This is a genomic window from Ruminococcus sp. RTP21359st1_H3_RTP21359_211015 (genome assembly GCF_040909065.1).
Classification (GTDB): domain Bacteria; phylum Bacillota; class Clostridia; order Oscillospirales; family Ruminococcaceae; genus Hominimerdicola; species Hominimerdicola aceti.
On sequence record NZ_JBDGDD010000002.1, the window covers coordinates 1 to 188,660 of the forward strand.

Below are 188,660 nucleotides of genomic sequence, written 5' to 3' on the forward strand. Positions count from 1 at the left end.
TTTATTTTATCAGATTTTTGCCTATCTCTCTTTTCTTTTTTCTTAATTTTGTCCAATATCTATTGTAGCACTACACAATGGATATTTTATTAATAAAAAAGTGCTTGACAATCGTCGTGTTATGCTTTATAATATCAATATATGCAAAATGCGGTGACGGAATTATCCGAAACAGTGTCGGTAAAGAGAAAAGGCGGTGGGTGAAAGCCTTTGCGGCAAGTTCGGTGGCTAACCTGAGCGGTGCTGAAAACAGCAACGTATGCTCTGCGTTAAAGGGCTTCGAGTGGTCGGGCGTTGAGTTCGGCAATTTGGGTGGTAACACGGAACTGTCGGTTTCGTCCCATGTTTAGGGACGAGCCGTTTTTTTATTTTGCGAATAATTTCATTTGGAAGGATCTGAATTTATGGAATGGACAGGACTTAACGAACTGCGTGAATCTTATCTAAAATTTTTTGAGAGCAAGGGCTGCTTAAGACACAAGAGCTACCCTCTAGTACCTCAGAACGATAACAGCCTGCTGCTTATCGTTGCAGGTATGGCGCCTCTGAAGCCTTACTTCACAGGTCAGGAAACACCTCCTAGAACAAGAATGACAACTTGTCAGAAGTGTATCAGAACTGGCGATATTGAAAACGTTGGTAAGACGGCAAGACATGGCACATATTTTGAAATGCTTGGTAACTTCTCATTCGGTGATTACTTCAAGAAAGAAGCCATTGCATGGGCTTGGGAGTATGTTACACAGGTACTCAAACTGCCAAAGGACAGACTTTATATTTCTGTTTATGAGGACGATGACGAGGCTGAGAAGATATGGCATGAGGACGCCGGCGTTCCAATGGATCATATCGTAAGAATGGGCAAGGAAGACAACTTCTGGGAGGCAGGAACAGACGGCCCTTGCGGTCCATGTTCAGAGATCTATTTCGACAGAGGAGAGAAATATGGCTGTGGCAAGCCTGATTGTAAGGTCGGCTGCGACTGCGACAGATACATGGAGTTCTGGAACCTTGTGTTCACACAGTTTGAAAGACATGAGGACGGCACTTATACTCCACTTAAGCAGAAAAATATCGACACAGGTATGGGTCTTGAAAGACTTGCTTCTATCATGCAGGACGTTGACTCTATCTTTGACGTTGATACAGTAAAGGCTATCAGAGATCACGTTTGTAAGATAGCAGGCTGTGAGTATGGCAAGGAGTACAAAAAGGACGTTTCTATCAGAGTTATCACAGACCATATCCGTTCTGTAACATTCATGGCATCTGACGGAATTTTGCCGTCAAACGAGGGCAGAGGATACGTTATGAGACGTTTGCTCAGAAGAGCCGTTCGTCACGGAAAGCTTCTCGGCATAAACGGACTTTTCCTCAAAGACCTTGTAAAAACTGTTGTTGACTGCAACAAGTGTGAGTATAACGAGCTTGAAGAAAAGTATGACTATATCGTAAAAGTGCTTACAACTGAGGAGCAGAACTTTAATGCCACTATCGACAGAGGTATGAAGATACTTGACGATCTTATCGCACAGATGCAGAAAGACGGCAAGACGGAGCTTGACGGTGAGAGCTGCTTCAAGCTTTCCGACACATACGGTTTCCCTATCGACCTTACAAGAGAGATCCTTGAAGAAAAGGGCATGACCTGTGATGAGGAGGGCTTTGCTGAGTGTTATGCAAAGCAGAGAGAAACAGCCAAGAACGCTCATGCTGCAACAAAGTATATGGGTGCAGACGAAACTGTTTTCCATAAGATAGACAAGAATTTCCACACAGAGTTCATCGGCTATGACAAGCTCGAGGGCGACAGCGAGATATCATTCATCACAACTGATGATGAGCTTATCGAAAACGCAAAGGCTGGCGATGAAGTATATATCGTATCTTCACAGACGCCATTCTATGCAGAGAGCGGCGGACAGGTGGGCGATATCGGTACTATCGTTACAGAAAGCGGTAAGTGCAGAGTCGTTGACACACAGAAGGTCGTTGCAGGCAAGTTCGCTCATAAGGCGGTTGTTGAAGAGGGCGAGATAGCTGTAGGTCAGAAGGCTCACTTCACTGTTGACAGAAAGACACGTTACGCTGTTATGAGAAACCATAGTTGCGCACATCTGCTTCAGGCTGCACTGAGAAAAGTTCTCGGTGAACACGTTCATCAGGCAGGTCAGCTCGTTGACGCCCACAGACTTAGATTTGACTTCTCACACTTCAACGCAATGACAGCAGAGGAGAAGCTCAAGGTCGAAGCACTTGTAAACAAGTATATCCTTGAAGCTCTTGATATAAAAATGGAAGAAATGCCTATCGCAGAAGCTCAGAAGCTTGGCGCTATGGCTCTGTTCGGTGAGAAATACGGTGAAACTGTAAGGGTAGTAACAATGGGTGACGGTGACGAAACAGCTTCTATCGAGTTCTGTGGCGGTACACATCTTGACAATACTTCAAGAATAGGTCTGTTCAAGATAATCTCCGAAAGCTCTGTAGCTTCAGGCGTAAGACGTATCGAAGCCGTAACAGGCAGAGGCGTTCTGGAGCTTGTTGAGGAAAGAGCCGCAACTATCCAGCAGGCGGCTGAAAGCCTTAAGCTTGCAAACCCACTGGACATCGTAAAGAGATGCCACACTATCATGCAGGAAGTCAAGGATCTTGAAAAGGAAAGAGACGCTTTGCAGGCTGAGATAACAAATCTCAAAACAAAGTCACTGTTCGATAATCCGTATGAGGTCAACGGCGTTAAGGTGGTCACTGCAATGCTCACAAATACAAGACCTGATATGCTCAGAAAAATGGGCGACGAGCTTAAAGCAAGAGAAGCTGACGCAGTTGCAGTTGTTGCAGGCGTTGACGGTGAAAAGGCAAACCTTGTTGTAGTTTGCGGCAAGAATGCTGTTGCAAAGGGTGCTCACGCAGGCAAGATAGCCGGCAAGGTAGCCGCACTCACAGGCGGTAAGGGCGGCGGACGTCCTGACTCTGCTATGGCTGGTATAGGCGATAGATTTAAGATAGACGAGGCACTTGACAAGGTAAACGAAATAGTTGGCGAATTTGTAAAATAATATGGGCAAAGGCTGTGCAAAATGCTGTGCAGCCTACCCCTTTTTGAAAGGTGGAGAGATAAATGGAAGATTGTCTTTTTTGTAAAATTATTTCCGGGGAAATACCTTCAAAGAAAATATACGAGGACGAGCTGACATACGTTTTTGAGGACATTGCTCCTACAGCTCCGATTCATTATCTTGTTATCCCTAAGCAGCATATTTCAAAGCTTGATGAGATAACCCCTGAGAACAGTGCAGTTATCGCACATATCTATGAAGTTATCGCAAAGCTTGCCAAAGACCTCGACCTTAAGGACGGCTTCAGAGTTGTTTCCAACTGCGGCGAGCAGGCAGGACAGAGTGTTTTCCACATTCATTTTCATCTTCTTGCAGGCAGACCACTTGCTTGGCCAGCCGGTTAAAGAAATCAAACGGGCGGGTAAATTTCTTATCCGCCCTTAGTTTTAAGGGGGACGGCGGAAGTGGTGAGAAAAAGCTGTTATATCGGCTTTTCGTATTTTGCAGGGCTGTTTCTCTGTACCATTGGCTGGGGCAGGAACAACACAGTTTTTGCACTTGCGTCAGCGTGTGTAGCCATTACAGCCTTTGCGCTTTTTAAGAGATACCAAAAGCATATAGCTCTCTGCTTTGTTTCGTTCCTGATAGCGGTGGGAGTCAATACCGCTTATACTCACATTTTCTATGATAAACTGACAGCTTTAGACGGAAAGACCGTAACAGTTAAAGGCGAGATAACCGACATAAGCTATATAGGCTCTGACACCTGTCGATTAAGTGTCAATGGTACCGTTGGGGGAGTAAAAGGCAGGCTGACCTTTTATGCAGATGACCTTGACTATGATTACTATGACAATATCGTGGCGACAGTAAAGGTCAGCAGGATAAAAGACAGCATCAATTTCAAATCAGAGCAGTATGAGCGGCCTAAAGGCGTTTTTCTCCAAGGTTCGACCGCTGAAAGCATAGAAGTCACAGGCGGCGGAAACACCATTTTACGCAGTATAATGCACTATCGTGACAAGATGTTCATGTTGATAAACGATATCATAGGCGGGGATGAGGGCGGTTTTGCCGCTGCAATGCTCTGCGGAGATAAAACTGAGCTTTCAAAGCAAACGAAGCTCACGGTCTATCGTAGTGGCATAGGTCATATATTTTCCGTGTCGGGAACTCATGTGGTCATAATAAGTGCCATGATAGGCTGGCTCATGCAGAAACTAAGCAAGGATAAGCGTGTGATATTTGCCGTCCAAACTGTGGCAATGTGGGCGTTTGCAGTCTTTGCAGGATTTTCAGTATCCGTTGTGAGGGCGGCTGTTATGCTGACCTTGGTCACTGCCGCACCGCTCCTTTACCGCAGACCAGACCCAGCAAATACTCTCTGCCTTTGCGCTGTTATACTGCTTACCCTTTCGCCCTATGCGGCGGCGGACTGCTCATTCCTGCTGTCATTCACTGCAACATTTGTGATAGGCACGGTCTGCCCGAAAGCAGCGGCACTTGTAAAGGGCAAAGGCATTTTGTACAGCCTTGAACGGCAGGCAGTAAATGCGGTGACGATACTTTTTTGCACAATGCCAGTTCAGCTAATGTTTTTCAGCGAAATATCCCTTGTTGCACCACTATCAAATATCCTGCTGGTGCCTGTCTGTACCCTTGCTCTGGGTCTGACAGTAATAACTGCGGTAACAGGCGGTGCGGCAATAATAGCCTATCCTGTGCTGACGGTGGTAAAGTATCTTCTGAAAGTCGTTCTGTTTCTTGCTGAGCTGTTTTCAAAATTCAGCTTTGCCTATCTTCCTCGTGGAGTAAGACCACTTGGCATTGTAATGCTCGTTACCTGCCTAGTGCCTGTGGCGGTCATGTTCCTGAGAAAGTCAGTAAAGCTTGGGGCTTTTTGCACTGCTCTAATGCTTGTATGTTGGACAGCGGTGTATAATTTTTCTCTTGCTTTTGGAGGCTCGGTAAAGATAGTTGTAATGCCAAAAGGAAATGCAGTGCAGGCTGTGCTGTATGATAAAACAAAAGGTATGGTTTTCGATATCGGCAGTAAGGGCAAGCTCAACAGCGGTATGGAAAGCTTTTTGGAGCTTTACGGTATAAATGAACTAAAAGGTGCGTTTATAAGCGGCGAACAGTATTACACTATAACGAAATATAACGAGCAGATGACTATACGACCTGATAGATTTTATATAAATGGCGAGCCTGATAATGACAGCGAACTGCCGTTCATGACAGGCGCACAGCTTGATTGGAACGGTGTTAAGGTAGAAGCACTGGAGGACGGATATAAAATTACAGCCGAGGGCTGTGTGGTCACTATAGAAAAAGGTTCTGTCACCATAAACGGCAGAAACCTTGACACAACAGATGAAGAATACCCATTGATGATAGATATGAAAAATTCGCAGATAAGGAGGACGGACTATGGCTTTGCTTACGGCTTCGGCTCTTGGTAAAACGATAAGAGAGAATGATATCGACAGCCTTTATTATTTTTACGGACATGATACAGCGGCACTTGAAAGCTTTACAAAAAGGCTTGTGAACAAGCTTTGCCCTGCTGACGCTCAGGTCATGAACTTTCATAAGCTTGACGGCAAAAATCTTGATTTTCCAATGCTTACAGACGCTTGCGAAGCTCTGCCTTTTATGGCTGAACGTGTGGTGGTGACTATAAACGACCTTAATATAGACGCAGTGACTAAGGACGATCTGGACGACCTGAAAAAGATCCTGGGCTCTCTTGGCGAAACCACCACAGTGATAATCTATGCCACAGGAGTTGACCTTTTCAAGAACAAAAAGTATCTTACAGACAAAAACAAGCGCTTTGCAGATTTCTGCGAAAAGCACGGCACTGTCTGCAACTTTGAATACAAAAGGGCTTCCGACCTTGGAAAGTCTATATCCACCTATCTTGCAAAAAGCGGCTGTACCATAACAAAAAGCAACGCAGAGTATCTTGCAAATCTCTGCCTTTGTGATACAGCTTTTATCAGCAAGGAGCTTGAAAAGCTTTCGGCTTATGCAGAGGGCAGGGAGGTAACAAGAGAGGATATCGACTTGCTTTGTATCAGGCGTATCGAGTCGGACGGATATTCTCTTGCAATAAATATCCTCAGAGGCAATGCGGCAATGGTCTTCACACGTTTGCGTGAACTCGATGTGCAGAATTATGAACCATATGCTATAATAGGAATAATCGGCTTTTCCCTTGCGGATATCTATAGGGCGAAGCTTGCACGTTCCTCTGGCAGGAGCGTTGCAGACGTGGCTAAAGATTTTTCCTATGCGAAGAACAGAGAGTTTGCAGTAAAAAACGCCTATTCCGAGTGCGGAAATATCTCGGCGGAGCGTATAAGAAAAACGCTTGAGATACTTTCTGAAACCGACCTTATGCTCAAAACAAGGTCACGGGGAAAAGACGGAGATATGCTCACCCTCGAGCAGGGGCTTGCAAGGTCAATGGCGTTAAGGTGTTAGTAAATGGAAAAACTTAAAATATCAAGGGCAATAATCGTTGAGGGAAAATATGATAAGATAAAGCTTTCGTCCATAGTTGACGGCGTTATAATCGTCACTAACGGCTTTCGTATCTATAAAGACCCTGACAAGGCAGCGCTTATAAGATACTATGCTCAGCATGGCGGAATAGCAATTCTTACTGACTCTGACACAGCAGGCTTTCGCATAAGAGGGCATATAAAGGGTATCGTCCCCAAAGGCGATATCGTGAACGTGTATGTTCCTGAGATATTCGGCAAAGAAAAGCGCAAAACAGAGCCGTCAAAAGAGGGCTTGTTAGGGGTCGAGGGCGTTCCTGCGGATATTATCAGGGAAGCCTTTGAAAAAGCAGGCATTATAGGTGAAAAGGTCGCAGACAGAGAACTAATGACCAAGCTTGACTTTTATCAGCTAGGTCTAAGCGGCAGAACTAACAGCAGCAGGCTCAGACAGCTTGTGTGCGAAAAGCTGTCGCTGCCCCAAAAGCTCACTGCAAACGCACTGCTTGAAGTGGTGAACACAATGCTCGATAAAGAAAGCTTGCAAGCACTCATAGAGGAATTGACCTCAGAAAACAATAAAGACAAGGAGAATAGCGTTGGTTAGTCTTGAATTTTTATATTTCTTTCTTCCTGTTTTTATGGGAGTATACGCTGTGTCAGGGGTGCGTTTCAGAAAAGCCGTGTTCCTGCTTGGAACAGTTGCGCTGTGTCTGTGGGCGTCCACCTGGGGGATAATACCAATGGCGGTGTGTGATGTTGTATCATACTTTTGCGGCAGGCTTATCCACCGCTTTGCAGACAAAAAAGGACTTAAAAGGCTATGGCTCATATTATCGGTGGCAGTAAATATGGCAGTGCTTCTTGTATTCATAAGAAGCGGTCACAGCAGCTATGACGTGACGTCTATATTCACAGGCAAAGGCGCAATGCTAAAGCTTTTCCCTGTGTGGGGAGCGGGCGTTTTCACTCTCCATGGCATTTCCTACTGCATGGATATTTATAGGGAAGAAATAGAGCTTGAGAAGAATTTTCTTTTGGTATCTCAATATATATGCTTTTTCCCATGCTTTTACTGTGGACCGATACTCAGATTTTCGGATATAAGCGAACAGCTTAGAAAACCTGTCATAACCTCTGGAAAGCTTGCAGAGGGCATAAAGCTTATGCTTATAGGCTTTGCGGAGAAGCTTTTTCTGTCGGATCCTATGTACGAGATGTGGCAGCACATAAGGGGAGTAAGTGCAGACTCGCTCTCCGCAGCTTGTGCATGGCTTGGGATAATAGCTTTCTCCTTTGCGTTCTACTATGAGCTTAGAGCTTATTCGCATATTGCACAGGGTATTGGTTCAATGCTCGGCTTTGAACTTCCTGATAACTTTGATCTGCCGTTTATGTCAGCAGGCTTCAATGAGCTTATAAAACGATTTGCCTGCACCTTTTATAGTTGGGTGAGAGATTATTTCTACAGACCTATATGTAGAAGTAAAGACAGCGTTTGCCTTTGGGCATTGATACTGTCTGTGCTTGCAGGCTCGGTTTGGTATGGCTACGGCAGACACACAATGCTGTGGGCAGCGTTTATTTGTGTTATGCTTGGAATAGAATATCTCTTGAAAAATATTCTTGCGGCTGTGCCGACATGGGTAAGATGTGCGGTGATGAATGTTCTGTTTCTTATAGGTCTGCCGTTTCTTGCGATAGACAGCCTTCCTTCAGCCTGCGGATATGTTGCCGCAATGCTCGGCGGGGGAAGCTTTGCAGGAGATGTTCTTGCATCGTATGTGATAAAAACAAGAGTTGTGATGTATCTAATCTGCGGCTTTTTTGCAACAGGTATCGGCAGATATCTCAAACGCAGGATAATGCAGCTCAATACTAATATAGTTTACATAATCGAGCCAATGCTCACTATAGGATTTCTGCTTATCAGTACAGCGTTTCTTGTGGGCGGAGGTAATTCGTCTATGAATTTATTTGTGAGATAAAATGGGAGGAGTGAACATTAATGAAAAAGGCTGCTGATTATATCGCAGTAAGCGCATTTTTTGTAATAGTCATAATGTTTGCGGCATATACTCTCGTGATGGGCAGACATGGATCTGAAAGTGAAAAGGCAGACAGTTCAGATATAAGACATAACGTTCAGACCTATGTTAGCAGTAATTTTCCTCTAAGCTCAAATTGGAAGTCGCTCAGAACGACCATGTTTGTGATGACTGGTAAGAAAAATTTTGATAATATCTATATCCTTAAAAATCGTCTTGTAGAGATCACAGATTTTGATAAGGACAGGCTTGATAAAAATATCTCGCAGATAAATGAATTTTCAGAAAACACAGATACACCTGTATATGTTATGTTAGCTCCGACTGCCGCAGGTATCTATTCTGCTAAGCTGCCTGCTTATACTTCAAACACAGACCAGCGTGAAATGATAGATAATATCTATTATGACCTGGACAGCAGGATAGACACTATAGATACGTTTTTTCCTATGTATTCTGCAAGAAATAATTACGTTTACTATCGTACGGATAGAAAGTGGACTTCCTTCGGGGCGTATTTTGCCTATGCAGACGGCATAAAAGAGCTGGGTTTTGAGCCGGTCGTTCTTTCCAATTACGATCAAGAATATACCTCAAATTCTTATTATGGGGGACTTTACAGTGAACTTTGCTATAACAGCATAGGCGCAGACAGAGTGAACATCTTCCGCTCAAAGTATAAGACCACTGTGGATTCTGTGGAGCTTTACAGAGGAGATCAGGTGCTTACCTCAAAATCTGTTTATTTTAGATCTGCTCTGAAAACAGCAGATAAAACGGCTATCTTCCTGCAAGGTGACAACTTTACTAAGGCAACGGTCAAGACAACTGCAGAGGACGCACCAAAGCTTCTTATCATCAAAGGAAGCTATGCCAATACCCTTGTGCCGTTTCTTACCCCACACTACAGCGAGATAACCTTGGTAGACCCTGACAAGCTCAAAGAGGAGGGCAAGACCCTTTCTGACGTGGCTGATACGAGTGCATATGACCAGATATTATTTATGTATGACTGCGACCAGTTTGCAGATGAAACAAATTTTGACCTGCTTAAATAATATGGGCTATGTACTTGAAAAAATGGAACAGATGTGATATAATAAAGAAAATGCCGTACAAGGATTGTGCGGCATAATGTATGTCTGAATATTTGAGAGGGTGTTTGATGTGAGTAAGCAAAAAAACAGACTTGATCTTATTGATCTTAATGACTATCCAGTATCTTGGTGGCTGAAACTTCTTGATCTCGGTCATAAGATAGTTCAAAATCCTGCCGCCTACAGCGAGGCTTGCAAGGGCAAGATAATGGGTACTCTTTTCTATGAGCCGTCAACAAGAACGCAGATGTCTTTCCAGACCGCTATGCTCCGTCTTGGGGGAACGATAATAGGCTTTGATAATCCTGCCACTTCTTCCGTTGCAAAGGGTGAGAATATCAAGGATACCACAAAGATAGTTTCCGGCTATGCTGATATCATGGTAATGCGTCACCCTACCGCTGGATCGGTAAAGGCTGCGGCACTCACTGCTGATTGCCCTGTTATCAACGCAGGCGACGGTGGACACCTCCACCCAACACAGACACTTACAGACCTGCTTACACTTAGAGAAGAAAAGGGCAGACTGGATAACCTGACCATAGGCTTCTGCGGTGACCTTAAAAACGGCAGAACAGTCCATTCCCTTATTAAAGCAATGGTATGTTTTCCAAACAATAAGTTCATATTAGTTTCAACTTCTGAGCTTGCTTTGCCTGTGTATGTAAAGGATATCCTTGAAGCGGCAGGCATGGAGTACAAAGAAGTTACCGACCTTGAAGAGGTTATCGGTGAGCTTGACGTGCTATATATGACAAGAATACAGAAAGAGCGTTTTGCTTCTGAGGAGGAGTATCAGTCTCAGAGCGGAAATTACATACTCGATACAAGAAAGCTTTCAATGGGAAAGCCTGACCTTATCGTGCTTCACCCTCTGCCAAGAGTCGATGAGATAGCTATCGAGGTGGACGACGACCCGAGAGCAATGTATTTCAAGCAGGCAAAATACGGTATGTATATCAGAATGGCACTCATACTTACAGTTATAAACGGCGATGGTGCTTCGCAGCCGCTTATGAAGGGCAGAGTGCATAAGCACATTGATTGTTCAAATCCTAACTGTATCACTCACCATGAAAAGTATCTGCCACATTGGTTCAAAGGCGACGGCACAACGCTTGTTTGCGAATATTGTGACGAGAGAACATTGGTGGAATAAAATAAGAGCTTAATGGGGTAAACAAAGGCTGTGTGTCAGTCTTTGCTTGCCCTTTTTTATTGTGCAGATAGCGTATATTAATAGACTTGTGATATGCAAAATCGTTAAAAGTAACGAAATTCTTACAATATGGTAACAAACAGTCTTGAAATAATGTTGAGCGTGTGGTATAATTAAAATGGATAAATTTTTTACAGGAGCTTTGATCTAATGAATACACTTTCAGATGAGGAGTTTGAACAGATCTACGGACGAAAGCCTGTCAGAAGGGTGAAAAAGAAAAAAATATACTGGAACAGAATTATTATTGCATTGATAATACTTATCGGCATTGTGACTGGTCTGGTAAAGCTGACAGCCTTGGTAGTATCAAAGATCAAAGGAGACGATACGCAAAAAACAAACAAGGTATTGAATAATACATCTTCTGTCGTTGTGAAGGAGGACGCTTCTTCTGCTGAGGATAAAAAAGACGAGCCTGCGAAGTATTCAAATATGGACTTTACAGTGTGTGTTGACGCAGGTCACGGTGATTATGACGGCGGCACAACTGACGCCTCAGGAAAAAGATATGAAAAAGACGATAACTTAAAGGTCGCACTTGAGGTGCAGAAATATCTTGAAAAATACGGCGTCAATGTGGTGATGATAAGAGATGATGACTCTTTCCTTGAGCTTGACGAAAGATGTGCAAAGGCAAATAACGCCAAGGCTGATATGTATGTTTCACTTCACCGGAACAGCTATGACGGTGATATTTCGGGAGTTGAGGTTTGGGTGAACAATTCTGAGCCTGAATATGACACAAAGCTTGCACAGAATATACTTGATGATCTTGAAAAGGTAGGTATATCTGAAAATAGAGGAGTACAGTATGGCTACGTTGGCAATTCCGGTGTAAACTACTACATAAATGCCGACACTGTTATGCCAAGCTGTCTTGTGGAGCTTGGATTTATAACCGAGGATATCGACAATAAGCTTTTTGACGAACACCTTACCGAGTATGGACAAGCTATTGCTGATGGTATAGTTCAGACAGCTGTTGATGTTGGTCTTGTTGATGAAAGTGGCAAAAGACTTATGTCTGAGCAGCTTATCTCACCTGAGAAGCCTGTGAACAATAAGGATTCTTCATCTGCGGCTGACGCTATGACAACGCCGATGGAGACGGATTCTTCTGCTGACGTTTATAATACTCAGGAAAACGAGTGGTATTGATAACAAAAAAATAAAAGCGAACACAGTTCGTTCCTGCTAATGCAGAGAAACCGTGTTCGCCTTTTTGTTGTTAAAGCTCTTTTCTGATGAGTTTGAATTTCTCAAATTCTTTCGTCAGGTCTGCCAGAACGTTTTCAAGACCCTTTTCAGAGTATTCTTCGTGATATTCTGCCACGAAGTCTGTTACCTCCGTGACGCACTTTGTGCCGTACCATACTCTGACATAAAGCTCTTTTTCATCGCCGAGAATAGGGTCTATGCGGTAGCTGAAATTGGTGTAATTGCTGCCAGACCAGGTGTTTTTTTCTTCAAAATAGTGAAATGTGGGTATATCAAAATAACCATGGAGCATTGCGTATTTTCCTTTCAAAAATCATTCGTTTATGATATTATAGCATATCACTGTTCCTTTTTCAAGCATTTAGTCTGTTTCTTAATTAAATTAGCCTAAAAAACGTTTACAATTTTGTTAGGAATGTATATTGGAGAATTGTTCAAAATATGTTATAATTGATAATGGTATGACTATTTCAGCGGTATGCTGTCGCAGAAAGGATAAGATCTATGAGCATTACAATAAAAGATGTTGCCAAGGAAGCCGGTGTTTCAGTGGCGACAGTGTCAAGGGTTCTCAACGGAAGCTGTAACGTATCAGATGAGTCAACAAAAAAAGTCAATGAAACTATTGCAAGGCTCAACTATTCTCCGAATTTTCTGGGAAGAAATCTTAGAAAGTGCGAAACGAATGTTATTCTTGTAATTATGCCGACCTCTGAACATTCCCTTTATTCAAAGATAGTCATGGGTATGCAGGAATATGCAGGACAAGTTGGTTACGATATCATAACTGCAGTTTCCTATTCAACCTCGACCGCTGAAACAAGGCAGATGAATATGCTTTTTAACAGAACTGTTGACGGTGTTATCCTTCTTGGCACTCAGTATGACGCAGCTTCGCTTAATAAGCTCGCAGAGAATTATAACGTTGCTCTGTGCTGTGAGGGCGTGGAGGGCGCAAATGTGCTTACTGTCGCTGTTGACGATGAACAGGCTGCGTTTGACGCTGTCGCTGCTCTTATCAAAAAGGGTCATAAAAGGATAGGCTTTATCGGAACGAACTCTGCGGCTATCTCCTCCACTGCAAGAGAGAACGGCTATATAAGAGCATTAAAAGAATATGGCATAGAGATAAAGAATGAATATATCTATAAAGAGTCCTATGACTATGACTGCGGAGGCAGAGCGTTTGAATATTTCAATGCACTTGCTGAGAAGCCTACGGCGATTTTCGCTGTGTCAGACTTGCTTGCTATCTCTGCAATGCACAAGGCAATAGATATGGACATTGATGTGGGCAAAGATGTCGCCATAATGGGATTTGACAATATATCCATGTGTGAGTGGATAATCCCTACACTTTCAACGGTTGAACAGCCTTGCTCAAAAATGGGCGAGCTTGTTGTGGCAAAGCTTATTGAGAACATGAATAAGACTACTAAGGATAATCATTATTATACTGTTGACCATAGGATAATTCTAAGAGAGTCCACGGGCGACTAATTACTTTCGTAAAAATAGATAGGGGAGAAATAAGGCAGTTTTTCCGTAAAAACTGCCTATTTTCTGTAAGAAAGGATTTTTTAGGGCATGGAGAAATTTACAAAAATACTTGAAACGATAGATGGCTATGTCTGGGGCATACCGCTTATCGTACTCATTATGGCTGTGGGAATATTCCTCACCTTTAGGCTAAGGCTTCTTCAGATATTCCACCTGCCAAAGGCACTGAAATTTATGTTTCAGAACGAAAATGGTGGCAAAGGCGAGATATCGAGCTTTGCAGCACTTTGCACCGCACTTTCCGCAACCATAGGTACAGGAAATATCGTCGGTGTTGCAACAGCCATTGGTGTGCTTTCAGGCGGACCTGGAGCGCTCCTCTGGATGTGGATAGCTGCTCTCCTTGGTATGGCAACAAAATTTTCCGAGGGCTTTCTTGCTATCAAATACCGACGTATGGACGCTGACGGACACGTTTGCGGCGGACCATTCTATTACATAGAATATGGCATGGGTAAGAAGTGGAAGTGGCTTGCAAAGGTATTTGCGTTCTTTGGCGCTTGCGTTGGTCTTTTTGGTATCGGTACTTTCTCTCAGGTGAATGGTATCTCATCGGCAGTTCAGGCTTTCTTTGATCCTAAAAAGGAACATACAGTGAATATTTTTGGCGCTGACTATACATGGGCTGTTATAATCTCTGGACTTTTGATAACTATTTTTGCCGCACTTGTTATTATCGGAGGCATAAAGAGGATCTCAAGTGTTTCTCAGGTAGTTGTGCCTTTTATGGCGGTCGTTTATATAGTTGCTTGTCTTTCACTTATTGTTATAAACATTCAGAGGCTCCCTCACGCTGTTGCCCTTATTTTTGAACAGGCATTCAGCTTCAAGGCTATCGCAGGCGGATCTCTTCCTACAATGTTCATTGCTATACAAAAGGGTGTTGCCAGAGGAATTTTCTCAAATGAGTCAGGTCTTGGTTCGGCACCTATCGCAGCCGCAGCCGCTCAGACAAAAGAGCCGGTAAGACAAGGTCTTGTTTCTATGTGTGGTACATTTATCGACACTATCGTTGTATGTACTATGACAGGTCTTGCTATCGTAATGATGGGAAGCTATGAGGCTATCAACCCAGTAACAGGCAAGCCTTTTGAGGGCGTTGAGGTCACAAATCACGCTTTCCAGACCGGCTTCTCGTTCCTGCCGTCAATGATACCTGCATTTATTCTTATGGTCTGCCTTGTGTTCTTTGCTTTCACAACTATCCTTGGCTGGAACTATTACGGTGAAAGGTGTATGGAATATCTGTTTAACAGCAACATGAAGGTGGTCATGGTCTACAGATATCTCTATATCCTCGCTGTATTTATCGGACCATATATGACGGTTTCTGCCGTTTGGACGATCGCTGATATCTTCAATGGACTTATGGCACTGCCAAACCTTATAGCGTTGCTTGCTCTCAGCGGTGTTATCAGTAAGGATACAAGGCGTTATGTGGCGAAGTATTCCAGAGCAAAACGAATCAATAAGCTGGTAAGAGCGTAGATATCGTATTTTATATGAAGCGGAAACGGCTGAATGTTGTTTCCGCTTTTTTTATGCTGTAGGCTTAATCACCAAAAAAACGAATGATTATTTGTTGAAATCACCAAAAGTATTTAAAAGAATGTAACAGTGATTGTAACTTTGTTGACAACGATTACATTCGGTGATATAATATCATTTGTAAGAATCAAGGAAGCGTTTTCTAATGAAAACGATCTGTAACGGAGGTTATATATAATGAAAAATTTCAAGCGTGTTATTGCCGGTGCAATGGCTCTCTTGTCAGCAGTGAGCGTAGCTTCATGCGGCAGCTCATCAGGCGGCGATTCAAGCAGCTCTTATGTTGATAAGGTAAAGGTAGCAAGCACCGACGATATTGCTACTATCCCTGATGGTTCGGAAAAGGAGTTGGAGTGGCTTTCTTATTTTGACATAAACCCAACTAAGAAAGAGCCGGAAAAGAGAACCGACCTTACTCTTTTTGAGGAAAAGGGCGGTAAGATCAAGTATTCTCAGACATCATCAATGAACAAGTATGATAAGCTCGCAGCGAGACTTATGTCTAACGATCCACCGGATATGTTCTGGTATGAGCAGTCTATGACATTCCCTGCAAACTGTATCAAGGAAATGTTCCAGCCTATTGATGATATCGTTGATTTCGACAGCGCTATGTGGAGCGATGTCAAGGACGTTGCAGAGCAGTTCACTCTCAACGGCAAGCACTTTGTTGCACCTATCAACTTCCTGCCAGGTTCTGTTATCACATATGATAAGTCTATGATAGACGCTGCTGGTCTTGATGATCCATATGAGCTTTATCAGAACGGCGAGTGGGATTGGAACGCATGGTATGACATGATGTCAGAATATGTTGAGGGTGCGGCAGCTGACGAGGAGAGATACGGCGTAAACGGTTGGTTTGCTCCATTTATCTTCCAGTCAACAGGTAAGACTCTTATTACATATGACGCTGATAAGGACGAGTATGTTTCTAACCTGAATGACGCTGACTTTGTAAGAGCATCTGATATGCTTTATGATATCGCAAAGAATGGTATGTACTATTCTGATTGGGTAGGACAGGCAGGCGACGCATTCAAGAAGAATATCCTCTTCTATGCAATGGGTCCATGGGCTTCTACAGGCACACATTCACCTAAGGACGGCGACAATTGGGGCGTAGTTCCAATGCCAAAGGATCCTAACTCTGATACGCTTTATACAACTATCGACATGAATGCGTATATGTGGGTAAAGGGCTCAACAAAGAATGACGCTATGAAGTGCTGGATGGAGTGTGCAAAGATAGTTTATACTCAGGATACATATAAGGATATCGAGAAGGAGAAGTTCTTTGTAAACAATCCTAACTGGACAGAAGATATGTATAACGTAGCTTATGTTGACCTTGTTACAGACAAGTTCACTAAGATATTTGACCCTGGTTATGGTATCTCTACAACTCTGTCAGATAATGACGCTGCAACAAACGATACTAAGGAAGCTGTTATCCCTTATCTGTATACTTCAGTTATGAAGACAGACGAGAATGGCTCACAGTATACTTGGACACAGCTCAAAGAGCAGTATAAGGGCACTGTTGATTCAGAGCTTAAAACTCTCAACGAGCAGTATCACGCATATCTGGAAAAGAATAAGTAATATAACTTGCCATATAAAGACGGACGGAATTAATTTCGCCCGTCTTTTTTGTTGTAATATCAGAGAAAATGTGATATAATCAGAGAGTACATTAAGATTTAATTAAGAATTATGTTGAGCTTTTTTAAAGAACATGACTTATAATAATAATCGTAAAAGAAAGGATCGTGCCGATATGGAGATAAAGGAGCCTGTAATCCTTGTTGTAGATGATGATAAAGATATAGTGGGAGCTATCGCAAAGCTGCTTGAAATGGAGGGCTATAAGGTAATAAAAGCCTATGACGGTCTTGAGGCTTTGGAGAAGCTCACTGAGAACAGCATACAGCTTATACTCATTGACGTCATGATGCCTAAGCTGGACGGACTTTCTACAATGATGAAAATAAGGGCAACAGAGAATATCCCTATACTTGTGCTTTCCGCTAAATCTGAGGATACAGATAAGGTGCTTGGGCTTTCAATGGGCGCTGACGATTACATAACAAAGCCTTATAACCCTATGGAGCTTGTGGCAAGGGTAAGAAGCAACCTGAGAAGATATATGCAACTTGGCGCTATCGACACGGCAAACAAAACGGATATTATAGAAATAGGCGGTCTGGAGCTTGACACTAAGGCAAAAAGCTTAAAGGTTGACGGAGAACCTGTCAAGCTCACCGCCACGGAGCTTAAAATTCTTGAGCTTCTTATGAAAAACGCAGGCAGGATATTTTCTGCCGAGGAGATTTATTCTAAAGTGTGGAACGAGGACGCTTATGCCGTTGAAAATACGGTAATGGTACATATTCGTCACATCAGAGAGAAAATAGAAATAAACCCTAGAGAGCCGAAATACTTGAAGGTGGTGTGGGGAATTGGCTACAAAATCGAGAAAATTTGAGCAGGCAGAATGGTTTAAGATATTCTCAGCTAAAAAGATGAGAATTATAGCATTTGTGCTTGCCTGCGTTATTGCAGGCGGCTTTTGCTTGTCTTTGGTGCTTTATGCTAACAGCCATGCTGACAGCAGCAGTAAGTCTTATCTTAAATCAGAAAGCTATAAGCTGGCTTCCAATGAAATGTATGAGGAACTGTGCGTTACAGCTTCGGCTTATCTCAGATATGTTGATGAGGATCGGAATTACACCCAGTCTAGACACTTGCTCAATGACTATCTGAATTATCTTGATTACAACCGCTATAAATACAAAAAGACAGAAGACGGTATACGGCTTGTAGACAGTCAGTTTGATTACTATGTGGGGATTACTCAAAATGGCGAAACAAGATATCTGTCAAATATAAAAGATATAGAAAATTATGACAGCGAAACGGATAAGATAAAAGCTTTTAAATCGTCGCACAAAAACTATATACTCCGCCGTGATAACGAGGTCATGAGCGACAGAACTTCATCAGGACAGATAGTTGACTACTATTACAATACAGCGGAGTATCAGGATAACGTGACAGAAGAGTTTTATGCCGACAATCTTGTGCCCGTAGGAGGAAGTTATTATGATAACTACGGCAGATATTTTTACAATTACGGCAATTATGATCCAATAGCTTTCTATAATGTAGACTCAAGATATAATGTTATTAAAGGTCTTGATTTGAAAAACGGTCTGAAATATTCCGACAGGCTTGAAGATGAAGAAATTGGTGACGATTACGGAAACACATGGGCAAAATGTGAAAACCTCTATGACCTGCCTGATTACAAAGCGACAGACAATGACGATTCAGGTATAACGGTATTCTTTGCACCGAAAGCTGAAAAGCTTACGGCAATGGAAAAGGAATACACCGAGGCTTTGAATGATATGTATCGTGCAAAGCTTTTTGTGATCGTTTTTGGCGTTATTGAATTTATGCTTGTGTGCTATCTGCTCCTGATCTGTGCATATAATGCAGAGCCTGAGAGCGTTGAACGCTGGAAGCAAGGCAATTTTCTAAAAAAAGTGCCTACGGAAGTTTACCTTATCCTAATGGTATTGGCTATTACATTTGCTTTTGTATTTGGCGCCTGCTGGAATTATTATGTGAGCATCACAAAAAATATTTTTGACAATGCTTTGGCTAATTCCGTTTTCAGAAATATACTTGCTGTAGCGTTGTTTGCATTGGCATATTTTGCAGGCTTCGGCTCGCTTATGGAGTTTGTTGGCAAGATAAAGACAAGAAGCATATTCAAAGAAAGCCTTATTTGCAGATTATGTAAGTTCCTATGGCGTAAGTACAAGGAAACATCACTGTATCACTATTTTCATGGACTTCCGCTTGGAGTGAAACTATCCATAAGAACGATAGCCATAGGCGTTATACTGTTTTTGGAATCCGCTTATTATTCCAGTGCAGATGTTGAGCCGTTCTTACTTGTTGTGGCTTTGATACTGATGGTGTTAGATATCCGTGACTTCTCACAGCTTTCAAAGCTCAGCAAACAGATAGACAGCCTTGGAGAAGAAAAGCCTTATGAGGGCAAGATAAGAAAAACTTCGCCGGTGTATGCTGAATCTGAAAAACTCAACTCAGTTCAGGATAAGGTGAGAGAGTCTGTGGAGCAGCAGATACAGTCTGAGCGTTTGAAAATAGAGCTTGTGACAAACGTTTCCCATGACCTGAAAACACCGCTGACTTCCATTATCAGCTATATCGACCTGCTTAAGAAAATGGATCTTGACGATGAAGCTTCGAGCTATGTGAAGATACTTGATAAAAAGGCGCAGAAGCTCAAAGGCATTGTGTCTGACGTTTTCAGCATAGCAAAAGCCACAAGCGGCGTTGATGTGAACCTAACAAAGCTTGATTTTGTGATGCTGTTAAATCAGTGCATCGCAGACGCAGAGGACAAGATAGCTGACAGTGGCAAGATAGTAAAGATAAACATAAATGCCGACAGCGCAATGGTAATGGGCGACGGCGACAAGCTTTACAGAGTATTCCAAAACATTGTTGACAACGCTTTGAATTACTCTATGGACGGCACAAGGATATTCCTTGATGTGTACAAAAAAGCGGACAGAATAGTATTTGCCGAGAAGAACATTTCGGCAACGCCGATAAACTTCACAGAGGAAGAGATACTTGAAAGATTTGTGCGAGGGGATAAGTCACGAACAGACGGCGGAAGCGGTTTGGGATTATCCATATCAAAGAGCTTTACGGAAGCCTGCGGTGGTATCTTCAATATCGAAATAGACGGAGATATGTTCAAGGCGATAGTAGAAATGCCGATAATTCAGGAGGATATGGCAGAGAAAACCGATGACAAAACGGAATAGCGTAAATAATAAAACGGTGGAGAATGACAAACACTCTCCACCGTTTTTACTTATACTCAATTACTATGCGAGGGATAAAATATCTGCGTTATTTTATCCCCTTTACCTTATACCCTGCGTCCGTCACCGCCTTAGAAAGCACCTCGTCAGCCACGTCCTTGTCAAGTGTGATGTAAGCGCACTTGTCCTCAAGGGAAACATCTGCTGTAACGCCGTCTATCGCATTAAGCACCTTCGTTACTGTGCCTGTGCAGTGTGAACACATCATGCCGTCGATCTTCATTACCTTTTTCATTTTTTCGTCCTCCGTTTTAGTATTTATTTCAGCCTTTGCGGCTTTGTTTTCTCTGCCACTTTTAAAAAGATTGAGCCTTAACGCATTGGTCACAACGCAAACTGAGCTTAAACTCATTGCCGCTGCACCGAACATAGGATTGAGCTTCCAGCCAAGCAAGCCGTAGAATACTCCTGCCGCCAGCGGAATACCAAGCGAGTTGTAAATAAGCGCCCAGAAAAGGTTTTCCTTGATGTTCTTCATAACGCTCCTGCTGAGCTTGACAGCCGTAACTGCGTCATTCAGATCGCTTTTCATAAGCACGATATCAGCTGATTCGATAGCAATATCCTGTCCTGCACCGATAGCTATTCCAACATCTGCCGTTGTAAGGGCAGGTGCGTCGTTTATTCCGTCGCCTATCATGGCTACCTTTTTGCCCTGCTCCTGCAATTCTTTGATTATCGTAGCCTTGTCCTCAGGCATAAGCTGTGATCTTACCTGTGAAATGCCAAGCTTTTTCTGTATTGCTCTAGCTGTTTTCTCGTTGTCCCCTGTGAGCATTACAGTTTCAATTCCTGCCTTTTTGAAGCCCTCTATAGCCTCTGCACTTGTCTCTTTTATCTTGTCTGCAATGAACAGAATGCCTGCAAGTTTGTTGTCGATCGCTGCATAAAGTGGTATCTCACCATTGTCAGCGTGAGCATGAGCCGTTTCCTCAACCATCGATATGTCAACTCCGCTGTTGTCCATAAGCCGCTTGTTACCGATAAGAACGTTTCTGCCCTCAACAACAGCCGATATACCACCGCCTGCTGTTTCTGTGTAGCTTTCAGCAGGGAAGAGTTCAATGCCATTTGTCTTGCAGTGGCCTGTAACAGCCTTTGCAAGCGGGTGCGATGAACCGCTTTCTGCCGAGCCACAAAGCTTTTTAAGCTCTGAAACATCAAAATCACCAAACGCTTGCGCTGAAATAAGCTCAGGCTTGCCTTCTGTGCAAGTACCTGTTTTGTCAAGAACAACAGTGTCAATGCTGTGAGCAGTTTCAAGGCTTTCAGCGGATTTTATTAGGATACCGAACTGTGCCGCTTTACCCGTTCCTACCATTATTGCAGTGGGCGTTGCAAGTCCCAATGAGCATGGGCAGGATATAACAAGCACTGATATTGCCATGTTAAGAGCAAATGCGAAGCTATAGCCAAGCAGCAGCCAAACTATCAGTGAAATAAGAGCTATCGTTATAACTATAGGCACGAACACAGCGCTTATCTTGTCTGCAAGCCTTGCTACAGGCGCTTTTGAAGCAGAAGCGTCCTCAACGAGTGCGATTATCTGTGAAAGTGTTGAGTCTTTAGCTTGCTTCTCACACCTTACCTTAGCAAAACCGCCAGCCGATACGCTTGCACTCATAACTCTGTCACCCACTGCCTTGTCTACAGGTATGCTCTCGCCTGTGAGTGCAGATTGGTCAACAGTGCAGTTTCCATCAATAAGAACTCCGTCACATGGCACAGACCAGCCAGCTTTGAGCAGGAATACATCTCCCACCATTACGCTCTCCGCAGGAACTTCCACCTCCTCGCTGTCACGGATAACAACTGCCGTCTTAGGCGCAAGGCGCACAAGCTTGTTCACAGCATTAGCCGTCTTGTCTTTTGAGCGAGCCTCAAGATATTTTCCCACAGTGATAAGTGTGAGTATCATGCCGCATGACTCGTAATATAGATTCATCATATACTCATGTGCCGAGCCAAGGTCGCCCCTGCCCATAAAGTAAGCCATTCTGTAAGTGCCGTAAACACTGTATATGAATGAAGCCGCCGCACCAAGAGCTATAAGGCTGTCCATGTTAGGGGAGCGGTGGATAAGATTTTTGAAGCCGTTTGAAAAATAGTGAAAGTTTATTGCAATGATAGGCACTGTGAGCAAAAGCTGAGTGATTGCGTATATCATCATGTTTTTGTGCCCTGCAAAAATAGGAGGTATAGGTATGTTCGCCATGTGTCCCATGCAAATATAGAACAGCGGTATCAAAAATCCCACAGACCACCACAGACGTTTCTTCATCTTTTTACTTTCGTCCTGAGCCGCCGCAACAGGTGATGCAGTTTTGTTTTCTTTGTCGCCTATCTCGCTTGCTCCATATCCTGCACTTTCAACAGCATTTATGACCGCTTGAGCGTTAGTTACGCCCTCGTCAAGATCCACCGTCATTTTGTTTGCAAGCAAGTTCACATTTACGTCCATTACGCCATTGACCTTACTCACAGCCTTTTCCACATGAGCCTGACACGCCGCACAACTCATGCCAGTTACATTGAATTTTAACTTTTTCATAGATATTTGCCTTTCTATTTAAGCTTCTTCATAAGCTCTAATACTTCATCGACAACTTCAGTGTTGCCACTTTGTATCTCCTCTGTCATGCAGGTCTTCATGTGTTCCTGCAAAATAAGATAGCCGAAGCTTTGCATTGCACTTTCAACCGCTGCAACCTGAATGAGTATATCTCCGCAGTAGCGGTTATCGTCAAGCATTTTGATAATGCCGTTTATTTGTCCCGAAACTCTGCTTAGCCTATTCTTTAGCTGTTTTATTTCCTTATCATCACGAGGAGTGTGCTTGTGCCTGCAAGTATCACAGCAGCCGCATGACAGTTCTTTATCATTTCTGTTGTCCATGTTTTTTGCCTCCTTACTATATCAAATACCCTTATGGGGTATCTTTTACTGCATATATATTATATACCCCTTATGGGTATTTGTCAACCATTTTTTTATATTTTTTGCACGAAGCAAAAAAATATCCGCCCTCCCCAAAGGAAAGCGGATATCAATTATTCAGTTAGTAGCCGTAATACCCAGTGTCATAGCTGTAGTTGTAAGCATTTTCTTCCTGATACTGCTTGATAGCTTCGTCAATGTTTTTACAACTGCCGTAAACTATATATTGAATGAACGCAGAGTTTGCGGCAAAGTCCGGATTAAGCACGTCCATGCTATAGATGACTTCGTTTGTGAAATAGCCGTCAGCAGGTATTCTAAGCTGCTGGATATCATATTTCATATAGTCAAAAGCATTGAGGAGCAGATTTGCGATCTCACCATCAGTAAGGTCTGTGTTTATCTCAGGAAGGACTTTGTTCAGAAGCTTGTCAAGCTGAACAAGACTGAGCTTCTTGGATTCGGTTATGATCTCTGAGATAACACGTCTTTGACGCTCGGTACGCTCATAGTCGGAATTTCCTACATATCTAAGTCTTGCAAACGCAAGTGCCTGATTTCCGTTAAGATGAAGCTTTACCTTATCCTCATCACTCTTGCCCGCAAATATGTCGTCGCTTATATAGTCAGTGCCTTTCTTATTTTTAAGGTATTTGTTCTGTTCAGCCATCGGCTTCTTCATGCCCTCGGCTTCAGCCTTTGACACTTCCATGTCGATACCACCTACAGTCTCAACTATATCTATAAACGAGTAGAAATTCACTCTTGCGTATCTGTCTATCTGGATACCAAAATAATCCTCAATACACTGTTCAAGATACTCACAGCCACCGTGCCAGTAAGCGCTGTTGAGCCTGTTGCCCTCGTCAAACTGCGCCATGTAAATGTACATATCACGCATAAGGGAGGTCATTGTAATAGTCTTGTTCTTGGTGTTTATGGAAATTATCATCATAACATCAGTATTTCCACGGCTTTCCTCTTCTGTATCACGGATATCCTCGCCAATGAGCAGAATGTTCGTTACATCCTCGCTGGATATCTTGGAGGACTGCTTTTGTAGCTGAGCCTTGAGCTCGTCCTCTTTTTCCTTTGCGTCAAATGTATCCGCCTCACTTGTAAGCTCGCTGGAATTTATAGGCGCTCTGCCTGAATTTATCTTAGTGTCTTTAGTTCTGTCAAGCATTCCTGTGTAGTGGAAAAACAAACCTACGATAATGGCAATTATAATAATGAATACTACAAATATTATTCCAAGAGCAATACCCGTCTTTTTCTTCTTGCTCCAGCCTCTTTTCTTTTTTGGCGTCTTATCCTGCTTTGAATCAGACTCATGTGTCGGATCAGCTTTCTGCTGTTCCTTTGAGGGGATAGGTATGACCCCCGTAGGTCCGTTTGAGTTTGAAGCATCAAGTATCTTTCTATTTTCTATTGCATTGGATATTAGCGACTGTAAATCCTTATCTCCCTGAGTGTTGGAGGTGTTCTTGTTGTCGTTGTCCATAAAATAAACCTCGTTTCCGATTAAAGTCAGCAAGCCGGAAGTCTATAGCTCGTTTAAGCATAATACAATAATAGTATATACTATTTTACCTCAAATTACAACATAAATTTCGTACGAATTTGACTTTAAAATTACATCAATTTTTATAAAATCAAATAAAACCGCTTTAATTTATAACAATTTTACAAGAGATTATTGCAGCTATTTGATAATTTATAAAAAATTCAGAGAAAAATAGAAAAAACACTTGCCTTTTGTATAAAAATTTGTTATGATATTAATAAGAGCGAAAAGGTGAGTTGTGTCCACATGATCTCACCTGATTTTTTTGTGTTTTATTTTTGATATATGGAGGAGAAATGATATGCCTACAAAATATGTCTTTGTAACAGGCGGTGTAGTATCAGGTCTTGGAAAGGGCATAACCGCTGCGTCACTGGGAAGATTGTTAAAAGCAAGGGGCTACAGCGTTACCATTCAGAAATTTGACCCGTATATAAATGTCGATCCAGGCACAATGTCACCTTATCAGCATGGTGAGGTTTTCGTAACTGACGATGGTGCGGAAACTGACCTTGATCTTGGTCACTATGAGAGATTTATCGACGAAAATCTTTCTATCAATTCAAATGTCACCACAGGTAAGATATACTGGACAGTTCTTAATAAGGAGAGAAGAGGAGATTATCTTGGCGGCACAGTTCAGGTCGTTCCTCATATCACCAACGAGATAAAGGATCGTCTTTACAGAGTAGGCAAATCAACTGACACAGATATAGTTATCACAGAGATCGGCGGAACAGTTGGCGATATCGAGTCCACACCATTCCTCGAGGCTATCAGACAGGCTTCTATCGAGCTTGGAAGAGAAAATTCCGTATTTATACATGTGTGCCTGCTGCCTTATATCTCAGGCTCAAAGGAGCTTAAATCAAAGCCTACACAGCATTCCGTAAAGGAACTGCTTTCTATCGGTATCCAGCCTAATATCCTTGTTCTTCGTTCTGAAATGGAGATACCTGAGGATATGAAGCAGAAGATAGGTCTTTTCTGCAACGTAAGAGCAGAGGACGTTATACAGAATCTTACAGCGCCATCACTTTATGAAGTGCCTCTCTGGCTTGAAAAAGAGGGCCTTGCAGATGTTGTTTGTCATCATCTTAAGCTTGAGTGCAGACAGCCAGACCTTAAAGAGTGGCAGGAAATGATAGGCAGAGTTCATAGCTGTAACAAGAAAGTAACTATCGGTCTTGTTGGCAAGTATGTTGAGCTTGAGGACGCTTATCTTTCCGTAGCAGAAGCTCTCCGTCACGGCGGTTTTGAGAACAGCGCAGAAGTTGATATCAAGTGGATACAGTCTGAAAATCTCAATGAGAACACTGTAGCTGAAATGCTCCACGGCTGCGACGGCATAATCGTACCGGGCGGTTTTGGTGACAGAGGAATCGAGGGCATGATCGAAGCTATCAAATATGCAAGAGAACATAAGATACCAATGTTCGGTATCTGCCTCGGTATGCAGATGTCTGTTGTTGAGTTCGCAAGACACGTTGCAGGACTGGAAGGGGCAAATTCTTCCGAATTTGGTGACACTCCATATCCTGTTATAGATATCATGGATTCACAGAAGGATATCACAGAAAAGGGCGGCACGATGCGACTTGGCCTTTATCCATGCAAGCTTGCAGACAATTCAAGATGTGCTGAGATCTATTCAGCACCACAGAATCTTATCCGTGAGCGTCATCGTCACCGTTGGGAGTTTAATAATGAATACAGAAAGCTTCTTGAAGATAAGGGTCTTATGCTTGCAGGCCTTTCACCTGACGAAAAGCTTGTTGAGATAGTAGAGCTTCCAAAGAATGTACACCCATGGTTCGTTGGTGTTCAGTTCCACCCAGAGTTCAAGTCAAGACCAAACAGAGCGCACCCTCTGTTCAGAGATTTCATCAGAGCTTCTATCGAGTATTCTGAGTTTGGCGAGAAAATATAATAACATATAGTTTTTATCAAGGACAGATGATTTTTTCATCTGTTCTTTTTTTGTGCAAAAATGCAAAACGCACAGGGAAAATGGCGTAAATATGTATGATTTGAATAAAAGTCATTGACCTTTTATGTGATATATGATATAATCGTATTAAGTGAAGTAAAAGCTGACAGGTGGTGAGGATTTGTTAAAAGATCTTGAAAAACCAATAGAGTATCTAAAAGGCGTTGGGGAAAAGCGTGCCGAATGTTATGAGAAATTAGGCGTGAAAACGGTCTATGACCTGCTTTGTCATTATCCAAGAAGTTATATCGATTATACCTCCCCCGTGCCCATAGCCGACGCACCAACTAACGAGCCTTGCATAGTAAAGGGCAGAGTAGTTAAAAAGCTCCCTGAAGCCCGTATCAGAAAGGGTCTGTCAGTGTACAAAGTCATTTTTACCGATGACGTCACCGACCTTGTAATAGTTATCTATAACAGCGAGTATATGTATAAACAGCTTGAAGTGGATAAAGAGTATTACCTCTGCGGCAGGATAACAGGAAACCTTGTGCGAAAAGAGATAAATTCTCCTGTGATACTTTCTGCCGATACTGAAGATAAAGTCCAGCCTGTCTATCACCTCACAGAGGGTCTTAGTCAGCAAATGCTCAAAAAAACAGTAAGGCTCGCCCTGAATGTTTTTAATAAGAATATCTATGAGCCGCTGCCAAAAAGCATAATGCAAAGGTATAATTTCTGTTCTCTTGAATATGCTTTGGAGAATATACATTTTCCAAAAGATATGCACATCTGCGAGCTTGCGAAAAATCGCCTTGTCTTTGACGAGCTTCTTGTTTTGCAGCTTGGTATGCAGCTTATGAAAAGCCGAAGCCGTGAAAAAAGCGGCTTTGTGCTGAAACCGCAGGATATGGACAGCTTTTATAACGCTCTGCCTTTTATCCTTACAAACAGCCAGCAAACCGCCATAGAGGATTGTATCAGAGATATGCAGAAAGAACAGCCTATGAACAGACTCGTTCAGGGCGACGTTGGCTCGGGTAAGACTGCAGTTGCGGCAGGAGCGGCATATTTTGTGTATGAAAATGGCTGTCAGAGCGCACTTATGGCGCCTACTGAGATACTTGCAGAACAGCATTATGAAACCTTGAAAGGCTTCCTCGAACCGCTAGGCGTAAAGGTGGCACTGCTCACAGGCTCTATGACTGCAAAGCAGAAAAAGCTTGTGAAAGAGGGGCTTGAAAACGGTGAATACGCCGTTGCAGTGGGAACACATGCTCTTGTTCAGCAGACAACGAAGTTCAAAAAGCTTGCCCTTGTCATAACAGACGAGCAGCACCGCTTTGGCGTTGAACAGCGTGCGGCACTTGCTTCAAAGGGTGAAAATCCCCATAAGCTTGTTATGTCAGCCACGCCTATCCCTAGAACTCTTGCCCTTATGATATACGGCGACCTGGATATTTCTGTACTGAAAGAGCTTCCTAAGGGCAGACAGCCCGTTGAAACATATGCCGTTACAGGAAAGCTTCGCGAGCGTGCTTTTAACTATGTTAAAAAATATCTTGACGAGGGCAGACAGGGTTATATAGTCTGTCCAATGATAGAGGAAAGTGATATGGACTTGCAGGACGTTAAGACCTATGTTAAAAAGCTTTCTCAGGGTACGTTTAAAGATTACACTGTGGGACTTCTTCACGGCAGAATGAGCGGTGCTCAGAAAGAACAGGTCATGAACGACTTCAAGGAGCATAAAATAGACCTGCTCGTTTCCACAACAGTTGTGGAGGTAGGTGTTGACGTGCCTAATGCGGCAATAATGGTAATAGAAAATGCTGACAGATTTGGTCTTTCCCAGCTTCACCAGCTTCGTGGTCGTGTGGGAAGAGGTAAATATAGATCAAGTTGTATCCTCATTACAGACAACGTGAATGAGGATAGCGTGAAAAGACTTAAAATTTTGGGCAAGACTAACGACGGCTTTAAGATATCTGAGGAAGATCTTAAACTCAGAGGTCCCGGTGACTTTTTCGGAAGCAGACAGCATGGCCTTCCTGCATTGAAGATAGCGGATATGTCACAGGATATGGATATACTAAGAAAAGCACAGGAAGCCGCACAGCTTATCAGAAACGCAGACCCTAAACTTGAGCGTACAGAAAATATATATCTAAGAGAGCTTGTGGATAAACTCTTTGATAAAACTATGTCAGATAATTGAAAGACGTAAAGTTTGGAAACTTTATTGCGTAAGATGAGATGTAAAGCATAAAGACTTTATAAAGTAAAAGAATAAAACGGAGGTAGTTATGGAGGCAATAAAATTTTTAAAGTACATTCTGTCGAGAATTGGGATAATGGTCGTTCTTACGCTGTTTTCGGCCTTTGCTGGCATTGTGCTGATACCGGCTCTGGTTACGGTCTTTCCGTCAAGCACATCTGCTTTCAAAAGCTTTATGACAAATAGTAATGTAGACTCATTTATAGGCTTTGCGGTCATGCTTATATTTTTCCTAAGACTTTTTTATGACGACGGCAAACGCCATGCCGCATATGAAAATTGGAGCTGGGTCAATATTACAATAGTGTATCTTCTTATGCTTCTAGTGTATTTTATTCCTGCAATATTCAGGGATTCATTCAGTCAGGAGGGCAAGGGAGATATCTTCTATAAGGTGCTTTATTATCCGTGTATATGGCTGAATGAAGGCATGGGCATGAACTACCTTGTAAGCGTGATAATCGGCATAGGACTTCTTCTTGCAGCGTCCTATTGTTTCTATCTGATAGCCTATAAAGTGTATGTTCATAAGCATCCTGTCATTCTCAAAAGTATGAAATCTTTTAGTGCGGGCAAGACAGATAATAAAGTATAAATTGTATTATTTGAACATAAATAAGAGTATTTACTATCAGAAATCTGTATGAACTCGCTTTAAGTGTTAAATATTATTTAAAATGTTAGTTTAATTATTCTATTTGTACAAATTCGATAAATTTGTGAAGATTATTTTGTAAATAAATTAACGCTTAAAAAGCACTCAATCACTTGCGAAAAGATGAAAATAATGTTATAATTATAAAAATGCGTTTTGTGTATTTTTAAAGTTTTTTGTTATGAATGCACAAAATGTATAAATAAGTGGAGGTGTATCTACATATTATGAAGAAATTTTCCTATGTTGCTAAGGATACCTCGGGAAAAACCATAAAGGGTATCTATGAGGCTGAGGATGCACAGGAAGTACTGGACAAGATCCACGAACAAGGTCTTTTCTGTATAAGTTATACAGAAGCATTGGGCGGTGCAGGCAAACAATCTGTGCACAAGTTCAATACTAAGGAACTTGCTTTCTGCTGCCGTCAGCTTGCGGCAATGATGACATCGGGTCTTACCATTGTTAAAGCGCTCGACATTCTCTATAAGGAAGAGGAGAATAAGGGTGCAAAGGATGTTTGGAGAAGCGTTTATGACGATGTTCAGAAAGGTCAGAGCTTTACCGAGGCCCTCGATACAAGAAGAGGAAGCTTTCCGGACTTTTTCATCTCAATGGTAGACGCAGGTGAGACCTCAGGTACGCTTGATATGACAATGCAGCGTCTGAGCGATTACTATGCAAACTCAAACAAGTTGAACAATAAGGTAAAGAGTGCGATGACTTATCCTATCATACTTGGCGTTCTTTGTATCGTCATGGTAATCGGTATGTTTACGTTCATCATGCCTATATTTGCAGGTCTTATGCCAGAGGATCAGATGCCTGCACTTTCTAAGGCTCTCTTCTCATTCAGTGACTTTTTCAAGGCAAAATGGTATATCATTCTTATCGTGGTCGTTGCTTTGATATTCGGTTGGATATACGCCTTGAAAGTACCGTCAGTCAGACTTAAATTTGACTACATAAAGATAAAGATGCCTGCCGCCGGAAAGCTTATGGTAAAGATCTACGAGGGTCGTTTCGCAAGAACTCTTTCATCACTTTATTCAAGCGGTATCCCAATGGTAGAGTGTCTTGAACGTTCGTCAAGAATACTTGGAAATGCTTATGTCGATAAGATGTTCATTCAGGTAGTTGATGAAGTTAAGCAGGGCGCACCGCTTTCAGCGTCACTTGCAAAAACAGAGATATTTGAAGGAATGTTTACTTCCATCATCTATGTCGGTGAGGAATCAGGTGCTCTCGATGAGATCCTTGAGAAAACTGCTGACTACTATGAGGAAGAAGCAGACGCAGCCGTTACAAGACTTGTAGGACTTATGGAACCATTGCTCATCGTATTCATGGGTGTTGCGATCGGTCTTTGCCTTGCGGGTATCTTCCCACTGCTCTACGGTTCATTGTCAGGTCTGGAAAACTAAGGGTCTGCATTTTATGTTCGTTAATTTTAAATATCTCCTCTCCTTTAAAACGGAGAGGGAAGATATTTGTTTTGAAAAATAATTTAAGAGGTGAAGGAATAAATGCTATCATTTGATATTTCTGATAGACAAATCAACATTGTTAAAGGTGATAACTCCTCTAACAAGATAAGGATCGAAAGATCTTTGCAGGTAGACGTTCCTGAGGATATGATCCTTAACGGTGAGGTCATCAGCCTTTCAGGTCTGTCCGAGTTACTGCTCACTCAGATCAAGGCTGAGGATATGATGGATAAGGACGCTATCGTTACTTTTTCATCGAGCAACATCGTATTCAAGGAGCTTGTAGTTCCAAAGGCAAAGGGTAATGAGTTCCTGCTTATGGTACAGAACCATATGAGCCAGGAAATGGGTATCACAGATGAGTATTCTATCTCATATACAGTAGTAGGTGAAGCAGGCGAGGATAATCCTGGCGCAGTGAAGGTACTTGCAACAGCTTGCCCTAGTACGATAGTTGAAAGCTACAGAAAGCTTTATAACATTATGGGCATGAACCTCAGATCTGTTAACATCGGATGTAACTCTATCGCAAGAATCGTTCTTGCTGACAAGTCCAACATGGAGAAAATGCCATTGTTGGTTTGCCAGATCGATAAGAACTTCCTTGGTCTTACACTTTTTGAGAATGGACAGATGGCATTCGCCAGATACGTTCCTATCTCAGAAGATGATTATGATTCTGACGATTATATCACTGAAGCTCTTAACGAGAACATCTTCAGAATGGAGCAGTTCAATAAGGCAAGAGGCGGTTCAGGACTTGAAAATGTTATTCTCTATGGCTTTATCGAGGACTACATCAAACTCGTTGACGCTCTTGACGGTCTTGATATAAAGGCTTCCGTTCTCGGTGTGCCTGCTCAGATCACAGGTTTCGAGAACTTCGAGTTTACAGTATTCGCTAATGCTATCGGTGCTCTCTATAAGAGAAACAAGGCAACAGAGAAGATCAACCTCCTCGAAGTCGATCAGTCCACAGGTAAGGGCGGCAACAGCGGAATGGGTTCGCTGCTCATGACAGGCGGTATCTTCGCTGCGGCAGCCGCAGTGCTTATCGCAGGTGCAACACTTGTTATTAATCTCAGGAAGAGTTCTATCGAGAAAGATATAGACAAGACTAATGATAAGATAGCTGTTTGCAATGAGAAGATCGCTCAGAACCAGATACTTCACAATAAGATGAAGATCATGCAGGATTATTCAAACTATGTTACATCAGCAAATGCAGCTCTTGAAACACTTCCGGTCGTGTCAAGTGAGATGTTTGACGACATCAAGGAAGCTCTTGGTTCTTTCAAGTATGAAGGCTTTACATATAACCTTGAAGCTGGTACAGTAACACTTACTAAGGTTGAGCTTGATGATCAGTCAGATGTAAAAACAGCAATCGATGCCCTTGTAGGTACAGGACTCTTCCAGGAAGATGTAGGATACAACGGATATTCGATCGGTGAAGACGGCAGCTCAGGCGTAACGCTTGATTCGCTGACACTTTATCTTAAAGAAGAGGGCGAGGGTGAATAATTATGAAGTTGAATTATCGTGATAAAATGATTTTGATAGTGGTATTCGTACTGCTTATAATTGTTGCAGGTTTTATGCTTTTTATTAAGCCTGCCATTGATGAGTGTAGTCAGGCAAGCAGTGACCTGGAATCAGCAAAGGTACAGCTCAGCGAGCTTGAAGATCAGGTAGACAAGGATAAGAACCTTGCCGCTGAGATTCAGACACTTTACACAAGCACCTCACAGGTCGCAGCTAACTTCTATGATTATCAGGTAGCATACAAGGCTACTGATAAGGTTCGTGAGCTTTTTAATGTTGATGATGTAAAGATCAAAAACTCCAATATGACTATTTCATCATACGGCAGCACAGTTCTTTCGCCTTTTGCTTATGAGTCAACAGCAACAGCTACTGATTTTGACACTAAGGTAGATGAATACAATAATGGAAGCACAGCTGATTCATCAGCTGCAGACGCTAATGCAGATGCAAATGCAGCTGATACCAATGAAACAGCTGCACAGACAATAGGTTACTATAGCCTTAACATTCAGTTCAAAAGCTCACTTTCAGGTTTCAAGAATTTTGCTGACAACCTGACGACAAACAACGAAAAGAGCATGGTGATCGAGAATGTTAGCATTGAAAATGTCAACGAGAGCGAGATCTCAGGCTCTATGACACTGAATATGTACGTTCTGAAGAAGCTTGCTGATCCTTCTGCCAGCTAAAAGAAAACTATTTGGTAGGATAAGGAATATTTCTTATCCTGCCAATTAGTGCTATATAATGATTAAAAATTTTATATAAGTAATCAACCTGTGTAAAATGAAAAAAGTATAGCATAAGTGATAATAAAACTAAGAAAGGTGGTTAATATGAAGAATACTCCGAAGAGGAAACAAAGAAACAAACCCGGAGTCGTGCTTTTCACAGCGGTTGCTGTCATGCTCATGCTGTCAATACTTTTGACTGCAACTGTTTCTTTTGTTTCGGTAAACAGGACAAAAACAAATGATAACTATAAGAGCAAACAGGCTTATCTGACAGCTTCATCTACTCTTGAAAGCTTTATTAATCAGATACAGACTGATACTGCTCCAACCAATGACCCTACTGCAAAGGCTCAGCAGAAAAAGGCCATAGATAACCTTAAAAAGCTGGCAAGTGCTAATAGCGGAAAGGGTACAACTACTAATGTCAGCTATAATGGATCAAATGGTAAAAGCGATAATATCGGTACCACAAAGATAACTGTAGCACAGGAGGGTACAAGTGTTGCAAATATCGTTGTTACCTGTGAAACTACTTATCTGGGAAAAACTGAAAAGGTAGCAGCTCATATTTCCACGCAGTCAGTTACAAAGCCTGCCGAATATACAAATACTATCGAGCTTGTTGGTAACGGCGGTGCAGGTTACGATAACCTTAACGTTATCGGTGATATGGCTGGTATCAATAATACCACTGGTAAGGTTTATAGATTTACAAACAATACTAGTATCTATGGTTCTTATCTTATGTATGGTTCTTTGGAGGTTTCAACTCAGCCTCTTATCATGCTCAAGCCTAGTCTTGTAGATGAAAAGCAGGGTTCAACTGTTACAATTTCTGAAAACCTTGATGTTTCAAATGAATTCCACATCAACTCCACAATGGCAAGAGCAGACGGATATAACTATGTTAATATCGGTCAGAAGCTTTCCACTTCAAACCATATGGACGTTGGTTCTTCAGGTTTTGATGTCGATTTGTTCTGCTGTGAAGCTAACATCGGCGGAAATGACTATACACAGTATGGTAACTTCTACGTTTATAAGGGCGCAGGTGCTTATAATGGCGATGCAACATTTGGTGCAAATGGTCAGACGATCAATGGCTCTCTCTATGTCGAGGGTGATCTTAATGTCACAAAGTCACTTAAGGTAACAGGCTCAGTTTATGTTACCGGCACTATCACGGGTAAAGATAAGATTGTCTGCCAGGCTTCAAATATTCATGAAGGAGCTGTTCTTAGCAAAGCAGGTCGTGACGCAAAGCCACAGATACCTGTATCTGCTGATGCCTATGTATATTATCCGGAAGATTTCTTCATGAGCAATGATACTAATGTGACAACGATCTCTGACGAATATCAGGCTTTCTATGATGGCTCAAACACTAAAACTTTCAATACCTTTGCAAGCGATCCAAGCTATTGGAATAATGTTGACTACACGCTTACTGAGCTAATAGACCTTACAGGAACAGGAGCTAAGACTCCAGTTACAAGCCGCTACAAATTGAGAATAACATCAAGCTGTACATGGGCATCTGATCTTTCGTTCAATGATTATGGCAATGGTTCAAGGATCCTCGTTGATGTTTCTGATTCTTCGGGTGATATCGTTATAAGACTTCAGAATGGTCTTAATCTTGGAGCAGAATGGTCACCTGTAATAGTTGTTAGAAATCGTTCAACTATAATTGATACGACTACAGGTGACAGAAAATACAACTGCTATTTTGTTTCAGACTCAGGCAGTGCTATTACACTTAATGGTATCGACTCAGTAACAGGCAAGTCACAGCATTCAGGCTCTAGTGCTTGTAACTATAGCTTTAAGGGACTTAAGGTATTTGATTATGATACTTACGTTCGTATGTTTGATTCTTCTGTTCTCAATAATACAAAGGGTAACCCTGGCTTACCACAGAGCGGCTTTGTTCTCAACCCTACATCTGTAGATGTTGCAGGCTCTTACAGACCGAAAAACAGCAGCATCATCTTCCTGTTTGGTGAGAACACAACACTTAACGCTACAGATCAAAGCTTCTTCCAGGGCTCATTCTATTCACCACAGGCTATCGTTAATATCGCAACAAGCGGTCTTGGCGGACTTGTGGTAACAGACTCAGCAGGCGGAAAAATGACCGTTCAGTGCTGTGCGGTCGGCGTAGTTATCGCAAACAGCTTTGGTAACGCCAATACAGCGTTCTATGTATACACTAAGCCTTCAACTACTTCTGTAATGCAGAATGCGAAGGGCGGTAAGGACGATTCAGCGTTCGGATATACTCTTGACAGATATGATCACTATTAATTGAAAGGAGTATACTCATGAAAAAGAACAGCAAAAATAAAAAGGGTATGACTCTTGTAGAGGTCATCATAGCAATGGCACTTTTGTCAGGTATGTCAGCTATGCTTGTTACAGTTGCTGTAGCGGCAAAAAAACAGAATCTTGAAAACTACTACCGCAACAATGAAATGTATACTCAGGCAGTAAATGCCGAGCAGTATAATGATAACAAGACCGTCAATATGAACGAGTTGAAGGTAAACAAGTTCTCTTCAAGTGGCAAAACTACAAATGAGTTTGCCCTTGAGGCAGACTTTGGAAGCGGTATAAAGTTCAATACTACAGCCTATGGCTTTAAAGCAAAGCTTAATAATATTGATGAAGACGCAGGCTATCAGCTCAAATTTCTTCAGGGTAAGGACATAAACATTACGCCTAATCCTGAAAAGAGCGTTTACTGGGTAAAGTTTTATAACAATTCAGGGGCAGATATGAATTTCTATGCTCTTACGCCTGAGCTTACAGGCGGAAAGTTCTTTGATGTAAATAATAACTCATCAGGAAATTCACTTCTTATCCCTATCGGTGACGGTGGAAATCAGCAGTTTGGCGTTGTGCTTTCAGGCGTAACAGGAAGCGATTATTTCGGCTTCTCACAGTCATCTGATCTTTACAGCAGCACTCCAACAGCCGATGCAGCTGCATTTAAGATCACAGATGCGACCTTTGACCATTATCTTGAAAAAGATGCGTCAGGTAAAGCTACAGGTTATGTAGTTATCCATTATATGGGTGGCTCTGATTACAAAAACCAGGCTGAATATGACGATGCACAATCAACACCATAAGGAGGGAGGATCTTGAAAATGAATAAAAACCGCAAGGGTTTTACCCTTGTTGAGCTTATCGTTGTGGTAACGATTTTCGGCGTGATCCTCGGAGCTATCCTTAATATGATCAAACCTGCAAATAACGTTTATCATGACGCTGATGCAACAATGGAAAGCAATGTCATAGGTTCAGGTCTTATAGACTATCTTGATGATGAGCTTAGATATTCGACCAATGTTCTTGTGCTTAAAGATTATATTGGTGTGCCTGATGTTTCAACCTCTGGTACTATCGGTGCAAGCGGTGTGACCTATTCAAATTGTATCGTTATTGACAATAATAATCTTCGTGGCTATAGTCTGAAAAACTATTCAGGCAGCGACACGGATACAGCTGCAAAGAGAATGGGTGCAAAAGGCTGTATACTCAATGTAGGTAAGGTAAATACAGAGGGCTTAAACTTTAATAATTCTGCTGTTGCAAGAGGCGTTGATTTTTACGACAATTATAAGTTTGATATCGGTGCAAGTATCAGCAAAATTGAGGAAATGTATACTCTCGACGTTTCTCTTACAGCCTATCAGCCAACATATGAGAACGGAAGCTATACTTTTACGAAAACAAAGTATAAAAAGGACGCAGCAGTAAATCTCACAAATATTAACATAGATGAAGGCGATTCATACAATGTTAATGACTATAAAGATTTCTCTGTAGCTCCTGATTATGTCACATATCCTCGGGCAACTACTGCTCCTGCAGGTTGCACAGCTCAGCAGGAAAAGTATTACAGCTCTGACGCTTCAAACAAATATACTTATATTTTCTATGATAAGACAACAGTTTCAAGTTCAAAAACATACAGTGTAAAGTTTATCTACTCTGCAAGCGACCCTGAACCAACGCTTCGTGGTAAACAGATAGATACTAAGTCTGTCAAGGCGGGTACAGTTTATAAAGCTCCACCTTCTATGTCATCAAGAACAGGTTATGGCACGCCTTATTGGGTAGACAGCAAGAATAACGTTGCTGATTTTACAACAGGCGTAACAATAAATAAGGATATGGTATTCTCCTGTGTTTATCCGCCTGTTGCACCGAAAGCCCAATTTAATGTAACGTTTGAGAATATCAACGGTTCTACATTTACAACAACAAAAGTCTATGATGGCGACTTTGCAAATGACCCGGGAATTCCAACTGACATGGATACTATAAAACAGGATTTTGTTAAGTGGGTATACAAATCAGATAACTCAAAGGGTCTTACTGATGTTTCTATTACAGATAGCTCAGTTGTTTTCGTTCCAGTTGTACAGAACAAGCATAAGGTTGAGTTTAAATTAAATGGTTCTTTAATAAATGCCTCAACTATTTATGTTTCTGATGGACAGTATGCAACTTATCCAGGTGCTATCCCTGTTCCGTCAGATACAACAAAAATATTTGATAAGTGGGTTGTAGAGGGTAAGAGTGATGATATCAGTTCTACCCCTATAACATCTGACACTGTTTTTGTAGCACAATTCAAGGATAAACCAACATTGCCTAGTGGTTCATCGAGAATAAAGGTTCATATTCTCACCAAGCCTTCAAATGGTAATCATATTGTATGCAGTGGTAATCCTGTTGATTTCGAGGTGACAGGTCAGGTTATTCGTACTTCAACATATTGGGGCAGTTATATGAATGATCAGTTAAAGGTTGGTACGGATTTGGAAATACTTTTCTACAGTGATACTATTAATCTTCAGATAGGTTGGACCAGTGCTACTGTAAATTTAACCAATAATGGTGGAGAATATGAATACTGGTTTAAAGATGATAAGCTTTATACTAGTGATCCATCATAAATTTTAGTTTTCAGCGGCTGTATATTATTGTACAGCCTTGCTGAAAAAATCCCCTTAACAGAAAACTTCTATTAAGAGGATTTTTTGAGCAAAAAAATTCCGCAGTATCAAACTGCGGAATTTGTGCAATTATCTTATTATCAGCATTGCTTCGTTCATCATCTCGTTAAGACCAGTAAAGTCCATGTACCATGAACCGATCTGCTCTGAGTACAAAGCTGCAACAGCAATTCCTATGGAGAGATATGGACCAAATGCAAATACTGAATCACCGCTGCGGTGCTTCTGGATAAGTCCACCGATCGAGCCTGTTATCAGTCCGATAAGAAGCGCTACCAAAGCACCCTGCATTCCGAGAAACAACCCTGCTGCTGCCATGAGATATACATCTCCCATGCCCATTGCTTTCTCATGTGTGATAAGACAAATAATAAGCAAAGGCACGCTCACAATGAAAAATCCGATCAAGTGTGATTTAAGCGTAAGTCCCGTCTGATCTTTGCAGAAGATGTATTCCGCAACACCAAGCAAACCTATGAATATCACCACATATGTGTTGATAAGCTGAGTGTCCCAGTCCATGAAGAATACAACGATAAGAGCAGAGAATAACAGACAGACAAGTGCTGCACGAAGCGGATTGAAAATTCCATTAAAATGGTAGAATACCCATAAGTAGAGCAGTGCGTTCAGCGTTTCAACTATAGTGTATCTTGCCGATATCTTTGCACCGCAGCTTCGACACTTTCCACGAAGTATGCACCAGCTTACTATCGGTATTAGGTCACGCCGTTTGATCGGCTCACCGCAGGTCATACAGTGAGAATTTCGCTTGATAAGACTTTCATTTTTCGGCAATCGGTATATGCAGACGTTAAGAAAACTGCCTATGCATGCTCCGAAGATGAACACAAATACATAAATGATTATGTATGATAAGGTTAAATTATCCACAGTGATCCTCCTTTGGATTCATTAGTTAATATATTAATTTTATCATACTTTCATGAAGATTACAATAGATAATATGATTTTTTTGCGGTTTTTGCACCGCAGCAGACGTTTCCGCAGCGTCGGATCCCTAAATCAATGCGGAGGATTGGAGTAATATATATGAGAAACGGCCCTATCGGTCAGTATCTGGTACAGAAAGGTCTTATAACTGAAGAACAGCTTCAGGAAGTCCTTGCCAAACAGAAGGAGCAAAAGGGAAGACTTTTTGGTGATGTCATTATTGACATGAAGCTCGTTACCGATGTTCAGTTCTGTCAGGTTCTCGCCGAGCGACTGAATGTGTCTTATATCGACCTTGATAATACAGAGCTTATGCCTGATATAGTCAAGAAGATACCGGAGGCAACTGCAAGAAAGTATAACGTCATCGCAGTCAGCAAAATAGGCAAGCGTATGACCGTTGCAACTAATGACCCTATCAACTTCTATATTTTCGAGGATCTCCGTGTTATCACAGGCTGCAGCATAACACCTGTCCTTGCCACAAAGTCATCTATCAACCGTGCAATCGGTAAGATGTACTCAGAAGGTCAGGTTAACTCCGTTGTTGACGAAGCTACAAAGCAAAAAGAGGAAGAGCTTAACCTTGAAGAACTCAAGGATATCTCCGAGGAGAGAATCGAGAACGCTCCTATCGTTAAACTTGCTACCGCTATCGTCGAGAACGCCCAGCGTCAGGACGCAACGGATATACATATCGAGCCATTCAAGGATAAAACCGTTATCCGTATCCGTGTAAACGGCGACCTTATTGAGCTTATGACTCTTTCAGCCGCACTTCATACTTCGCTTGTTACCCGTTTCAAGATCTTGAGCGGCATGAATATCGCAGAAAAGCGTATCCCGCAGGACGGCCGTATGTCACAGGTCGTTGACGGCACAACTCTCGACCTCCGTGTATCTAACCTTCCAATGGTGTACGGTGAGAAAGTCGTTCTCCGTATCCTTGCAACAGGTGATATGTCACTGAGAAAAATTACCGACCTGGGTATGACAGATTATAACTATAAGAGATTTGAGGCGTGCCTGAAAGTGCCGCAGGGAGTTGTCCTTGTAACAGGCCCTACAGGTTCAGGTAAATCTACCACGCTTTACGCCGCACTTGGCGAAATATCTAAACCAAGCAACAACGTTATCACTGTCGAAGACCCAGTCGAGAAAAAGATCGATGGCGTAAACCAGTGCCAGATAAACGAAAAGGCAGGCATGACATTTGGTGCAGCACTTCGTTCTATCCTCCGTCAGGACCCTGACATCATAATGGTCGGAGAAATGCGTGATACCGAAACTGCTGAGATCGCTATCCGTGCCGCTATTACAGGACACCTTGTTCTGTCAACACTTCATACCAATGACGCCGCTTCTACTGTAACAAGACTTGTGGATATGGGCGTTGAGGCATACATGGTCGCAACCTCACTTATCGGTATCGTTGCTCAGCGTCTTACAAAGGTGCTTTGCCCTGAGTGCAAAAAGCCTAGAATGTCAACTGAGGAAGAAAATGAGCTTATGGGTCTTGACCATTCAGTACAGGTGTATGACCCATGTGGCTGTCCAAAGTGCAATAACACAGGATATAAGGGAAGAACCGCTATCCATGAGATCCTTCTCGCAACACCGTCTATGCAGGCTCTTATCACAAGGGGAGCAAAAGCTGACGAAATTCAGGAGCTTGCAAAGAAAGAGGGCTGTCACCTGCTTCGTGACAACGTTTCAGAGCTTGTTCAGCAAGGCAAGACCTCAATGGACGAACTTATCCGTGTAACATATGCTGTATAAAAAAGAAATATATGGAGGTAAATTCTAATGGCAATCGACATTAACAAAATTCTTGATGAAGCAAGAGCCCTTGGCTGTTCCGACCTGCACTTCACCGTAGGTATTCCGCCGATAGTTAGACAGGGCGGTAACCTGAGAAAGCTTTCCTCATATCCTGATATGACCGAGATCGAAATTCTCAAAATATGCGAGGATATGTGTACAGATAAGCAGCGTCAGTCTATCAAAGACCATATTGATACCGACTTTACATATGTATCTTCAAGAGGTTTCCGTCACCGTGTAAACGTGTATCGTCAGAGAGGAAACACGGCCATCGCTCTCCGTCTTTTGAGAAACGATATCCCGACCCTTACCGACCTTGACCTGCCACCTATCCTTGCAGAGTTCTCAATGAGACCTCGTGGACTTGTGCTTGTAACAGGCCCTACAGGTTCCGGTAAGTCAACAACTCTTGCCGCAATGATCGACCATGTAAATATCCATAAATCAGCTCATATCATCACTATTGAGGACCCTATCGAGTATATGCACGCTCATAAGAGATGTATGGTAAACCAGAGAGAGATCGGCCCTGACGTACCGAGCTTCTCACTTGCTCTCCGTGCTGCTCTCCGTGAGGACCCGGACATTATCCTCGTAGGAGAAATGCGTGACTTCGAGACTATCGAAGCTGCTGTTACCGCCGCTGAAACAGGACATCTTGTTATGAGTACACTTCATACAACGTCCGCACCGTCAACTATCGACCGTATCATCGACGTTTTCCCTGCTCACCAGCAGCATCAGATCAGAACTCAGCTTGCTTCCGTTCTTGTAGGTATCTGTACTCAGACACTTTGCCGTACATTTGATGGCACAAGCCGTGTAGCTTGCTGTGAGATTCTTAATGCAACAGACTCTATCAAAGCTATGATCCGTGACGATAAGGTGCATCTTATCGGTTCAGCTATGCAGACAGGTAAAGCAACAGGAATGCAGACCATGGATCAGGAGCTTGCAAAGCTCGTTCGTTCGAGAACGATCTCCATGGACGTTGCGCTTGAAAAGTGCGTAAACCCACAGGATCTCAAGAGATTTATCGCAGGCGGAGCTTAAACTACAATATTAATAATAAAGAGCGTTTTTACTTTCTTGGTAAAAACGCTCTTTTTGTATGTTTTTTTCAGCCCTTGACCTCGCTGTCATTGTGCCATACGTTGTTGTAAAGAAAAACAAGCACAGCCATTGCAATGATAATGAAATATCCAAGAAAGCTCCAGCCATCAGGAATATCTCCAAAAAGGAAATATCCCAAAATCGTGGTAAAAATCAACTGCGAGTAATCATAAACCGATATCTCCCTTGCAGGAGCGTGAGTGTAAGCCGCAGTTATAGCGAACTGTCCGCCTGCCGCACCTGCGCCAGCTCCCAATAAACAAAGTATTTGGAAAATCGTCATAGGGTGGAAATCTAATATTAGAAATGGCAGGGTGAACAAGCAGGAAAATCCCGAGAAGTATGCAACTATCACCGCACCATTTACTCCATGCTGTCCTAAGTATCTTACGCAAGCGTAAGCAAGTCCCGCTCCCATTCCTCCTAGAAAACCGATAAGGGCAGGGAAGAAGTCCACATTCTGAAAACTCGGCTTGATGATAAACAAGCTTCCTATAAATGCACAAATTACAGTGAAGCCCTGAAAGAAAGTCAACCGCTCTTTAAGGAAAATAAAAGAGAAAATGATAACGAAAAACGGTGACATTTTGTTTAGCATGGAAGCGTCAGACAGCACAAGATGATCTATGGCATAAAAGTTTCCAAGCATTCCTAGCGTGCCAGCAAGCGCCCTCACAAAAATGACCGCATTGTTTTTTTTGCCCTCAATGTGAAAGCGTATGTGATTTTTCTTTAGCACTCCAATAGCGAAAAACAACGCCACAAAGTTTCTGAAAAAGGTCTTTTGCACCGTCGGTAAGTCTCCCGAAAGCCGCACAAATGCGAACATGAATGCAAACGAAAAAGCCGACAGAATAATGTAAATAATAGCCTTGTATTTACTTTTCATCTCTGTCACCTCCGTTCATGTAAATGTGTTCACGCCTCAGCTCTTTTATAAGCTCGCCCACCTTCCACTTTTGATTATGCATTGTGACCATTGCTTTTAACTTCACCGTAGCTTCTTTTTCCCTGAGCTTTTTCAGTATAGGGTCAAGTGACCTGCCGTCAATGCCCGAAAAAATAAGACATTCGTCAGCAATATCCTCTCCCACTTTCTCAGACCTGACAAAGCCCTTGAAACCGCAAAGATATCCAACCTGCTGTCCCATTATCTCATTGTCAAAGAAAACAGCCTCCGCATTTTCGCTTTTAGCAATATCTTCAATGATATCACGCTTTTGCGAACTGATATTTATGCCGATTATCTTTTTCGGTATAGCACTTCTTATTCTTGACTTCATAAAATTACTCCTCAAATCGTACTATCTATATTATACCCCGATCTCATATTTTCTTCAAGAGCAAATATACAGAATTTTTACCCTCATTTGCCCCGATTTTATGTGTGAACGCAAAAAAATCGCCCCGATCTCTCGGAGCGATAGTTTTATTTAGTCATTAGAGTTCAATGATGACCTTGCCGCTGAAGTTAGGAGCAATTTCAACAGTCTTGTCTGTGTTAGCCACAGCGATCTTGAAGCTTGCCTTTGTGTCAGTGTATTCGCACTCGATCTTGTTACCGTGTCTTGTAGCTGTCAGCTCGAATACCTTGTTTGCCTCAGTGTCATAAATAGGGCAAACTGCACTCTTGCCGTCCTCAAGCTCGTAGATAGTGAATGTTGTGCCCTCAAGATAATCATACTCTATCTGTCTTTCAAAGTTGCCATATGCAATAATGCTGTTTGGCTTAGCAAGAGCAGGGATCTCAAAGTATGAGCATTTGTGCTTATACCACTTGCCGCCCTCAAGAACCTTGCCGGTGATAATATCTGTCCACTTGCCCTCTGGAACATAGTATTCAGCGATACCCTCGTCATTAAGGATAGGAGCAACAAGAATGTTGTCGCCGAACATATACTGTCTGTCAAGCGTCAGGCAAGTTGGGTCGTCAGCATAGTCGATGACCATTGCTCTCATTACAGGTACGCCGACCTCGTGTGTCTTGATAGCCTGAGCCCACAGATAAGGCATGAGCTTGCCCTTGAGCTTTGTGAAGAAGCGCAGAACGTCGCAGGATTCCTCATCAAAGAGCCATGGCACTCTGTATGACTGGTTACCATGTAGTCTTGAATGTGATGAGAACATACCGAACGCAGCCCATCTCTTGTAAATGTCAGGTGTAGCAGTAGCTTCAAAGCCTGCCATGTCATGTGAAGTGTAGCCGAAGCCTGAGATACAAAGTGACAGACAGCCTCTTACAACCTCAGCCATTGAGTTGTAGTTGCCTGAGCAATCTCCGCCCCAGTGAACAGGGAACTTCTGACCGCCTGCTGTAGCAGAACGAGCAAACAAGCAAGCCTTGTTCTCTCCAAAATATTCTTTCAGTACGTTGAATACGCACTCGTTGTAAAGATATGTGTAGAAGTTGTGCATCTTGATAGGGTCAGAGCCGTCATAGTAAACAACATCTCTTGTAGGTATTCTCTCACCAAAGTCTGTCTTGAATGTGTCAACACCCATTTCGCAGAGCTTTCTCAGATATCCTGCATACCACTTGCAAGCCTCAGGATTAGTGAAGTCAACAATAGCCATACCAGGCTGCCACTCGTCGCACTGGAATACAGAGCCGTCAGTTTTCTTGATGAAGTAACCGTTCTTCATACCTTCGTCAAAGAGCTTTGAACGCTGACCAACATATGGGTTGATCCATACGCAAGTTTTCAGACCCTTGTTCTCGTGAAGTCTCTTGAGCATTGCAGGTGGGTCAGGAAACTGTGACTTGTCCCACTCAAAGTTACACCACTCAAAGCCCTTCATCCAGAAGCAGTCAAAGTGGAATACCTGAAGAGGAATATCTCTCTCAGCCATGCCATCGATAAATGATGTGATAGTCTCCTCATCATATGTTGTTGTAAATGAAGTTGTAAGCCACAGACCAAATGAGAATGCAGGCGGCAGTGAAGGCTTGCCTGTAAGGTCAGTGTATCCCTTGAGTACGTCAGTGAGGTTAGCACCGCCGAATACATAGTATTCAAGGCTCTCACCTGGAACTGTCATGGATACCTTAGAAACAGTGTCAGAGCAAACCTCATATGAAACCTTGTCAGTGCTGTTTACAAATACACCGTAGCCCTTTGAAGAAAGATAGAATGGGATTGACTTGTAAGACTGATCGGAACAAGTGCCTCCGTCAGCGTTCCAAATCTCAACGTTCTGACCGTTCTTTGTGAATGTTGTGAATTTCTCGCCGAAACCGTAGAAATATTCGCCAACAGAAGTGTCAAACTGCTCTCTGATGTATGTTCTTGTAGGATCGGCAGGGTAGCTCCAGAATGTGTCGTCGAGCTGTGTCTGAAGTCTTGCCTGCTGCTTGTAAGCATTCTCGAAAATAACGCCTGTCGATCTCCAGCCACCGCTTGTGAGTTTCTTATCCTTATAATAGTATGTGAAGCTCCAGTTTTCCTTAGAAACAACGAGCTTTGTGTCGCCTGTAACAAGTACGGCTTCCTTGTCTGTAACAGTTACCTGTGGCTTGAAGCCCTTGTCCTCGAGAACAAAGTGCGGACCATTGTCAACATGACCCTTGTGGTGTGTGATGCTTACCTTTACGCAGTTCTCCTGAGTTGAAGTGTAGGCGATCTCAAGGTTTGCACTTCCGAGCATCATAGCTCTGTTGTATACAACGAAAGGTGTTGCCACAACGAGGAATCCGTTTTCAATCTCTTCGATCTCGAAAGCCTGATTTGCATAGTTTACTTCGTAGCCTCTCTGGTTGAGCCAGAAACCGTCAGCAAATTTCATGTAATAAACCCTCCTGTAAATTTAAAGTAGTTTTCAGAATATAAAAAAATGAAAATTTTATCGGGAAGTCCGTTTCTCCCCCTTTATGTATATTTTATAGCATATTTGCCTAAATTGCAATAGTAAAAAAGTGATATGTGCAAGTATTTTAATGGATTGAGCATATTTTAAAGTAAACATTTCATGAATTGATATTTACATTATATAAATTTATTAAGATATATGTAAACCTTTACACAATGCCCCAAAAAAAGCGGACGGCATAAAAGTCGTCCGCAGAAATATCATATTCTTTATCAACTTTGCAAACGGAACGTCGAGAGCGCCGCCCCCTACATATTGCCCCGACTACTCAATACTAAGAAATTCATCAGGTATGTAAGACAAGCATTGCTTCACGCTCTCACGAGTGAAGCCCTCTACATAATTCTTGGCAAACAGCTCGTCAGTGTATTCCGCATAAGGATAAACAGTGCAGTTGTACCAATCGCCATAGTATGAATCACCCTCAAAGTGCGATATTATCGGTATCGCCTTAACGTTCTCGAATGTCACCTCATTGGTGTCAGGGTCCTTCACAACATTGAGCTTGCCAATAAGTCCCACAAGCGACTTTGTGTCATACATAGTCGAAATAAAGTTGCCCAAACCGTAGTAAACAAACGCCTGTCCGCCCTCAGGCTTGTCAAGATATCCGCAAGTGCTGATAGTGTGCGCCTGCGTGCCTATTATCAGGTCAGCACCCCACTCCACAAGCTTAGGCGTTATCTCCGTCTGCTGTTCGTTAAGCTCGTTCTGTATCTCTGTGCCGTAATGACATGAAACCACAACAACGTCCGCCATTTTGTCAGCCTCTTCTATCTGAGCCTTTATCTTGTCCTCTTCATCAAGATATATCACCTGAGCACCCTCACCGCTGAGATAATTACCATTTGTGTGCTCCATATATCCCAGAAAAGCAAATTTTATGCCGTTGACTTCCATGGTCTTGATAGTGTCAGCGTCCTCCTGCGAACGATAAGCACCGTAATGCACAATGCCCTTTGTGTCCCAGTAATCAAGAGAGCTTATAAGCCCCTCTTCACCCTGGTCGAGAACATGATTGTTTGACATAGAAACCACATTGAAGCCCATGTCAACTATTTTGTCGCCCACAGCAGTTGGCGATGCGAACATAGGATAGCTTTGTGGTTCAACGCTGTCTGTAACAAGCGTTTCCTGATTGATTATAGCCACATCAGTGCCTTCTATGTACTTTGTAACGTGTTCATAAGCCTGCGTGAAATCATATTTTTCACCACCGCCAAGCTTTAGCGCTTCATTATAAATGTTGTCGTGTATAAGGTTGTCGCCCACGCAAACCAGCGAGCAGGTGTAGCTTGGCTGTTCCTTTTCTTCTTCATTCACCTCGACCGCTTTTTTGCTGGAGCTGTCCTCAGTTTTTTTGACTTCCGCTTTGCTCTCGGTTTCGGTCACGGTCAAAGCGTTTCCGTCAAGCTTGCTCGTGTCAAGCTTACCGCATGATACAGCACTCAGCGACAACATCGCCGAAAGAGCCACTACTGTGATCTTATTGTATAAAAGTCTGTACTTCATATAAATTCCTCTCATAACATCTTAAAAAAATATAAATTTACTTATAGTTTAATTTTAACACATTTTTAAATAATAATCAAGTCATATTTTCAAAATGTCGAATGCTTTATGTTGACCTATATATTATAATGTATTATAATAAAAATATAACAATTTGTACAAATATTTGTTTATGTGTACAAAAATTTTCCCCACAAGTATTAAATTGTATGCTATAATAAATACACAGATAGATTTGTCTATCAAAAAAAGGAGAAATGACCATGGAATATTACGCACACACCCGTGAGGACGGTGAAAGGCAAACTGTAAAAGCCCACCTTATAGGCGTAAGCAAATTGGCGGAGGACTTTTCAGTAGATCTTTTGAAACCCCTTGCGAAAAAAGCGAGCCTGTATCACGATATAGGTAAGTATGCTCTTAACTTTCAGAAACGGCTTGATGATGACAAAGTAAAATTCAGCCATGCTGCCTGCGGAGCTATAGAGTATAAAACACTTGCAGATAAAAACGATTGTTTCGCACCCCTTATGGAGTATTGCATCGCAGGACACCACACAGGACTTATGGACGGCGGCACAGTCGCAGACAACTCTGACAGCCCGACTCTTAGCGGCACTTTAAAAAGAGAAAATGAATACACAGGCGAAAATGACTACAGCGCATACACTACTGAGATAAACTTTGCCACACTTACTCAGGAAGAAAGAACACCGCCGTATAATGAACTGCGTTCTGCAAAAGACCCCACCGAGCTTATCGAGCGTTACGCCTTTTTCACCAAGTACGTGTTCTCTTGCCTGACAGACGCAGACTTTCTCGATACCGAAAGATTTTGCAATAAAAATGTTGAACGTGGCATGAGCGGTGATTTTGAAAAGGCACTTGATAAACTGAACAGAGAATTAAGCAATATGCCGTCAGATAACCCGTTAAGGCAAGCAAGAAGCCGTATCCAGCAACAAGCTTTTGATAATTCGGTCAATAAAAGTCATATTTCAATTCTTGATATGCCAACAGGTAGCGGAAAAACCTTATGTAGTTTGAAACTAGCCTTAGAGAGCGGAAAGAAGAGAATCATATACGTCATACCTTACACAAGTATAATAGAACAGACCGCTAATAAGTTTGAAAAAATGTTCGGCGACGTTCTCCCTGTCCTACAGCACCATTCAAACTATTCCTATGACGGCGACACAGAGGAAGAAAAGAAAACCGCAGAAAAGCTCAAAAAGACCTGCGAAAATTGGGATGCACCACTTATAATCACCACAAGCGTGCAATTTTTCCAATCCATATACCATTATAAAGGCTCAGCACTGCGAAAGCTCCACAATCTCCGTGACAGCGTGATAGTTTTTGATGAAATACACCTTATTCCAACAGAACTTCTTCGCCCCTGCCTTAAAGCTGTGGGCTATATAACAAAGTATCTTAACAGCGAAGCCCTTTTTCTCTCCGCCACAATGCCCGATTATTCTAAGCTTTTTGATAAGTTCCTGCCTGATGTGAACTATAATAAGCTTGTTACCGACCGAACCAATTTTAAGTATTTCAAGAAATGCGAATATAAAGACATGGGCAAAACCACTCTTGAAACCATTGCAGAAAATGCCTCTAGGTGTAAAAATGCCCTGATCGTTGTGAATACCAAGAAAACAGCGGCAGAGCTTTACAATCTTGTTCAAGGTGAAAAATATCACCTTTCCGCCAATATGACCCCAGCCCACAGAAGTCGTGTCATAGAAGTAGTAAGAAATAAGCTTGAAAATGGCGAGCATATCACAGTAGTTTCAACTTCACTTGTAGAAGCAGGCGTTGACCTTGACTTTAACACAGTTTTCCGCCAGCTTTCAGGATTAGACAGTATTTTGCAGGCAGGGGGCAGATGTAATCGTGAGGGTAAAGATGACAAGGGCTATGTGTACGTTTTTGACATTGACGAAACATACCGCAAGGGAAGCGACCTTGCCATGAGAATTAACAAGACTAAAGGTTTGCTGGAAAAGTACCAAGACATAACTTCCTATGATTGTATTAAAGAATACTACGACGGCATTTTCGACTTCAACCAAAGTCGTATAGCTGAAAACTCTATTGCAAAATATAACGAACAAAGCAACTCATTCGACCGCCAAGGCTTAATGTTACCAAACAGCATACCATTCCGAAGCTATGCAATGCAGTTTGAATACATCTCCGCCGACACTATCTCTATCGTTATCGACGATCCTAACGACCAGACTTGCCATGAACTTGTTGAAACCTTGCGTAAGGGTGATATGTCAGTAAGAAGAGCATTGCAGAAATATTCAGTGTCCGTCTATATGAACGTTTTCAAGGATCTCTATTCTCAGGGTGTTCTCAAAGATCACGGTACAGGCATATTCATTCTTGAAAATCAAAGCTATTATAATAATGAAACAGGTTTGAACACCCAAGCCGCAATGCATGATTATTTCATCTAAAACAAATGGCAGGCTGCCACCAAGACAGTCTGCCACTTGCTGCATTCCATATCGTATCGAATACGAATATTTTTCAACTCACATATGCGTAAAGCATAGACAAGTATATTATACAAACATTATTTTAAAAAGTCAACTTTTTTATACCACAAACCATTGAACGTGGAATTGTGAAATATGCCTAAAATCCGACACTTTTTTTATACATGAAAACTATTGACATTTTATTCATAATGGTGTATCATATATGTAGAGCAAAAACAATGTATCTAATACTAATATAAGTTTAAAAGGAGTGATGTAAAAATGAGCTATGGTTTTAAGATCATCGTGACAGGTGACTACGCTTGCTTCTCAAAACCTGAAATGAAAGTTGAGAGGGTGAGTTACAACGTACCCACACCAAGCGCACTGGAGGGACTTATCAAATCAGTATATTGGAAGCCTGCCGTGCGCTATCAGATAAACAAAATAGTGGTGTTCAACCCTATCGAGTTTACCAATATCCGACGAAACGAGGTCAAAGATAAGCTGCTGTTATCATCAGTGAAACAGCAAATGAAAGGCGGAGGCTCAGCGGAGATGTACACCTCGGAGATACGAAGTCAGCGTGCGGCAATGGTGTTGAAAAATGTGAAATACGGTATCGAGTTCACGTTTGAGCGCACCTATCTTAAATCAGACCACCCAGACGAATCTGATGAGAAGCATTATAACATAATGCTCAGACGTCTCAGAAACGGCCAGCATTTCAGACAGCCATGCCTTGGCTGCCGTGAATTTGCAATAAAGAGTATTGAACTTGTTGACGACTTTGACCTTACACAGATAGCACCGCAAAATATGGGAGATAAAGACCTTGGCTTTATGCTTTACGGCATGAAGTTTGAGGACGGAGGCAAGCCTGTCAATAATGATTGGAATGACCCTAAGTTTTCTGACAAGGCCGACGCAGTTTACTACCGTCCGCATATGATAGACGGCGTTATCGACGTTGCAAAATACAGGGAGGAGATTAAATGCTGATAAAAGCCTTGTGCGATTACAGTGCTTTGCAGGAGAATAAAACTCCTGCAGGCTATTGTAAGCAAGCCATACACTTTGAAATTCTTCTTACCCCCGAGGGCAAGATAGACGCAATAAACGATTTGAGAGTACCCCGAATTATCCCTCTGAAAAATAAAAAGACAAAAATAGTCTATGATCCAGTAATGGAACAGCTTCCTGTAAGAACGCAGAAACCGGGCATAGACAAAAACACGATCGAACACAGACCACTATACATATTTGGTCTGAACTATGATAAAGGAACTTTGACCCCTACAGACGCTACCAACAAAGCGGCAAAATCACACAAATGCTTTTGCGAATGGAATGAGAAGTTCTTTGAGAATATCGACTCGCCTATTTGCAAAGCCTATCTTAACTTTATCCGTACATGGGAACCTGAGCAGGAGACCCAAAACCCACACCTTCTTGCCCTAGGCAAGGAGTATTCAAGCTCCTACTATGAGTTTGGACTTGACGGATCACCTGAAACTAAGCTTCACAATGACAGCAAATTCAAAGCCGCCTATGAGGATTATCTCGCCCAGCTTAACGCCGACAGCAACAGTGATGATACCGAACTATCCACCTGTTCCATTTTTGGTGAGAAGCTCCCGCAAGCCCGTATCCATGATAAAATAAAGGGTATCAAAGGTGGAATGTCCTCAGGCTGTGTCCTCGTTGGCATGAAAGAATCTGCCTTTGAATCCTATGGCAAGAAGCAGTCATATAACAGCAATGTTTCTGAGAAAGCCATGAAAATGTATACCTCTGCGTTTAATTCTCTGCTTGCTGACAGAAGCCATTACAAGACTTTTGACGACATGACAATAGTCTATTTCGCAATGAAGAAGAACGATGCAGAAGAATGCAATATGTTCGCCGGTATGTTCAGCGGATTTGAGGACGAATTAAATAAAACCGTTGTGACCGAAGCCGACCGAAACATAAACACTGTCATGACCCAGCTTAAACAGGGCAGGACAGCCGATATGCCTTATGACCCTAACGTAGAATTTTACGTTGCAGGCTTTACCCCAAACAGTTCAAGAATATCCCAGAAGTTCATCTTCCACGATAAGTTCGGCAGGATATTTGACAATGTACTCAAACATCAGCAGGATATCGCATTCACTGAGGGTCAGCGCCAAGTAAGCATTGAACGTATCAAGCGTGAGCTTATCTCACCAAAATCGTCCAAAGAAAAAGTTCCGTCACCTCTCACCGCCGCACTTTTTGAAGCAATACTCAAAGGCACAAGATACCCTGACGAACTGCTTTCCACAGTAATAACAAGGGTCAAGACCGACAGCGACGAGGAGAACAACCATTTTATAAAACTCAATGATACAAGGGCAGGCTTGATAAAAGGCTGCATAAACCGTAAACAAAATAAGGAGGAGATCAAAATGTCATTAGACCTTGAAAACAAAAATCAGGCTTATCTCTGCGGAAGACTTTTCGCAGTGCTTGAAAAGATCCAGCAGGACGCTTCAGGCGGAGGACTTAACAGAACAATTAAGGATTCATACTTTGCTTCTGCGTGCTCAAAGCCGTCAACAGTTTTTCCAAAGCTGTATAAGCTTTCACAAAACCATATCAAGAAGCTTTCAAGCCCAATATTCTATAACAAACTCTGCGGAGAGATACTTGACGGACTTGACGGCAAATTCCCGTCTACACTCTCCCTGGACGATCAGGGCAGATTTATTGTAGGTTATGCACAGCAGTACAGAGATCTTTACACAAAAAAGTCAAAAGATAAGCCGGAAGAAAATTCTGAAGTTAAACCTGAAGCAAAATCAGAAGAATAAAGAAAGGACGAAATATTATGGAAAACGCAATCAAGAACAGATATGAATTTGTAATGCTTTTTGACGTTGAGAACGGCAACCCAAACGGCGACCCTGACGCAGGCAATATGCCTAGAACAGACCCCGAAACAAGCCTCGGTATCGTTACAGACGTGTGCCTTAAGAGAAAGATAAGAAATTTTGTGGAGCTTACCAAAGAGGGCGAAGCAGGCTACAATATCCTTATCAAGGCAGACAAAGCCCTCAATACAAAGTTCACCGAAGCTTATAATACCCTTGGCCTTGCCACAAAGCAGAAAGGCAAGAATCCTGATGACGTTAAGCAGGCTCGTGACTATATCTGTCAGAACTACTTTGACGTAAGAACTTTCGGTGCAGTAATGAGTACAGGCGATGACCCGTGCGGCATTGTAAGAGGTCCTGTACAGCTCAACTTTGCAAGAAGTATCGACCCTGTTTTTGCTCAGGATATCACAATCACAAGACAGGCAAGAACAACAGAAGACAGACAGCAGAGCGGTGAGACCGAAATGGGCAAAAAGAGCATAATCCCATATGCTCTCTATCGTGGCGAGGGCTATGTTTCCGCAATGCTCGCTCAGAAGATAACAGGCTTTAGTGAGGACGACCTTGAGCTTCTTTGGACATCAATTATCAATATGTTCGAGCATGACAGAAGTGCCGCAAGAGGAAAGCTCTGTATGCGTAAGCTTATCGTGTTCAAGCATGACACCGCCCTGGGCAATGCCCCTGCACATATCCTCTTTGACAAGGTGTCAGTTAAGCTCAAAGACGGCGTGACAACTCCAAGACATTACTCAGACTATGATATCTCCATAGATAAGGATATGCCTGAGGGCGTTACCCTAATTGAAAAGCTCTGATGAGCGAAGATGTAACTATCAATATTCGTGACATACAGCATTATATGTATTGTCCACGCAGGTTTGCTCTTTTAGAAGTTAATGACGACTGGGCTGAAAACGCCTTTGTCGTCAAAGCAAACCTCCTCCATGAGAACGTCCACAGCGGCGAGCGCAACTTTGAAAATAAGCGTAAGATCGTCCGAAGTGACGTGTCAGTGTATAATGACGACCCTAAGTACAATATTTTCGGGGTTGTAGATTGTATCGAGTTCGTCCGTGACAAATGCGGCGACTATATAGATATCCTGGACGGCACATTCCGTGTGGAAATTGTGGAGTATAAACCCACCAGACCCAAAGCAGGGGAGTTCAATCAGACCGACGCTATACAAGTCTATGCGCAGAAGCTTTGCGTGGATAACGTGTTTCATTGCAATATCCGATGTTTTCTTTACTATGCAGATGTGCGCAGACGATCAGAATTGCCCTTTGATACTCAGGGCGCAGAGTATGATAAAATGCTTTGCGACTATCTTGGAAAAATGCGTGAGATACTTGCAGCGGATATTATCCCAAAGCGTGTAAAAGGTCAGAAATGTTCAGGCTGTTCACTGTCGGATATGTGCTTTCCAAAAGTGAAGAAATATAGCGTGAAAAATACGATTTTCTCCATGAACGGAGGCGAAAACAATGCGTAAACTGCTCAATTCACTTTATATTCTCGAAGAAACTGCCTACCTCACACTTGACGGCGAAAACATAGTGTGCAGGGCAGAGGACAGCGAGAAGTTCCGTGTGCCTTTTACTAATATCGAGGATATCTATATTTTCAGCTATTCGGGCTGTTCACCTGCGCTTATGGGCAAGTGTGCAGAGTATGGCATAGCCGTTAATTTTATTTCTCCTCAAGGTAAATTTCTCGCAAGAGTTCAGGGCAAAACGAAGGGCAACGTCTATCTGCGAAAAGAGCAGTTTGAGCTTTTTTCTACCCCTCAGCTCGACCTTATCAGGAATACTGTCGCCGCAAAGCTTTCAAATACACGTTATCTTATCAGACGTTCGCTCCACGATAACCCAGATATAAACAGTGACGGAGCGCTTACAGATTGTATAAAATATCTTGAAAACGGCATAAAGACCGTCTATGAAACTGCCGATAAAGATATCATCATGGGTATAGAGGGAAGCTGTGCAAAGGCATATTTTGATATATTTGACCGACTGATACTCCACCAAAAAGAAGATTTTTACCTTGCCAACCGCACCAAACGCCCACCCCTCGACAGAGTAAACGCCATGCTCTCGTTTCTGTATACTATCGCAATTTCATCATATACATCAGCCCTTGAAAGCGTAGGACTTGATAGCTGCCTCGGCTTTTACCACGCCCTACGTTCAGGCAGAAGCAGCCTGTCCTGCGACCTTGTTGAGGAAGTTCGTTGCGTGGTGGAGCGACTTGTGCTTACCATGATAAACTTGAAAATGATAAAGCACGAAGACTTTGAAACTCAGGTCAGTGGCGCAGTATACCTCTCCAAAGAGGGCAAGAAAAAAGTCCTCACCGCATGGCAGGAGCGTAAGCGCACAAGCATAGTCCACCCATATCTGGGCGAAAAGATACAGCAAGGGCTACTCCCATATGTGCAAAGCTCGCTTCTCGCAAAATATATCCGTGGCGAGCTAGATGAGTACCCGAACTATTTGCTGAAATAGAGGTGATATAAATGATGACCTTAGTAAGCTATGATGTATCAACAACAGATAATAAGGGTAAAACAAGGCTGAGAAAAGTGTCGAAAGAGTGTCAAAATTATGGTCAGCGAGTGCAGAACAGCGTGTTTGAAATAGACGTAGACTATGGCACTTTTCTGAAAGTGAAAGATAAACTTCTGAAAATAATAGACCCAAAGCATGATAGTCTGCGGATATATTACTTAGGCAACAATTGGAAGCATAGAGTAGAACACTACGGCACCAAAGAGACCTATGACCCTGAAGGCGTCCTAATATTTTGACCAGCGTACCCCAAGTGATTCACAAATCCCTAGTAAGTTCGCATGAAAATGCCATGCTATTTGTGAACGCACAGTGAACAAAATCAAACCGATACCCATTAAATAAAAAAATAAGTCCGCATCACGTTGAGCAAGCACCAGATATACACAACATCAAGTGTCACGCTCCACGTGAGCGTGTGAGTTGAAATCTGGGCGGTCTTTGCCATCATGTCCATATAGCCGGTCACGCTCCACGTGAGCGTGTGAGTTGAAATGGTCATAATCGCCAAAAAATAATGCACCGTAAATGTCACGCTCCACGTGAGCGTGTGAGTTGAAATGAAAAAGCATGGCGAACCACTGAAAATGAACTGGTCACGCTCCACGTGAGCGTGTGAGTTGAAATTGAAAACTGGCCTGTCGCAGCACCTGTGGCAAGAGTCACGCTCCACGTGAGCGTGTGAGTTGAAATACTGCTCACGCTCAGATGAGAAAGTTTGAACAGGTCACGCTCCACGTGAGCGTGTGAGTTGAAATGTTTTCAAAACGTTTCTCCCAGTGCCTATCCACCGTCACGCTCCACGTGAGCGTGTGAGTTGAAATTGCCAACGCAACTATCAACCTCATGCCTGCCTTGGTCACGCTCCACGTGAGCGTGTGAGTTGAAATTTATGGGTCTGAGGCGGCTGTTCTTATCGTTATGTCACGCTCCACGTGAGCGTGTGAGTTGAAATACGCATAAGGGTCTGAACTGAGCCTACTACCACGTCACGCTCCACGTGAGCGTGTGAGTTGAAATTTTCGGAACAATGATATGTTTCAGGGCTTCGCCGGTCACGCTCCACGTGAGCGTGTGAGTTGAAATCAACATTTGCCGCAAGTGCCGTTGTTACAGCTGCGTCACGCTCCACGTGAGCGTGTGAGTTGAAATGTAGTTGTCAACGTAGACGTGACACTTGCCCTTTGTCACGCTCCACGTGAGCGTGTGAGTTGAAATATGATACCCCTATTACAAACTATCCTGACGACTGTCACGCTCCACGTGAGCGTGTGAGTTGAAATATAGGGAAAAACTGCCATTATCGACCCGTTAGCGTCACGCTCCACGTGAGCGTGTGAGTTGAAATCAGTTCCCAACGGTCATAAGCGCCCAGCTCGTCAGGTCACGCTCCACGTGAGCGTGTGAGTTGAAATTGAAAACTGGCCTGTCGCAGCACCTGTGGCAAGAGTCACGCTCCACGTGAGCGTGTGAGTTGAAATACTGCTCACGCTCAGATGAGAAAGTTTGAACAGGTCACGCTCCACGTGAGCGTGTGAGTTGAAATGTTTGTTGACCTAAAAATTGTCTAATCTGTACAGTCACGCTCCACGTGAGCGTGTGAGTTGAAATGAAAATGGTTCTGTTGTCAAGATTTGTAAATACGTCACGCTCCACGTGAGCGTGTGAATTGAAATACCTAAATCAATTAAACTGTTTGCATTTTCTGTGTCACGCTCCACGTGAGCGTGTGAGTTGAAATTATTGCATTTGTTAGCGTTTTTGAAATTGTTCTGTCACGCTCCACGTGAGCGTGTGAGTTGAAATTCCGTCAATTGCAACGTGGCAACCGCAAAAATGGTCACGCTCCACGTGAGCGTGTGAGTTGAAATTCTCAACGTTTTATCAATCCCTTTAAAACATGAAGTCACGCTCCACGTGAGCGTGTGAGTTGAAATGATGATATATCTTTTAATCATTATGAAATATCTAGTCACGCTCCACGTGAGCGTGTGAGTTGAAATGATAATCTTTTACCAAAATTTTATAAGGTTCGTTAAGTCACGCTCCACGTGAGCGTGTGAGTTGAAATTAAAGTAACCTTTTATTTCCTGCTCACATACTGCGTCACGCTCCACGTGAGCGTGTGAGTTGAAATTTATGGATAAAGATTTTCTAAGATATGCCATAGGGTCACGCTCCACGTGAGCGTGTGAGTTGAAATATTTACCGCCAAAGTGGTAAATACTCACTAAAATGTCACGCTCCACGTGAGCGTGTGAGTTGAAATGCTAGTAGCCTTATAACTCAAAATAAAAGCATACGTCACGCTCCACGTGAGCGTGTGAGTTGAAATTTCCCACGTTGAGGAAATTTCATATTTTTCCCCCGTCACGCTCCACGTGAGCGTGTGAGTTGAAATAAAAAGTTCATGTCTAGCCCATGCCGTTATCCAGTCACGCTCCACGTGAGCGTGTGAGTTGAAATCTTAGTCATGATAATTCTCCTTTCCCTGCCTTGGTCACGCTCCACGTGAGCTTGTGAGTTGAAATCTGAGCTACTACGTGGCGCAGACCATAGAGAAGCAGTCACGCTCCACGTTAGAATATGGTTAGTAATCTGTATGTCACGGATATTAAGATGTGTTGTATATATTGTCTTTTCTTAAGTGTTGAATTTTTTACTATCGCATTGTGATATATCGTAATGAAAATATAATATTTTATTCAAATTTCTGCTTATGTGTACAAAAATTTTCCCCACAAATAAGATAATTAGTGCTATAATAGTCTTTAAAATAAAATGTTTTCATCAAGGAGGATAAAATAATGAGTTTGAAAGAATATGTAGCTTTGTTACCTACATTGGATAAGGATACTATATATACGAGTATCCTTATTTTTGTAGTTGTAAGTATTTTTAAACTGCTTCAAAAAACAATAATTTTGGATATGAACAAATGTGATCGTCAAGCTGACAAGGCTATTAAAAAAATTGTTGATCTAATAAAATTGTTAGATAATCCGGTTTTAGATTACAGCAAATTTTATGAAGCATATTTATTCGTTGATATTAAAGAAAGAAAAGAGTTAAAGGCTTATATAGATAATCACGAAAAAGAGAAAATTGGTGATTTTTTATATAAAAAATTAGCTGATTATGATTGTTATATCAGTAAATTAGGCGAAGATGATTTAGTTGATCCTTTTAACTTTGTAAAAGTGAACCAAAAGCTAAAAATAAAGGAAAAGATTTTATATCCTTTATTTTATACTTTTATTGCTTTTATAGTAATAATTCTCATTTTGGTTGTTTATGCCATCTCGGCAAAGTATGGTCCACTTGAGTGGTTAAGGTTTCTAAATATACTATGTGCTTTTATTTGGACTATAGCAATCATAATATATTTGTTTAAATATGATAAATTCTTTTTATCGTCAGTATTTATATTATTAATTGGTATTTTTAATATTGCGATATTTCTAGTCTATGGCTACATTCCTTATTTTTGCGACGTTCTTTTGTTCATTAGTAATGTATCATTGGTGTTAATATGTGTAAAAACAAAATCTGCTTGTAATCTTAAAGATGTAACTAGAAAAATGAATTTTAAATTTTATACAATACCAAAGAATATAATAAAAGATTTTGTAACTGAGCAAAATGCGTCTTTAATAAATAAAAAAGAAGTTAGGACATTTGCGTATCTGTATGACGGAAATGTGTGTGCTGTTTTTCAGGCTGTAAAAAAGGAAGAAAATATAGTTTTGAAAAATGTAATTACAAATGAAATTTTTGAAGATATTAAGAAAGAAAACAACACTGCTATCTGTAAAATTATGAAATCATATTTTAAAAAGTGAATTAATTTCCCGTCAATCTCCCCAATTCCCCCACCCCAAATTTGTGCAAACAAATGATTTATAATTTAATTTGGCAACATTTCTGCAATTGTTGCATTTTTTGTGCAACAAAATATCCACTTTTCGTGTATAAGTAGAAGAGGTTTCACCACAAATCGGAAACCTTGCGGAGCGACAGTGTATGAGGAAACATTTTGTCAACGTGAGTTAGGTGAACACGATGAGAAGTTCTGATCGCACAGAAAAGCACTTCCTGCACTCCGTCTGAAGCTTGAAAATTGAATATTTATACCGACACACCTTAGCTATACCCCATGAGCATACTGCTAAATTTAATTGTTATAACCGCCTTTGTTGACATTATTCATATAAAATGGTATACTTAAAATAAAATTTATACATAATGAAAAGAGTAAATGTGATGAATAAACATACCACTATCGATAAGTCAACAGGCGAGAAAAAATGTAGCTGCTTTAAACGTTGCGGCGGCTGTCAGTTGGATAAGGTCTACGCCCAGCAAATAGAATGGAAGCAGGCAAAAGCCGATAGAATGTTGAGTCGCTTTTGCAGACCTCAGCAGATAATAACTATGGACGACCCCTATAATTATCGCAATAAAGTCCAAACTGTCTATAAGGTCAATAGCTCAAAGCGTATCGTCTCAGGAGTATATCAGTCCTCTATCCATAGCATGGTAATAACTGACGATTGCTTTTTGGAGGATATAAGAGCACAGCAAATAGTCGCTACCCTTAAAGAGCTTATGGTTGACTTCCGTATCCTTCCATATAACGAGGAAAGTGATCAGGGTCTTCTTAAGCATACCCTTATCCGTACCTCCCAAACAACAGGCGAGGTAATGCTCGTGCTAGTTACAGCTACCCCCATATTTCCTGCAAAGAAAAATTTCGTTAAAGCTATCACGGAAAAACACCCGTATATAACCACTATCGTCCAAAACGTTAATAAAGGCAGAGTTCCTCTTACCTTGGGCGACCGTGATATTATAATGTACGGCAAAGGCTATATCACCGACGAGATGTGCGGCTGTAAATTCAGAATTTCACCTCATTCTTTCTATCAGGTAAACTCCGAGCAGACCGAAAAGCTCTATTCTAAAGCAGTTTCCTGCGCAGAGCTTAAAAAAGGCGATAAAGTTATCGACGCATATTGCGGAACAGGTACTATCGGTCTTATCGCCGCAAAAAGCGGTGCAGACGTGGCAGGCGTTGAGCTTAATGCCGAAGCCGTAAAGGACGCAGTTTCAAATGCCAAGCTCAATAAGCTTGACAATATCAGGTTTTATAATGAGGACGCAGGTGAGTTCATGACAAAGCTTGCGCAGGCAGGGGAGAGCTGTGATACAGTTTTCCTTGACCCTCCAAGAGCAGGCACAACAGAAGAATTTGTTGAAGCCTTGGGCAAACTCAGACCTGAAAAGATAGTCTACGTTTCCTGTAAAATAGAAACTCTCGAGCGTGATTTGAAGCTTCTTGCAAAAATAGGCTATAAAGCACAGCTTATCCAGCCCGTTGATATGTTCCCGCATACCACAGGTATCGAAAATGTGGTGCTTTTAAAAAGAAAAATGATATCGCTCACACCAAACAGAACACCTGATAAAAAGGGGGATAAAAAAATTGAACGAAAAGGTAAAACTTCTCACAGATAATATCGAAAAAGTTATCGTCGGCAAGACCGACTCTGTGCTTAAAATAATCACAGCCATGCTTTGCGGCGGTCATGTTCTTATCGAGGACGTGCCTGGAGTAGGCAAAACTCAGCTTGTATCAGCCCTTGCAAGGTCAGTGGACGGCAAATATAACCGTATCCAGCTTACCCCTGACGTTATGCCGTCCGATATCGTTGGCTTTTCTATGATAGACCAGAAAACTCATGAGCTTGAGTATAAAGAGGGTGTGGCAATGTGCAATTTCCTCTTGGCAGACGAAATAAACAGAGCCTCCCCAAAATCTCAGTCAAGCTTGCTTGAAGTCATGGAAGAACATCAGATATCCATTGACGGTAAAACTCATGAACTTCCATTGCCCTTTATGGTGCTTGCCACACAAAACCCTGTGGAAACTTACGGCACTTATCATTTGCCTGAAGCCCAAATGGATAGATTTCTTATGAAGATATCAATGGGCTATCCCTCATATGATGATGAGCTTGATATCATGTCAAGAGCCGAAAGATCAGGCTTTGCAAAGAATATCCAGCCTGTCATGACCCTTGAAAACGTCCGTGAGCTTATGGGCTACGCTGAAAATGTGACCGCAGAGCTTTCTGTGAGAAAATATATCCTGAGCCTTGTTACCGCAACAAGAAATTCAGATTATGTAAAGCTTGGCGTTTCTCCCCGTGGAAGTATCGCACTTCTCAAAGCTTCAAAAGCCTATGCCTTTGTTCAGGGCAGAGGATTTGTCATGCCAGATGATGTCAAGGCTGTTATGCCTGACGTTCTTGCACATAGACTTATGCTTTCTCCTAAAGGCAAATCCGCCTTTGAAAATGAAAGGAAAGCTCTTGAAAATATCGCTCTTACAGTAAAATCACCTGACGCAATAGAGAAATAGAGGATATGACCCCATGAAAAATCTTTTAGGTTATCTTACCTGCGTGGCGGTGGCGATACTGCTTAGAGTTTATATAAACGGAAGCGGCGGTACGCTTGTGCTTTATCTTTTAGCTATAGCTTTTGTGATATCTCTTGCGGCACTTCTCATTACCAAGTGTAAACTTGTGGCAGCCATAAAGCTTTCCACAGAAATAAGTGCAAAGAACGAGGAGTTTGACGCTGACATAATGCTTTTAAATGCAATACGCATTATTCCCTCTTGCGTTGTTGAGGTAACGGCAGAGTGTTCAGATAATATCGGTGCTGTAAGCCCACTTGAATTTAAAACTATCGTGGCAGGCGGCAGACAGCAAAGCGTCAGCGTTAAGCTGAAAACACGCTATGCAGGTCTTGGCACAGTGAAAATAAAAAGCATACGTTTGCATGACTATCTTGGAATAATCACCCTGCACCTTGACAGTTCACGTTATGAAAAAGCCGTGGGAAAAATAAAGATAATGCCGAATATCCCTGACACTGGCTCTCAAACAGAGCTTCTTAAAGCAACTTCCGAGAACGCTTCATTTGACGATAACGAAAGCGAATCAGATGAAAATGCACTTGGTCTTACAGGCGTTCCGGGCTATGACCACAGACAGTATGAGATAGGCGACCCGCTGAAAAGAATAAACTGGAAGCTTTCATCAAAGCGTGACGAGCTTATGGTGCGCCTTGATGAAAAGGTCACGGCTTCAAGTCAGGCGTTTTTCCTTGATATACCAAGCGAAAATCATGACCCTATGTTTGCTATGAATATTGATAATATAGTCGAAGCGAGCCTTGCAATGCTTTCAATGCTTATCATGGAGGGTTTTGAGAGTGAGTATAATTATTATCTTGACGGCTGGAAAAGCATGAAAATAAAGCAGGCAGGTGATATAATAGAGCTTCAAAACGATCTTGCGGCAATAGCACCATATCCGCAGGAAAAGCGTTTTGCCTTTTCTCATGAGATAGGCAAGACAGCTCCTATCTGCTTCACAGCCTGCATGGCGACTTCTCAGGGGGAATTTTCTTCTCTCATGGAAGAATTTAACGGCTCTTTTGTAGTGACACGTCTTAGCGGTCTTGATAAGCAGACAGAAAATATGTGGCTTGTAGACGAAACTTTCGAGTTTCGTAAAATGACATAGGGGGTGTGGCTTTTGAATACTAAAACTGCTCAGATAAAAAACACCCTTGTGAATATTCTTTCAAAATATGCTTTGCCGCTGCTCCTTGGAGCAGTGGTCATGAACATAATCTTTAAGACCTATCTTGTAGACAATGTCAGACTTTATACTTTTGGATATGTGGTCTATGAATGTCTGCTGTTTGCTCTTTTTGAGTGGCTGAAGCCGAAAAAAGTCCTGCGAGGTCTTGTCTATACCGCCCTTATGGTGGCAGTGCTGTTTTTGGGCTTTCAGCTTCTTCGTGCTGGATTTGAACATTCTGGAAAATCATTTATCAATTGGTTTTATGTAAACAGGCAGGAGATAGGTCAGATAGATGAATATTTCTACTTTCTGTTTGTGGGACTAGGCTTCTTTATCATTTCGGTGCTTTACTATTTCACCATTGTGCGCTATAGAAGCTTTGGAACGATGCTCGTTGTGCTTTTTCCGTTTTTTATTTACGGAAAGCGTGCCGACTCAATGGATACTCTTGACATAACCATAATGCTCACTGTGTTCATTGCACTTATGGTGCACAGCAGACTTGTTTCAGACGAGAGCAAGCATGACCTTGTTATAAACGGCTCTTATGTGGCGGCATCGGCGGTTTTCGTTACCCTTGTGGGTGCGCTTGCAATGCTTATGCCGACTTCCTCAAAGACATCTTATCTTGAAAAAAACAGCAACTTCTTTGATGTGAATATCAAAAGCAGTGGCACATATGACAATCTTAGTGATGAGTCTTCCCCAAGATTTGGCGCAGACGCAACGGGCGAGATACTTTTCAACTTCACCACAACCTCTGATGAACAGGTCATTTACCTCCGCAGACAATCCTTTGACCTTTTCAGAAACGAGAAGTGGGTAACAGACGATAGCTTCTACGATTTTGATATTGACAAAAATGTTCATCTTTACGGTGACAACGAGGTGAACTCACCGAGCTATGTTTACAGCATAGCAAAGTCACTTGCAGATAAGGATTACACCAAGGATCTTGGCGTGGACAGGTCACAGTTTCCTGATGATCTGTTCAGTGAAAAGGCAGTCATGAATCAGTTCAGCGACAGCTTTGCCCCTAGCTATATCCCTGCTCCACTGATGATAACCCCAGGGGAGAACAACGTTTATATCAAAACAACTCACAGCGAGGTCTACAGACCATATGACACCGCAGGAAATAAGCTTGGCATTAGCTTTGAGTATATCCCTGAAACGGAGAGCGAAAGACAGGCTGCGGCAAATCTTGATATGACCGAAAATCAGTTCAAACTGCTGCTTTCTTATGGTTTGACAAACGGAGATGTCACATCAAAACAAGTGCGGAATATTTATAAGATATATGCGTTGTACACAGATGTTTCTGCATATGACGATAAAGGCGGAAAAATGGAGGCTCTTGCGAAAAACATAACGGAAAACTGCAAAAATGATTATGAGAAAGCTCAGGCGCTTGTGGATTATTTTGAGCAGAACGGCTATGTTTACGATAACGAGTATGAGCCTGACGATGAGTCTATCGCATATTTTCTTTTCACGAGCAAGCGTGGAAACTGCACGAACTATGCCACAAGCATGACGCTTATGGCGAGAATGCTGGGACTTCCAGCAAGGTATGTTGAGGGCTTTGCAGCATATGAAAAGAATGAACGTGGAGAGTTTGTGGTAAGAGATAGCCACGCTCACGCTTTTGTAGAGGTCTTTATCACAGGCATTGGCTGGATGACTTTTGACCCGACAGTTCCGGGCTATCAGCGTGACTACAGTGCAAATGGTACGAACTTTGATGTTTCAACTTTTGTAAGCTATTTCAGCAGGATCGCACTGTTTATCGGTGTAGCGTTTGTGCTTGTGGTTTTCGTATTCCTTAACAGAATTATCGAGGTATTTTTCAGACTGTCACTTAAATTCAGAGATAACGGAGAAAAGGTCATAAGGCTTTACAGGCGGGTGGTAAGGCTTTTGACCATAGCTTCTAATGACAAGCTATCTGGATACACGCCTGAAATGATAAGAGAATATCTTGTTAAGAGGCGTGGAGTTGAGCTTGGTGGTCTTATAGATCTTTTTGAAAAGACCTGCTTCGGTGGATATGTTCCTGATGAAGCCGAGTGGAAAATGGTCTATGCAGAGTACAAAGCACAATGGAAAAAGCTCACAAAGCGTGAGAAAACGACTTTGGAGCTTGATAAGAATATGTAATGAAATGGCTGTGCGGAAAAAATCACGCACGGCTATTTTTTTTGTATGAAAAAAGGCTGCCGTATAAAACAGCAGCCTGAGAGTGTAAAAAATCTCTGAAATAGTGGAACGTCAAGGACGCCCAATGTATCTGATATTTAATTAAAGTGAAGCAAGAAGATCGCTCATTGCGTAAAGTCCTGCCGGCTTTCCACAAAGGAAAACGCCTGCATTCACTGCACCCACAGCGAAAACCTGCTTTGAATGAGCCTCATGCTTGAGTGAGATAACTTCATCTCTGCCTGCAAAGATTATCTCATGCTCGCCAACAATAGTGCCGCCACGGACAGAGTGCATACCGATCTCTGTCTTTTCTCTCTTTGCTCTTACAGAATGACGATCGTAAACATAGTGATACTTGTTGTCAAGCTCCTCGTTTATTGCGTCGGCAAGCATGATAGCTGTGCCTGACGGAGCGTCTATCTTCTGGTTATGGTGCTTCTCGATTATCTCGATATCATACTGACCGCCAAGAACTTTTGCGGCAGTTTTTGCAAGATTTGCAAGAAGATTGATACCAAGGGTCATGTTGAATGTGAAGAAAACAGGTATCTGCTCGGAAGCCTTGTGTATCTTCGCTGTATCCTCTTCTGTATAGCCTGTGGTAGCTATTACAAGGGCAGTGCCGTTTGAAAGGCAATAGCTGAGAAGTCCGTCCAGTGCGGAAGGGTGTGAGAAGTCGATTATTACATCAGGCTTTTCAGGCAGGTCGGCAGGCTCTTTTACAACAGGGAAGTCTGCATAAGCCTCGCCGAACTTGTCGATACCTGCGCTTACTGTGCAGTCGTCACGCTCTGACATAACGTCATATATGAACCTGCCCATTTTTCCGCAGGCGCCACATATTGCGATCTTAGTCATTTATATCATTCCTTTTCTTTTTGATTTGTAGATAAACGTAAGTGATAATGTCAAAGACAGCGTTTGGGTTGTCGGGGACGCCAACCCTTACATTAGTACATTTTTATAACGGTAAACATAAAGGGCGAATTTCTCCGCCCTTTGTATATTTTACTTGATAAGTCCGAGAGCGTTCATTGACGCTTTCAGCTTTTCTATCTTATCATCGCTCATTCTTACAAGCGGCAGACGACACTCGCCGACCTCAAAGCCCATAAGATTAAGAGCTTCCTTGACAGGGATAGGGTTTACGTCGCTGAAAAGTGCCTTTGCAAAACCAAGGGTCTTGAATACCTTTTCTCTTGCTTCCTCATACTTTCCATCAAGGCAGAGCTGTGTGATCTCATGTGTTTCAAATGGCATACAGTTGGAAAGAACTGAGATAACACCCTTTCCGCCCAGAGCCATGATAGGAACGATCTGATCGTCGTTGCCTGAATAGATATCAAGGTCATCGCCGCAGAGAGCTGCTACCTGTGTTATCTGGCTGATGTTTCCGCTTGCTGCCTTGATAGCAACGATATTGTCTATCTTTGCAAGCTCACGGCAGGTCTCAGGAAGAATGTTCACACCTGTTCTTGACGGTACGTTGTAAAGAATGATAGGCAGTGTAACAGCCTTTGCGATAGCGGAGAAGTGTGCGATAAGTCCTGCCTGTGAAGTCTTATTATAATAAGGTGTAACACAAAGCAGAGCGTCAGCACCAAGCTCCTCAGCCTTCTTAGAAAGGTTTACGGCATACTCTGTATGGTTTGAGCCTGTGCCTGCGATAACAGGAATTCTGTGATTTGTCTTTTCAACAGCATAGCGGATACACTCGATATGCTCCTCATCTGTCATGGTAGCACTTTCGCCTGTTGTTCCGCAGATTATGATAGCGTCTGTGCCGTTGTCGATGTTGAAATCGATAAGCTCACCCAGCTTGTCAAAGTTGATAGAGCCGTCAGCGTTCATAGGTGTAACGATAGCAACGCCTGCGCCTGTGAAAATAGTCTTTTTCATAAACAGCACTCCTTTCGTGCGTATATATGTGTTATATTAGTCAAAATAGCCCTTTGCTGCAAGAAGCTCGGCCAGCAGAACTGCTCCGCCTGCCGCACCTCTCAGTGTATTGTGTGAAAGGCAAACGAACTTATAGTCATACTGTGAATCTTCTCTCAGTCTGCCTATAGAAACTGCCATGCCGCCCTCAAGGTTTCTGTCGAGCTTAGCCTGTGGACGATCGTCCTCTGTGAAGTAGTTAAGGAACTGCTTTGGAGCGCTTGGAAGCTGAAGCTCCTGTGGAACACCGCTGAAATCTTTCCAAGCCTGAAGAATCTCTTCCTTAGAAGGTTTATTCTCAAATGATACGAAAACTGCTGCTGTGTGACCGTCGGAAACAGGAACTCTCAGGCACTGTGTTGTGATAGCTGGAGCTGTTGCGTCAACGATAACGTCGCCCTCGATATGACCCCAGATCTTAAGAGGCTCTTTCTCAGACTTTTCTTCCTCGCCGCCGATATAAGGGATAACGTTGTCAAGGATCTCAGGGAAGCTTTCAAATGTCTTGCCTGCGCCTGAAATTGCCTGATATGTGCAGGCAAGAGCCTTTGTTACCTTATACTTATCCATAAGAGGTGCAAGAGCAGGAACGTAAGACTGGAGTGAGCAGTTAGACTTAACTGCGATAAATCCTCTCTTTGTGCCAAGTCTTTTTCTCTGTGAAGCGATTATCTCGATATGCTCAGGGTTTACCTCAGGAATGACCATTGGAACATCAGGAGTATGTCTGTGTGCGGAGTTGTTTGATACAACAGGGCATTCAGCCTTTGCATACTTTTCTTCAAGGGCTCTTATCTCGTCTTTCTTCATATCAACTGCGCAGAATACGAAATCTACCATTGAAGCGATCTTCTCAACGTCCTCCTCGGCGTTCAGAACTGTAAGCTCACCGATAGCTTCCGGCAGAGGCTCTGAAAGCTTCCACTTGCCTGCAACTGCGTCCTTGAGCTTTTTGCCTGCTGAACGTGGTGAAGCGGCAACGCATACTACATTGAACCATGGGTGTTTGTCAAGAAGCAGAGAAAATCTCTGACCTACCATTCCTGTTGCACCGATGATACCGACATTGTACTTTTTCATATTAAAACTCCTTTTCCTGTGCCATGGTAACAATTTTCTTTGGCGTTATACACTAAAATATGCCGCTGTTCAAATGTTATTTTGCACAAAACATAAAAAATAAACAAATAATAAAAAAACTGGTTGAAAACCAGTTCATCATACAATATAATAAGAATGTTGACATAAAAATTTATGCCGATAGCACTCCACCATTTGTAATGATGACAACTGATAGTCTATTAAACTAACAGTCAGCAAGAGTGTTCCCGATACTCCGCTTCGGCAGTTTTACCTTTCTCATTTACCATAGGCGTTGGGACGCTGTTGTGTGGGGTCACACGAAAAATGATACTCATTTCAACTGCACCTCTATCTGTTCTGTTTAATGATAACAAATATTTAGCGTTCTGTCAATACATATAGATAAAAATATTTTAATTTTCTGTAAATTAATAAGTTTATATGAAATTAAATGGCTTTAAAGAATGTTGACAGTTGTTGGAATAAGAACTTTGAGAATGGTGAGAGTGGGACGTAGAGGACGCCGTTGCCTACATTATTATAATTATTATATTTTAAGTAAATAGGAGATATTTAAAATGCTTGATATCAACAACATGAAAAGATCGGATTTTTATTATGACCTGCCGCAGGAGCTTATTGCACAGACCCCTGTCGAGCCTAGAAATGCTTCGAGAATGATGAAGATAAACAGGCAGACGGGAGAGGTGGTTCATGACCATTTCTATAATCTATGCAATTATCTCAAAAAAGGTGACTTGCTTGTGCTTAACGACTCAAAGGTGCTTCCTGCGAGGATATACGGCGAGCGTGAGGACACAGGCTCGTTCATTGAGTTTTTGCTTGTGGAGCAGAAAGAGAACATGGTCTGGGAAATCCTTTGCAGACCTGGCAAAAAAGCCAAGATCGGCACAAGATTTGTTTTCGGCGGCGGAAAGCTGAAAGCGGAGATAATTGATGTGTTGGAGGACGGAAACCGTATCGCACGATTTGAGTGCGAGGAGAATTTCTTTGCCACACTTGACGAGATAGGTCAGATGCCTTTGCCGCCTTACATTACTGAAAAGCTGAAGGACAAGGACAGATACCAGACGGTTTATGCTCATGAGCTTGGCTCGTCTGCTGCGCCGACTGCCGGTCTGCATTTCACTGAACAACAGCTTGAGGACTTAAAGGCAATGGGTGTGAACATTGCGTATGTTACTCTGCACGTTGGTCTTGGCACGTTCAGACCTGTTAAGGAGGACAAGGTCCTTGACCATAAGATGCACAGGGAACATTATGAGCTTAGCCGTGAAACTGCAGACATGATAAACGAAACGAAGAAAAATGGTGGACGTGTTATTGCGGTGGGTACTACTTCATGCAGGACGCTGGAGAGCGTGGCGGCATTCAATGACGGAAAGATAGTTCCATGTGACGGTTACACGGAGATATTTATTTATCCTGGCTTTGAGTTCAAGGTGCTTGACGGACTTGTTACTAATTTTCACCTGCCTGAAAGCACGCTTATAATGCTTGTTTCTGCATTTATGGGATACGAGAACACTATGAATGCTTATAAGATAGCGGTTGAAGAGAAGTACAGATTTTTTAGCTTTGGTGATTGTATGCTCATAATATCTGAGTGAGCGGTTAGAAATTAGGTTATTGTTAAATATAATCCTAGTTCAAGCTTTTATCTACGGAGGTTTTTTTCTATATGAATGACGTTAAGTCAGGGGAGAAGAAACGACTGTATTTATATGACAATCTGAAATTTCTGCTTATAGTGCTTGTGGTCTTGGGGCATTTGATAGACGACAGCACTGTCAAGCTTTTTGGTGACGGCGGCGGTGAAACAGGTGTACCGCAGGCAAAGGTTTTTAGCGGCGCATTTGTGTTTCTGTATGCTTTTCATATGCCGTTGTTTTTATTCATATCAGGACTGTTCAACAGGGGACATGATGACGGCAGGAAAGTGCTTGGAAAGACGCTTGGATTTGTTGTTATCGGAATGTTAATGAAATGCCTGAATTATTGGTCGCAGGTGAGATTTCAGACGGATTTTGACAAGGAAAACAGTGATGGCGAGATTTTCTTTGACCTTTTGGGCGGCGACGGTGTATACTGGTATATGTTCGCAATGGCGGCGTTTATGGGGCTTTGCTATCTGTTAAGAAACAGCAGACCTTGGGCGGTGCTTACGGCGGCTATGGTGACGGCACTTGCGGCAGGGTATGACCCTAGCGTGGGCGATGAATATGAGCTATCCAGGATAGTGGTGTTTTTCCCGTTTTACTACTGCGGATATGTGCTTGACCCTGAAAAGGTGGCTGATTTTGTGAAAAAGTGGTATGTAAGGGTGCTGTCCTTGGGAGTGATAGGCATTTGGACTTATTTCTGCTTTGGAAAAACAAAGCTTGTTTATCCGCTGAGAATGCTCCTTACGGGAAGAAACTCTTATTTTGCCATATCTGAAGCAACGGACATGGATTGCACTTTTTTGAGCAGGCTTCTTGTTATGGGTATCTCGGCACTGCTTTGTTTGGCGGTGCTTGGTATTGGGCTTGATGTGAAGATTCCACTGATAACAAAGTGCGGCTCCAGGACTTTGCAGGTGTACTTCTGGCACAGAACTATAGTTTATATGCTCACATACTATGGTTATCAGGCATATCTTGCAAAGGCTTTTCCTGAACGTTGGGAGCTTTATTTGGCACTTACAGCGATACCTATTGTATTGGTGCTTTGCATAAAAATATTTGGTGTGCCTCTGGATATGGTGCTTAAAGGAATAAGGGGCAGGAATGATATCATAAAGGAGAACGGAAATGGAAAATAACTTTTTTAAGAGCGTTATTGACGCAGACGATGCACCTGTGGTTATTTGCGACCTTGAGCATACGATAGTATATATGAATCCGACAGCGGTCAAAAGATATGAAAAGCGTGGAGGAGCGGCTCTTGTGGGCAGGTCCATAAAGGGCTGTCACAACGGGGATTCTAATGACAAGATAGAGCAGGTCATTGCATGGTTCAAAAAGGACAAGGGCAACAACAAGGTGTATACTTTCCGCAACGAAAAGGAAAATAAGGACGTTTATATGATAGCTCTCAGAAATGATGCGGGAGAGCTTATTGGATATTATGAAAAGCATGAGTACAGAAATATTGAAACTATGAAGCTGTATGATATGGAATAGGCTGAAAAAATAATTTATAAGGAGAATTTATGTTTACATTATTAAAACAAGAGGGTGCTGCACGCAGGGGGCAGTTTGAAACTGTTCATGGAACTATACAGACGCCTGTATTTATGAACGTGGGAACTTCTGCGGCGATAAAGGGTGGAGTTTCTTCCATTGATCTGAAAAACGAACTTAAAACGCAGGTGGAGCTTTGCAATACCTATCATTTGCACGTCAGACCGGGCGATGACATTATATACAAAATGGGCGGACTTCACAAGTTCATGAACTGGGACAAGCCTATTCTTACAGACAGCGGTGGATTTCAGGTATTTTCTTTGGCCAGGCTGCGTAAAATCAAAGAGGAGGGCGTGTACTTCAACTCTCATGTTGACGGACGAAGGATTTTTATGGGTCCTGAGGAGAGTATGCAGATACAATCGCACCTTGCGTCTACTATCGCAATGGCGTTTGACGAGTGTGTGGAAAACCCTGCTGAGCATAGCTATTCAAAGGCAAGCTGTGATAGAACGGTAAGGTGGCTTGAGAGATGTGTCGCTGAGCAGAAAAGGCTCAACGGACTTGAGGAGACTATAAACAAGCATCAGATGCTGTTCGGTATCAATCAGGGCTGTACTTATGAGGATCTGCGTATCGAGCATATGAAGCGCATAAGAGAAATGGAATACTGTTCGGGCTTTGCTATTGGCGGTCTGGCTGTGGGTGAGCCTACTGAGGTAATGTATAACATTATAGAAAAGGTCGAGCCTTTTATGCCAAAGGATAAGCCGAGATATCTTATGGGCGTTGGCACACCGACAAACATAATTGAAGCTGTTTACAGAGGCGTGGACTTCTTTGATTGTGTAATGCCAAGCAGAAATGCACGTCACGGAACGCTGTTCACATGGAACGGCATTATGCACATCACTAATAAAAGGTATGAAACTGACCCTAGACCTATTGACGAGCATTGCGATTGTCCTGCTTGCCGTAATCACAGCAGGGCATACATTCGTCATCTGTTCAAGTCTGAGGAGCAGTTGGGCGGCAGGCTGGCAGTAATGCACAATCTGTATTTCTACAACACGCTCACGGAGAAGATAAGAGAGGCTCTTGACGAGGGCAGATTTGAGCAGTTCAGAAATCAATACAGCTCGCTTCTTGCTTCAAAGTGTGAGGATTAACAAAATATAACGGTATGACGCTGTTTTCGGAAAATGCAAAGATGTTATTTTGTATTTTACGGGGATGGCGTTTTTTTGTTGAGTAGGGGCTATTTTATTTGATGAAAGCATGGGTTTGTTGCTTCGATGGGCGAACGCTGTTCGCCTCTACAGAAAAGGTGTGGTAGCAGGTGTAAAAAGTGTGGGTGCAGATAAAAATATAAGGAAAGTCAAGATTGAATGTAAAGCTGTTTTTATACATTATACAGGGGGATTATATGAGTATTTTTGAGCTTTTTCTTACTGCGTGTGGACTTTCTATGGACGCTTTTGCGGTATCGGTGACTAATGGGCTTTGTGTCAGAAAGGGGAGAGTCAGGGGAGCATTGATGTGCGGTATCATATTCGGGCTTTTTCAGGGGATAATGCCTGCGATCGGCTATGCGCTGGGCATGAATTTTGCGGAGTACATAGAGAGGTTCGACCACTGGATAGCTTTGATACTGCTTGGGTTCATAGGGTTGAACATGATATGCGGTTCGGGGGACGATGAGATTCAGACAGGGGGCAGGCTCACTTTCGGGGCGGTGCTTTTGCAGGGATTTGCCACCTCTGTGGACGCACTGGCTGTGGGCATAAGCTTTGCGGCACTTGGTGTGGGCATAGTCAGGTCGGCAGCTTTTATATGTGTTGTTACGGCGGCCTTATCGTTCTGTGGGTTTATGCTTGGTAACAAATTCAGCGGAAAACTCAAAAGCAAGGCAAGGATAGTTGGGGGAGTTATTTTAATATGTATAGGGCTTAAAATATTCGCTGAACAGACTATATTTGCTTAAAACAATTCTCTTATTCACACAAATATGTATCACATAGATATCTTTGTGAATTTTAATTTAACAATTACAGGTGTGTATGTTCATAAACAAGCCACAATATCAGTGTATAATAAATCTCGTGATTTTTAGACAAGTGTATAAATTTGCGATTGATGTACAAACTTATGATAAGTGTACAAAGTTATGATATGTGTATAAACTTGCGATAAGTGTAAAAATTAGTGCATGGTGACCGACAAGTTTATGGAAAGTCGGAGGGAGGAAAGGCTTTTTGTATAGCTGGTTTTATGAAAAAGCTATTTATTTTTGATTTGGACGGAACGCTTGTAAATTCTATTTATGATCTTGGTGACGCCATGAACGCGGTACTTGAGAGATATGGGTTTCCTGTGTTTGATTATGATACCTACAAGCATTTAGTGGGAAATGGTACTTTGAAGCTTGTTGAGCGGGCTTTGCCTGAGAAGCTGAGAAGCGAGGAGAACATCAAAAAGTATCATGCTGAGTTCTCTGAGGAATACAACAAGAGATGTGTGAACAAGACCAAGCCTTATGAGCATATCTGCGAGGTGCTTGACACGCTTCGCAATGAGGGCATTATGACGGCGGTGGCTTCAAACAAGCCGGACGGCTTTGTGAACTACATTGTAAAGAATATTTTCGGTGAGAAAGATTTTGACCTGATCGAGGGCAAAAAGGACGGTGTTCCGACAAAGCCTGCGCCTGAGATAATATACAATATTCTTGGCACGCTTGGGGTCAAGGCTGAGGAAGCTGTGCTTATCGGCGATTCTGATGTGGACGTTATGACGGCAAAAAATGCGGGTCTTGACTGCATTGGCTGTGAATGGGGCTTCAGGGGCAGAGAAGAACTTGAAAATGCAGGTGCGAAGTATATTGCGGAAGTTCCGCAGGACATAGTGAGCATTTGTCATGAGATAAACAGGATATAATTAAAACGGAGGATTTCATATATGAGTTTTGTAATGGCTGATTTTTACAAGAGGTTTGTTGACGAGGAGCTTGACAGCGAGGGCAGACTTAAAAGCTTTAAGCTTGACCTGCCTGAGAACTTCAACTTCTCATATGACGTTATAGACGAGCTGGCTAAGAACGTGCCTGATAAGGTGGCTATGCAGTGGGTCAACGAGGAGGGTGAGGAGCATATCTTCACTTACAAGGATCTTTCTGAAAAGAGCAGTCAGGTGGCTAACATGATGCTGGCACACGGAGTTAAGAAGGGCGATTTTGTTATGGCTGTTCTTAAACGTCATTATGAGTTCTGGTTCCTTGCTTACGGTCTTATGAAGATAGGCGCTATCCTTGTGCCTGCAACTTGTCAGCTCAAGAAAAAAGACTATGTTTACCGCTTTGACGCTGCGTCTATATCTTATATCGTGGCAACTGCGGAGGACGATGTTCCTAATCAGGTGGATTCAGCTCTTGAGCAGTACAGCGGCATGAAAGAGAAGTTTATCACTCACGGTGCTAAAGAGGGTTGGATAGATTTTCTCAGCGAAATGGACAAGTATCCAAAGACTTTTGAGAGGATCGAAACACACGTTACTGAGTCAATGCTTATGTATTTCAGCTCTGGTACGACTGGATATCCTAAAATGGTACTGCACAAGTATTCACTGGCTGCGGCACACATTATCACTGCTAAGCACTGGCATCATCTTGACGAGAACTCACTGCACCTTACTGTTTCTGAAACAGGCTGGGCTAAGTGTGCATGGGGCAAGATGTTTGGTCAGTTTATCTGCGGTGCAACAACTTTTGTATATGACTTCGACAGATTTATTCCTGCAAACGTTCTGAAAGTAATTCAGGATTACAAGCTGACTTCATTCTGCGCACCTCCGACAATGTACAGATTTTTCATTAAGGAGGGTCTTGAAAACTATGACCTTTCTTCACTGAAATATAGCTGTATCGCCGGTGAGGCTCTTAACCCTGAGGTATTCAACAAGTGGTATGAGTACACAGGTCTTAAGCTTATGGAGGGCTTTGGTCAGACAGAGGGCGCTGTGCTTGTGGGCAATCTTTACGGCATGGAGCCAAAGCCGGGCTCCATGGGTAAGCCTACACCGCTTTACAACATCGGTATAGTTGACAACGAGGGCAATCCTGTTAAGGTAGGCGAGACAGGTGAGATCGTTGTTTACGCTAAGAGGGGCGAAAACCCTGCGCTGTTCAAGGAGTATTACAGAAACCCTGAGGCAACGGACAATGCTTGGAGATTTGGTATGTATCACACAGGCGACACTGCTTACATGGACGATGACGGCTACTACTGGTATGTTGGAAGAACGGACGACCTTATCAAGGCTTCGGGCTATCGTATAGGACCTTTCGAGATAGAGAGTATCCTTATGGAACACCCTTCTGTACTGGAGTGCGCTATCACGGCGGCTGATGACGCTATCAGAGGCAAGGTAGTTAAGGCTACTATCGTGCTTGCAAAGGGCTACACTGCTTCTCCTGAGCTTGCTAAGGAGCTTCAGAACTATGTTAAGCAATCAACTGCGCCTTACAAGTATCCTAGAATAGTTGAGTTCGTGGACGAGCTGCCTAAGACTATCAGCGGTAAGATACGCCGTGTTGAGATAAGAGAGAATGACAGCAAGAAGAATAGCTGATTGATTTAGATATGATAAAAGCACAATGCTCTTGGTGGGTGTTGTGCTTTTTGTTTGTTGCTTCGACGGGCGAACAGTGTTCGCCCCTACGGAATTTTGCAGGATATTTTATTTTGCAATTTTCAACATTTTATATTTTTTTGTAAAAGTATTGACAAATATTTGGCTTTATGGTATTATATAATATTACCATGACATATGGGGAATTATAGAGAATCGGGAGAGGTGCTTTTTATGAAGAATGGTATGAAGAAAACGGCGGCTGTTGTTATGGCGGCAATGCTTATGGGCACAGGGGCTGTTGTACCTGCGGCGGAGGATATGGGGATATTCTCACAGACGGCTATCGTTGCGGAAGCGGCGAGTGTTGGCAAGGTAACGGGGCTTAAATCTAAGACGCTTTCAAACAGTGAGATACAGCTCAAATGGAGCAAGGTAAAGGGTGCGAGCGGTTACACTGTTTATATGCGAAAAAACGGCAAGTACAACAAGCTTGGGGATTGCAAGGGTACGAGCTACACAGTTAAGAAGCTGCCTAATGCAACGAGAGAAAATTTTAAAGTAAGAGCATACAAGACTGTAAAGGGCAAGAAAGTTTACGGAGAATATTCCGCAAACTGGAACACGGCGACCAATCCGCAGGCTTGCAAGGGGCTAAAGGTAAGCAGTGTTGGCACTGACAGCGTTAAGCTTTCTTGGACGAAGATAGGCTGTACAAATTACCGCATTTATCAGAACATAAAAGGCAAATGGAAAGAGATAGGCAAGACCACAGGGACAAGCTACACTGTGAAGAAACTTGCGCCTGCGACAAAGTATCAGTTCAAGATAAGGGCTTGCAAGCAGGACGACAAAAAGACGAATAATAATCACTATGGCAAGTATTCGGGGGTCGTGACGGCGACAACTAAGAAGAGTGACAAAATCACACAGGCTGATATTGATGCTATGAAGGCAGAACTTACAGCATATTCAAGAGAAAAAGCAACGTATATTAAGGAACATTATACGGAGTTTTGGAAGTATGGCATAGATTATAATACGTTAGAAGAATATTTTGTGATGCTTGAAAACAAACTTGTTCCTGATGAGTCAAGTTATGATGCCGTATATGCAATACCATACACGCAAAAAGGTTTGGCAGATACAATTGCATTGTATAAAAGAAAACTTGATTATCTGTATGAAACAAGAGGAGATGTTTATTATGTAGTTTACATTGAAGATTGTCCGAATGGACACCTTGTTAATTCAAATCCTTGTTGGGCAACGTATTTCCTTTATTAGAATATAAGGAAGAAGGTGTATCATATGAGAGATAGAACGTATCATGAGATGTATGATCTGTTGACACAATCTATGTCATTAAACCATAAAATGATTGACAAGATTGAAGAACTAAGAGCGGAAAACACAATCCTGTATAGACAAATTGAGGAGTGTAGAGACACGTTAAGAACGTTGATATCAAAAGATTTTGAAAGTTCAAATGATAATAAGAGACTTTTTTCATTCTGTTAGAAAGCAAAAACGCTATACAAAATCTGTGCTTGCTATGGAAAAGTCAAAGAGTTGAGAGGTGAATGTTTTGCAGGCGGTTTATGAATATCCTCCGAAGCTGTCAAGGGCGGAGAGGCAGGTCAAGGCGGCACATGATATTGAAGAACACAGGAAAATGCAGAGGAATATGTATAAGAATATCCTGCTTGGGATCGTTATCATCATAATTGGTGCGGTGTTTGCAAGTGCAGTCTTTGCAAAGGTTCTGCTTATACTGCTGGGGGCTTGCAATTGTTCTGTGGGCGGACTTATGTACTGGTATTACTCGCTTTCACGGGACGCTGATGTTTACACGAGGATATATGAGGATCACATTGAACACTCTCAACGCATGGGGCTTTCTAAAAGCTATCTGCACATATGCCTTTACTATGAGGAGGTAGAGAAGTCTTATCAGACGAATAAGGGCAGACTCGTTTGCGTGCTGAAAAATGTGGAGAAGTCAAGCTTTGTGGTAAAGGACAAAGAGGGCAGGGAGAAAGCTTTTGTGCCTGAGGACGGTATGATAGCTCTGAGCTTTCAGGACACTAAGGGCAAGCTTGTGCTTATCAATGACTTTTATGAGAAGATAGGTTATCCACACAAGGAATACAACAAGATAGAGGACGAGGAGGACGATTATTACTCCGAGGAGGATATGAAGTGGGACAGGCTGCACAAGCATGGGCTGTAGTTGTAAACTTTTTGTTAAGCCCTTGAAATGTGGGGCAGAATGTGATAACATATTATTGTATCAATACACTTAAAACACTATGACCGAGAGAGTAGTTTTGCTAAGGGTCTTCAGAGAGAAGCTGCGGCGTGTGTGCGTTTTCTGAAAGCGGCTTTATATCCTGACAAAATGAAGTTCACTTGCGAGTGGTCATGCCGAATGAGAGATAATCTTTAGTAAGCGTGAACGTCTGTCTGCGTTAAGGACGGAAGAGTGTTGGCTCTTTACTGATAGGTGGTATAAACAAGAATTTCAAAGTCTTGTCCTGTTTAGTCGGGGCAGGGCTTATTTTTATAGGAGGATAAGTAATGAAAGAACAGTTGAAAAGCATTGACGAGCGTGCGAAAGAAGAACTTTCACATATTGATGACGCCAAGCTGTTGGAAGATTTCAGAGTAAGATTTCTTGGCAAAAAGGGAGAGATAACTTCCATACTTAAGCAAATGGGCAAGCTTTCCGCAGAGGAAAGACCTGTTATCGGTCAGCTTGCAAACAAGGTAAGAGCTGATATCGAGAATGCTCTCAATAAGCGTAAGGAAGAGCTTAAGAGCAAAATGGAGCAGGTAAGGCTTACAGAAGAGGCTATAGACGTTACGCTTCCGGGCAAGAAAACAAGAATAGGCAGACCTCACCCTCTGAACGCTACTCTTGAAGAGGTAGAGGAAGTGTTCCTTGGCATGGGCTTTGATATTGTGGACGGCCCTGAGGTAGAAACAGACCATTATTGCTTCGAGGCACTGAATATGCCTAAATCTCACCCTGCAAGAGATACGCAGGATACATTCTACATCAATGAGAACGTTGTTCTTAGAACACAGACTTCTTCCGTTCAGATAAGAACTATGGAGAAGAGAAAGCCGCCTATAAGAATCATTTCACCGGGCAGAGTTTACCGTTCTGACACAGTGGACGCTACACATTCACCGCTGTTCCACCAGATAGAGGGTCTTGTTATTGACAAGGGCATCACTATGGCTGACCTTAAGGGTACGCTGGAGCTTCTTATGAAGCGTCTTTACGGCGAGGACACTCAGATAAGACTTCGTCCGCACCATTTCCCATACACAGAGCCTTCTGCTGAAGTTGACCTTATGTGCTTCAACTGCCATGGCAAGGGCTGTTCAATGTGCAAGCAGGAGGGCTGGGTAGAGCTTCTCGGCGCAGGTATGGTACACCCTAAGGTACTTGAGGGCTGTGGCATTGACCCTGAGGTTTACAGCGGATTTGCATTTGGTATCGGTCTTGAAAGAATAACAATGGGCAGATACAACATCAATGACATGCGTCTGCTTTATGAGAACGATATGAGATTTTTAGAGCAGTTCTGATGAATGAAGTTATGAGCCAGAGCAGGCTTTACAGAAAGCTTGTGCCGTCAAAGGCTAAGCTTGTAACGTCGGCGGCTATCAGCACACTTATGGCGCTGATAGTAGGCGTTGGCGGTGGGTTATCGGTCATGCTTGTAAAAGAACAGCAGAGTGCATGGGATATGCTCGTGCTATGTGGGTTTCTGATAATTTTTCTGGGTATCCTGCTTTTTATCGGAATAAGAGGATTTAAAAGGCAGGTAAAACAATACAGAGGGAACCTTGCAAGGCTGGAGCAATTTGACGCTCAGGATATGCTGGCTTTGGAAAGCGAGATAGAGGGAAGCGAGTTCAAATACAAGACCTTTTATCTACTTGACAGATATATGTATGTGCCTAAGGCTAAACTGCTTATAAAATATACGGATATTAGAGAGTTCAAGACCATAGTTCACAGCACAAATGGTGTCAATGACAGCATGAAAGCTGAGATAACTGATAATTTCGGGATAAAGTATACTGTGAACATAAAGCGGTGGAAGGATTTCTATATTTATAGACCACTGTTTTTAAAGGACTTGGATGAGAAGATACAAAACTGCGGTAAATGATAAGATTACGGAGGAATAATAAATGGATTTGTCAATGAAATGGCTTGCAGACTATGTAGACTGCGATATGCCGATAAAGGATTTTGTTTCCGCTCTGACGCTTTCAGGCTCAAAGGTAGAGTGTTTTGAGCAGGAGGGCGAAGATATTTCTAACGTTGTTGTGGGCAAGGTGGTTTCTATGGAGCGTCACCCTGATTCTGACCATATGTTCATCACTCAGGTAGACGTGGGAGAGGACGAGCCTGTTCAGATAGTTACTGGCGCTCAGAACGTTCATGAGGGCGATTTTGTGCCTGTTGCAAAGCACAAGTCATCTGTTCTCCATGAGGGCAAGCAGGTGAAGATAACAAAAGGCAAGCTGAGAGGCGTTGCGTCAAACGGTATGCTTTGCTCACTGGGCGAGCTTGGACTTTCTGTTCACGATTTCCCATATGCTATCGAGGACGGAATTTTCATTCTTGGTGATGACTGCGACAAGACAGTAGGCAAGGATATACATGAAGCTATTGGATATAATGACACAACTGTTGAGTTTGAGATAACTTCAAACAGACCTGACTGCCTTTCTGTTATCGGTCTTGCAAGAGAAACTGCGGCTACTTTCGGCACAGAGCTGAAAGTCAAGAAACCTGAGTTCAAGGGCATTGATGGAGATATCAACGATATGCTCAAGGTAAAGATACACAACACTGATCTTTGCAAGAGATACATGGCCGGTATCGTAAAGAATGTAAAGATAGGTCCGTCACCTCGTTGGATGAGAGAAAGACTCAGAGGCTGCGGCGTTAGACCTATCAACAACTTTGTTGATATCACAAACTATGTTATGCTTGAATACGGCAGACCAATGCACGCTTTTGACCTTAGATATGTTAAGGACGCATCTATCAACATCAGAAACGCTAAGGCAGGAGAAACTATCACAACTCTTGACGGCGAGGTAAGAGAGCTTTCAGAAGAGATGCTCGTTATTGCTGACGCTGAAAAACCTGTTGCAGTTGCAGGCGTTATGGGCGGCGAATACAGTGGTATCATGGACGATACAACTACTGTTGTATTTGAGTCTGCTTGCTTTGACGGTGCAAGCGTAAGAACTACAGCCAAGAAGCTTGGCATGAGAACTGACGCTTCTGCAAGATATGAAAAGGGTCTTGACCCACATGAGTGCTACGAGGCTCTTATGAGAGCTTTCCAGCTTGTTGAGGAGCTTGGTGCAGGAGAGGTCGTAAAGACTTATATTGATGAGAACTATGAGGACGAGACACCTAAGACGGTTGATTTCGACCCTGAGTGGATAAATAAGTTCCTTGGTACTGAGATACCTGAGAGCGACATGGTTGAATATCTCACAAGGCTTGGCTTTGAGATAAAGGACGGCAAGGTAGTTTCGCCATGGTACAGAGTGGACATTGCCTGCAAGGCTGACGTGGCAGAGGAAGTTGCTAGACTTTACGGCTACAACAAGATACCAAACACTATCGTTAGAGGTGTTGCTCAGGCTAAGCTCACCGAGGCGCAGAAGTTTGACAGACATATACAGAGATCTATGCTCGCTATGGGTCTTAACGAGATTTCTACATTCTCATTCATTTCGCCTAAGTATTTTGACAAGATAAATCTTCCTGCTGACTCAAAACTTAGAAAGACAGTTGTTATCACAAACCCTCTTGGCGAGGACACCAGCGTTATGAGAACGACTATCATTCCGTCTGTATGTGAAGTGCTTGCAAGAAACTACAGCTACCGCAACCCTGAGTGCTATATCTTCGAGAGAGGAAACGAGTATATACCTGTTGAGGGAGAGGTGCTTCCTAACGAGCCTGAAAGACTTGGTTTTGGTTTCTATGATACTGAGACGAAGGCTGATTTCTATGACATTAAGGGCGTTGTTGAGGGACTGCTTTCAAAGCTCGGCGCACAGAAAGTTGAATTTGAAAAGGCTACTGCTGAATGTAGCTTTGACGAGTTCTATGCTTTCCACCCGGGCAGAGTTGCTGTTGTTAAAGTAAATGGTGAGGAGATCGGCATTTTTGGCGAGCTTCACCCAAGAGTTCTTGAGAACTACGGCATTGACGCAAGAGCTTATGTGGGCAAGATAAATGTTCCTGAGCTTATGGCAAGCTGTGTTGCTCAGAAGACATATAAGCCACTGCCTAAGTATCCTGCTACAACAAGAGATCTGTCTATCGTTTGTGATGACGATATCCCTGCGGCTCTTCTTGAAAAGACTATAAGCAAGGCTGTTGGCTCGATACTTGAAAAGGTAACGCTTTTTGACGTTTACAAGGGCGAGCAGATCGAAAAGGGCAAGAAGTCTGTTTCATACTCCATTTCAATGCGTTCACATGACGGCACGCTTACTGACGAGCAGGCTGACAAGGCTATGAAGAAAGTTCTTGAAGCTCTCAAGGCTATCGGTGCTGAACTCAGAATGTAAAAAATATAGCGCTTGATTTGTGTAATGTGCATAAATTTTGCTTTTTGACTTGTTATTTTGAAACAAATGGAGTATAATAATATCAGGCGTATTGCTGATATTAATACATTGCAGAGGGGCTGAGCATAATGCACGAACAAACTATGGAATTTTCAGTACAGCACGACAAGGAGGCTGAGCTGAAAAAGACACTTACAATTATATATGACGCTCTGAAAGAGAAGGGTTATAATCCTATTAATCAGATCGTAGGTTATATTCTTTCTGAGGACCCGACCTACATAACGACATACAATAATGCCAGAAGTCTTATTCGTCATATTGACAGAGATGAACTTTTGCAGGCATTGGTGAAGTCCTATCTTGAGTCATAACTGATATTTAAAGGCGGTAGTTTTTACCGCCTTTTTTGTTTTACGTCAGAATTTTCCTGAAACGTATTTTTGTATAAAGCCGTTTTCTGAACATAATAGTATAAGATGATAAGAAAACGGAGGGCTTCATATGAAGATTAGAAATTGCATGGCACTTATTTGTGCGGTTGTAGCGCTTAGTGCTTGTGGCAGGACAGTGATAATGCGTGAGGAAAATTCATCAGAGGGAACAAGCTCGGCGGTCATCGAGCCTGTGGCTGTGGGAAAGAAAACCGCAAAGGAAAAGATAGATCTTTCGGGGCTTTCACATGACAAGGTCGGATATGGTCAAGGCGTTCTTGTGGACGAGAAGAACAGGACGACCGGTGCGCTTGATTTTAATGCACAATACGGCAAGCTTAACGCAAAGGCTATAAATAATGATGACAAGATATATCTGACCTTTGATCAGGGGTATGAGAACGGATACACCGAAAAGATCCTCGATGTGTTGAAGGAGAAAAAGGTCAAGGCGACGTTTTTTCTTTTGCAGGATTATGCAGAGAAAAATCCTGAGCTTGTGAAGCGTATGATAGACGAGGGGCATATTGTGGGAAATCATTCGGTACACCATTATTCTATGCCGACGCTTGGACAGGCTGAGTGCGAGTCGGAGATAAAGGATTTCCATAAGTATATGGAGGAAAACTATGATTATACCATGACAGTGTTCAGACCGCCTATGGGCGAGTTTTCGGAGTTCTCTCTTGGAGTGACGGCAAACTGCGGTTATAAGACTGAGCTTTGGAGCTTTGCTTACGCTGATTGGGACGTGAACAATCAGCCTGATGAGGGGCAGGCACTTGAAAAGCTTGTGAATGCGGCTCACCCGGGGGCTATTTATTTGCTTCACTCGGTATCCAAAACCAATACTGATATTCTCGGGGACTTTATTGACAGAGTAAGGGCTGGCGGATTTGAATTTGGCTGATAAGAGAATATGATGAAGAGAGGCCTTGTGCCTCTCTTTTTGTTATTTTAGGGGTATTTGTAGCTGATTTGTAATATGTTAGTCTATTGACAAATTGTTAAAAGTATGTTATATTTTAAATACGAACAGAAACATGAGTTTCTTTAAGGAGGAAATAAAATGGTAAAAAATAAGGTGCTTACACCTGTATTGGCAGGCGTTTTGGGTCTTAGCATAGTTGGCTCAGGTCTTGGCTATTATTTTGTAAATAAAGACAGTAATGATGGTAAAACTGAGGGCGGCAAGGCTAAGATTACTCAGGTGGCAGATAATATAAACAACACTCTTGGCACGGCTGAAAAGGCTATCAAGGGCGAACTTGATTTTGCTTACAACGCAACGGCTACTGTTTCATTCGGCGAGGGCTTCACAGAGAAGGCAGGTGTCAGCTTACAGCCTATTTCTGTGACAACTGTTACAAAGCAGAAGGGAAGCAACACTGCAGCAGATGTTTCGCTGACATATGGCGGAAATAATCTTGTGTCTGCTAATGCTGTATATTCCAGAGATAACAAGTCGGCTTATGTTCAGATACCTGAGCTTTCTGACGCTTATCTTATGGTTAACGTTGACAGCCTTAAAGACAAGGTAGGCAGTGAGCTTTCTTCACAGGGCATTGACCTTGATTCTCTCTTTGATTCTGCTGAGGGCGCTGATGTTGATTTTGATACTGACGCACTTGAAAAGGATCTGGAGGAATACAAGAAGGTTATGGAGGACTCTTTCCCTAAGCCTGTTGACGGTGAGAAAAAGACTGGTGACATTGACGGAAACGAGTACAGCTATACAACTAAGGAATACACTATCTCAGGCAATGATGTAAAGGCTGCTTTTAAGGCTGTTCTTGACAAGGCTAAGGACGACGCTACGCTTAAAGATATGTTCAGCAAGGCAGGCGTTGCTGACAAGCTTGGTATGTCATATGATGAGATAATCTCACAGTATCTTGATTCTATGGATTCACTTTTTGAAAGTGATAATCTTGACGAAACTGCAACATTTAGCGCTTACTACAGCGGTGACGATCTTGCGGGCTTTAGCCTTGAAAAAGACGGCGAGGGTGCAACTCTTTACACCATTCTTAAGGACGACGTTGTGGCTGTTGATTTTAGCCTTAACATGGGCAGTGAGGGCAGTGCATCATTCAAGGGTTCTGCAAATACTGTTGACGGTGTTACAAATGGCAAGTTCACAATGAAAATGGAAACTGCGGCTGATTCAGATATAGACGCTGACAAGACTTCTGCTGACGGTGGACTTTCCCTTGAGCCTACCATGGCAGTTTCACCGAGCATAAACTTTGACACAATGGAAGCTGAGGTGACTCTCAAAGACCTTAAAGAAGAGGGTGACGCATTTTCAGGTACTATTAGATTTGATGTGAATGGTACATCTGATTCTCAGGCTGTATCAGGCTGGGTAGAGCTTGCTTCTGCTTCAACTGCTGACAAGCTTGACCTTTCTGTTGAGTTTGGCATGAACGGCAAGCAGTTTGTTACAATGGCGGTTACAGGAAATAAGACAGAGGCTTCTGATATCACTGTTCCGTCAGGCGACAAGATCTATGACATGACAAATGACGATCAGATGAATACATACCTTGCAGGCTGTGACAGTGATGGATTTGTTGCTAATGTAAAGAAAGTTCTTGGTGACGAGGTCTACAATATGCTTGTAAATGCAGAGGGTGATCTTGAGTCAGATTATGATGACTATGGTGATTATGATGATTATGATGACTACGATCTCTCTGATATTGATATGTCAGATTATGATCTGAGTGCAAATGCATAAAATGCATAATAGATAAAAAATTAAGAGGATCGCATTGAGCGGTCCTCTTTTTTAGCTGATAACACGATAATTCTCGGCTGCTTCTTCTTTTTTTACATACTCGGTGACATTGAGAACTTCCACCTTGACAGGCTTCTGACCCATATTTATGGTGATAATGTCGCCAACCTTCACGTCATATGAAGCTCTTGCAATCTTATCGTTCACAAGCACCTTGCCTGCATCGCAAGCTTCGTTTGCAATGGTACGTCGTTTAATAAGTCTTGTGACTTTCAGGTATTTATCAAGCCGCATATTTTCCTCCTTTGTAGTAAAAAAGACCTAACCCGCAGGCTAGGTCTGAGTGGCATAAGCTTTAGATTACTTGTTTACAGCGTCCTTAAGAGCCTTGCCTGCCTTGAATGCAGGAACTTTCTTAGCTGCAACAGTGATCTGCTCCTTTGTACGAGGATTGATAGCTGTCTTTTCAGCTCTCTCTCTAACCTCGAATGTACCGAAACCTACCAGTGAGATCTTCTCGCCGTTAGCAAGTGTCTCTGATACAGAATCAATAACAGTTGTAAGTGCCTTCTCAGCGTCCTTCTTTGAATAATCGCCCTTTTCTGCGATAAGATTGATCAGTTCTGCCTTTGTCATTGTTTTTACCTCCAAATTATTTTTAACGAATAAAGTTATTCATTCATTTTGCTCTCGCCAATAAGCGTCAAGCTCATTTATGCTCAGGGCGGTCATATCCTGCCCGTTTTGCCTTACAGCATTTTCTGTTTTCTCAAACTTTTCGATATAATTATTATTTGTATCCGTCAGCACTTCTTCAGCGTCAAGGTCAAGCTTTCTTGCAAGTGAAGCACAAGTGAACATTATCTCACCAAGCTGTTTTGCAACTACAGCTTTATCACTGTCAGCACCGTTTTCAAGAGCCTTAACAGCATTTTCAAGTGCGCTGATATCATGAGCATTGTCATACTCGATACCTGCTCTTGCGGCACGTTTGCTTAACTTCTGAGCTCTCATAAGTGCAGGAAAGTTCTTTGGAACGCTTTTAAGGGTATCGGAATAAGTTTCCTGTCCCTTGGTTTCTTTCTTGATAGTGTCCCAATTTTTAAGCACTGTTTCAACGTTGTCAGCTTCTACGCTTCCGAAAACGTGTGGGTGTCTGATGATAAGCTTTTTACAGATATCAGTTATAACATCGTCAAGTCTGAAATTGTTGTTTTCGGTCTCGATAACTGTATGGAAAACCACCTGCAAAAGAACGTCGCCAAGTTCTTCTCTCATCATTTCAGGAGAGTCACAGTCAATTGCTTCCATGACCTCATAGACTTCTTCAAGAAAATCTTTCTTGATAGACTTATGGGTCTGGACTTTATCCCACGGGCAGCCGTTCTCGCTTCTGAGAATTACCACGATATCCGCAAGATCATTGATATCAAAGCTGTCTTTAGCAAGCAATTCCTTAATTTTATCGCTCATTACATCATTACCTTTCCAAAAGGGTGCTTATTAATAATAAACCATTTTGCTCAAAATTTCAAGGGTTTTGCGGATTTTTTTTTGAAAATATGCAATTTACAATATTTTTCGGCGTTTCGCACAATAAATATAAACAAAAAAAGTACATTGTGCTACCAATTTCTATAGAAAAAAGGGTCACAAATCTATGATTTATTTGCAAATGGGCTATTTTCGTAAGTGTTTCGTGTGACAAAATGGCTGTCACACTGCACATAATAGCGGCGTAGGTGGGCTTTACGAAAATTTCGCTCACTTTTGGTTTTAGATCCGTCATTTTGCAAACTGAGCGTACGGATAGGACGCATATGAAAACCTCTGATACAAGAGTAGAAATAGCTGCTCCTGATATATTTATTATGGGCTGTCTTATAAGTATAATGTTCAGAAATAGCTTGATAATTCCACCTGCCAACATAATTATTATGGCTTTGTGAGGTTTTCCCAGAGTTTGCAGGATAGCAAAGCAGGGAGTTGCTATGGCAAGGAATATTACTGCTATTCCTAGTATGGACATTGGCATTATGCAGACCTGTATCTCAGTTTCACGGCCTCCAAAAAGAAAACGCAGGATAGGTTCTGACAAAACTGCGATGCCCATGCCTGCGGGTATGGCTATGATACTGGTGACGATGAGCATTTTTGTAAGGCCTGACTGCATGGCTTTTTTATCGTTTTTGGCACAGCTTTCGGCAAGTGAGGGGAGTATGCTTTTGCCAAACATTGCGGTGATGGTCGGAACAAGACCGAAAACTGTCACTGCAAGACCAGTATAAGAGCCGTAAATGAAGTTCGGGAGCATATCGGTGGTGAGCTTGTCAGAGAGCAGGTTGTCAAATGTGTGTGGAGAACCTTTCATGGCGGCTTTGATACACGGATTGACAGTGAGCATATCTATCATGTTGGCAAAGGTCATTATTACTGAGATAAGTGCGATCGGAAGACAGCAGACGATAAGCTTTTTGGCTGTTGCTCCTGTGGGGTCTGTTATGGTATCTCTTTGAAGCATTTGCTTTGTTACGCTGTCGCCTTTGATCTTGCCTGATATGAGAATATACAGACAGGCGATCGCAGAGGCTATGGACGAACCTAGGATAGCTGCGGCAGCTATAAATGGAAGTGCAGCGGAGGCTGCCTGACGTGAGTTTTCATAGGCTGTGCCGAATATCATGCCTGTTTTATCATACATATCGGAGATATGATACATTAGTCCGTAGGCGAAACCAAGACCTAGGATAAGTTTGAAAAGGGTTTCTATCACTTCTGATACAGCGGTCGGTATCATATTCTGCAAGCCCTCACAGTAACCGCGTTCCACTGACATAATGGTACAGAAAATAATAGATGGGGCAACGCACATGAGAGCATATTTTGTACTTGGCTCGCCGACTACATTGCGTGACAGAAAATCTGAGGTGAGTATCATTACTGCAGCTGCGGCTGTGCTGATAATCGTGAAAAGAAAAAATGCAGTTCGCTTGGAATGACGCATATTTGAAAAGCGTTCAAGGGCATAGTTTTCAGCGGTAAGGCGAGCCATGGTGGAGGGGATACCTGAAACGACTATTGCGAAAACTGGTGTGAAAACTGAGAATGCTGAAGCGAAATATCCCATGCCTGTGCCGCCCAGAAGATTAGTAAGAGGTATCTTATAGAGAAGTCCCAGAATTTTTGTTATCAGAACCATTGCAAGCAATATTGCTGAGCCTTTTATAAAGCCTTGTCTTTTCATCTGTCAACCTGCTTTCTGACTTGTTTTTATATGATCTTATGCTGTTATGGTGGGTTTTATTACGGTTTGTCCATATGTCAGGTGGATATGCAGTTGTTTAAATTGCACAAAAATAGAGCTTAGGGTGCTAATACTAAAAAAAAGTTTGCGTAAACACTTTATTTTATAGGAAAAATGTGATATAATCATATTATGTATATTTAAGAAAAAGAGGTAAAAAAGATATGACTTATAAGTTTTCAGAAAAGGTTTCTCATTTGCAGGCTTCTGCTATCAGAGAGATACTTAAATTTACTTCTGACCCAGAGGTAATTTCATTTGCAGCAGGCAATCCTTCTCCTGAGGCATTCCCTGTGGACGAGCTTAATAGAATATCAGAAGAGATATTCAAGGAAAATCCTATCGGCGCACTCCAGTACAGCCTTACAGAGGGATACACTCCGCTGAGAGATCTCCTTAAGAAAGAGCTTGAAAAGAAGGGTGAATTTGACCCTGAGAGAGATGATCTTATCATCACAAGCGGTGCTCAGCAGGCTAACGAGCTTGCTTGTAAAGTTCTCTGCGACCCAGGCGACATTCTTTGCTGTGAAGCTCCAAGCTTTATAGGCTCACTTAATGCGTTTAAGTCTTACAATGTTGAGCTTAAGGGTATCACGCTTCATGAAGACGGAGTTGACCTGAAAGAGCTTGAAGAGGCTTTCGCTACAGGCAAGGTAAAGGTATTCTACATTATTTCTAACTTCCAGAATCCTACTGGTCTTACAACTTCTCTTGAAAAGAGAAAGGCTATCTACGAGCTTGCTAAGAAGTACAGCGTTATGATACTTGAAGATAACCCATACGGTGACCTGAGAATAAAGGGTGAGGCTATCCCGTCTATCAAGAGCATGGACAAGGACGGTCTTGTTATGTATTCAAGAACATTCTCGAAGATACTTGCTCCTGGTATCAGAGTTGGCTACATTTCCGCTCCAAAGGAGATAATCGGAAAGATAGTTGTCTGCAAGCAGGTGGCTGACGTACATACAAACATCTGGGCGCAGATGCTGGCTTACAACTTCATGAAGGACAATGATATTGAAGCACATCTTGCTTCGCTTAGAGTGATCTACAAGCATAAGCTCGAACTTATGATAGAGCAGATCGAGAAGAATTTCTCTTCACAGATCAAGTTCACAAGACCTGAGGGTGGTCTGTTTATTTGGTGTACTCTTCCGGAGGGCAGTGACATGACTGGTTTCTGCAAAAAGGCTGTTGCAGAATATAAGGTAGCCGTTGTTCCGGGCAATGCTTTCATGGTAAGCGAGTCTGACAAGACAGCTTCATTCAGATTGAACTTCTCAACTCCTACAGACAAACAGATAATCGACGGCTGTGAGAAGCTTGGCAAGCTTTCTAAGGAAATGTTCGGCGATTAAGATAAAATGAAAAAAGTTCCTTTTACGCCTTTTCAGCTTGTGCTTACGGTGGTAAATACGGCGGCTCTAGTGTTCTGCATGGGGTGTGATTGCTTTGTGCTGATAGTGGGCATGACGGCAGGCAGGACAAAGCCTTATGTGGTGGATCTTGTGCTGAGTCTTCTTGCTATGGCGGTGTTTATTCTGCTTGTGTTTTCAGCAGGCAGGATAAATATTTTCAGTGATAAAGCTGACCCCGATGGGGACACTGCACCTGCGGTATCGGCACTTAGGACGTATTTTTGTATCTTGTTTTTTGATATCTCAGGAGTGCTGGGTCTTATGCTTGCGTGAGCGTTGGGGGTTGAGTGGGCTAAAAAAGCTATTATAATTTTTGCTCCTGTCGTTTTTGTCCTTGCGGCGATTGTTTATTTTATTCTATCGGGCAGGATAGGTCTTGATGATTTTTCGGATAGTGACGGGGAAGAATGATATTACAAAGGGGAGGTCTGTCATGAAAAGTGCATTGAAAAAGGATACTGTCAGAGAGATAAGGCACTCGTTGGGCAGATTTCTCTCTATTTTTCTGATAGTTCTCCTTGGCTGTGGTTTTTTCTCTGGTATCAAGGCGACTATGCCTGATATGATAGACACGGCGGAGAAATATTTCAGTGATAACAGACTTATGGATATTAAGCTAATGTCGTCTATAGGCGTTAAGTCTGAGGACGTTGAGGCTGTGAAAAAAGCTGATGATGTTCAGGGCGTTATGGCGGGATATTCTAAGGACGTTTTCTACTATCATGAAAATCAAAACCTTGTGCTGAAATTTATGTCCTTCAACAATGTTGTTGATGAGAACAGCCCTAATAATCTTGATAAGCCTGTTTTACTAGAGGGCAGGCTTCCTGAAAAAAAAGGCGAGTGCGCAGTAGAGGTAAAAATGAGTTCACCTGACACCTTTAAGGTGGGCGGAGAGATAAAGATCAACGAGCCTGACTCGTCAAAAAATATAACTGATACTTTGGCAACTGACACATACAGGATAGTAGGTATTGTGGCTTCACCGCTTTATATCGGCTATGAGCGTGATGCGACCACAGTGGGCAACGGAACTGTGGTAAGCAACGTTTTTGTGCCTGAGAGCGAGTTTGTGTGCGATTATTACACAGAGCTTTATGTGAAATTCAAAGGCACTGACGAGCTTGACCCGTTTTCCGACGAGTACAAGCAGGCTGTGAAAGATAAGAGCGTTCAGGCGGTGGAGTTTTTTGAGGACAGTGTGAACGCAAGGTTTGAAAAACTAAGCAGTGACGCTCAGGACAGTATTGACGTCGCTCAGGAGAAAGTTGACATCTTGAAACAGGCGCTTGCCTGCGACGAAAATCAGCTTACGGAGCTTTTGACAACGGCGCAGAAGTCGGTTGAGGAAGCTCAGGAGGCTTATGATAAGGCTGAACAGAGTGGTTCTAGTACAAAGTATCTTGCAAGGTCACAGCTTTTAAAAGCACAACAGCTTGAAGAAGTGGCAGGAAAGCTTCTTCAAGACAAAAAGACAGGAAGTACGGCGGCTTTTGATGAATATAATGGTCAGCTTGCGGCGGCAGAAGATGAGATAGCCGGAGCGAAAAAAGAACTTGAAGCCGTTAAAACGCCTGCATTCTATCAGTATGACAGATTTGAGGCTAGCTCTGATTATAGTTCCTTTTATGGGGACGCTCAGAAGGTCGACTCTATTGCAAAGGTGTTTCCTGTGTTCTTTATTCTTGTGGCGGCGCTTGTATGCCTGACCACAATGACTAGAATGGTAGAGGAACAGAGAACGCAGATAGGTACATACAAGGCTTTAGGATACAGTGGGGCAAGAATAGCTGGAAAGTATCTTTTCTATGCAGCAACAGCGGCATCAGCAGGAAGCTGCATAGGCGTTATTGTCGGATTGCAGATCTTTCCGAAGATAATTTATAGTTGCTATAATATTTTATATAACATTCCTGATATTGACACTCCGTTCAAGCCTGTTTATATGGTGCTTTGCTTGGTGGTGTCGGTTATTTGCACTTGCTCGGCGGTGCTTTACGCTTGTATCAAAGAGCTTAAGTCACAGCCGTCACAGCTTATGCGTCCAAAGCCACCGCAGAATGGCAGGCGTGTTTTGCTGGAGCGTGTGGATTTTATATGGAATCGGCTTGACTTTCTTGCAAAGGTCACTGTGAGAAATTTGCTGAGATATAAAAAGCGTTTCTTTATGACAATTGTGGGAGTGGCAGGCTGTACGGCGCTGATAGTCACTGGTTTTGGTTTGAAATATTCTATAAAGACTATTGCCGAAAAGCAATTCAATGAGATATTTCTGTATGATGGTATTGCGGTACTTAATTCAGCTGATTTTGACGAGAAACAATTGGAGGACAAGATAAGCAGTATCGCACAGGTAGACAAATCTATGCTTATGCAGAGTACAGATGGCATTGCAGAAAATGAAAGTGAAAACCAGTCTGTTTCTATGATCGTGCCGAAAACTCCTGAAAATATGGGAGATTATATCGATCTTGTATCTGCTGAGAATGGATCAAATCTTGAAGTGAAAAGCGGTTCTGTTATCATAACACAAAAGCTTGCAAAGCTTCTTGACCTGAAAACGGGTGACACTATTACTATAAAGCTCAGTGGTCATGAGGAGAAAGAGTTCAAGATAGGCGGAGTAAGCAAGAACTATGCTTTGCATTATATTTACATCACTCCTGATGATTTTGAAAGTGTATACGGTGAGAAGCCTGTTTATAATCTTTCTTTTATTGACCTAAAGAAAGACACTGATGAAAACTCTTTCAAGGAACAGCTTATTTCAAATGACGAGTTTTATGGAATAAGCTTTAAAAATGATTCAAGCAGAGGTTTCCTTAATTCTGTGGACAGCCTTGACGCTATTGTTATTTTGCTCATCGTTTGCGCGGGAGGCTTGGCGTTTGTGGTGCTTTACAATTTGGCAAACATAAACATAACTGAGCGTGTTCGTGAGATAGCGACAATAAAAGTGCTTGGATTCTATGACGGTGAGACTTCAGCGTATATTTACAGAGAAAATCTGATATCGACGCTTGTGGGCATTATCGTAGGTCTTGCGGCAGGAAAGATACTGCACTATTTTGTTGTGATAACTTCTGAGGTCGACCTTGTGCTGTTCAACAGACAGCTTGTTTGGTGGGCGTATGTGCTTGGTGCATTGCTCACATTGGCATTTGCATTTATAGTTAATTTGGTTCTTCATTTCAAGCTTAAAAAGATAGATATGGTAGAATCTTTAAAATCAGTAGAATAGACGGAGGTATTATTATGGATATTTTTGAAGAAAACTGCGATACTGAAAATAACTGCACAGTAAGCTATTTTTGGAAAGGCCTTGCACTTTTTCTCCTTGGCGTTATAATTGGTCTGTTTGTTTCGCCTATCAAGAAAGGCGTTACTATCGGTTGTAATAACAAGATAGACAAGGGTGGCTGTAACGATCATTTTGACCCTGACGAGTATTATGATGATTATAACTTTGATGATGATGAAGATGATTTTGACCATGATGGCGTAAAATTTTAACGAAAGGCGTATATTGATATGAAACTTGGCATGGTAGGACTTCCTAACGTAGGAAAATCAACACTTTTTAATGCACTCACAAATGCGGGTGCAGAATCTGCGAACTATCCGTTTTGCACGATCGAACCGAATGTGGGCATTGTTTCGGTGCCTGATGAAAGACTTGACAAGCTGGCTGAGATGTATCACCCTGTAAAGTTTACTCCTGCAACACTTGAATTTGTTGACATTGCAGGTCTTGTAAAGGGTGCTTCAAAGGGCGAGGGACTTGGAAACAAATTTCTTTCAAACATAAGAGAGGTGGACGCTATCGTTCACGTTGTAAGATGTTTTGACGACCCTAACATCATTCATGTTGACGGCTCTATCAATCCTCGCAGAGACATTGAAACTATAGATTTGGAGCTTATTTTCTCTGACGTTGAGCTTATCGAGAGAAAGCTTGACAGAACTAAAAAGGCAATGAAAGGCGACAAATCTCTTACTTCCGCTGTAGAGTTCCTTGAAAAGCTCAAAGAGCATCTTGAAAGCGGCAAGCCTGCACGTTCTTATGACATGACAGAGGACGAGCTGGAGATACTTAAAGAAACACCGCTTCTTTCACTTAAGCCTGTTATCTATGCGGCTAACCTTTGCGAAGATGATTTCAGAAACAATATCGAAAGCAACGAGCATTACAAGGAAGTTTGCGAGATTGCAAAAGCCGAAGGCTCGGCTGTGTTCCCGATATGCGCGCAGATAGAGGCTGAGATATCTGACATGGACGATGAGGACAAGGAAATGTTCCTTGCAGACCTCGGTCTTGAAACTTCAGGTCTTAACAGAATAATCAAGGAGGGCTATTCGCTTCTTGGTCTTATTTCATACCTGACAGCAGGCGAACCTGAGGTAAGAGCTTGGACTATCAAAAAGGGCACTAAAGCTCCACAGGCGGCAGGAAAGATACACACTGACTTTGAAAAGGGCTTCATCAGAGCTGAAGTTGTTTCATTTGACGATCTTATGAGCTGTGGCTCTATGACGGCGGCTAAGGAAAAGGGTCTTGTTCGTCTTGAGGGTAAGGATTACGTTATGCAGGACGGCGATATCGTTCTGTTCAGATTTAACGTATAAAGCGTAAGCTACACAAAGGCAGGCTGAAATATGCTTGCCTTTTTATGTGCAATATGTATGTTTTTTTGTTATTATATTTGTTTAAAATCACAAAAGTAAATTTAATTTGTGTTATAGATTTTTTCATATATTGATGATAGAATGTGATAGTAAAAATTAAAGATGATAAATGTGATAGTTAGATTTTTGGAGGAAAAGTAATGACAAAAAACATGACAATGGGCAGTCCGTTCAAGCTTATAATGAGCTTTGCGCTTCCTCTGCTTTTAGGAAATTTGTTACAGCAGACATACAATCTTATTGACGCTGCCATCGTGGGAAGATTTCTTGGTTCTGATGCTCTTGCAAGTGTCGGAGCTTCAAGCAGTGTGCAGTTTTTGGTGCTTGGTTTCTGCATGGGAACAGCCTGCGGCTTTGGCGTGCCTATTGCAAGGCATTTCGGAGCAGGGGACATAAAAAAGCTGAAACAGTATTTTTACAATTCTATTGTTATAACCGCCGTTACTGCGTTTGTGTTGACTGCAGTTTGTGCGGTGCTTTGTAGTGAGATATTGAAGCTTCTTTCAACTCCGTCGAATATTTTTGATGACGCATATAAATATCTTCTGGTGATATTTCTTGGCATACCGTTCACACTTTTGTATAACCTGCTTTCAAGCGTATTGCGTTCTGTTGGTGACAGCAAAACGCCGTTTGTATTTCTTGCTATATCAACGGTTTTGAACATTGCACTTGACCTTGTGTGTGTTATCGTGTTCAGGTGGGGCTGCATGGGTGCGGCTATCGCTACGGTCGTTGCTCAGGCGATAAGCGGAATACTATGTGCTGTATTTATCATGAAAAAGGTCAGCGTGCTGAAACTTAACAAAGAGGACAGAGTGATGTCAAAGCCTGCGGTGCTGAACCTTATAATAATGGGCTTTCCTATGGGACTTCAATATTCCATAACGGCTATCGGCTCAATGGTTATGCAGTCGGCTAACAACAAGCTTGGAAGCATTTATGTGTCTGGATTCACTGCTGGGGCAAGGATAAAGCAGTTCACAATGTGTCCTTATGACGCTTTTGCAACAGGTGCATCTGTTTTTGCAAGCCAAAATCTCGGTGCAGGAAATCTCAAGCGTATCAAAAAGGGTATACGCATTGGAGTTGGCGTTGGCATGACATATGGAGTAATAGCCGGTATTGTACTTATATTCTTCGGCAGAGAGCTTTCGCTTATCTTTGTGAATAAGTCAGACGCAGCAGTGCTTACTGCTTCAGCCAAATATCTTTTCTACGCAGGCTTTTTCTATTGGACGCTCGGTATACTCAACACCTGCAGAATGTGTACGCAGGGCCTGGGATATTCTGGACTTGCTATATTCTCAGGAGTGACGGAAATGATAGCTCGAATTTCTGTAAGTATGATATTTGTGCCGAAATTCGGTTATCTTGCAATCTGCTTCACAGATCAGGCGGCATGGATAGCGGCTTGCTTGTACATAGTTCCTGTTTGCATATATTGTGTGAACAGGGCAGGCAGACACATTGCAGGAGATCACGGACTTCCTGTGGAAAATAAATAAGTAAAAGGCAGCTCTGAAAAAATCAGAACTGCCTTTTGTTATGCCTACTTGTTTATAGCTTTTTTTAGTTGTAAGACAACTTCGCTGTAGTATCTTGGACTGACATCGCCAAGTTTCATGTTGTCATTGTATGCAGCATCGGGAAGTCGGAAGTAAAGCTCTTCCACGGTCACGTCCTCTATCTCGTAATAGCCGATGTATGTTCCTGAGAATTTAAGCTCGGCGGTCATGCCTATGTTGACGAGCTTGCCGTCGGGATCTTTCTCCTTGCCTGAGATATCATTTCTTATGAACTCATAGAAAAAGCCTGCGTCCTGTGCCTGACCTTTATACCAGCCTGCTTTGGTCATGTGGTTGACTAGAGTGGTGTTCGTTATCTCGGTATTCTTGAAGAGCTCGCAGGCGGTCTTATTCTTATCGATTTCCGCTACTTTGTATACCTTTCTTTTTAGCTGGTCGAATGGCTGTATTATCTCGTAATCATCAAGCTGTTCCAGCCAAGCTTCTTTTTCATGTTCAGTAAGCTCCAGCGGGTGAACAAGCCCTATCTGCATAACCTCGGACAGCTCTATCTCATCATCATCTGAGTTTGTAAAGCTGCCGTCGTCAAGATAACGGAACGAAGTTTTAAGGCAGCCATTTTCGTAAATACCCCATATAAGACCTATCGCAAAGCAGTGCATGAGAGGATTTTTTACAAAGAGAGCTTTCCAAGCTTCTGCTGTCCACTTACGGTCAAGCATAAGCACATATTCAAGACGCTGTTTCTGTGCGTCAATAACAGTTTTCATTTGCTTTTTCATTTCCTTGAAATCAGCAGTAGCCTTTTCTGCGATGGCAGGGTCGTCATTAACGCCTATTTTAGGGAGATTTTTAAGCTTTTTCTCGCCCTCGAATATTTCTATATCAAGCTGTGGAGTGAGATAAACGGAGAATTTTCTGCTTCCAAAATCAAAGGTGCGGCACATTTTCTCGTCAAAGCCCATGTCAGGTACTATCTTGTCCGCAAGCTCCTGCGTTGTCAAGCCAAGCTGTTTAGCGGCATTGGCAAGTGCGTCAACTGCGGCAGCTCTGACCGCACGACTCTTATATTTTCTTGAAATATTGTCTACAGTCATAAGTGCATAGGAACTGCCGTTCAGAGCTAAGGCATTGACGGCTTTAACCGCAAGGGCAACACGCATATTTAATGACTGTTTCGACCATTCTTTTATGTAATCCGTCAGGCAATTTATTGCTTCATCACCGCCGTAGATGGCCGCAAAATACATTGCCCACTTTGTTTTCGCTTCTGCACCTTTTTCAAGCCAGCGGCTCAGGACTTCAAGGGCGAATGTTTCAAGCTCGTCAGATTTGAGCTTCTGGCCAAGTGCCTTGCCCTCGGGTGGGAGGATACCTTCGTCGGCGTTTGCGTATGTAAGCAGGAGAGCCTGCAAATAGATATCCTCTGCGACTGTATCATCGGTGAAGTGAATAGGTGCAAAAGGCTGTTCAAAAAGCCAGAGAACTTTCTTACTTTTTGTGCCTTTGGTGAGCGCAGTCACAAGGTCTTCATCTGATATTTCGGTAGGCTTTGCTTCGCTGCCCAAAAGTTCAGATATTTTCGATTTTAGTTTGTCGGATTTTTCTGTGGCATAGGCTTTTTCAAGCTCTGTGCGGTAGGCGTCAGTACCTTGATTTTCGATTATCATAAGTGCAGTTTCACGCTTGGCTGATTTTTTCTGAGCAAGAAGTTTGCAAACATCATCGTGCCAATCCTTGTGGGCGGATATAACTTTCACAAGCTCTGCTTTTATTACCTTACTGTTATCGTCGCAAATGGCAAAAAATTCGTCTTTGTACTTGTTGCTGTCTGCGATATCAAGAAGCCTTATATACAAAAGTCGGCTGGACACAGCCATTTTGCTTACGTCAATAAAGGTGGCTTTGTCTTTAAATTCTGGCATGATAGCGGTTATCTTATTGATGATGACTTCTTTACAGTAAGAGCTTTCTATCTGCCAGCCAAGGGATCTTATAATTATATCTATCGGTAGACCTGATCTTACCATTGCACGGACGGTGAACTCGGTGTTATAATAAAGATCGTTGCCTATAAGTTGGAGGGGGTCACTTGTATCTTTAGACGCTCCTATGGAAAGGGCGGCGATACAGCGGATAATAAAATCGTCCTCTCCATATGCAACAATATAGTACATTTTCTTATGCCTGCCCTCGCAGGCTTCTTCGTCTGCAAAGGGGAGTATCGTGTCTATTTCTGCTTTGCCCATGATATATGCGTATATCTCGTCACTGTGCTTGAAATGTTCGGCAATAAGTTTGGCGATACGTTCCTGATGGGTAGCTTTAAGACCAATTGCTTCTGCGTTATATTTAGGGTCGGTGGATTTGAGCATTTTCTCCATTGTGATCGCTGTGTCAAATGGAGCGTTTTTCATTGTTTCTATGAAAAGCTGTGGGTGATCTTTTGCGAGCTTTACCATTTGCGCTGGATAATTCCCATTTTTGTCAGGGGATTTGACAAAGTGCAGAATGTATCTATCTGTAAGACACTGTGGTTGAGCTTCGATAAGGTCGAATATCCTGTTGGTGGAAAGCTTCATATATATCAGCCCTTGGGTAAGATCGTCGTAATATTTCACAATGTTTTTATCGAAAAATGCACGATATTCTTTTACAAAATATGACGCTTCTGCATATGCGGCAAGAAAAAGACAGAAAACGGCTGTAGTTGTTTGGGGCTTTTTTTCGACCACTTTGCAAAGCTTTTTTATGGCAATTGCGGCTGTATCAGGAATTTTTGTTTTGCCGAGCAGGCTCTTTTTAGGCAGCTCGGTTGCGTCCAATGCGTAAACGCAAAGGAGAAGCTGTGCTATGATATCGTCAGGGCTAACGAAGTTGAATGTTCTTATGGCATCGTCTGCGGAATAGATAGGATGATTTACAGTGAAAACACTGATAGAATCATTTGAGCGGTTTGAGATCTCGGTTGATATCCAGACCGCTTCTGCGTTTTCACCATAAAAATCAGTGAGCGGCTTCATGTACATAGCCTTGTTTTCGGAATATATATAGGCATTGCCAGACAACGCATTTGTCATATATCGGAAATATGGACCCGTTGCCATTGAACTGAAAATAATATAGCGGTCTTTAAGCTCATCACTATCTGAACCTGATATCTCACTTTTTACAGCTTTGATAAGCTTTTCACGATAACTATACTGCATGAGTTTTGGATAGTATCTTGTTGTAATTTTTCTCATCAGGTCATTGTTTCTTGGCTTTGTGATGTCAAGATATTCAAGGGCAAGGTCTATGGTCTGCTGGTCAAATCCAAGCTCCTTTAGGGCGGTTTCAAGCTTTATAAAGTTTTTGGTGCTTTCGTTGTAGATCATTTTTTCTCCTCCATATTATTTATCGCACTGAACAGTGCTAATTTTTGTGTGCAAAGTCTGATATACCGCATTGTGTTGCCTGCGGCAGTGAAGATATCAAGGCTTTTGTCTGCGGTGGTGTGTCTTGCAGTTTCGCACAGCTTTGTGAAGCATTCATAACGTTTTGCAAGTTCTTCAAGTCCGCATTGGCGTATGCTTTGAGCGTGTTCGTCTGCGATAACAGAGTTCACTCCGCACTCCATTGCCGTGACTATCCTCTTGTCGGTTTCTTCGGTGGCGTCAAGAAGCTCGCTACACATTCCATAGTCTTGGACTGTATCATTCTCGACGGGTACAAGAACATTGTCAGGCGGATCAATAAAATCATAGACCTCTATTGGGAAAAGCGTTAGCCTGCCGTGGTCGATATACCCCTGAGCCAGCAGGACGTAGTTTTTGTGCTTTTCTTTTAGCATTTTGCCACCTATGGTTTCAAGCGTGGAAATAAATTCACGATTTTCTGCTGTGTATTTTGCGGTGACAGATATTTGTCTATCGCAGCCGTCTTTTATAATAAAAATCTGCTGTTGAGTGTGCTTGTCAAAACATGAAGCGACGCACTCTTTGGGGTGAACGAAATAAAGTCGGTCGGTCTCCTCGTCGCTTTTGTTTGCGGAGATCTTTTCCGCAAGCTCTTTGAAATCGCTGACAATAAGCTCACGGAGGGCAAAACAGTTTAGCTGTGCAGGACCTGCGCCTATGGCGTTGGTCTTTGACGATGAGGACAAATGCCCCATGCTCACCTTGGCGTTTTCAAGCTTCAGCTCTGTACACATATAGCTGTTTAGAGAGCTGTCAAGGTCCCATACAGTTGTGCTTTCGGCAAATCGTCTTGACTTTCTTTCATAGAAAGTGGGGCGCAGATCGCTGTAGGTAAAAAAGCGCTGGGGCGAAGTTCTGTCTTTATTTAGAAAATAGTAGATACAGCCAGTGTATTCGCCACTGACATTTCTTGTGCCTATAGGCAGGAGTCGGAGTGTCCCTTCATAGTCGGTGTATTCTCTGCGGAAGGTGCCGAGCATTTCTTCTGTGATGTCGGCTTTTATAAGCTTGTTCATGCTGTCGGTATATTCAAACATTTTGTGAGTGAATACCTGCGGACTGAATGAAGCTCGCCTTGAAACACAGTCTTTAAGTCGGCTGCCAAGTTCACGCATTTGTCTTTCTGCCTCAGCCATTCTCAAAGCGTGGCAGGAAACTGCGGCAAGCTCAAAATTATCGGGGTCGCTCTCTTCGGATCTTACAAGACCTCGGGTAAATATTCCAGACATTATTTTTATGCACTGTTCGGCACATCCTTTTATCTTTTTCTGGGTATCCTGAGAAAGCGAATTTATTTCAGGTTGGTCGGGGAGTTCAATTTTTGCTTGTTCAGGCTCGGAGGTTATGATCTCTGGAGAGATATCCTCGCCGTCGTACTGTGGAAGCTGTGCTTTCAAAAGCAGTATGGCTGTGATAATGTGCCTGCACATTCCTCTTGAAATACAACTGCATTGACTTTCATCAAGAGGTGATTTTATGGTGCAGGTTTCACCGCCTAATTTTACTATGTAACATTCATGGATTTTTTCAGCCGAAAGGGTCATGTTTTTGGATTCCTTCAACGCACGTTTGTAAATGCCCTTGTTTGAAAGCTCAATAAGCGTTTGTTCGTTTGCAATGTCAAGCTGTTTATCGATCACGTCCAAGATGTCATCTCCTATGCAAATATTTTTCCGATGTAATCCCCAAGCTTATCAGGGGTAAGACCGCCAACGAATGAGCCCATATCTGCAAGCTTCTGACCTGTCGCCTTGTCATAGGCAGGGTCGGCATTTTCATCAAGGGCGGTAAGGAATGAGAGATGTGCGCCGCTTGTGATTATATTTTTGCTGACGTTCATAAGCTGTGCTTCACTGCCACCCTCGTAGAGGTCTGTTACCACGATAACGCAAGTGTCACGGGGCGTAACGATAAGGCTTTCGCAGTAGGTAAGGGCTTTTGCAATATCCGTTCCTCCCCCAAGCTGAACGCTCATTATTGTCTGAGCAGGGTCGTCTGCATGGTCTGAGAGGTCAACGATGCTTGTATCAAATATGATGAGCTTCACCTCTGCAAATGGCAGTTCGGAAATTATCTGCGCCATTACTGCACTATAGATGACTGAACCGAGCATTGAACCGCTTTCGTCTATGGCTATGATAATGCGCTTTTTGTTATGCTTTTTCACACGTCCACTGAAATAGATATCTTTCAGTATAAGCTGGTTGCTTGTTTTGTCATAGTTTTTCAGGTTTCGGCGGATAGTCTTTTTGAAATCGAGGTTTGCATAGCATTTCATAACTGACGATGTGTTTTTATCAAGCCTGCCTGTAAGGCTTCGCTTTATGGTCATATCAAGCTTTTGTTTGATATCGTCTGCCACCTGTTTTGCTATTTTTACAGCCGCCTGCAATGCCTCGCCGTTCATGAGATGTTTGAGCTGAATGATAGTTTTAAGCAGCGCTATATCAGGCTTCATTTCTTCAAGAACCTTTTTATCGGTAAGAAGCTCGGTCATGTTGAACCTTTCCAAAGCTTGACGTTCAAGCACATCAGCGGTCTGCTTTGGAAAAAGCGTTCTGACTTTTGTTATCCATTCTGCGGCGTTTAGCACACTGCCACCCTGACCGCCTTGCCTGCTGTTCTCGTTCCTTACATCGTCACCTTGCGCACGGCTATAGAGATAATCGAGTAGCTTTTCCATATCCTGAAACGTTGTTATCTCTGCTTTGTCACCGGTAAAGGAAAGGCTTTTGTCAGACATTCCGCCCAGCACGAGCCGCCAGCGGTTGACGAATATGGCTTTGTTTTCATCTGTCATGGCTTTTCCTCCTCAGACAAAAGTTTGAGTATCTCTTTATCTATTTTCCCACCGAAGCTATATAGTCTTTCGTTCATAGGTTTTTCCACAAGAAGCTCAGCACTGTCAGCGTCATAAAGCTTTGCGACAGCGGTGGCTGTTTGCTGTATTTCATAGGGGGTGAAACAACTGAAAGCAAGCTTCATGGAGGGAAGTATCTCTATAAAATCGTCATAGTCAAGTCCGCAGATAAGCGTGTCTGTCATTCTGATGAAAGAATCGTCAGTCATGATGATATCACGGGCGGCATTGAAAAGTCCGTGAAGAAACTCCGCTCCTTGTATCTGAACATTCCTATCGCCTTTGAGATAGCTTGACATTGCCTGTTCAGCAAGCTTGCGGCGGTGGGGGTCAAAGGCGTAAAGTATGCCAAGTGCTGTGCCGTAAACAAATGGGTCTTTATCAGATTTGCCGCAGAGAGAAAGCAGGGCGTTTTCATAGTCCTGACGATATTCTCTAAAGCCGTCAGTGACAGCTTTCTGCACTGCGTACATTATCGCTGCACATTCTGCAATGTGGTCGTCTTTCACCGACGCCATATCAGGCAGTGCTGTGATTATCCTTGTCAAGCACCGCTTTGCACAATTTTCTGCGGCGGAAAACTCGGTATTATAAAGCTGTTGGAGTTCCATAAGAGTGATAAAATGCCTTAGACCTCTGCCTACAGAGAAAAAGTCACCGTCTGAGTTAAGAATGTTCTCGGCACAAGTTTTGTCATCATCAGAGAGTTCTAAGCCCATTTGGAAGCAGTCCACAAGGATATGCGCCGCAACATCACAGTGCTTTTCATGGCGAAGTGTTCTTGAAGCACAGGTGCGGCAGGCTTCTTCAATGGTGAAGCCGTCGGCAGTATGGTCTATGAGTGCAACGTCTGTGGCAGGAACTTTTTTGTATACCCATTCTTCACGGACACGGCTTCTGTCTTTTCGCCTATGCAAATCAGGTCCTTTTGTTCGCTGGGCAAAGTCTGTGCCTAGAAACACCATTCTGTGGAAAAATCTGCTTAGTTCCATGCCGTTTGCAGTGGTAAAAAGTGAAACTTCCGTCTTATTAGGGGTAACTGTTTTTATTTTAAGTCGAAACCTTTTACACTGTTCTTCAAAATCAGCGATAAGCGGAGGAACGTGGTTTATATCACCTATATGACCTGTCTTGTCGCCTGTGGCAAGTTTGTGCATAAGGTCGATAGGCAGGGCGGAGGATATTGTTTTCTCTCCCTTGATAAATGACGAGGTTATGGCGTCCTCAAGCTCGTAAAGTCCACATTCATGACAGCCACGAAGTGCGGCAAGTCCACTCATCATAGACTGCGCTGCGGAAGCGTCAGCCATTGACACTGGGATATCATGTTTATCACAGGCTCTCACTGTACCTATGAGCAGGTCAAGAACTGTGTCGCTGTAAACACCTGCCGGGTCATCGCAGTGGATTAGCTTGTTCATCACGCAATCATAAAAATAAGGACGCTGGATACCAGCGGCATATCCACTGAGAGCGTCTGCTGCTTCATAAGAATAAGCTACAGGGAAACAGCCTTCATCTTTTTGAGAGAGCTTGTGAAGCTTTTCTTTTTGGATATTATCACTTTTCAAAAGCTCATAAAGTCCCAAACTGTGGAATCCACCTGTTACAGCAAGGACTTTTTTGTTATCTTTAAGTGCTTCTTTGATACGCAGAGCCATATGGTTTTCTCTTGCAAGAGTGCCGTCTGCCGCAAGATCATCTTCTGTTTCGTCATTTCGTGTGATAATGCAGTAGGTGTACATTTGCTGTACAAAATCTTGTACAGATAGTCTGAGTCCCTCTATCTCAAAATACTTCTCCCAGAACTCTTCAAAGGTCCTTAGATCTGTTTTCTCGCAAAGCTTTTTGCAGAATTTGCTGTATATAAGTCTGCTGTCATCAGTGTAGCTGTGTTTGTCCTTATTACTGCGAAGGCCTTTATTTTCTGCGGTGGTAATAAGTATCTCGCTGTAGGGAAGATCTATAAAGCGTGCTTCTATATCCATGGCTGCGGCTGTTTTCAGAGCGTTATACTCAGGTGAAGCATAGATAAAAGGGTAGTAGCATTTATAGTCCTCGGCTTCATCATTGATGAGCTTTTTTCTGTCCTTATAGTAATAATAGAAAGCCGCAGGGAGCTTAGTTCTCTCGTCCGTCAACACACCTATCATATCATTGGCGTTTTCAGGACCCTCTATAAGTATGACATCGGGCTGATATTCTTTAATTGCTCTGATGAGCTGCCACGAGCAGACAGGGCTGTGGTGTCTTACAGGAAAAAGCAGAAATGGCTGAGAATAGTCAAAAGGTATTATTTCAGATACTTGGCTGTATCCAGATATTCTGTCCATATGCCTCCCTCACTTGCACTTTTTTCCTTAACAGCGATCCTGAAATAGCTTTTGAGCTTTTCAAGGTCGTCTTTGTTTTCCTTACAAACTGCTCCTAAAAGATTCTGCGTAAGCTCTTTGAGATCAGTTTTTCCGTCACCATAATAATATGCACTGCTCATAGTTTGATAGAAAACGGACACAGCTTCGGCTGTACTCATAACGGCGTTTGGTTTTTCAAGCTTTGTTCCCTCTGAGGTAACGCCCTCACGAAGCTCATGATATGTGACAGCAAGAAGTTCAGCAGCGTCGGTGTCTATAGGCTGGTCGATATGACCTGTTTTTGCAAGGTCTTGTGCTTCACGGATAATGATCTCTTTTTCGAGTCTTACGTCACGAACAGGCTCGACAGTCTCAAAATTGAAACGCCTTTTCAAAGCACCTGACATTTCATTTACGCCCTTATCACGAGTGTTTGCAGTACCGATTATATTAAATCCTTGCTTGGCGAAAACAAGTCCTTCGTTTTCAAGCTCAGGGATATTGAGTATCTGGTCGCTCATTACAGAAATAAGGCTATCCTGGATTTCTGCAGGGGTACGAGTTATTTCCTCAAATCGTGCGAAAATGCCTTGTTCCATGCCTATGAGCAGGGGAGCAGGCACAAGGGCTTCACGGCATGGACCTTTTGAAAGAAGCATGGCATAGTTCCAGCTATATTTTATCATATCCTCGGTAGTTCCTGCCGTACCCTGAACTGTGTTCGTGCTTATGCCGCAGCAGGCAGCAGAGAGAAGCTCAGAGAGCATAGTTTTAGCAGTGCCTGGCTCACCCACCAGCATAAGTCCGCGGTTTCCAGCTAGGGTGATTATACAGCGCTCAACAAGTGCGTCATTGCCATAGAATTTACGCTTTATCTGCATTTTGCCATCGGAAGTTTTGATGATTCCGCCTAATATAAATGTTCGCACTGCCTTTGGCGACAGCACCCAATTTTCAGGCTTTTTGCCAATATCAACACTTTTCAAGGCGTCAAGTTCATTTTTGTAGCGTATTTCAACGGGCGGTTTTATGTATTCATTCGTCATAGCAGTTATCTCCTAAAAGTTAATTTATCAGTAATAATTATATCATATTTTGCTGTTATTTACAATAAGCAGGGGAATATTCAGCTAAATTGACAACGAACGGATGTTTTGGTTGTGCATTTTGACAGTTAGGATCGGGTATAAAAAAACCGCTTCGCATTTCTGCGAAACGGTTTGATAAATGAGAATGAAATTATCTCTTTGAGTTTACCCCGAATGTTCGGCTAACCCAGAACTGGTATTCAGGCATCTTCACTTAAATTATCCTTTTCTTCAAAAAGTGCCGTAAATACGGCGTTTGGATTGAGTTACAAGAACTGCGGTTCTGCTGGATTTCAAAGTCTCTGCCGCTCTCTTGTAACTTAGTTGACCACTACTTGACCTTAATTGACCACGCTATTGCATATCTCTGTACTAAATTTGAGAACTGTGGTGAGAGCCTTTGAGAACTCCGCCCACGAAAGGAAGATCATTATGACAATAGCAGAAAAACGTGAGATCGTAAACACAATCATTAACCTCTTGCTTCAACTGACCGCCGAGGAAGAAGTGCAGGAACAGCCTGCAACATCATCAAAGCCTGTCAAAGCTCCTGCACAGTCGGTCAGAATGCTGACTATCAAGGAGTGTACCGCGCTGATCGAAGGTATCTCCGAGCATTCTATCCGTATGCTGATAGCACAAGGCAAGATCAAAGCGTTCCGAACAGGTGAGGGTGTCCGTGGCAAGTATCTCGTCAACAAGGAAAGCCTGCTGTCTTATTTCAGCGGAAATGAGGAGGTGTGAACTATGAGCAGAACAATCCTCGATGAACTTTACGATTATGACCTGTTCCACCTAACCGAGATTGAGGATACGGACGGAGCATACAGAGTCGCCCTCGACAGACTCGTCAAGGCAGAAGCCGAACTGAAGAAAGCCTATCCCGACAGCACCGATATTCTTAACGAGTATCAGTCAGCGGACATTGAGCTGCACAATCTTTCCAATCGCAACGAATTCCGCAAGGGCTTCAAGGTTGGCGCACAACTCGTCCTTGAAATGATAAAGCCAATTAAGTGAGGTGGACGGTATGAGCAGATACAAGAGCGAACAGACCGCATACAATCAGCTGAAAAAGAAATACGTTCCGTTGTGGAGACTTGATACCAATACCGTGACCGTCACTCACTTCAATGCCGATACGCAGACCGAGGAGAGCAAGACCTACCACACCGACTTCATCAGGTATCATCTTCATTATTCTGACAGCAAATGCCCCGATAGGCTTCGCAGGCTCGTCAACGAGGGTAAGATCATTCAGTACCTTGATGATATGAAACTAAAAGTCAGTGAAGCTATCTTCCGTCAGGTGGAGCATTGGAAGCAGACCGACAGTTGCTATAAGAAAGCTGTCCTCAGCGGTGATGCCGAGAAGATACTCGGTCTGGAGAACTGCTTCGTCTACATGGCGAGAGAAGCTGTGTTTGAGTGTATGGTTTATATTTGAGGATAAACGGCTGTGCCTTCGGGTGCAGCCGTTTTTTGAAAAACAAGTACTATATGAATAAAATCACAACCAATAGAGTATACTTATAATGTAGTAACGTCAGCGTAGCGAGATGATATGCATTCAATTCACTTGGGAATAGGTCGTTTACCCAGTGAATAACGACCAGCAAGGGCAGGACTTGCACGTTACTACTTTTTTGAATATTTATCTTTAGCCCTTTCAATTAGAAGGGGCTTCTTTGCTTTAGGAAAGAATTTGCTTTCCAGTCTGTCTGTATTTTCACGTGTATCATTACGTGTTATAAGCCCATGACGAACAATGCATTGTAAAAGATACGAAGAAACTTTTTCGTTATAATCTTTCTGTAAAGCCAATGCAGATGATACAAATTCATTTGAATCTTGTATTTGCTCCACAAACATCAGATGTTCTAATTGATAGGTTGGGTTTTCTCTATAGTCGAAGAATTCAACGCTGTTCAAAAATTGTACAGTGTTTTTTCCGGCAGCATTCAAAACGGGAATATAGTAAAGGTTCAATAGTAAATCCATTGAATATAGTGCAAATGATGACCTCACTTTTAGATCAATGTCACTTTCTCTCATTTGAGGTTTCTTTGTTGTAAAATATGGATGTGTTTTTAATTCTTTTATGATGTCTTCGTAGTGTTTCTCAATAAAGTTGCACCAAAACATAAATATCCTGTTTGGTAGCGTATACAATAAGCGAATCAGTTCACTCTTTTTATCTTTTTTCAAAAGATGTTCAAAGCAAGGAAGGGATTTTGCGATAATTTGAAGTAAGGACATCATTCGGAACAATTTATTATTATACTCGTCAATAATAGAGTCATCCCAATCATATATATCCCTTATTTTGAACTCTTTTACCATTGATTCCTCTACTGTTTCTTCCGATCTTTCAATTTGTTTCTTTTCTTCTTTTTTATTAATTGATTTTGTATTAACAGATAGTTGATTGGAAGTTTTAATGAACATAGGAACCTTATTAGGTATACTGAATTCATCCCACGATGTATCTTCGACTACTGTTCTATTAATAGAAGACATTATTTGACTTAATATTGAAGTCTCATCAGTTAGATATATAACGAATAAAAGGATATCTGTACAAATGTTTATACAAGCCTTATTTATTACATCTTCCAAGCCAGCAACATCTTTTCTCGCAACGATCTCTTTTGCAACAAAATATGCCAGAATACTTTTGTTTCTAAATCTGTATTCTTCACGACTTTCTTCAGTATCTGATATAATTTTTGCAGTTTTTGCAATGTTGATTATGTCTTCAGTTTCAAGATTATTCCCATATTCAGCATTATATTCTTTAATTATTTTTCCAATCTCACATCTTTTTACAGGATATGCTTTATTAAAATGAATGTAATAGGCTATTTTTCTAAATATTACATACATAAGATCAACTGTAATATTTCTATTCTTAGTATTAGTTTTTAGTGCATCATCAATCTTATTAGTTAGATTTGCTTCAAAAACTTTACTAAAGGCATTAGTGCTTTTATATATAGCTTCACCTACATGATTCATAAAGTTTTCTGCCATTTGAATAATGTAGTATGGCTCTGGCGGAATGATGTTAAGTTGTGTTTTAATAATTCGATCCACTTGCTTAACAATATTCTCAATATTTTGTTCTGATTTGTCATCGGCTTTATCTAACGCTACAGCTCTTATTATTTCTCTGCGCTTATGGCCTACAGGTGCCTTAATCTCAAATTTTGCTATAGTTTCTTTTTCGTCAATATTGATAATAGATGTGTCAAAATCAATTATTCGAGTATTAGTTATAATGATTGTGCCAAATCTACCGCTTAGTGATTTGAAAAAGTTACTAATGTTTATGCCATCGATTTGTTCAAAGTCATCAAGCATAAATATACAATCAGTTGTGTCAGATTGTTCAAACGCCTGCCATTCACTTTTGCTACTACCATATATATCCTCAAAAAGAGCCTTGATTAGTTTATCGATATTCTGTCTTTTATGTTTGCTCTTTTCAAGAAGTTTCTCAGGGCTGGCATAAAGAACATAATGGCTTTTTGCAAAAGAAGAAAATAGATTCTTTAATAGTGTGGTTTTTCCAACATTTCCAGCTCCAACAATAATAGAATATCTGTGTTTTTGTAATTCTTCCTCAAAATAGCTGGATGTTTCAATTAAAAAATTCTCAGTAGATTTATTGCCATGATAAATAATTGAAGGAAAAACATAATACTTTTCCTCATTATCATCATGAATAAACTCCTGAAAATCTTCTGTTATTTTCAAGTCGGGCTTTTGCGGCTTGACTTGTGCCTTTTTCCCACTATCGTGTTCGTATTGTTTGGCACTACTATTCCACGTATACTTATAATATTCATATTTTAGAGACTCGGTATCCAGTAATCCTACCAAATACGAACTATCATCCCAATTCCCATTATTACATAAACAGCCGCCAGATTGAATGACTGTACAATCTGAACCATTAAATGAAGTCTGTTTACTATAATTGTAATGCTCGTGACCATGAAAAAGTATATCGCTGTTCTTCACAATAGTATCTTCTACTCGATTTTTTATATCATCTCTATAATAATCCGGTGCATGATGCATTATTGATATAACAAAATCAGCATCTTCTCTATCTGAAAGCTTATCAATGTAATCATTTGGTAAATACAGAAGCCCTTTGTACTCATCGCAAGTTGAAAAAATCCCATTGTTAATTAGATTCACTTTGATTTTGCAGTTGCCAATTGAAAGTCTACGTATGTCATAGTATATTTCCGAATGCTCAAAGCATTTATTGAGACGAGCAAAATTATAGAATGAATTAAGTTTATTATATTCCCCCACTTCACATTCTGAATACTTATTGTCTTTAAGCAATGTTACGTTCAATGGTGATCCAGCATGATTAACATCGTGATTTCCAGGAACAGCTAACACTGTGCAGCTACATTTAAAGACCTTGTTAAGGCTAACTAATAAACTTCCAATAAGTTTTTTTGCATTTGAAAACTGTGAAGCGTCGCCAGAATATGTAATATCACCAGAAAGGATGATAATGACATTTTTAATATTAATAGACTTGTAGCTTTTTAGCGAATCAACTATCTTCCTAATATGTTCATCACTTATATCTTTTTCTTTACCAATGTGTATGTCACTCAGGTGAAGAAAAACAATAGTTTCTTTGTCTTTCATAAGTACTCCTTTCATTAAACATAACTGAAATTTCTAACAAATATCATTAATTCAGGTTCGATTATCACTGGATCAAATATTTATTTTGCTTGTTTATGACTTGAAACTAAGTAAATGCTCGTTATCATAGAATCAATTTTATCTTCCATTTGTTTGATAGTCTTATCATCTATATTTTCTGATAATTCTACAATTCTGTCAACCGTTTCGCTAATTTCATCTAATAACATCGAAGATGGCTCAATATAAGGGATAAGCTTTATATAATTAGCAGAGTTGTTAGCAGTTGGATTGATGATATGTATAATCTGATTGATTATATCAGAGTTCATTAATGCCAATATATAATTAAGCTTTGTTTTGTCTTTAGGGAATATCCCTACGATTGATTGATCAAATACTCGGTTCTGCATCAAAAAAGCCTTAATTCTACTTGACTTAACCATAGGAATTCCGATACCCGTCTTAAAATAATACTCGGAATTCTGGAATCGAGCTTTTTTATCAGCTTTATAAAAGGAGACAGTTTCGCTGTCCCAGCGCACATACCAATCCTCACGACTACGAATATATCGTTTATCAGATGCACTTTTTATAAATGGAATATATGCTTCGGATAGGTCTGATGCTCCATCAGTAGAAGAATTATCTACAATCATACTTGGATCTATAACCTCATAGTTTTTTGCACCTTTTACAGCATTTGATGCAGCTTTAATGAATTTAGTATTATTTCCTGTATAGAAACCTGTTACTACATCTGCAACATCTCCAAGATTGACTGTGGTTTCCCTTAATAAAGAAACTATTTGATTATCAGCGAAAACAAATCTATGTTGAGGATTAGATAAGACCTCACTTTGTTTAAGATTAAACTGCTCTATGTAAGCTGGCAATGTATCATTTGCGATTAACTGACGAAATTCCTCGGATTTTTTAAATCCTCTATATATCTTTACTGAATTGTTGATTGCGTCTTGCATTTCGCTTCGTTCTAAAGTAATGATACATAAATTAGAGTATCCAAAACTAATGCCAGGGAAAAACTTTGACGGAAAAATAATGATTTCCTCAATTTTCGTTTTCTTCAATAAAAGCTCACGAAGCTTTGTGTGCATATTAACATACAAAAACGTATCAGGGATAATAAAAGATAATCTTCCGTTTAGTTTTAATACAGATATGCACCTCAATAAAAACAAAGAATAGGTTTCTTTGACGTACTGTCCGACATATTTCTTTTTTAATTGATCACGTCGTTCATAATCCTGCCAAGCACCATACGGCGGATTGCCTATAACGCCAGTATAATATCCACCTGTAGAGTTGAAAAAATCTAACTGTTCATCCAACAATGTGTCCGTTTGCTTTAACCATAATTGCGATATGTCATATTTATCGAGTTGAGGATCGAATAGCGTATCAGTTTTACGAACATCAACATCAGGATTATCATCATACTTTTTTTGCAAAACTGAAATAGCATCATCATTGATATCTAAAGCATCAATGTGAACTTGCTTCTTGGCGTTAAGTATCTCATCTATGAATATACCCTCTCCGGCTGATGGTTCTAAAATAATATCACCATCATGTATCCCTAATCGCGAAGACATATAAAATGTAATATCTTCTGAATTGGTATAAAACGAACAAAACTGATCTTTCATATTTATATCCCTCACTTGTTATACTTAAGCCTTGACTTAAGTATAACACATTAGGCTTACCATGTCAAGTAGCGCAAAAGATCATTTTTCTCAAGATGCTCCCTTAATTCACTGCTTATATCATTTTCCCAATCGACGTTATTATCAAGCCATTCACGCATATCAAAACCTGTGAATCGTTTCATTGCAGCGTAGCCATCGTTTGCACAGTATACATCCCAATAGGGAGAGTTTTTCAAAGTCTGAAGATAGTGATTATTATCATCTTCTGGTTGTCTTACAAACAATATCGTTTTTTCAATTTCTCCAAGTGAATTATAGATACTTGCAACAAGTAACAAGCGGTTTGTATTGCCTTTTTCATTTGAACTAAACCCGCTTTTGAAATCACAGTTGTAATGAATGCCATCTTGTTCAAAATGGAGATCAAGCCCGAGTTTGATTCCACCACTATCAACCATTGTCCACGGGATTGCATAGTGACGCTTTAATTCGTCTTTTGTTTCTTGATCTAGCTTTAAACTATCAATATAATTCGTAGCATCCTTCTTTATGGTATCCTGAACTTTATTGAAATCAGGTGGAGAGATAATTGTCAGTTTTTTTATTGGATATTCGAAAGGCAGTTTGCAGAACGGCTCCCATAACTCACCAATACGTCGTGCAAAAGCCATGTATTCATAAGGCCATACTGAATTTCTTGCATCAAGCATCACTATATAAGAAGCATATGTTATAATAAGGATTTCATCAAGTAACTCAGACTGGGTTAATTCATTTGAATGTGCTTTCAAGGAGCGAATTGAATTATCACGTATATCATTTATAAACTGATTGATTGCACTTGCTTGATCTTTATAGTTTTTATATCTGGAACAAATCTTTTCTTTTTCAGTAGCAACTTGCTGAGTAAAGAAAGCTATCCACTTTGATTTATCTTGTTTCATTCTCCTATACCTCCACAATCATAACAAGCGATACCTAGCGTAGAATCGCTATTTGTATTATTATAACATGGTATAGAATCTAAGTCAATATTTGTTATAAAATGTTTTTTGATATCAATATTTTAACTTTGAACCCACCGGAGTCAAAGTTCACCTCTTCTTCCCAAACCTCTCAACAAGCTCTTCTGCAATAGCCTTTATCTCCGTCTTATACTTAGCACTGAGTTTTTCAAGCTCCTTGGTCGGCAGACCGTTGCGTATCAGGCGTTTTTTGAGCTTGTCCATATCTTCCATACGTTCCTGCTTCGCCTGTATAAACTCGTCAAACTCGGCAGGGTGATACTTCTCAACACCTGCTTCAACGAGAACCTTCTTATATCTGCGGACATAAGCATCATAATCTCGCTTCACGGCTGAGTATGCCTTTGTATTTTCCTTGTATATGGCTTCCTTCTGCTGTTTCTGTGCTTCGATGCACTCGGCGGAGTGACAGCAGACTTCTCTTTCCGTTCCGAGAAACAGCTTATGACAGAAACCGCACTCGCAGACAATCCACTTGTTATGATGAACGAGCTGCCCGATCTCTGCAAGGATGGTAAGCAGGCAATTGTCGCTTTCACGGAACACATTGAATGTATAATCATCGGCAGCAACTATCGTTCTTCCGGACTGTATCATAAAATGCTCCATAGTAGACTTATGGCTGAAATACGCATCACTGCACATCAGGGCGAACTGCGTATCCATGAACTCCATTAGCTTTCGGGAAACTTCGTCCTGTATCTTTCTTCTGTTGAGCTTGGCGATAACAACGTCATTCGGTTTCAGTAGGACGTGCCTCTCCTTGTCATAGAACTCAATAACAGAGCTGACATATCCTCTGAAAAAGATATTCTCCCCATATTCAGCTATAAACCTTGCTATCATATCATCGGTGCTGACTTCAATGCTCTTGTCAATACGCAAGGCGCTGTTGAGCCTGTCCTTGAAAGCGTCATAAGGCTCGGTATGTTCGCAGAACACTTTATGCTGATTCATCAGCTCATCAAAAGTGTACATTCTTGTATTCAAAACTACGCCGTGTAAGCTTTCATCAGTATCATTAACAGACTGTGCGATATTTATCGTGCGGTCTGTTTCGTTTATACGGTAAATTGTCGTAGTTCCCATACGCTCTCCTCGCTTTCGGTATCTTCTGATATTATAACATATCACACGCAAAATGTCAATTATAATGCGTATTATAGCGTAATATACAGCGTATTCAAAAATATTATACGTATTCTTTTGCGTAAATACGCAATACACGCACAGGACCTCCGAAAGAAATGTTACAATGGTCATGTCAGCAGGCGACGGTCGGCTGACAGCGGTATTGCATACAAGATGCTGACCGATATACATATAAATTCGCTTTTATAAATACATCTGAAAGGAAGATGATAGTTGAACAACGAAACAACGTGGGTTCAGCCCATACCACTCCGTCCCGACGGGACAAACCTCCTGCCGTTCCCTGTGAACGCACTTCCATCTATTATAGGTGATATGGCAGACGCAATAGCGACTACCACATCAACGGACGTTGCTATGGCAGGCACTTCAATACTCTCGGCGGTGAGCTACTGCTTTTCGGGCGTGTACCGTATGTCGGCCAAGCGTGACCATACTGAGCCGCTGGTACTCGACACCCTGACGATAGCAGAGCCGAGCTTCAAGAAGTCTCCTGTTATCTCTCTTATCAAGCGACCGTATATACAGTTCGCTCACGACTGGAACGAGCATAACAAGCAGGACATCTTCACGGCGCAGGCAGAATACAAGCTGTTAGAGAGCAAGCTCGAAGCACTTGAAAAGAAGAAAGACGTTACCGCCGAGGAGATTGCCAAGCTGCAAACAGACCTTAGCAATATGTCTCCGAGCAACTTCCGCAGGATAGCTGTTGACGATGTTACGCCCGAATCTCTTGTAAATCTGCTTGAAGAAAACGGCACACTCCTGATGATATCCGATGAATCAGGAATGCTCGGTAATTTCAGCGGACGTTATAGCAACAATATACCGAACCTTGATCTCCTGCTGAAATCGTGGAATGGTGAAACGTATATCAGCGACAGAGCGACCAGGGCGAGTATAGTGCTGAAAAAGCCGTACATGAGCATCTGTCTTGCGTGTCAGCCCTATATGTTCGATAGCATGATAAATAATCCTGTGTTTCGTGGCAGCGGACTGATAGCACGTTTTCTGTATTGTTTCCCCGTAAGCAATATCGGCTATCGTAAATATGATACGCAGGCTGTTCCTGAAGCCGTTGCTGAGAATTACAAGCGGCTGATATACAAGCTCCTCGGTAAGAAGTTCGCCTATAATGACGAGAAAGAGCTGTATCTCCATTTCGACGAAAAGACATACGGTGAGTTCGTAGATTACTACAACAGGCGTATTGAGCCGATGCTCCTCACGGATATGGCATTCTGCAAAGACTGGGGCGGTAAGTATCACGGCGAACTGCTCCGCCTGTGCGGTATCATTCACTGTATCAAGTGTGCTTTGAATGGTGTTGAGCCAGCAGAGAACCTTGTCACGCTTGATACGTTCTGTAACGCTATCGAGATCGGTGAGTATTTCCGTGAACAGGCGATATATGCGTACAGTCTCGGTGACGTTGACCACGGAACGATAAAGGCAGAACGTGTGATAAACAAGATACGCTCCAAGCACATCACAAATATCAGGCAGAATGACCTGTACAAGCTGTGCAGATGCACACTATTTAAGAACGCCGCCGACTTTGCTGAGACAATGGATATGCTGGAGGAATACAGGTATATCGTCCGCAACATAAGCAAGGGCACAAACAACAAAACGATAACAGATGTTATCATCAACCCGAACATTTACAGATGATGACCCTGAACTTTCCGCATTTTGCACACTTTGAAACTGCAAAATGCTCAAAATGTTCAAAGTTCATAAAACACAAAACTCTTAGATAGAAAGATGAGGATTTTAATTATGACAAACGAAAGAAAAGAACAGCTTCTCGACCAGATACTTGAACTCATGACCGCTGTCGCTTACGACAGAGAGCCTAATGAGGGCGCAGTCCCCGAAACAACCAAAGCTCCTGCACCTGAAAAGGTGAAGATGCTGACCGTCAAGGAATGTACCGAGCTTATTGGCGGGCTTTCCGAACACACTGTCCGTATGCTTGTAGCTCAGAACAAGATCAAGTATATCCGCACAGGCGAAGGTGTTCGTGGAAAGATACTTGTCAACAAGGCTGACCTGCTTAACTATTTCCAGAATTGACGGTATTCGAGCAAGTAAAATCTGCTATTGATATGAGAACGGTAGCGGAGGGATATGGTCTTGAAATATCCCGTGGTGGTATGGCACTTTGCCCGTTTCATAACGAGCGTACTCCCTCTGCAAAAATTTATCCCGATGCTCTTCATTGCTTCGGCTGCGGAACGCACGTTGACGTTATCGGTTTCACGCAGAAAATGTTCGGATTGGACAAGCCTATTGATGCTGTGAAAAAGCTCAACGATGATTACGCTCTGCATATCGAAATCGGTAAAGCTCCGACTGCGGAAAAAGTGTCCGAATATCAGAAGCGAGTCCGAGAAAAACGAGCCTATGAAGAATGGGAGAAGTCAGCGTGGCGAACACTCAATGATTATCTGTGGCGGATGCGTGAATGGAGAGAATTTGCTCCTGCTTCTCCCAATGAAGAATGTGACGAGCGTTTTGTATATTCCTTGCATCATCTGGACTACGCAGGGTACCTTTGTTTTGAGTTCATAAACTGCAACAAAGCTGGTCGGCTTTCCATGAAAAATATCGTTGCTGAGATAGCAGATTTTCAGAAAAAATGAGAGCTGATTTTTCAAAATTGTAATGCGGATTTCCGAAGTTCTCACGGGTACGATTCAGAATAACCGTACCCACAATTTCGGCTGCTCCGCCAGCCGATAAGAGCCTCGCAGAGCCCCGGCATTTTTGATAGTCGTGTAGGCGGCTGTCAAAAGTGCTTTGGGGTTACTGGCGGCGCACCGCAAGTAAAATCCGGTGCTTCGCACCGTTTGGGTTGCCGATCTCCGTATCGTTGCAATCCAATTTGACCATCAGGGCTATATGGAGCATAAGCTCCGTCTTATGCGAAATTCTTCAAAGCCCGACAGGGCGTAAATGTTCTTAGTAGCACAAGCTCTGTCTTGTGCGTAATTCTTCAAGCCCGTCATGGCTTACATGATGAAAAAAATTTTATGAAAGAGAGACTATAACATGAGTACAAAATCTATCTCGATGTGCGAGGGTAAAGGCAGCCTTTCACATAACAACAGAGAGTTCTCTGCCAAGAATATCGACAGCTCCAGAACACTGAACAATGTTGTGTTCGTTCAGCAGGCTCTGAGTGATGCTTATCATCAGCTTTTCGATGAAGCGGTTGAGAGATACAACGCTAATCAGAAAAGAAAGGATCGTAAGATCGGTAACTACTTTGAACACCTGTTCAATCGCCTGCCGAGCAAAAGTGTTATTACAGGCACGAACAAGCAAAAAAGCTTCTACGAACATCTCGTTTATATCGGAACAAGAAAAGACACTGGCGTCGGCACTCCTGATGCCGAGATAACGACTGAATGTCTGCGTGAATATATGGAGGGATTTCAGGCGAGAAATCCTAACTTCTATGTGTTCAATGCGGTGCTGCATCTTGATGAATCAACTCCGCACCTGCACATCAATTATATCCCCGTAGGTCACTTCACTCGTGGACTTGAAGTCCGCAATGCGAAGAACAAAGCAATGGAGGAAATGGGCTTCGGAAATGATGCGAAAGCGAATGACCGTTGGAGACACAATGAGTGGGATATTTTAAAGAATATCTGCAATGCTCACGGCATTGAAATTTCCGAACCGAAGAAGTCCAGGGGTTACAGTTATAAGGTCGAGGAGTACGGCGAACATCAGGACAAGATAAATGCTCTCAATGCTGAGATCGAAAGACTCACCGCCGAGCGTGATGAGACAGTTGCCGAGTTTGAGAAACTGGCAAAGAAAAAGGTGAACATAGGTGAGATCGAAAGCATCGAAGCCAAGGAGTCCGTATTTAGCAAAAAGGTCACACTTTCCAAAGAGGACTATGACAAGCTCAGCGACGCCGCTAAGAAGTATGTTGCTATGGAGAAGAACATCAAAAAGCTCAAAAAAGAACGTGACACTGCCGTGCAGGAACTTGGGGCTGTGATGCAGAAGTTTGAAGCGGTGTCCTCGGAGCTTTCGGAGTACAAGAAGAAAGAGGAGAACGCTCATTACCTTAGCCGTAAGAAGCTGAACGCCGAAGCACAGCGCATCAAGCGTGAAGATCAGCTATCCCGTGATCTACAGAAAGCAAGGGCGTTCATATGCGCTTGTGGACTTGCGGAGGATTTTGCCCGGTATAAGTTTAACAAAACAAGAAATGCAGAGTTAGAATAAAAGAAAAAAAGCTACGGCATATCTCCGAAAGCACTTGACAAAGATAGAATAGTGCGCTACAATGCTAAATACAGAGATATGCCGTAGTGTAAATTTAGGAGGATTTACATTGGCGAATATAACAAAACGCGGAAACACATTCCGCATCAGGGTGTTTGTCGGCTGCGATATGAACGGCAAACAGCTTGTAAAATCAACAACCTACACTCCGCCCGACGGAGTGACACCAAAGAAAGCCGAAAAGCTCGCCCAGGAGTACGCTTTCGAGTTCGAGAGACACTGCAAAGGTTACTCTCATCTGAACGAAAATATGCGTTTTTCCGAGCTTGCAGATTGGTATTTCACAAACTACGCTCCGCAGGAGCTGAAAGAAAGCACGATCTACACCTACAAGGGGCAGTACAAGAACCACATCGAGCCTGTTCTTGGCAACATCAAGGTAAAGGACATCAATGCTCCCAGGCTGACGCAGATAATGCAGTCCTATGACCTGAACCCTGCAACAGTTAAGAAACTGTACGTCATAGTGCAGAGCATCTTCCGCAGAGGAGCAGAGCAGGGCTTCATTCGTGACACTCCCTGCCGTAACGTGATACTGCCGAAACGTAAGAAAAGTCGTAAAAACAAGGCTTTAGAGGAAGACAAGCTCAAAAGGTTCATGGAATACCTCGAAAGTAAGCCGTGGTACGAGGACTTCAAGCGTATCATCAAGGTTCTGCTTTACACGGGTATGCGTTCGGGAGAGTGCCTTGGACTTGCTTGGGAGGATATCGACTTCGAGAACAACACTATCTCGATAAACCACACGTTGACCGACATAGGCGGAAAGCATGAACTGACTGATCCTAAGACTGAGAGCAGTATCCGCATCATCGGTATGGGGCAGGAGCTGAAAAAGGTACTTCTTGCACAGAAAGAGTATATCGAAAAGCTGAAATATGCCCTCGGTGATGACTTCGCTCACCCTGAAATGGTGTTCGTATCATCAAGAGGAAACTACCGTGACCGTAATTCAGTCTATCAGTCACTCAAACGCTTCACCAAAGGAACGGAGTTTGAGGATATGACTCTTCATCAGCTCCGTCATTGCAACGCTACAATGCTCTTAAACAGCGGTATCGACCTGAAAGTCGTGTCTGAGCATCTTGGTCACTGTGATGTGAACGTAACTGCTGACATCTACGCTGATGTTCTGCGTAAAACAAAAGCCCGAACTGCCGAACAGATTGAGCTGTGCCTTGCATAAAGGCAAATAAAAAAACCTCCCTGCGCGAACAAGGAGGTTTTGAATTGACCAAATGTTGACCAAAGAGTTTTTGACCACTCGCAAAGTGCGTAAATACGCAAGTTTTGAGGTATCTGATTATCTCTTTGAGAACTGTGGAGCACGTCTTGCGGCTTTGAGACCGTATTGCGCGAGTTTTTGAGCTGTTTTCCCTTGATACTCCGGGATTTTCCGGCTTTCTGCCTCTCAGTTATCCGGTGTGCGGACCATAAAAAACGGCATTTTTTCATTCAGCAATAGCCTGATGAAACGCACCATTTACTACCCCAAACAGCTCCTCTGGTTTATTGTACTTCACTTTTGCATAGATGTCCATAGTTGTTTTGCTGTTTTCGTGTCCGGCAAGGTATTGGACGGTCTTTGGATCAACACCAGCATAGAGAAGATTGGTAATGTAAGTGTGCCGCAGCTGATGCGGGGTTACATCAAAGTCCAGCGTATATCTGATTTTGGGTTGATTTTTCTTGGTCATGCCCAGCGTTGGGGTAACCGTGTATTTGATGCTCTGCCCATTCACATACTTATAATAGTTCCGGGGCTTAGTGGAGCGGACAACGACATACTGCCACACTCTTTGAAACTGCGAAGCAGCCAGCGGCTCCCCTTTGCTGTCAGCAATCACATAATCTGATATGGAATTTTCTTTCGTTTCTCTCAGACAATCCACCAAACACTTCGGTATCGGAATATCCCTTTTTGCCGCCGGAGTCTTTAGCACCGTAGAAATCACGGGTCTGTTATGCTCTGTACGCCATGCCCGCCTCACCGATAGATAAGGTGTATCCTCGTCCAGAAATACACAATCCCATTGCAGTGCAAGAATTTCTTCCCGACGCAGACCGGAATACAAACCGAGCATAATAAACAAATATGGAGGAAGTCCCTTGACTGTATCCAGAAGCACGGCTACCTGCTGATCTGTCAATGCCTCCTTCTTTTTTGTCGGTTTTCCGCCTTTACCGGATATTCCCGCACAGGGATTGTGTTCAAGAATTTGATTTCTCTCTGCCGCATAAAAAATGCACTTGAGTAGCATATTGACCTTATTGTATAAGCCTTCCGATTTCTTTGACAATGGAACAAGCGCCAGCCGAATATCGTCAGCAGTCACTTCTTCCATATACATCTCTCCCAGAGGTTTGATGATATAGTTTGTCATATCCCTCGTATAACCTCTGAGTGTAGACGCAGACACCTTTGCCGACTGCATCAGCAGCCACTTCTCGCCATACTCGGCTACTGTCGGATGCTGCCGGTGAAAGATAATTTCTTCCACCTGCTTCCGGGCCTCTAACTGCTTCTCATACAATTCTTCACAAGTTGCGGCATACAAACTCAACTCTTTGCCATCTGCATCCGTAATCCTGGTTCTGTAATACTGGATTCCTTTCAATGTAATGGTCCCGTACTTCGGGATCTGTGTTTTCTTTTTTGCCATCTTTGATCGTCCTTTCTTGATAATGTGTAGTCTCCGTATCTACACTCTCTTTTTATCAGAAAGCCCCGATTTAATCAAAGATACGGCTGAGGTAAAACAAAGAGCGAGACATCCTTGCCTCGCTCCTTCTTCATTTCCTATTTGTTATTACTGTGCTGCATCCCAGCTTGCAAACGCACAGTTCATTGATCTGACCAGCTCATCTGGTCTGTTGTACTTAACCTTTGCATAAATGTCCATGGTAATCTTGCTGCTTTCATGGCCTGCCAGGTATTGAACCGTTTTGGGATCTACCGATGCATGAATGAGATTGGTAATGTAAGTATGCCGCAGCTGATGGGGTGTTACTTCAAAGTCCAGACTGTAAACCACTTTTCCGTTATGAGCAGCCTTTTCTCCCAAGACAGGTGTGACAGTATGCTTTACTCTTTTTCCATCTTCATACCGATAATAGCTCCGCTCCTTGACCGTCCTCGTAACAATATACTGCCAAAGTCGCTTAAACTGCGTGTAGGACAGCGGTTCGCCATCCCGGTTTGAAACCACGTACTCCGAAGTCGAAGTTTCCTTTGCTGCTTTCAAACACTCAGCCAAGCAAACAGGAAGGGGGATATTTCTCTCCGCAGCCTTGGTTTTCAATTCATCCGAAATCACCGGTCTGTTGTGTTCTGTATGCCATGCCCGCCTTACCGTCAGATATGGAGTATCCGTATCCAGATATACTGAATCCCATTGCAGAGCAAGAATTTCTTCCCGGCGCAGACCCGCATACAAACCGATCATGACAAAGACATAAGGCGGCAAATCTCGGATAGCATCCAAAAGTCGCTCCACCTGTTCATCTGTCAAAGCCTGACGCTCCTCTTGAGGAACACCGCCACCTTTTGTTGTCAGATAAATCGTTGGGTTATGGTCAATGATCCTGCTTTCCATCGCTGCGCGAAAGATAGACTTGTAAAGGATCACCACAGATTTATAAACCGATGCAGATTTCTTGGAAACCGGAACAAGGGCAAGTTGAATATCATCCAGACTAACCTCTCCCATCCGTTTATCTCCCAATTCCGCTATAATATGCCGCCTGACCTTTGAGGTGTAATCCGTCAAGGTAGTGGCTCGTACATGAACCGACTGCATCAGCAGCCACTTTTCACAATACTCTGCAACTGTGGGCGTTTTCCGATGAAAAGTAGCATTCTCAATCTGTTCCAACGCAAGCGTTTCTTTGTTATATAGTTCTTCAGGTGTTTTTGCGTAGATAGCTACGAGCTTACCATTCGCGTCTTTGATTCTGGTCCTATAATATAGGACACCTCTTTTCATGACTGTGCCATATTGAGGAAGTATTATTTTTCTATTTGCCAATTCCTCCACCTCCTAAGAATAATCTCCAGCGCTGTACCTTTGTTTTATCAGACCTCTCTGATTCCATCAAGGATACGGACCGGCTCACGATCTTCCGCTTCGAGGTTTACGGTAAGTTGCGCTTCTCTCAACTGGTTTTGCTCTGTGCGTGCATTTTGCGATATACTCCTGGAGACCTGCCGCAGTAAAATACACACAGCCATTCTGAACATACTGCACATAAGAGATCAAGCCGTTGTTACGGGCGGCATCCAGCGTTGCTATGCTGATTCCTAAGATTTCAGCAGCTTCTTTTCGTGTAATGAGCTTTTCCATAGACTATATTCCCTCCAATCTGTCAAGGTTATCATCGTGCTTTCAAAATCACATGAATACGCTGGCAGCCGAAACTGCCAGCGCATGGTATCTGATTTTGAATAGAAAGCGGCCACCCAAAAGAGCAGTCGCTTCCTATTTCAATATGACTCAATTCTCGTCACATTTGCCACGCAACCCTGACGATGGGAACATAACAGGTCTCCGCTGGCGCGGTTGTCATAACTCCGCGGCGTCGTTTTACTCGTGCGCCGCAGGGTTCCCCCCAAGTCTTTGGCGGGCCGTGAGGAAGTATCTTTAAGCCCCCATGCAGTCATCGCGCCGAATCTGCCACAATCCGTTTTATGAAATCGTAGATCGCTCCGAAGCAGTTCTTTCATCACCTCCCTGACTGCTCCATCTTCGCGGCGTTTCATATTCGCTCGTACATGGGTTATGTACCTGTTGTGCTGTCTATTCGATTGTCAATGTACTGATGAAGGAGGAAAACTTGTCCTTCTTATTAACACTGACAAAAAAGGCAAAAAACAGGCGTATCAAATGAAATTTTATCAAAAATATTTTACAAGCTGCTTTAATCCACGGCGGATACTGTCTCGGACACGGCTTGGGTCTACACCTTCTACTTTGGCAATTTTATTTACCGTCATTCCCAGATAGTATCGGGCATAAATCCTCTTTGCCTGTTTCTCCGGCAGCTTCATCACAGCGGCATAGACCTGCTCCTGAAACTGTTTTTCCTCCAGAACCATCTCCGGTGTCTGCGGCTTCAACAACACCGCATTTTCAATGCCATTCTCGCAATCCAGAGAATACTGTGCTTTATAACGATACATCTTTCGCTCATACGCAGCCTCCGCACGTTCAGCTGCTCGAATAGTCTCCATTACTTCCTCTGTCACATCTACAAAAAAGTCTGTTGTATAAACATCAGGATAAAGTTCCCGAAGGTTAATTTTCTTCATTATGTACCTCCATTTCGATTCACGGGTGATTGACGGGTGAATCGAATGGAGGTGGAGACCGACACCGGCAGACAACCGGGTCATCTCCGAAAAAATGGCAACAAAAAACGCCAGATTTCCGTGGGGGAAAACTGGCGCGCCAAGAACAGCCATTATTATACCGAATTACATAGAACGATAATGCCGATACAATATTATACTTGCCCGGAGGAGGAGCAATGCTTTTTTTAACTGATGTAGATCATGTGAGCTTTGAAAAAGCAAACGGGACACGGTAAATTAACCTCCAATCGGCTACCGTGTCCCTGCAAGTCGTCATTGGTTTGTGCAATCGCAAAGAAACGGCGGCTCTGAAAATCAAAGCCGCCGTTTCAAATGGGCGTGTTGATAGGCTGCTGTACGACGGCTTTTTTTCTTTTGCCGTCGTGCGGCAGCTTGTTCCTTTTGCGCTTATCTTAACAAGCAATCCTCACAGAAATGTCACTGACACACGCTGTTTCGACAGAATAATGGGCTGAAATCTCACGAACCTGTGAGATTTGAAAAACCGGGAGAATAATCTCCCGGTTTTCATCGCAAATATTTAATTCTGCCGCAGTCTCTCTACAACGCTTTGCTTAACATTTTGCATGAAAGTTATGACGGGGGTTGCCAAGCAGACCAGCAAAACAATAGCTGCGACAACCAACAGAGAAATTACAGGATAGTGAAAAGCTGCATAAGGAACCATTCTTCTAAAGGCTGAGTATATTGGAATATATATCGCTGTTCCCAGTGTAGCAAGCAGTAGGAAAGAAATACTCCAATAATACACGCCTTCCCAAAGCAATACATTTCTAATTTGCTTTTTCGTCATTCCTATACTTTCAAGTGTTGCAAATTCATGTTTCCGAGTATTTACACTAACAACCATTGTGTTAATGAAATTCATAATTCCTATCAGCAAAAATACAGCGGACAACCCTGCGGCTATAATCCTTGAGGTCAGCAAATATCCGGCCATTTCTTGCTGCTTTTCATATCGTGACAGAATCGTAATGCCCGGTGACGAAGCAGTAATGGATTGAAGCTGCTCCATAATCCCTTTGTCATAACTGCTATCAATCGTGTCAAAAGCAATCCGAAAGATTTTGGTTTCTCCAGACAACTTCTCTATTGCTTGCTTACTGATATACAAATCAGGGGCAGTACCTCTCTCATTTCCTCGACCACTCTGAAAATCAGCGTCCAGAAAGCCAGTTGCCACTGTAAAGACCTGTTCCCCGGACTCACCGACAACGGTGATTGCTTGCCCTGGCTGAATCAATAGGTTTCCCTCATCATCCGTCATAGCGGACAAAACCACCAACTCTCCCTTTTCAAAGGCGGTTAAGTCAATAGGCTTATCAAGCGTTTTATTAAGTTCTTCGATATATCTGGAATCTATTCCGTAAACGCCGCTCCAAAAATTATCTGTATAGTTTTTTCGTGTTTCCGCATTTGAAAAATCAAGACCTGATACGCCATCCAAGGAATCAATATATTTCCCGAATACATTTTCGTCGTAAATGACATCCATAGTGGGCCACGGTGAAGCAGAATAAGTGACGCGCAGATTTTCAATTCCCTGCATTGTTTCAATTTGCTGCAACATTTCATCAGAGAGCAGGTTTCCTTCTTCGGAAATGCTGTAAGTCAATGCGAAATCACTTTCTCCCCATTGATTTACAAAATTGTCGGGACTTAGGCTTGATAGTAGACCAGCAGAAACCAAAAACAATATTAAGCCTAAAAATAAGGACGCAAAAGTAAGGAAAGCGCTTTTAGGGTTTCTAAAAATATTATCTCGTGCCATCCGAGATAATTTTGTTCTATGGCTCTTATGATCTCGGTAACTCCTTGTATTTGCCTCCGTATAGCGTGAAGCCGCAACAGGAGAAATACTTGCAGCTATTTTCGCTGGTTTCATGCTGCCGATGATTGCAGTAAAAAATGTGAAGATTGCGGCACCCGCAAAAATAATGGGGGAAAAGGACACTATCTCCCCAAGGTCTGTATCGCTTGAGTACATCATATTCATGGCAAACGGAACAAGTCCAAGCGAAACAATACCACCGACAATCAGGCCGCTGGGAATACCGATCACCGCCGTTCTGAATATTTGAGAACGCACGATCCGCTTGATTTGTCTTTTTGTCGTGCCTATCGTTTTAAGCTGTCCATAGAATTGTGTATCTCTTGAAATTGAGATATACAGAATGTTATAAATCAGCAAATAGCCGCTGATAATGATAAAGACGATAATAGCAGCCAGTGGAAGAACAATGGTGGTGGAATTGCTCTGAGCAATAGGTACAATTTCAAAGGACTGACTTTCTGTAAACGAAATCTTCCGTTTTAGTTTTTCACAGGATCGCAGGGCATTACTGTCATCAGAAAAAGAAATCATTGCGGTAGACACACTATCAAAGGGAAGCCCTGTTTGTGTTGCAAAAAGCTCCGAAACATAAGCGGCACCACGGTTGCCTGCACGTGAAGCCGAATAATCTGTATAATAGCCCGACAAAACAAATTCATCGGAGATATATTGATAATCTGTTCCGAGTTGATAGGAAAGGGAAATATTCATCCCTATCTGTGGATCATCAATCCCCATTGCACGCAAAGCCCATGTAGGGAGCATAATTTCATTTTTTGCTTGCGGATAATCTCCGTGTATATCCGAAATTGTTGGTACACGGTGTTCTTGCCATTCTGTTTCGTCTATCCAAGTAATACTCAGCAGGGCATCGTCCATTCCAGATGTATCAATGCTGCCCAATCTCTGACTGACACCAACTACGGATACCAAGCTGGATCGGCTCAATTCTTCATATTGTTCTTCTGAGAGACTTGTAATTGCCACATCCGCAGTCGTGCCCATCGCACGAATTTGCTGCATTTGATAGGTTTCAAAATAACTGCACCCCAAACTAAATACAGATGTAATCATAAAGGCGGTCAAGAATAATGCGATGGTAACGAAAACATTTCTCTGCTTATTAGCGCGGTAGCTTCTTTTGGCAAGACGATTGATTGTTGCCTGATTATTGTTCCCAAATAAAATATCATCCATCAATGTCACCCCCTGTCACTGTGCGATTTTTCCGTCCTCAATACGGATAATTCGGTCGGCAAGCTGGGCAATTTCATTGTTATGGGTAATCATTACAAGCGTTTGATGGAACTTCTGACTTGTAACTTTCAGCAAACCAAGAACATCACTACTTGTCCGGCTATCCAAATTGCCTGTCGGTTCATCTGCAAGTATAATAGCTGGTTTGGAAACAAGGGCGCGGGCAATCGCTACACGCTGCTGCTGGCCGCCGGACAGATTGTTAGGCATACTGTTCAGCTTCCCATCGAGAGCCAGCATTTTCACTACTTCATCCATAAACCGCTTGTCCACGGTATCACCATCCAGCTCCACCGGCAGGACAATATTTTCATAGACATTCAGCACAGGAACAAGATTGTAATTCTGAAAGATAAACCCGATGTTACGTCTGCGGAAGATGGTAAGCTGTTCATCCTTGAGTTTCGATAATTCTTTCCCTTTTACTTTAATACTGCCGGAAGTTGGCGTATCTAACCCGCCCATCATGTTCAGCAAAGTAGACTTACCGCTGCCGGAAGTACCAACAATGGCAACAAATTCACCTTCCTCAATGGATAGGGTCACGCCATCCAATGCTTTTGTAATGTTCGGTTCGGTGCCGTAATATTTCTTCAAATCTGTCGTTTGTAATATGTTCATATAGAACACCACCCTTTCTTTTTGATGGCTCTATCATAAAAGGTAAACCCCACAGAAATGTCACGGGAAACAAAATACCTCTGTTTAATTAAATCTCAAATGTCATAGGTCTGTGACATTTTGTTTTTTAGCGTACTTATTTTATTGTCGAGGCAGAAAGACGGAAAAAGTTGAACCCCTCCCAACCTCGGATGTTACCCGGATATAACCGCCTTGCAAGGTTACGATCTCACGAGCCAGATATAGACCAATACCAATTCCATCTACATCATGTACGATGTCCTCTCGATAGAAACGCTTGAAAATTGCTCCCTGATGCTGTTCTGAAATGCCAATGCCTGTATCTGCAATGTCGATTTTCACATACATTTCCCAACTTTCAACCGAAACACGGATTTGACCGCCCTCCGGCGTATATTTCACCGCATTGTCCAAAATATTGAACAATGCTTCACCTGTCCATTTTCTGTCATGGGAAACGACCAAGTTCTCCGGGCAGTCCACTTGAACATTGATCTGTTTTTTCTCGGCGTTCAGAAGAATACCGCCCAATGCGGCGGCAAGCGTGTCATAAAGCGGCTGGCTTTTCTTTTCCAGAGAAATGACACCTGCTTCCAGACGAGAGGTTTTAATCATCATCTGCATGAGAAAATCCAGTTTATCAAGTTGGCTGGCCTGTGCTGTAAGAAACTCTTTTTGCTTTTGCACAGGGACTTCATTTTCAAGCAGGGTGCTGTTAATCATTTTCAAGTTCGCAATCGGGGTCTTGACCTGATGAGAAATGTCGGAAATCAGTTCTTGCAGGTCAGCCCGTTCTTGTGCAATGCTGTTCTTGTTTTCCTGCATGACTTCATATAAACGGTTCAGCCGATATTCAATTTTATAGAAAAGACTTTCTTCTTCAATAATCTGTTTCGGCTGCATATTCCCGGACAACATATTATCTATCAGACTACAAAAGCTATCGGAGAACATTGCCAGTTTACGCCGAACCAGCACCATAAAACAAACAGCGCAAAGCAGCACAAAGATGCCGAACAATACTACATACCAGACAGCGGTTATATTCTGAGTTAGCCCATACAAAGCTGCTGAAACCGTCCCCATTGCCACCAGCAGGAGAACAGCTAAAAAGAGACAGGCTTTGTTGACAGAGAGTTTTCGCCCATTCATTTCAGCACCCCTCCAATCCACATATAACCCATACCATATACCGTTTTGATGTACTGACGGTCGGGTGTTTTAATTTTGTTTCGTACCCGGCTGATAGCCGCAGTCAGAGCGTGTTCATCCACGAAATTTCCGTCTGCGTCCCACAATTTTTCCAACAAGACTTGCCGGGTCAAAACAATCTGTGGATTTTTCATCAGAATTTTCAAAAGTCGATATTCCAGTGGTGTGAATGTAAGTGGCTTTCCTGATAGAGTAGCACTCATTTCTGAAAAATTGATGGTCAGTATGTCATCCTCATAAGTATCACCACCATATTGTTTTGTCAGCCTCCCTAGCACTACCGCCAGTTTCTTTTGAAAGACACTCATAGGGAAAGGTTTTGTCACATAATCTTCTGCACCCAGCTCATACCCTTTGAGCATATCGCTTTCCATATCATTTGCGGTCAGAAAGATAATAGCGGTATCGGGACGGCGTTCTTTTACCTCCCGGCAGAAGTCAAAACCGTTCCCATCCGGCAAATTTACATCCAGCACAATTAGGTCATAGTCCTGCTCTGTCAAGAAACTACCGGCCGCTGATTTTGTCAGCGCAGAATCCACCGCATAGCCCGCAGTATTCAAGTTATAGCATAAAGTATTATTCAAAAGTCGATCATCCTCGACTACTAAAATTCGCATGGTATCACACTCCTTCATTTTCAGTGTATCACCCAAATGTCACAGAAACCTCACTGAGATTTGTTTTCTTTTCTCCGCCTGTCTACTGGCTTCTCTGCATTTTTAGGAATAAGCCAAATCGTCGCCATTTTTACAGCACCGGGGATGCGCCCAGATGTACACAAATAATTTATCTGGCGCGGCGTAACATTCCATTTTTGGCTTGCCTCTTTTAATGTTATGTAGTCCATTTTGCACCTCCTAAAATATTATATTTCGTCTTCTCGAAGAATACAAGTTTATCCCTACCTATTACTCTGCAAAAATCAGCATAATCTTACCGTTCATCAGGCATAATTAGGTTATTCCTTTGCACAAACCAGAACGATACAATGTTATTGAGGTGAACGATTATGCCGATTGATGATTTAACTGCTTTAGGGCAGAAAATGCGGGAAGCCCGAAAGAATAAAGAGCTAACACAACAGGAGCTATCTGATTTGAGCCATGTTTCTGTAAAGCAAATCGCCAATATCGAAAAGGGGAAAATGAATCCTTCTTATTTGATTTTGAGAGCATTGGCCAAGGTCCTGCATATCTCTTTAGATACACTTATAAATCCAGATGTTTCTCTGGAGGATGAAGGTGTCAATCAGATGAAAATGCTTTATTCCAGCTGTCCGCCAGAAATGCGTGACACCCTGCTGCATCACACCCAGGAAACGGTGAAAGAACTGACAGAGTTGTCAAAAAAATTTGAAACGAATTGAGCCAGTGAGTGAAATTTAACGATTCTCTCACTGGTTCTTTTCATTTTCGGAGAAAAGAGGCAAGCAATGCCTGTGTTAATACACACAGGCCCGCAGAGAAGAAAATCCCTCCGTGATTTTCCTCTCCGCTTGCTTGTTGAGGGCAGCGCCCCCAAGCCCCTTTGAACACAGAATTTCATTCTGTGGCTGCGCGTTCTGCGAACGCTTTTGACCAGGACCAGCTTACCGCTGGCCGTGGTCTTTTTCTTTTTCAACATCCTGTTCTACCTCCATTTTCAGCACTCGATCTACATTTGCTTTTGCAGTCAAAAGCTCCCTCATTTCTTCACGGGAGCGCCGATACTCGGAATAAGTCTTTTTCTTTTCTTCCAGCAATTTTGCGTACTCTGTCTGTAACTCTTTGACCTTTGGCAGCTTCTTGACGCCCATCTCATCAAAGGCATTCTTAGCAGCCTGGTGGAGCAGGATTTCTTCCTCATGTGCCTCCCGGAATTTCTTAGAGTAGCCCGCCTTGCGGTATGCCACATAGACCTCACGGGTCTTGGCATAATTTACGATGTGAGTACGCAGAACAGCAATCTCTGCCATGCGCTTTTCAGCCGCTTTGATGTGCGCCGAAAGTTCATTGTGATGTGCCGTGGCAGCCGCAGCCTTTTCTTCCAAAACCGCATACTCCAGCAGGTTATTCTCTGACAGGTAATTCATGGTCTGCGCCATTTGCTTCAGATTGAAAACTTTAGCCCATCGCGCATAGCCAGCACCTTTTCCAGCCTGCAATTTTGCCTGAATGTCCACCAGCAGATTGACCTTCGGCGGCTCTGCCTGTGTGACTGTTTTCTTTCGCGGGGTATGTGCTTTCTTCCCTAAGAGAACTGCCCGCAAATCTTCCAATCCATATCCTTCGCCCAGACTGTCCATGCGGGCGGCTTTCTCCCAACCAGAGAGTTTCAGTCGATACGATTTTCCGCGCTTTGAGACTTCACAACCATATTCTCGCAACAGCTTCAGCAGTTCTTCAAAGTCAGCAGGACTTTGTGATAATGCGTTGTCAATCGCCACACGAAGCAGCTCTCGGTGAGATGGATTTGCCTGATCGCCCAGCCATTTGTTATAGCTCTTTCCGTGAAGTTTCGGATTCTCTACAATGGACAGTCCATTCTCAATACAGATGGTGTCACTTAGCCGACGAACCGCCTTGGTGCTGCCCCAAAAGTTTCGGAACTTCCGGTCATATTCTAAGCTGACCGATGACCAGATAATGTGATTATGAATGTGCGACTTGTCTATGTGAGTGCAGACCACAAAGGCATGATTGCCTTTAGTAAAACGCTTTGCAAATTCTACGCCCAGCCGGTTTGCTTCTTCCTGGGTAATCTCACCAGGGCGGAAGGACTGGCGCACATGATAGGCAATCACATCATCTGTACCACGCACTCGTCCGGTAGCGGCAATGTACTGCCGCTTTGCCAGAAGGAACTCCGCATCCGCAGTCCGGCTGTCACACGCATAGCCGGTAATGAGCCTGCCGTTATCTGTTTTCTTTGGATTGGCCACATAGTCGATGATGTCACTGATTGCCCGACTCTCTGTGCGGCCTTTGCCGACATGAAGCGGCATGATTCTTGTAGTTGCCATAATAGAAGGTCCTCCTCTCATAAATATTTTTGTTTTCGCTGAACTCTTTGCTTCTATCGTTGCAATAACTTTCTCCGCTGGGTATAATAAAAAAGAATATTCTACAACCTCAAAGGAGGGATTTCTATGATAGAACAGCTCATTGCTGAAGCAACCGAATGTGATTTCAAAGTTGCTCTCGAAACAAAAAAGCCAAAAAGCTGGTTAAAAAGTGTCAGTGCCTTTTCCAATGGAATCGGCGGCACTCTGTTTTTCGGAGTCTCCGATGACCGGGAGCCTATCGGCTTGTCCGATGTTCAAAAGGATGCTGAAGCGATCAGCCGCTTAATCAAAGAACGTATCACACCATTACCTCAGTTTATCTTAAAACCATTACAGGAAGATGGTAAAAATCTATTAGCTCTGGAGGTTTCTCCCGGCCGCAGCACCCCATATTATTACAAGGCAGATGGAGTGATGGAAGCATATATCCGTGTTGGAAATGAAAGCGTAATTGCCCCGGATTACATTGTAAATGAACTGATCTTAAAGGGAACCAATCAGTCCTTTGACACCTTAACAACAGAAGCTGTGAAAAAGGATTACAGCTTCACACTCCTGGAGGCAACCTATCTGGAACGAACCGGCCTCCGCTTTGAGCCATCCGATTATGTTTCCTTCGGTTTGGCTGACAAAAATGGGGTCTTGACCAATGCCGGAAAGCTCATGACCGATCAGCACACAGTTTATAACTCCCGTATGTTCTGTACCCGGTGGAATGGCTTGGAAAAAGGCTCTATCTTTGATGATGCACTGGACGATAAAGAATACGAAGGGAATCTGATTTATCTACTGAAAAGCGGCAGTGAATTTATTCGCAATAATTCCAAAGTCCGTTTTGTCAAAGAGGCACAGTATCGTGTAGACAAGCCAGATTATGCTGAACGAGCTGTGACAGAGGCTCTTGTTAATGCGCTTATCCATCGTGATTATATTGTACTTGGCAGCGAAATCCATATTGATATGTTTGATGATCGGGTGGAAATCACATCTCCGGGCGGTATGTTTGGCGGCGGCTCAATTCAGGAATACGATATTTACAGTATCCGTTCGATGCGACGAAACCCTGTGATTGCTGACCTGTTCCACCGCATGAAGTACATGGAACGCCGTGGAAGTGGCCTACGCAAAATCGTCAGTGAAACCGAAAAGCTGCCTGGATACACAGAGGCATATAAGCCCGAATTTTCCTCAACAGCGACAGATTTCAGAGTCATCTTGAAAAATGTAAACTACAACTTAGAGGGTGACGCCCACCAAGTTATCCACCAAGTTACCCACCAAGTTATTGAACTATCAACGGTATCCAAACAGATTTTGGCTTTTTGCACAACACCAAAATCCAAGAAAGAGCTTGCAGTATTTTGCGGCTTCAAAGATTTAAGAAACTTCACCTTGAAGCATATCAATCCGCTTTTAGAATCCGGGCAATTAGAAATGACTATTCCCGATAAACCTAAAAGTCGCAATCAAAAATATATTACAGTTCGTTCCGAATAAACAGAGAAGCAGGGCATTGGGTCTCATCTCCCATTGTCCTGCTTCTTTTTCATTCCAAATTATATTCACATCATTTACCCATACACCCAATCCTGGATCGCAAATTTCAAACTCTGCACCTTTCCCAGCAGCCAGATCGCAGCCAGCGGCAGCCCCATCGGGCTAATCAAAAATGCCATAATCAGCAAAATTGCACCATTCTGCGGGGAATAGGTAATAAGCACAGCCACGCCAAGTAGAGCAATTACCGTGCTGAGCAGACCAAGCACCAGACCAGATATGTAGATCAGCCCCATGCAGAGCCAGACAAAAAGCGTCAACACCAAAATGACCGGTGCAGTTACAATCATCAGCAAGCATTTCAAAATCTTCATTCCAGTTCCTCCCTCCAACGCTCCAGATACCGTTTGCACAGGGCATCCGCTTCTCTCTCATCATCTTCCGTCAACTCCCGTCTGCCTTTGGTCAGTTCAATCTCCACATAAGTCCGGTAATCATCAGCTAAGAGATTGAACAGTTCCTTGGGAGTATGGCACACCTCGCCAGAGCAATAGTGAAAATCTTGGTCAAATTCAACTCTTACACATCCATGGCGGCTGATATAAACTTCTATGGTCTCGTCTGCGGTCAGGTAATCCGCAAAAATCTCCAGCACCTTTTCAAAGGTCAGCATCTGTTTTCACTCCTTTGCTACGCTTCTTATTCTACTCATATTATCCGGTACGGACAGGCAAAAGACAAGGATACAGACAAAAAGAAAAAGCGGAGGAAGGTGCGGCGAAGAAACGCCGTTCCTCCCTCCGCAAATGGAGTATCTATCCCTGTTATGAAAGTTTGGAGAGTTGGGTAAGGATTTCCTTCACACCCTCCCACAGTTGTTCCTGCCGCTGGGATATATCCTCCAAGTCAGCATTATAAACCCGCCCGGTCTCATGCACTTTGCGGGTCAGCTGGTTCAAGTTGTTGCTGCTTCGGCGCATCAGGGAGACCAACTCCTTCAGCTCTGGCAGTTCCAGCTTGACCACATAACCATCCAGCGCCATTTTCCGCAGATAAGCGCTCAAATTCTCTGTCCCGTATTGCTGCATCTTTTGATGGATCAGTTCCAGTTCTTCTGCGGACACCCAAAACAGAACCGGCACATCCCGCTTGCGCTTTGCCATGGTTATCGCTCCAGCTCCCGTTTTTTCGGGGCGGCAGACTTATTGGCGGGCAGCTCCTGTTTGAGCTTATCCCGTACTGAGGGACGGGACGGTTCCAGTTTTTCTCTCTGGGTACGGCTGCGCTGCTGTTCTTCACGCACCAGATCAATAAAACCATCCAGCACAGCAGGGTGGCTGTTTAAGGCATAACCACAACGGACGGTTTCGGGATTATCATTAGGAATGGTCTTGGCCCATTCTTTGTTGCGTCGGGAGTAGCGCCCATCCCAGTCCTGAAGCTGGATCGTGTTAGACAGAACCATAGATACACGCTCCATGCCATAGGTCTCGATCACACCCTTTGCCGCATCGTGGCTGAGATACATTCCGTCGAAGTGTTCCCGCACCGCCGCTTCAATGGACTCCTTGCATTGGAGATTTACATTGTTGGAAGCTCGGTACTGCTCCAGCTCCCCATGTTCTCTCGCATAGGCAGCTGAATGGGGATAGATTGGTGTTGTTCGCAGTTCCTCTTTAGCTCTGCACACATCGTCGGCACGGTTCTCAATGCTGTCCCGGATCATATCCATATAGCCGGTCTCCAGCTTTTCAAAATAACGGTACACATCCGCCAGCGGCGAGGGAGATTCCAAAAGCGCCTGGGCCTGTGCGTCGGTCAGCTCCAGCTCCTCCATCGCCATCACAATATCCTCACGGACAGTATATTCATAGGTGTGGTGCAGGATTTCTTCCGGGGGCTGGCTTTTCAGCCAGTCCCTATATTTTTCCTGCTCAGTGGCCATCTTTTCATAAAGGGCTGTATTCAGATTATTGGTATTCATGTTATCGCACCTCCTCATGCTGTTTTGGTTTCTTGTCTGTACTGCGGGGCGTCGCCGGACGTTTCAGATGATCCAGCACCGAAGGCCGTGCGCTTTTGGCAACAACAGCCTCGGCGTGTGCCTGTCCCTTTCCGTCGATGTTCAGCAAAGTATCCAGCTCCACCAGACGGGCATTTTTGCTTCGCAGTTCTTCTTCATAAAGGAATGGCTTTCCGACTTCCTCCTTTGCGGCAGCCTGCTGCTGATAGAGGTTATCCAGCTGGGCCTTTGCCGCCTCCAGACGCTGGGGCATCTGAGCGAGGGAATTGTCGATACGGGTAAGATTTCCGCGAGGGTCTGTACCAAGGGTTGCCCGGTGGGTCATCTGTCCTTTCAGCAGGAGCGTATACTCCTGTTTCCAAGCGGAAAATTCCACGGATATGGCATATCCCCGGTAGCTGCCGATCTGCACCGGATCGGAGGTTTTGACCTCCTTGCAGGCATCCAAAAGGGCTGCGCCGGCGTTCTCCTTATCGGTCAGCAGATCGCCACGGATTTCCATACCAGCAAAACCGTCCTCCGGGTGCGGGTGCGCTGCCAAAACCTCCAGATCGGATTCAAAGCCCTTGATAAAGCCTTTGTGCTTTTCAATCTCCTCCGGGAAGTATTTGAGCAGCTGGTCCTCCAGACGATATTGCTTGCTCTGGTGGTCGGCTTTCATCAGCTTCAGGCGGGATACCTCCACATCCAAATCCATGCGCTCTTTGATACGTGGGTCTCCGGCACACAAAGCCTTGATCTCTGCAAAACTGAGGGCGGTTTCATCCACATCATCGCAGGAGCGTACCGGCGATTTAGAAGTCATGATCTGACTAATGAATTTTTGCTTATTCTCCACCGTCTGCCAGAGGTATGCGTCAAAGGTTCCTTCGGTCACATAGCGGTACACATGGACAAGAGGATTCTGGTTACCCTGGCGCTCGATACGGCCCTTGCGCTGGGCAAGGTCTCCCGGTCTCCACGGACAGTCCAGGTCATGAAGTGCCACCAGACGGTCCTGCACATTGGTGCCTGCGCCCATCTTGGCGGTGCTGCCCAAAAGGACACGCACCTGACCGGTACGGACTTTAGAGAACAACTCCTTTTTCCGCACTTCGGTGTTGGCTTCATGGATAAAAGCGATCTGGTCGGCAGGCATCCCCTGAGCAATGAGTTTCTGACGAATATCGTCATATACCGTAAAGGTCGGTTCCTGCTCCGGCAGAGGCACGGCACCTTCCAGTGCGTGAAGCAGTGGATTATCCAGCGTTTTCGCCGCCTTGCTTGCAGTAGCTTTTGCCTGCGGTGTAGAAATGTCGCAGAACACCAGCTGGGTCAGCTTGTCAGCTTCGCCATCCCGCCAGATCTGCATGATGTTGTCCACGCACTGATTGACCTTTGTGCCAGGTTCATCCGGCAGCATCTGGTTGACGATCCTCTGGTCCAGTCCCAGCTTGCGGCCATCCGAGGTGATTTTGAGCATATTATCCACCGACGGGTCCACACTGCCTCTGTGTACTTCGGAAGCGCGCTCAGAGAGTGCCTTCACCATTTCCTGCTGATGTTCGGTAGGCTGCGCCACGATGTTGTGGTATTCCACCTCCGGGGTGGGCAGGTTCAGTTGGTCGGCGGTCTTGATGTCCGCCACTTCTTTGAACAGGTTCATCAGCTCTGGCAGATTAAAGAACTTGCTGAATCTCGTTCTTGCCCGGTAGCCGGTGCCTTCCGGTGCCAGCTCCAATGCTGTGACGGTCTCCCCAAATCTGGAAGCCCAGCAGTCGAAGTGGGTCATGTTCAGTTCTTGCAGGCGTTCATACTGAAGGTAACGCTGCATGGTGTAAAGCTCGGTCATGGAGTTGCTGACCGGGGTGCCGGTGGCAAAAATCACGCCACGGTTTCCGGTGATCTCATCCATATAGCGGCACTTGGCAAACATATCGGAGGATTTCTGCGCGTCCGATGTGGAAAGACCAGCCACATTCCGCATTTTTGTGTATAGAAACAGGTTTTTATAGTTGTGGGCCTCGTCCACAAACAAACGGTCCACACCCAGCTGCTCGAAGGTTACCACATCGTCTTTTCGCCCCTCGGCTTGCAGCTTTTCCAGTCTGGCTTCCAGAGACTTTCTGGTACGCTCCAGCTGTTTGACGGTAAAACGCTCGCCGCCACTGGCCTGTACCTCTGCAATCCCCTCAGTGATCTCGTCGATCTGTTCATAGAGAAGCCGTTCCTGACGCTCCCGGCTGATGGGGATACGCTCAAACTGGCTGTGTCCCATGATGATGGCATCATAATCACCCGTCGCAATACGTGCGCAGAACTTCTTTCGGTTATGGGTCTCAAAGTCCTTTTTGGTGGTGACTAAGATATTGGCGGAAGGATAGAGACGCAGAAACTCCGACGCCCACTGCTCTGTCAGATGGTTTGGAACCACAAAGAGAGATTTCTGGCACAGTCCCAGGCGTTTGGCTTCCATCGAAGCAGCTACCATTTCAAAAGTTTTGCCTGCGCCTACTTCATGTGCCAACAGGGTATTTCCTCCATACAGCACATGGGCAATGGCGCTTTTCTGGTGTTCCCGCAGGGTAATGGCCGGGTTCATGCCTCCAAAAGTGATGTGGCTGCCATCATATTCACGGGGACGGGTAGAGTTCATTTCCTCGTTGTACTGGCTCACCAAAGTCTGGCGGCGCTCCGGGTCTCTCCAGATCCAGTCCCTAAAGGCTTCCCGGATCGCCTGCTGTTTTTGAGCCGCCAGGGTGGTCTCCTTGGCATTCAGCACGCGGCGCTCTTTTCCGTCTGCGTCCTCTATGGTGTCATAGATGCGGACATCCCGCAGGTTTAAGGAATCCTCCAGAATCTTGTAGGCGTTGGCGCGGCTGGTCCCATAGGTGGTATAAGCTGCCACATCGTTGTAGGATACAGAAGATTTTCCCTTGATCTGCCATTCAGCGGTAAAGGACGAATAGTTGACCTCGATACTGCGTTGGAGATAAAACGGGGTATTAAAGGTCTCATACATAAACTGCTGGATATATTCCTTGTCAATCCAGGTAGCGCCCAGACGCACCTCGATCTCCGACGCATCCAGGTCTTTGGGCTGGGCGGCGGTAAGAGCTTCCACATTGACTGCATAAACCGGGTCCTGCTGTGCTGCCCGCTGTGCCTGACGCAGCTTTCGGCGTACATTGCCAGAGAGGTATTCATCAGCAGTCACATAATGGGGCGTTCTGTCCTGCTCCAACTGTCCCGGTACACGGAAGATTACGCCTTGCAGCTCTCCGGCCAGTTCTTCTTTTGTTTTTCCGGTAAGCTGGCTCATATAGTCCATATCCACGCAGGCTTTTTCCGAGATGGACACCGCCAGTGCTTCACTTGCCGTATCCACCACAGCCACCGCCTGATGGGGCTTGATGGTCCGCTTGGTGAACATATCTGCCTTACGTTCCAGTTTACCGTCCTCGTCGATGACTTCCAGCGCACAGAGCAGGTAATAGGAAGAATCGTCTGCATAGGCCAGACGGTTTGCACGGTCATTGATGAGACCGTATTTGGCAGAAAAGCTGTCATAGAGGCTGTTCAGTTCCGCCTGCTTCTCCCGAATGGTGCTGTCCGGAACCGCTGCATCCATCTGAAGGTCGATCAGTTCCTGCACACAATCACGCAGTCCCACAAGACCTTTCACGCGGGCTTCGGCGGTGGCGTTGAGGTCAGGGCGCACCATACGGCTGTTTTCCCGGTAGTACACCTGCCCGTCTACAATGGCATAGGAATAGTTCTTCACATTGGGGTCGGCAGGAATGGAGGTGTCAATGGCTTCGCCTTCGCCCAGCTCCGGCAGCTCGGCCTCCTGGTAGGTGCCGCGAATGTACTTCACGGCATCGTGCAGCTGATCGGCCAGTTCCAGCCCCTCAATGGGGTTCACGGTGTAGTCCATACCATGTGCAGTGCTTACCGGCTCCTGTCTGCCTAGCACCATTTCCGGGTGGTCGATAAAATACCGGTTGATGGCAAACCCGTCCTCCGTCTGTCCGGTCTGGGTCCATTCCGGCACGATGTCCAGCGGGCGATCCCGCTTTTGGAGAAAGATGATGTCGGATACCACCTCGGCACCGGCATTCTTTTTGAACGCGTCATTAGGCAGACGGATGACTCCCAGCAGCTCGGCACGTTGAGCAAGATACCGGCGCACGGTGGAATCCTTGGCGTCCATCGTATAGCGGCTGGTGACAAAGGCCACCACGCCGCCGGGACGCACCTGGTCGAGTGCTTTGGCAAAAAAGTAGTTGTGGATGCTGAAATTCAGCTTGTCATAGGCTTTATCTCGAACCTGATACTGGCCAAAAGGCACATTACCAATGGCAAGGTCATAGAAATCTCGCCTGTCGGTGGTCTCAAACCCGGCCACGGTGATGTCGGCCTTGGGGTAGAGCTGCTTTGCAATCCGTCCACTGATGGAATCCAGCTCAACGCCATACAGACGGCTGTTTCGCATTTCTTCCGGCAGCATACCGAAGAAATTGCCCACACCGCAGGACGGCTCCAGGATGTTGCCGGTCTCAAAACCCATGCGGCCCACGGTCTCATAGATGGCCCGGATTACCGTGGGACTGGTGTAGTGCGCGTTGAGGGTGGAACCTCTGGCGGCGGCATATTCCTCCGGGGTCAGCAGTTCTTTTAGCTGGGCATACTCTAAAGCCCATGCCGGTTTCTCCGGGTCAAACGCATCAGAGAGACCGCCCCAGCCCACATATCGAGAAAGAACCTCCTGCTGTTCGGGGCTTGCCTGCTGTCCGGCAGCTTCCAGCTCTTTCAGCAAACGAATCGCATTGACATTTGCCTGGAACTTGGCTTTCGGACCGCCCTCACCCAAATGCTCATCTGTAATGCGGAAGTTTTTTGCATTGCGGCGCAGGTTAGCCTTGTATTCCTCATAAGATGCTTCCTCGGCAGCTTTGGCATTGGGAAAGGTCTGCCACTGGCCATTGACCTGAATGGAAACCGGGTGTTCGTCCAGCACTTCCTCAAAGGTTTTCTCCGGCTCAGTCACAGGGGCTGGCGGCTCCGGCTCCTCGATATGCAGTCGTTCCACCACCACATCATAAGGCAGATTGTTCTTATCGCCCGGATAGACGGCCATGGTCTCGGAATGGAAGGTCGGGGATTCGGTAGCCGGTTGGGGCTGTTCCTGTCCAAAACCGTCCTGCTGACGGGCATACATCCCGCGCAGCAAAGGCGCAACCTCATCCCAGCGGAAATACAGCATAGCCAGACGCTTTTCCTCTGCATCCATGACTTCCAGTTCTATGCCCTGTGCCGTGGTACGGTAATCGACAATATCGCCGGTCTCCAGATTCAGTGTCTCAATCTCACCGGAATAGGCTCTGCTCAGCCAGTAGGCGATCTCGCTGTTGCTCCTGCCGGATTGCAGCAGCGTGGAAATCTGCTTTTTATCCGCTTCATCCATCAGTCCATGAGCCAATACATCCCGCAAGTCTTGTTCTGCCTTGTCCGGGTCAATAGGAAGAAACTCGGTATAGTAAGCATTGCGGCGGTCTGCCCGAAGCAGCTGCTCGAACTGTTCTTTGCGCTCTGCCCGGTAGATGGGATATACCATCCCGGTGGGCAGAAGCTGTACGGTGTCCTCCCGCAGCTCGGTGATCTGATAGGCGTCATCCTCGATATACACGGTATCGCCCACGGCATAGACCGGGGCGGCTGGGTCATAGGAGGTTCTTTGCGGAATTGGGCGGCGAACTGCGTCATATTCCTCATCGGAAATGGAAACTTCGGAAGTCTGCTCTGTCTCGGCATCTGCAATCTGCTCTGCATCTGACCTCACCTGTTGGATAAACGGATCATTGTCCAGTTTTTCCGGGTCTGCCACCTGGCCGTTGACAATCCCTCTTTCCTCCAGAGCTTCCCGGATGGCGATTGGGTCGATGTTGTCAAAACGATCCTGTTCTTCTTCGGTATAAAACCGTTCCTCCTGAATGAGCTGGGCAAGCCTGCGCTGTACCTTCGGCCAGGGCAGCTGCGTTTCCTCCGGGCTGCCGGCACGGACAACGAACAGGCTGTTGCTGTTACTGCCGCCGTATTCCTGAGCCAGCCATGCGGCGGTATCTTTTTCTCTTGCATGGTCTTTCATATAGCGGACAACAGCGTGTTTACTCTCGATATTGCCGTTCCATGCACAAAGGACAGTATCAATATCTTCCTGAGAAAGAGGGCGCAGAAGCTCATGGAGCTTTGGATAGGTCTCGTCGATCACTTCCCGGTGCAGACGCTGACGGAACTCCGGCACATCCGAATAGAGTCGGATCAGCTCCATATCCTTAGAACCAAGAACCGCACGGCGCACAGCGGCATTGCCCTCGATGACAGCATTTTCACGGTCAGAATGCCCGCAGGCATTGCGGTATGCGGCATCCTCGGAAATAGCGGCAGTCACCACAGGCTTATACTGCTCAAACTGCTCCCGAAGGATAGGCTTTGGCGTTTCTTTCTCCACCTCCGGCTGCTGTGTTTGAATGGCATCTTCTTCGGCCAGTTCCTTTTCAGACTGGATTTTGTCATACTGCGCCTGTTCCTGTTCGGTAAGATAGCGGTCTTTCTGGACAAGTGAGGTAATGCGCTTGGCAACCTTTTCCCAGTTCAAGTGAACATCCGGGCAGTCCTGCTTTTTATAGTGCAGTCCTTTCCCATCGTGATCTTCGCCGCTGTGTGTTGCACCGGACAAGGCATGAGAGCGTCCGCCAATGCCATACTCGTCTTTGAGGAATCTCACTTTCTCCTTATCCGTATGGTTTGCCATGAAAAACGCATAGATACGGCCTTTTCCACCGGCGAAACTGCTTCCGCCGGTCATGGCGGCGTCGATCTCATCCTCGGTAATAAAGTGCTGGACGGTTGGCACTTGGGAAAGCTCTGAAGAAAAGGTCCTGCGGGGCAGGTCAAGGTCCTTCAGGTTCTCCCAGATCTCCCTCGGTCTATGATAGTGAAAACGCAACAGGTCACGGTCCTGCTGATAGGCAGTCCAGAAGGCAGCGTATTCTTCCTTGAGGGTCTGGCGGAAAGCCGGTTCACTCAGCTGCTCCATCAGGTGGCGGGTCTCCTCCGGGAAACCATTGCCTTTGATCTCTGACAGGCAGGACAAATATCCGGCTTCTCTGGCATCCTCACTGAGATCGTGATACAGATACCAGAGCTTTTCTGCAAGGAGGGATCGTTCATAGCCTGCCACTTCTGCAAGCTCCACATTGGAGGCAAACTGACCACTTTCCAAAAGTTCCCCGATACGCTCTGCGGCGCTCTCCCAGGAAATGACCTGGGCAGACCTGTCATAACGGGCAGACTTCCCGTGGGAAAGATGGATACCATCCTCGGCATACCATGCGCTCACACTGCCAAGGCCGTTACCGCCGTGGTACAGCGTTTTCAGTATCTCAGCAATCTCAGCGGTGGTTTTCTGCTTTTCAAAGGCTGCAACCACACGCTCCCTTTGACGGTCTGTATTGCCGCCCAAACGCAGCACATGGTCGATGTCATTTTGGGCAAAAGAAAAAGCAGAGGATGTATGCGCTACATTCTCTGCTTCATCTATGGATTGGATCTGTTCCGCTTCGGAGAGGAACAGGTTTAGAGTCAGCTGTTGATAAGCTCCGCCATCAGGATTTCCTCGGCCTGAGCTTTGCAGGTGTTCATCAGCCCCACCCACTTCATGGGATCGCTGGCTTTCAGTTCCTCGGTGGCTCCCGCTTCCTTCGCCAGCTGGGGCATCATCTGCTCCAGTCTGCTCTGGGCGGTCTCGTCGATCTCCAGAAGGTGCGGGTACAGCTTCTCGCTCAGCAGCATCTGGTTGTAGAGGATGGGACGATGTTCCTTCAGGTAGGTTTTCCTCATCCTGCCGTACTTGCCCAGGGGTTTCTCCGGCTGCTGGCTCAGCTTCAGGTCGGGAATCAGATAGTCTCCGTTCTGGATATAGGTCATGGGATTGTTCATCTTGTTTGCTCCTTTCTTGGTTGGCTTCGCGCTCTGCATTTCGGACGGTAACGCCGATCTGCCGCAGCACCTGCTGGTTGATCTGGCTGACCGCTGTTCCCAGCGCCCCGATGGTGGACGGGGTGTTGAAATCAAAGATTGCCATGAAATCTTCGTGGTCGAAGTAGCGTTCCGGCTCCAGTCCGCAGCGGGACATCAAAGCGTAAGTGATGCTGACGGTGGCTGCTGCCTTGAACTGTACTCCGATGTTAAACTCATCATATTCCTCCAAAAAGGAACCGTCAACGATATAGAAGAAGTCCTGCTGATGCTCCGTCCAGTATTCCTCAGCCAGTTTTCCGGCTACCTCGGTGAGCTGTCCGGCAAGGTCATCACCGGAAACATCATAGGTGCGCTCAAGCATGGCCTGCACCGAATCCAAATGGCGCTCCTCCAGCTGCCACAGCCAGGGAGTGCGGGAATGTTCACGGGTTCCGGTGTCGGAAATATCAAAAACATAGCGCAGGCGGGGTCTGTCCCCGGAATCGTCCACCAGAGCGATTCCCTTGGAGCCGCGCCTTACATACCGGCCCATCTTTTCATTCCACAAATCGTACTCTGCACAGGCGGTAGCGTCCGGGCGCTGGGCGTAGATCATCAGCTGCTCATGGAACGGATACTTGTAAAGTCGGGCTGCCGTAGTAAGGAACCCTGCCCATTCCTGCCAGCTTCCAGTGAGTTGCGTTGCCACTTTCTCCGCCATCTGTGCATATAGTTCAGCTTTGGTTGGCATGGTGTTCTGTCCTCCTTTCGGTTTTTGGGTAAAAGAAAAGCAGGAAACCTAAATGATTTCCTGCTAAGTAAAACTGTGAATATTACATTTTAGTTATTTAATATCTCTGCAATCGTGTTTGGTGCATATTTATTGAGTTCATGTCCTGCATTTGGAACGATGTGCAAAGTGGCTTGGGGTAGCAGTTCTTTTAGCCTTTTAGAAGCCTTTAGATTGGCAGCATCCTTTTTGCCACACAAAATTGTCACTGGACATCGAATATTGTTTAATTGAGAAGTAAAATCCAATGACCGCATAGAGTGAGCCAATTTTATGGTGCTGCTTTTTGATAGTCCCATACTTTCAAAAGCCTTGTCTGGCATACAACGGAAGATAAGATTTTGAAAATCTATCAGTAAACTTGGAACTTTATATTGTGCGCCAATCAAAACCAGCGAAGCCACTTTTTCTTCATGCCGAATAGCAAAATCAATCGCAAGAAGCGCACCTAACGAAAGGCCGCAGATACGAAGCGGCTCTTTTACTTCTGAATACCGCTGTTCTAAATCGCCCAAAATCTGCGAATATGATATTTCATCTTCTGCTGAAGAAAAAAGTTCTGGGCAATCGACATCGGAAATTGATAGTTGTTGGACTACTTCTTTCCAGTCCTGTGCAGTTTGTCCCAACCCATGTAAAAGAACCGTTTTCATTAAACACCTCCTAAGTTCAAGATAATCATCAATGCACAAACAAACTGAAATTTAATACTCAATGACAATTTTCTTGCACTTCTCGCAGAGCCAAGCCTCCGCAGACGCTCCACCAAAAGGTCCACCGATTGACTTTTCATTGAGTTTGATTGACTTGCCCCCACCAATGTTGAGGGCCGCAATAACTCGTTCTTTTTCGCTCCAATAGACACCATCTCTGCATTGAATACAACCAAGTTGCATTTCTTCACCACAATACGGACATTTCATTTTAATCACCCCTACAAACTGTTAAGGAAACAATCGGAGTTGGTGTAAACGAAAAAGCAGCCTTGAGTTCTGATAAAAACTGCCCTTTCGTTTGCATCAATTTCGATTTTACTTTGGTGAACAAAGTCGCGTCCCTTTAGCCGATAGCTATGGGGATTCAATCGTTGCTCTTTTCCTTAAGTTTATCATACCGGATGTTTTGGTAAAAGTTTTTTTATTCAAGAAATCAATTTCAGGCATGACAAACAAACCTCCTATGCGGAAGTCATTTATTCTATGCAATTATAGATTTTAACATCTCATATGTGCACGAAAAGAAGAACTGTATTTATCTTTGCGGGGTGATACCATATTCCCTCCGCAAGAAGAACATTTGCATACATCGATGTTATACAAAACCTTTATCATTTCTACTGCATTTAGATTTTTTAATGTAGAAATGTATTTCTTACATCCAAGCAGGTTTCTGCAGTGAGTTATCTTTTTTTTCTTGTTTCTACATGATAGCAGACCATAGTGCCGGATTCTGACAAATCGTTTGGGAGGAACATGCATCATGAATCGACGGATGAATTCTTCTCCTGAAATTATTTTCTCTTTCCAGCAGCCTTCGTTTTTATAGTCTTTTACTACATATGTAACCGTCGTATCTGTCATGGATTTGATTCGATGATTACTGATTACTATCCTGTGGGTATATTTTCCAAGATAATTGATAACCGACTGTGCACCATTGAAAGTTTCTTTACAATAAGTGACCCAGTTCTTTTCATAACACTTACCAAGAAGTTCTTTAAAACGATAGCTGTTCTGATATTTCTCTGCTGTACCATGAAATTTAAGCTTAGAATCATTCCACAGGCTTTTTAACTCATCCAGATATTTTCCACGAAACACTTTTGAGACAACACCATATGGGAGAAAAAAATTTCCATCTGTTTCTTTCCATTTATTTTCATCATCAAGCCCACCTCCAAGAACAATGGTATGAATATGAGGATGATAATTCATTGCAGAACCCCAGGTATGAAGAATGCAGATATACCCTATATCAGCTCCCAGGTACTTTGCATCTTTTGACAATTCATTCAATGTGGCTGAAGCAGCATGATACAGTGCATCATATAACAGCTTCTGGTTGCTGTAAATGATGGAATTCAATTCCTCAGGAACTGTGAATACTACATGATAATAGGGTGCATCCAATACGTTCTCTTTTTGTGCATCAATCCATTTCTCTTTCGGAAACTCCTGGCACATGGGACAGCATCTGCTTCTGCAGGAGTTGTTGTGAACACTGATGCATCCGCAGTCCTCACAAACACTGATGTTTACACCAAAAGCTCCTGTTTTACAGTTCATGATATGATAAGCTGTTTTTCTATGATGAGAAGGAGGGTTATTCCTCTTTTCATAAGAAGGATAAAACCGTTCAAATACATCCTGTATCGTACATGATTTCTCCATAATCATTCACCGCCCATCTCATCAAATGGACTCTTAATTCCAAGCAGGGTTTTATTGCTTACATGCAGATAAACCTCTGTTGATTTTGGATCACGATGTCCCAAAAGAGCCTGAATATATTTTATATCGCAGCCTGACTCAAACAGATGACTTGCAAAACTATGACGCAAACAATGTGTGGAGACGTGTTTCTGAATGCCTGCTCTTTCGGCGCTTTCACGAAAAAACTGAATGACACTATCTTTTGTAAGATAATCCCCTGTCCATGAACTTGGGAACAGAATCTCTCTTGGTCTGCCACATTGAAACCAGTATTCTGTCAATATTTCGAGCGTCCGGTCTGCAAGCAAAGTATAACGATCAGAGCGACTTTTCCCATCACGGATGTGTATGGTTTTGTTCGTGCGTGAAATATCATCATAATGAAGATGTGTGACTTCTGAAACACGAAGTCCGCCTGAATACATAGTAGCAATCATAGCTTTGTGCTTCAAATTTGGCGTAGCATCAAGAATAGCTGATATTTCTGTTTTTGTAAGCACCGTTGGTAACTTTCTGTCCTTTTTCATACGAGGTATGTCATCATCATCCCAATTCTTCTTCAATATTTTTTTGTAAAAGAAGCGGATTCCTGAATGGTAGTGATTGTATGTTTCTGGTGAAATCCCGGAAAGTTTCTTTTCAGTTAGGAATATATCAACATCGTCAGTTGTTAATGCATCTATATCCTTGGCTGTGTGGTTCAAAAAATGAGCAACACTGGTACAGTATGCATGAATCGTGGAATCCTTGAGATTCCGTTTATTCGCAGCAGATCGAATCTGATTAAAAATTTCTTCGTACATAATAAAATCCTCCATGTAAAATCAGTAGTTAATGAAAAACCCTGCTTACATGGAGGTGCATTAGCATAATAAAACCGCTTGTCAGAAAAGTGGTCAAATGGTATTCTTTTCATAGGCAGTGGTGTCTTTCTGTATTGAATTGTTTTGTGTGGTAACTTTACAATATCAAATACTGGTAAGAATTGCCATTGCCTATTTTATTATTGAGAAAAAGAAAGCTGCGCCACAGCCTTGACAGGCCATCGCGCAGCGATTTTGTTCAATTATTGTTTGTTGCTTAGATTATACTTCATCCATCTTTCTAAGTATAGTGGGATATTGTGATGAAAGTGAGAGAAATCGCTTATCCGTCAGACAATTTCTCTCACTATATTTTTTACACGATAAATTTACTGGTCAAAATCCGGGTACAGCTCCAGCTGGGAAAAGTCCTCATCGGTCATCACGCAGAGCTTCATAAGGGCGCTGTCGGTCAGCTCACTCAGTTCCGTTTCCTCCGGTGATAGCTCGCCGCGCATCTCACGCAGGCTGTCGATCAATCCGGTGCGGCTACCGGTATTGTAAATGCACATCAGGTTCATTTCCTCAAAAGTAAAGTTTCCCATATCAAATCTCCCTTTCCGCACTCTTTTTGGGCGCTGTCTTTTTGTGTTCTGCCTTGGGCTGGCTTTTCAGCTGCTCCATGACGGACTTTTTCTTTTCCCGTTCCTCCCGATGGGCAGCGGTAGCCAAATCCATGAGGGAAATGGGCTGACCGTTGCGGGCCTGCTGTTCCAGCTCTGCCACCGTAGGCTCTTTTGCGCCATTGTTGATGATACCGTCGATCATGCCGTAATCGTCCTCCACGGCCATCTCCGCATTTTTCAACGGATTTTCCGGCAGGAATCCGGGGATCTGGGTAAAACCAACACTGTCACAGTAATGACAGGATACCTTACCGTCCTGCTTGATCGCAACGATGTCACTGACACTCATAGAAGGACTGTGAAAATCCGCCGGCTTTTGCAGATTAAACTGCTCATATAGTTTTTCCAGCTGCTCCGGTACCGTGCCAGACTCCCTCAGCGGAGCTGTGTAAATGAGGTCATAATTGCTGCGGTCTATGGAAATGTCATGGGACTTTAACCAATCCAGATTCATAAAGCGCACATTCTGCGGATCGTCACGGCTCACCTGATAGATAGCAAAGCAATCTCTGTTCTGAGCGAGAAATGCTTGTTCCCGTTCCTGCTGATGTTCCTGACGCTCCATGACCTTTTCGTGGAACTGAGGGCTTTTCTCCCATTCCTCACGGTCCACGCCAAAAAGACCGCCATGATCCATGATTTCCTGCGGGTCAAACACCATGCTCTCCGTATTGTCCTCATGCAGCACATAAACGGTCAAACCGGCGGCATCCAGTTCCAGCGCCCGTTCTCTGGTAACAGGGAACATCCCATCATAGGAGTAGCCGTATTCCTGCATATCTGGTGTGGAGACCTGCTCATCCGGCATGGGGTATTCATCCAGTGCCTGCTCCTGTGCTTCCGGCAGCTGGGAAGAAGCAGCCATCTGACTGACCTCTGCCTGCATCTGCTGGTAGGCAGCTTCCTGCAAGGTCTCAATCATGGACAACGGTGCGTATTTTACCGAGTCTCTGCCCAAATCGTTGTCATCACAAATCTGGAGAACTGCCTTCATGCGGGAAATCTCCGGCATATCCAGCTGACCACCATCCAGCTCTTTCATGGATGCGGCATCGTAAAGGGTATAGTCCCAGCCGCTGTCACAGGACTGGATATGAAGATAGGTGGCATTGTCGATCAGAAACAAAGCCTCCTGCTGATTGGCGTCCGCCCCCAGCACTTCCATTTCCGGCATTGCCGCAGCCAGTTCCTTTACCGCTTTTTGCACCAGAGGATTATCACGGTAATAGTCGATTGCCTGGATGGTGTCCAGGTCAATGGTCTGGCCGGTCAAAATCGGAAAAGGTCCTTCATAGTCGCTTCCGTCTTTCAGCTCAAAACCAATGCCCTTGATCCCGTTCATTCGTTCTGCCGGAATCTCCTGATAAATGCGGATTGCTTCCTCCAAAGACAAGTTATCGTGGTATTCTCCGAGGTTTGGAAATTCCATGCACTCTGCTACATAGTAAGTCAGATTGCTGGTTGGTTGCTCTATCGGGGCGGTTTCCGGCTCTGCCTTTGCATGAGGGTCGATTCCGCGCTCTTTGCAGATTTCCTTATAGTGGCGCTCAATGTCGGAGATCAAAGTGCCGGAGGTTTTGTTGATGGTCTCCAAACTGGCTCTCAGTTCTTTCAGCTCCTTGCCTTGACTCCAACTGGCAATATAGCCAAAGCTGTTTTCTCCAGTCTCGATGCCAAAATACTTGCAGACCGCATAGGAGATGCTTTCAGCCTCCACTTCTTCCGTGTGACGATCTTTCCTCTGTTTCTGCAAAAACTGGGAGAGGGTAGAAAAGCCACCGGTAAAATTCAGCCCTTTTTCCTCGGTCAGCATCAAGCGTCCATCTTCCGTCAGTTCCAACGGCTCTGTCAGCAGAACGGAGCCTGCATGGTTTACAACCACTCGTTCTTCCACACAGACCGGATCTCCAGGATCGTAGTCAGAACCGCGCAGATCATAGCAATAAACGCCCTCTGGCAGATTATCGCGAGCAATCCGTCCGTTGGAGAACAGACCAAGTTTATCAAACAGCTCGATCTCCTGATATTGCTCGTCATTGGCAATCTGGATCTTTTTCTGATTGTGGAGCTTGCTGTGAGCAATCTCGTGAACCGTGGCCGAAACCGTCTGCACCTCGCTCATGCCCTGACGAATGGCAATTTTCTGATGATCGGCAGAAAAATAGCCGTCCGTATCGGCGGCCATTGCTTCAAAAGTAATCGGCACCGGTGCGCTGCGGCGCAGGGCCTCCATGAATGCCTCATAATTTGGCACATTGCCGGAAAGGGAGGAAGCAAGCTCCGGCAAAGGTTTCCCGTCGGTCTGACTCACATCAAAGACCTTGACAGGGCGAAACATGGGAATCTCGATTTCTTTTTCCTCTGTGACGATCTTTCCGTCTTTATCCAGAATCGGAGCCTTGGTATCTGGGTCCAGCTTCTGCTCCTCGATTTTCTTCTTATACGGTGTGGGAGCGATGATGGTAATGCCATGCTCGCCCTTTTTTACATGACGCTCAAACTGGTCTTTCCACTTATTGTATCCGGCTACCAAAGTGGCGTCCGGCTTCTGCATATAGATGAGCATGGTGTTGTTTACCGAATAGCGGTGAAATCGGGACATGACGGACAGATAGCGCATATACTTTTCGCTTTCAAACAGTTCTTTGATGCCCTGCTCGATGCCATCTGTGATTTCCCTTAGCCGTTCTCGGTTGGTGGGTTTATTCTCAGCCATGATTTTCAATCTCCTTTCCAAGTGTGTGATTTCTGCTGTGTGTTCTGCAATCCATGCCTTTTGTTCTTCTTCACTTTCATAAAGAAAAAGGTCCAGCAGGTACTCTACATAGGTTTTCTTCTGGATTGCTTCCACAAAGCGGGGGTGCGGTTCTTCCTCCGGTGTCCTGGGAGAACGGTCGGCTTCCCATTTTTTCAACAGATAGTAGTAATCGGACAGTACACGGTAACAGCGCTGTCGATCCTCCCGAAACTTCTGTACCTCGGTTTTTTGCCGGACATATCTCCTGCGGGGCGGGGCCTGACCGTCATAGATCAGGCCAAAGTCCTGTGCCAGTTTCTCCGCCGCTTCTTTTGGGGAGAGGTTAAAGAGCTTTGCGGTAAAGTCGATTACATCCCCATCTTCACCGCAACCAAAGCAGTGGAACCGCTGGTCTACCTTCATGCTGGGGTTCTTATCATCGTGAAAGGGACAGCAGGCCATACCAGTTCGACTGACTTTTATCCCGTAAAACTCTGCCGCTTCTCTGGTGCTGACCGACTGCTTGACCGCTTCAAATACATTCTCTGCCATGTGCCTTTAACTGCCGGACTTTTTCACAGGGGGCTGGTATCCGGCGGCTTTCGCACGCTCACTGGCAGCTTTGCGACGCTCGGCGCTGTATGGCTCCCGGACTGATACACACCGCTTGGGGACGGTAAAGTTATGGGCGTCCTTTCGGGTGATCTGGTCGGGGTGCTTTTTTGCCAGCAGTTCCAGCTTCTCCATCAGACGGGGATCGTGGGTATAGACCTCAGCCATTGGTTCTGCCTGGTTATAGAGGAGAATGGTTTCCCGTTCCACTAAAGAGAGCTTCATCGGCTGCCTCCTTTCCGCTGGTCAAATTCCAGCTTGAAATTGGCATACTGTTCATCGTCCTCCAAAACCACAGTGGCATCGTAGGTCTTGCCGGTTTTCTCCGAATATAGCCCCGTCACACGGACACGGCCATCGTTCAGCAGCGCAGACACCACAGCCTTGGTCGGCTGTTTTTTCTTGGCAGCCCACCATTTGTTGTTTTTCCAGATTGCAAATTTGCAAGAATCATTCTGACAGAAGAAGCCTTTTTGCAGTTCTGCAACTTCACCGCCGCAGCGAGGGCATTTGCCCACCACCTCACGGGGCGGAGTGAACAGGTACTCAGTTCCCTTGATGACCTGATAAGTCCCCACCAGATCTTTCAGCATGGTGCTGATCCCGTCCAGAAACTCCTCTGGGGCAAGCTGCCCGCGCTCGATCTCGCCCAGGCGATACTCCCACTCGGCAGTCAGAAGCGGCGATTGCAGTTGTTCCGGCAGCACTGTGATCAGGGAAACTGCATCGTGGGAAGGGAGAAGCTGCACCGTTTTTCTGCTCTTTTTTCGCTCCAGAAAACCGGCCGATACCAGCTTTTCCAAAATACCGGCACGGGTGGCCGGTGTCCCCAGACCTTTTCTCTCAGCATCCTCCGGCATATCCTCTTTTCCGGCAGTCTCCATTGCGGACAATAGGGTGTCCTCCGTAAAGTGCTGAGGCGGACTGCTTTTGCCTTCTTTGACGATTGCCGCAGAAACCGAAAGGGTCTGTCCTTCGGTCAGATCCGGCAGAGCTTTCTCTGCGCCCTCTTTTTTCGGCTCTGCATCCTTCATTTTGGCACGGTAAGCGTCCTCCAGTGCTTTCCATCCGGGATGCTTCACCGTTTTTCCTTTTGTGGTAAACTCCCCACCGGCACACGCTGCAATCACAACAGTTTCCGAATAGATATGGGGCTGGGCTACGGCGCACATCAGACGCAGGGCCACCAACTCCAGCACCGCTTTTTCTCCCGCAGGAAGGGCAGAAAGGTCTGCATCCTTGAGATTTCTGGTAGGGATTACTGCGTGATGGTCGGTTACTTTCTTATCGTTGATGACCGTCTGCGGATCATAGGTAATGGCGATCCCTTTGCGAAACGGCATAGCACTGGCAACCAGATTCACCAGCTCCGGCAGGCTGTCTGCCATATCACCAGTTAGATAGCGGCTGTCAGTACGGGGATAGGTGCAGAGCTTCTTTTCATACAGGCTTTGTAGATAGTCCAGGGTCTGCTGGGCTGTAAATCCAAGCAGGCGGTTGGCATCTCTTTGCAGGGTAGTCAGGTCATAGAGGGCAGGCGGCTTTTCGGACTTTTCCTTGCACTCCACCTTTTTGATTGTGACAGCTGCACCCTGACAGGCTTCTTTCAGCTGCTCGGCAGCGGCCTTATTCGCCATGCGCTCCCCGGATACGGTAAGACCGGGCAGCTCCAGCGCCACGGTATAAAAGGGAATCGGCTTAAAGGTGTCGATCTCAGCTTCTCGCTGGACAATGAGCGCCAGTGTTGGGGACATCACGCGCCCGATGTTGAGGGTACGGTGATACAGCACGGAAAAAAGCCTTGTCGCATTGATCCCCACCAGCCAGTCGGCCTTGGCACGGCAGAGGGCAGCATCTCGAAGTCCGTCATAGTCCGCACCGGGGCGCAGGTTTGCAAAGCCTTCCCTTATGGCGGAGTCTTCCATCGAAGAAATCCAGAGCCTTTTCATCGGCTTCTTGCAACCTGCCAGCTCATAGACGCTACGGAAGATCATCTCGCCCTCGCGTCCGGCATCACAGGCATTTACCACTTCCGTCACATCCGGGGCATTCATCAGCTTTTTGAGAATATCAAACTGCTTTTTCTTATCTTTTCCTACCACCATCTGCCAATGTTCCGGCAGGATAGGCAGATCATCATATCGCCACTTGGCATACTTTGGGTCATAGCTGTCTGCATCCGCAAGACCGGCCAGGTGGCCCACGCACCAGCTGACACGCCAGCCGTTGCCCTCCAGATACCCGTCCTTACGGACGGTTGCGCCGATCACCGCCGCCAAACTCTGGGCAACTGATGGTTTTTCGGCAATTACCAATTTATGTTGAGCCATGATGGTTCCTCCTCTCTTTGAGCCATCGGGACATTTCCCGGTGACAGATACCTACGCAGGGTCTTCCATAATTCCCGCAACCATAGCAGGGGTGGCTGTGGGGCAAAGAAGGAGGACGGGAAGTTTCCTTCCCGCCCTCCGGTCTGCGTGTCATCATGCGTTCATAGGGACTGTCTGTGAATCGGGTCATTTCACGCTGTCCTCATCATCTTCTTCTGTGCTGCCCCCGTCAGCATCCGGTTCTTCCGACTCCTCATCCTCGGTTTCCCATTCCTCGGAATCTTCCTCGCCATAATCATAATCGTCCAGACTGTCATTGCCCTTGGTCTTAGGCTTGTTCTTAACGAGCTTCAAGTAGGCAAATACGCCACCGCCACCAAGCAGAGCCAGCAAAAGGACCAGCGCAGCCGGGTTCAATCCGGCAGGCTTCTCCTTTTCCGGCTCCGATGTTTCTGCCGGAGGTTCCGGTGCTTTGCCCGTACATTTACTCTTATCAGTTGCGCAGACCGGGCAGGCCGTATTGACTGCCCCTGCTTCACATTTTGTCGTGCAGCTACACACAGCAGCCGGCTCCTCTTTGACATTTTCATCTTCCATCAATGCCATCAAATCCGCTTCATCCACCTGGTTCAGAAAGTGAACAGCAGTCTTTTTATCCTCATTAGCCCTGTCGATCAAAATGTAAAAATAGTTGCCAGCCTTGGTGGTAACGGTAATAAGCTGCTTATTGCCACCAAAATCATCCACCAGAGCGGCATTGCCATCTGGTGTAAGTGCCGGTGCCGGTTCTGTTTCTTCCACAATCACATTGCTGTCATTGGTAGAATCCTCTGCCGGTGCTGCCGGTGCCGGTTCTGACCCCTGTGCGAAAGCAGGGATCGTAAAGCCAAATGCCACAACCATTGTCAGGCAAAGGGCGGAAAGTGTTTTGCAAATTCTTTTATTCTTCATAAGCGGTAACCTCCTGATTATTTGATTCCGACAGTGCTGTATCTCTACCGTGGTTCATTCCACCGGAAAGCATAGCGTTCAGCTGTGCTGGCGTCATGCGTAACGCACGAACCATCTGAACGATTTCCAGATTCTCTGCCTCCGTTTTCTGTGCTTCCAGGGTCTTGAGCTTTTCCTGATATTCCGCAATCTTCTCATGGGTTTTCTCAATTTCCTGGTCGATACGTTCAATTTTGTTTTTTGCCATAACCGTTCACTCCTTTCCACAAAGTCTGTTACCAGTTCATCAGGCCGTAGCCCTTAATACTTTGATAATTCAGGTCATAACTTTTGATCTTGCAGGCATCGCCGGAATTTCCCTCCACCGTATAAACACGGCTGCCATCCGTACCGATCACGATACCCACATGGTCTGCTGTCCCATCCAAATCCCAATCAAAGAAAATTGCATCTCCGGGAGCCAGATTGTTATAGCCTCTTGCACCCCATTGTCCATGAGACTGGAACCACGGAACGCCCTGCCACTCACAGCCAGCAAAACGCGGCTCACTTTTTCCAGCCTGGTTATAACACCAGGATACAAAGCAGGCGCACCACTCTACGCGGCTGTCAAAGCCATACCAGCTCCAATAAGGATAGCCGCCCACATTGCCGACCTGACGCTTGGCCAGCTCCACCAACTGCGGATTTCCGGGACGGGTTCCATTTACGAACTGTACACCGGTCAAGTCCTCGGAATTGCTCATGTCAGGGGAACCACCGCCAAACAACAGCGGCTTATTGCCCATGGTCTGCCGGTAAACCTGATACATTTCCATCTGCTCCGGTGTCAGTAACTCCGACGCCACAGCGGAAATGGGCTTGCTGGTGAGTTTCACATTCAAAATGTAATACTCATAGGGGACTTCTTCTGAGGTGGTCTCGCCGGTCTCCGGGTCGGTGGAGGTCTCCGTGCGGTAGCGAATCTCCACTTCCTCAGTAAGCGTCAGCTGATACTGTGCTGCAAACACACGCGCCAGCTCTGCCTGAGCGCTCTGCCGGGTGTAGCCTTGCAAAACGGCAGACAGAAATGCTGCCAGCTCATGAGGGTCATGACCGATCATACCAAGGTCATAGCGATACTCGTCATACCCTGGGTGGCTGCTTTCTATGTTGTCGATTTCCTCCTGCAACTGGGCTTCTCTGGCTGCATAATCTGCCTCCACCGCCAGCATTTCCGGGTCATCCGACGGATAGGTGGTGCCGGAGAGAACGGAACCGATGCTCTGCGCCATCATGGAGCAGGAGGACATGGTATTCATCAGCATACAGGTAATGAGGAACAAAACCCCTGCCATCAGGAAACCCTTCTTGTGACGCATGACGAATGCCCCTGCCTGCTGTACCTTTTCTTTTACCGTCCTTGCGGCTTTTCCGGTTTTGGATGCAGCCTGGGCGGTATTTCCGGCAGTCTGACCGGCGTGTTTGGCGGCGGCATACTGCTTTTTGATGGCCTGTTTTTGCTGCCAGCGGGAAAGAGGGTTGCTGGCAAACTGGGGATTTTCCTGCAAAGATTTCTGGTACAGAACATTTACATTTGCCTTTTCCAGTTGACGCTCTGCCTGGGCTGCTTTGCGGTACGGCTTCAGCTTGTGGCTGCGATAGCCCTCCCGCACCAGATAAGCGCCGGTCTCCACCGCTTCCTCGGACTTGTGGGCGCTTTCCACGCCCACATTGTCCTGCTCTGTTTCCCGGATCTCTTTGTGGAGCTTGCCTGCGACCAGATGGACAGGAGCTTCCCTGACTCCTTGAGAAACTTTGGAAGGTGGCTTTTTCTTGTCCTCAAAGGTCAGCTTCGAGGTCTTTTTTTCGGTATCCGGGTCAATGACCGTCTGCCTGACCTTTTTCTTTGGGATATTGGCCTGCGCCTTATCTGCTCTGGCCGCAGCTTTCTCCGCTTTACGGATCGGCTTTTCCAGTGCAGGATCAGACCGTTCCTCATCAGTAAAGCGCAGGCGCGGCTCTTTATTCAAACCATTCTCCCAGCATGAGGGAAGACATCATGTAGTGCAGCTCTGCATAAATGGCCATTCCCACAGGATCGTTGAACATACAGCCGGACAGGTAGGCATAAAACTGTGCCACCACATCGGACAGGATCTTCGCCTCTGTTCCTTCCAGAATCAGGCCGCCCATACCTTCTTTAGCACGAATGGCGCTCCAGACCTCTGCCAGACGGAGAAGCCCCACCTGACCGGTCTCATTCAGTTCGGCTGCCTGATCTGCCGCCGTGCGGCACTCACTTACCGCATCGGCCATGACCGTAAGCAGCTGGCTGCGCTGGGCATTTACCGCCCTGTCAAAAAATATCAGCGGGTTTTTATTCAAAATGTTGGGGTTCATAATCATTCATCCTCCTTTTTCAATTCTTGAGGTTTGGTGGTCATAATGCGGTAAAGTTCGGTGTTCTTCGGGAAGTGGTCTACAAACGGCAGGATCGTGGAGCCATAGAACAGCAGGCCCTCGCCCTCACCGGAGTGGGTCACATAGCTAAGCTGGTGCGTGGAAATCCCCAGTTGCTTCGCCAAAATCTGACGGTCTCCGCCTGCCTGGTTAAGCATATACACGAAGTCCGAGTTTTCAAAGATGTTCTCTACCTCGCGGCTGCTCAAAAGGTCTTTGACATTCTGGGTGATACCTGTCGGAATACCGCCCCATTTTCTGAATCGCTTCCAGATTTCCACCGTATAGGCGGCGGTCTGCTCCTCCTTCAAAAGCAGGTGCATCTCGTCGATGTAGTAACGGGTGGACTTGTGGGCGGCACGGTTGATGGTAACGCGGTTCCATACCTGATCCTGAACCACCAGCATACCGATTTTTTTAAGCTGCTTGCCCAGTTCCTTGATGTCATAGCAGACAATCCGGTTATCAATGTCCACATTGCTCTGATGATTGAACACATTCAAAGAACCCGTTACATAGATTTCCAATGCCGTTGCAATGTACTGAGCTTCTTTTTCTTCCTGCTCCCGCAACAGGTTATAAAGGTCCTCCAAAATCGGCATATTCTCCGGCTTTGGGTCATTGAGATATTCGTTGTAAACCAGCCGTACACAACGGTCAATAATGGTTTTCTGCACCGGCTGCAAGCCCTCCTTACCGCCCACGATCAGCTCACACAAGCTGAGGATAAAGTCAGACTTGAGTGACAGCGGGCTTTCATCATCCGAATAGTCCAGATTCAGATCCATCGGATTGATATAGTTGGTTGAAGTAGGTGAGATCTTGATGACCTGCCCATGCAGACGCTCAACAAGAGGTGCGTATTCCGCTTCCGGGTCACAGATAATGACATCATCACTGGTAAGCAAAAAGCAGTTGGCAATTTCTCGTTTTGCGCTGAAGGACTTACCGGAACCCGGCGTACCCAGAATCAGGCCGTTGGGGTTTTTCAGCAGCTTTCTGTCCACCATGATGAGGTTGTTGGACAGAGCATTGATGCCGTAGTACAGAGCTTCTTTCCCGTTCTGGAACAGTTCCTGCGTAGTAAAGGGCACAAAGATAGCTGTGGAACTGGTGGTCAGTCCTCGCTGAATTTCAATCTGATTGAGACCCAGAGGCAGACAGCTCATCAGCCCTTCTTCCTGCTGGAAGTCCAGCCTGGTCAGCTGACAGTTATACTTCTGGGCAATAGAGCCTGCCTGAAAGATGTTGTTGCCAAGCTGACGTGGATTGTCCGCTGTGTTCAGCACCAGAAAGGTCAAAAGGAACATTCTCTCGTTGCGGCTCTGCAAATCCTGCAAGAGTTTTTTCGCTTCACTGCCGTAGGTAGCAAGGTCAGATGGAATGATGTCCATGTCGTATCCGGCACGGACTGCTTTTTTCTGTTCCTCGATCTTGCTGCGGTCCAGGTCGGTAATCTTTCGCTTTACCGTTTTGATGGCTTTCACCAGATCCACCGACTGAATGTGCATACTCACAATGAGCGAGCTTTCCATATCCAGAAAATCAGCCAACAGACGGTCATTCAGCTCCGGTGCGAGAATCTGCAAAAAAGAAACAGTCCCGTATTTCTTGCCCATACGGAACTGCTTGCCGGTGCGGAACTCAAAGGAGCTTGGTGCAATAAAATCCTTTGTGGACAGACCGGAAGGAGCCAGCCAGTCCCATTCAAACTGAAACGGGAGTTGTTCATCCATGTGGAATACCGCATGAAGCTGAAAAAGCCTTTCTTTACCGTCAAGCGTTCTGGCAGCTACACCAAGACGCTTGAAGTTATTAAGTATATCGGTCTCAATACGCTCCAGACGGGGCTTGGCGGCTTTGATGCTGTCCGCGTCGATACCAAAGGTCAGGTATTTGGTCTTGATGAGACCGTTGTTACCTCTGGCCAGCTGATTTTGCAGCATTGTGGTGTATTCCTCGCGGATACTGTCAAAGGCGTCCCTCTGGGGCGGGATGGAAATGGAGTTAGCAAAGGTCTCCTCCGATGCCGCAAGGTTCAAAAAAGACAGCTGAAAATGAATCGAGCTGTCAAAATAATTGAGGAAATCACACCACCCCTCAAAGATTGCCGTCTTATCTTCGTTTTGGGAGAGCTGATAGTTGATGTCCTGAAACTGGATGGTCTTTGTGTAGTGGCTGTCCGATATGCGGCAGATTCCGTCCGGCCACATCCGTTCATAAGGGATACTGTCCTGCGCAGATTTTCCTTTTTTGTCCGTGCGGTTAGCGCGGGCAATGGCCGCTTCGATCTGCTTCTTATCGGCGCGGGACAGTTTTTTCTTTGTCTTTACCGGCTGCACAGTTTTTTCCTCGGTTTTTCCGAACATCCGATGCAGCCATTTTTTTATTGCGGTGAACAATGTCATACACCTCCTTATCGAGCATTTCCTGCCGCTTTAATACGGCATAAAAGTTGTTGGTCTGGTAAGGTCGCTGCTTGGGACGGATCACAGCTACTTTGAGAATGTTGCCCACGATCTTTTCCAGCGGCTGTCCATGCTTTTCGTACATAGCCAGCATAAAGAAGGGCAGCATAACCAGCATCATACACATAGCCGCTACACTGTTTCCGGTAGGTTTTCTGAGCAAAAAGAAAAGCGGTACGCCAATAAGCGCTCCGCCCGTGAAGCAGATAAGCTGCCGCTTGGTCAGATTGAACATGACCTTTGTTTTGACTTTTGTTAAATCCTTGGGTACGGGTACATAAGCCACTGTGGAAACCTCCTTCCGTTTTAGTGCGCCTGAAAGACTGATTTGGCGAGACTGCCTGTTTTGAACAGCGTAAAACATAGCAGTACGGTGTAGCCCACGCAGCTCCAGATTGCCATGATGATGTCATCTTCCAGAGCGATGTTCTGCACCAGCACAGCATAAATTGCCACGCAGACGATAATGAGAAACGCCTGAAAGCCCAGTGCCAGCAGGGATCGGAGGTAATTCTGTCCCATACCGCCCCACTCTTTGCCCATCATTGCAGCCATTGGAACGGGAGCCACCGAAGTTACAAGGTAGATCTCGATCATACGGCCATAAATAACGATAAAGATACAGATATACAACGCCCACATGGTAATGCCAATAAAGAGGGATTGGAACCACAGTCCGAACAGCGGTCCCAAATCCATTTCCATCAGCCTCGGTTCCAGATCGGTCATAACTGAGGAAATGTCAATGGACGCATCCGAATTGATAATCCCTGCCGCCTGCGCCACCACGCTCTGCGCCATATCAAAGACGCCCATCACGATATTCCATGTGTTTGTGACAATGAGGATGGCGGCAGCTGATTTGAACACCCACTTGAAAATCATCCAGGTATCCACATCATGCAGGTTGTTCTTGTCTGCAATCATCTGGATCAGGTCTACGGTCATCACGATAGCCAGGATCGCACCTGCAATCGGCACCATGATGGAGTTTGACAGATTCTCAATCATATTGAAAATACTGCCATTCCATCCCTGTGGGGTCTGTCCTACCTGTACGGATATATCCGCGACCTGTTGGTTTACGCTGTCAAACATCCCCGAAAGGTTGCTCATAATACCGCCCACCAGCATTTCTTTCAGCCAATTTGTCAGGGCTTCAAGTAAGAAATCCATACGGTGTCAACCTCCTTTCCGCCGCCCCCGCAGAACTGCGGGAGCGGCAAGGATTTCATGCAGGAACGCTTAGACAGAGAACAGCCCGGAGAGCAGAGGTACAAGGACCATGCCGACTACGGCTACACCAGCACCGGCCATAAGCTGCTTCATTCCCTGAGACTTGGCGCCAGGGTTGTCGTTGCCGTAACCTTCCAACAGGTTGATGACACCCCAGATACCAAGACCAGCGCCCAGAGCGATAACGAGAGTCTGAAGAACGGTAATTGCCTGTTCAAAAAATGCCATATAGTTTGTTAGCCGGAATCTGATTAAAAAATAGGTTTGTCATGTTTCATAGGCATACAAAAGCCGGAACAATCTGCCGCCCGATTTCCGGTGGCATGATTCCGGCTGTCCTCCTTTTTCATTATTTTGTTGATGATTGCCCGCTTTGTACGCCAATGGCCTCAACAGAGGCAGTTGCGGCAAATAGATACGATCACTCCTTTCTCAGCGGAACCGTATTACACGCCCTCCGTGTCTACTTCATATACATCGCAGACCTCATCAGGCTTGAGTTTTAGTCTGGCAGACAAAAATGCTTCAATATCAAAGGTATTTCGCTTGTCTGCATCAGCTGTGTATTTGAAATTAGGGTGTCTGGTAATGTCATACTTGTCTGAAAGAAACGGACGCACACCGCGCAACTGCAAGATGCACTTGCCGCCATCCATAACTGCCAGCTCGTCCTGGCTCATCAGCTCTTTTCCCAATTTCTGATAGTTAAGCGAGTGGGAGGTCTCCCGTCCCCGGCTCTCTCCGGTGTTGTAAGTGTCTATGGTCTCCTTTCCCAGAACAGCCGCCAGCTCTTTCAGCGTTGTTGGCTCTTTGCCACCCAGGAAGATGGAAGTATCCATATTGCCGATGATGGTATCGGCATTATCTTTGTAAATTGCCTTGAGCTGGCTCTGTGCCTGCAACACCAGACAGGCAGAGATTTCACGGCTTCGGATGGTGGCCACCAGCTTTTCCAGCTTCGGAATCTGCCCGATGTTAGCACACTCATCAATCAAACAGCGCACATGAACCGGAAGCCTGCCGCCATACACATCATCGGCCTTTTCACAAAGCAGGTTGAATAACTGGGTGTAGCACATGGAAATGAGAAAGTTAAAACTGTCATCCGTATCACTCATAATGAGGAACAGAGCCGTTTTTCTGTCTCCCAGCGTATCCAGTTCCAACTCATCGTAGGATGTAACCTCGCGCAGCTCCGCAATATCAAATACGGCCAGACGCGCACCGCAGGAAATCAAAATCGACTTAGCGGTTTTTCCAGAGACGAAAAGTCAAGGACTTTTTCATCAAATTCAAAAAGAAGTCACATTTTGCGGACTTCCTCACGGAGCAGACGCTTGATTTTGTCCTCCATTGTCTCCTTGGCGGTCTCGCTGAAATGCACACGGACGATATAGGTTGTCTTGCCGATCTGCTTTCTCACAGTCGGGCAAGGGGTACTGTTGGTTGCGGTATTGTTCATTCAAAATCCTCCTGTAAATGAAAAATGCCCGGTGACTGTTCATCATCGGGCGGTGTCAGTATGAGGGAACAAGGCAAGGCGGCAACATTAAGGTATCTATAAAACCCTTGCCGTCTTTGCCACGCTTGCCGTGTTCCTGTTGTCAGTTTCGGAGATAGCAGACCCATGCGGTGCCGTCTTTCTCGGTCACAAGTCTGTCCCCGATACGGCTCTTTGCCGTTCTCATGGTGCGTGAGGAAATCCCACGCTCATTGACCGTCTTTTCCAGCTCTGCGCTCGGCATACGCTTTCCATCTGCAAGCAGTTCCAGAATGAGCATTTGCGCCTGTGCGGTCTTGCTCTCGGTCTTTGCGGTATCTGTCCCGGCAAGAAGCTCGTCAGCGGTAATGTCATAAGCCCCTATCCACTCAAAACCTTTCTCATCTCCCAGAGAAAAGGCAAGGGACTGTCCGGGCGGCGCAAGGGAGCTTTTCTCATGGATAAGCACCCTCGTTGTCGGAATGTCCTTCAGCTTGCCAATAAACAGCAGACTGCGGACTGCCGCCGTAATGTCGATAGACCCCAATCCCCGGTAGGTGCTTTGCGTTCCTGCGGCTTTGTTCAGGTGTCCAATCAGCACGATAGCGCACCCAGTAGCCTGTGCAATGTCTCCCAGACTGCGGAAGATGGGACGGACTTCATTTGCCCGGTTCATGTCCACATCTGCGCCCAGAAACGCCTGTACCGGGTCAATGATAACAAGCCTTGCGTTGTTCTCACGGATTGCCCTTGCTATGCGCTCATCGGCAAGGGTCAGAGGTGCGTCCCTGTCATCAATGACAAGCACTCGTTCAAGGTCTGCGTCCGCTTCTATCAGTCGGGGCTTGACGGTATCGCCCAGACCGTCCTCGGCAGTTTGATAGATGATATTGAAAGGCTCAAGTGTCTCCATACCGGGCAAAGGCTTTCGATTGGTGCAAGCCGCCGCAAGGCGCATGGCAAAGTAGGTCTTGCCCTCGCCGGGATTGCCCTGGATAATTGTCAGCTTTCCAAATGGGATATAGGGAAACCATAGCCATTCCACGCTCGTCAGCTCCACATCAGCCATACGGAGCATTAGGACAGGCTGGGCGGTGGGCAGCTCTCGCAGCGTGATTGTCTCGGCTATGAATTTGCGGTTTGGAATATCCGCTTGCTGACGGAGAACATCGTTCCAGTCTTTCCTTGCCGGGACAAGGCGAATGACGGCGATCTCGCCGGGAATGGACTGTGCCAGTCGTGTGCAGGCTTCATTTCCTGCGGTGTCGCTGTCAAGGCAGAGGAACACTTTTTGGGTGTCCTTGCGCTCAGAAAGAAAACGGTCAAGGGCTTTGCCAGAAACGCCGCCCAGGGCAAGATAATTTCTTGTCTGCCAATCCTGCGGATAAAGGCAGATAAACGATAACAGGTCAATCGGCGCTTCAAAGACAAAGAGCTGATTGCCATTACCCTCGTGTCGGAACGGATAGGATTTGTCAGACCCGGCAATGTCCTGTCTGAATGGGTCTGCCGTTCCTCGCACATGGGCGTATCTCGGCGTACCGCTTCGGTCTCTGCCGACAAACACAACATTGTGCCGCTTTGCGTCCTCGTAAATATCCCCGGAAAGAAGAAAAGCCTCAACAAGCGTTTTGTTGAGACCTCGGCTTTCTGTGAGATATTGGATTGCTCTGTCGGCTGTCCTGTTGTGCAAGGGCAAGTGAAACGCTGTGGGCGGTGCTGTGCTGGCTTCGCTCTGCCCCTCGCCGCTTTCGCCGGTCAGGAGCTGGACAGCTTCGGGAAAGGACTTGCCGTAAAACTCCATGACAAAATCAATGGGATAGCCGCCCTTGCTCTGGCTGTGGCGAAACCATTTGTTTCCACGAATGGTCAGGCTGTCATGTTCTTTCCAGCGGTATTCCCGTCCGCTTTTGATAAGCGTCTCTCCCTGTGTGCGGAGAAAATCTTCCAGACTGACGGCGTTTGCCCGGTCAATCTGCGCTTGGGTGTAATTCATCGTGATAGTTCCTCCTTTTTCTGTCGTGTTTGGGGTCGATTTTGGAGCTTTTGTTCCTCTGTGCGCTCGTTAAATCGGGCGGCAGTATCTACACATGACTTGACCTTCCAAAGACGGTGTAAATCGTCTCTGACGGTCTTAAACTCGCCATAGGTGGTGTTGTGCGCCTGTTCCAGCTCGTCATACTCTTCGGTCAGCTTTTTCATATCCACCTTGCCGTCCGGGAACTCTCCGGTCAGCTTGCGTCTGGCGGCGTAGAACTGTTTCAGTTCCGTTTCATGCTCTGCCTTGTACTTGGCTCTGGGCTTCTCAAACTTGATTTTCTGCAAGCCGTCATAGACAGGCTTCAAGCTCTGGAAAGCAGCGGAGCTGTCATAGAGCTGCTTAATTGCTTTCATTCGGGCGGTCTGTTCGTCCAGCGTTTTCTTCAAGCTCTCTGTGGCAGCACTGTGTTCACTGACACGGCTTTCCAAATCTTCAAGGGAGTAAATGCCGTTTGCCCGGAGATAATTGAAAGTCTCGTTCATCTCTTTTAGGTTGCTGACCTTGCCTTTCTGCGAATATGCCCCGGCTCTGCGGCTGGTGTAATAGGCGTTCAGCAGAGAAACAAGGTCGGGTGCCTGCGGCTTGGCAAGCTCCGCTTTTGCTTCGGCAATCCAATCAAACAGGAGAGCGATTTTCTTCTTAATGTCCCGGATAACGGCATTGGTTGCCTTGATCCAGCGGTTGAACTCGCCTTTCTCGGTGCGTATGCCTTTCTTCTCCATTGCCCGGACGGTTGCGCCCTCATGGACGGTGGGAAGAAGCTCCACGCCCTGACGCTCATAGCTTCGGTGGTCGATGCGAACATCAAGCCCTTTCTCCGCAAACTTGGCGTTGCATAGTTCCGCCCATGTCTGACGCCAATGTTCCAGCGTTTCGGGACTGCCCCAGTCGGTAGTGGGAACGGCATTGAAAACATACTCGCCGTTCTGGTCTCTGATACGATTTCCGTCCTCGTCCAGCTCATACACCCGGCGTTGCTTTAGCCCCCATTTACCGTTCTGCTCAATGGGACGGATGGGGCAAAGCACATGGAAGTGTGGGTTTGGTATGCCGCCGTCCTCCCGGTCTGGCTGATGTACGGCGAAGTCAACCACCATGCCACGGCTCACAAAGTTCTCCAATAAAAATTGCCTTGCAAGAGCGATGTTTTCCTCAAGGGAAAATTCATTCTGCAAGGCAATGTCAAAGCTGTATGCAAGCTGGGCGTTCTTTCCACGCTCGGCTTTTTCCACGGCGTTCCATAGGGTCTGGCGGTCTGCGTATTCTGGCGGTGCATGGGACGGCAAGAGAATGTCAGAGCAGATCACGCCGCCCTTGTGGGTGTAGTCGCTGTATTCGCCGTAATACTCGCTATACAATCGCTCCCCGGCACGGTAGGCGGCAGAAGCAATAGCGGACTGTCCTGCGCTTCGCTTAGTCTGCGTGACGCTCAGATGAAATAGTGCCATCGGCTTTCAACTCCTTTTCTCTGTTTGTTTGGCTGATGTGGGTAATCGCCATATGGCGGATGGCTCGTTGGACTTCGGACAGGGAAAAGATGTACTCCATCAGCTCTGTCATTTCGGTGCGTGTGAGATCTTTGATCTCCGGGGCAAGGCTCTCAACCGTGCCGCCCAGATTGCAAAGGCGGTGGGTGCGCTTGGTGCGTTCGCCTTTCTCCAGATATTTCTTTCTGTTCTCCAAACGCTCCAGCTTGTGCTGTTCCTGTGCAAGCTGCGTCTCGGCTCGTTCCTTTTCGGTTCGGAGCTGTTCAAGGGTTTTCGATTTTGTCATTGTGATTGACCTCCTTTTTGGATAATAGGTAAAAAAAAGACCGCCAACTTTTCGCATAGTGCGACCAGTCAACGGTCTATTTTCCCGTATTTACTTGTTATAATTAAGTCTGCTGATGGAACATGGTAATAATTTTGCAATCAGGGCAGATTTCTATAAAGAGCGTTCCTTCTGCACAATCCTCAATGGTATCCCAATGAATTTGAGCAAGGTACTTCATTTTCCTTCCACATTCAGGACATTCTCTATATTCCCAATCCTGTACCCAATTTGCAAATCCTCCAATAGTATTAACATCATTATTGAATGCTCCATAAAATAGTGGTCTTTCTTTTTCTGAAATTACAAGTCTATTTTCTGCCATCGCATTCAAATACTCATCACTGTAATAGTTCTCATCTGTACCGTCGTACTCTAAAATTTCGCTTTTCCCATCAAGGGTAAATCTATTTGAAATTCCCTCTGAAAGTGTGACGCAATTCGGACAACAACTCGCAGTAATGATCCCATCAAGTCCCAAAAAAGCAAATCGTTCATCTCTGCCATCTAATACAAGAATATCAACCAATTCACAACCGCAATGAGGACATTTTTCACCTCTTTTTCTGGCTATGAAAGTTCCATTTTCGTTCTTGGTCTTTCCAAGCTCAAAAGAAAAACATTTATCGTAAGTCAGTTTGATATATTCATTTTTACTATCAAATGTCCATCCGGCTTCTTCTGCATAAACATCAGAATCGACATACAGTTTTTTTCTCCATGGTCGTGGATTCTTTTTCAATTCATATAACACACCTTGTGCCTTTTCATCTCCTACCATTGCCAAACAACCTAAAAGACTACTACCCTCATTCTCTGATGTTGTTGCCATGAGCTTTTCAATCAGTTTGTCTCTGATTTCTCCATCAGCTTTATAATACAGCTCGCTTGGATAATATATTTCTCTTTTGCAAGCTACTCTTGCAATCTCCTTGCAATCAATTCCTCTTGTCATTAGGTCATTGAAAAGTTCATACTCATCAGATGAAAAAAATTCATCTTCCTCTGTAACTTTCAGTTTCTCTATAACCTGTTTCTTTTTCTCTTCTATTTCTTGTAATGACCAGTTATTGACTTCTTCTCTATGGTGTTTTGCTCTACAACTCCAGCAGAGTCCTTCAAACCCTAAAGCTGTTCCGCACTCTGGACATTTATAGTTTAATCCCATAAGTTTCTCCTTTCAATTTTTCATTTTTGTTATCAAACTTGCTGGCGGCGAACGGTTTGTCAAAACCGTTTGCGGACGGCAAGTACACAGGGGATAGTCGCTTTAGCGGCGCAAGGGGGTGTAGCCACCTTGACGGAACGAAGTGACGAAACATTCTCGGTCGAGCAGTTTTCTTCTGCTGACCGGAAATGAAGCTCCGCAGGACGCACTACTCTCGACAGAGAGTATAGAAGTGCGCCCTTTAGTTCCTAAAGGGATTTTCTTCTGACCCAAATTATATAAAATGTAGATCAAGACATTTCTAAGAGGTACTCTCAGATTTTCACAACATAAGGTTCATCTTCAATAATACCCTGATCGTGGGTAACAATGATAACCGTTTTACCTTCTTCATTGAGTTCGTGCAATAACCTCATAACAATATCTCTATTTTTCTTGTCAAGTGAGCCAGTAGGTTCATCTGCCAAAACAACAGAACATTTTTTCATCATAAGACGAGCTAAAGCAACTCTCTGTTGTTCACCACCGGAAAGCTGATAAACTTTTTTGTTAACTTCCTTTGATAACCCCACACGATTAAGAGCTTCTTTAAGTGATACTTTAGTTCGGCTTGATTTTTTAATCAAACTTAAATTTTCTTTAACTGTCTTATTTTCAAGCAGTGCAAAATTCTGAAAAAGAAACCCCACTGTATCCGCAAAAAAACTGTTTTTATTTTTAAGCCGGGTAATATTCAGCCCTTCGATTATGATACTGCCGCTATCCGGTTTTTCGATACCACCAATCATATTGAGTAAAGTGCTTTTTCCACTGCCGCTATCGCCGCTGATTACTACAAAACTTCCATCCGGAATTTCTAAATTAAAGTTAGAGAAAATTATTTTCTCTCCAAATGCTTTATTTAAGCCACGAATTATAATCATAAACATCCTCCCTTCAATGACTTTGAGATATTTGTTTTTTCAACCCACATAATATTTGTGAAAATGATTGCCATTTCAATAATGGTGAGCAACGCTCCAATCAGTAAAGCAATCCCGACACTTGCGTTAGATATAAAAATCGAAACAATGCAAATCAATATCACAACGGCTATATTTTCTAAGAGATTAACGGAAATAAATCTTTTGTGCCTTTCATAAAAGCGATAGCCCAAAACCTTTTTGAGGGAGATTTCCATCGCATTAAGTCTAAATTCCATTTTCACTTCAGATATGATGATAGCGATATCTAACAGCAATACTAATACGCAAAGAGAGCTTATAAAGCCAATCAGTTTCACGAGGAAACTATGACTATAAATGTAATCCTCTCCGACATTCGTCAGCATAAAATAGTGTGAACCAAGCTGTTCTGAATATTTTTTCGCAACACTGCGAATTGTGCTTTCATCGCATCCGTAGATTACCTCTCCATTATATGTTCCTGTTTCGATATAACTTCCATTTAAAGCAACAGCCTCATTTGCCTGATAAATCACAATCGGATTTGTTACTCTTGACAATCCGTCAATAGCCTCTTCTCTGTTCGAATTGAGATAATAAAATTGTTCTCTGCCAGAATATTCTTTATAAACAACACGCAGTTCTTCTGCATTTTGGGTAAGAGAGCCAATTTCCTCTTTTGCGATATCTTTGTATGATTCCGCATTTCTTCCCTTTGGCACGAAGACCACGATATCCTCTTTTTCATCATCTTCAGTAAGCATATCAGAAAACCCTTGTAGCATATCTCTGGCATTATGATTTACAAAAATATAATTATCCGTATCGCTTATCCGGCTGCCTATGCAGACCACCGGATTTATCGTGTTGTATTCATTTTCGTAAAGGTCATTCCAAAATTTGCTCTCTTTGGATTCCTCCTCATTTTCTTCAAAAGGAGGTTCAATCTGCATAACTCCAAAATAATAATCATTATAATGATTTTCTAAAAGAGTAGTGTTTGTAAGTAAATTACCTTGAATGCTACTGAGATTTGTAGTTATTGTAAAAATTGTCATGGCAGTAGCAAATACTTTAAGACCGTTCAGAAGATAAAACATACCTTTTTTATCTGAAGCATTGGCAAAGGCTTTTTTTACATCAAAGCGGACAAAAGCAGCATAAGGAATTACGGAAAGAACTGCTCCGGCACAATACACTGCCAAAATGAGATGATCTTCATACGCTCCCGATATAAATTGAGAAACAAGCAACTTTGCTAAGACGAATAATGCAGCATATGAAATCATATCAGCCACTACAGCTTTTAGAGCAATCACAGCAGCATTTTCGCCCAGAGAAGCTCGTACAACTACTTCCTTTTGCCTGCGTATCACCTCAATCATATTAAGTACAATCATCAATATGGCAACCAGGCCCCAAACAATGAACATCATATCAGTTTCGGTTGATTGCCAAAACTCTGGCTGCGATATAGAATATTCTTTTGCCAAATCTTGATATGTGGCAATAATGTCATCATCATCACCGATATAGCTGACCATTATTTCCTGTCCATTGCCTGTGTTTTTTGCTTCTCTAAAATCTTCAAATTCTATTACGGTGATTCCACCTATCAAAGCCGTATATGTTTTTTCCTCAATATCCATTGTGCTTTTAAGACTATCCCGAACAACGGTATCATCACCATAAATATAAAGTCTTGTCTGATAATTAGAAACTCTCTGATTAAAAGTCGAAAAAATATGAACACCATGCTTCTCAGCTGTATCTTCTGCATTGGCCAAAAATGAATCCATATCGTCATTAGTAGTTGTGTATCTGGACGATAAATAATAAGCACCATTAAAGTTCCAGAGCATATTTTGATATACTTCAGCTTGCATAACAAAAGCAAAAATAATCGTAATCAACAGCAATATATTTCTTATATGTTTCATTTGAAATTCTTAAACCTCCTTTGAATAGGTAACAGACACACGATTGCCCAAAATACTAATATGGATTTTTTCATACAACCACATTCTCTTGTTAGATTCTAATTTTCCGTTTTCTTTATTCGCATAAATTATACCATAAAACTTGTGAACAATTCTACCGTCATTTTGTAACATATGAGAAAAGTCCGAACAGTTTTCTGCCCGGACTTCCTCGCTCAATTATAAATCAACTCTGCTTTCACAACTTCCTCTGCCTGCGCCTTGCAAGCGTTCATCTGCCGCACCCATTCCATTTGGTTTTCAGCTTTCAGTTGCTCGGTCACGCCGTTTTGCTCTGCCAGTGACCGCACGATCAGCTCCATGCGGTTTCGTGCCGCTTCTTCAATCTCGGCGCAATGTTCAAAGAGCTTGTCGGATAGCACCAGTTCATTGAACAGTATCGGGCGGTGCATTTCTAAATACGCCTTGCGAAGTCTGCCGTAGTGTCCGATGGGCTTGGTCTTGCGGATAATGATGTTCGGGATAAGATAATCGCCGTTCCGTGTGTAAGTGATATTCATGCTGTTTGTACTCCTTTCATCGGCTCTCTCTGCGGTAAACTGCTGACGGGAACGAACACGCCCTTTGCAATATCCTCCGCACGAATGGCGGCTTTCTTGGCTTCGATTTCTGCCTTTTTTCTCCCCTTGATTTTGTCCTCGTATCGCTTCTGCGCTCCGCTGGCTTTCCGCTTCAAGTAGTTCTGATGAAGCCTGTCTTTGCGTTCCTCACGCTTGCGGATTTCTTCTAATTCCTCTGGGGTAAGCTCCACTTCTCCAAACGCCGGAGGAACGAATCGCCCGACAAAATTGAAGTAAATCTCGACCTCCTGTGTGGTCTGTATACTGCCCTTGCGGTCACGCTCATGCACAAGGATTTTCTCGATAAACTCGTTGAGCATGGCAATGGTCAGCTTGTCGAAGTTCTCATATTTGTCAATCAGAGCGATAAAACGGTCAGCGTCCTTTTCGTGCTTCTCATAGCTCTTGATAGCCTTTTCCAGAGCAGAGATTTCAGCGGTAAGCTCGGACTGTTCCTTTTCGTATTGAGCGTCCAGAGTGGCGTATCTGCTGTCGGACAGCTTGCCTAAAATGTTGTCCTCATAGATTTTGCAGAGCAGGACTTCCAGCTCGGAAACTCTCTGCTTTGCTGTGGCAAGGCGTGTGCGCTGTTTTCTGACCTCTGCCGTCTGCTGGCTGGACTGCGCTTCCTGCACCACACGGACAAACTCGGCTCGGTCATGCTTGGCATACTCGGCAATAGCTTTGAGCATTTCGGAAACAAGGGACAGTACCACATCTTCATTGATACGGTGCTGTGTCGTGCAGAGCTTTCCAACTGGGACTTTGCTGTATTGGGAACAGGTATATTGAGAAATACGCTTGCCGTTGTTGGTACGGTGGACATACATCTTGCCGCCGCAATCGGCACAATAAAGCAAGCCCGTGAGGGGAGCTGCTTCGCCCCAGCCGTCCGGGTAGCGTCTGACATTCCCACGGATTTTCTGCACAAGGTCAAAGGTCTGCTGGTCAATGATAGCTTCATGGGTATTCTCGAAAATCGTCCATTCGTCCTCCGGGACATAATGGCTTTTCTTGTCCTTGAAGTGCTTTCGGGTCTTGAAGTTGATGGTGTGTCCCAGATATTCACGCTTTTCAAGAATGTTGCAGATGGTGGAAGAACCCCAGCCGTACACATCTTTGAAAGTCTTGTTTTTGTTCACGCCCTCGCCGTGTTGGGCAAGGTAAGCAGACGGAATAAGCACCTTTTCCGATTTCAGTTTGCTGGCGATCTGATACGGACCGTAGCCGTCAATCGTCATGGCAAAGATGCGCTTGACCACATCAGCGGCTTCGGGGTCAACCAACCATTGGTCTCTGGCTTCGTTCCAGAGATAGCCGTAAATGACCGTGCCTGTAAGGTGCTTGCCGGACTTGCCTTTGGACTGGAAAGTGGAACGGATTTTACGGCTGGTGTCTCTGGCATAATACTCGTTCATGATGTTGCGGAATGGGGTAAAATCATCGTCCCCTCTGGCACTGTCCACGCCGTCATTGATGGCGATAAGGCGAACGCCACGCTGACGCAGGATTTCCATAATCTGACCGACTTTCAGATAGTCACGACCCATGCGACTCATGTCCTTGATACACAGGTACTCCACATTCCCGGCTTCAACCTCTTTCATCATTGCCAAAAATCCGGGGCGGTCAAAGCAGGTGCCGCTAATGCCATCGTCTGTGAAATGGACAATGTTTGTAAAGCCCTGCCGTGCGGCGAACTCCTCCAACATAGCTTTTTGATTGGAAATGGAATTGCTCTCACGCTGTTGGTCATCATCTTTGCCAAAGTCATCACGGCTCAGTCGTTCGTACAGAGCAGTGATTTTCTCGTTTTTTCTCATAACTTGCGCTCCTTTCTTCGGTTTTAGGTTGTGTGTTCTAAGAGACTTCCCAACCGCTTGATTAAGAAGTCTTTTAGAGCATACAACACCGGCTGCCAGCTTATATTTCTTATACTGCCGCACTGCGAAGTGGTTTGGCTTTTCCGATTCCAGTGCATCAAACATCAGGTCTACAGGATTTTTGAACTCCTCGTCATCCTCCCGGACTTCCATGGCGTTGATGAACTCGATGAGGGTGGAGAAGTTTTGCTCCTCCACCGGAGCTTCATAGTGGATATATCCGATCAACGCGCAATACAGCAATGTTTCCGCCTTGACCCAGAAATCATCTCCGGCCTTGCCCTCGCCTTTTGTATTAGCGATCAGCGTTGTCACCAGCTTCAAAATATCCTTTTCCGAGTGGATGTATGCAAAGGGGTTATAGTGCATGGACTTCTTGAAGTTGATGGTATTTAGGACCTTGATTCGGTACGGCTCATAAATGACCTTGCCGTGCTTATCCTTCATGGGCTTTCCGTCCTTCCCCAGCTTGGGTGCGCCCCTTTGGAGCATTTTTCCACACTCCACCAGAATTGTTCCTTTCGGGTCCGTCACAACATAGGAGCTGTGCATCTGCATCAGGTTGGGTTTCAGCCAGAATCGGGTCTTACCGGAACCGGAGCCGCCAATCACCAGTACATTTTTGTTTCTGGCAGTCTTGGGGTCCTTGGGGCGACTGTTCATGGTCAGGCTCTCCGTTTTCGTCAGAATCACATTGTTCTGAAATACAGGATCAACGTAAGGTGCAATATCCTCACGGGTTCCCCAGCGGGCCGAACCATATTCCAAACCATGTCGATATTTCTTGGCGTTCTTGCTTTTAAGATACACCGCCAGCCTCAGACTGCCTCCACAACACAGCCCTACCAACAAGTCCAATGGATGCAGGCTTGGCCAGAAACTTTCCAGCGCCCCAGGCAGAACCGCAATCAGCGAAAGAAACTTTTCTGAAGCATCCGCCCCTTGTGCCATTCGCCATGCCTCTCCAAAATTGGTAGCAAACAGTCCCATCAGGATATACGGCATATTCAGCAAAATGAGCTTTTTGATGTCCAATGTCTTTTTCATCGTTCCAGCTCCTTTCGCTTGGTGCGATCCACCACAGCATTTTTAACCATCTCTTTGAACTGGTTAAGTTTTGCCAGTACGGACGGGCGCTCTGTTTTCGTTGCCTTTTTGACCTTTTTGTTGGTGTACTCTGTAAAAGCTGCTGTCAGAGCATCTGCATCACGGCCTTTGAAAAAAATCAGGTACTTTGGCGGAGAACTGCTGCGGTCCTTTTTCACCGCATAATCCACACCATATTTCCGGGCGATTTTCTCAAACTCCTTGATAGAGGGGTCTGTGATCTCAATGTTGGATATTCCCTGATTCTGCCCGACAAGCTGCTTCACAGTCTGTTTTCCATGCGGAACAACCGGCGCATCACGGCTTCTCTGTTTTTCCAGCTTCTTTTCCTTGCGATGTGCCATGTACTTGCTTATGGCAGCCTTAAACATTCTGCCGGTAAACTTTGTTCCACTGACAACCAGCGTCAAAGTTCTGTTTTCCACTTCTTCCTGCATTTTCTCGCCTCCTTTCCACGAAGTTTGCAGGGAATCTCTTTTTTTGCTAAGGCGGAACCACCAGCCGCCGCAGAAGATAACGCTTCATACCACCCTCCTTAGCGTAACTGGTCAGAACGGTCATAGTGCAGATTGCCCTGACGTACCTTTGCGTGGCTCAAAATCTTAATCTGCCCCTTTTCCTGACTATCCAGTGCTTTTTCATAACCGGTATCCGACAGGAACAGGCGGGTTCGTTCGCCTTTCCAGCCAACAGGGGAATCGTTCGTCAGCACATCAAAAATAATCATGTGCCGGGTGTCATCCGCAAAACGCTGGAGATCCATATATCCATGACCGTGATAATTCTGCGCTCCTGCCTTTGCCCGCATTTCTTCCATCAGCTGCCCTATGGTCTTTCCCTCAGACATCATGCTTGCTCCTTTCTCCCGGCAGTTCCGGGCAATAAAAAAGCGACCATTTACCAGCCGCCATACAGATCGTGATTTACTTGTGAGGTGTAATGATTGCTTATCGTGGTCGGTGCATTGAACAGAACGGTCAGAAGATACTGCTTCATGTTGCGAATTTCCGTGGTGTTCTTCTGTAAACAGTCCATGACAAACTCAATGTGCGAGTTATCCAGCTTCAAGAACCTGGAACGAACGATTTCATGCGGAAAATCACTTCCTGCAATACGGGTGGTCTTTCGCTTTGCACAGACCGTTTCCACGATTAGCTCCACAATCTCATCCAAATCCTCCCGATAAGTTTCATACTGCTGACACAGGTATTCATACCCGACATTCTCCTGAATCAATTCCCGATAACTCTCTATCTCTGTGAGTGACATCGCATCCCTTCCTTTCCGTTCCGGCAGACAATCTGCCGCGCAATCCCGGAAGGGAATGGAATCGGTACTTGATCCATAAATATTTTGTTTTTGAGTATTAGATTTCTCTATATTTAATTCTGCGGGCTTTTCCGTATCCGGTTTATCCATATACGGGTTTTCCGTATCTGGTGAATCCGTATCCGGTTTTCTAAGCTGTGGCTGCTCGTATATGACATACTCTGTATCGCTGATGCGTCCCTGCCGGTCACGCAACTTGTGCCGTACAATATAACCGGCGGCCTCCAATTCCCGCAACGCAGCGCCTATGGCATCCACGCCCTCCTTACAGATCTTTGCAAGACCACGGGTGGTGTAATTCCAGTCCTCTGGCAAAGACAGCATCATGGAAAGCAGCCCCTTGGCTTTTAACGACAGGTTTGCATTTCGTAAATGATGATTGCTCATCACAGTATAATCACGGGTCCGTTCAATGCGAAAAACGGCCATCGACCTCACTCCTTCCGAATTTTGGGTACAAAAAAACCGCAATCCTCATTCCAAAGAATTGCGGTGTTCAACACTTTTCAAATTTTCTTGCATAGAACCAAAACAGCGGCTTTCGAGGACGCGCCTCTGTAAATGGCTCCTCCTGGGCAAAAGGAAGTGTTTGCATCACTCGGTCAATATCCGTTGATTCCATGTCATACTGAGATTTGCAATCTTCCCGGATTGCTTCTTGAATTTCCTTTACCGTACACATAGTCATTCCTTTCCTTTCGTTGTATGGGTTTATGAGCGGCGGCGTTTTCCCGGTTTGAAATCGAGGATATGTCCCTCAATCACACGAGCGTAACGCTTGATCTTGATCTCCCGACGCTGCTGGCTTTGCAGGGCAGCCTGATACCCGTCCTCGGTCAAAAACAGCCGCATTTCCTCTCCGGGGCTGCCGTAAGCTGTGCTGGGACGCAGGACGAAAAACTCAATCATCCAGCGGGTGTTATCCCAAAACCTCTCTACGGCGAGAATGTTGTGTCCTTTCAGCTCACGGGCTGAAATATCCCTCATAGGCGGCTCCTTTCATCGTTCCTGGTCTCTCTGACGCTTTTTCTGCCATGCCTCCAGCAGCTTGATGATGGTTTCCTGCATCCGCTGGGGCGTATAGCTTTTAGGAAAATACTTCCGCAAGGTGTCAGAGGTAAATGTCACTCGGTCCAGATCGCTTTTCTTTTCCTCACCCATGATGACACGCATCATATCAAGGGTCAGATGCCCCTCCTGACTGTATTTCTTGAGCCGCTGGGCTTGAGAAAGAGAAGGGGTAGCCTGTTCGCTGTCCATTGCATCCAGCAAATCCCTCTGTTCCTCTTTTTTGAGGAAGGACAGCTCATAAGCAGGATTTAAGGCAATTTTCTTTTCATCCACCATGTCCAGCAGTTCGGGAATCAGCTCGGTCAGACGGATAAATCTTTTAATCTGTGATTTGCTATCTGGACTGTTCTCCGCGATTTTTTCTGCCGCAGTCAACTTCGGCCCAACTTGGGCCGAGGTTAAATCCGTCCTGGCTCCTTGGTGCTTAATGGCATCCAGTTTCATCTTATAGGCAAAGGCCCTTTCACTGGGAAGCAGGCTTTCTCGTTGCAGGTTGCTGTCAACCATAATGATCGTGGCGGCATCATCATCCAAATCCCGAACAATGACCGGCATGGTCTCCTTTTCTGCCAGCTCACTGGCTCTGTGCCGCCGGTGTCCGGCTACCAGCTCATAACCGCCCTCCGGGTCCGGTCGAGCAATCGCCGGAACCAGAACGCCATACTGCTTGATACTGTCAGCGGTCTCCATCATGGCTTCGTCATCCTTGACTTTGAATGGGTGGTTCTTAAAGGGATGCAGTTCAGACAGCGGAATCTCCTGAATCTTTTCCAGCTTTGCATCCTGACGGCCTTCTTCGGTGGAGAACAGATCATCTACCGAGGCCAGCTCTATTTTTTTCGCGCTGCTTTTCAAGTTTCAACACCTCCTTCGTCAGATTTCGATACCCCTCTGCCACCTTGCCGCCAGGGTCATGGGCGAAAATACTTTTTCCCTCTGCGCTGATTTCCTTTGCACGGACAGAGTGTGGAATCTCCGTTCCAAAGATTTTGATTTTACTTCCATAGGTGTCCCGCAGCAAAGCAGCAATCTCTTTTGCAAAGTTGGTGCGGTTATCCACCATCGTCAGCAGGATACCGTCAATCTGGAGCTTTGGATTGATCTGCCGTTTCACCTTACTGACCGTAGATAGAAGCTGTTCCAGTCCTTTGGCGGGCAGATACTCTGCCTGAACGGGAATTATGATCCTGTTAGCAGCCGCCAGCGCATTGACCGTAAGCATCCCCAACGAGGGCTGACAGTCAATCAGGATATGGGAATATTGTCCCTTCAGTGTGTCCAGATATTGCCGTAAAATCGTTTCACGGCTCATGGCGTTTACCAAAGAAACCTCCATACCGGAAAGCTGAATATCCGCAGGCATCAGGTCAACGCCTTCTGCATGATGCAGAATACCTTCTCCGGGGCGTATAGGCTGATCCATCAGAATTTTGCCCATTGCATCCGACAGTGTAAATGGCAGCTTGTCTGGTTGCGGATTTCCCAAGCTGATTGTCAGGCTTCCTTGCGGGTCCCCGTCGATCAGAAGCACTTTCTTTCCGGCCTGTGCCAGACCTATTCCCAAGTTCGCACAGGTTGTTGTTTTGCCAACGCCGCCTTTCTGGTTGGCGATGGCGATGATTTGTGTGTTCATGACTTCACCTCATTTCTGATTGTTGCTGTTGTTTCTGGAAATAGAAAAAGCCGCCACTTCAAAATTAACAGTGAAGTGACGGCTCTTTCTATCGCCGGAATACGAGTTCCTGAAATGAAAAAAGCACCCAGCATTTATACTGTGTGCTACATCAAATTCATATTCAATTATTCAAATTAGCTCAAACTATGCCAAACTGCCACAGCCAAAAAACGAGGGGAAGGAGGGCTGAAAAGCACCCCAAAAATCGGCTCTCGGTTAACCACTTTGGGAACCACTTCCCCCTCTTTTTGCCCTCTTTTTAGCCAGTTAACCACTTGCGGACCACTAAAAATTGGATGAAATCGGCTCTCGTTTTGCCAAATTTGGTCAAACCATATCAGCCCGTTTAGATATAGCAAAAGCCCGGAAAACCTTGATTTTCCGGGCTTTTTGAAGCATTTTGATATAGTCTGAGCAGTCGATTATCGCTTGCTGAACTGCGGAGCGCGACGAGCTGCTTTGAGACCGTATTTCTTTCTTTCCTTCATTCTTGGGTCACGAGTGAGGAAGCCTTCCTTCTTGAGGAGAGGTCTGAACTCATCGCTAGCCTGAAGAAGAGCTCTTGAAAGACCATGTCTGATTGCACCAGCCTGACCTGTTACTCCACCGCCTGTTACTGTGCAAACGATATCGTACTTATCCATTGTATCTGTTACAGCAAATGGCTGACGAACGATGAGCTTGAGTGTCTCAAGACCGAAGTAATCGTCAATGTCTCTGCCGTTGATTGTGATCTTACCTGTACCCTCGTAAACACGAACACGGGCAACAGAATGTTTTCTTCTACCTGTGCCATAGAAATATGGCTGCTTTGATTCGTACATCTAAATTGCTCCTTCCTTACAGTTCGTATTTAACAGGCTTCTGAGCAGCATTATTATGCTCAGCACCCTTGTATACTCTGAGTCTCTTTGCAGCAGCTCTGCCAAGTGTGTTGTTAGGGAGCATACCCTCAACAGCAATTGTCATAGCTCTGTCTGACTGATTAGCCATCATATCTGAATACTTGATCTCCTTAAGACCGCCGATCCAGCCTGTGTGCCACTTGTAAGACTTCTGATCAAGCTTCTTGCCTGTGAGAACAGCCTTATCTGTGTTGATGATGATTACATGGTCGCCGCAGTCAGCGTGTGGTGCGTAAGTTGGCTTGTGCTTGCCACGAAGAATGTGAGCAGCCTTAGCAGCAACTCTACCGAGTGACTGACCTTCAGCGTCGAGAATATACCATGTGCGAGTAATGTCGCCTGCTTTTGGCATATAAGTTGACATATTATTTCCTCCATTCAGAATTTTAAAAAGTCTGTTCACAGCCGCATTTTCGCCCTGTGAACTCACAACGTTGTCTATTGTACTACTACTTTTGAGATTTGTCAATAGCCAAAACGCTGAATTTTTAATTTATATCCCTCATTCTCTTTAATTCTCTTCGATTTGCTCCATTTCTCTCGATTTCTCACAATTCATTTCACTTTTGCCTTTTACACTAATATACACAGTAATATGGCGTAAGCTAAAGATAATCATAGCATAAGCAACGTATATTCAATATTTCCCTATCTACATTAGAATATGTATTTATATGCTTGTATTTGCATTTTCAGTATATGCTTTTCTTCTGCACCAAAATCCTGCAAACCGTCTGCTTTACTGTATTTTCAGCTTTTTTCATCTTCAAATGAAAAAATATCCTCTATAGATACACCAAATACCTTTGCAATATCCATTGCAAGCTTTAGGGACGGATTGTATTGTCCTTTTTCAAGACGTATGATAGTTTCACGCCTGACGCCCACTTTTTCGGCAAGGTCACCCTGCTTCATGTCAAGCTTGGCACGATATTCCTTGAGTTTTGTTTTTAGCTCCGGCATTACTCGTCCTCCTCATCGGTGCTGAGCTTGCCCTCATGGTGGAGGAAAAATCCGCTTTCAAGGGTCATGTAACTGAACCAGAATATAAACCATACTTGATATAGTCTGTCGCTGTTTATCTTTATGGTTATACTTCCTTCCCAGAACATTGATATAAAGATCGCCACTGCTAATATTATCAAAAACATTTTTGTGATACTTTGATGTGCCTTGAGCATATTTTCTTTTGCCATTTCATCCTCTTTGTCAACTTTCTGACAGCTTGCATACAGCCATATTACTGCAAATAAAGCCGTCATAGCAGCCAACACAACGAATATCACCGTCGCCCATGTTGTATTATCAAGCTTGTAATGCTCCACAGTGTTTTCAAATATCTCTGTGACAAGTATTGCAATTCCTGTTGCCATACGCTTTTTGTGATATTCTCTCAGAGTTATCTTTTTCTTTTCTTTTTTCTCTTTCATTTTTATCCCTCTAGTTCTCATCATCATCGAACTTACTTTCAAAATACAGCCCTATAAAATTGTACACCGCATAGCAAAACCATATCAAGCCCGTTATAACATATTCGTTTAGTGTGACCTTAAATCTTCCTAAAATATCGGAAAACAAAGTCATAACTGAAATAAACAGGCAGGCAATCGTGAACAGGAATGTTATAAAAGTTTGATTGACCTTTGCTGTTGTCTGCTGAGTAAGCTCGTCATTTGTATCTCTTTTGTCGGCCGTGGATATCATCTTTGTTATGCATATGGCGATCAGTGCAAGCGTTCCCAAAGATACGATAAGGTTTATCGCATTGGTAAGTGTGTGCCCTTTCTTTATCGCAGGCAGCACCTTTTCCATAATCCAATAGAATATCCACATCGCTCCACCCAGTGTGCCCAAAATACCCATCTGTCTGTAATACTTTTTGTATGATATTTTGTCTGTTTTTATCTTCGTTTTGTCATTCATTTTTACATCTTCTTTCATTTGTGATTTAAACAGCTGCATATACAAGGTGATTTATTTATCACCTTATGTGACAATAATATCACTTTCGCCTTGCAAAGTCAATAAAAAAGTGACAAATTTATCACCTTTGTGCATATACACAAATCGTGCGATATCTGCTAGTACACATTTATATATACTGACAACAAAAAGAGCGGAACAAAGTCCGCTCATGAAATTATTCTGTTTGTGAATTTGAACTTTCTTCATTGCTACTGTCGGTATCGCTTTTATCTTCTGTAAATATCTCTTTGCATACAGCACTAAATTCATCGTCACGGAGTGATACTTTATTTTTTATTACGTCTGTAATGGTGAATTTTCTGTAGGTGAAGCCGTCATATACTATTAAAAAGGAAATAGTGTAGTTATCAGAGCCATGTTTGCCTTTTACTGTTACTGTGTAGTTGTGACCGTTCTTTGTGCAATCCCACTTTGCGTCCTCACCTATATAAGAAGCTATGCACTCACCGATTATCTTTGCTGAATTTCCCGAAAAGTTGTCAAGGCTTTGCACATAACTGTTCTGTGCGGATACGAGCATATAGTCGTTGTTTATTTTTATGCTCTGCGTAAAACCATTCATGAACAGTGCAGCAATAATGAAAAATCCACACATTATTGCTTTATAAAGCTCTCTGCCGCAAAGCTTTTCACGCTTATAAACATAAAAAGGTGTTAGCCATACCCATTTGAAAAGGTGTGCAGCATCAATGCCATGCTTTATAAGCTGTTTGCAATCTGCAATGGAACAGCCTATCATGAACAGCGGAACAAGTATCCAAAGAAATGCTCCTGCAGTGGCAGAGTTTGCATAGTTTTCAAGAAACAAGCCGATAAGCGGAACAAAGCATATGAACCATATCAGCCCATTGTTAAGGGACATTGCTTTGGCAGAGTTTGAGTTGCTTTCGGTCAGCGGTGCATTTATCGTAATATCCATTTTGTCCTCCGATTTTTTAAGCTACCTATATTATATAATATTTTTTTCAAATAATCAATAGCCTGTGTTTTTGTTTATTAGTAACAAAACAAATGTTCGGCTTTGCTCTGAAAAATGTTTAATTAATGTATTTACAAAATCGTTGACTTTGTGTTATAATATAATTTGTATGTAAAAAATTCTTCAGATCCGTAAGAAAGGAAATGAGAAATGGCAAATAAAAAGGAATATACAAATGAAGATATAGTATCTCTTAAGGGGGAGGACAGAGTAAGAAAGCGTCCTGCTGTAATATTCGGCTCTGACGGACTTGAGGGCTGTAAACATTCTGTTTTTGAAATTCTTTCAAACTCTATAGACGAGGCTCGTGACGGTCATGGCGATAAGATAATCGTTACAAAGTACAATGACGATTCTATCGAGGTGGAAGACTTCGGACGTGGTTGTCCTGTTGACTATAACCAGCGTGAGAAAAAATATAACTGGGAGCTTGTTTACTGCGAGCTTTATGCAGGCGGCAAGTATAATAATAACGGCGGAGATAACTATGAATATTCGTTGGGTCTTAACGGACTAGGTGCTTGTGCGACGCAGTATTCATCTGAGTTTATGGACGTCGAGGTTTTCCGTGACGGATATAAGTATGACCTGCATTTTGAAAAGGGAAGAAACGTTGGCGGTCTTAAAAAGGAAGAAACAAAGCAGAAAAAGACAGGTACAAAGACACATTGGCGACCTGACCTTGAAGTTTTCACTGATATAAAAATTGAGAACGAATATTTTGAGGACGTTCTGAAAAAGCAGGCTGTAGTAAACCCTAATATCACATTTATCCTGCGTATACAGCGTGAGAACAATTCTTTTGAAGAAAAGACGTTCTATTATGAGAATGGTATCGCCGATTATGTTGCAGAGATAGCAGGTGAAAAGCCTCTGACCTCAGTGCAGTTTTTCACAGGCGACCGCAAGGGTCGTGACCGTGAGGACAAGGACGATTATAAGGTAAAGCTTTCTGTGGCATTCACTTTCTCTAATCAGGTAAAATGTCTTGAATATTATCACAATTCAAGCTTTCTGGAACATGGTGGCTCACCGGAGGACGCTGTAAAGAGTGCTTTCACATCTCAGATAAATGCTTATCTCAAAAGCAACAATAAGTATCTGAAAAACGAAAAGCCTATTACTTTTCAGGATATCGAGGATTGCTTGGTGCTTGTTTCAAGTTCATTTTCTACACAGACTTCATATGCCAATCAGACAAAGAAAGCTATCACAAACAAGTTTATCAAGGAGTGCATGACAGAGTTCTTGAAGCACAATCTCGAGATATACTTTATTGAAAATCCTGACGAAGCGGTGAAGATAGCAGAGCAGGTTCTTGTAAACAAGAGAAGCCGTGAAAAGGCTGAGAAGTCAAGAATAGACCTGAAGAAAAAGCTTGCAGGTTCTATCGATCTTTCAAATCAGGTGCAGAAATTCGTTGACTGCCGTTCAAAAGACCTTTCTCAGCGTGAGCTTTATATCGTGGAGGGCGACTCGGCGCTCGGTTCTGTAAAAATGGCAAGAAATGCAGAGTTTCAGGCTGTTATCCCTGTAAGAGGAAAGATACTCAACTGTTTGAAAGCTGACTATGATAAGATTTTCAAGAACGAGATAATCACAGATCTTATAAAAGTCATAGGCTGCGGAGTTGAGGTCAAGACGGGCAAGAACAAGGAGATATCCATGTTCAATCTCGACAACCTACGCTGGAACAAAATAGTTATCTGTACTGATGCCGATGTTGACGGCTTCCATATCAGAACGCTTATACTCACAATGCTTTACAGACTTGTGCCGACCCTTATTGAAAAAGGATATGTTTATATTGCGGAGTCACCGCTCTTTGAGATAACGACTTCCGACAAGACTTACTTTGCGTATGACGAGAACGAAAAGACGAAGATACTCAAAATGATAGGCAATAAAAAATTTGATATCCAGCGTTCAAAAGGTCTTGGCGAGAACGAGGCGGAGATGATGAGCCTTACGACAATGGACCCTGCCACAAGACGTCTTATAAAGATAGAACCTGACGATATCGAGCAGACACAATGGATGTTCGATATGCTCCTTGGCGACGACTTGCAGGGCAGAAAAGATTTCATCACCAATAATGGTGTTGATTATCTTGATATGGCGGATATTTCATAAGCTGTTTGAGGGGAGAGCATTATGGACGCAATTTTTATATGGTCGTCTGCGCTTGTGATATGTGTTGGACTTCCATTGTTTTTCACAGTAATAAATGCTATAAGGCTTTTTGAGAATGCACCTAAAGAATTGGACAGACCGCTGTTTGATGTGCTGACGGTGGTAATCGGTTCGCTGCTGTCTGTTTTTGACCTTGACGGGTTAGGTCTTGGCGTTGAATATGATGTTCCTCTAACTGTTCATGGGGAATTTCATACACCCATAGCAGGGGAGTATAGGTTTAGTTTTTTCTTCCTGTTTTTTATAGCTATGGTGTGCATTGTACTGTTGAGTGTTATAACAAAGAGAAAACCGCCGTTGTTTGCGGCTATGCTCATTGCAGGGGTGTATATGGGCAATGTGCTTGATATACTGCTGGTGATACAGCTTTTGAAGAATATGGATAACTTTTTCACGGTGATGATGTTGGTTTTTCCAATGAATTATATACTTATGTCCGTAAGGCTCATTCGCCGTGAAATAAAGGCGCAGACGGGATATCTCAGCAATTCGGCGGAGAAAAGCGGCTTTATGGGCTGGCTTAATAAGCTTCTCACAAAAAGCCTTGGTTGGTATCTTATCAGCTTTGTGGCAATGATACCGCTCCTTGCGGTGATGCTTTTGATATTTGTTTTATTTGGACAGCGCCCTGACAGCATAGTAAAGGCTTTCACGGAAACAGCCGATTGGACGTTTTCTCAGCAGATACCTCCGCCGCCTGATTACTCACAAGGGCATTATCTTTGCACAGTTGCGGCAGGGGGACACGCTAAGCTCGTCAAACCTCAGCGAATGGGTCTGCGGCGTGGGGATAAGATAGTTGTGAACAGACAGCTTTGTGTTGCAAACGCATTTGAAGAGCTTATACAGGATAAGCTTCCACGTTTTCACAAATGTGTGAGAAGCTTTTACGATAAACACGGATATCCCATTTCACAGCATATATCGACGAAATTGCGTGCTGATGTGGTCTATATCCTTATGAAACCACTTGAATTTATTTTTATTGCGGTGCTGTATATGTTTGACGCCGATCCCGAAAGCAGGATCGCTATGCAGTATACAGGCAAAAAGTGCACCGACCTTACGAACTTTATGAAAGGATAGATTTTATGGCAAGAAAAAAGGCAGAGCCTAAAAAGACTGCTAAACCAAATAACAACGCATATATCGAGGGTGCAGGACTTGTTGCAGACGAAAAGATAACAATGTCTCTTGAAAAGAACTATATGCCATATGCCATGAGCGTTTTGGTATCAAGAGCGTTCCCTGAGATAGACGGCTTTAAGCCCTCACACAGAAAACTGCTTTATACCATGTATAAAATGGGACTTTTAAACGGAAAGCTCACAAAGTCTGCCAATATCGTTGGTGCGACCATGAGGCTCAATCCTCACGGCGACGGCGCTATATATGAAACCATGGTAAGACTTTCACAGGGCAATGAAGCGCTTTTGCACCCATATGTAATGAGTAAGGGTAACTTCGGTAAGGCATATTCAAGAGATATGGCGTATGCTGCCTCTCGATACACTGAGGCAAAGCTTATGCCTATCTGTCAGGAGCTTTTCGGAGATATAGACAAGGACACTGTTGATTTTGTTCCTAACTATGATAACACCACCACAGAGCCGACCTTGCTTCCTGCTACTTACCCGTCAATACTTGTTAATGCCAACGTTGGTATCGGTGTTTCTATGGCTTCATCAGTTTGTCCGTTCAATCTCAGCGAGGTTTGCGAGACAACTATCGGACTTATGAAAAATCCTGATTTCAACGCTCTTGAAACGCTGAAAGGACCTGACTTTCCGGGCGGTGCTTCACTTCTATATGATGAGGAGGAGCTTGATAAGATATACCGCACAGGAAAAGGCTCTGTTAAGCTGAGAGCAAAATATCAGTATGACAAGGAGTCAAGGTGTCTTGAGATCGTTGAGATACCTGCCACTACCACAGTTGAAGCAATAATCGAGAAGATAATTGCTCTCGTTAAGGCAGGCAAGATAAGAGAGGTATCATATATCCGTGATGAAACGGACATTAACGGTCTGAAAATAGGTATAGATATCAAAAAGGGCGTAGACCCTGACAAGCTTATGCAAAAGCTTTATAAGTTGACGCCGCTTCAGGACTCGTATTCATGCAATTTCTATATACTTGTTCACGGCTATCCAAGAATAATGGGCGTTTATGATATAATTAAAGAATGGGTAGCGTTCAGAATGGATTGCGTTCGACGCAGAACAAGCTTTGACCTTGCAAAGAAGAAAGACAAGCTCCACCTCCTGAAAGGTCTTGGAAAGATACTCCTTGATATAGACAAGGCTATAAAAATAATCAGAGAAACGGAAGAAGAAACAGAGGTCGTTCCTAACCTTATGGTTGGATTCGGCATTGACGAGATACAGGCAGATTATGTGGCTGAAATAAAGCTCAGACACCTTAACCGTGAGTATATCCTCAAAAGAACTGCCGAAACTGAGGATCTTGAAAAGGCTATCGCAGAGCTTGAAGATATTCTTGGAAGCGACAGAAAAATAAAGAATATCATCATTTCCGAATTAAAGGAAGTTTCAAAGAAGTATGGTCAGCCAAGAAAAACTCAGTTCTATTATAAGACTGATATCGAGGAGATAGACATAGAGGACGATATCCCTGACTACGCCTGCAAGCTTTTCCTATCTCAAAGCGGTTATTTCAAGAAATGTACTCCGCAATCACTGAGAATGGCAAGCGAGCAGAAGTATAAAGAGGGCGACGGTCCGCTTCAGGAAATGGAAAGCACCAACAAAACGGAGCTTCTGTTCTTCTCAGACAAGGCGGCTGTGTATAAGACCAAGGTATCGCAGTTTGCCGACACAAAGGCAAGCTCTCTTGGCGACTATATTCCTGCAAAGCTTGGTTTTGATGACGGTGAGGGCGTTGTGTCCATGGTGAATACTGTAGATTATTCGGGCTATATGATATTCTGTTTTGGAAACGGAAAGGTGGCAAAAGTTCCGCTCAATGCCTATGAAACAAAGACCAACAGAAAGAAGCTTGCCAACGCTTATTCTGCAAAGGCTAAGCTTGTGGGAATGTTCTTTGTGCAGGATAACGCTGAGATAATGCTTCGCACAACTAACGGAAGAGCGATGATATTTGATACTGCGCTTCTTATGCCTAAGTCTACGAGAGATACTATAGGCGTTCAGGTCATGACACTTAAAGCGAAGAATGCAGTTGTTGATAAGGCATTTATCGTTGACGATGAGACAGCAGCAGGCCTTTCAAAATATCGCAGCAAAACGATACCTGTTGCAGGCTGTTTTGCAAAGGATATCGAAGACCCTGACCAGATGCACTTCTGATATATGTTTTTTACAGCGGATAGACTTCTGTCCGCTGCTTTTCGTGTAGGTTTGTCAATCATATTGGACACTATTATTAAGAAATTCGATAGGCGAAAATCATTTGAGGGGACGCATAGGACGGTTGTTTGTTCGACTTAAACGTGCAGCTAGCTGCACGTTTAAGTCGTCGCAGGA

The 188,660-nt window shown here is 44.0% G+C and carries 153 protein-coding genes, 2 pseudogenes, 1 CRISPR repeat array and 1 riboswitch; of the genes and pseudogenes, 73 read left to right on the plus strand and 82 right to left on the minus strand.

Annotated features, from left to right (window positions below; all coding sequences use genetic code 11):
- Positions 1 to 77 precede the first annotated feature (77 nt).
- From AB5Z01_RS00825 to AB5Z01_RS00870, 10 genes are all read left to right on the plus strand, one after another.
- Positions 78 to 350 (plus strand): hypothetical protein, encoded by a 273-nt coding sequence (locus AB5Z01_RS00825; protein ID WP_368365203.1) that lies wholly within the window; start codon positions 78 to 80, stop codon positions 348 to 350.
- Positions 351 to 404: 54 nt separating this feature from the next.
- Complete coding sequence (gene alaS, locus AB5Z01_RS00830) at positions 405 to 3,062, plus strand: alanine--tRNA ligase (protein ID WP_118156808.1); 2,658 nt, start codon at positions 405 to 407, stop codon at positions 3,060 to 3,062.
- A 62-nt stretch (positions 3,063 to 3,124) separates the two neighbouring features.
- Positions 3,125 to 3,466 carry a histidine triad nucleotide-binding protein gene (locus AB5Z01_RS00835; protein WP_022286776.1) on the plus strand — a complete coding sequence of 114 codons (342 nt, stop codon included), beginning with the start codon at positions 3,125 to 3,127 and terminating at the stop codon, positions 3,464 to 3,466.
- 60 nt (positions 3,467 to 3,526) lie between these two features.
- Positions 3,527 to 5,527, plus strand: coding sequence for a ComEC/Rec2 family competence protein (locus AB5Z01_RS00840; protein WP_368365204.1), 2,001 nt, complete (start codon positions 3,527 to 3,529; stop codon positions 5,525 to 5,527).
- On the plus strand, positions 5,496 to 6,554 hold the full coding sequence (gene holA, locus AB5Z01_RS00845) for a DNA polymerase III subunit delta (RefSeq protein WP_041337271.1): 1,059 nt from the start codon (positions 5,496 to 5,498) through the stop codon (positions 6,552 to 6,554). Before AB5Z01_RS00840 ends, holA begins: the two co-directional genes overlap by 32 nt.
- Before the next feature lie 3 nt (positions 6,555 to 6,557).
- Positions 6,558 to 7,181, plus strand: a complete 624-nt coding sequence (locus AB5Z01_RS00850; RefSeq protein WP_195220265.1) for a toprim domain-containing protein — start codon at positions 6,558 to 6,560, stop codon at positions 7,179 to 7,181.
- A 49-nt stretch (positions 7,182 to 7,230) separates the two neighbouring features.
- A complete protein-coding gene (locus AB5Z01_RS00855; RefSeq protein WP_287215564.1) occupies positions 7,231 to 8,562 on the plus strand; it encodes an MBOAT family O-acyltransferase in 1,332 nt (443 codons plus the stop codon).
- Positions 8,563 to 8,582: 20 nt separating this feature from the next.
- Entirely contained in the window at positions 8,583 to 9,680 is a 1,098-nt protein-coding gene (locus AB5Z01_RS00860; RefSeq protein ID WP_041337275.1) for a DHHW family protein, read from the plus strand.
- A gap of 109 nt (positions 9,681 to 9,789) precedes the next feature.
- On the plus strand, positions 9,790 to 10,878 hold the full coding sequence (gene pyrB / locus AB5Z01_RS00865) for an aspartate carbamoyltransferase (RefSeq protein ID WP_287215563.1): 1,089 nt from the start codon (positions 9,790 to 9,792) through the stop codon (positions 10,876 to 10,878).
- A gap of 210 nt (positions 10,879 to 11,088) precedes the next feature.
- Entirely contained in the window at positions 11,089 to 12,099 is a 1,011-nt protein-coding gene (locus AB5Z01_RS00870) for an N-acetylmuramoyl-L-alanine amidase (protein WP_368365205.1), read from the plus strand.
- A 70-nt stretch (positions 12,100 to 12,169) separates the two neighbouring features.
- Here the strand turns inward: AB5Z01_RS00870 and AB5Z01_RS00875 are convergent, their stop codons facing one another.
- Positions 12,170 to 12,469 (minus strand): hypothetical protein, encoded by a 300-nt coding sequence (locus tag AB5Z01_RS00875; protein WP_242988917.1) that lies wholly within the window; start codon positions 12,467 to 12,469, stop codon positions 12,170 to 12,172.
- Between the two features lie 194 nt (positions 12,470 to 12,663).
- On the opposite strand from AB5Z01_RS00875, the gene AB5Z01_RS00880 reads away from it, so the two are divergent.
- The 5 genes from AB5Z01_RS00880 (at position 12,664) to AB5Z01_RS00900 (ending at position 20,141) form a co-directional block, all read left to right on the plus strand.
- Positions 12,664 to 13,659, plus strand: coding sequence for a LacI family DNA-binding transcriptional regulator (locus AB5Z01_RS00880; protein ID WP_287611935.1), 996 nt, complete (start codon positions 12,664 to 12,666; stop codon positions 13,657 to 13,659).
- Positions 13,660 to 13,746: 87 nt separating this feature from the next.
- The gene (locus AB5Z01_RS00885; protein ID WP_368365206.1) at positions 13,747 to 15,207 is read left to right on the plus strand and encodes an alanine/glycine:cation symporter family protein; all 1,461 of its coding nucleotides are present in this window, start codon (positions 13,747 to 13,749) and stop codon (positions 15,205 to 15,207) included.
- Between the two features lie 237 nt (positions 15,208 to 15,444).
- A complete protein-coding gene (locus AB5Z01_RS00890) occupies positions 15,445 to 16,872 on the plus strand; it encodes an ABC transporter substrate-binding protein (protein WP_332009068.1) in 1,428 nt (475 codons plus the stop codon).
- Positions 16,873 to 17,047: 175 nt separating this feature from the next.
- Positions 17,048 to 17,755 carry a response regulator transcription factor gene (locus tag AB5Z01_RS00895; protein ID WP_117876516.1) on the plus strand — a complete coding sequence of 236 codons (708 nt, stop codon included), beginning with the start codon at positions 17,048 to 17,050 and terminating at the stop codon, positions 17,753 to 17,755.
- The gene (locus AB5Z01_RS00900) at positions 17,730 to 20,141 is read left to right on the plus strand and encodes a sensor histidine kinase (protein ID WP_368365207.1); all 2,412 of its coding nucleotides are present in this window, start codon (positions 17,730 to 17,732) and stop codon (positions 20,139 to 20,141) included. The genes AB5Z01_RS00895 and AB5Z01_RS00900 overlap by 26 nt, the downstream gene beginning before the upstream one ends.
- Before the next feature lie 88 nt (positions 20,142 to 20,229).
- On the opposite strand, the gene AB5Z01_RS00905 is transcribed toward AB5Z01_RS00900, so the two are convergent.
- The 3 genes from AB5Z01_RS00905 to AB5Z01_RS00915 form a co-directional block, all read right to left on the minus strand.
- On the minus strand, positions 20,230 to 22,752 hold the full coding sequence (locus AB5Z01_RS00905; protein WP_368365208.1) for a heavy metal translocating P-type ATPase: 2,523 nt from the start codon (positions 22,750 to 22,752) through the stop codon (positions 20,230 to 20,232).
- Positions 22,753 to 22,766: 14 nt separating this feature from the next.
- On the minus strand, positions 22,767 to 23,096 hold the full coding sequence (locus AB5Z01_RS00910; protein ID WP_022286791.1) for a metal-sensing transcriptional repressor: 330 nt from the start codon (positions 23,094 to 23,096) through the stop codon (positions 22,767 to 22,769).
- Positions 23,097 to 23,259: 163 nt separating this feature from the next.
- On the minus strand, positions 23,260 to 24,642 hold the full coding sequence (locus AB5Z01_RS00915; protein ID WP_117857785.1) for an LCP family protein: 1,383 nt from the start codon (positions 24,640 to 24,642) through the stop codon (positions 23,260 to 23,262).
- Positions 24,643 to 25,006: 364 nt separating this feature from the next.
- On the opposite strand from AB5Z01_RS00915, the gene AB5Z01_RS00920 reads away from it, so the two are divergent.
- From AB5Z01_RS00920 to AB5Z01_RS00960, 9 genes are all read left to right on the plus strand, one after another.
- Positions 25,007 to 26,635 (plus strand): CTP synthase, encoded by a 1,629-nt coding sequence (locus AB5Z01_RS00920; RefSeq protein WP_022286793.1) that lies wholly within the window; start codon positions 25,007 to 25,009, stop codon positions 26,633 to 26,635.
- 181 nt (positions 26,636 to 26,816) lie between these two features.
- Entirely contained in the window at positions 26,817 to 28,853 is a 2,037-nt protein-coding gene (gene recG, locus AB5Z01_RS00925; protein WP_368365209.1) for an ATP-dependent DNA helicase RecG, read from the plus strand.
- Positions 28,854 to 28,941: 88 nt separating this feature from the next.
- Entirely contained in the window at positions 28,942 to 29,508 is a 567-nt protein-coding gene (locus AB5Z01_RS00930) for a hypothetical protein (protein ID WP_195220281.1), read from the plus strand.
- A gap of 287 nt (positions 29,509 to 29,795) precedes the next feature.
- Complete coding sequence (locus AB5Z01_RS00935; RefSeq protein ID WP_022286796.1) at positions 29,796 to 30,992, plus strand: type II secretion system F family protein; 1,197 nt, start codon at positions 29,796 to 29,798, stop codon at positions 30,990 to 30,992.
- A gap of 102 nt (positions 30,993 to 31,094) precedes the next feature.
- Entirely contained in the window at positions 31,095 to 32,579 is a 1,485-nt protein-coding gene (gene pilM, locus AB5Z01_RS00940; RefSeq protein ID WP_287216154.1) for a pilus assembly protein PilM, read from the plus strand.
- Positions 32,580 to 32,581: 2 nt separating this feature from the next.
- Positions 32,582 to 33,292: a type II secretion system protein GspM gene (gene gspM / locus AB5Z01_RS00945; RefSeq protein ID WP_287216156.1), complete on the plus strand. Its 711-nt coding sequence runs from the start codon at positions 32,582 to 32,584 to the stop codon at positions 33,290 to 33,292.
- Between the two features lie 147 nt (positions 33,293 to 33,439).
- Positions 33,440 to 35,644 carry a hypothetical protein gene (locus tag AB5Z01_RS00950; protein ID WP_287216158.1) on the plus strand — a complete coding sequence of 735 codons (2,205 nt, stop codon included), beginning with the start codon at positions 33,440 to 33,442 and terminating at the stop codon, positions 35,642 to 35,644.
- 17 nt (positions 35,645 to 35,661) lie between these two features.
- A complete protein-coding gene (locus AB5Z01_RS00955) occupies positions 35,662 to 36,471 on the plus strand; it encodes a type II secretion system protein (RefSeq protein WP_022286800.1) in 810 nt (269 codons plus the stop codon).
- Positions 36,472 to 36,489: 18 nt separating this feature from the next.
- Positions 36,490 to 38,307, plus strand: a complete 1,818-nt coding sequence (locus AB5Z01_RS00960; RefSeq protein ID WP_368365236.1) for a type II secretion system protein — start codon at positions 36,490 to 36,492, stop codon at positions 38,305 to 38,307.
- A gap of 129 nt (positions 38,308 to 38,436) precedes the next feature.
- Here AB5Z01_RS00960 and AB5Z01_RS00965 read toward each other — a convergent pair whose 3' ends face one another.
- Positions 38,437 to 39,261 (minus strand): A24 family peptidase, encoded by an 825-nt coding sequence (locus AB5Z01_RS00965; protein ID WP_022286802.1) that lies wholly within the window; start codon positions 39,259 to 39,261, stop codon positions 38,437 to 38,439.
- Positions 39,262 to 39,420: 159 nt separating this feature from the next.
- Here AB5Z01_RS00965 and AB5Z01_RS00970 point away from each other — a divergent pair, with 159 nt between their 5' ends.
- Together AB5Z01_RS00970 and AB5Z01_RS00975 are read left to right on the plus strand one after the other, a co-directional pair.
- Positions 39,421 to 41,100 (plus strand): GspE/PulE family protein, encoded by a 1,680-nt coding sequence (locus AB5Z01_RS00970; RefSeq protein ID WP_195220296.1) that lies wholly within the window; start codon positions 39,421 to 39,423, stop codon positions 41,098 to 41,100.
- A 27-nt stretch (positions 41,101 to 41,127) separates the two neighbouring features.
- Positions 41,128 to 42,198, plus strand: a complete 1,071-nt coding sequence (locus tag AB5Z01_RS00975) for a type IV pilus twitching motility protein PilT (protein ID WP_022286804.1) — start codon at positions 41,128 to 41,130, stop codon at positions 42,196 to 42,198.
- Between the two features lie 67 nt (positions 42,199 to 42,265).
- Here the strand turns inward: AB5Z01_RS00975 and AB5Z01_RS00980 are convergent, their stop codons facing one another.
- The 4 genes from AB5Z01_RS00980 to AB5Z01_RS00995 form a co-directional block, all read right to left on the minus strand.
- Positions 42,266 to 43,147 carry a DMT family transporter gene (locus AB5Z01_RS00980; RefSeq protein ID WP_117958128.1) on the minus strand — a complete coding sequence of 294 codons (882 nt, stop codon included), beginning with the start codon at positions 43,145 to 43,147 and terminating at the stop codon, positions 42,266 to 42,268.
- Positions 43,137 to 43,541 carry a DUF3783 domain-containing protein gene (locus tag AB5Z01_RS00985; protein ID WP_195220298.1) on the minus strand — a complete coding sequence of 135 codons (405 nt, stop codon included), beginning with the start codon at positions 43,539 to 43,541 and terminating at the stop codon, positions 43,137 to 43,139. The genes AB5Z01_RS00980 and AB5Z01_RS00985 overlap by 11 nt, the downstream gene beginning before the upstream one ends.
- A 157-nt stretch (positions 43,542 to 43,698) precedes the next feature.
- Positions 43,699 to 46,041: an alpha-xylosidase gene (gene yicI / locus AB5Z01_RS00990; protein WP_287216162.1), complete on the minus strand. Its 2,343-nt coding sequence runs from the start codon at positions 46,039 to 46,041 to the stop codon at positions 43,699 to 43,701.
- Between the two features lie 348 nt (positions 46,042 to 46,389).
- A complete protein-coding gene (locus AB5Z01_RS00995; protein ID WP_287216164.1) occupies positions 46,390 to 47,637 on the minus strand; it encodes a CapA family protein in 1,248 nt (415 codons plus the stop codon).
- Positions 47,638 to 47,900: 263 nt separating this feature from the next.
- Here AB5Z01_RS00995 and cas3 point away from each other — a divergent pair, with 263 nt between their 5' ends.
- From cas3 to AB5Z01_RS01055, 12 genes are all read left to right on the plus strand, one after another.
- A complete protein-coding gene (cas3, locus tag AB5Z01_RS01000) occupies positions 47,901 to 50,105 on the plus strand; it encodes a CRISPR-associated helicase Cas3' (RefSeq protein WP_195220302.1) in 2,205 nt (734 codons plus the stop codon).
- Positions 50,106 to 50,411: 306 nt separating this feature from the next.
- Positions 50,412 to 51,131, plus strand: coding sequence for a type I-C CRISPR-associated protein Cas5c (gene cas5c / locus AB5Z01_RS01005; RefSeq protein WP_332009051.1), 720 nt, complete (start codon positions 50,412 to 50,414; stop codon positions 51,129 to 51,131).
- Entirely contained in the window at positions 51,125 to 52,966 is a 1,842-nt protein-coding gene (cas8c, locus tag AB5Z01_RS01010; protein ID WP_332009050.1) for a type I-C CRISPR-associated protein Cas8c/Csd1, read from the plus strand. Before cas5c ends, cas8c begins: the two co-directional genes overlap by 7 nt.
- A 17-nt stretch (positions 52,967 to 52,983) precedes the next feature.
- Positions 52,984 to 53,850: a type I-C CRISPR-associated protein Cas7/Csd2 gene (gene cas7c / locus AB5Z01_RS01015; RefSeq protein ID WP_287216167.1), complete on the plus strand. Its 867-nt coding sequence runs from the start codon at positions 52,984 to 52,986 to the stop codon at positions 53,848 to 53,850.
- Positions 53,850 to 54,530 carry a CRISPR-associated protein Cas4 gene (gene cas4, locus AB5Z01_RS01020; protein WP_287216168.1) on the plus strand — a complete coding sequence of 227 codons (681 nt, stop codon included), beginning with the start codon at positions 53,850 to 53,852 and terminating at the stop codon, positions 54,528 to 54,530. The genes cas7c and cas4 overlap by 1 nt, the downstream gene beginning before the upstream one ends.
- Complete coding sequence (gene cas1c / locus AB5Z01_RS01025) at positions 54,523 to 55,545, plus strand: type I-C CRISPR-associated endonuclease Cas1c (protein ID WP_287216169.1); 1,023 nt, start codon at positions 54,523 to 54,525, stop codon at positions 55,543 to 55,545. The genes cas4 and cas1c overlap by 8 nt, the downstream gene beginning before the upstream one ends.
- 11 nt (positions 55,546 to 55,556) lie before the next feature.
- The gene (cas2, locus tag AB5Z01_RS01030) at positions 55,557 to 55,847 is read left to right on the plus strand and encodes a CRISPR-associated endonuclease Cas2 (protein ID WP_041337298.1); all 291 of its coding nucleotides are present in this window, start codon (positions 55,557 to 55,559) and stop codon (positions 55,845 to 55,847) included.
- Between the two features lie 159 nt (positions 55,848 to 56,006).
- A CRISPR array of direct repeats spans positions 56,007 to 58,206; the repeat unit is 32 nt; unit sequence GTCACGCTCCACGTGAGCGTGTGAGTTGAAAT.
- Between the two features lie 209 nt (positions 58,207 to 58,415).
- Complete coding sequence (locus AB5Z01_RS01035) at positions 58,416 to 59,450, plus strand: hypothetical protein (protein ID WP_117904362.1); 1,035 nt, start codon at positions 58,416 to 58,418, stop codon at positions 59,448 to 59,450.
- A gap of 421 nt (positions 59,451 to 59,871) precedes the next feature.
- Positions 59,872 to 61,125 (plus strand): 23S rRNA (uracil(1939)-C(5))-methyltransferase RlmD, encoded by a 1,254-nt coding sequence (rlmD, locus tag AB5Z01_RS01040; protein WP_368365210.1) that lies wholly within the window; start codon positions 59,872 to 59,874, stop codon positions 61,123 to 61,125.
- Entirely contained in the window at positions 61,094 to 62,032 is a 939-nt protein-coding gene (locus tag AB5Z01_RS01045; protein WP_022286930.1) for a MoxR family ATPase, read from the plus strand. The genes rlmD and AB5Z01_RS01045 overlap by 32 nt, the downstream gene beginning before the upstream one ends.
- Positions 62,033 to 62,045: 13 nt before the next feature.
- Positions 62,046 to 63,206, plus strand: a complete 1,161-nt coding sequence (locus AB5Z01_RS01050; protein ID WP_287216386.1) for a DUF58 domain-containing protein — start codon at positions 62,046 to 62,048, stop codon at positions 63,204 to 63,206.
- Positions 63,207 to 63,218: 12 nt separating this feature from the next.
- A complete protein-coding gene (locus AB5Z01_RS01055; protein WP_287216387.1) occupies positions 63,219 to 65,429 on the plus strand; it encodes a transglutaminaseTgpA domain-containing protein in 2,211 nt (736 codons plus the stop codon).
- Positions 65,430 to 65,570: 141 nt separating this feature from the next.
- Here the strand turns inward: AB5Z01_RS01055 and dapB are convergent, their stop codons facing one another.
- From dapB to asd, 3 genes are all read right to left on the minus strand, one after another.
- Entirely contained in the window at positions 65,571 to 66,329 is a 759-nt protein-coding gene (gene dapB, locus AB5Z01_RS01060) for a 4-hydroxy-tetrahydrodipicolinate reductase (protein ID WP_022286927.1), read from the minus strand.
- A 150-nt stretch (positions 66,330 to 66,479) separates the two neighbouring features.
- Positions 66,480 to 67,370, minus strand: a complete 891-nt coding sequence (gene dapA, locus AB5Z01_RS01065) for a 4-hydroxy-tetrahydrodipicolinate synthase (protein ID WP_046441406.1) — start codon at positions 67,368 to 67,370, stop codon at positions 66,480 to 66,482.
- 36 nt (positions 67,371 to 67,406) lie between these two features.
- Positions 67,407 to 68,489, minus strand: a complete 1,083-nt coding sequence (gene asd, locus AB5Z01_RS01070; RefSeq protein WP_022286925.1) for an aspartate-semialdehyde dehydrogenase — start codon at positions 68,487 to 68,489, stop codon at positions 67,407 to 67,409.
- 173 nt (positions 68,490 to 68,662) lie between these two features.
- Positions 68,663 to 68,851, minus strand: a riboswitch (Lysine riboswitch).
- A 219-nt stretch (positions 68,852 to 69,070) separates the two neighbouring features.
- Between asd and queA the strand changes: the two genes are divergently transcribed.
- From queA to AB5Z01_RS01145, 15 genes are all read left to right on the plus strand, one after another.
- On the plus strand, positions 69,071 to 70,123 hold the full coding sequence (gene queA / locus AB5Z01_RS01075) for a tRNA preQ1(34) S-adenosylmethionine ribosyltransferase-isomerase QueA (RefSeq protein ID WP_022286924.1): 1,053 nt from the start codon (positions 69,071 to 69,073) through the stop codon (positions 70,121 to 70,123).
- Between the two features lie 71 nt (positions 70,124 to 70,194).
- Entirely contained in the window at positions 70,195 to 71,316 is a 1,122-nt protein-coding gene (locus AB5Z01_RS01080; protein WP_287215558.1) for an acyltransferase family protein, read from the plus strand.
- Complete coding sequence (locus tag AB5Z01_RS01085) at positions 71,306 to 71,677, plus strand: fatty acid/phospholipid synthesis protein PlsX (protein ID WP_368365211.1); 372 nt, start codon at positions 71,306 to 71,308, stop codon at positions 71,675 to 71,677. Before AB5Z01_RS01080 ends, AB5Z01_RS01085 begins: the two co-directional genes overlap by 11 nt.
- 29 nt (positions 71,678 to 71,706) lie before the next feature.
- Complete coding sequence (tgt, locus tag AB5Z01_RS01090) at positions 71,707 to 72,849, plus strand: tRNA guanosine(34) transglycosylase Tgt (protein ID WP_347503755.1); 1,143 nt, start codon at positions 71,707 to 71,709, stop codon at positions 72,847 to 72,849.
- Positions 72,850 to 73,106: 257 nt separating this feature from the next.
- Entirely contained in the window at positions 73,107 to 73,664 is a 558-nt protein-coding gene (locus AB5Z01_RS01095; RefSeq protein WP_287215554.1) for a manganese efflux pump MntP family protein, read from the plus strand.
- Positions 73,665 to 73,951: 287 nt separating this feature from the next.
- Positions 73,952 to 74,617 carry an HAD family hydrolase gene (locus tag AB5Z01_RS01100; RefSeq protein ID WP_041337309.1) on the plus strand — a complete coding sequence of 222 codons (666 nt, stop codon included), beginning with the start codon at positions 73,952 to 73,954 and terminating at the stop codon, positions 74,615 to 74,617.
- 21 nt (positions 74,618 to 74,638) lie between these two features.
- The gene (locus tag AB5Z01_RS01105) at positions 74,639 to 76,306 is read left to right on the plus strand and encodes an AMP-binding protein (protein ID WP_195220330.1); all 1,668 of its coding nucleotides are present in this window, start codon (positions 74,639 to 74,641) and stop codon (positions 76,304 to 76,306) included.
- A 234-nt stretch (positions 76,307 to 76,540) separates the two neighbouring features.
- Positions 76,541 to 77,593 carry a fibronectin type III domain-containing protein gene (locus AB5Z01_RS01110; RefSeq protein ID WP_368365212.1) on the plus strand — a complete coding sequence of 351 codons (1,053 nt, stop codon included), beginning with the start codon at positions 76,541 to 76,543 and terminating at the stop codon, positions 77,591 to 77,593.
- 292 nt (positions 77,594 to 77,885) lie between these two features.
- Complete coding sequence (locus AB5Z01_RS01115; protein WP_368365213.1) at positions 77,886 to 78,539, plus strand: hypothetical protein; 654 nt, start codon at positions 77,886 to 77,888, stop codon at positions 78,537 to 78,539.
- Between the two features lie 347 nt (positions 78,540 to 78,886).
- A complete protein-coding gene (pheS, locus tag AB5Z01_RS01120; RefSeq protein ID WP_022288228.1) occupies positions 78,887 to 79,906 on the plus strand; it encodes a phenylalanine--tRNA ligase subunit alpha in 1,020 nt (339 codons plus the stop codon).
- Positions 79,906 to 80,496: a hypothetical protein gene (locus tag AB5Z01_RS01125; RefSeq protein ID WP_270762504.1), complete on the plus strand. Its 591-nt coding sequence runs from the start codon at positions 79,906 to 79,908 to the stop codon at positions 80,494 to 80,496. Before pheS ends, AB5Z01_RS01125 begins: the two co-directional genes overlap by 1 nt.
- 22 nt (positions 80,497 to 80,518) lie before the next feature.
- Complete coding sequence (gene pheT / locus AB5Z01_RS01130; RefSeq protein ID WP_117928522.1) at positions 80,519 to 82,933, plus strand: phenylalanine--tRNA ligase subunit beta; 2,415 nt, start codon at positions 80,519 to 80,521, stop codon at positions 82,931 to 82,933.
- 128 nt (positions 82,934 to 83,061) lie between these two features.
- Positions 83,062 to 83,307, plus strand: coding sequence for an IreB family regulatory phosphoprotein (locus AB5Z01_RS01135; RefSeq protein ID WP_022288225.1), 246 nt, complete (start codon positions 83,062 to 83,064; stop codon positions 83,305 to 83,307).
- Between the two features lie 130 nt (positions 83,308 to 83,437).
- Positions 83,438 to 84,277, plus strand: coding sequence for a polysaccharide deacetylase family protein (locus AB5Z01_RS01140; protein WP_287215546.1), 840 nt, complete (start codon positions 83,438 to 83,440; stop codon positions 84,275 to 84,277).
- Positions 84,278 to 84,436: 159 nt separating this feature from the next.
- Positions 84,437 to 86,110: a DUF6583 family protein gene (locus AB5Z01_RS01145; protein WP_287215545.1), complete on the plus strand. Its 1,674-nt coding sequence runs from the start codon at positions 84,437 to 84,439 to the stop codon at positions 86,108 to 86,110.
- Positions 86,111 to 86,161: 51 nt separating this feature from the next.
- Here the strand turns inward: AB5Z01_RS01145 and AB5Z01_RS01150 are convergent, their stop codons facing one another.
- From AB5Z01_RS01150 to AB5Z01_RS01165, 4 genes are all read right to left on the minus strand, one after another.
- Positions 86,162 to 86,404 carry an RNA-binding S4 domain-containing protein gene (locus AB5Z01_RS01150; RefSeq protein ID WP_022288222.1) on the minus strand — a complete coding sequence of 81 codons (243 nt, stop codon included), beginning with the start codon at positions 86,402 to 86,404 and terminating at the stop codon, positions 86,162 to 86,164.
- Between the two features lie 66 nt (positions 86,405 to 86,470).
- Entirely contained in the window at positions 86,471 to 86,761 is a 291-nt protein-coding gene (locus AB5Z01_RS01155; protein WP_256319968.1) for an HU family DNA-binding protein, read from the minus strand.
- Positions 86,762 to 86,785: 24 nt separating this feature from the next.
- Positions 86,786 to 87,583, minus strand: coding sequence for a nucleoside triphosphate pyrophosphohydrolase (gene mazG, locus AB5Z01_RS01160; RefSeq protein ID WP_117864611.1), 798 nt, complete (start codon positions 87,581 to 87,583; stop codon positions 86,786 to 86,788).
- A 58-nt stretch (positions 87,584 to 87,641) separates the two neighbouring features.
- Positions 87,642 to 89,354 carry a polysaccharide biosynthesis C-terminal domain-containing protein gene (locus AB5Z01_RS01165; protein WP_368365214.1) on the minus strand — a complete coding sequence of 571 codons (1,713 nt, stop codon included), beginning with the start codon at positions 89,352 to 89,354 and terminating at the stop codon, positions 87,642 to 87,644.
- 224 nt (positions 89,355 to 89,578) lie between these two features.
- On the opposite strand from AB5Z01_RS01165, the gene AB5Z01_RS01170 reads away from it, so the two are divergent.
- The 6 genes from AB5Z01_RS01170 to AB5Z01_RS01195 all read left to right on the plus strand — a co-directional run bounded on the left by AB5Z01_RS01170 (position 89,579) and on the right by AB5Z01_RS01195 (position 97,026).
- On the plus strand, positions 89,579 to 90,772 hold the full coding sequence (locus AB5Z01_RS01170) for a PLP-dependent aminotransferase family protein (protein WP_022288218.1): 1,194 nt from the start codon (positions 89,579 to 89,581) through the stop codon (positions 90,770 to 90,772).
- Positions 90,773 to 90,778: 6 nt separating this feature from the next.
- Positions 90,779 to 91,105 (plus strand): hypothetical protein, encoded by a 327-nt coding sequence (locus AB5Z01_RS01175; protein WP_368365215.1) that lies wholly within the window; start codon positions 90,779 to 90,781, stop codon positions 91,103 to 91,105.
- Positions 91,106 to 91,265: 160 nt separating this feature from the next.
- Positions 91,266 to 94,073 (plus strand): FtsX-like permease family protein, encoded by a 2,808-nt coding sequence (locus tag AB5Z01_RS01180; protein ID WP_287215539.1) that lies wholly within the window; start codon positions 91,266 to 91,268, stop codon positions 94,071 to 94,073.
- Between the two features lie 14 nt (positions 94,074 to 94,087).
- Positions 94,088 to 94,345, plus strand: a complete 258-nt coding sequence (locus tag AB5Z01_RS01185) for a hypothetical protein (RefSeq protein WP_022288215.1) — start codon at positions 94,088 to 94,090, stop codon at positions 94,343 to 94,345.
- Between the two features lie 18 nt (positions 94,346 to 94,363).
- Positions 94,364 to 95,458 carry a redox-regulated ATPase YchF gene (gene ychF / locus AB5Z01_RS01190; RefSeq protein ID WP_117925166.1) on the plus strand — a complete coding sequence of 365 codons (1,095 nt, stop codon included), beginning with the start codon at positions 94,364 to 94,366 and terminating at the stop codon, positions 95,456 to 95,458.
- 200 nt (positions 95,459 to 95,658) lie between these two features.
- A complete protein-coding gene (locus AB5Z01_RS01195; RefSeq protein WP_287215535.1) occupies positions 95,659 to 97,026 on the plus strand; it encodes an MATE family efflux transporter in 1,368 nt (455 codons plus the stop codon).
- Positions 97,027 to 97,070: 44 nt separating this feature from the next.
- Here AB5Z01_RS01195 and AB5Z01_RS01200 read toward each other — a convergent pair whose 3' ends face one another.
- The 5 genes from AB5Z01_RS01200 to AB5Z01_RS01220 are packed head-to-tail and all read right to left on the minus strand — an operon-like array spanning position 97,071 to position 106,765.
- Positions 97,071 to 100,424 carry a DUF4132 domain-containing protein gene (locus tag AB5Z01_RS01200; RefSeq protein WP_195220351.1) on the minus strand — a complete coding sequence of 1,118 codons (3,354 nt, stop codon included), beginning with the start codon at positions 100,422 to 100,424 and terminating at the stop codon, positions 97,071 to 97,073.
- On the minus strand, positions 100,421 to 102,151 hold the full coding sequence (locus AB5Z01_RS01205) for a hypothetical protein (RefSeq protein ID WP_332008359.1): 1,731 nt from the start codon (positions 102,149 to 102,151) through the stop codon (positions 100,421 to 100,423). The genes AB5Z01_RS01200 and AB5Z01_RS01205 overlap by 4 nt, the downstream gene beginning before the upstream one ends.
- 11 nt (positions 102,152 to 102,162) lie before the next feature.
- Positions 102,163 to 103,305 carry a VWA domain-containing protein gene (locus AB5Z01_RS01210; protein ID WP_368365216.1) on the minus strand — a complete coding sequence of 381 codons (1,143 nt, stop codon included), beginning with the start codon at positions 103,303 to 103,305 and terminating at the stop codon, positions 102,163 to 102,165.
- Positions 103,302 to 105,698 carry a DUF5682 family protein gene (locus AB5Z01_RS01215; protein ID WP_368365217.1) on the minus strand — a complete coding sequence of 799 codons (2,397 nt, stop codon included), beginning with the start codon at positions 105,696 to 105,698 and terminating at the stop codon, positions 103,302 to 103,304. Before AB5Z01_RS01215 ends, AB5Z01_RS01210 begins: the two co-directional genes overlap by 4 nt.
- Complete coding sequence (locus AB5Z01_RS01220) at positions 105,659 to 106,765, minus strand: AAA family ATPase (protein ID WP_195220358.1); 1,107 nt, start codon at positions 106,763 to 106,765, stop codon at positions 105,659 to 105,661. Before AB5Z01_RS01220 ends, AB5Z01_RS01215 begins: the two co-directional genes overlap by 40 nt.
- 474 nt (positions 106,766 to 107,239) lie before the next feature.
- Between AB5Z01_RS01220 and AB5Z01_RS01225 the strand changes: the two genes are divergently transcribed.
- The 3 genes from AB5Z01_RS01225 to AB5Z01_RS01235 are packed head-to-tail and all read left to right on the plus strand — an operon-like array spanning position 107,240 to position 108,254.
- Positions 107,240 to 107,551, plus strand: coding sequence for a helix-turn-helix domain-containing protein (locus tag AB5Z01_RS01225; RefSeq protein WP_022287334.1), 312 nt, complete (start codon positions 107,240 to 107,242; stop codon positions 107,549 to 107,551).
- Between the two features lie 3 nt (positions 107,552 to 107,554).
- Entirely contained in the window at positions 107,555 to 107,827 is a 273-nt protein-coding gene (locus tag AB5Z01_RS01230) for a DUF6809 family protein (protein WP_195220359.1), read from the plus strand.
- Positions 107,828 to 107,837: 10 nt separating this feature from the next.
- Entirely contained in the window at positions 107,838 to 108,254 is a 417-nt protein-coding gene (locus tag AB5Z01_RS01235) for a hypothetical protein (protein WP_022288007.1), read from the plus strand.
- Between the two features lie 191 nt (positions 108,255 to 108,445).
- Here the strand turns inward: AB5Z01_RS01235 and AB5Z01_RS01240 are convergent, their stop codons facing one another.
- From AB5Z01_RS01240 to AB5Z01_RS01255, 4 genes are all read right to left on the minus strand, one after another.
- Entirely contained in the window at positions 108,446 to 111,487 is a 3,042-nt protein-coding gene (locus AB5Z01_RS01240; RefSeq protein WP_265290717.1) for a metallophosphoesterase, read from the minus strand.
- An 80-nt stretch (positions 111,488 to 111,567) separates the two neighbouring features.
- Positions 111,568 to 113,157, minus strand: coding sequence for an N-6 DNA methylase (locus AB5Z01_RS01245; protein ID WP_195220364.1), 1,590 nt, complete (start codon positions 113,155 to 113,157; stop codon positions 111,568 to 111,570).
- Between the two features lie 56 nt (positions 113,158 to 113,213).
- Positions 113,214 to 114,104, minus strand: coding sequence for a hypothetical protein (locus AB5Z01_RS01250; protein WP_195220366.1), 891 nt, complete (start codon positions 114,102 to 114,104; stop codon positions 113,214 to 113,216).
- A 150-nt stretch (positions 114,105 to 114,254) separates the two neighbouring features.
- Entirely contained in the window at positions 114,255 to 115,274 is a 1,020-nt protein-coding gene (locus tag AB5Z01_RS01255; protein WP_022287494.1) for a hypothetical protein, read from the minus strand.
- A gap of 276 nt (positions 115,275 to 115,550) precedes the next feature.
- On the opposite strand from AB5Z01_RS01255, the gene AB5Z01_RS01260 reads away from it, so the two are divergent.
- The 5 genes from AB5Z01_RS01260 to xerC all read left to right on the plus strand — a co-directional run bounded on the left by AB5Z01_RS01260 (position 115,551) and on the right by xerC (position 120,837).
- Entirely contained in the window at positions 115,551 to 117,011 is a 1,461-nt protein-coding gene (locus tag AB5Z01_RS01260; protein ID WP_022287495.1) for a YfjI family protein, read from the plus strand.
- A 108-nt stretch (positions 117,012 to 117,119) separates the two neighbouring features.
- Positions 117,120 to 117,416, plus strand: coding sequence for a helix-turn-helix domain-containing protein (locus tag AB5Z01_RS01265; RefSeq protein WP_022287496.1), 297 nt, complete (start codon positions 117,120 to 117,122; stop codon positions 117,414 to 117,416).
- Positions 117,413 to 117,985 carry a CHC2 zinc finger domain-containing protein gene (locus tag AB5Z01_RS01270; RefSeq protein ID WP_022287497.1) on the plus strand — a complete coding sequence of 191 codons (573 nt, stop codon included), beginning with the start codon at positions 117,413 to 117,415 and terminating at the stop codon, positions 117,983 to 117,985. Before AB5Z01_RS01265 ends, AB5Z01_RS01270 begins: the two co-directional genes overlap by 4 nt.
- Positions 117,986 to 118,394: 409 nt before the next feature.
- A complete protein-coding gene (locus AB5Z01_RS01275) occupies positions 118,395 to 119,591 on the plus strand; it encodes a plasmid recombination protein (protein WP_332008368.1) in 1,197 nt (398 codons plus the stop codon).
- A 109-nt stretch (positions 119,592 to 119,700) separates the two neighbouring features.
- On the plus strand, positions 119,701 to 120,837 hold the full coding sequence (gene xerC, locus AB5Z01_RS01280) for a site-specific integrase (protein WP_332008369.1): 1,137 nt from the start codon (positions 119,701 to 119,703) through the stop codon (positions 120,835 to 120,837).
- A 265-nt stretch (positions 120,838 to 121,102) separates the two neighbouring features.
- Here the strand turns inward: xerC and AB5Z01_RS01285 are convergent, their stop codons facing one another.
- The 9 genes from AB5Z01_RS01285 to AB5Z01_RS01325 form a co-directional block, all read right to left on the minus strand.
- The gene (locus AB5Z01_RS01285; protein WP_368365218.1) at positions 121,103 to 122,314 is read right to left on the minus strand and encodes a tyrosine-type recombinase/integrase; all 1,212 of its coding nucleotides are present in this window, start codon (positions 122,312 to 122,314) and stop codon (positions 121,103 to 121,105) included.
- A 147-nt stretch (positions 122,315 to 122,461) separates the two neighbouring features.
- Positions 122,462 to 123,679, minus strand: a complete 1,218-nt coding sequence (locus AB5Z01_RS01290; protein WP_044926716.1) for a site-specific integrase — start codon at positions 123,677 to 123,679, stop codon at positions 122,462 to 122,464.
- Positions 123,680 to 123,763: 84 nt separating this feature from the next.
- A complete protein-coding gene (locus AB5Z01_RS01295; protein WP_009321998.1) occupies positions 123,764 to 123,994 on the minus strand; it encodes a helix-turn-helix domain-containing protein in 231 nt (76 codons plus the stop codon).
- Positions 123,995 to 124,545: 551 nt separating this feature from the next.
- A complete protein-coding gene (locus AB5Z01_RS01300) occupies positions 124,546 to 124,959 on the minus strand; it encodes a sigma-70 family RNA polymerase sigma factor (protein ID WP_368365219.1) in 414 nt (137 codons plus the stop codon).
- Between the two features lie 583 nt (positions 124,960 to 125,542).
- Positions 125,543 to 128,053 carry an ABC transporter permease gene (locus AB5Z01_RS01305; RefSeq protein WP_005335788.1) on the minus strand — a complete coding sequence of 837 codons (2,511 nt, stop codon included), beginning with the start codon at positions 128,051 to 128,053 and terminating at the stop codon, positions 125,543 to 125,545.
- 15 nt (positions 128,054 to 128,068) lie between these two features.
- Positions 128,069 to 128,734 carry an ABC transporter ATP-binding protein gene (locus AB5Z01_RS01310; RefSeq protein ID WP_005335790.1) on the minus strand — a complete coding sequence of 222 codons (666 nt, stop codon included), beginning with the start codon at positions 128,732 to 128,734 and terminating at the stop codon, positions 128,069 to 128,071.
- A gap of 141 nt (positions 128,735 to 128,875) precedes the next feature.
- Complete coding sequence (locus AB5Z01_RS01315; RefSeq protein ID WP_007882187.1) at positions 128,876 to 129,907, minus strand: sensor histidine kinase KdpD; 1,032 nt, start codon at positions 129,905 to 129,907, stop codon at positions 128,876 to 128,878.
- The gene (locus tag AB5Z01_RS01320; RefSeq protein WP_368365220.1) at positions 129,904 to 130,587 is read right to left on the minus strand and encodes a response regulator transcription factor; all 684 of its coding nucleotides are present in this window, start codon (positions 130,585 to 130,587) and stop codon (positions 129,904 to 129,906) included. The genes AB5Z01_RS01315 and AB5Z01_RS01320 overlap by 4 nt, the downstream gene beginning before the upstream one ends.
- 50 nt (positions 130,588 to 130,637) lie before the next feature.
- The gene (locus tag AB5Z01_RS01325; RefSeq protein ID WP_005335797.1) at positions 130,638 to 130,817 is read right to left on the minus strand and encodes a hypothetical protein; all 180 of its coding nucleotides are present in this window, start codon (positions 130,815 to 130,817) and stop codon (positions 130,638 to 130,640) included.
- Between the two features lie 162 nt (positions 130,818 to 130,979).
- On the opposite strand from AB5Z01_RS01325, the gene AB5Z01_RS01330 reads away from it, so the two are divergent.
- Positions 130,980 to 131,336: a helix-turn-helix domain-containing protein gene (locus tag AB5Z01_RS01330; protein ID WP_005335798.1), complete on the plus strand. Its 357-nt coding sequence runs from the start codon at positions 130,980 to 130,982 to the stop codon at positions 131,334 to 131,336.
- Between the two features lie 222 nt (positions 131,337 to 131,558).
- Here AB5Z01_RS01330 and AB5Z01_RS01335 read toward each other — a convergent pair whose 3' ends face one another.
- The gene (locus AB5Z01_RS01335) at positions 131,559 to 132,971 is read right to left on the minus strand and encodes a relaxase/mobilization nuclease domain-containing protein (RefSeq protein WP_015564598.1); all 1,413 of its coding nucleotides are present in this window, start codon (positions 132,969 to 132,971) and stop codon (positions 131,559 to 131,561) included.
- A gap of 126 nt (positions 132,972 to 133,097) precedes the next feature.
- On the opposite strand from AB5Z01_RS01335, the gene AB5Z01_RS01340 reads away from it, so the two are divergent.
- Positions 133,098 to 134,510, plus strand: a complete 1,413-nt coding sequence (locus tag AB5Z01_RS01340) for an ATP-binding protein (protein ID WP_005335801.1) — start codon at positions 133,098 to 133,100, stop codon at positions 134,508 to 134,510.
- Positions 134,511 to 134,584: 74 nt separating this feature from the next.
- Here the strand turns inward: AB5Z01_RS01340 and AB5Z01_RS01345 are convergent, their stop codons facing one another.
- The 6 genes from AB5Z01_RS01345 to AB5Z01_RS01370 form a co-directional block, all read right to left on the minus strand.
- Positions 134,585 to 134,884, minus strand: coding sequence for a CD1845 family protein (locus AB5Z01_RS01345; protein WP_007886655.1), 300 nt, complete (start codon positions 134,882 to 134,884; stop codon positions 134,585 to 134,587).
- Positions 134,881 to 135,183: a hypothetical protein gene (locus AB5Z01_RS01350; protein WP_007886654.1), complete on the minus strand. Its 303-nt coding sequence runs from the start codon at positions 135,181 to 135,183 to the stop codon at positions 134,881 to 134,883. The genes AB5Z01_RS01345 and AB5Z01_RS01350 overlap by 4 nt, the downstream gene beginning before the upstream one ends.
- Before the next feature lie 151 nt (positions 135,184 to 135,334).
- Positions 135,335 to 135,673: a plasmid mobilization relaxosome protein MobC gene (mobC, locus tag AB5Z01_RS01355; protein WP_003526263.1), complete on the minus strand. Its 339-nt coding sequence runs from the start codon at positions 135,671 to 135,673 to the stop codon at positions 135,335 to 135,337.
- Positions 135,674 to 135,675: 2 nt separating this feature from the next.
- Complete coding sequence (locus AB5Z01_RS01360) at positions 135,676 to 136,494, minus strand: DUF3849 domain-containing protein (RefSeq protein WP_066562204.1); 819 nt, start codon at positions 136,492 to 136,494, stop codon at positions 135,676 to 135,678.
- Position 136,495: 1 nt separating this feature from the next.
- The gene (locus AB5Z01_RS01365) at positions 136,496 to 142,660 is read right to left on the minus strand and encodes an SNF2-related protein (protein WP_368365237.1); all 6,165 of its coding nucleotides are present in this window, start codon (positions 142,658 to 142,660) and stop codon (positions 136,496 to 136,498) included.
- Between the two features lie 1,496 nt (positions 142,661 to 144,156).
- Positions 144,157 to 144,513 carry a TnpV protein gene (locus AB5Z01_RS01370; RefSeq protein ID WP_081016879.1) on the minus strand — a complete coding sequence of 119 codons (357 nt, stop codon included), beginning with the start codon at positions 144,511 to 144,513 and terminating at the stop codon, positions 144,157 to 144,159.
- Between AB5Z01_RS01370 and AB5Z01_RS01375 the strand changes: the two genes are divergently transcribed.
- Positions 144,500 to 145,267 carry a hypothetical protein gene (locus tag AB5Z01_RS01375; protein WP_316644010.1) on the plus strand — a complete coding sequence of 256 codons (768 nt, stop codon included), beginning with the start codon at positions 144,500 to 144,502 and terminating at the stop codon, positions 145,265 to 145,267. The genes AB5Z01_RS01370 and AB5Z01_RS01375 overlap by 14 nt on opposite strands.
- A gap of 107 nt (positions 145,268 to 145,374) precedes the next feature.
- Here AB5Z01_RS01375 and AB5Z01_RS01380 read toward each other — a convergent pair whose 3' ends face one another.
- From AB5Z01_RS01380 to AB5Z01_RS01580, 41 genes and pseudogenes are all read right to left on the minus strand, one after another.
- Positions 145,375 to 145,977 (minus strand): alpha/beta fold hydrolase, encoded by a 603-nt coding sequence (locus AB5Z01_RS01380; protein ID WP_117485592.1) that lies wholly within the window; start codon positions 145,975 to 145,977, stop codon positions 145,375 to 145,377.
- 51 nt (positions 145,978 to 146,028) lie between these two features.
- Positions 146,029 to 146,247 carry a PF20097 family protein gene (locus AB5Z01_RS01385; protein WP_133241651.1) on the minus strand — a complete coding sequence of 73 codons (219 nt, stop codon included), beginning with the start codon at positions 146,245 to 146,247 and terminating at the stop codon, positions 146,029 to 146,031.
- Between the two features lie 291 nt (positions 146,248 to 146,538).
- Positions 146,539 to 147,720: an IS91 family transposase gene (locus tag AB5Z01_RS01390; protein ID WP_368365221.1), complete on the minus strand. Its 1,182-nt coding sequence runs from the start codon at positions 147,718 to 147,720 to the stop codon at positions 146,539 to 146,541.
- Positions 147,717 to 148,559, minus strand: a complete 843-nt coding sequence (locus tag AB5Z01_RS01395) for a tyrosine-type recombinase/integrase (RefSeq protein ID WP_368365222.1) — start codon at positions 148,557 to 148,559, stop codon at positions 147,717 to 147,719. Before AB5Z01_RS01395 ends, AB5Z01_RS01390 begins: the two co-directional genes overlap by 4 nt.
- A 389-nt stretch (positions 148,560 to 148,948) precedes the next feature.
- Positions 148,949 to 149,164, minus strand: a complete 216-nt coding sequence (locus AB5Z01_RS01400; protein ID WP_118667383.1) for a transposon-transfer assisting family protein — start codon at positions 149,162 to 149,164, stop codon at positions 148,949 to 148,951.
- A 1-nt stretch (position 149,165) separates the two neighbouring features.
- Positions 149,166 to 152,534 carry an LPD28 domain-containing protein gene (locus AB5Z01_RS01405; protein WP_368365223.1) on the minus strand — a complete coding sequence of 1,123 codons (3,369 nt, stop codon included), beginning with the start codon at positions 152,532 to 152,534 and terminating at the stop codon, positions 149,166 to 149,168.
- A 6-nt stretch (positions 152,535 to 152,540) separates the two neighbouring features.
- Positions 152,541 to 152,819, minus strand: coding sequence for a hypothetical protein (locus AB5Z01_RS01410; protein ID WP_004798047.1), 279 nt, complete (start codon positions 152,817 to 152,819; stop codon positions 152,541 to 152,543).
- A complete protein-coding gene (locus AB5Z01_RS01415) occupies positions 152,816 to 154,924 on the minus strand; it encodes a DNA topoisomerase 3 (protein ID WP_368365224.1) in 2,109 nt (702 codons plus the stop codon). The genes AB5Z01_RS01410 and AB5Z01_RS01415 overlap by 4 nt, the downstream gene beginning before the upstream one ends.
- Positions 154,911 to 155,114 carry a hypothetical protein gene (locus AB5Z01_RS01420; RefSeq protein WP_009003368.1) on the minus strand — a complete coding sequence of 68 codons (204 nt, stop codon included), beginning with the start codon at positions 155,112 to 155,114 and terminating at the stop codon, positions 154,911 to 154,913. The genes AB5Z01_RS01415 and AB5Z01_RS01420 overlap by 14 nt, the downstream gene beginning before the upstream one ends.
- Complete coding sequence (locus AB5Z01_RS01425) at positions 155,111 to 155,875, minus strand: DUF4366 domain-containing protein (protein ID WP_368365225.1); 765 nt, start codon at positions 155,873 to 155,875, stop codon at positions 155,111 to 155,113. Before AB5Z01_RS01425 ends, AB5Z01_RS01420 begins: the two co-directional genes overlap by 4 nt.
- A complete protein-coding gene (locus tag AB5Z01_RS01430; RefSeq protein ID WP_368365226.1) occupies positions 155,865 to 156,122 on the minus strand; it encodes a DUF4315 family protein in 258 nt (85 codons plus the stop codon). Before AB5Z01_RS01430 ends, AB5Z01_RS01425 begins: the two co-directional genes overlap by 11 nt.
- A 28-nt stretch (positions 156,123 to 156,150) precedes the next feature.
- Positions 156,151 to 157,887 (minus strand): CHAP domain-containing protein, encoded by a 1,737-nt coding sequence (locus AB5Z01_RS01435; RefSeq protein ID WP_368365227.1) that lies wholly within the window; start codon positions 157,885 to 157,887, stop codon positions 156,151 to 156,153.
- Complete coding sequence (locus AB5Z01_RS01440) at positions 157,880 to 158,263, minus strand: DUF3851 domain-containing protein (RefSeq protein WP_368365228.1); 384 nt, start codon at positions 158,261 to 158,263, stop codon at positions 157,880 to 157,882. The genes AB5Z01_RS01435 and AB5Z01_RS01440 overlap by 8 nt, the downstream gene beginning before the upstream one ends.
- Entirely contained in the window at positions 158,260 to 160,659 is a 2,400-nt protein-coding gene (locus AB5Z01_RS01445) for a VirB4-like conjugal transfer ATPase, CD1110 family (protein ID WP_368365229.1), read from the minus strand. The genes AB5Z01_RS01440 and AB5Z01_RS01445 overlap by 4 nt, the downstream gene beginning before the upstream one ends.
- A complete protein-coding gene (locus AB5Z01_RS01450; RefSeq protein WP_005335865.1) occupies positions 160,616 to 161,071 on the minus strand; it encodes a PrgI family protein in 456 nt (151 codons plus the stop codon). The genes AB5Z01_RS01445 and AB5Z01_RS01450 overlap by 44 nt, the downstream gene beginning before the upstream one ends.
- Before the next feature lie 20 nt (positions 161,072 to 161,091).
- Positions 161,092 to 161,961, minus strand: coding sequence for a VirB6/TrbL-like conjugal transfer protein, CD1112 family (locus AB5Z01_RS01455; protein ID WP_257356355.1), 870 nt, complete (start codon positions 161,959 to 161,961; stop codon positions 161,092 to 161,094).
- 69 nt (positions 161,962 to 162,030) lie between these two features.
- A complete protein-coding gene (locus tag AB5Z01_RS01460) occupies positions 162,031 to 162,249 on the minus strand; it encodes a Maff2 family mobile element protein (RefSeq protein WP_003525154.1) in 219 nt (72 codons plus the stop codon).
- 218 nt (positions 162,250 to 162,467) lie between these two features.
- Positions 162,468 to 163,283: pseudogene (locus tag AB5Z01_RS01465) on the minus strand (VirD4-like conjugal transfer protein, CD1115 family); the annotation flags it as partial.
- Between the two features lie 41 nt (positions 163,284 to 163,324).
- Complete coding sequence (locus AB5Z01_RS01470) at positions 163,325 to 163,483, minus strand: transposon-encoded TnpW family protein (protein ID WP_002593332.1); 159 nt, start codon at positions 163,481 to 163,483, stop codon at positions 163,325 to 163,327.
- A 142-nt stretch (positions 163,484 to 163,625) separates the two neighbouring features.
- The gene (locus AB5Z01_RS01475; RefSeq protein ID WP_368365230.1) at positions 163,626 to 165,497 is read right to left on the minus strand and encodes an AAA family ATPase; all 1,872 of its coding nucleotides are present in this window, start codon (positions 165,495 to 165,497) and stop codon (positions 163,626 to 163,628) included.
- The gene (mobQ, locus tag AB5Z01_RS01480) at positions 165,494 to 166,990 is read right to left on the minus strand and encodes a MobQ family relaxase (RefSeq protein WP_368365231.1); all 1,497 of its coding nucleotides are present in this window, start codon (positions 166,988 to 166,990) and stop codon (positions 165,494 to 165,496) included. Before mobQ ends, AB5Z01_RS01475 begins: the two co-directional genes overlap by 4 nt.
- Positions 166,956 to 167,315: a DUF3847 domain-containing protein gene (locus AB5Z01_RS01485; protein ID WP_008727134.1), complete on the minus strand. Its 360-nt coding sequence runs from the start codon at positions 167,313 to 167,315 to the stop codon at positions 166,956 to 166,958. Before AB5Z01_RS01485 ends, mobQ begins: the two co-directional genes overlap by 35 nt.
- Before the next feature lie 103 nt (positions 167,316 to 167,418).
- The gene (locus AB5Z01_RS01490) at positions 167,419 to 168,522 is read right to left on the minus strand and encodes a hypothetical protein (protein ID WP_368365232.1); all 1,104 of its coding nucleotides are present in this window, start codon (positions 168,520 to 168,522) and stop codon (positions 167,419 to 167,421) included.
- 314 nt (positions 168,523 to 168,836) lie between these two features.
- The gene (locus AB5Z01_RS01495; RefSeq protein ID WP_002593328.1) at positions 168,837 to 169,445 is read right to left on the minus strand and encodes an ATP-binding cassette domain-containing protein; all 609 of its coding nucleotides are present in this window, start codon (positions 169,443 to 169,445) and stop codon (positions 168,837 to 168,839) included.
- Positions 169,442 to 171,406 (minus strand): bacteriocin-associated integral membrane family protein, encoded by a 1,965-nt coding sequence (locus AB5Z01_RS01500; RefSeq protein ID WP_004845300.1) that lies wholly within the window; start codon positions 171,404 to 171,406, stop codon positions 169,442 to 169,444. Before AB5Z01_RS01500 ends, AB5Z01_RS01495 begins: the two co-directional genes overlap by 4 nt.
- A 215-nt stretch (positions 171,407 to 171,621) precedes the next feature.
- Positions 171,622 to 171,966: a TnpV protein gene (locus tag AB5Z01_RS01505; RefSeq protein ID WP_117481232.1), complete on the minus strand. Its 345-nt coding sequence runs from the start codon at positions 171,964 to 171,966 to the stop codon at positions 171,622 to 171,624.
- Positions 171,963 to 173,849 carry a recombinase family protein gene (locus tag AB5Z01_RS01510; RefSeq protein WP_320883325.1) on the minus strand — a complete coding sequence of 629 codons (1,887 nt, stop codon included), beginning with the start codon at positions 173,847 to 173,849 and terminating at the stop codon, positions 171,963 to 171,965. Before AB5Z01_RS01510 ends, AB5Z01_RS01505 begins: the two co-directional genes overlap by 4 nt.
- Before the next feature lie 87 nt (positions 173,850 to 173,936).
- A pseudogene (locus tag AB5Z01_RS01515) lies at positions 173,937 to 174,956 on the minus strand (type IV secretory system conjugative DNA transfer family protein); the annotation flags it as partial.
- Entirely contained in the window at positions 174,953 to 175,453 is a 501-nt protein-coding gene (locus tag AB5Z01_RS01520) for a PcfB family protein (RefSeq protein WP_007886614.1), read from the minus strand. The gene AB5Z01_RS01520 and the pseudogene AB5Z01_RS01515, both read right to left, overlap by 4 nt.
- A 98-nt stretch (positions 175,454 to 175,551) precedes the next feature.
- Positions 175,552 to 175,863, minus strand: a complete 312-nt coding sequence (locus AB5Z01_RS01525) for a DUF5720 family protein (protein WP_181969593.1) — start codon at positions 175,861 to 175,863, stop codon at positions 175,552 to 175,554.
- Between the two features lie 50 nt (positions 175,864 to 175,913).
- The gene (locus AB5Z01_RS01530) at positions 175,914 to 176,774 is read right to left on the minus strand and encodes a DUF6017 domain-containing protein (protein WP_368365233.1); all 861 of its coding nucleotides are present in this window, start codon (positions 176,772 to 176,774) and stop codon (positions 175,914 to 175,916) included.
- Positions 176,775 to 176,841: 67 nt separating this feature from the next.
- Positions 176,842 to 177,027 carry a hypothetical protein gene (locus tag AB5Z01_RS01535; protein WP_227750227.1) on the minus strand — a complete coding sequence of 62 codons (186 nt, stop codon included), beginning with the start codon at positions 177,025 to 177,027 and terminating at the stop codon, positions 176,842 to 176,844.
- Between the two features lie 29 nt (positions 177,028 to 177,056).
- Positions 177,057 to 177,332 (minus strand): DUF5720 family protein, encoded by a 276-nt coding sequence (locus tag AB5Z01_RS01540; RefSeq protein WP_117441091.1) that lies wholly within the window; start codon positions 177,330 to 177,332, stop codon positions 177,057 to 177,059.
- Positions 177,333 to 177,344: 12 nt separating this feature from the next.
- Complete coding sequence (locus AB5Z01_RS01545; protein ID WP_117441092.1) at positions 177,345 to 178,271, minus strand: ParB/RepB/Spo0J family partition protein; 927 nt, start codon at positions 178,269 to 178,271, stop codon at positions 177,345 to 177,347.
- Positions 178,228 to 179,049: a ParA family protein gene (locus AB5Z01_RS01550; RefSeq protein WP_005335951.1), complete on the minus strand. Its 822-nt coding sequence runs from the start codon at positions 179,047 to 179,049 to the stop codon at positions 178,228 to 178,230. Before AB5Z01_RS01550 ends, AB5Z01_RS01545 begins: the two co-directional genes overlap by 44 nt.
- Before the next feature lie 464 nt (positions 179,050 to 179,513).
- Positions 179,514 to 179,915, minus strand: coding sequence for a 30S ribosomal protein S9 (gene rpsI / locus AB5Z01_RS01555; RefSeq protein ID WP_041337331.1), 402 nt, complete (start codon positions 179,913 to 179,915; stop codon positions 179,514 to 179,516).
- 16 nt (positions 179,916 to 179,931) lie between these two features.
- Positions 179,932 to 180,360: a 50S ribosomal protein L13 gene (gene rplM / locus AB5Z01_RS01560; RefSeq protein WP_022287500.1), complete on the minus strand. Its 429-nt coding sequence runs from the start codon at positions 180,358 to 180,360 to the stop codon at positions 179,932 to 179,934.
- Between the two features lie 386 nt (positions 180,361 to 180,746).
- Complete coding sequence (locus AB5Z01_RS01565) at positions 180,747 to 180,959, minus strand: helix-turn-helix transcriptional regulator (RefSeq protein WP_287216453.1); 213 nt, start codon at positions 180,957 to 180,959, stop codon at positions 180,747 to 180,749.
- Positions 180,959 to 181,426: a hypothetical protein gene (locus tag AB5Z01_RS01570; protein WP_022287502.1), complete on the minus strand. Its 468-nt coding sequence runs from the start codon at positions 181,424 to 181,426 to the stop codon at positions 180,959 to 180,961. Before AB5Z01_RS01570 ends, AB5Z01_RS01565 begins: the two co-directional genes overlap by 1 nt.
- Positions 181,427 to 181,436: 10 nt before the next feature.
- Positions 181,437 to 181,919 carry a hypothetical protein gene (locus AB5Z01_RS01575; protein WP_368365234.1) on the minus strand — a complete coding sequence of 161 codons (483 nt, stop codon included), beginning with the start codon at positions 181,917 to 181,919 and terminating at the stop codon, positions 181,437 to 181,439.
- Between the two features lie 217 nt (positions 181,920 to 182,136).
- Complete coding sequence (locus AB5Z01_RS01580; protein ID WP_287216455.1) at positions 182,137 to 182,901, minus strand: hypothetical protein; 765 nt, start codon at positions 182,899 to 182,901, stop codon at positions 182,137 to 182,139.
- A gap of 210 nt (positions 182,902 to 183,111) precedes the next feature.
- On the opposite strand from AB5Z01_RS01580, the gene AB5Z01_RS01585 reads away from it, so the two are divergent.
- From AB5Z01_RS01585 to AB5Z01_RS01595, 3 genes are read left to right on the plus strand one after another with little or no spacing between them, the layout of a single operon-like run.
- Positions 183,112 to 185,094 carry a type IIA DNA topoisomerase subunit B gene (locus AB5Z01_RS01585; RefSeq protein WP_022287505.1) on the plus strand — a complete coding sequence of 661 codons (1,983 nt, stop codon included), beginning with the start codon at positions 183,112 to 183,114 and terminating at the stop codon, positions 185,092 to 185,094.
- Between the two features lie 21 nt (positions 185,095 to 185,115).
- Positions 185,116 to 186,240 (plus strand): DUF6688 family protein, encoded by a 1,125-nt coding sequence (locus AB5Z01_RS01590; RefSeq protein ID WP_368365235.1) that lies wholly within the window; start codon positions 185,116 to 185,118, stop codon positions 186,238 to 186,240.
- 5 nt (positions 186,241 to 186,245) lie between these two features.
- The gene (locus tag AB5Z01_RS01595) at positions 186,246 to 188,483 is read left to right on the plus strand and encodes a DNA topoisomerase (ATP-hydrolyzing) subunit A (RefSeq protein ID WP_287216256.1); all 2,238 of its coding nucleotides are present in this window, start codon (positions 186,246 to 186,248) and stop codon (positions 188,481 to 188,483) included.
- Positions 188,484 to 188,660 lie beyond the last annotated feature (177 nt).

Coding starts and splice junctions, on each gene's coding strand:
- AB5Z01_RS01455 (WP_257356355.1), bottom strand. CDS start 161,961: ATGGATTTCTTACTTGAAGCCCTGACAAATTGGCTGAAAGAAATGCTG.
- AB5Z01_RS01485 (WP_008727134.1), bottom strand. CDS start 167,315: ATGACAAAATCGAAAACCCTTGAACAGCTCCGAACCGAAAAGGAACGA.
- AB5Z01_RS01050 (WP_287216386.1), top strand. CDS start 62,046: ATGAAAAATCTTTTAGGTTATCTTACCTGCGTGGCGGTGGCGATACTG.
- queA (WP_022286924.1), top strand. CDS start 69,071: ATGCTTGATATCAACAACATGAAAAGATCGGATTTTTATTATGACCTG.
- AB5Z01_RS01140 (WP_287215546.1), top strand. CDS start 83,438: ATGAAGATTAGAAATTGCATGGCACTTATTTGTGCGGTTGTAGCGCTT.
- AB5Z01_RS01250 (WP_195220366.1), bottom strand. CDS start 114,104: ATGAAACAAGATAAATCAAAGTGGATAGCTTTCTTTACTCAGCAAGTT.
- gspM (WP_287216156.1), top strand. CDS start 32,582: ATGAAGTTGAATTATCGTGATAAAATGATTTTGATAGTGGTATTCGTA.
- AB5Z01_RS01235 (WP_022288007.1), top strand. CDS start 107,838: ATGAGCAGATACAAGAGCGAACAGACCGCATACAATCAGCTGAAAAAG.
- dapA (WP_046441406.1), bottom strand. CDS start 67,370: ATGAAAAAGACTATTTTCACAGGCGCAGGCGTTGCTATCGTTACACCT.
- AB5Z01_RS01365 (WP_368365237.1), bottom strand. CDS start 142,660: ATGAAAGACCATGCAAGAGAAAAAGATACCGCCGCATGGCTGGCTCAG.
- AB5Z01_RS01390 (WP_368365221.1), bottom strand. CDS start 147,720: ATGATTATGGAGAAATCATGTACGATACAGGATGTATTTGAACGGTTT.
- AB5Z01_RS01265 (WP_022287496.1), top strand. CDS start 117,120: ATGACAAACGAAAGAAAAGAACAGCTTCTCGACCAGATACTTGAACTC.
- rpsI (WP_041337331.1), bottom strand. CDS start 179,915: ATGTACGAATCAAAGCAGCCATATTTCTATGGCACAGGTAGAAGAAAA.
- AB5Z01_RS00960 (WP_368365236.1), top strand. CDS start 36,490: ATGAATAAAAACCGCAAGGGTTTTACCCTTGTTGAGCTTATCGTTGTG.
- AB5Z01_RS01325 (WP_005335797.1), bottom strand. CDS start 130,817: ATGGACTACATAACATTAAAAGAGGCAAGCCAAAAATGGAATGTTACG.
- AB5Z01_RS01585 (WP_022287505.1), top strand. CDS start 183,112: ATGGCAAATAAAAAGGAATATACAAATGAAGATATAGTATCTCTTAAG.
- AB5Z01_RS01505 (WP_117481232.1), bottom strand. CDS start 171,966: ATGAATATCACTTACACACGGAACGGCGATTATCTTATCCCGAACATC.
- AB5Z01_RS01500 (WP_004845300.1), bottom strand. CDS start 171,406: ATGAAACATATAAGAAATATATTGCTGTTGATTACGATTATTTTTGCT.
- AB5Z01_RS01420 (WP_009003368.1), bottom strand. CDS start 155,114: ATGACCCGATTCACAGACAGTCCCTATGAACGCATGATGACACGCAGA.
- AB5Z01_RS01565 (WP_287216453.1), bottom strand. CDS start 180,959: ATGCCGGAGCTAAAAACAAAACTCAAGGAATATCGTGCCAAGCTTGAC.
- AB5Z01_RS01340 (WP_005335801.1), top strand. CDS start 133,098: ATGATAGAACAGCTCATTGCTGAAGCAACCGAATGTGATTTCAAAGTT.
- AB5Z01_RS01535 (WP_227750227.1), bottom strand. CDS start 177,027: ATGTGTACGGTAAAGGAAATTCAAGAAGCAATCCGGGAAGATTGCAAA.
- AB5Z01_RS00910 (WP_022286791.1), bottom strand. CDS start 23,096: ATGGACAACAGAAATGATAAAGAACTGTCATGCGGCTGCTGTGATACT.
- AB5Z01_RS01105 (WP_195220330.1), top strand. CDS start 74,639: ATGAGTTTTGTAATGGCTGATTTTTACAAGAGGTTTGTTGACGAGGAG.
- AB5Z01_RS01230 (WP_195220359.1), top strand. CDS start 107,555: ATGAGCAGAACAATCCTCGATGAACTTTACGATTATGACCTGTTCCAC.
- AB5Z01_RS01100 (WP_041337309.1), top strand. CDS start 73,952: ATGAAAAAGCTATTTATTTTTGATTTGGACGGAACGCTTGTAAATTCT.
- AB5Z01_RS01035 (WP_117904362.1), top strand. CDS start 58,416: ATGAGTTTGAAAGAATATGTAGCTTTGTTACCTACATTGGATAAGGAT.
- AB5Z01_RS01370 (WP_081016879.1), bottom strand. CDS start 144,513: ATGAACAATCCCATGACCTATATCCAGAACGGAGACTATCTGATTCCC.
- AB5Z01_RS01460 (WP_003525154.1), bottom strand. CDS start 162,249: ATGGCATTTTTTGAACAGGCAATTACCGTTCTTCAGACTCTCGTTATC.
- AB5Z01_RS01125 (WP_270762504.1), top strand. CDS start 79,906: ATGAATGAAGTTATGAGCCAGAGCAGGCTTTACAGAAAGCTTGTGCCG.
- AB5Z01_RS01430 (WP_368365226.1), bottom strand. CDS start 156,122: ATGGCAAAAAACAAAATTGAACGTATCGACCAGGAAATTGAGAAAACC.
- AB5Z01_RS01195 (WP_287215535.1), top strand. CDS start 95,659: ATGACAAAAAACATGACAATGGGCAGTCCGTTCAAGCTTATAATGAGC.
- AB5Z01_RS00860 (WP_041337275.1), top strand. CDS start 8,583: ATGAAAAAGGCTGCTGATTATATCGCAGTAAGCGCATTTTTTGTAATA.
- AB5Z01_RS01335 (WP_015564598.1), bottom strand. CDS start 132,971: ATGGCAACTACAAGAATCATGCCGCTTCATGTCGGCAAAGGCCGCACA.
- AB5Z01_RS00915 (WP_117857785.1), bottom strand. CDS start 24,642: ATGGACAACGACAACAAGAACACCTCCAACACTCAGGGAGATAAGGAT.
- AB5Z01_RS00985 (WP_195220298.1), bottom strand. CDS start 43,541: ATGAAGTCAAGAATAAGAAGTGCTATACCGAAAAAGATAATCGGCATA.
- AB5Z01_RS00970 (WP_195220296.1), top strand. CDS start 39,421: ATGAGAAACGGCCCTATCGGTCAGTATCTGGTACAGAAAGGTCTTATA.
- AB5Z01_RS01360 (WP_066562204.1), bottom strand. CDS start 136,494: ATGAATACCAATAATCTGAATACAGCCCTTTATGAAAAGATGGCCACT.
- AB5Z01_RS01375 (WP_316644010.1), top strand. CDS start 144,500: ATGGGATTGTTCATCTTGTTTGCTCCTTTCTTGGTTGGCTTCGCGCTC.
- holA (WP_041337271.1), top strand. CDS start 5,496: ATGGCTTTGCTTACGGCTTCGGCTCTTGGTAAAACGATAAGAGAGAAT.
- AB5Z01_RS01575 (WP_368365234.1), bottom strand. CDS start 181,919: ATGAATGACAAAACGAAGATAAAAACAGACAAAATATCATACAAAAAG.
- AB5Z01_RS00850 (WP_195220265.1), top strand. CDS start 6,558: ATGGAAAAACTTAAAATATCAAGGGCAATAATCGTTGAGGGAAAATAT.
- AB5Z01_RS01095 (WP_287215554.1), top strand. CDS start 73,107: ATGAGTATTTTTGAGCTTTTTCTTACTGCGTGTGGACTTTCTATGGAC.
- AB5Z01_RS01510 (WP_320883325.1), bottom strand. CDS start 173,849: ATGAGAAAAAACGAGAAAATCACTGCTCTGTACGAACGACTGAGCCGT.
- AB5Z01_RS01590 (WP_368365235.1), top strand. CDS start 185,116: ATGGACGCAATTTTTATATGGTCGTCTGCGCTTGTGATATGTGTTGGA.
- AB5Z01_RS01425 (WP_368365225.1), bottom strand. CDS start 155,875: ATGAAGAATAAAAGAATTTGCAAAACACTTTCCGCCCTTTGCCTGACA.
- AB5Z01_RS01525 (WP_181969593.1), bottom strand. CDS start 175,863: ATGTCTGAGGGAAAGACCATAGGGCAGCTGATGGAAGAAATGCGGGCA.
- AB5Z01_RS01145 (WP_287215545.1), top strand. CDS start 84,437: ATGGTAAAAAATAAGGTGCTTACACCTGTATTGGCAGGCGTTTTGGGT.
- AB5Z01_RS01170 (WP_022288218.1), top strand. CDS start 89,579: ATGACTTATAAGTTTTCAGAAAAGGTTTCTCATTTGCAGGCTTCTGCT.
- AB5Z01_RS00980 (WP_117958128.1), bottom strand. CDS start 43,147: ATGAAAAGTAAATACAAGGCTATTATTTACATTATTCTGTCGGCTTTT.
- AB5Z01_RS01395 (WP_368365222.1), bottom strand. CDS start 148,559: ATGTACGAAGAAATTTTTAATCAGATTCGATCTGCTGCGAATAAACGG.
- AB5Z01_RS00930 (WP_195220281.1), top strand. CDS start 28,942: ATGGAGGCAATAAAATTTTTAAAGTACATTCTGTCGAGAATTGGGATA.
- dapB (WP_022286927.1), bottom strand. CDS start 66,329: ATGACTAAGATCGCAATATGTGGCGCCTGCGGAAAAATGGGCAGGTTC.
- AB5Z01_RS01490 (WP_368365232.1), bottom strand. CDS start 168,522: ATGGGATTAAACTATAAATGTCCAGAGTGCGGAACAGCTTTAGGGTTT.
- AB5Z01_RS01085 (WP_368365211.1), top strand. CDS start 71,306: ATGGAAAATAACTTTTTTAAGAGCGTTATTGACGCAGACGATGCACCT.
- AB5Z01_RS00890 (WP_332009068.1), top strand. CDS start 15,445: ATGAAAAATTTCAAGCGTGTTATTGCCGGTGCAATGGCTCTCTTGTCA.
- AB5Z01_RS01475 (WP_368365230.1), bottom strand. CDS start 165,497: ATGAATTACACCCAAGCGCAGATTGACCGGGCAAACGCCGTCAGTCTG.
- cas4 (WP_287216168.1), top strand. CDS start 53,850: ATGAGCGAAGATGTAACTATCAATATTCGTGACATACAGCATTATATG.
- alaS (WP_118156808.1), top strand. CDS start 405: ATGGAATGGACAGGACTTAACGAACTGCGTGAATCTTATCTAAAATTT.
- AB5Z01_RS00995 (WP_287216164.1), bottom strand. CDS start 47,637: ATGAAGTACAGACTTTTATACAATAAGATCACAGTAGTGGCTCTTTCG.
- AB5Z01_RS01540 (WP_117441091.1), bottom strand. CDS start 177,332: ATGAGGGATATTTCAGCCCGTGAGCTGAAAGGACACAACATTCTCGCC.
- AB5Z01_RS00905 (WP_368365208.1), bottom strand. CDS start 22,752: ATGAAAAAGTTAAAATTCAATGTAACTGGCATGAGTTGTGCGGCGTGT.
- AB5Z01_RS00880 (WP_287611935.1), top strand. CDS start 12,664: ATGAGCATTACAATAAAAGATGTTGCCAAGGAAGCCGGTGTTTCAGTG.
- cas7c (WP_287216167.1), top strand. CDS start 52,984: ATGGAAAACGCAATCAAGAACAGATATGAATTTGTAATGCTTTTTGAC.
- AB5Z01_RS00885 (WP_368365206.1), top strand. CDS start 13,747: ATGGAGAAATTTACAAAAATACTTGAAACGATAGATGGCTATGTCTGG.
- AB5Z01_RS01285 (WP_368365218.1), bottom strand. CDS start 122,314: ATGGCAAAAAAGAAAACACAGATCCCGAAGTACGGGACCATTACATTG.
- cas3 (WP_195220302.1), top strand. CDS start 47,901: ATGGAATATTACGCACACACCCGTGAGGACGGTGAAAGGCAAACTGTA.
- AB5Z01_RS01300 (WP_368365219.1), bottom strand. CDS start 124,959: ATGAAGAAAATTAACCTTCGGGAACTTTATCCTGATGTTTATACAACA.
- AB5Z01_RS01440 (WP_368365228.1), bottom strand. CDS start 158,263: ATGATTATGAACCCCAACATTTTGAATAAAAACCCGCTGATATTTTTT.
- AB5Z01_RS01275 (WP_332008368.1), top strand. CDS start 118,395: ATGAGTACAAAATCTATCTCGATGTGCGAGGGTAAAGGCAGCCTTTCA.
- AB5Z01_RS00870 (WP_368365205.1), top strand. CDS start 11,089: ATGAATACACTTTCAGATGAGGAGTTTGAACAGATCTACGGACGAAAG.
- AB5Z01_RS01240 (WP_265290717.1), bottom strand. CDS start 111,487: ATGAAAGACAAAGAAACTATTGTTTTTCTTCACCTGAGTGACATACAC.
- pilM (WP_287216154.1), top strand. CDS start 31,095: ATGCTATCATTTGATATTTCTGATAGACAAATCAACATTGTTAAAGGT.
- AB5Z01_RS00835 (WP_022286776.1), top strand. CDS start 3,125: ATGGAAGATTGTCTTTTTTGTAAAATTATTTCCGGGGAAATACCTTCA.
- AB5Z01_RS01530 (WP_368365233.1), bottom strand. CDS start 176,774: ATGGCCGTTTTTCGCATTGAACGGACCCGTGATTATACTGTGATGAGC.
- AB5Z01_RS00920 (WP_022286793.1), top strand. CDS start 25,007: ATGCCTACAAAATATGTCTTTGTAACAGGCGGTGTAGTATCAGGTCTT.
- cas1c (WP_287216169.1), top strand. CDS start 54,523: ATGCGTAAACTGCTCAATTCACTTTATATTCTCGAAGAAACTGCCTAC.
- AB5Z01_RS01520 (WP_007886614.1), bottom strand. CDS start 175,453: ATGCAGGAAGAAGTGGAAAACAGAACTTTGACGCTGGTTGTCAGTGGA.
- cas5c (WP_332009051.1), top strand. CDS start 50,412: ATGAGCTATGGTTTTAAGATCATCGTGACAGGTGACTACGCTTGCTTC.
- AB5Z01_RS01110 (WP_368365212.1), top strand. CDS start 76,541: ATGAAGAATGGTATGAAGAAAACGGCGGCTGTTGTTATGGCGGCAATG.
- asd (WP_022286925.1), bottom strand. CDS start 68,489: ATGAAAAAGTACAATGTCGGTATCATCGGTGCAACAGGAATGGTAGGT.
- AB5Z01_RS01550 (WP_005335951.1), bottom strand. CDS start 179,049: ATGAACACACAAATCATCGCCATCGCCAACCAGAAAGGCGGCGTTGGC.
- AB5Z01_RS01415 (WP_368365224.1), bottom strand. CDS start 154,924: ATGGCTCAACATAAATTGGTAATTGCCGAAAAACCATCAGTTGCCCAG.
- AB5Z01_RS01400 (WP_118667383.1), bottom strand. CDS start 149,164: ATGGGAAACTTTACTTTTGAGGAAATGAACCTGATGTGCATTTACAAT.
- AB5Z01_RS01225 (WP_022287334.1), top strand. CDS start 107,240: ATGACAATAGCAGAAAAACGTGAGATCGTAAACACAATCATTAACCTC.
- yicI (WP_287216162.1), bottom strand. CDS start 46,041: ATGAAATTTGCTGACGGTTTCTGGCTCAACCAGAGAGGCTACGAAGTA.
- mobQ (WP_368365231.1), bottom strand. CDS start 166,990: ATGGCACTATTTCATCTGAGCGTCACGCAGACTAAGCGAAGCGCAGGA.
- pheT (WP_117928522.1), top strand. CDS start 80,519: ATGGATTTGTCAATGAAATGGCTTGCAGACTATGTAGACTGCGATATG.
- AB5Z01_RS01410 (WP_004798047.1), bottom strand. CDS start 152,819: ATGAAGCTCTCTTTAGTGGAACGGGAAACCATTCTCCTCTATAACCAG.
- AB5Z01_RS01180 (WP_287215539.1), top strand. CDS start 91,266: ATGAAAAGTGCATTGAAAAAGGATACTGTCAGAGAGATAAGGCACTCG.
- AB5Z01_RS01570 (WP_022287502.1), bottom strand. CDS start 181,426: ATGAAAGAGAAAAAAGAAAAGAAAAAGATAACTCTGAGAGAATATCAC.
- AB5Z01_RS01165 (WP_368365214.1), bottom strand. CDS start 89,354: ATGAAAAGACAAGGCTTTATAAAAGGCTCAGCAATATTGCTTGCAATG.
- mazG (WP_117864611.1), bottom strand. CDS start 87,583: ATGAGCGATAAAATTAAGGAATTGCTTGCTAAAGACAGCTTTGATATC.
- AB5Z01_RS01495 (WP_002593328.1), bottom strand. CDS start 169,445: ATGATTATAATTCGTGGCTTAAATAAAGCATTTGGAGAGAAAATAATT.
- AB5Z01_RS01245 (WP_195220364.1), bottom strand. CDS start 113,157: ATGAAAGATCAGTTTTGTTCGTTTTATACCAATTCAGAAGATATTACA.
- tgt (WP_347503755.1), top strand. CDS start 71,707: ATGTTTACATTATTAAAACAAGAGGGTGCTGCACGCAGGGGGCAGTTT.
- AB5Z01_RS01405 (WP_368365223.1), bottom strand. CDS start 152,534: ATGGCAGAGAATGTATTTGAAGCGGTCAAGCAGTCGGTCAGCACCAGA.
- ychF (WP_117925166.1), top strand. CDS start 94,364: ATGAAACTTGGCATGGTAGGACTTCCTAACGTAGGAAAATCAACACTT.
- AB5Z01_RS01150 (WP_022288222.1), bottom strand. CDS start 86,404: ATGCGGCTTGATAAATACCTGAAAGTCACAAGACTTATTAAACGACGT.
- AB5Z01_RS01185 (WP_022288215.1), top strand. CDS start 94,088: ATGGATATTTTTGAAGAAAACTGCGATACTGAAAATAACTGCACAGTA.
- AB5Z01_RS00895 (WP_117876516.1), top strand. CDS start 17,048: ATGGAGATAAAGGAGCCTGTAATCCTTGTTGTAGATGATGATAAAGAT.
- AB5Z01_RS01345 (WP_007886655.1), bottom strand. CDS start 134,884: ATGAAGATTTTGAAATGCTTGCTGATGATTGTAACTGCACCGGTCATT.
- AB5Z01_RS01310 (WP_005335790.1), bottom strand. CDS start 128,734: ATGAACATATTACAAACGACAGATTTGAAGAAATATTACGGCACCGAA.
- AB5Z01_RS01470 (WP_002593332.1), bottom strand. CDS start 163,483: ATGAACAATACCGCAACCAACAGTACCCCTTGCCCGACTGTGAGAAAG.
- AB5Z01_RS01200 (WP_195220351.1), bottom strand. CDS start 100,424: ATGATCTACAACGAAAGCACCAAAAACTTTATAAAGCTTGAAACCGCC.
- AB5Z01_RS01210 (WP_368365216.1), bottom strand. CDS start 103,305: ATGACAGATGAAAACAAAGCCATATTCGTCAACCGCTGGCGGCTCGTG.
- AB5Z01_RS01080 (WP_287215558.1), top strand. CDS start 70,195: ATGAATGACGTTAAGTCAGGGGAGAAGAAACGACTGTATTTATATGAC.
- AB5Z01_RS01595 (WP_287216256.1), top strand. CDS start 186,246: ATGGCAAGAAAAAAGGCAGAGCCTAAAAAGACTGCTAAACCAAATAAC.
- AB5Z01_RS01255 (WP_022287494.1), bottom strand. CDS start 115,274: ATGGGAACTACGACAATTTACCGTATAAACGAAACAGACCGCACGATA.
- AB5Z01_RS01350 (WP_007886654.1), bottom strand. CDS start 135,183: ATGCTGACCTTTGAAAAGGTGCTGGAGATTTTTGCGGATTACCTGACC.
- AB5Z01_RS01380 (WP_117485592.1), bottom strand. CDS start 145,977: ATGAAAACGGTTCTTTTACATGGGTTGGGACAAACTGCACAGGACTGG.
- mobC (WP_003526263.1), bottom strand. CDS start 135,673: ATGGCAAAGCGCAAGCGGGATGTGCCGGTTCTGTTTTGGGTGTCCGCA.
- AB5Z01_RS00825 (WP_368365203.1), top strand. CDS start 78: ATGGATATTTTATTAATAAAAAAGTGCTTGACAATCGTCGTGTTATGC.
- rplM (WP_022287500.1), bottom strand. CDS start 180,360: ATGTCAACTTATATGCCAAAAGCAGGCGACATTACTCGCACATGGTAT.
- AB5Z01_RS00975 (WP_022286804.1), top strand. CDS start 41,128: ATGGCAATCGACATTAACAAAATTCTTGATGAAGCAAGAGCCCTTGGC.
- AB5Z01_RS01295 (WP_009321998.1), bottom strand. CDS start 123,994: ATGGAAAAGCTCATTACACGAAAAGAAGCTGCTGAAATCTTAGGAATC.
- AB5Z01_RS01305 (WP_005335788.1), bottom strand. CDS start 128,053: ATGGATGATATTTTATTTGGGAACAATAATCAGGCAACAATCAATCGT.
- AB5Z01_RS01175 (WP_368365215.1), top strand. CDS start 90,779: ATGAAAAAAGTTCCTTTTACGCCTTTTCAGCTTGTGCTTACGGTGGTA.
- cas2 (WP_041337298.1), top strand. CDS start 55,557: ATGATGACCTTAGTAAGCTATGATGTATCAACAACAGATAATAAGGGT.
- AB5Z01_RS00950 (WP_287216158.1), top strand. CDS start 33,440: ATGAAGAATACTCCGAAGAGGAAACAAAGAAACAAACCCGGAGTCGTG.
- AB5Z01_RS01215 (WP_368365217.1), bottom strand. CDS start 105,698: ATGGACAGAATATCTGGATACAGCCAAGTATCTGAAATAATACCTTTT.
- AB5Z01_RS00935 (WP_022286796.1), top strand. CDS start 29,796: ATGAAGAAATTTTCCTATGTTGCTAAGGATACCTCGGGAAAAACCATA.
- rlmD (WP_368365210.1), top strand. CDS start 59,872: ATGAATAAACATACCACTATCGATAAGTCAACAGGCGAGAAAAAATGT.
- cas8c (WP_332009050.1), top strand. CDS start 51,125: ATGCTGATAAAAGCCTTGTGCGATTACAGTGCTTTGCAGGAGAATAAA.
- AB5Z01_RS01385 (WP_133241651.1), bottom strand. CDS start 146,247: ATGAAATGTCCGTATTGTGGTGAAGAAATGCAACTTGGTTGTATTCAA.
- AB5Z01_RS01580 (WP_287216455.1), bottom strand. CDS start 182,901: ATGGATATTACGATAAATGCACCGCTGACCGAAAGCAACTCAAACTCT.
- AB5Z01_RS01220 (WP_195220358.1), bottom strand. CDS start 106,765: ATGACGAATGAATACATAAAACCGCCCGTTGAAATACGCTACAAAAAT.
- AB5Z01_RS00955 (WP_022286800.1), top strand. CDS start 35,662: ATGAAAAAGAACAGCAAAAATAAAAAGGGTATGACTCTTGTAGAGGTC.
- AB5Z01_RS01315 (WP_007882187.1), bottom strand. CDS start 129,907: ATGAATGGGCGAAAACTCTCTGTCAACAAAGCCTGTCTCTTTTTAGCT.
- pheS (WP_022288228.1), top strand. CDS start 78,887: ATGAAAGAACAGTTGAAAAGCATTGACGAGCGTGCGAAAGAAGAACTT.
- AB5Z01_RS01320 (WP_368365220.1), bottom strand. CDS start 130,587: ATGCGAATTTTAGTAGTCGAGGATGATCGACTTTTGAATAATACTTTA.
- AB5Z01_RS01135 (WP_022288225.1), top strand. CDS start 83,062: ATGCACGAACAAACTATGGAATTTTCAGTACAGCACGACAAGGAGGCT.
- AB5Z01_RS01330 (WP_005335798.1), top strand. CDS start 130,980: ATGCCGATTGATGATTTAACTGCTTTAGGGCAGAAAATGCGGGAAGCC.